General features: G+C 64.6%; 202 protein-coding genes, 6 tRNA genes, 1 other RNA gene and 8 pseudogenes (2 of these 217 only partly in view). 186 read left to right on the top strand and 31 right to left on the bottom strand.

Features of this window, described 5'->3' with window-relative positions:
- The 7 genes from IPP90_18525 to IPP90_18495 form a co-directional block, all read left to right on the top strand.
- A protein-coding gene (locus IPP90_18525) for a nucleotide sugar dehydrogenase (GenBank protein MBL0172661.1) crosses the window boundary here: on the top strand, positions 1-743 show its 3' portion. 604 nt of this gene lie to the left of the window's left edge; the window shows 743 of its 1,347 coding nt (coding positions 605-1,347); the start codon falls outside the window, past its left edge; its stop codon occupies positions 741-743.
- A 109-nt stretch (positions 744-852) separates the two neighbouring features.
- The gene (locus IPP90_18520; protein ID MBL0172660.1) at positions 853-1,380 is read left to right on the top strand and encodes a tetratricopeptide repeat protein; all 528 of its coding nucleotides are present in this window, start codon (positions 853-855) and stop codon (positions 1,378-1,380) included.
- A gap of 303 nt (positions 1,381-1,683) precedes the next feature.
- Positions 1,684-2,310: a nicotinate (nicotinamide) nucleotide adenylyltransferase gene (gene nadD / locus IPP90_18515; GenBank protein MBL0172659.1), complete on the top strand. Its 627-nt coding sequence runs from the start codon at positions 1,684-1,686 to the stop codon at positions 2,308-2,310.
- Between the two features lie 52 nt (positions 2,311-2,362).
- Positions 2,363-5,728: a preprotein translocase subunit SecA gene (secA, locus tag IPP90_18510; protein MBL0172658.1), complete on the top strand. Its 3,366-nt coding sequence runs from the start codon at positions 2,363-2,365 to the stop codon at positions 5,726-5,728.
- Between the two features lie 43 nt (positions 5,729-5,771).
- Entirely contained in the window at positions 5,772-6,533 is a 762-nt protein-coding gene (locus tag IPP90_18505) for a hypothetical protein (protein MBL0172657.1), read from the top strand.
- 2 nt (positions 6,534-6,535) lie between these two features.
- Positions 6,536-8,062, top strand: a complete 1,527-nt coding sequence (locus tag IPP90_18500; protein ID MBL0172656.1) for a hypothetical protein — start codon at positions 6,536-6,538, stop codon at positions 8,060-8,062.
- A 79-nt stretch (positions 8,063-8,141) separates the two neighbouring features.
- Positions 8,142-9,275, top strand: a complete 1,134-nt coding sequence (locus IPP90_18495; protein ID MBL0172655.1) for a hypothetical protein — start codon at positions 8,142-8,144, stop codon at positions 9,273-9,275.
- A gap of 132 nt (positions 9,276-9,407) precedes the next feature.
- Here the strand turns inward: IPP90_18495 and IPP90_18490 are convergent, their stop codons facing one another.
- The gene (locus IPP90_18490) at positions 9,408-10,937 is read right to left on the bottom strand and encodes an amino acid decarboxylase (protein ID MBL0172654.1); all 1,530 of its coding nucleotides are present in this window, start codon (positions 10,935-10,937) and stop codon (positions 9,408-9,410) included.
- A 114-nt stretch (positions 10,938-11,051) separates the two neighbouring features.
- Here IPP90_18490 and radC point away from each other — a divergent pair, with 114 nt between their 5' ends.
- From radC to IPP90_18350, 28 genes and pseudogenes are all read left to right on the top strand, one after another.
- Positions 11,052-11,759 (top strand): DNA repair protein RadC, encoded by a 708-nt coding sequence (gene radC, locus IPP90_18485; protein MBL0172653.1) that lies wholly within the window; start codon positions 11,052-11,054, stop codon positions 11,757-11,759.
- Positions 11,756-13,933, top strand: a complete 2,178-nt coding sequence (locus IPP90_18480) for a bifunctional (p)ppGpp synthetase/guanosine-3',5'-bis(diphosphate) 3'-pyrophosphohydrolase (protein ID MBL0172652.1) — start codon at positions 11,756-11,758, stop codon at positions 13,931-13,933. The genes radC and IPP90_18480 overlap by 4 nt, the downstream gene beginning before the upstream one ends.
- Before the next feature lie 66 nt (positions 13,934-13,999).
- Positions 14,000-16,099: an excinuclease ABC subunit UvrB gene (gene uvrB / locus IPP90_18475; protein ID MBL0172651.1), complete on the top strand. Its 2,100-nt coding sequence runs from the start codon at positions 14,000-14,002 to the stop codon at positions 16,097-16,099.
- A 21-nt stretch (positions 16,100-16,120) separates the two neighbouring features.
- Positions 16,121-16,594, top strand: a complete 474-nt coding sequence (gene tsaE / locus IPP90_18470; GenBank protein MBL0172650.1) for a tRNA (adenosine(37)-N6)-threonylcarbamoyltransferase complex ATPase subunit type 1 TsaE — start codon at positions 16,121-16,123, stop codon at positions 16,592-16,594.
- Positions 16,595-16,752: 158 nt separating this feature from the next.
- On the top strand, positions 16,753-18,174 hold the full coding sequence (locus tag IPP90_18465) for an HD domain-containing protein (GenBank protein ID MBL0172649.1): 1,422 nt from the start codon (positions 16,753-16,755) through the stop codon (positions 18,172-18,174).
- A gap of 107 nt (positions 18,175-18,281) precedes the next feature.
- The gene (gene tsaB / locus IPP90_18460; protein MBL0172648.1) at positions 18,282-18,980 is read left to right on the top strand and encodes a tRNA (adenosine(37)-N6)-threonylcarbamoyltransferase complex dimerization subunit type 1 TsaB; all 699 of its coding nucleotides are present in this window, start codon (positions 18,282-18,284) and stop codon (positions 18,978-18,980) included.
- Positions 18,977-19,453, top strand: coding sequence for a ribosomal protein S18-alanine N-acetyltransferase (rimI, locus tag IPP90_18455; protein ID MBL0172647.1), 477 nt, complete (start codon positions 18,977-18,979; stop codon positions 19,451-19,453). The genes tsaB and rimI overlap by 4 nt, the downstream gene beginning before the upstream one ends.
- 157 nt (positions 19,454-19,610) lie before the next feature.
- Positions 19,611-20,116: pseudogene (ssb, locus tag IPP90_18450) on the top strand (single-stranded DNA-binding protein).
- A gap of 196 nt (positions 20,117-20,312) precedes the next feature.
- The gene (locus IPP90_18445; GenBank protein ID MBL0172646.1) at positions 20,313-21,875 is read left to right on the top strand and encodes a LysM peptidoglycan-binding domain-containing protein; all 1,563 of its coding nucleotides are present in this window, start codon (positions 20,313-20,315) and stop codon (positions 21,873-21,875) included.
- 242 nt (positions 21,876-22,117) lie between these two features.
- Positions 22,118-23,089 (top strand): NAD-dependent epimerase/dehydratase family protein, encoded by a 972-nt coding sequence (locus IPP90_18440; protein MBL0172645.1) that lies wholly within the window; start codon positions 22,118-22,120, stop codon positions 23,087-23,089.
- Positions 23,086-23,829 carry a MotA/TolQ/ExbB proton channel family protein gene (locus IPP90_18435; GenBank protein MBL0172644.1) on the top strand — a complete coding sequence of 248 codons (744 nt, stop codon included), beginning with the start codon at positions 23,086-23,088 and terminating at the stop codon, positions 23,827-23,829. Before IPP90_18440 ends, IPP90_18435 begins: the two co-directional genes overlap by 4 nt.
- 6 nt (positions 23,830-23,835) lie before the next feature.
- The gene (locus tag IPP90_18430; GenBank protein ID MBL0172643.1) at positions 23,836-24,249 is read left to right on the top strand and encodes a biopolymer transporter ExbD; all 414 of its coding nucleotides are present in this window, start codon (positions 23,836-23,838) and stop codon (positions 24,247-24,249) included.
- Positions 24,246-24,992 (top strand): TonB C-terminal domain-containing protein, encoded by a 747-nt coding sequence (locus IPP90_18425; protein ID MBL0172642.1) that lies wholly within the window; start codon positions 24,246-24,248, stop codon positions 24,990-24,992. The genes IPP90_18430 and IPP90_18425 overlap by 4 nt, the downstream gene beginning before the upstream one ends.
- Before the next feature lie 7 nt (positions 24,993-24,999).
- Positions 25,000-26,310: a PD40 domain-containing protein gene (locus IPP90_18420; protein MBL0172641.1), complete on the top strand. Its 1,311-nt coding sequence runs from the start codon at positions 25,000-25,002 to the stop codon at positions 26,308-26,310.
- A gap of 45 nt (positions 26,311-26,355) precedes the next feature.
- Positions 26,356-26,916, top strand: a complete 561-nt coding sequence (locus IPP90_18415; GenBank protein MBL0172640.1) for an OmpA family protein — start codon at positions 26,356-26,358, stop codon at positions 26,914-26,916.
- Complete coding sequence (gene ybgF, locus IPP90_18410; protein ID MBL0172639.1) at positions 26,916-27,809, top strand: tol-pal system protein YbgF; 894 nt, start codon at positions 26,916-26,918, stop codon at positions 27,807-27,809. The genes IPP90_18415 and ybgF overlap by 1 nt, the downstream gene beginning before the upstream one ends.
- A gap of 31 nt (positions 27,810-27,840) precedes the next feature.
- Positions 27,841-28,614: a twin-arginine translocase subunit TatC gene (tatC, locus tag IPP90_18405; GenBank protein ID MBL0172638.1), complete on the top strand. Its 774-nt coding sequence runs from the start codon at positions 27,841-27,843 to the stop codon at positions 28,612-28,614.
- A gap of 47 nt (positions 28,615-28,661) precedes the next feature.
- Positions 28,662-31,616 (top strand): LPS-assembly protein LptD, encoded by a 2,955-nt coding sequence (locus IPP90_18400; GenBank protein MBL0172637.1) that lies wholly within the window; start codon positions 28,662-28,664, stop codon positions 31,614-31,616.
- A gap of 21 nt (positions 31,617-31,637) precedes the next feature.
- Positions 31,638-33,161: a histidine ammonia-lyase gene (gene hutH / locus IPP90_18395; protein ID MBL0172636.1), complete on the top strand. Its 1,524-nt coding sequence runs from the start codon at positions 31,638-31,640 to the stop codon at positions 33,159-33,161.
- 47 nt (positions 33,162-33,208) lie between these two features.
- Entirely contained in the window at positions 33,209-34,879 is a 1,671-nt protein-coding gene (gene hutU, locus IPP90_18390) for a urocanate hydratase (GenBank protein MBL0172635.1), read from the top strand.
- Positions 34,879-35,853 (top strand): radical SAM protein, encoded by a 975-nt coding sequence (locus IPP90_18385; GenBank protein ID MBL0172634.1) that lies wholly within the window; start codon positions 34,879-34,881, stop codon positions 35,851-35,853. The genes hutU and IPP90_18385 overlap by 1 nt, the downstream gene beginning before the upstream one ends.
- Positions 35,854-35,877: 24 nt before the next feature.
- Positions 35,878-37,158, top strand: coding sequence for an imidazolonepropionase (locus IPP90_18380; protein ID MBL0172633.1), 1,281 nt, complete (start codon positions 35,878-35,880; stop codon positions 37,156-37,158).
- A gap of 108 nt (positions 37,159-37,266) precedes the next feature.
- Entirely contained in the window at positions 37,267-40,296 is a 3,030-nt protein-coding gene (locus IPP90_18375; GenBank protein ID MBL0172632.1) for a hypothetical protein, read from the top strand.
- Positions 40,257-40,487: a hypothetical protein gene (locus tag IPP90_18370; protein MBL0172631.1), complete on the top strand. Its 231-nt coding sequence runs from the start codon at positions 40,257-40,259 to the stop codon at positions 40,485-40,487. Before IPP90_18375 ends, IPP90_18370 begins: the two co-directional genes overlap by 40 nt.
- Positions 40,484-41,149: a polyprenyl synthetase family protein gene (locus IPP90_18365; protein MBL0172630.1), complete on the top strand. Its 666-nt coding sequence runs from the start codon at positions 40,484-40,486 to the stop codon at positions 41,147-41,149. Before IPP90_18370 ends, IPP90_18365 begins: the two co-directional genes overlap by 4 nt.
- Positions 41,094-41,486, top strand: coding sequence for a polyprenyl synthetase family protein (locus IPP90_18360; protein ID MBL0172629.1), 393 nt, complete (start codon positions 41,094-41,096; stop codon positions 41,484-41,486). The genes IPP90_18365 and IPP90_18360 overlap by 56 nt, the downstream gene beginning before the upstream one ends.
- Positions 41,486-41,764, top strand: coding sequence for a DUF4321 domain-containing protein (locus tag IPP90_18355; GenBank protein MBL0172628.1), 279 nt, complete (start codon positions 41,486-41,488; stop codon positions 41,762-41,764). The genes IPP90_18360 and IPP90_18355 overlap by 1 nt, the downstream gene beginning before the upstream one ends.
- Positions 41,765-41,772: 8 nt before the next feature.
- On the top strand, positions 41,773-42,027 hold the full coding sequence (locus IPP90_18350; protein ID MBL0172627.1) for a twin-arginine translocase TatA/TatE family subunit: 255 nt from the start codon (positions 41,773-41,775) through the stop codon (positions 42,025-42,027).
- An 88-nt stretch (positions 42,028-42,115) separates the two neighbouring features.
- Here the strand turns inward: IPP90_18350 and IPP90_18345 are convergent, their stop codons facing one another.
- Positions 42,116-43,954: a peptidylprolyl isomerase gene (locus tag IPP90_18345; protein ID MBL0172626.1), complete on the bottom strand. Its 1,839-nt coding sequence runs from the start codon at positions 43,952-43,954 to the stop codon at positions 42,116-42,118.
- 287 nt (positions 43,955-44,241) lie between these two features.
- Between IPP90_18345 and IPP90_18340 the strand changes: the two genes are divergently transcribed.
- The 11 genes and pseudogenes from IPP90_18340 (at position 44,242) to IPP90_18290 (ending at position 58,443) form a co-directional block, all read left to right on the top strand.
- Positions 44,242-46,806: a tetratricopeptide repeat protein gene (locus tag IPP90_18340; protein ID MBL0172625.1), complete on the top strand. Its 2,565-nt coding sequence runs from the start codon at positions 44,242-44,244 to the stop codon at positions 46,804-46,806.
- Positions 46,803-47,249: a type II 3-dehydroquinate dehydratase gene (gene aroQ, locus IPP90_18335; protein MBL0172624.1), complete on the top strand. Its 447-nt coding sequence runs from the start codon at positions 46,803-46,805 to the stop codon at positions 47,247-47,249. The genes IPP90_18340 and aroQ overlap by 4 nt, the downstream gene beginning before the upstream one ends.
- A complete protein-coding gene (locus IPP90_18330) occupies positions 47,246-48,334 on the top strand; it encodes an aminopeptidase P family protein (GenBank protein ID MBL0172623.1) in 1,089 nt (362 codons plus the stop codon). Before aroQ ends, IPP90_18330 begins: the two co-directional genes overlap by 4 nt.
- 78 nt (positions 48,335-48,412) lie before the next feature.
- Entirely contained in the window at positions 48,413-48,907 is a 495-nt protein-coding gene (gene accB / locus IPP90_18325; protein ID MBL0172622.1) for an acetyl-CoA carboxylase biotin carboxyl carrier protein, read from the top strand.
- Between the two features lie 90 nt (positions 48,908-48,997).
- Positions 48,998-50,068 (top strand): annotated as a pseudogene (locus IPP90_18320) (PilT/PilU family type 4a pilus ATPase).
- 27 nt (positions 50,069-50,095) lie between these two features.
- Entirely contained in the window at positions 50,096-51,457 is a 1,362-nt protein-coding gene (gene accC, locus IPP90_18315) for an acetyl-CoA carboxylase biotin carboxylase subunit (protein ID MBL0172621.1), read from the top strand.
- Positions 51,454-52,197: a 2-phosphosulfolactate phosphatase gene (locus IPP90_18310; protein ID MBL0172620.1), complete on the top strand. Its 744-nt coding sequence runs from the start codon at positions 51,454-51,456 to the stop codon at positions 52,195-52,197. Before accC (IPP90_18315) ends, IPP90_18310 begins: the two co-directional genes overlap by 4 nt.
- A 6-nt stretch (positions 52,198-52,203) precedes the next feature.
- Entirely contained in the window at positions 52,204-54,555 is a 2,352-nt protein-coding gene (locus tag IPP90_18305; protein MBL0172619.1) for a hypothetical protein, read from the top strand.
- 129 nt (positions 54,556-54,684) lie between these two features.
- A pseudogene (locus IPP90_18300) lies at positions 54,685-55,041 on the top strand (carboxypeptidase-like regulatory domain-containing protein).
- A gap of 301 nt (positions 55,042-55,342) precedes the next feature.
- Positions 55,343-57,616 carry a TonB-dependent receptor gene (locus IPP90_18295; GenBank protein ID MBL0172618.1) on the top strand — a complete coding sequence of 758 codons (2,274 nt, stop codon included), beginning with the start codon at positions 55,343-55,345 and terminating at the stop codon, positions 57,614-57,616.
- Positions 57,617-57,726: 110 nt separating this feature from the next.
- Positions 57,727-58,443, top strand: a complete 717-nt coding sequence (locus IPP90_18290; GenBank protein MBL0172617.1) for a hypothetical protein — start codon at positions 57,727-57,729, stop codon at positions 58,441-58,443.
- Positions 58,444-58,539: 96 nt separating this feature from the next.
- On the opposite strand, the gene IPP90_18285 is transcribed toward IPP90_18290, so the two are convergent.
- Together IPP90_18285 and IPP90_18280 are read right to left on the bottom strand one after the other, a co-directional pair.
- Complete coding sequence (locus IPP90_18285; protein ID MBL0172616.1) at positions 58,540-58,896, bottom strand: hypothetical protein; 357 nt, start codon at positions 58,894-58,896, stop codon at positions 58,540-58,542.
- Complete coding sequence (locus IPP90_18280; GenBank protein MBL0172615.1) at positions 58,896-61,385, bottom strand: penicillin acylase family protein; 2,490 nt, start codon at positions 61,383-61,385, stop codon at positions 58,896-58,898. The genes IPP90_18285 and IPP90_18280 overlap by 1 nt, the downstream gene beginning before the upstream one ends.
- Positions 61,386-61,505: 120 nt before the next feature.
- Here IPP90_18280 and IPP90_18275 point away from each other — a divergent pair, with 120 nt between their 5' ends.
- The 13 genes from IPP90_18275 (at position 61,506) to hflX (ending at position 74,397) form a co-directional block, all read left to right on the top strand.
- Positions 61,506-61,880, top strand: a complete 375-nt coding sequence (locus IPP90_18275; GenBank protein ID MBL0172614.1) for a YraN family protein — start codon at positions 61,506-61,508, stop codon at positions 61,878-61,880.
- 139 nt (positions 61,881-62,019) lie between these two features.
- On the top strand, positions 62,020-63,048 hold the full coding sequence (gene recA, locus IPP90_18270; GenBank protein ID MBL0172613.1) for a recombinase RecA: 1,029 nt from the start codon (positions 62,020-62,022) through the stop codon (positions 63,046-63,048).
- 217 nt (positions 63,049-63,265) lie between these two features.
- Positions 63,266-63,844 (top strand): RecX family transcriptional regulator, encoded by a 579-nt coding sequence (locus tag IPP90_18265; protein MBL0172612.1) that lies wholly within the window; start codon positions 63,266-63,268, stop codon positions 63,842-63,844.
- A 50-nt stretch (positions 63,845-63,894) separates the two neighbouring features.
- The gene (gene alaS, locus IPP90_18260) at positions 63,895-66,681 is read left to right on the top strand and encodes an alanine--tRNA ligase (protein MBL0172611.1); all 2,787 of its coding nucleotides are present in this window, start codon (positions 63,895-63,897) and stop codon (positions 66,679-66,681) included.
- A 5-nt stretch (positions 66,682-66,686) separates the two neighbouring features.
- A complete protein-coding gene (locus IPP90_18255) occupies positions 66,687-67,064 on the top strand; it encodes a hypothetical protein (GenBank protein ID MBL0172610.1) in 378 nt (125 codons plus the stop codon).
- Between the two features lie 3 nt (positions 67,065-67,067).
- On the top strand, positions 67,068-67,811 hold the full coding sequence (locus IPP90_18250; GenBank protein MBL0172609.1) for a hypothetical protein: 744 nt from the start codon (positions 67,068-67,070) through the stop codon (positions 67,809-67,811).
- Between the two features lie 54 nt (positions 67,812-67,865).
- Complete coding sequence (locus IPP90_18245) at positions 67,866-68,444, top strand: SIS domain-containing protein (protein MBL0172608.1); 579 nt, start codon at positions 67,866-67,868, stop codon at positions 68,442-68,444.
- A 76-nt stretch (positions 68,445-68,520) separates the two neighbouring features.
- The gene (locus IPP90_18240) at positions 68,521-69,276 is read left to right on the top strand and encodes an SDR family oxidoreductase (protein MBL0172607.1); all 756 of its coding nucleotides are present in this window, start codon (positions 68,521-68,523) and stop codon (positions 69,274-69,276) included.
- A gap of 7 nt (positions 69,277-69,283) precedes the next feature.
- A complete protein-coding gene (locus IPP90_18235; GenBank protein ID MBL0172606.1) occupies positions 69,284-70,603 on the top strand; it encodes a tRNA cytidylyltransferase in 1,320 nt (439 codons plus the stop codon).
- Between the two features lie 10 nt (positions 70,604-70,613).
- Positions 70,614-71,141: a hypothetical protein gene (locus IPP90_18230; GenBank protein ID MBL0172605.1), complete on the top strand. Its 528-nt coding sequence runs from the start codon at positions 70,614-70,616 to the stop codon at positions 71,139-71,141.
- Positions 71,138-72,514, top strand: a complete 1,377-nt coding sequence (locus IPP90_18225) for a replication-associated recombination protein A (protein MBL0172604.1) — start codon at positions 71,138-71,140, stop codon at positions 72,512-72,514. The genes IPP90_18230 and IPP90_18225 overlap by 4 nt, the downstream gene beginning before the upstream one ends.
- Entirely contained in the window at positions 72,514-73,038 is a 525-nt protein-coding gene (locus IPP90_18220) for an LEA type 2 family protein (GenBank protein ID MBL0172603.1), read from the top strand. Before IPP90_18225 ends, IPP90_18220 begins: the two co-directional genes overlap by 1 nt.
- Positions 73,039-73,137: 99 nt before the next feature.
- Complete coding sequence (gene hflX / locus IPP90_18215; protein MBL0172602.1) at positions 73,138-74,397, top strand: GTPase HflX; 1,260 nt, start codon at positions 73,138-73,140, stop codon at positions 74,395-74,397.
- 70 nt (positions 74,398-74,467) lie between these two features.
- On the opposite strand, the gene IPP90_18210 is transcribed toward hflX, so the two are convergent.
- The 3 genes from IPP90_18210 to IPP90_18200 all read right to left on the bottom strand — a co-directional run bounded on the left by IPP90_18210 (position 74,468) and on the right by IPP90_18200 (position 75,773).
- Positions 74,468-74,541 (bottom strand) — tRNA-Val (locus IPP90_18210).
- A 95-nt stretch (positions 74,542-74,636) separates the two neighbouring features.
- Positions 74,637-74,710: transfer RNA gene (locus IPP90_18205), tRNA-Ile, on the bottom strand.
- A 52-nt stretch (positions 74,711-74,762) separates the two neighbouring features.
- Complete coding sequence (locus tag IPP90_18200) at positions 74,763-75,773, bottom strand: D-glycero-beta-D-manno-heptose-7-phosphate kinase (GenBank protein ID MBL0172601.1); 1,011 nt, start codon at positions 75,771-75,773, stop codon at positions 74,763-74,765.
- Positions 75,774-75,920: 147 nt separating this feature from the next.
- On the opposite strand from IPP90_18200, the gene IPP90_18195 reads away from it, so the two are divergent.
- From IPP90_18195 to rsmA, 25 genes and pseudogenes are all read left to right on the top strand, one after another.
- Entirely contained in the window at positions 75,921-76,784 is an 864-nt protein-coding gene (locus IPP90_18195; GenBank protein MBL0172600.1) for a DMT family transporter, read from the top strand.
- A gap of 29 nt (positions 76,785-76,813) precedes the next feature.
- Positions 76,814-77,911, top strand: a complete 1,098-nt coding sequence (locus tag IPP90_18190; protein ID MBL0172599.1) for an asparaginase — start codon at positions 76,814-76,816, stop codon at positions 77,909-77,911.
- Between the two features lie 46 nt (positions 77,912-77,957).
- Positions 77,958-78,599 (top strand): carboxymuconolactone decarboxylase family protein, encoded by a 642-nt coding sequence (locus IPP90_18185; GenBank protein ID MBL0172598.1) that lies wholly within the window; start codon positions 77,958-77,960, stop codon positions 78,597-78,599.
- Positions 78,600-78,702: 103 nt separating this feature from the next.
- Positions 78,703-79,724: pseudogene (gene obgE, locus IPP90_18180) on the top strand (GTPase ObgE).
- Between the two features lie 178 nt (positions 79,725-79,902).
- Positions 79,903-80,796, top strand: coding sequence for a DNA-protecting protein DprA (gene dprA, locus IPP90_18175; GenBank protein MBL0172597.1), 894 nt, complete (start codon positions 79,903-79,905; stop codon positions 80,794-80,796).
- Positions 80,793-81,947, top strand: a complete 1,155-nt coding sequence (gene hemW, locus IPP90_18170; protein ID MBL0172596.1) for a radical SAM family heme chaperone HemW — start codon at positions 80,793-80,795, stop codon at positions 81,945-81,947. The genes dprA and hemW overlap by 4 nt, the downstream gene beginning before the upstream one ends.
- A gap of 10 nt (positions 81,948-81,957) precedes the next feature.
- Positions 81,958-83,001 (top strand): heat-inducible transcription repressor HrcA, encoded by a 1,044-nt coding sequence (hrcA, locus tag IPP90_18165; GenBank protein MBL0172595.1) that lies wholly within the window; start codon positions 81,958-81,960, stop codon positions 82,999-83,001.
- Between the two features lie 11 nt (positions 83,002-83,012).
- Positions 83,013-83,609, top strand: coding sequence for a DnaJ domain-containing protein (locus tag IPP90_18160; protein MBL0172594.1), 597 nt, complete (start codon positions 83,013-83,015; stop codon positions 83,607-83,609).
- The gene (locus IPP90_18155) at positions 83,510-84,142 is read left to right on the top strand and encodes a hypothetical protein (GenBank protein ID MBL0172593.1); all 633 of its coding nucleotides are present in this window, start codon (positions 83,510-83,512) and stop codon (positions 84,140-84,142) included. Before IPP90_18160 ends, IPP90_18155 begins: the two co-directional genes overlap by 100 nt.
- Positions 84,135-84,983 carry a 50S ribosomal protein L11 methyltransferase gene (locus tag IPP90_18150; protein MBL0172592.1) on the top strand — a complete coding sequence of 283 codons (849 nt, stop codon included), beginning with the start codon at positions 84,135-84,137 and terminating at the stop codon, positions 84,981-84,983. Before IPP90_18155 ends, IPP90_18150 begins: the two co-directional genes overlap by 8 nt.
- Positions 84,956-85,726 (top strand): 16S rRNA (uracil(1498)-N(3))-methyltransferase, encoded by a 771-nt coding sequence (locus IPP90_18145; GenBank protein MBL0172591.1) that lies wholly within the window; start codon positions 84,956-84,958, stop codon positions 85,724-85,726. The genes IPP90_18150 and IPP90_18145 overlap by 28 nt, the downstream gene beginning before the upstream one ends.
- Positions 85,723-86,064 (top strand): histidine triad nucleotide-binding protein, encoded by a 342-nt coding sequence (locus IPP90_18140; protein ID MBL0172590.1) that lies wholly within the window; start codon positions 85,723-85,725, stop codon positions 86,062-86,064. The genes IPP90_18145 and IPP90_18140 overlap by 4 nt, the downstream gene beginning before the upstream one ends.
- Before the next feature lie 200 nt (positions 86,065-86,264).
- Positions 86,265-86,453, top strand: coding sequence for a 30S ribosomal protein S21 (locus tag IPP90_18135; GenBank protein ID MBL0172589.1), 189 nt, complete (start codon positions 86,265-86,267; stop codon positions 86,451-86,453).
- An 8-nt stretch (positions 86,454-86,461) separates the two neighbouring features.
- On the top strand, positions 86,462-86,914 hold the full coding sequence (locus tag IPP90_18130) for a GatB/YqeY domain-containing protein (protein MBL0172588.1): 453 nt from the start codon (positions 86,462-86,464) through the stop codon (positions 86,912-86,914).
- 108 nt (positions 86,915-87,022) lie between these two features.
- Positions 87,023-89,509, top strand: a complete 2,487-nt coding sequence (locus tag IPP90_18125) for a Smr/MutS family protein (protein MBL0172587.1) — start codon at positions 87,023-87,025, stop codon at positions 89,507-89,509.
- Positions 89,510-89,579: 70 nt separating this feature from the next.
- Positions 89,580-91,496: a DNA primase gene (locus tag IPP90_18120; protein ID MBL0172586.1), complete on the top strand. Its 1,917-nt coding sequence runs from the start codon at positions 89,580-89,582 to the stop codon at positions 91,494-91,496.
- 26 nt (positions 91,497-91,522) lie between these two features.
- Entirely contained in the window at positions 91,523-92,248 is a 726-nt protein-coding gene (locus IPP90_18115) for a hypothetical protein (GenBank protein ID MBL0172585.1), read from the top strand.
- A 237-nt stretch (positions 92,249-92,485) separates the two neighbouring features.
- Positions 92,486-94,165, top strand: coding sequence for a single-stranded-DNA-specific exonuclease RecJ (gene recJ / locus IPP90_18110; GenBank protein ID MBL0172584.1), 1,680 nt, complete (start codon positions 92,486-92,488; stop codon positions 94,163-94,165).
- Positions 94,166-94,170: 5 nt separating this feature from the next.
- Entirely contained in the window at positions 94,171-94,695 is a 525-nt protein-coding gene (rsmD, locus tag IPP90_18105) for a 16S rRNA (guanine(966)-N(2))-methyltransferase RsmD (GenBank protein ID MBL0172583.1), read from the top strand.
- A gap of 29 nt (positions 94,696-94,724) precedes the next feature.
- A complete protein-coding gene (coaD, locus tag IPP90_18100) occupies positions 94,725-95,198 on the top strand; it encodes a pantetheine-phosphate adenylyltransferase (protein MBL0172582.1) in 474 nt (157 codons plus the stop codon).
- A gap of 5 nt (positions 95,199-95,203) precedes the next feature.
- Positions 95,204-96,229: a phosphotransacetylase gene (locus IPP90_18095; protein MBL0172581.1), complete on the top strand. Its 1,026-nt coding sequence runs from the start codon at positions 95,204-95,206 to the stop codon at positions 96,227-96,229.
- Between the two features lie 22 nt (positions 96,230-96,251).
- On the top strand, positions 96,252-96,584 hold the full coding sequence (locus IPP90_18090; protein ID MBL0172580.1) for an STAS domain-containing protein: 333 nt from the start codon (positions 96,252-96,254) through the stop codon (positions 96,582-96,584).
- Between the two features lie 31 nt (positions 96,585-96,615).
- Complete coding sequence (locus tag IPP90_18085) at positions 96,616-97,053, top strand: ATP-binding protein (protein ID MBL0172579.1); 438 nt, start codon at positions 96,616-96,618, stop codon at positions 97,051-97,053.
- Positions 97,050-98,705, top strand: coding sequence for a SpoIIE family protein phosphatase (locus tag IPP90_18080; protein ID MBL0172578.1), 1,656 nt, complete (start codon positions 97,050-97,052; stop codon positions 98,703-98,705). Before IPP90_18085 ends, IPP90_18080 begins: the two co-directional genes overlap by 4 nt.
- Entirely contained in the window at positions 98,702-99,565 is an 864-nt protein-coding gene (gene rsmA, locus IPP90_18075; protein ID MBL0172577.1) for a ribosomal RNA small subunit methyltransferase A, read from the top strand. Before IPP90_18080 ends, rsmA begins: the two co-directional genes overlap by 4 nt.
- Here rsmA and IPP90_18070 read toward each other — a convergent pair.
- On the bottom strand, positions 99,543-100,184 hold the full coding sequence (locus IPP90_18070; GenBank protein ID MBL0172576.1) for a redox-sensing transcriptional repressor Rex: 642 nt from the start codon (positions 100,182-100,184) through the stop codon (positions 99,543-99,545). The genes rsmA and IPP90_18070 overlap by 23 nt on opposite strands.
- An 82-nt stretch (positions 100,185-100,266) precedes the next feature.
- On the opposite strand from IPP90_18070, the gene IPP90_18065 reads away from it, so the two are divergent.
- The 18 genes and pseudogenes from IPP90_18065 to recN all read left to right on the top strand — a co-directional run bounded on the left by IPP90_18065 (position 100,267) and on the right by recN (position 117,305).
- On the top strand, positions 100,267-101,223 hold the full coding sequence (locus IPP90_18065) for a 3'-5' exonuclease (GenBank protein ID MBL0172575.1): 957 nt from the start codon (positions 100,267-100,269) through the stop codon (positions 101,221-101,223).
- Positions 101,220-102,095: an MBL fold metallo-hydrolase gene (locus IPP90_18060; GenBank protein ID MBL0172574.1), complete on the top strand. Its 876-nt coding sequence runs from the start codon at positions 101,220-101,222 to the stop codon at positions 102,093-102,095. Before IPP90_18065 ends, IPP90_18060 begins: the two co-directional genes overlap by 4 nt.
- Before the next feature lie 248 nt (positions 102,096-102,343).
- Positions 102,344-102,890: pseudogene (locus IPP90_18055) on the top strand (translation initiation factor IF-3).
- A gap of 65 nt (positions 102,891-102,955) precedes the next feature.
- Positions 102,956-103,153: a 50S ribosomal protein L35 gene (gene rpmI, locus IPP90_18050; protein ID MBL0172573.1), complete on the top strand. Its 198-nt coding sequence runs from the start codon at positions 102,956-102,958 to the stop codon at positions 103,151-103,153.
- Between the two features lie 12 nt (positions 103,154-103,165).
- On the top strand, positions 103,166-103,540 hold the full coding sequence (gene rplT / locus IPP90_18045; GenBank protein ID MBL0172572.1) for a 50S ribosomal protein L20: 375 nt from the start codon (positions 103,166-103,168) through the stop codon (positions 103,538-103,540).
- Between the two features lie 111 nt (positions 103,541-103,651).
- Complete coding sequence (gene pheS, locus IPP90_18040; GenBank protein MBL0172571.1) at positions 103,652-104,662, top strand: phenylalanine--tRNA ligase subunit alpha; 1,011 nt, start codon at positions 103,652-103,654, stop codon at positions 104,660-104,662.
- Positions 104,659-106,989, top strand: coding sequence for a phenylalanine--tRNA ligase subunit beta (locus IPP90_18035; protein MBL0172570.1), 2,331 nt, complete (start codon positions 104,659-104,661; stop codon positions 106,987-106,989). The genes pheS and IPP90_18035 overlap by 4 nt, the downstream gene beginning before the upstream one ends.
- Positions 106,920-107,099: pseudogene (locus IPP90_18030) on the top strand (hypothetical protein). Before IPP90_18035 ends, IPP90_18030 begins: the two are co-directional and overlap by 70 nt.
- Entirely contained in the window at positions 107,089-107,433 is a 345-nt protein-coding gene (locus tag IPP90_18025) for a hypothetical protein (protein MBL0172569.1), read from the top strand. The pseudogene IPP90_18030 and the gene IPP90_18025 overlap by 11 nt, the downstream one beginning before the upstream one ends.
- Positions 107,430-107,741, top strand: coding sequence for a cell division protein ZapA (locus tag IPP90_18020; GenBank protein MBL0172568.1), 312 nt, complete (start codon positions 107,430-107,432; stop codon positions 107,739-107,741). Before IPP90_18025 ends, IPP90_18020 begins: the two co-directional genes overlap by 4 nt.
- Before the next feature lie 166 nt (positions 107,742-107,907).
- On the top strand, positions 107,908-109,482 hold the full coding sequence (rny, locus tag IPP90_18015) for a ribonuclease Y (protein MBL0172567.1): 1,575 nt from the start codon (positions 107,908-107,910) through the stop codon (positions 109,480-109,482).
- On the top strand, positions 109,472-110,368 hold the full coding sequence (gene folD / locus IPP90_18010) for a bifunctional methylenetetrahydrofolate dehydrogenase/methenyltetrahydrofolate cyclohydrolase FolD (protein ID MBL0172566.1): 897 nt from the start codon (positions 109,472-109,474) through the stop codon (positions 110,366-110,368). Before rny ends, folD begins: the two co-directional genes overlap by 11 nt.
- A gap of 25 nt (positions 110,369-110,393) precedes the next feature.
- Positions 110,394-111,608 carry an exodeoxyribonuclease VII large subunit gene (gene xseA / locus IPP90_18005; protein ID MBL0172565.1) on the top strand — a complete coding sequence of 405 codons (1,215 nt, stop codon included), beginning with the start codon at positions 110,394-110,396 and terminating at the stop codon, positions 111,606-111,608.
- Positions 111,563-111,817 (top strand): exodeoxyribonuclease VII small subunit, encoded by a 255-nt coding sequence (gene xseB, locus IPP90_18000; GenBank protein ID MBL0172564.1) that lies wholly within the window; start codon positions 111,563-111,565, stop codon positions 111,815-111,817. Before xseA ends, xseB begins: the two co-directional genes overlap by 46 nt.
- Positions 111,818-111,821: 4 nt before the next feature.
- Positions 111,822-112,733: a polyprenyl synthetase family protein gene (locus IPP90_17995; protein MBL0172563.1), complete on the top strand. Its 912-nt coding sequence runs from the start codon at positions 111,822-111,824 to the stop codon at positions 112,731-112,733.
- 55 nt (positions 112,734-112,788) lie between these two features.
- Positions 112,789-114,681 carry a 1-deoxy-D-xylulose-5-phosphate synthase gene (locus IPP90_17990; GenBank protein MBL0172562.1) on the top strand — a complete coding sequence of 631 codons (1,893 nt, stop codon included), beginning with the start codon at positions 112,789-112,791 and terminating at the stop codon, positions 114,679-114,681.
- Positions 114,681-115,550, top strand: a complete 870-nt coding sequence (locus tag IPP90_17985; protein ID MBL0172561.1) for an NAD(+)/NADH kinase — start codon at positions 114,681-114,683, stop codon at positions 115,548-115,550. The genes IPP90_17990 and IPP90_17985 overlap by 1 nt, the downstream gene beginning before the upstream one ends.
- A gap of 24 nt (positions 115,551-115,574) precedes the next feature.
- The gene (gene recN, locus IPP90_17980; GenBank protein ID MBL0172560.1) at positions 115,575-117,305 is read left to right on the top strand and encodes a DNA repair protein RecN; all 1,731 of its coding nucleotides are present in this window, start codon (positions 115,575-115,577) and stop codon (positions 117,303-117,305) included.
- Here recN and IPP90_17975 read toward each other — a convergent pair.
- A complete protein-coding gene (locus IPP90_17975) occupies positions 117,281-118,909 on the bottom strand; it encodes a hypothetical protein (protein MBL0172559.1) in 1,629 nt (542 codons plus the stop codon). The genes recN and IPP90_17975 overlap by 25 nt on opposite strands.
- Before the next feature lie 141 nt (positions 118,910-119,050).
- Here IPP90_17975 and IPP90_17970 point away from each other — a divergent pair, with 141 nt between their 5' ends.
- From IPP90_17970 to IPP90_17920, 11 genes are all read left to right on the top strand, one after another.
- A complete protein-coding gene (locus IPP90_17970) occupies positions 119,051-120,835 on the top strand; it encodes a hypothetical protein (protein MBL0172558.1) in 1,785 nt (594 codons plus the stop codon).
- Between the two features lie 89 nt (positions 120,836-120,924).
- Positions 120,925-120,997, top strand: a tRNA-Gly gene (locus IPP90_17965).
- Between the two features lie 65 nt (positions 120,998-121,062).
- Positions 121,063-121,146, top strand: a tRNA-Leu gene (locus IPP90_17960).
- A gap of 25 nt (positions 121,147-121,171) precedes the next feature.
- Positions 121,172-122,164: a M20/M25/M40 family metallo-hydrolase gene (locus tag IPP90_17955; GenBank protein ID MBL0172557.1), complete on the top strand. Its 993-nt coding sequence runs from the start codon at positions 121,172-121,174 to the stop codon at positions 122,162-122,164.
- Positions 122,161-123,249, top strand: a complete 1,089-nt coding sequence (gene asd / locus IPP90_17950) for an aspartate-semialdehyde dehydrogenase (GenBank protein ID MBL0172556.1) — start codon at positions 122,161-122,163, stop codon at positions 123,247-123,249. Before IPP90_17955 ends, asd begins: the two co-directional genes overlap by 4 nt.
- Positions 123,246-124,601: a lysine-sensitive aspartokinase 3 gene (gene lysC / locus IPP90_17945; GenBank protein ID MBL0172555.1), complete on the top strand. Its 1,356-nt coding sequence runs from the start codon at positions 123,246-123,248 to the stop codon at positions 124,599-124,601. Before asd ends, lysC begins: the two co-directional genes overlap by 4 nt.
- A complete protein-coding gene (locus IPP90_17940; GenBank protein MBL0172554.1) occupies positions 124,598-125,329 on the top strand; it encodes a 4-hydroxy-tetrahydrodipicolinate reductase in 732 nt (243 codons plus the stop codon). Before lysC ends, IPP90_17940 begins: the two co-directional genes overlap by 4 nt.
- On the top strand, positions 125,326-126,213 hold the full coding sequence (locus IPP90_17935; GenBank protein MBL0172553.1) for a 4-hydroxy-tetrahydrodipicolinate synthase: 888 nt from the start codon (positions 125,326-125,328) through the stop codon (positions 126,211-126,213). The genes IPP90_17940 and IPP90_17935 overlap by 4 nt, the downstream gene beginning before the upstream one ends.
- A gap of 2 nt (positions 126,214-126,215) precedes the next feature.
- Positions 126,216-127,067, top strand: a complete 852-nt coding sequence (locus IPP90_17930; GenBank protein MBL0172552.1) for a 2,3,4,5-tetrahydropyridine-2,6-dicarboxylate N-succinyltransferase — start codon at positions 126,216-126,218, stop codon at positions 127,065-127,067.
- A 35-nt stretch (positions 127,068-127,102) separates the two neighbouring features.
- Positions 127,103-129,097 carry a 3-phosphoshikimate 1-carboxyvinyltransferase gene (gene aroA / locus IPP90_17925; GenBank protein ID MBL0172551.1) on the top strand — a complete coding sequence of 665 codons (1,995 nt, stop codon included), beginning with the start codon at positions 127,103-127,105 and terminating at the stop codon, positions 129,095-129,097.
- A gap of 141 nt (positions 129,098-129,238) precedes the next feature.
- The gene (locus IPP90_17920) at positions 129,239-131,053 is read left to right on the top strand and encodes a 30S ribosomal protein S1 (GenBank protein ID MBL0172550.1); all 1,815 of its coding nucleotides are present in this window, start codon (positions 129,239-129,241) and stop codon (positions 131,051-131,053) included.
- A gap of 84 nt (positions 131,054-131,137) precedes the next feature.
- On the opposite strand, the gene IPP90_17915 is transcribed toward IPP90_17920, so the two are convergent.
- Positions 131,138-131,662, bottom strand: coding sequence for a hypothetical protein (locus tag IPP90_17915; protein MBL0172549.1), 525 nt, complete (start codon positions 131,660-131,662; stop codon positions 131,138-131,140).
- Positions 131,663-132,060: 398 nt separating this feature from the next.
- Here IPP90_17915 and IPP90_17910 point away from each other — a divergent pair, with 398 nt between their 5' ends.
- Genes IPP90_17910 through IPP90_17895 form a run of 4 tightly spaced genes read left to right on the top strand, consistent with a single transcriptional unit; the run spans position 132,061 to position 137,018 of the window.
- Positions 132,061-133,599, top strand: a complete 1,539-nt coding sequence (locus IPP90_17910; GenBank protein MBL0172548.1) for an acyl-CoA carboxylase subunit beta — start codon at positions 132,061-132,063, stop codon at positions 133,597-133,599.
- A complete protein-coding gene (gene accC, locus IPP90_17905; GenBank protein MBL0172547.1) occupies positions 133,596-135,170 on the top strand; it encodes an acetyl-CoA carboxylase biotin carboxylase subunit in 1,575 nt (524 codons plus the stop codon). The genes IPP90_17910 and accC (IPP90_17905) overlap by 4 nt, the downstream gene beginning before the upstream one ends.
- 10 nt (positions 135,171-135,180) lie before the next feature.
- Positions 135,181-136,503: a class I SAM-dependent RNA methyltransferase gene (locus IPP90_17900; protein ID MBL0172546.1), complete on the top strand. Its 1,323-nt coding sequence runs from the start codon at positions 135,181-135,183 to the stop codon at positions 136,501-136,503.
- Positions 136,500-137,018 carry an acetyl-CoA carboxylase biotin carboxyl carrier protein subunit gene (locus IPP90_17895; protein ID MBL0172545.1) on the top strand — a complete coding sequence of 173 codons (519 nt, stop codon included), beginning with the start codon at positions 136,500-136,502 and terminating at the stop codon, positions 137,016-137,018. Before IPP90_17900 ends, IPP90_17895 begins: the two co-directional genes overlap by 4 nt.
- Positions 137,019-137,020: 2 nt before the next feature.
- Here IPP90_17895 and IPP90_17890 read toward each other — a convergent pair.
- A pseudogene (locus IPP90_17890) lies at positions 137,021-137,201 on the bottom strand (MscL family protein).
- Positions 137,202-137,538: 337 nt separating this feature from the next.
- Between IPP90_17890 and rplM the strand changes: the two are divergent.
- The 11 genes from rplM to IPP90_17835 all read left to right on the top strand — a co-directional run bounded on the left by rplM (position 137,539) and on the right by IPP90_17835 (position 146,420).
- Positions 137,539-137,988 (top strand): 50S ribosomal protein L13, encoded by a 450-nt coding sequence (gene rplM / locus IPP90_17885; protein ID MBL0172544.1) that lies wholly within the window; start codon positions 137,539-137,541, stop codon positions 137,986-137,988.
- The gene (rpsI, locus tag IPP90_17880; GenBank protein ID MBL0172543.1) at positions 137,988-138,377 is read left to right on the top strand and encodes a 30S ribosomal protein S9; all 390 of its coding nucleotides are present in this window, start codon (positions 137,988-137,990) and stop codon (positions 138,375-138,377) included. Before rplM ends, rpsI begins: the two co-directional genes overlap by 1 nt.
- A gap of 137 nt (positions 138,378-138,514) precedes the next feature.
- Complete coding sequence (rpsB, locus tag IPP90_17875; GenBank protein ID MBL0172542.1) at positions 138,515-139,492, top strand: 30S ribosomal protein S2; 978 nt, start codon at positions 138,515-138,517, stop codon at positions 139,490-139,492.
- A gap of 147 nt (positions 139,493-139,639) precedes the next feature.
- Complete coding sequence (locus tag IPP90_17870; GenBank protein MBL0172541.1) at positions 139,640-140,527, top strand: elongation factor Ts; 888 nt, start codon at positions 139,640-139,642, stop codon at positions 140,525-140,527.
- Positions 140,528-140,592: 65 nt separating this feature from the next.
- Complete coding sequence (locus IPP90_17865; GenBank protein MBL0172540.1) at positions 140,593-141,297, top strand: UMP kinase; 705 nt, start codon at positions 140,593-140,595, stop codon at positions 141,295-141,297.
- Complete coding sequence (gene frr / locus IPP90_17860) at positions 141,294-141,848, top strand: ribosome recycling factor (GenBank protein ID MBL0172539.1); 555 nt, start codon at positions 141,294-141,296, stop codon at positions 141,846-141,848. The genes IPP90_17865 and frr overlap by 4 nt, the downstream gene beginning before the upstream one ends.
- A 24-nt stretch (positions 141,849-141,872) precedes the next feature.
- Positions 141,873-142,646, top strand: a complete 774-nt coding sequence (locus IPP90_17855) for an isoprenyl transferase (protein MBL0172538.1) — start codon at positions 141,873-141,875, stop codon at positions 142,644-142,646.
- A 21-nt stretch (positions 142,647-142,667) separates the two neighbouring features.
- Positions 142,668-143,525 carry a phosphatidate cytidylyltransferase gene (locus IPP90_17850; protein MBL0172537.1) on the top strand — a complete coding sequence of 286 codons (858 nt, stop codon included), beginning with the start codon at positions 142,668-142,670 and terminating at the stop codon, positions 143,523-143,525.
- Between the two features lie 27 nt (positions 143,526-143,552).
- Positions 143,553-144,698: a 1-deoxy-D-xylulose-5-phosphate reductoisomerase gene (locus tag IPP90_17845; protein MBL0172536.1), complete on the top strand. Its 1,146-nt coding sequence runs from the start codon at positions 143,553-143,555 to the stop codon at positions 144,696-144,698.
- A 24-nt stretch (positions 144,699-144,722) separates the two neighbouring features.
- Complete coding sequence (gene rseP / locus IPP90_17840) at positions 144,723-145,910, top strand: RIP metalloprotease RseP (protein MBL0172535.1); 1,188 nt, start codon at positions 144,723-144,725, stop codon at positions 145,908-145,910.
- Positions 145,911-145,913: 3 nt separating this feature from the next.
- On the top strand, positions 145,914-146,420 hold the full coding sequence (locus IPP90_17835; GenBank protein MBL0172534.1) for a hypothetical protein: 507 nt from the start codon (positions 145,914-145,916) through the stop codon (positions 146,418-146,420).
- A gap of 20 nt (positions 146,421-146,440) precedes the next feature.
- On the opposite strand, the gene IPP90_17830 is transcribed toward IPP90_17835, so the two are convergent.
- On the bottom strand, positions 146,441-148,156 hold the full coding sequence (locus IPP90_17830) for a serine/threonine protein kinase (protein MBL0172533.1): 1,716 nt from the start codon (positions 148,154-148,156) through the stop codon (positions 146,441-146,443).
- A gap of 69 nt (positions 148,157-148,225) precedes the next feature.
- Between IPP90_17830 and rpsO the strand changes: the two genes are divergently transcribed.
- The 18 genes from rpsO to IPP90_17740 all read left to right on the top strand — a co-directional run bounded on the left by rpsO (position 148,226) and on the right by IPP90_17740 (position 170,465).
- On the top strand, positions 148,226-148,486 hold the full coding sequence (rpsO, locus tag IPP90_17825) for a 30S ribosomal protein S15 (GenBank protein ID MBL0172532.1): 261 nt from the start codon (positions 148,226-148,228) through the stop codon (positions 148,484-148,486).
- Positions 148,487-148,564: 78 nt separating this feature from the next.
- Positions 148,565-150,754, top strand: coding sequence for a polyribonucleotide nucleotidyltransferase (locus tag IPP90_17820; protein MBL0172531.1), 2,190 nt, complete (start codon positions 148,565-148,567; stop codon positions 150,752-150,754).
- Positions 150,690-152,003 (top strand): insulinase family protein, encoded by a 1,314-nt coding sequence (locus IPP90_17815; GenBank protein ID MBL0172530.1) that lies wholly within the window; start codon positions 150,690-150,692, stop codon positions 152,001-152,003. The genes IPP90_17820 and IPP90_17815 overlap by 65 nt, the downstream gene beginning before the upstream one ends.
- A 31-nt stretch (positions 152,004-152,034) precedes the next feature.
- Positions 152,035-153,150: an alanine dehydrogenase gene (gene ald, locus IPP90_17810; protein MBL0172529.1), complete on the top strand. Its 1,116-nt coding sequence runs from the start codon at positions 152,035-152,037 to the stop codon at positions 153,148-153,150.
- Between the two features lie 173 nt (positions 153,151-153,323).
- Positions 153,324-154,361 (top strand): rod shape-determining protein, encoded by a 1,038-nt coding sequence (locus tag IPP90_17805; protein ID MBL0172528.1) that lies wholly within the window; start codon positions 153,324-153,326, stop codon positions 154,359-154,361.
- Between the two features lie 7 nt (positions 154,362-154,368).
- Positions 154,369-155,517 (top strand): rod shape-determining protein MreC, encoded by a 1,149-nt coding sequence (locus IPP90_17800; GenBank protein ID MBL0172527.1) that lies wholly within the window; start codon positions 154,369-154,371, stop codon positions 155,515-155,517.
- Between the two features lie 2 nt (positions 155,518-155,519).
- Positions 155,520-156,029: a rod shape-determining protein MreD gene (gene mreD / locus IPP90_17795; protein MBL0172526.1), complete on the top strand. Its 510-nt coding sequence runs from the start codon at positions 155,520-155,522 to the stop codon at positions 156,027-156,029.
- 10 nt (positions 156,030-156,039) lie between these two features.
- A complete protein-coding gene (gene mrdA / locus IPP90_17790) occupies positions 156,040-157,803 on the top strand; it encodes a penicillin-binding protein 2 (GenBank protein ID MBL0172525.1) in 1,764 nt (587 codons plus the stop codon).
- Positions 157,803-159,062, top strand: coding sequence for a rod shape-determining protein RodA (gene rodA, locus IPP90_17785; protein ID MBL0172524.1), 1,260 nt, complete (start codon positions 157,803-157,805; stop codon positions 159,060-159,062). Before mrdA ends, rodA begins: the two co-directional genes overlap by 1 nt.
- 123 nt (positions 159,063-159,185) lie before the next feature.
- Positions 159,186-160,052: an acetyl-CoA carboxylase carboxyltransferase subunit beta gene (locus tag IPP90_17780; protein MBL0172523.1), complete on the top strand. Its 867-nt coding sequence runs from the start codon at positions 159,186-159,188 to the stop codon at positions 160,050-160,052.
- A 56-nt stretch (positions 160,053-160,108) separates the two neighbouring features.
- Positions 160,109-161,407 carry a bifunctional folylpolyglutamate synthase/dihydrofolate synthase gene (locus tag IPP90_17775; GenBank protein ID MBL0172522.1) on the top strand — a complete coding sequence of 433 codons (1,299 nt, stop codon included), beginning with the start codon at positions 160,109-160,111 and terminating at the stop codon, positions 161,405-161,407.
- Between the two features lie 9 nt (positions 161,408-161,416).
- Positions 161,417-162,730: a histidine--tRNA ligase gene (gene hisS, locus IPP90_17770; GenBank protein ID MBL0172521.1), complete on the top strand. Its 1,314-nt coding sequence runs from the start codon at positions 161,417-161,419 to the stop codon at positions 162,728-162,730.
- Positions 162,723-164,192, top strand: a complete 1,470-nt coding sequence (locus IPP90_17765) for a proline--tRNA ligase (protein MBL0172520.1) — start codon at positions 162,723-162,725, stop codon at positions 164,190-164,192. Before hisS ends, IPP90_17765 begins: the two co-directional genes overlap by 8 nt.
- A gap of 4 nt (positions 164,193-164,196) precedes the next feature.
- Positions 164,197-165,489: a diaminopimelate decarboxylase gene (gene lysA / locus IPP90_17760; GenBank protein ID MBL0172519.1), complete on the top strand. Its 1,293-nt coding sequence runs from the start codon at positions 164,197-164,199 to the stop codon at positions 165,487-165,489.
- The gene (locus IPP90_17755) at positions 165,489-166,001 is read left to right on the top strand and encodes a metallophosphoesterase (GenBank protein ID MBL0172518.1); all 513 of its coding nucleotides are present in this window, start codon (positions 165,489-165,491) and stop codon (positions 165,999-166,001) included. The genes lysA and IPP90_17755 overlap by 1 nt, the downstream gene beginning before the upstream one ends.
- A complete protein-coding gene (gene guaA, locus IPP90_17750; protein ID MBL0172517.1) occupies positions 166,001-167,545 on the top strand; it encodes a glutamine-hydrolyzing GMP synthase in 1,545 nt (514 codons plus the stop codon). The genes IPP90_17755 and guaA overlap by 1 nt, the downstream gene beginning before the upstream one ends.
- A 2-nt stretch (positions 167,546-167,547) precedes the next feature.
- Positions 167,548-169,104 carry an amidohydrolase family protein gene (locus tag IPP90_17745; GenBank protein MBL0172516.1) on the top strand — a complete coding sequence of 519 codons (1,557 nt, stop codon included), beginning with the start codon at positions 167,548-167,550 and terminating at the stop codon, positions 169,102-169,104.
- On the top strand, positions 169,101-170,465 hold the full coding sequence (locus IPP90_17740; GenBank protein MBL0172515.1) for an MATE family efflux transporter: 1,365 nt from the start codon (positions 169,101-169,103) through the stop codon (positions 170,463-170,465). Before IPP90_17745 ends, IPP90_17740 begins: the two co-directional genes overlap by 4 nt.
- Before the next feature lie 12 nt (positions 170,466-170,477).
- Here the strand turns inward: IPP90_17740 and IPP90_17735 are convergent, their stop codons facing one another.
- Positions 170,478-170,930 carry a PTS sugar transporter subunit IIA gene (locus IPP90_17735; GenBank protein MBL0172514.1) on the bottom strand — a complete coding sequence of 151 codons (453 nt, stop codon included), beginning with the start codon at positions 170,928-170,930 and terminating at the stop codon, positions 170,478-170,480.
- A gap of 144 nt (positions 170,931-171,074) precedes the next feature.
- On the opposite strand from IPP90_17735, the gene dusB reads away from it, so the two are divergent.
- Positions 171,075-172,031, top strand: coding sequence for a tRNA dihydrouridine synthase DusB (gene dusB / locus IPP90_17730; protein MBL0172513.1), 957 nt, complete (start codon positions 171,075-171,077; stop codon positions 172,029-172,031).
- Between the two features lie 10 nt (positions 172,032-172,041).
- Positions 172,042-172,398, top strand: a transfer-messenger RNA (tmRNA) gene (gene ssrA / locus IPP90_17725).
- Between the two features lie 76 nt (positions 172,399-172,474).
- Here ssrA and IPP90_17720 read toward each other — a convergent pair.
- From IPP90_17720 to truA, 14 genes are all read right to left on the bottom strand, one after another.
- The gene (locus IPP90_17720) at positions 172,475-172,990 is read right to left on the bottom strand and encodes a hypothetical protein (protein ID MBL0172512.1); all 516 of its coding nucleotides are present in this window, start codon (positions 172,988-172,990) and stop codon (positions 172,475-172,477) included.
- A 141-nt stretch (positions 172,991-173,131) separates the two neighbouring features.
- Positions 173,132-174,493: an NAD(P)-binding domain-containing protein gene (locus IPP90_17715; protein MBL0172511.1), complete on the bottom strand. Its 1,362-nt coding sequence runs from the start codon at positions 174,491-174,493 to the stop codon at positions 173,132-173,134.
- 3 nt (positions 174,494-174,496) lie between these two features.
- Entirely contained in the window at positions 174,497-177,181 is a 2,685-nt protein-coding gene (locus IPP90_17710; GenBank protein ID MBL0172510.1) for a pyruvate, phosphate dikinase, read from the bottom strand.
- Between the two features lie 24 nt (positions 177,182-177,205).
- Entirely contained in the window at positions 177,206-178,609 is a 1,404-nt protein-coding gene (locus tag IPP90_17705; GenBank protein MBL0172509.1) for an amidophosphoribosyltransferase, read from the bottom strand.
- A 14-nt stretch (positions 178,610-178,623) separates the two neighbouring features.
- A complete protein-coding gene (purL, locus tag IPP90_17700; protein MBL0172508.1) occupies positions 178,624-180,933 on the bottom strand; it encodes a phosphoribosylformylglycinamidine synthase subunit PurL in 2,310 nt (769 codons plus the stop codon).
- Complete coding sequence (gene purQ / locus IPP90_17695) at positions 180,930-181,634, bottom strand: phosphoribosylformylglycinamidine synthase subunit PurQ (protein ID MBL0172507.1); 705 nt, start codon at positions 181,632-181,634, stop codon at positions 180,930-180,932. Before purQ ends, purL begins: the two co-directional genes overlap by 4 nt.
- Positions 181,631-181,888: a phosphoribosylformylglycinamidine synthase subunit PurS gene (purS, locus tag IPP90_17690; protein ID MBL0172506.1), complete on the bottom strand. Its 258-nt coding sequence runs from the start codon at positions 181,886-181,888 to the stop codon at positions 181,631-181,633. Before purS ends, purQ begins: the two co-directional genes overlap by 4 nt.
- Positions 181,885-182,787 carry a CDP-diacylglycerol--serine O-phosphatidyltransferase gene (pssA, locus tag IPP90_17685; protein MBL0172505.1) on the bottom strand — a complete coding sequence of 301 codons (903 nt, stop codon included), beginning with the start codon at positions 182,785-182,787 and terminating at the stop codon, positions 181,885-181,887. Before pssA ends, purS begins: the two co-directional genes overlap by 4 nt.
- Positions 182,784-183,434: a phosphatidylserine decarboxylase family protein gene (locus tag IPP90_17680; GenBank protein ID MBL0172504.1), complete on the bottom strand. Its 651-nt coding sequence runs from the start codon at positions 183,432-183,434 to the stop codon at positions 182,784-182,786. The genes pssA and IPP90_17680 overlap by 4 nt, the downstream gene beginning before the upstream one ends.
- Positions 183,434-184,378: a phosphoribosylaminoimidazolesuccinocarboxamide synthase gene (locus IPP90_17675; GenBank protein ID MBL0172503.1), complete on the bottom strand. Its 945-nt coding sequence runs from the start codon at positions 184,376-184,378 to the stop codon at positions 183,434-183,436. Before IPP90_17675 ends, IPP90_17680 begins: the two co-directional genes overlap by 1 nt.
- Complete coding sequence (locus IPP90_17670; GenBank protein ID MBL0172502.1) at positions 184,375-185,814, bottom strand: adenylosuccinate lyase; 1,440 nt, start codon at positions 185,812-185,814, stop codon at positions 184,375-184,377. The genes IPP90_17675 and IPP90_17670 overlap by 4 nt, the downstream gene beginning before the upstream one ends.
- A gap of 32 nt (positions 185,815-185,846) precedes the next feature.
- Entirely contained in the window at positions 185,847-187,271 is a 1,425-nt protein-coding gene (locus IPP90_17665) for a trypsin-like peptidase domain-containing protein (protein ID MBL0172501.1), read from the bottom strand.
- Positions 187,272-187,284: 13 nt separating this feature from the next.
- On the bottom strand, positions 187,285-187,953 hold the full coding sequence (locus IPP90_17660; protein ID MBL0172500.1) for a hypothetical protein: 669 nt from the start codon (positions 187,951-187,953) through the stop codon (positions 187,285-187,287).
- Positions 187,950-188,702: a tRNA pseudouridine(38-40) synthase TruA gene (truA, locus tag IPP90_17655; protein MBL0172499.1), complete on the bottom strand. Its 753-nt coding sequence runs from the start codon at positions 188,700-188,702 to the stop codon at positions 187,950-187,952. Before truA ends, IPP90_17660 begins: the two co-directional genes overlap by 4 nt.
- Before the next feature lie 175 nt (positions 188,703-188,877).
- On the opposite strand from truA, the gene IPP90_17650 reads away from it, so the two are divergent.
- Positions 188,878-190,188: a GAF domain-containing protein gene (locus IPP90_17650; protein MBL0172498.1), complete on the top strand. Its 1,311-nt coding sequence runs from the start codon at positions 188,878-188,880 to the stop codon at positions 190,186-190,188.
- Positions 190,178-191,221, top strand: coding sequence for an anthranilate phosphoribosyltransferase (trpD, locus tag IPP90_17645; GenBank protein MBL0172497.1), 1,044 nt, complete (start codon positions 190,178-190,180; stop codon positions 191,219-191,221). The genes IPP90_17650 and trpD overlap by 11 nt, the downstream gene beginning before the upstream one ends.
- Positions 191,222-191,254: 33 nt before the next feature.
- Here the strand turns inward: trpD and lexA are convergent, their stop codons facing one another.
- Positions 191,255-191,863, bottom strand: a complete 609-nt coding sequence (gene lexA / locus IPP90_17640) for a transcriptional repressor LexA (protein MBL0172496.1) — start codon at positions 191,861-191,863, stop codon at positions 191,255-191,257.
- Positions 191,864-191,909: 46 nt separating this feature from the next.
- Between lexA and IPP90_17635 the strand changes: the two genes are divergently transcribed.
- The 8 genes from IPP90_17635 to IPP90_17600 are packed head-to-tail and all read left to right on the top strand — an operon-like array spanning position 191,910 to position 199,618.
- Positions 191,910-192,797, top strand: a complete 888-nt coding sequence (locus IPP90_17635; GenBank protein MBL0172495.1) for an indole-3-glycerol-phosphate synthase — start codon at positions 191,910-191,912, stop codon at positions 192,795-192,797.
- Positions 192,798-192,845: 48 nt separating this feature from the next.
- Positions 192,846-193,508 (top strand): phosphoribosylanthranilate isomerase, encoded by a 663-nt coding sequence (locus IPP90_17630; protein ID MBL0172494.1) that lies wholly within the window; start codon positions 192,846-192,848, stop codon positions 193,506-193,508.
- A complete protein-coding gene (trpB, locus tag IPP90_17625; GenBank protein ID MBL0172493.1) occupies positions 193,505-194,704 on the top strand; it encodes a tryptophan synthase subunit beta in 1,200 nt (399 codons plus the stop codon). The genes IPP90_17630 and trpB overlap by 4 nt, the downstream gene beginning before the upstream one ends.
- Positions 194,701-196,398, top strand: coding sequence for a HEAT repeat domain-containing protein (locus IPP90_17620; protein ID MBL0172492.1), 1,698 nt, complete (start codon positions 194,701-194,703; stop codon positions 196,396-196,398). The genes trpB and IPP90_17620 overlap by 4 nt, the downstream gene beginning before the upstream one ends.
- Positions 196,398-197,855, top strand: coding sequence for an HD domain-containing protein (locus IPP90_17615; protein MBL0172491.1), 1,458 nt, complete (start codon positions 196,398-196,400; stop codon positions 197,853-197,855). The genes IPP90_17620 and IPP90_17615 overlap by 1 nt, the downstream gene beginning before the upstream one ends.
- Positions 197,824-198,639: a tryptophan synthase subunit alpha gene (locus IPP90_17610; GenBank protein ID MBL0172490.1), complete on the top strand. Its 816-nt coding sequence runs from the start codon at positions 197,824-197,826 to the stop codon at positions 198,637-198,639. Before IPP90_17615 ends, IPP90_17610 begins: the two co-directional genes overlap by 32 nt.
- A gap of 26 nt (positions 198,640-198,665) precedes the next feature.
- On the top strand, positions 198,666-199,169 hold the full coding sequence (locus IPP90_17605; protein ID MBL0172489.1) for a hypothetical protein: 504 nt from the start codon (positions 198,666-198,668) through the stop codon (positions 199,167-199,169).
- Positions 199,166-199,618, top strand: coding sequence for a LytR C-terminal domain-containing protein (locus tag IPP90_17600; GenBank protein MBL0172488.1), 453 nt, complete (start codon positions 199,166-199,168; stop codon positions 199,616-199,618). Before IPP90_17605 ends, IPP90_17600 begins: the two co-directional genes overlap by 4 nt.
- On the opposite strand, the gene rlmN is transcribed toward IPP90_17600, so the two are convergent.
- Together rlmN and IPP90_17590 are read right to left on the bottom strand one after the other, a co-directional pair.
- Complete coding sequence (gene rlmN / locus IPP90_17595) at positions 199,547-200,659, bottom strand: 23S rRNA (adenine(2503)-C(2))-methyltransferase RlmN (protein ID MBL0172487.1); 1,113 nt, start codon at positions 200,657-200,659, stop codon at positions 199,547-199,549. The genes IPP90_17600 and rlmN overlap by 72 nt on opposite strands.
- Positions 200,656-201,549, bottom strand: coding sequence for a hypothetical protein (locus IPP90_17590; GenBank protein MBL0172486.1), 894 nt, complete (start codon positions 201,547-201,549; stop codon positions 200,656-200,658). Before IPP90_17590 ends, rlmN begins: the two co-directional genes overlap by 4 nt.
- 204 nt (positions 201,550-201,753) lie before the next feature.
- Here IPP90_17590 and aspS point away from each other — a divergent pair, with 204 nt between their 5' ends.
- The 20 genes and pseudogenes from aspS (at position 201,754) to IPP90_17490 (ending at position 223,934) form a co-directional block, all read left to right on the top strand.
- Positions 201,754-203,523: an aspartate--tRNA ligase gene (aspS, locus tag IPP90_17585; protein MBL0172485.1), complete on the top strand. Its 1,770-nt coding sequence runs from the start codon at positions 201,754-201,756 to the stop codon at positions 203,521-203,523.
- Entirely contained in the window at positions 203,520-204,485 is a 966-nt protein-coding gene (locus IPP90_17580) for a PhoH family protein (GenBank protein ID MBL0172484.1), read from the top strand. The genes aspS and IPP90_17580 overlap by 4 nt, the downstream gene beginning before the upstream one ends.
- The gene (gene ybeY / locus IPP90_17575; GenBank protein ID MBL0172483.1) at positions 204,482-204,946 is read left to right on the top strand and encodes an rRNA maturation RNase YbeY; all 465 of its coding nucleotides are present in this window, start codon (positions 204,482-204,484) and stop codon (positions 204,944-204,946) included. Before IPP90_17580 ends, ybeY begins: the two co-directional genes overlap by 4 nt.
- A 25-nt stretch (positions 204,947-204,971) precedes the next feature.
- Positions 204,972-206,237 carry an HlyC/CorC family transporter gene (locus IPP90_17570; protein MBL0172482.1) on the top strand — a complete coding sequence of 422 codons (1,266 nt, stop codon included), beginning with the start codon at positions 204,972-204,974 and terminating at the stop codon, positions 206,235-206,237.
- Between the two features lie 2 nt (positions 206,238-206,239).
- Positions 206,240-207,217 carry a DUF21 domain-containing protein gene (locus IPP90_17565; protein MBL0172481.1) on the top strand — a complete coding sequence of 326 codons (978 nt, stop codon included), beginning with the start codon at positions 206,240-206,242 and terminating at the stop codon, positions 207,215-207,217.
- Positions 207,214-208,353 (top strand): methylmalonyl Co-A mutase-associated GTPase MeaB, encoded by a 1,140-nt coding sequence (gene meaB, locus IPP90_17560; protein MBL0172480.1) that lies wholly within the window; start codon positions 207,214-207,216, stop codon positions 208,351-208,353. The genes IPP90_17565 and meaB overlap by 4 nt, the downstream gene beginning before the upstream one ends.
- A complete protein-coding gene (locus IPP90_17555) occupies positions 208,353-210,047 on the top strand; it encodes a methylmalonyl-CoA mutase (protein ID MBL0172479.1) in 1,695 nt (564 codons plus the stop codon). Before meaB ends, IPP90_17555 begins: the two co-directional genes overlap by 1 nt.
- Positions 210,048-210,148: 101 nt before the next feature.
- The gene (locus IPP90_17550) at positions 210,149-210,808 is read left to right on the top strand and encodes a methyltransferase domain-containing protein (protein MBL0172478.1); all 660 of its coding nucleotides are present in this window, start codon (positions 210,149-210,151) and stop codon (positions 210,806-210,808) included.
- A gap of 39 nt (positions 210,809-210,847) precedes the next feature.
- Positions 210,848-211,261, top strand: a complete 414-nt coding sequence (locus tag IPP90_17545; protein MBL0172477.1) for a cobalamin B12-binding domain-containing protein — start codon at positions 210,848-210,850, stop codon at positions 211,259-211,261.
- Positions 211,258-212,895 (top strand): annotated as a pseudogene (locus IPP90_17540) (acyl-CoA carboxylase subunit beta). Before IPP90_17545 ends, IPP90_17540 begins: the two are co-directional and overlap by 4 nt.
- Positions 212,892-214,262, top strand: coding sequence for a DUF1446 domain-containing protein (locus IPP90_17535; GenBank protein ID MBL0172476.1), 1,371 nt, complete (start codon positions 212,892-212,894; stop codon positions 214,260-214,262). The pseudogene IPP90_17540 and the gene IPP90_17535 overlap by 4 nt, the downstream one beginning before the upstream one ends.
- Before the next feature lie 4 nt (positions 214,263-214,266).
- The gene (locus IPP90_17530; GenBank protein ID MBL0172475.1) at positions 214,267-214,617 is read left to right on the top strand and encodes a hypothetical protein; all 351 of its coding nucleotides are present in this window, start codon (positions 214,267-214,269) and stop codon (positions 214,615-214,617) included.
- Positions 214,614-214,781, top strand: a complete 168-nt coding sequence (locus tag IPP90_17525; GenBank protein MBL0172474.1) for a hypothetical protein — start codon at positions 214,614-214,616, stop codon at positions 214,779-214,781. The genes IPP90_17530 and IPP90_17525 overlap by 4 nt, the downstream gene beginning before the upstream one ends.
- 105 nt (positions 214,782-214,886) lie before the next feature.
- Complete coding sequence (locus IPP90_17520) at positions 214,887-217,400, top strand: U32 family peptidase (protein ID MBL0172473.1); 2,514 nt, start codon at positions 214,887-214,889, stop codon at positions 217,398-217,400.
- 165 nt (positions 217,401-217,565) lie between these two features.
- Complete coding sequence (locus IPP90_17515) at positions 217,566-219,359, top strand: RecQ family ATP-dependent DNA helicase (GenBank protein MBL0172472.1); 1,794 nt, start codon at positions 217,566-217,568, stop codon at positions 219,357-219,359.
- Positions 219,360-219,367: 8 nt separating this feature from the next.
- The gene (locus IPP90_17510) at positions 219,368-220,600 is read left to right on the top strand and encodes an acyl-CoA dehydrogenase (GenBank protein MBL0172471.1); all 1,233 of its coding nucleotides are present in this window, start codon (positions 219,368-219,370) and stop codon (positions 220,598-220,600) included.
- A 446-nt stretch (positions 220,601-221,046) separates the two neighbouring features.
- Complete coding sequence (locus tag IPP90_17505) at positions 221,047-222,609, top strand: Rne/Rng family ribonuclease (GenBank protein MBL0172470.1); 1,563 nt, start codon at positions 221,047-221,049, stop codon at positions 222,607-222,609.
- A 160-nt stretch (positions 222,610-222,769) separates the two neighbouring features.
- Positions 222,770-223,087, top strand: a complete 318-nt coding sequence (gene rplU / locus IPP90_17500) for a 50S ribosomal protein L21 (GenBank protein ID MBL0172469.1) — start codon at positions 222,770-222,772, stop codon at positions 223,085-223,087.
- 48 nt (positions 223,088-223,135) lie between these two features.
- A complete protein-coding gene (gene rpmA / locus IPP90_17495) occupies positions 223,136-223,417 on the top strand; it encodes a 50S ribosomal protein L27 (protein ID MBL0172468.1) in 282 nt (93 codons plus the stop codon).
- A gap of 160 nt (positions 223,418-223,577) precedes the next feature.
- A complete protein-coding gene (locus IPP90_17490) occupies positions 223,578-223,934 on the top strand; it encodes a hypothetical protein (GenBank protein ID MBL0172467.1) in 357 nt (118 codons plus the stop codon).
- Positions 223,935-223,943: 9 nt separating this feature from the next.
- Here the strand turns inward: IPP90_17490 and IPP90_17485 are convergent, their stop codons facing one another.
- Positions 223,944-224,642, bottom strand: a complete 699-nt coding sequence (locus IPP90_17485) for a glycerophosphodiester phosphodiesterase (protein ID MBL0172466.1) — start codon at positions 224,640-224,642, stop codon at positions 223,944-223,946.
- A gap of 160 nt (positions 224,643-224,802) precedes the next feature.
- On the opposite strand from IPP90_17485, the gene IPP90_17480 reads away from it, so the two are divergent.
- From IPP90_17480 to IPP90_17445, 8 genes are all read left to right on the top strand, one after another.
- The gene (locus IPP90_17480) at positions 224,803-225,357 is read left to right on the top strand and encodes an RNA polymerase sigma factor (GenBank protein MBL0172465.1); all 555 of its coding nucleotides are present in this window, start codon (positions 224,803-224,805) and stop codon (positions 225,355-225,357) included.
- Positions 225,350-226,015 carry a zf-HC2 domain-containing protein gene (locus tag IPP90_17475; protein MBL0172464.1) on the top strand — a complete coding sequence of 222 codons (666 nt, stop codon included), beginning with the start codon at positions 225,350-225,352 and terminating at the stop codon, positions 226,013-226,015. The genes IPP90_17480 and IPP90_17475 overlap by 8 nt, the downstream gene beginning before the upstream one ends.
- Positions 226,012-226,626 carry a hypothetical protein gene (locus IPP90_17470; GenBank protein MBL0172463.1) on the top strand — a complete coding sequence of 205 codons (615 nt, stop codon included), beginning with the start codon at positions 226,012-226,014 and terminating at the stop codon, positions 226,624-226,626. The genes IPP90_17475 and IPP90_17470 overlap by 4 nt, the downstream gene beginning before the upstream one ends.
- Positions 226,627-226,727: 101 nt before the next feature.
- Positions 226,728-226,811, top strand: a tRNA-Leu gene (locus IPP90_17465).
- A gap of 84 nt (positions 226,812-226,895) precedes the next feature.
- Positions 226,896-226,967: transfer RNA gene (locus tag IPP90_17460), tRNA-Asn, on the top strand.
- 139 nt (positions 226,968-227,106) lie between these two features.
- Entirely contained in the window at positions 227,107-228,585 is a 1,479-nt protein-coding gene (locus IPP90_17455; GenBank protein MBL0172462.1) for a leucyl aminopeptidase, read from the top strand.
- 20 nt (positions 228,586-228,605) lie between these two features.
- On the top strand, positions 228,606-230,486 hold the full coding sequence (locus tag IPP90_17450; GenBank protein MBL0172461.1) for a TonB-dependent receptor plug domain-containing protein: 1,881 nt from the start codon (positions 228,606-228,608) through the stop codon (positions 230,484-230,486).
- 79 nt (positions 230,487-230,565) lie between these two features.
- A protein-coding gene (locus IPP90_17445) for a YicC family protein (protein ID MBL0172460.1) crosses the window boundary here: on the top strand, positions 230,566-230,686 show its 5' end (the start). It continues 755 nt past the right edge of the window; only the first 121 of its 876 coding nucleotides appear in the window; the start codon lies at positions 230,566-230,568; its stop codon lies off the right edge, out of view.

Below are 230,686 nucleotides of genomic sequence, written 5' to 3'. Positions count from 1 at the left end.
GCATCGACACCATCGTGCCGGTGACGTCGCCGGAAGCCGCCGAGTTGGTGAAGCTGCTGGAGAACACGTTTCGCGCGGTGAACATCGGGCTGGTGAACGAGATCGCGATAGTCTGTGACAAACTGGGGTGGACGTCTGGGGAAGTGATCAACGCGGCGGCCACCAAGCCGTTCGGGTTCATGAAGTTCACGCCGGGGCCCGGCATCGGCGGGCACTGCATTCCGCTCGATCCGCACTACCTGGCGTGGAAGATGCGCACGCTCAACTACAAGACGCGCTTCATCGACCTGGCCAGCGAGATCAACTCGCACATGCCCGAGTGGGTGGTACAGAAGGTGGCCGACGCGTTGAACGATGTACGCAAGGCGGCGCGGGGCAGCCGCGTGCTGGTGCTGGGCGTGGCGTACAAACCCGATATTGACGACGTGCGAGAGAGTCCGGCCCTGGATGTGATCCGCCTGCTCGAATCCCGCGGCGCCCATGTGGAATTCCACGACCCGTTCGTGCACGAGTTCCGCGAGGAGGGCCACATGCGCAAGAGTGTCGAGCTGTCCGACGAGATGCTCCGCTGGGCTGACGCGGTGGTCATCGTCACCGATCACAAGGCGGTGGACTACCAGCGGGTGGTGGACCATGCCACGCTGGTCGTCGATACCCGGAACGTGACCGCCAGGACGCATGGCGGACGGGCCCGCGTAGTGGGGCTCGCCTCAACCGCCCGGGCGACGGGAGCCTCGGCATGACGCACCGGAAGATCGGTGGTGTTCCGGCGGATCAAGGTCGTCCCGTTCGGGTAGCAGGCCCAGCATGAATCGCCTGTCATCCCGTCCCTCGCGCATCGAATGGCGCGTCTTGATCCTCCTCAGCATGGCGGCCACGCTGGCGGCCTGTTCCGGCGGGTTCAAGCCGCAGAATTTCGCCAACCCGGAAGCCCTGTTCAGGGCGTCGCTGTTGGAGTATCAGGCCAAGCATTGGGAGAACGCCCAGATTGGTTTTGAACGGCTGACCAACGACCTGTCAGCTCGCGACCCGCTCCTCGCGCCGGCCTTCTTCTACCTCGCGATGTCGCACGAACAGCGCGGGGAGTTGTTGCTGGCCGCGCAGGCGTTCCAGCGGGTGACCGACGGATTCCCCGATGACACGCTGGCCCCCGGTCGATGCTGGGGTTGGTCGCAGTTACCAGAAGCTCTGGCGTCGCCCGTCGTTGGATCCGGAGAACGGGCAGAAGGCAGTCTCGCTCCTGCGGGCCCTGCTGTCGTCGTATCCGGACGCCAAGGAAACGGCCGATGCGCGGGCGCGTATTCTTCAGCTCGACGAATGGTTCGCGGAGAAGGACTATCTGACCGGTGTGCACTACCAGCGCGTCCGGCGGTCCATTGACCCGGCCATCATCTATTTCAAGGACGTCGTCACCACCTATCCCAACACGAAAGCGGCTCGGCTTTCGTGGCTGCGGCTTCATGAGCTCTACACGAAGATCCGCTGGAAGGACGATGCCTCCGAGACCTGTTCGGCCATGTGGAAGGCCTACCCTGGCGACGCCGATGTGAAGGTGGCGTGCGGGAACCCGACGGCCGAAAAGGCCGTCGCTACGCCGGTCAAGACACCACCCGATGCGGTCATGTCGCCGGTCGCCTATGCGCGACCCGGCCCCCGCCCGCTCAATCGCCCCTGAGTCACCACATGCGTCTGGGCATTTTCGGCGGAAGCTTCGATCCGCCACACGTGGGACATCTCCTCGTGGCCCAGGACGCTGTTTCGGCGCTGTCGCTCGACCGGCTGCTGATCGTGCCGGCGGCGCAGCAACCGCTCAAGCAGGGACGGCACACGCCAGCCGAACACCGGCTGGAGATGGTGCGGCGCTGCTTTGAGCATCTGCCGGAGATGGTGGTCGACCCCATCGAAATCGAGAGGGGCGGGTTATCTTTCATGGTTGACACGGTGGAGACCCTTCAGCGGCGCTGGCCGCTGGCGGAGCTCTATCTGCTGGTTGGAGCGGATGTGGTTGCCACGTTGCCGCAATGGCGGGAGCCGGCGCGACTGCGTGCGATGGCCCGTTTGGTCATTCTGCGACGGAACGATGTGGCAGAGGTGACCGATGACCGCTCCGATCGGCGCGACGCGCCGGGATTCCCGGTACAGCATCTGGCAACGCGCCGGGTGGATGTGTCGTCAACCGAGATCAGGGCACGCGTGCGGGAAGGTCGCTCCATCCGGGGCTTCGTGACCGACGCCGTTGCCGACTACATCGCGTCCGCCGGATTGTATCTCCGGGACCCGGTGGCAGAGGACGTCTCCGCGCGCGCCTGACGGTGCGACGGACGCCACTGCCCCGGCGCCCACGACACCTCTAGAGGTCCGCATGCTCAACAAGGTCATTGGCCGCATATTCGGAACACGCCACGAGCGCGAGCGCCGTCGCGTGCAGCCCATCATCAACGACATCGTCGCCTTCGAGGAGCGGCTGAGCGGGCTCTCCGACGCGGAGATTCAGGGTCAGACGATCAAGTTCCGCGCGCTGTTGGCCGAACGCACGGGTCCGATTGAAGCCCGCATCGACGAATTGAAGGCGGCCAAGCGCACGGCGGCCGATGCGACCGATCGGGAGCGGATCGACACCGAACTGCAAGGCGTGGATGGGCGTGGCGGTGCGGAAGCCGAACTGCGCACGGCCATCGCCGAATTCCTGGATGAGATCCTGCCTGAGGCCTTTGCCACGGTTCGCGAAGCCTGTCGTCGCCTCAAAGGCACCAACGTGGTCGTCACCGGCCATGATCTTACGTGGGATATGGTGCCCTACGAGGTGCAGCTCATCGGTGGCATTCAGTTGCACCTGGGCCGCATTGCGGAAATGGCCACGGGTGAAGGCAAGACGCTGGTCGCCACGCTGCCGCTCTACTTGAACGCATTGCCGGGGCGCGGCGCGCACCTGGTCACCGTCAACAGCTATCTCGCGCGACGCGACTCCCAGTGGATGGGGCACCTCTATCGGTGGCTCGGCCTCACGGTGGGGTGTCTGGACGACACTGAACCCGGGTCGTGGGAACGTCGCGAGGTGTACGGGTCCGACATCACGTACGGCACGAACAACGAGTTCGGCTTCGACTACCTGCGCGACAACATGGTCACCACGCTCGACCAGCGCGTGCAGCGACAGCACATCTTCGCCATGATCGACGAAGTCGACTCCATCCTCGTCGATGAAGCACGCACGCCGTTGATCATCTCCGGTCCGGTGGGCAACGAGAGTGACGGGCAGTATGCGGAGTTCAACGGGTCGGTGGTGCGCCTCGTGCGCCGGCAATCGGACCTCGTGAATACGCTGGCCGCCGACGGCGAGCGCGCGCTGGAAGCGGGCGACACCGCCACCGCATCGCTCAAGCTGTACAAGGCGCAACTGGGCGGGCCCAAGAACAAGCGCCTCATGAAGCTGTTGCAGGAACAGGGCGTGAAGCAGCTCGTGCAGCGCATGGAGCTTGATCATCTCGCCGATCGCAAGTTGCCGGCCAGCAAGCAGCAGTTCCGCGATCTCGAGGACGACTTGCTGTATGTGCTCGATGAGAAGGGGCACACGGTGCACCTGACCGAGCAGGGACTCGACTGGCTGTCGCCGGATGACCGTGATGCGTTCGTGCTGCCGGACATTGCCACCACGATCGGCCAGCTGGACAAGAATCACGAACTCAGCGCGCCCGAACGCCTCGAACGCCGCAACGCCGTGGAGCGCGAGTACGCGACCAAGAGCGAGCGACTGAACATCATTCATCAGCTGTTGCGCGCGCACGCGCTGTACGACAAGGACGTCAACTACGTGGTGCAGGAAGGTCAGGTGCTCATCGTGGACGAATTCACGGGGCGCACCATGCCGGGCCGTCGATGGAGCGAAGGCCTGCATCAGGCGGTCGAGGCGAAAGAAGGCGTGCAGGTGAAGGGCGAAACGCAAACGCTCGCCACCATCACCATCCAGAACTACTTCCGTATGTACGAGAAGCTGGCCGGCATGACCGGTACGGCGGAGACGGAAGAGAACGAATTCCACCAGATCTATGGTCTGGCGGTCTCGGTGATTCCCACGAATCGCCCGATTGCCCGCGATGACCGACAGGACCTGGTGTACAAGACGCGCCGCGAGAAGTACAACGCCATCGTCGAAGAGACGAAGCGGCTGCACGAATTGGGCTATCCGGTGCTCGTGGGTACCGCCAGTGTCGACGCATCCGAGACCCTCTCACGCTTGTTCACGCGGGCCGGTCTCAAGCACGCGGTGCTGAACGCCAAGTATCACCAGCGCGAGGCGGAAATCGTGGCCGACGCCGGTCAGGCCGGCGCCATCACGATTGCCACGAACATGGCCGGCCGCGGCACCGACATCAAACTCGGCGCCGGCGTGACCGACTCGCGTCCGTCCACCATGATGGACCCCGATGGCAAGCAGATAGACTTCGATGAACTGGGCGGATTGCACATTGTCGGGTCCGAGCGTCATGAGTCGCGTCGTATCGATCGCCAGTTGCGCGGACGCGCGGGCCGTCAGGGCGATCCTGGGGCGTCGCAGTTCTTCCTGTCGCTCGAAGACGATCTGATGCGGCTGTTTGGATCGGAGCGCATTGCCAAGCTGATGGATCGCATGGGCGCGCAGGACGGAGAGGTGCTCACGCATCCGCTCATCACCCGGTCCATCGAGCAGGCGCAGAAGCGCGTGGAACTGCAGAATTTCCAGTCGCGCAAGCGCTTGCTGGAATACGATGACGTGATGAATCAGCAGCGCGAAGTCATCTACTCGCTGCGCGCGTTCGCGCTCGAGGGCGGCGAGGAACTGAAGGCCGAGTCGCTCAAGATGATCGACCGCGGTGCCCAACGGCGCGTCGAGCAGGCGCTGGCCACGTTCGATCGTCCCGAGGAATGGGATTTCGACTACGTGCAGCAGGACCTGCTCATGCACTACATGCTGCAGGTGCCCGAGTTCACGGCGGACGTGCGGCCCGCCACGATGGAAGCGGCCCAGACGGCGGTGTCCGCCGCCGGGCGCGCGGCGTTCGACCACAAACTCACTGCCCTCGACGCCGTCACGGACGAGTCGGGACAGGGCTTCTCCGGGCGCCTGCTGGCGCTGGTGATGCTCAATGTGCTGGATGAGAAGTGGAAGGACCACCTGTACGATCTCGACCAGTTGCGGGCGTCCATTCACTACCGCTCGTGGGGACAGAAGGACCCGCTGGTGGAGTACAAGCAGGATGCGTACGTGATGTTTGTCGATCTCATGCACGATCTGGCCAACACGTTCACCGAGCGGTTCCTCAAGGCGCAACTGGTGTTCGATCAAGCGCCGCAGGAGTCGTTCCAGCCGTCGATAACCCCGGAGGAGCGACTGCATGACGGTCGCCCGACCAAGCGGTTCAACGCGATGGGAATCCTGGAAGACGTGCCGGAAGAGCAGGGGGAGTCCGCTGACTCAGCCGCTCCCGGGCGCGATGGCGTGGCGGGAACGCCGCGACAAGTGGCTCTGGGAACTCCAGCCATTGTTGGCGCGGGGGCATTGCGGTCGCTGGAAGCGGGCGGCGGCGCCCTTCCTGGCCGGGTGGGAGAACACCCCTCGGAACAATGCCTGCCCGTGCGGGTCAGGGAAGAAGTTCAAGAAGTGCCACGGAGCCAACTTGTAGGCCGCTCCCGAACTTGCTCTTGCGTTTTTGGAAAGGTCATGCATCTTTGGTACAGATGTACCGATTGACCACCCGGTGTACTCACCATTCCGCAAGCCGGAGTACGAGGCAATGATCCAACGCGTCCGCAGTTCATGGTTGGCCGGCGCCCTGTTGACGGGCGTGCTGGCTGCCGGCACACGACCCGCGATGGCGCAGACGGGGGCGGGTGACGGCTTCCTGTTTCATTCGCCGCAGGCGTCGCTGTCCATGCGCATCGGCGTGGCCAGACCGTCAGCGGATAGCAAGGTGTTCTCGTTCACGTCCGACAAGCTCACCCTCGACAGGGGTGACTTTGCCGGGATGTCTGCGGCGGCCGATCTGGACGTGGCGATTACTCGGCGTCTGGCGTTCCAGATGGGCGCCGCGTTCAGCGCAAGGGAGAGCGGCTCGGAGTATCGCGATTTCGTGGACAACAACGATCTGCCCATTGAACAGCGGACGATGTTTCGTCGTGCCCCGGTCACCGCCGGCCTCAAACTGTATTTGACGTCGCCAGGACGCTCACTGGGCAAGTTTGCCTGGGTCCCCTCCAAGTTCACGCCCTATGTGGGCGGCGGCGCGGGACTCATGTACTACGCGTTTCGGCAGAGCGGTGATTTCGTCGATTTCACGAATTTCGATGTGTTCCCCTCGACACTTGAGTCGTCAGGATGGACATCGATGGCTTACGGATCGGCCGGGATCAACTACTCGCTGTCGGCCCGGATGGGACTGGTCACCGAGGCGAGATACGATCGCGCCCGGGCGCCCATGAGTGCAGATTTCGTAGGCTTCGATCGCATTGACTTGTCCGGACTGTCGGTTACCACTGGTCTCCACCTCCGCTTCTGAGCGTGCATATGCGAGTCATTCCTGTAGCAGGCCGCGCCACGGTGCTCTGGCTGAGCGCGATGCTGATCGCCGGAACCGCTGGCGGGCAATCGATCGCCACCGTGACCCGCGGTGAAGTGACCGTCCATGATGCCCGCTGGCAGCCCTGGCTGGGATGCTGGAAGCCGACGGGAGCAATGACGCCGGTGGTGTCGGCCGGTGAATCGATATCGGCGGCGGCGCCCACGATGCTGTGTATTGTGCCGGGCAGCACCACCACCAGTGTGGAGGTGGTGAATTTCTCTGGTGGTTCCATTACCGAGCGCACGGTCATTGATCCTGGCCAGGCAACGGCCAAGAAGGTGGATGATTGCACGGGACAGGAAACCGCCACGTGGAGCGCGGATGGCCGACGCGTGCTGCTGCGCGGCACCTTCAACTGCGGTCGGGGCGTGACGCGCGTTGAGAGCGGGGTGATGTCGATTGATGCTGACGGGCAGTGGGTGCAGGCCCAGAGTGTCAAGGTCGGTGGCAACGTCACGACATTCGTGGCGGAGTTCCGTGACACGGGTATTGCGCTGGAAGGCATCCGGAACGGCGCCATCGTCGAACGGCCGATTCTCGATGAGTCGGGCAAGCGCCTGTCGCCGCCGCGCGACGGCTGCACCGGCAGTGAGGCGGTGAAACCTTCCTCGGATGGTCAGCGCGTCATGGTGCAGTCGGACTACACCTGCGTGAACGGCTTGCATCGCGTGGCCGACGCGGAGTTTGCGCGTAGCAATCGCGGAGAGTGGGTGCGTACGAATGGCGCAGGTGTGCTATTCAGCACGCCGTCGGTGCGCGCTGCGGCCGGTGCACCGGTAACAACCGATGACGTGCTGGAGGTGGCGAAACTTGTGGATGCAACAGTCGCCGAAGCATGGTTCTCCAGCCGACAGCAAGGCTTCGACCTGACAGGTAAGGAACTGGTGCGTCTGGCCGACGCGGGCATGCCGTCGCGCGTCATCGACATGATGGTGGCGGTGTCAAACCCCAAGACGTTCGTGGTCCGCCGGAACGATGGCACGACGGACGCCGACGGACGCGCCATTCGCGCACCGCGCGCCAGCGATCGTCGAATCGCCTCCGACGCGCGCGGCTGTTCGCTGACGCAGGACTACTGCTACGGGATGATGGGATTGGGTTGGCTGTATGGCGCCGATCGGTACTATGGCTGGAGCCCCTACGGATATCAGTATGGCTCGCGATACGGGTACGGGTATGGGTATCCCACCGGCGGCGGTTACTGGGGCCCTGGCTACTACAATGGCAACGGACCCATCGTGGTGGTGACACGTCCCAGTGCGCCCGCCGAGCCGCGCGGTCGCGCGGTATATGGCCAGGGATACACACGCGACAAGCCCATCACGTATTCGGCGCCGACGTCCACCAGTTCGGGCAGCGGTGGCACGTCGTCGGCCGGTTCGGGTTCGTCCGGCGGCAGTTCGTCCGGCAGCTCTGGTGGCGGTGAGGCGCGTACCGCGAAGCCTCGTCCCCCTGGCGCGTTGTAGGCTGGGCGACGAGTTCATGGAAGGGCCGACGGGATTCGTCGGCCCTTCCTGCTGTATGCACCCAACGACAGGAGAAACGATGCGGAGAATGCGCACACTGCGCACACTGCTGGCAATGGTCGCGACGTGTGCCTCCCCTATGGCGGCCCAGAGTGGATTGACCACCTGGCGCGCAACGGAAGTGTGGCGCATTGACGGGACCGAAAGCGGCGAGCCGTTCTTCGACCTGCGCGACTACCTGATTGGCAAGGACGGCGCGCTCTGGGTGTTGGACTTCAAGGATCAGCGCATTCGGCGCTTTGATGGCAACGGCAAGGCGTTGGCCACTGTGGGCCGCAAGGGCAGCGGGCCGGGCGAGCTGCGCAATGCGAACGGCATGCTGGTGCGTCGCGACGGCAGTGTCTGGGTGAACGATCCCAGCAACGGGCGCCTGACGGAGTTCGGTGCGGACGGGAAGTTCACGCGACAACATCTCGTGGCCATTCGCGGGTACGGGTATCGATGGAACGCCTGGCTTGACCGCACTACCGGTGATCTGGTGGACCCGTTCATTAATCAGGTTCCGGGCGGTGACTCGCGGATGGATTGGCGGCGCTGGAGCGTGGCGGGTGCCGTGCGTGACACGTTCCCGATGCCCACGTGTGCCTCCGGCAATGTCGCCCCGGGAATGACCATCAAGGCCGAGACCAAGGGCAGGGGCAACATGTACAGCGCGTATCCGTTTGCCACCGGCGGCGGATCGGCGCCTGACGGCAACGGCGCCGTATGGTGCGCGTCGCCGACGTCAACGAGCGTGGCCTTGGTGCGCATCGGCCAGAACGATACGTTGACGCAAACACGGGTGGAGTTGGCGCGCATCCCCGTCGGCAAGGCGGAGCGAGACGACGCCGTGGCCCGCATCGAGAAGCAGATCGCGGCGTATGCCACCAATGACTTTGATCCGGCGAAGATTCCCGCCACCAAATCGGCGATGGCCTTGTTGTCAGTGGACGATGATGGTCGACTGTGGGTCCAGCATGCGGCGACGTTTGGCGATACCACGGTGACCTTCGACATTCATGATCGGGCGGGCAAATATCTGGGTCGGCTGCGCATTCCGCATCGTCCGTCACTGGAAGGGTTGCCGATTCGCGCGCGCGGGAATGACCTCTGGATTGCGTTGCGCGATGCGGATGACGTGATCGGGATTGCGCGGTATCGGATCACGCGATAGCGCATCGAGATACACCGTCAGCAAAAGCATTGACCGCCAAGTTCGCAAAGTTCGCCAAGAATAACACATGTAACACAACGGCTGCGCTTCGCGAACTTCGCGGTAAAAATGCTGTGATTCACCCGCTGACAATCACGTGCGGAATGGCGTTTTCGGCATCAATGACCATCCCTCGGCCACCAACTCGCGCCCAATCGCCACCACCGCATCAACCAGCAGTTCAATGTCAGTCCGCTTGGTCCGGTGATTCACATGGGCCACGCGAATCGCAAACCGCCCGTCAAGCACGGTACTTGAGGGCACGGCAATGCCGCGCTCCTGCAGTCGCAGCAGGAGTTCCTGATTCAAGGCGTCAAGCGCGCCCGCGGCGAGTCCGGGCGTCACATATCTGAAGCACGCGATATTGAGCGGCGCCGGCGCCAGCATTTCCAGTTCGTCATGCGCCTCCACCAAGGTCACGAGCAGGCACACCTGCGCGACGTTCTGCTCGATGATGCGGGCCAGCGTGTCCACGCCGTCGGCCTTGAGCTGCATCCACACCTTGAGCGCCTTGAAGCCGCGCGTGAGATCGAGGCCGCGATCGGCGAAATACACGGCGTCGGCGCCAACCCCTCGCGTGGCGGGCGTGAGATACGCCGCCGTGCTGCGAAATGCGTCGTGATGCAAAGCCGGGTCGCGCACCAATACGCACGCGCACTCAAAGGGCATCGAGCCCCACTTGTGCAGATCGAAGGCGATCGAATCGGCTCGCTCCATGCCGGCCACCTGCGGTCGCAAGGAGTCGGAGAGCGCCACCAGTGCGCCAAACGCACCATCCACGTGAAACCACAGCGACTCGCGCGCGCACAGCGCGGCGATGGCTGACAGGTCGTCGGTGGCGCCAGTATTCACGGTGCCCGCAGTGCCGATCACACAGAACGGATCGAGGCCGGCTGCGCGGTCGGCCGCGAGCATCTGTTCCAATGCGACGAGATCCATGCGGTACGCTGCATCCACGGGCACCCGCCGAAATGCGCGATGGCCGAGCCCCAACCATTCCGCCGCCTTTCCCGCCCATCCGTGCGTTTCGCTGGAGCCGTAAAACACCAGCGGCGCGTGCGGTGCGGCGTCGGGCCACGCCTGCAGCCCGAACGCGCGAACATCGTGTCCGCGCGACCGTGCAGCCGCGAAGCGCGCCACGGCGAGTCCATGCGTATTCGCCATCGTGCCACCGGTCACGAACAAACCGCTGGCGCTCGGCATTCCCATCAACTCGGCGAACCAGGACACCACCAGACGTTCCACATCGGCCGGGGCCTGATTGAATCCTGCCAGATGCGCATTGAGCCCAGACGCCAGCATGTCGGCCAACATCGCCAACGGCGTCCCGTTGCCCTGCACCCAGCCAAAGAACCGCGGATGCCAGTTGCCATTGGGATATGGCAGGATGCGTTCGACGAACTGCGCGTAGGTCGCATCGGCGCCGATCCCTTCGCGCGGCACGGACTCTTGCAACGACTGCCGCACCGCCAGCGGCATCGGCTGCCAGGCGGGTGACTCAGGCAGTCCGCGGAGTCGGTATAGCATCTCGCCCAGCATGCGTTCCCCCAGCATGTGCAAGGCATCCCATTCGGCAGGGCTGGCAGGGTCGAACGACTGATCAATCGGCGTGGCGTCGGTCATCCCGCAGGATAGCGATCACCCGAGCAGCAACGCGATACCGTTGGTGCCGCCAAATCTCGCCATGATGGGACGCGAACAGGCAGAATATCCCTCAAGAGGAGCAGATTTGTGATAATTCCGACTAGCCAGTCTGGTCGACCCGCGCTAACTATTCGTGAGCTGCCGCACACGGAACGGCCACGGGAACGACTGCGGTCGCTGGGCGCGCAGGCGCTCAGCACGATCGAACTCCTGGCGACGATCCTGGGCACAGGGAGTACAAGGGGATCGGCGTTGCAGTGCGCACAGGCCGTGCTGGAACACGCCGACGGCTCGCTTGGCCGGTTGGCGGCCATGCCGTTGGCGGCGTTGACGCGAGTGCATGGCGTGGGGCAGGCGCGGGCGACGGCCGTGCATGCGGCGTTGGAACTCGGGAGACGGCTATCACTGGAAGCGAGGGAGGCAGGCGTGCCGCTGCGCTCGCCGCGGGATGTGGCGGCGGTGTACGCGCCACGGTTGCAGGAGTTGCCGGTGGAGGAGTTCCATGTGGCGGTGCTGGATGCGCAGCATCGACTGGAACGGGATGTGCTGGTGACACGCGGTCTGCTCAACTCATCGCTGGTGCATCCGCGCGAAGTGTTTCGCGAGGCCATCGCGGAGCGGGCGGCGGCGGTGATCCTGGTGCACAATCACCCCAGTGGTGATCCGACGCCATCGGCCGAGGATCGGGTGGTGACGGAACAGTTGGTGGCGGCCGGGCGCTTGTTGGACATCCCGGTGCACGACCACATCATCGTGGGTCGTGGACGATACATGAGCTTTGCGGAGGCAGGTCTGTTGTGACGACGGTTGCGCTGCATGAGGTGATCCCCGGATTCGGTCCGAGTGCCGACAGCACGTACGAGAAGCTCGATCACGAGCTGCTGGTGCGCGCTTATCGATTCTCGGACGCGGCGCACGCCGGTCAGGTGCGTCATTCGGGTGAACCGTATGTGTCGCACTGCGTGGAAGTGGCGCGAATCCTGGCCGACCTGCAGTTGGACACGGCCACGGTGGCCAGCGGCCTGCTGCACGATATCGTGGAAGACACCGACATCACCATCGAGGATGTCGAGCGCGAATTCGGCCCCGAGATTGCGCAGATTGTCGACGGCCTCACGAAGATCGCCAACCTCCCGCTGTCGTCGCGGGAAGAGCGACAGGTCGAGAACTATCGCAAGCTGCTGTTGTCCATCGCCAAGGATGCGCGCGTCATTCTGATCAAGTTGGCCGATCGACTGCACAACATGCGCACCCTGGAATGGCTGGCCGCCGAGAAGCGCCGCCGCATTGCGCAGGAAACCCGCGACTTGTATGCGCCGCTGGCCCATCGCTTCGGCATGGCGAAGATGCGGTGGGAGCTGGAAGACCTGGCGTTCAAGCATCTCGAGCCCGAGGCCTACAAGACGCTGGCCAAGATGGTGGCGTCCAAGCGCGGGGAGCGCGAGGAGCTGATCGCGCAGATGCGCGAGCCGCTGGAAAAGCGTCTCACCGACGCGGGCATCGCCGACGTGGAAGTCACGGGTCGACCGAAACATCTGTGGTCGATCTACAAAAAGATGCAGCAGCGCGACCGGCCGTATGAGGATATCTACGACCTGCTGGCCATTCGCGTGATCGTGCCGAACATCCTCGAATGCTATCACGCGCTGGGCGTGATTCACGACGGATGGACGCCGGTGCAGGAGCGCATCAAGGACTACATTGCGCAGCCCAAATCCAACGGCTACCAGTCGCTGCATACCACGGTGTTCGGTCCGGGGCGACAACTGTTCGAGATCCAGATTCGCACGCGCGACATGCATCGCACGGCCGACTTCGGCATCGCGGCGCACTGGCTGTACAAGGAGTCCAGCAAGAACTCTGATGAGCTCGATCGACACCTGACGTGGTTTCGCCAGGTGCTGGAACTGCAGCTCGACGCCGAGACTCCGGGCGAGTTCCTGGAGTTCCTCAAGCTGGATTTGTATCAGGACGAGATCTTTGTGTTCACGCCCACCGGCGACGTCATCCAGCTGCCCAAGGGGGCGACGCCGTTGGACTTTGCGTTCGCCGTGCATACGCAGGTTGGCGCGCGCTGCGCGGGCGCCAAGATCAACGGTCGCATCGCGCCGTTGTCGCGGGAGCTCAAGAATTCGGAAACGGTTGAGATCCTGACCAATCCGAACGCCAAACCCAGTCGGGATTGGCTGGCCCATGTGCGCACCGGTCGGGCGCGGCACAAGATCCGGCAGATGCTGCGACTGGAGGAACGCTCGTCGGCCATGCGGCTGGGGCGCGAGATCATTGAGCGGGAACTGCGGCGACGTCGACTGCCCAAGGCCGATGATCAGGCCCTGCTCCCGATTGCCCGACAGCTCAAGCTGAAAGATGCGATACACCTGATTGCGTCGGTCGGCGCCGGCGACGTGCACGTGATGCAGGTGGTCAAGGCATTACATCCGGAATTGGAGAACGCACCGGAGCCGGCCGAAAAGCCCAGCACCCTCGCCCGCATTGTCGATCGCGTGCGGGGCACCGGCAAGGGGATACGCATTCAGGGTGCCGACGGATTGCTCGTGCGCTACTCCCAGTGTTGCCAGCCGGTACCGGGCGACAACGTGGTGGGCTACGTCACCCGCGGACGCGGCGTCAGCATTCATCGGGGCGATTGCCCCAATCTGCTGTTGCTGGTGCATGAACCCGAGCGACGCCTCGAGATTGATTGGCACGAAATGGCGGGGGAGCGATTCGTGGTGCGGCTGGCGCTGGAGGGGATTGATCGCCGGGGACTCTATGCCGATGTCGCGGCGGCCGTGAGCGCCACCGGAACGGACATCAAGAGCCTTGAGCTCAAGACCATCGACGGCAAGGTGAGCGGCTCGGCCATGGTGGAGGTGGAGAACCTGGCCCATCTGGAACGCATCATGAAAGCGGCCCGCCGGGTGAAAGGGATCGGGGCCGTGGGGCGCCGGGAGAAGATCACCTCCGACGAATAGGGCGGGGTCGGGAATCGGCGAACGGGGCTACCCGAACAAACGCCGATGTGCGTGCTATATTACGGCATGGCCCAGCCTTTCATGCTGCAGTCGCCGTTCGAGCCGGCGGGCGACCAACCGCGCGCGATCACCGAGCTGAGTCGGGGTCTGCTGCGTGGCGACCGATTCCAGACCCTCTTGGGCGTCACCGGCTCGGGCAAGACCATGACCATCGCGAATGTCATCCAGCAATGGGGTCGCCCCACGCTGGTGTTGTCGCACAACAAGACGCTGGCAGCGCAGTTGTACGGGGAGTTGAAAAGCTTCTTCCCCAACAACGCCGTCGAGTACTTCATCTCGTACTACGACTACTACCAGCCCGAAGCGTATGTCCCGTCCAGCGACACGTACATCGAGAAGGACGCCAGTATCAACGAGGATATCGATCGGCTGCGCCTGCGGGCGACGTCGTCGTTGATGGAGCGCAGCGACGTGGTGATTGTGTCCACGGTCTCGGCCATTTACGGACTCGGTGATCCCATCGCGTACCGCGAACGGATGGTCTCGCTCGCCAAGGGACAGCAGATCGCGCGTGACGACATCCTGCGGGCGTTGGTGGGCATTCAGTACCTGCGCAACGATGTGGCGTTCGACCGCGGCACGTTTCGGGTGCGTGGCGACACCGTCGAGATCTTTCCCGCCTATGAAGAGCAGGCGGTGCGACTGGAAATGTGGGGCGATGAGATCGAGCGCATTTCCAAGATCGATCCGCTCACCGGCGAGACCATTGCCACGCTGGAGCGAACGGCGGTGTATCCGGCCAAGCACTTCATCACCAGCCGTCCCACTATTGCGCGCGCGTCAACGGCCATTCGTGAAGAGCTGGCGCAGCGGCTGGCCGAGCTGCAGCAGCAGGGGAAGCTGCTGGAAGCGCAACGGCTCGAGCAGCGCACGAACTTCGATCTGGAGATGATGGCGGAGATCGGCACGTGCGCCGGGATCGAGAATTATTCGCGCCACTTGAGCGGACGCGAGGCGGGCGAGCGCCCCGCGTGCTTGCTGGACTATTTCCCCGACGATTACCTGGTGGTGGTCGACGAGTCGCATGTGTCACTGCCGCAGATTCGCGGCATGTACAACGGCGATCGCGCCCGCAAGTTGACACTGGTGGACTACGGATTCCGCCTGCCGAGCGCGCTCGACAACCGTCCCTTGGTATTCGAGGAATTCATGGCGTTGGTGCCGCGACTGATCAATGTCTCGGCCACCCCCGGGGAGCTGGAACTGCAGCTGTCTGAGGGCGTCGTGGTGGAGCAGGTGATTCGCCCAACCGGCCTGCTGGATCCCGTGCTCGAGATCCGCCCGGTGAAGGGTCAGGTGGATGACCTGTTGCACGAAATCCGCCAGCGTGAACGCCGTGGCGAACGCGTGCTGGTGACCACGCTCACCAAGCGCATGTCGGAAGATCTCACCGACTACCTGCAACAGATGGGCGTGCGGGTACGCTACATGCATTCCGACATTGATGCGATCGAGCGCATGGAGATTGTACGCGGACTGCGCCTCGGCGAGTTCGATGTGCTCGTCGGCATTAACCTGCTGCGCGAAGGGCTCGACATGCCCGAAGTGTCGTTGGTGGCGATTCTCGATGCCGATCAGGAAGGATTTTTGCGCAGTGACCGGGCGCTCATACAGACCATCGGCCGCGCCGCCCGGCATCTGACCGGCATGGCGATTCTGTACGCCGACCGCGTGACCGGCTCCATGGAACGCGCCATCGGGGAGACCGATCGTCGACGGAACATTCAACGTGACCACAACACCGCGCACGGCATCGTGCCGCACGGCGTGATCAAGAGCGTCGACGAAGTGCGTTTCATTACCCGCGTCGCGGACGCGCGGATCGAAAAGGACGTCGCGGCACCGGCCACGCGCGCGATCGGTGGTGAGCGGATGGCGCGTTCACGCGAGGAGTTGGAGACGCTGGTGGGCGAACTGGAGGTTGCGATGCGCGAAGCCGCGACGGCGCTGGACTTCGAGGCGGCGGCGCGTCTGCGTGATCAGCTGTTTGAGGTGCGCACGGCACTGGGGGAGAAGCCCGCGCAGGCACGTGGTGAATCCAAGGCGGCCAAGCGACCGCCGGGTTCCGCACCGATGAAACGTTTCGGGGGACGCCGTGGGCGATGATCGGTTGCGCCGGACCGGCGCATGGTGAACACGACCTCGCTCGAGGAACTGCTGGGTCGGGGTGCCCCGCGCGCACCGGATCTGGCGTCGCTGCAGGCATGGGGACAGGCGCTGGGCGCCGCGCTCCCGCGCCCGGCGGTGTTGACGTTTTCCGGTGATCTCGGGGCGGGGAAGACGACATTGATCCGCGCGATATGCGCCGGGCTGGGCGTCGATGTGGTGGCCGTGACGAGCCCCACGTTTGCCCTCATCCAGGAGTATGCGGCGCCGCGTGGTCCAGTGATCCATGTCGACCTGTATCGACTCCGTTCGACGGCAGAGCTCGACGCGATCGGGTGGGACGAGCTGGTGGCCAATGCACCCGTGTTGCTGGTGGAGTGGCCGGATCGCGCGTCAGACGGGCTGCCGGCCGGGGCGATCGCGATTGAGCTTCGACATGATGCGGAGCACAGCGATCGACGTCGACTCTCCGTGGATCACACAAGCACCGGGTGAATTGGCGGCGCGTCGTGACCGGAGTCGATGGTAGTCCGTCCTGAGTGTGCAGCCGGCGACGGCCACACCCTCTCCTGTTTCGCCTCCGCTCCGTGCCCGGACCTGACACTGATCGCCCGGCCGATCCCCGCTTGCGCACAGTGCGTCTTGCGGAGGTCATGTCGGCGCTCACATATGCGTTGGATCTCACGGAAGGTCAACGTCCAGGCCACACGCTGCGCACGGCGCTCATCGCCATGCGGCTGGGTCGCGAATTGGCGCTCGATGCAGACTCGTTGGGGGCGTTGTACTATGCCGCGCTGTTGAAAGACGCCGGTTGCTCAAGCAACGCGGCACGGATGGCGGCCCTGTTTGGCTCGGCGGATCAAGAGGTCAAGCGTGAAATGCGCTTGGTGGACTGGCACAATCGCTGGCGGCTGGCCATGCGCACCGCACGCAACTGCGGCGTGGGCCGCAATCCCCTCGCGCGCATCCAGCACTTCTTGCGCATCGCCCAGACACCGCACATGACCAGGGAGATCATCCAGGCGCGCTGCGAGCGAGGCGCGCAGATTGCCGTTGCGCTGGGCTTCCCGCAGCAGACGTCCGACGCGATCGGTCACGTTGACGAACACTGGTGTGGCCTTGGGTATCCCGTCGGATTGGCCGGCGATGCAATTCCGCTCCTGGCCCGCATCCTGCTCATTGCGCAGACGTTCGAGGTGTTCTGGACGGAGCAAGGGCTCCGTACCGCGTTGGCGATGCTGCAGTCGCGCAGCGGTCGGTGGTTCGATCCGTCGCTGGTTACGCGCATTGCCGGATGGAAGCGCGACACCCACTGGTGGGCACACCTCGCTGATGCGGATCGTCTGGATGCAGCGGTGCTGGCGCTCGAGCCGGGAAGCACGCCGCTGCTGGCCACGGAAGCGCGGCTCGATGCGACCGCGTATGCGTTTGCCGCCGTCATCGACGCCAAAACGCCGTTCACCTACCGACACTCGACGAATGTGGCGCGGTACGCCGTGTGCATCGCCGAGTCGATGGGCGCGGGTGACGATCTCTCCCGTGACATCCTGCGCGCAGGCCTGCTGCATGACATCGGCAAGCTGGGGGTCTCAAATACGATTCTCGACAAACCCGGCCGATTGACGGATCGCGAACGAGACGAGATCCGGAAGCATCCGCGATGGACGAGGCAGATACTCGATCGGGTGTCGGCGTTTCGGCACTTCGCCGCGTCTTCGGCGCATCACCACGAGCGCATTGACGGTCGTGGATACCCCTGGAGCCTCAGTGCCGAGCAATTGGACTTCACGGCTCGCGTGCTGGCCATCGCCGATGTGTATGAGGCACTCACGGCGGAACGGCCGTACCGTAAGGCAATGTCGGTTGGCAAGGTGCTCGACATCATGACGCCCGATCGGCATGCGGCATTCGACGGCGATATCCTGGATGTGGCGATCGGCCTCGCGGAGAACGGCACGTTGGCGCGCGTTGCCGCCGCGAACGGCGATCCGCTGGAGACCTTGCAACTCGGTGCCAATCGGGTAGACCCGATCGTCGCCCCGGACCGCAACGGCATGCGAATCGCCGCTGCCTGACGGGGCACCCCGCCGACTCCGTGCAGCTGTCGCGTGCGTCACCCTTGCCGTGCGCTGCGCGCGAGGAGATCGTGAGACATGTCACTTCGTTACGCGCCGCGCCGCCAATGAGCGTACCGTCGCACCGCATTCCGGACGCCGGCTTCACGCTGGTCATTGAGGCGTCGTCGGCATCAGGGTCAGTCGCGCTGCTGCGCGGTGATGCGCTGGTGGAGCGCTGCGCTGTTGCCATGGGCGCCTCAAGAGACGACGCGCTATTCCCGGCCGTCCAACGCGTGCTCGCGTTTGCCGATGCGATGCCGACGGACTTGGCGTCCATTGTGTGCGGCAGTGGCCCGGGCAGTTTCACGTCACTGCGCATTGCCGCTGCCGTGGCGAAAGGACTCGCCCACGCCACGGGTGTGCCACTGTTCGCGGTGCCTTCACTCCTGCTGGCCGCGGCATCTCACACCACTGCCGGGCAGTTTGTGGTGCATGCGGACGCCTTGCGTGGTGAGCGCTATGCGTTGCCGGTTACCATCGACCATGACCTGTTCGTGCATGCTGACGGTGACGTGGTTCGTGTCTCGGCGGATGCACTGGCGGTGCTTGTCGCGACGCGCCATCAACTGGTCGTGCTCGGATCGGTGAACTCCGAGCAGGAAACGCCGGTGGTCCCCGATGCGGCGCAGCTCGGGCGGGTGCACCAGTGGCGACGATATGGACGCGTCGCGCTGGATCGCTGGGAACCGGCCTACGGTCGTCTGGCAGAAGCCCAGGTGAAGTGGGAGTTGACGCATCAGCAGTCGCTTCCATCGCACGGGTGAAGGCCGCCGAGCTGGTTGGGCCGATCACCCTGCGACCCGCGGACGCAAGCGATGTCGTCACGATGGCGGCCATTGAACGGGACGCGTTCAGTGACCCGTGGCCGGTATCGGCATTTACAGAGCTGTTGTCGCAACCGTATGCGCGGCTTACCGTCGCGGTGGATGCACGGAACGCTTTGTGCGGATATTGCGTGTTGCTGCACGTACTCGACGAAGGCGAGATTGCCAATATCGCGGTAGCGCCCTGGCTCCGTCGTCGCGGCATCGCGGCGCAGTTGCTTGATGCGGCGCTGGCCTCAGGCGCCGCGCTGGGATTGGCGACCGTGTTCCTTGAGGTTCGCCTCTCCAACGACGCGGCCCGGGGACTGTACGCTTCGCGGGGGTTCGAACCGGTCGGTCGGCGGCGCGCCTACTACCGCGACCCCTTGGAGGATGCGCTAGTCTTGCGGTGGGAGCGGCCGACCAGCGCCTGATTGCCGTCCAACAGGGGCGCGTCGGGGCCCCCTGCAACAAAAGGCGTGGCGGTGAAACGCGCGGGTTTGGTGCTTCCGGCGAACCCTCCTAGCTTACCCAACAACCCCGGCACGAACGTCTCGATGCCGGCCCATGTCCGCTCAGCAAGGAGGCACCGTGAGCCGCAGTCTGAACAAGGCCATTCTTATTGGCAACGTCGGGAGTGATCCCGAAATTCGTACCGTCGGCAGCAGCGGCAAGGTGGCGCAGTTCTCCCTGGCGACCAGTCGCTCGTGGAACGACCAGACCGGCGCCAAGCAGGAAAGACCGAGTGGCATCGCTGTGTGGTGTGGAATAACAGCAAGGGCTCCGGCCTCGCTGATGTTGTGGAACGGTTCGTCAAGAAGGGCGAAAAGATCTACGTCGAAGGCGAGATCGAGTATCGGCAGTGGCAAGACAAGGACAACCAGACGCGATACACCACCGAGATCCGCGTTCGCGAGCTGATGCTGCTGGGTGGGCGTCCTGGCGGCAGTGAGGACATGGAAAGTGGCACGCCGCGCCGTGCGGCGGCACCACCACGCGCCAAGCCGGCCGGAGCGCCTGGAGCACCTGCCAAGGGTGACGACTTCAGCGACTTCCCAGGGGCGCTGGAAGACGAAGACGACGATTTGCCGTTCTGAATTGACCGCACGCTCCACCCGATTGTGAATCTGGCCTCCGGCTGAAACAGAGGGGGCCGCAGACGTGATGCCGCGTACGTGACGCGCGTGCGCGGCGGGCGTCTGCCGTTGGGAACCGTCCAACTACATGCCGGACGGACCTGGGATGCGCCGCCAATGTTGCGACGTACCGGTCTTTCCACCGAGAGGCTCGCCGATGCGCTCTGCCGAACAGGCGCACATTTCTGCCGTCGACCATTCCGCATCGCGCCTCCTGTTGGCGCGGGTCGTGATGGCCATTCTGGCCACGCTGGCACTGCTGCTGACCTGGCACCCTACGGTGATTCGGGCGCAGGATCCACCACCCGTCTCGACGGCCCAGTCCGCCGGCGAACAGACGACGCCGCCAAAGCAGCCAGCAGCGAAACCGTCCGCGCGGAAAGACACCGCATCGACGACGCACCTCGTGAAGGCGGGCGAGACCCTGTGGAGCATCGCCAGTCGATACTACGGTGATGGTCATCAATGGCGCGCCGTTGCGCGACGCAACGGCATTGCGCTGTCCAGTGACACGGCACTTCGCATCGGCACGAGGCTGGTGATACCGTCGCGCCGAGCCGTGGTGGCGTCGGCGTCTGTCTCGCCCGCACCAAAGGATACGGCAACCCCCAAGGTCGCCATGACGCCGGCAGCGCCAGCGCTGCCAGCGCCAGTTCTGACTGGGCCCGTCGTGTCCGGCCGACCGGTAGGCGCCCTGACAGCACAAACCTCGGGCAAGGCCAACGTCGCGCCAACCACGTCAAAGCGAGCCACCGCGGCAGAGCAGAGCGCGGTACGCGATCCCAGGACTGCGTTGGCGGCCGTGCCACGCGACACGGCGGCGGCGCGGGATAGTGCATCGATGACTCCGCGTATTCAGATGCGCCCGCAGGTGAAATCGGAGCATCTGTTGACCGTGACACCCGTGCGCATTGGCTTGGTGGGTGCCGCCGACCTGCGAGCCGCGCGCCCGGCGGGCGAGTTGCCTACGGTCTTCCTGCTCCGTTTGCCGGACGCCGACATTGCGGCGGCCGCGGCAAAGGCGGTCATGCTTCACGCGGAGGCGGCGCCTCGTCATGGTGAGTATGCAGCCGCGCCGTTCCCGGTGGCTGCAGCACGTTGGACGCAGGCGGGTCGTCTGGTGCGGCGTCTCGATGACGCTGGCGGTGCCATGCCGGAAGCAAAGCGCATGCAACTGGCGGATGAGGTCGAGATCACCCCCCCCGCCGGGACCGTGCTCTCCGTAGGGGATCGGCTTGTTGCGGTGAAGGATGGAGGGCCGCTCACTCCGGGTGTCCACGTGGGAATCCCCACCGGCATCCTGCAGGTCACGCAGGTCAGGCCAGGCACGTCGGTTCACGCCTATGTGCGTTCGGTCACGGGGATCATTGAGCAGGGGGAGGCCCTGTTTCCCATCGAGGGCGCTGCTGCGGCCGTCGAGCAGCACGCAGAACGGGTCACCGGCACCGATGTCGAAACCAGCGTGACCTGGATCGACGCCGGGGAGGTGCTGCCGACGCTGCAAAGCTACGTGTTGCTTGCGGCCGGTCAGGCGCAAGGCGTGAAGGCGGGCGAGCAGTTCGCGCTCGTGCGTCGGTCGGCCACCGGCGGTGAGGAACGCATCGCGGACGTTCGCGTGGTGCGGGTAGGCGCAACGGGGAGCGCGGCCATCGTCATCCGGCAGTCACTCCCGGAAATTGCTTCCGGCGTGAAAGCGCGTCGCATCACGCGGCTGCCCTGAGTTGGTTGCGAACGACTCCCTGCGGGGGGGCGTTCGCGTGATTCACCTCACGTTCTGTGTGTCTCCACAAAACGTCGAAGCGCGCTCGCGACCCCTTGTCGCGAGCGCGTGTGTACATTGTGGGATTCCGAACGTCTCAATGAGCCGAGCGGCCGTGCGCGCTTTGTGGTCACCGACCGTGGAGTGCTGTCGCCGCATCGGGTGAGATGATGCTGACAACCCTGGCGCGAGGAAGTGACGGCATGGCGAAGACGGTACTGGTGACCGGTGGCGCGGGCTTTATCGGGTCGCATGTGGGCGATCGATTCGTCGCCGGCGGTTGGGACGTTACCGTACTCGACGACCTGTCCAGCGGTCGCGAAGAAAATCTGCCACCGTCGGCGCGCTTTGTGCGCGGAGATATCACCACACCAGAGGCCGCAGCACTCGTCCGTGACGGCGGCTTCGATGTCATCTGTCACCTGGCGGCGCAAATCGATGTGCGTCGGAGCGTGCTCGATCCGGTGTACGATGCCACCCGCAACATCCTCGGCACGCTGAATATCATGCAGGCCGTACAGGCCAGCGGACACGCGACACGCGTCGTCTTCTCGTCGACGGGCGGAGCGCTCTACGGCGACTTCGATCCGCCACCCAGTACGGAGGTCTTCGCCAAGGATCCGGAATCCCCGTACGGGATCACGAAGTTGTCGGTGGAGTACTACCTCGCGTATTACGGACGCGTGCATGGACTGGATACCGTGGCGTTGCGCTATGGCAATGTGTACGGTCCGCGTCAGGACCCGCATGGGGAAGCCGGCGTGGTGGCCATTTTCTGCAATCGCATTCTCGATGGTCGTGCCCTCACGGTGTATGGCGATGGCGAGCAGACTCGGGACTACGTGTACGCTGGCGATGTGGCGAACGCGAACTTCGCGGCCGCCACGTCCGAGACGCTGCCCAAGCCCGGTCGGCTTGACGCGCGAGCGTTCAACATCGGCACCAGCATCGAGACGTCGGTGAATACGCTGGCGACCACACTGCAGTCAGTGGCGGGTGCCACGGCGGCCATCGACTATGCGCCGGCGCGGGCTGGTGAGTTGGCGCGGTCGGCGCTCCAGACCAGCAAGGCGCGCGAGGTGCTGGGGTGGACACCCACGGTGTCGCTGCCGGACGGGCTCGCCAATACGTATCGCTACTTTGCGGGGCGCCGTACCGGCGCGATCACGCGTTGAGCGGGATGCCGGTGATGATGCTGGCCTTGCTGCAGTTGGGGGCGAAGCCGTCCACGACGTCGGGCTCGCTGGTGGGAATGATTCTTCGCTCGGATCTCGTCACGAAGGGCGTGCTGCTCCTGCTTGTCGCGCTGTCGTTGCTTTCGTGGGCCATCATGTTTGCCAAGTGGCGCGCATTCCGGGTCGCGGAGTCCAATGGTCGGGCCTTCGTGAACGACTTCGAACGCGCGCGCGGCATTGACGAGGCCATACAGCTGGCGCAGCGCGCGAAGAGCAGTGCGTTTACGGCGGTGTTCGCCCGCGCCGTGCAGTTCCTGAACGACACCAAGCCGGCGATGGGAGCGACCGCGGAGCGCACGGCGCGACTGTCCGGTTCGCAAGTCGAGGCGCTGCGACTGGTGCTCGATGCCGAGTCGGGCAAGGAGCGCGAGGCGTTGGGCCAGTTCATCCCGTGGTTGGCCACGGTGGGCAGTGTCAGTCCGCTGATCGGCTTGCTGGGCACCGTGCTCGGCGTGATCAGTGCGTTCGACGGCATCGTCCAGAAAGGGTCGGGGAATATCAGTGCCGTCGCGCCAGGTATCGCCACGGCGCTGCTGGCCACTGCGGCCGCCCTGACCGTGGCCATTCCGGCGGCGTTCGCGTACAACATCTTTGCGGCGCGGTTGAATCGGTTTGATGGATCGCTGGAAGGTTTCGGATCGGAACTCATCGCGCTGATGGTGCGCGAAGGCAGGATTTGATTCACTATGCGCGGCCGTCATCGCGGTGACCGCATGGGCGTCAACGGCGAGATCAACGTGGTCTCGCTGATTGACGTGATGATGCTGTTGATGGTGATCTTCATGATCACGGCGCCCATCATGCAGGGTGGGGTGGACATCGCACTGCCCAAGGCCGACGTGCGCCCGCTGGATGCAAAGAGCGGGCTGGTGGTCACCATCGACCGGCGCGGTCGCATCTACGCCGACGACGTCCTATTGAGCTATCGTGATTTCTCCGCCAGTATCAAGGCCCTGTCCGACAAGAAGGGCGGTGGCGGCGTGTTCGTGCGTGCGGACGAAAACGTCGACTACGGCACCGTGCTGCGGGTGATTGCAGCGGCCAAGGCCGCCGGCGTCACGGATGTGGGGCTGGTGGGCGAGCCGGAGACTCCGCCGTGACCCTGCTGGTCGCGCGTCGGCGGAACGCGTCGGCGTCCGGAGCGCTCCGGACGGGGTTGGCTGTCTCTGGTGTCATTCACCTGAGTTTCCTGGCTGCGCTGGTGGTGTGGGGGCTCCAACAGGATGCCCCACGCCCGCCCATTTATCGCGTCGAGCTGATCGGCGCTCCCAAGGGTGTTCGTCAGGCGGGGGTCGTGACGTCGAAGGACGCGGCAATGGCCAGTACGGCGGCTGCACCCTCTGGTGCCGAGCGAGCGCCGGTCGAGAAGGCATTGCCGAGCAAGAAGGCGCCGGCGGCAGCGACCCCCAAGGCGACTCCATCAGCGGTACGCTCAAAGGCGGCAGGGGCCAAGGCTGCCTCGGCGACCAAGGCCGCGTTGCCGAAGGCCGGCAGCGGCCAGGACGGTGGGAAAGGGGCAGACGTGCGCAACATGCGCACGGAGGGGATCGCGTTCCCGTTCCCTGGGTATCTGAACAACATCGTGCGCCAGCTGACGTTGGCCTATTCGCCTCGGCGGGTGTCGGCCGCGCTGGTGACCGAGGTGAAGTTCGTCATTCGCCGTGATGGCTCCGTCACCGGTATCGAAATCGTCAAGGCGTCCGGCGATCGGTCGTTTGATCTTGAAGCGCAGGCCACGGTGGAGTCGGTGGGCACCGCGCGCACCTTTGGGCCGCTGCCGTCCGGCTGGAGCGACGATGTCCTCATTGTCTATTTCACATTTGACTACGCGCTCCGCCCTTGACCTCATGATGCCATTCGCCACCCTCCGCGCCCTTGGGCGCACCTCTGCACTTCGAGCAACCTTTGCGGTGCTGTGGCTGGCGGGAACGGCCGCTGCGGTGGACGCTCAGGACCGCCAGCCCGGGGTCACACTTGGCCTCAGCGTGCGAGCGGGTCAGAAGACGGGCGTGCTGGTCCAGCCGATATCGGGGCCGATGGGTGACTCGTTAGCCACTATGCTGTCACGCGACCTGGATTTCAGCGATCAGTTCACGATCATCGCGTCGTCGAGTGTGGCGGCCCCGATCGGGCCCGCGAACTACGCGCTGTACAGCAAGCTGGGCGCTGATGGTGTCGTGCAGGGAACCCTGTTGCCGTCCGGCTGGCTACGTATCGCGCTACATGATGTGGCCAAGAAGGCCGTCGTCAACCAGAAAGACTTTCCCCTGCCCGCGCCGGCCGGTTCGCCGACGTGGCGCATGGCGGTGCACGGGATTTCGGACGGCATCGTTGAGTGGATCACCGGGCAGCGTGGCATTGCTCAGACGCGCATCGCATTCACTCGCGACGGCCGGGTGTGGACAATTGACAGCGACGGCGCAAATGTGATCCCTGTGACCCCGTCAGGGATGTCGGCACAGTGGGTGCCGTCTGGTCGGGCGTTGGTCTACAGTGTCCTGGATGGCGGGCGGAACCCGCTGATGTTTGTTGACCTGACGACCGGCGCGCAGCGCGTGTTGGCCTCCGCGCCCAACAGCAACGACATCTCGCCCGCCATTTCGCCAGACGGTCGCACGGTGATTTTCGCTCGGGTGGGCGAAAACGGGACGGACATGTATGCCGTTCCCATCGAGGGAGGCGCGCCCCGGCGAATCACGTCCGGGCGCGGCCGTGCAAGCCTGCAACCGTCCTTCAGTCCGGACGGTCAGCGAATCGTGTTCATGAGTGACCGCTCCGGCCCAAGCGATGTGTATATTAGCGATGTGGACGGCACGAACGCCGAAGTGCTGAATGCCTCCACGTATGGGGATCGCAACAATCGCACGGGTCCCGACTGGTCTCCCGACGGACGCCTGATCGCCTTTCAGTCGCTGAACGGAAACAGCAAGCAGATCATGACGATCAACCTGCGCGATCAATCCATGCGATCGGTCGCGTCGGAAGGTCGCAATGAGGATCCCAGTTGGGCGCCGGATTCACGTCACCTGGTGTTCACGTCCGATCGCAGTGGGGTGCGTCAGCTGTGGGTAGTCGATGTCGAATCCGGTCGCACGCGGCAGTTGAAAACCGGTTCGGCGGCGCGACTGGCCGCCTGGTCGCCTCGACAGATGTCACCGTAGGTCCGTCTTGATTCTCTTTCACCTCCACCTTTGGAGCTTTTCGACATGATTCGTTCGTCTCGTCTGTTCGTGCTGCTGGCGGCCTCCGCGCTGGCGCTTGGCGCATGCAAGAAGAAGACGACACCCGTCGTGACGCCGCCGACGCCCGCGACCAATCCGGCTCCGACCCCGACGCGCACCGAGCCGACGACGCCGCGGAACACCGACAACTCGGCCGAGATGGCGGCCAAGGTCGCGGCCGCGCGGGCCGCGGTGCTGTCGACGATCTACTTCGAGTACGACGCCGACGATCTGCGCGACGACGCGAAGGCCTCGCTGGACGACAAGATCAAGATCCTCAACGCCAATCCGCAGCTGCGCATTCGCATTGCGGGCCACTGCGATGACCGTGGCAGCGATGAGTACAACATTGCGCTGGGTCGCCGTCGGTCGGAATCGGCCAAGCGTTACCTGACCGATCGGGGCATCGATGCCTCGCGCATCGAGACCACCACGTTTGGTCGCGAGCGTCCGGCGGTGCAGGGAACGGGTGAGGAAGCCTGGGCAAAGAATCGTCGCGACGAGTTCGAGATCATCGCCGGCGGCGACCAGCTTCGCGCGCCGTGATGAGGCACGCTGCGCCCGTGTGCGTTGACGCGCGCACGGTGGCGCGTGGCCGTCGGGTGCGGCGGATGATCCCCTTCGTGGCGCTGCTCGCCACGGGGGGCTGTTTTGCGACGCGGAGCGATGTGCGCATCGTGCAGAGCGACGTGGCGTCGCTGCGCACCGAGCTGTTGCGGCGGGACACGGAGCAACGTGACGCGCTGCTGCAGGCGTCGCGCCTGATTGCCACGGCCAACGACTCGCTCGGTCGCATCAGTGCGCGTACCGTCAGCATTCAGGGCGATGTGCGCGGCGAATTGCGCAACATCAAGGAGCAGCTGCTGCAGGTGCAGGCGTTGCTGGGCCAGAGCCAGGCGAATCTGAACCGGTTCCGCGCCGAGCTCGAGGCGCGCAACAATGCCGCGGCCGCCACGCCCCCGGTCACGACTCCGGTGGTGCCAGTGGGCACCTCGGTGCCACCGACGTCAGTGCCTCCCTCGACCGGTGTCGTTCCGCCCGTTGTCGACACGACTCCGCGCGGACCCGGGCCGGCACAGTTGTATCAGGACGGCACGGATCAGATGAAGCGTGGCAGTCCGTCCACCGCGCGCATGCTCTTTCAGGAACTGCTGTCCAAGTATCCGGACAGCGAGCAAGCGCCCGACGCGCAGTATTTCATTGCCGAGTCGCTCAACAAGGAGAAGAACCTTGCTGGCGCCGATGCCGCCTATGGGGCGGTGGTCACGAAATACCCGGCATCGCCCCGCGCGTCAACGGCGCTGTACAAGCGGGCACAGATTGCCCTGCAGCAGGGTAATACGCCCGAAGCGCGCAAGATGCTGACGGACGTAGTCAGCCGCTATCCGAAGAGTCTCGAGGCCGATCTGGCCGCCGAGCAACTCAAGCTGCTGCGCTGACGGCTCCTCGAAACGCCAGGTACGGATCACGATGTTGGGGATGACACAGGCGGAAATGCCGTTTCTCGATCACCTCGAGGAATTGCGCTGGCGGTTGTTTCGGTGTGCCATTGCGATCGCATTGGGCGTCGGTGGGGCGTTCGCGCTGCTGTATACCAAGCAGATTGATGTGATCGCGCTGCTGTCACGGCCCATTCAGCCGTACTTGCACAGCCCGTTGATGGTGACGCATCCCAGCGACCTGTTCGACATCGTGATGAACACGTCGATCGCGTTGGGACTCATCGCGGCGTCACCGGTCCTTATCTGGCAGGTCTGGGGCTTTCTTTCGCCGGCGCTGTATGGTCACGAGAAAAAGATCGTGATTCCCATGTTGGTGGGCGCGGCAATCCTGTTTCTGGCCGGAATGGCGCTGGCCTATGTGTATGTCTTGCCGGTCACGTTCGGATTCCTGATGAGTTTCCAGAGTGCGGCCGTGGAGGTGAAGCCCACCGTGCACGAGTATTTCGGCTTCGTCATGGCCATGTGTCTGGCATTCGGCGCGGTGTTTGAAATGCCGATTGTCATCCTGCTCCTGACCACCATCGGGTTGGTGAAGCCGCAGTTCCTGTCCAAGTTCCGGCGTCACGCGTTTGTCGGGTGCATTATTGGCGCGGCGATTATCACGCCCGGCAGCGACCCGACGTCGCTGTTCCTGCTGACGATCCCGTTGTACTTCCTGTACGAGTTGTCCATCGGACTCTCGCGACTGGTGTACTCGCGTCGCGAACGGCGCCTCGCGGCGCAGGACACACTCGGGGCGTGAGGCACCGCCGATGGTCGGCGTGGTGGCCGACGCCGCGCGCCCTAGCGATGTGCGCGTTCGTGGCCACCGGCGCGCTGGGTGCGCAGCAGGTACCGGTCAAGCCGACGCCGGGCACACAGCCGCCGGTCAAGCCACCGGTGAGCGCACCCAAGTCCATGCCGGTCCGGAAGACGGCGGGCGGGCGGCTCGATGACTCCCTGGCCAAGCGCGCGCCCGCGGTGCTCACGTTCGACTGGGAGCCGGCCGACTCCGTCATGCGCGAGATGCTGGATCGACCCGGCTTTCGTCGCGTGCAGTATCAGGGCGGACGCGTGGTGTTCGACGCGAAGACCCGCGAGCTGGTGCTCAAGGGCAAGCCCTCGGCGGTCAAGCGTGACGAGACCATGCTGGTGGGTGACTCGATCACCTACAACGATTCCACCAAGCGGGTCATCGCCCTCGGTGACACCGTGTGGTTGCGCGATCCGGGTCGATCGCAATCCGACGACTTCATTGCACGCGGCCGTATCGACTACGACCTGGAATCGCGATCCGGTCAGACGGGCGCCTTCTCCACGTCGGTGGAGTCGGGGCAGAAATTGTATCTGACGGCGCAACGCGGATCGATCTTCACGGACACGCTGGTGAGTGGCAAGCACATCGTGTACGCCAAGGACGGATCGTTCACGTACTGCGACCACGAGGAGCCGCATTTTCATTTCACCACGCACGACATGAAGTTCGTGTCGGAAAATGTGATGGTGGCGCGGCCTGGCATCCTGTACATCGGTGAGGTGCCGGTGTTCTGGATTCCGTTCTTCTTTCAGGACGTGCGCTCGGGTCGCCGCAGCGGCATGCTGACGCCGAATTTCGGCATCGCCGAGTTGTTCCGGAATAGTCCGTCGTATCGGCGCAGTGTAACCAACATGGGGTACTTCTTCGCGCTCAATGATTACATGAACGCCGAGGCGTCATTCGATTGGCGCAGCGGCGCGCGCAGTACGAGCTCCGATCCGGGCTTTGTGCGCGGCAATGTCGAATACCGCTATCGGTGGCTGGATCGCTTCATTTCGGGTGAGACGGCGGTATCGTACCTGGCCCAGCGCAACGGTTCGTCCAACACGTCCATCACCTGGAATCACAATCAGGATTTCTCCAAGCAGACGCGGTTGACATCGCGGATCAACTTGGTGCAGAACACCCAGATCCAGCGCGCCACCACGATCAATCCGGTGGCGGCGAACGCCACCATCCGGTCCGACCTGTCGTATCAGACCAAGGTGGGGGTGGCGCAGATCAACCTGGGCGGCAATCGCACGCAGTATCCCGGCCGCACGCAGGTGGAAATGACGTTCCCGTCGCTCAGCGTTTCCACGGGCACGCTGGGCAAGGGATTGGTCAGCTGGACGCCGGCGGTGCGGGTGTCGGTGTCGCAGACTCAGCGCATTGATCAGGGGCTGCAATTTCCGTTCGTCTATAACGCGAACAGTGTCACGGGCGGCATCGACAGTTCGCGGTTCCGCGCCGATCGGCGCACCATGACGGCCGGATTTGAAACGCCGATCAAGATCGGCAATTTCGTGTGGCAGAACTCGTTTGCGATGAATGAGTACGTCAACGACTATCCCGAACAACGCGAAATCATCGGCGTTCGCGACACGTCGCAGCGGAGCACGCGCGTGTTCGCGAAAACCTTCAAGACCGACGCGGACTGGACCACGTCAGTGGGCTTGCCGGGGTTCTTCCACGGGTCGTGGAATGTGTCACCGTCCGTGCAGGTCTCGAATGTCGATCCGGGTTCGGGCATGTGGGTGCGCACCGAGCGCAGTGGCGGCACCTGGGTGAGCCAATCGAAACGGTTGAGCTATGCCGTCAGCGCGTCGCCCACCATCTACGGATTTCTGCCCGGCTTCGGTCTGGTATCGCGCATCCGCCATACGATCGCTCCCAGCCTTTCGTACAGCTATTCACCCGAGGCGTCGGTGAGCGATGCCTACCTGAGTGCACTGGGGCGGACACGCGTGGGCTACCTGGGTTCGCTCAAGCAGAATCGCGTCTCGGTCAATCTCTCGACGCTGTTCGAAGCCAAGCTGAAGGCCGAGGCGGATTCCAATCCGGAGAGCGGCAAGAAGGTGAAGCTGCTGTCGTTGAACTTCTCACCGCTGACGTACGACTTTGTCCGCGCCGATACGGGCAACGGCTTCACCGATCGCACCTTCTCAATTTCGGGACGCACCGACCTGCTGCCCGGTCTGGATTTCCGCACCAGTTATGAACTGTTCCAGGGCGACCCCATCTCGGATACGGCGACGTTCAGTCCCTATCGCACCGACGTGGGCGTGTCGTTCAGCATGGATGGCAAGTCGGCGCTGGTCGGGCTGCTGGGACGACTCCTGGGTCTGCGCTCGAACATCGAACTCGATCCTGCCAAAGCGCGTCCGGGGCCCAACGCTGACGGTTCGGTCATCGGGCAGTCTCGGCAGATGAACGCCGCCGGATCGGGCTCGCGCGGGGTCCAGCAGCTGTCGTTGCCGTCAGGACAGGGGTGGCGCATGAGCCTGCAGTACAACGCGTCACGCCAGCGTCCGCCCAGCGGCGGCACGCAGATCGTCAACGATCCGACGACGCTGTGCGCCGCGCAGAAGGCCTTTGGACTTGCGGCGTACGACCGGTGCATCTTCCTGGCGCAGAACGCGCCGCCAACGGGGCTCACCTCGGGGCAGGGCGCGATCGGCGCGCCGGTGTACATCTCGCCCCCCACGCAGAATGTCACCGGATCGATGTCATTCAACATCACGCCGAAGTGGGCCGCTCAATGGTCCACCCAGTACGACGTGACGCGTTCCCGATTTGCGTCGCAGCAGATTGGCCTGCAGCGCGAGATGCACGACTGGAACGCCGTATTTTCATTCACCCAGGCGCCGAACGGCAACTTCGCCTTCAATTTCTTCATTGCGCTGAAGGCGCAGCCCGAACTCAAGTTCAACTACGACCGACAGACGTACCGGTCCAGCGGTTTCTGATCCGCTGGCGCGGAAGGAAGTCTGACAGTGCTGTCACTCGACGGTCGTTCGCTTCGAATTTGTGATGTGCTGGCCGTGGCCGATGCGCGCGAGCCCGTATCGCTGGCACCGCATGCGCGGGCGCGCATGGTGGTCACGCGCGCCGTCGTCGATCGGGCCGTGCTGGCTGGCGTGCCGGTGTACGGCGTCAATACGGGCTTCGGCAAGCTGTCTGAAGTCACTATTCCGCACGATCGGCTGGCCGCGCTTCAACGCAATCTGGTGCGCAGTCACGCCGCGGGTGTCGGTGACCCGCTCCCGGAACGGGAAGTACGGGCGTTGATGCTGTTGCGGGCCAACGTGCTGGCCACGGGCTTTGCCGGCGCCCGCGCGGAGGTGGTTGAGTCGCTGCTGGCCATGTTGAACGCCGGGGTGTGGCCCGTCGTCCCCGAGCAGGGAAGCGTTGGGGCCAGCGGCGACCTCGCGCCCTTGGCGCATCTGGCGCTCACGTTGATGGGCGAAGGCCGAGCGAACTTCAACGGCCGGCAGGACGAGTCAGCGGCCCTGTTGACCGCTGCGCGATTGACACCGATCGAGTTGGCCGCCAAGGAAGGTCTGGCCCTGATCAATGGTACCCAGGCACACACGGCCGTCGCGGCCCTCGCCAGCGCCGAGCTGCGACGGTTGTGGTTCGCTGCGCACGTGGCGACGGCCATGAGTCTGGAGGCGTTGCTGGGGACGCCCGATGCGTTCGATGCACGTATTCAGGAGGCCCGTGGGCAGATCGGACAGCAAAAGTCGGCCGCCCTGTTGCGCACACTGCTGGTCGATAGCGCCATTCGTGAGTCGCACCGCTACGGTGATCCGCGCGTGCAGGATGCCTATGCGCTGCGCTGCGTGCCGCAGGTGCACGGACCGGCCTACGAGGCACTGGAGTTCGCACAGGGAATCATCGAGCGCGAACTCAACGCGGCCACCGACAATCCGCTGGTGCTGGAAACCGGCGAGCTGTTGAGCGGCGGCAACTTCCACGGGCAGGCCGTCGGGATGGCCAGCGATGTGCTGGCCATCATCAGTGCGAATCTCGCGGTCATCAGTGAGCGACGCACCGATCGTCTGGTGCACCCGGATTTCAATCAGGGGCTGCCACCGTTTCTGGCGGCGTCGCCGGGACTGGAGTCTGGCTTCATGATGACGCAGGTGACCGCGGCCGCGCTGGCCAGCGAGAACAAGTCCCTGGCGCATCCGGCCAGTGTCGATTCGATCCCGACGGATGGCAACAAGGAAGACGTGGTGCCAATGGCCATGGCGGCGGCCGTGAAGTTGCGCCGCTCGGTGCGGAATCTCCGGCACGTCCTGGCGATTGAGCTGATTGCTGCGGCCGAAGGACTCGAGTATCGTCGGCCCCTGCGCAGCAGTACACCGGTGGAAGCCGCGCACCTGTTGATACGAAGTCAGGTGGCCCGACAGTCGGGTGACCGATCACCCGCCCCCGATATCACCCGGCTTGGCGATGCGTTGGCGGCAGGACTGCTCGATTCCATAACCGACGGACTGATTACATGAGTCACACTGTGGTGTCATCAACCGACGTGGTCACTCGTCGTGACGTGATGGTCGGCGCGCGCCCGGTGCGCGCGGCGCGCGGCACGGTATTGACGTGCCGCGGCTGGGAGCAGGAGGCGGCACTCCGCATGCTCATGAACAACCTCGATGCCGAGGTGGCCGAACGACCCGACGAACTGGTGGTGTATGGTGGCACCGGTCGGGCGGCGCGTTCGTGGGAAGCGTTTGATGCAATCGTGCAGACGTTGACCACGCTCAACGACGACGAGACGCTGCTGGTGCAGAGTGGCAAGCCGGTGGCGGTGTTTCGCACGCACCCTGATGCGCCACGGGTGCTCATTGCCAACGCCAATCTCGTGGGACGTTGGGCCAACTGGGATGAGTTCCGTCGGCTGGAGCGCCTGGGGTTGACGATGTACGGACAGATGACGGCCGGGTCGTGGATCTACATTGGATCGCAAGGCATCGTGCAGGGCACGTACGAAACATTCGGCGCAGTCGCGGCTCGGCATTTTGGTGGGACACTGGAAGGGCGACTGGTGGTGACGGCCGGACTGGGCGGCATGGGCGGCGCCCAACCACTGGCCGCCGCCATGCATGGCGCAGCGGTGCTGGGCATTGAAGTCGACCCCACGCGCATTGCCAAGCGCATCGAGACACGGTATTGCGATCGGTCCACCACATCATTGGATGAAGCGCTGGAGTGGCTGCGCGACGCCCAGGCGCGGCGGGTCGGATTGTCGGTCGCACTGGAAGCGAATGCCGCCGACATCATGCCGGAACTCGTGACGCGCGGCATCGTGCCCGATGTCCTCACCGATCAGACCAGCGCGCACGACATGTTGGTGGGATACATCCCGTCGGGTCTGACGCTTGACCAGGCGGCCGAGCTGCGTCAGGCGGATCCGGTCTCGTACATTGCGCGCGCCACCGCGTCGGTCGTCGAACACGTCCGCGCGATGCGGGCACTGCAGGATCGCGGAGCGGTCACGTTCGACTATGGCAACAACATTCGAACCGTGGCGTTCGATGCGGGATTGGAGGATGCGTTTCGGATTCCGGGATTCGTGCCGGAGTACATTCGCCCGCTGTTCTGCGAGGGGAAGGGGCCGTTCCGTTGGGTGGCGCTGTCGGGCGATCCGGCGGACATTCATCGCACGGATGACCTGGTGCTGGCGATGTTTCCGCGCGACGAACAGCTTCGCCGCTGGATCACGCTGGCGCGTGAACGCATCGCGTTCCAGGGACTGCCCGCGCGCATCTGCTGGCTGGGGCAGGGCGATCGGGCGCGGTTTGCCCTCGCCCTGAATGATCTGGTGGCGCGCGGTGAAGTGTCGGCGCCCATCGTCATCGGTCGCGACCATCTCGATACCGGCAGCGTCGCGTCGCCATTTCGTGAAACGGAAGGCATGCGGGATGGCTCGGATGCGATTGCCGACTGGGCGATCCTGAACGCGATGCTCAACGTGGCCAGCGGCGCATCGTGGGTGTCGTTCCATCATGGCGGCGGCGTCGGCATCGGCAATTCGCTGCATGCCGGACAAGTGATCGTGGCCGACGGTACCGAACGCATGCGCCGCCGACTGGAACGGGTCCTGACGAATGATCCGGGCATTGGCGTCGCGCGTCACGCCGACGCGGGCTACGCGATTGCCATCGAAACAGCCGAACGCGAAGGGCTGCGAATCCCCATGCGGGAACTCGGCCACGCGCGCTGATGCTGTCCAGTCGATATCGGCCGTGGCACGTTCCCATATTCCTCTCGAAGTACGCCTGGCTGCGCGCGCGACGACGTCCGGTCCTGCTGAACTTTGAAGTCACCATGCGCTGCAATGCGCGATGCGGGTTCTGCGACTACTGGAAGACGCCGGCCGACACGCGCGATGCGGAGATTGCCGAATTCGCCGCCATCGCTCGGCGGTTCAGCCCGATGCTGGTGACATTCACCGGCGGTGAACCCACGATGCGGCGCGACCTCGAACAGATTGTCGCCTCGGTACGCCAAGCGGTGCGCTACACCTACGTGCAACTCATCACCCACGGCGGCATGCTGACGCTCGATCGGGCGCAGTCGCTCTGGGATGCGGGCGTTGACCAGTTCAACATCTCCCTCGACTATCTGGACGAGCGTCACGATCTCGCGCGAGGCATTCCCGGCCTTACGGCGAAGATTCTTGACCTCGTCCCACGGATGCGGGCGGCGGGCATTGGCGGGGTGCGGTTCAATACGGTCATCAAGCAGGACAATCTCGATCAACTGATGCCCATCGTCGAGCGCGCCGCGGAATTGGGCGGCGGCGTCAACTTCTCGCTGTACACGGACTTCAAGAACGGCAATCGTGAGCATCTGGTGCGCCCGGATCAGGTGGAACGGCTCGCGCGTACGGTGCGGGAACTGCTGGCGTACAAACGACGACGACGCGGCGTCATCACCAATTCCGACCACTATCTCGAGCAGATCCCGCGCTATGTGCGCGGCGAGATGACGGAGCCGTGTCAGAGCGGGCGCGCGACCATTCACATCGATCCGCAGGGACAGGTGCGGCGCTGTCCTGATTTTCCGGCGGATGGCCCGTGGCGGGAGTATCATGGTTATGAACCCATCGACTGCAACGCCTGCTACTACGCCTGCCGCGGTGAGGCACAGGCACCCCTCAACCTCATGTCACGGGTGCGTGACGTGATGGCCTGAACCCACGCTCGATCATATACCTCCATGACGATGCCGGATTCCGCGATGACCACCACGCTGTTCGTGAATGCTGCGCAAACCCTCACGGCGGCCGGGCCGGCGCGCGCGCGGCGGGGCGCCGAGATGCGCGAGGCGGGTGTGTGTGTCGGCACCGGCGTCGCCGTGCGCGGCGAGACGATTGTCGCGGTCGACACGGACGCGGCGCTCAGGGGCGCCTTTCCGGGCGCGGCGGAAATTGATTGCCAGCGCGGATTGCTGGCGCCGGGATTTGTCGACTCGCATACGCATGCGGTATTCGGCGCCGCGCGATGGGCCGAGCAGGAACTGCGCGCCACCGGCGTTCCCTATCTCGAAATTGCCCGACGTGGCGGCGGCATTCATTCCTCCGTGCGCGATTTGCGCGCCCGCAGTGACGACGAGTTGGAGGCACTCGCGATTCCGCGGCTCGCGCGCCTGGCGGCCGGCGGGGTGACCACGGTCGAGATCAAATCAGGATACGGACTGTCAGCCCACGACGAAGTCCGCACCCTGCGGGTCATTTCGCGCTTGGCCGCTTCGCGTGTCATGCGGGTGGTCGCCACCTGTCTGGCGGCGCACGAAGTGCCGCTGGAGCGCCGAGACGGCCCGGGTGGACGAGAAGGATGGCTCGACGAGATCATCGAGTCGATCTATCCCGTGGTGGCGGAAGAGCGCTTGGCTCGTTTTGCCGATGTGTTCTGCGAGCCGGGTGTGTTTGATCAGATCGAGACCCGTCGCCTGATGTCCGGAGCGGCCGCGCTGGGCCTGTCGGTCAAGCTCCATGCCGACGAGTTGCATGACGGCGGCGGGGCCGCACTGGGCGTGGAACTCAAGGCCGTAAGCGTTGATCATCTGGCCGCCATCTCTCCAGCAGGGATTGCCGCACTGGGGCAGGCCGATACCGTCGCCACGCTGCTGCCAGCCACGATGCTGTTCCTCGGGACGGGGCGTCAGGCCCCCGCCAGGGCCTTGATCGACGCCGGGGCTGCCGTGGCCTTGGCCAGCGATTTCAACCCCGGGACGTCGCCCCTGCAGTCCTTCCCGTTGGTGCTCACGCTGGGTGTCAGCGAGCTGCGGTTGTCAGCGGCCGAAGCCTGGATTGCCAGCACCGTGAACGGGGCCGCCGCGCTGGGCTTGGCGGGGACAACCGGGCAGCTGGCGCCGGGGTTTTCGGCGGACATCGCAGTGCACGAAGTCGAGGACTACCGGGAGTTGCCTTACTGGTTCGGAGAGCGTCTCTGTCGAGTAGCGTGGGCCCGTGGACGCGTCAGTCACTCGGCGGGGTGATTTCGGCAGAATTCGCTGAAGTTGCCATCAGCGCCGAACGCGGGTTGCGCATGGTGCGCCCCACGGGAGGGTGCCAGGGATCCGACCACGGGAGTCAGCCTCGAACGCATGTCGAACGCCGCGAAGCACCGGAAGAAGGCGGCTGAATTCGAGCAGCTGAAGCAGTTTGATCGCGCGATCGCTTCCTACATCCAAGCGATCGAAGAGAGCGAGTCGGCCGGTGAGGACGTCGATGTCGTCCTGCTGAACAAGGTCGGTGACCTCACGTTGCGTCAGGGCCGGGTCGCCGACGCCGTCACGTACTACGAGCGGGCGGTTGAGCACTACGCCGCATCCGGGTTGTTCAACAACGCCATCGCACTCTGCAACAAGATCCTTCGCAGCGCCCCGGGGCGCTCGAATGTCTACTTCACGCTGGGGCGTATTTGCGCGAAGAAGGGGCTGCGCGGTGACGCGACGCGCAACTTCCTGGAGTATGCCACCCGTATGCAGCAGGAAGGGCGCGTCGATGAGGGGATGCGGGCGCTGGCCGAAGTGGCCGACCTGATGCCCGAGCTTACGGAGATTCGAGGACTCGTGGAGGAGCATGCCCTCCGGGTCGGGATCGCCTTGCCGCGGCGTAAAACCCCCGTCTCCGTGCCGGTCACCGAGAATGAGCGGGCGGTGTTCCGCCGTGACGACAAGTCCAAGGACCTGGTGTTCCTCGATGTCGGCCTATCGGCACACACGACGAGAAACACGCCTCCGTTGGCGCCCCGTATCCAGACACCCATACGCTCGCTGACCCCGAGTGGGTTGCGCGGCAGCGCAGGCCATCGAAAGACAGACGACAAGCGACCGGGTGTGTCCCGTGGCTATTCGTCGCAGGTCGGTCCGGCGTCGCTCGATGCATATCTCCTGTTTGACCCGACGCGTCCCGGCTCGGTGACGCCCATTGACGGGCTGATGGCAGTGCCCCCCGCCAGTGCGCCGGCAGTTGAGCCGACGGCGGACGTTGCGCGATCACAGGCCCCAGACCCGGTGAACGGAGTCGAGGCCGAGGCGCTTGTCGGACCGGTCAGCGAGGTCCACGAACTGGTCGCCGAGACGGCGAAGTTGGTCCACGAGCCGGCCGTCGAGCCTTTTGACGAACCGGTCGCCGAGGCAATCGATGAACCGGTCGCCGAGGACATCGACGAACCGGTCGCCGAGGCCATCGATGAACCGGTCGCCGGGGCCATCGACGAACTGGTCGAACCGGTGCTCCACGCACTTGACGTGCCCATCGTTGCGGACGAACCCGACACGGTGCCGGTCGACGAATCCGCGATGGCGTTGGCTGACGAGCCAGTGACAGCGATGGTCGAAGAACCCGTTTCGGTGATAGCCGACGAACCGCCGGTTGGGGGAGTCTTCGACCTTGAGGAGAGCGGGTTGGATATCGAGTCTCCGCTCGATACGGATGTAGAGGCACTGGTTCCAGCCACGCTGGAGCCGATCGAAGGCCTGGACATGTTCGGGGATTTCGTCGGCGACACCATTGCCGCAATGGACGGACTCACCAGTGAGCTGTCTGATACCGATATGCCGCCGATTGGCGACGCGGCGGAACCAGCGCTCACCTGGTTGATGCCTCCAGACGCAATTGATCCGATGGACGCCTCGAATGGGCTGGAGTTGATCGCTGAAATCGGCGATACCAGCGGCCTCCACATTGATGCCATTTCCGATCTGGTGATCGAGGACTTCGATCATGTGGCCGATGATCCGCACGCGATTGCCGTGACTGGCGGTCGCGCCGGTACGCCGGCCTACAGCCTGAGCGTTCCACGGTCGCTGACACCGATTGAGGTGTCGCCGATACCGGAATTGGAGGCGGCAATCGAGGCCGGCGCGATGACGGCGTCGCTCGCGGAGAGCGATGCCTCTCTGGTGCCTTCTCGACCGCCGTTTCGCCTGGACCCGCATGATTTCATCCTGCCGGGCGAGCTGCCTCCCTTGGTCGTGGACGATTCGTTCGTGACGGCGGGGATGCACCTCGACGCCGCGGGGAATGGGCCGCTGGGCGACGAAGCGATGGCCTCAGCGTTTGACGAGGAAGCATTCCGGGGCGATGAAGCGCCGCTCGTTCTGCCGCTAGGCGAACCTGGGCAGTCCGATCCGGCCGAAGCCGAGTCGGACCTTGCTTTGACCGCTGAAGCGCCGACAAGCGAAACGGCGGCTGTGACCAGTGTCGACATGCCTGACGAGGTGGACGAACCCGGCGCGTCTTCGGATAGCGAGTTCGAAGATGCGTTGCGCGCCACGATCGAGGCCCATCGCGCGATCAGCACAACCCCGTCATTGCCGATTGCCGCGGTGGCCGCCGAAGCGAACGTCGTGGCATCCTCTCGTCGTGATGATTTGCGCGCGTCGGTGGCGCGGACGCCGCAGGACTGGGTCTTGCGGCGGCGTTTGGCTGAGGCGCTGTTCGAGGCGGGGGAGCGCGAGGGTGGACTCTCCGAATTGCAGGCCGCTTTGTCCGGGTTCGCGCAATCCGGCAACCTGCCGGCTGCTGTGGAGATTGCGGACGAACTGGTCGGCATCAGCCCGGAGCGCATCCAGTACCACCAGAAGCGCGTGGAGCTGGCGGTTCGCCTCAGTGACCAGCAACGTCTTCGGGTCGCGTACCTCGACCTCGCCGACACGCTGGTACGTGCAGGCGACGACATTCGGGCGCACGCGGTCTATGCGCGCGTGCTGGAGATCGACCCGTGGGACGAACGGGCCCGGTCGGCGCTCGGGTCAGCTGCACCGCCGCCGCCGCCGCGACCGCACGCGGATGACGAATTCGTCAACCTGGCCGAGTGGCTGCGAGAGGACGAACCCGGGACGACCCGCATGCGGATGCGCGAACCGATTGTCAGTGGCGATGAGCAGGCGGACTTCGATGCACTGCTTCGGCACTTCAAGGAGGGGTGTCGCGCTCTCTGGGCGAGGAGGACTATGAAAGCCACTACGATCTGGGGGTGGCGTATAAGGAGATGGGACTGCTGGATGACGCCATCGCGGAGTTCCAAAAAGCGCTTCGAAGTCGGCGGCACCGACTTCCGGCGTACGAGGCTTTGGGGCAATGTTTCGTGGAGCAGTCGCGACACTCGGTCGCGGCGACCGTCCTGACTCGGGCTCTCCACGAGCCGGGACTGGGTGACGAGCAGCGGGTCGGGGTCCTGTATTTGCTGGCATATTCTTGCGAGGCCTTGCAGCGGTGGGACGAGGCTCGGAGCTATTATTCGCGCGTGTACGCGACCGACATTTATTTCCGTGACGTCGCCGCCCGTCTGGCGGCGCTTGATCTCGTAGCGCGATGACGATTTCCACGCGCACGCCGACGGCTCTCACCGCGGCTCTGCGCGACATCCAATCTCCAGCGCGACAGCAGCTGGGTGCGGTGTCGCAGGAGCTGTGGCGCATCGTGTCCGCCGATGTCCCTCTGGTGCAGGAAGTCCAGCAGCACCTGATGGGCATGAAGGGCAAGCTCTTCCGGCCGACGCTGTTGCTGCTCGCCAGCGCGGTTGAAGAACGCTCGCAACCGCGGGCCGTGACCTATGCGGCGGTGATCGAACTCATTCATCTCGCCACACTGGTACATGATGATGCCGTCGATCATTCGGCGCTTCGTCGCGGCATGCCGACGGTGAATTCGCTCTTCAGTCACCAGGTGTCGGTCATCATGGGCGACTACCTGTACTTGCGCGCGCTGCGCGAACTGGTGGCGTTGGGAGACCTTGAGGCGATGCGCGCGATCACTGAGGCCTCGAATGAAATGACGCTTGGGGAGATGCGCCAGTTGTCGGCATTTGATGCGCTGGCGTTCACGGAGAGCGACTACGAAACGCTCATTCGTGCCAAGACCGCGACGCTCTTCATGGCGGCCTGTGAAGTGGGCGCGTTGTGTGGCGCACCGCGACACCGCGATGCCCTGGTGCGCTTCGGGGAACGACTCGGGATGGCCTTTCCAGGTCGCCGATGATTTGCTGGACTACACCGAAGGGCAGGAGATGACCGGCAAGCCGAGTGGCCTCGATCTCAAGGAGCACAAGGTCACCCTGCCGCTCATCGCCGCACTCCGCGAATGCCGTCGGCCGACGGACCGGGTGGAGGCGTTGTTCGCCGCACCGGAACCTGAGGACGAAGCAATCAGCGAAGTCGTCGGTATCGTGCGTGATCATGGAGGCCTGGACTACGCCCGGCGCCGGGGAGATCAGTTTGCCCGGGAGGCGGAAGAGGCCTTGGCCGACGTGCCGGAGAGCCCGGCGCGCACGTCGCTGGTTGACGCCATCTCGTATGTTGTGGAGCGGCGCTGGTGATGGCCCGTGGACCCTCGAAGCACCGTCCGGTGTTTCATGTGTTGGTGCTGGCCAGTGGCTTCGTGGTGGGCGGACTGTTGACCGAGGTCGCCAGACGCTTCCTGCCGGCCGGCGCCGTCAAAGAGTTCCTCACCACCGGCCTGACCCCGTCGATAGGCCCGTTGCCCATCGATCTGCTTATATTGAAGGTCACGTTAGGACCCGTCGCCCTGGATGTCTCGTTGTTGAGCCTCCTGGGGGTATTGATCGCCTACCTTATCGCGCGGTCCCTGTTCTAGGAGCCCTCATGAATTTCGGCAACTTTGGTTTCGGCGAGATCCTGATCATCCTGGTGATCGTGCTGCTGCTCTTCGGAGCCAAGCGCATCCCGGAAATTGCGGGCTCGCTCGGGAAAGGCATCAACGAGTTCAAGCGCAACATCAGCGATGCGCAGAAACAGATTACCGAGCCGCCGCCGCGGAATGATCGCGTGTCGCAGGGGACACCGATGGAATCCGCGCAGGACGAAGAGCGTCCTGAGCCGAAGCGTCTGATCAGCTGAGCCGTCTGCTCGGCCTCGCGCCAGTCTCCGAAAAAGGCCCTGCGATCGTGATGATCGCAGGGCCTTTTTCATGTGGTGCGGTCCGCGACTACACGCCTGCCGATTGCTTGCGGAGCTGCGCGTTGACCTTCGCGCGGTGATCCTGAATCTTCACGCTTTCCCGCAAGCTGTTGAGATACTCCTCCACACGCTGTTGGCGAAGCGACTGGGTGAGCTGGCTGCGCTGCGTGCTCTTCTGCGTTTCAAAGGCCGTCTTCACCGACTCGGCGCGGCGATTGACCCGAATGACGGCCATGCCATCGGCCGCCGCGACGGGGCCGCCACTCTGCCCGACCGGAATCGTGAATGAGGCGCCGATCGCCTGATTGAACTGGCCCAGCCCCGGCACAGGATCGATTCGCGTGAAGGCCTGCGTGGTCTCCACCGTGAGCTGCTTGGCGGTGGCAGCCCCTTCCAGCGTGGAGGCCTTGGCCGCGTTCATGAGTTCCACGCCCAACGGGCGCAGCTTCTCGATGCGCTTGTCACGCGTCAGCCGACGAAGGATGTCGTCGCGGACTTCACTGAGCGGTTGCGCACCGCCCACGACGAGAGAGTCGAGACGAGCGACGTAGTAGGCCTCCGGCGAGTCGAAGAGGTCGCTGGACTCACCAACGGCCGCCCCGGAGAACGCCCACGCGCTCACGCTGGGCACCACGCGACCCGCGAAGTTCAGTGGCTCCCGTTCAATGGCCACGATGGAGGTCGGCGTCAGGCCGAGCGCCTTGGTGGCCTCGTCAAACTTCTTCGGATCTTGCTGGTTGGCCGCTTTGCTGGCCAGCGAATCGGCACGCCGATCGGTGCGCGTCGCGCTCGAGTCGCTCTGACCGATGTTGATCAGGATATGACGCGCATCGAGGGTGTCCCCCTTGTGCGATTCGACCTTGATCAGGTGCCAGCCGAACGGGGTCAGCACCGGCTGCGACAGTTCACCCGGCTTGAGCGCATACGCCGCGTCTTCGAACTTGGGCGTCATGCGACCCTTCCAGATCTTGCCGAGCGAACCGCCGTTGGCACCTGATACGGAGTCATTGGACTCGCGTTTCGCCACGTCCTCGAACGCCACCCCACCGGCGATTTCGGCACGGATCTTCTCGATGCGCGACTTGGCGTCGGCGGAATCGGCGGCGGTGACACTCCGCGGAACGCTCACGAGCGAGACCACGGCACGACCTGGCCGGTCAAAACGCTTGCGATTCCGTTCGTAGAATTGCCCGATTTCAGCGTCTGTGACAGTGACGGCCGAGTCGGTGAGGGACTCCGGGCGCAGCAATATGTAACTCACCTGTGCCGTGTCGTGACGGTCCTTGTAGATCTGCCAGAGGCGTTCGTCGGACACATACACGTCCGCCGCGATCTGATCAAAGAGCTTCTGCTTCGGGATCTCGGTACGGTAGTATGACTCGAGGCCGACCAGCATTCCCGACTGCCGGGCCACCGACGATGCGAGCAGCCGCTGGTACTTCTTGATGTCGAATTGACCGTCGGTTTGCAGGTCCGGTGACTGCATGGCCTGCGGCGGCGGTGCGACTCGTGCCGCTTCGAGGATTTCTTCGTCTGTTACTGTGATGCCGCGTCGCTTGAACTCCTGCTGGAGCAGCACCTCGTTCACCAGTTCGTCGTACGCGCGGTCTTCCAGCGTCCGGCGTTCATCGAGCGTGATGCCGCGACCGAGACGCTGCTGCTCCTGTTGTTCCAGGCTGGACACGGCGTTCTGCCACGATGTCAGCAGGACTTCCTGGCCGTTCACCGTCGCGACAGCAGTGGACGTCGTCACGGGCGACCGGCCAGACAGGCCAGACGTCTCATACAGCAAGAAACTGCCGACAAACGCCAGGACGAGGAACCACCAGATGTATTTCGCGACGCTCCGCATCGATTGCAGCACCACGGGGCGGGACTCCTTGGGTCGAAAGAACGGGGGAATACCAGATGACTAAGCCCAACGCCGATCGGCCGGACGGCCGCGGCGGGCCAGCCCGAACCACACGACCGTTTCGAGCGTCGCTGTACGGGAGAGCCTGAAAAAGTAGCCGCCGAGAAGTGCTAAAAGCAAGAGACGCCACAACTTCTGCACCGACGTCACGATTGACTTACCCGAACGACGACGACTAACTTGGCGCGCCATGGTGGCCGCGTCGCGTCGCGCCGGGATCACCCCTTGAGGGGACTGGACGGATGAGCACAGCTGCCCGGATCGACGAGCTCCGGAAAAAGTTCGAAGAGAACCCACGACGCTATTTCGCGCCGCTGGCCAACGAGTACCGGAAAGCCGGCGACCTGTCGCAGGCGATCGCGTTGTGCCGCGAGCATTTGCCAAAGCAGCCCGGGCACATGAGCGGGTTTATTGTCTTTGGTCAGGCGCTCTACGAATCCGGCGAACTCGAGGAGGCACGCACTGTCTTCGAGCAGGCCATCGATCTCGATCCCGAAAATCTCATAGCGCTGCGACATCTGGGTGACATCGCCCAAGCGATGGGCGATGAATCCAGCGCTCGGCGGTGGTGGGGACGCGTCCTGGACGCCGATCCTCGCAACGACGACATCGCGGCGCAATTGGCGACGTTGACGACCGAAAAGCCCCAGTCGTCGAATCCTGCGGTGCCGAGTTTCGACAATCTCTCGCGAATGACCGAGACGCCGACGGTGCCGATGACCCCGATTGGATTCGGCGTGGCGCCGACGCCCGATTCGGTCATGCGGGCTATCGATATGGACGCCGTCAGTGCACGCCTTCGGCAGCGCACCCCGATAGATCTCGATGCCGTAGACGCCACGACCTCCAGTACCAGCGCGAGTGAAGCGCTCGGCGTCGCCGAGGCTCCTGACGCGGAGGAACTGGTGGCGGAAGTCGTCGGGGCCGTCGCCGAGCCTGCGCCCGACGCATTCGGTTTCCCGGAAGACGCCGGGGCGCACAAAGCTCCGGCGTACGAGGACGAAGAGGATTTCGGCGACGTCGTGATCGATGCCAGCGACGAGTCATTCGAGGAAGGACTTATTGCCGTGGAATGGCCCGACACATCGGAGCTGGTTGCCCGGGTGTTGACGCCGCGAGCCCTGACACCGCGTGAGGCGACCCCGATTGCCTCGCCGACCATCGATGACACGGTTTCGGCATTTGGGCGTGAGCCCAGCGATCCGGCGCCGGTGAATGCGGAACGCCCAGAGCTGGTCGCGATGGTTGACGATTTCGATTCGGTACCGGACGTTCAGGTCGAGGTGACGGGCACCGCGGATGAAGCAGTGGTCGCTAGTGCGGCCGACGAGGCCGACGAGGGTGCCGAGGTGGACGAGGCCTGGCACATGCAGTCGGCCGGTGAAACCGCTGGTGATGCCGATGCGGAACTGCCGCACATTGATTCGGTGGTCCCGTCCGGGACGGTCATGGAAGGCGCGTTCGACGCGTTCCTTGAAACAGCCGTTGAATCCAACGTCGAAGAGGGATTCGCCGACGCGCCGGAGTTGCCATGGCTGGCCATGGCTGAAGAGGACCCGACCTCACCAACGGACACCGAACCCGCGGAGCCGGGGCTTGAAGCGATCGCTGAAGCGTTTGCCGGCGATGCGCGTGCGGCCGGCGACGAGGGGCCGATGACGGTGGCTGCGCGGGAGGACTCCCCCTCGTTCGGCGAGTCAGAGTCGTTTGCTGACGTGGCCATGGAATTGGTTGCCGAATCGATGTCGAACGCCGACGCACCGGATGGTGCACCGCCTGCGTCGTTCGTGGACACGTCGGTCGCCGAAGATGGTGACGCCGCCGACGACCAGCGGGAGTCGGGGACGCCGGCATTTGTCACCGAGACGATGGGTGAACTCCTTGTTTCGCAGGGATTCGTCGCGCGCGCGATCGACGTCTATGAGGAACTGGTGCGGAGGCGTCCGTACGATCCCGTGCTGGCCTCACGACTGGATGAACTGCGGGCGATGATGGCGTCGTCGGCTGACGCGGCGCCCGCAGGGGCATTCTCCACAGCGAGCACGATCGACGAAGAGTTTGCGGCGGAACTCGAGGCGACGTTCTCGGGTGAAGACGAGGGGCATTCACCGCAGCCGGCAACTGATCTCACGTACTCGGCGGCCCCGTTGCCGACGCCGGTCCATGGAACCCCCGCGTACGGGACCCCCGCGTACGGGACCCCCGCCTACGGGACTCCCGCATTCGCAACCCCTCTCGTGACACCACGCATGACGCCCTACGCGCAGCCAGCGGTGGCGGAGGATTTCCTGCCGCGGCGTTCGGCGCGGGAGTGGTTTGCTGCGATCGCCGCCCGTCGGGTGCCGCGTCGAACCCCTCCGCAGTCAGCGGCCGCCATTGACAGTTCGCCGGAAGGACTCGCGTCATTGTTCGGGAACGAGACCTCGGCGCAGGACGACGAAGCGGCTCAGGCGCTTGCTGATGCCTTTGCGCCGGTATCCGCGCATGAGCTCGAGTCCGGCGCCGCGCTGGACTTTGAATTCGCGCGGACAACGCCATCGTTTTCTCCAACCGTTGACGCGTCCTCATCACTGCGATCGCCGTCCATTACGCCTGTGATCGGACAATCTGCGTTCACGTCGCACGGGGGATCGACCAGCACGCCGTCGAGTGGGAGCAACGCGGGTTTCTCCTTCGACCGGTTCTTCCCGGATCCGGCGACACGTCGGCCAACGCCGTCGACCAGTGCTCCGGTCACCCCTGAGGCCCCAGTGACCGATGATTTGGCGCAGTTTTCCGCCTGGCTCAAGGGGCTTGGCAATTCGTGAAGATCGGCCTGCTGAACGGACCGAACCTCAACCTGTTGGGGACACGTGAGCCCGCGATCTACGGCACCACGACCCTCGCGGACATCGAGGCGCAGCTCGGGCGGGTTGCGTCGTCGATGGGGGTGACACTGGTGACCGCGCAGGCCAACGGTGAAGGGGAACTGATCGATATCCTGCATGCCTGGCGGGGCAGCGTCGACGGGGTGGTAGTCAACGCCGGAGCGTATACCCATACCAGTCTCGCCCTGCGCGACGCGTTCGCGGCCACGTCGCTGCCCTTTGTGGAGATCCACCTCTCGAACATCTACGCGCGGGAGCCTGAACGTCGGCACTCCATGCTGGCCTCCTCAGCCATCGGGCTGATCTCGGGGCTGGGGGCTGAGGGGTACGAATTTGCGTTGCGTGGTCTGGTGCGCGCGCTTCGGGCCACCGCCGGAGCGTGACGGACTTTCGGCCCGCGCGACTGGGGGGGGGGCGAGAGGCACTGGCGCGTGCCGATCTCGATGCGCTGCTGGTCTCGTCACTGCCCAACGTGCGCTATCTCTCCGGATTTTCCGGCAGCAATGCGCTGTTGTTGGTGACCGCCCGCGAATGTCTGCTGTTCACCGACTTCCGGTACGCCACGCAGGTGGCGGATGAGGTGTCGGACGCCGTGACCGTCCGTATCGAACCATCCAGCCTGTGGACCGGCCTTTGGGCGGCCTTGGGGGCACAGACGGGTGTGGAGCGTGTCGGCTTCGAGTCCGCGCATCTGTGGCATCGGGACTTTCAGCGCCTGCTTGAGAGCGGAGCACGCTGGCAGTGGCGGCCAACCACCGATCATGTGGAGATGCTGCGCGAACGAAAGGATCCGGGTGAGATCGCGTGCATCGCGCGCGCCATTGGAATCGCGCAGCGGGCACTGGCGGCAACCGTTCCGATGATCCGACCGGGGCTGAGCGAGACCCAGGTCGCCGGATTGCTGGAGCATCATTTGCGCGACGAGGGGAGCGAGGATTTCCCATTTTCGTCGATTGTGGCCAGCGGCCCCAGATCGGCACTGCCGCACGCCCGCGCAGGAACCAGGATGCTGCAGACAGGGGATTGGGTGTTGCTGGACTTCGGAGCGGTCAGGGGCGGCTACTGCTCGGATATCACCCGCACGGTGGTGCTCGGGCGGGCGTCCGATGAGCAGCGCGAGGTGTACGAGGTCGTTCGTGAGGCAAACGCGCGCGCTTCGGGCGCGCTTCGGGTTGGAATGAAGGGGATGGCTGCAGATGCGGTCGCGAGAGAGTACATTGACGCCTGCGGACTTGGTGAGGCGTTCGGTCACTCGCTCGGCCATGGCATTGGGCTTGAGGTTCACGAGGCACCGAGGTTGGCCAAGGCCGCAGACGCTCCGCTGTCATCGGGAGCGGTTGTGACAATCGAACCGGGCGTCTATAAGCCCGGGTGGGGCGGGGTGCGCATCGAGGACGACGTGCTGCTTACGGACGACGGCCCTCGGATACTCACCACGTTCCCGCGCGATCTGCATGAACTGATCTGACCTCGCCCGCTCTCGGGTTCGCGCGCGCCGCTCGGCTGCACGCGAATCTGCTCTGCTCCCTCTGCCCGAATCGCCATGATCGACCTGCGCTACGTGAAAAAGCTGATCGAGATGCTCGACGGCTCCACCGTGGATTCCATCGAGATCTCCTCTGACAAGGGGATGAAGCTCCGGATCTCCAAGAGCTCCCAGCAGCGCGCTGCGGCCGTCACGATGGTCGCCCCTCAACCGGTGGCGGCCGTGTCTGCCGTGTTGCCCGCGCCCGCCCCTGTGCGTCCAGCCGAGGAGGGAGTGGTGTCGGCGCCGAAGGCCGAGGCACCGAAGACCGCGCACCTCGAGATCAAGTCGCCGATGGTAGGGACGTATTATGGGGCGCCTGAGCCCGGTGCGAAGCCGTATGTGTCGGTCGGCGATCGCATCAGCAAGGGCCAGATCGTCTGTATCATCGAAGCGATGAAGATCATGAATGAGCTCGAGTCCGAGTATGCTGGCGTCGTGCGCGAGGTGAACGTCACCGATTCGCATCCCGTCGAGTACGGGCAAGTGCTCTACCGTATCGATCCAAACGGCTGAGATATGTAACTATGACGATGGTCTCTGGCGCCGCCGTTGGCGCCCCGGGCACCGCCCGCGGGCCTTGACCTGAAGGCAGCGCTGCAGAAGATGGTGCGGGAGGGCGCGTCGGACCTCCATTTGAAAGTGGGACGTGCGCCGACGCTGCGTCTGCACGGAGACCTGGTTCCGCTGGCCATGCCGGCGCTGCGCCCTGAGGAATTGCGGACGCTGGCCGAGCACTTGCTGCCGCCGGCGCAGTTGCGCGAATTCGTGGAAATGCGGGAGGCGGACTTCGCCATCAACGTCCCGGGCATTGGCCGGTTTCGCGTCAACGTGTATCAGCAGAAGGGGACGGTGGCGTTCGCGATGCGGTCGATTCTGCATGCGGCCGCGTCCATTCGCGAGCTGAACCTCCCGCCCATGCTTGAGCATATTGCCTTGCGGCCACGCGGATTGGTGCTGGTGACGGGCGTGACCGGTTCCGGCAAGAGCACCGCGCTGGCCGCCATGATCCAGCACATCAACGAGCGGCGTGCGTCGAACATCATCACGATCGAGGATCCGATCGAGTTCGTGCATCGTGACGTGCAGAGTCACATCAACCAGCGCGAGATCGGCACCGACACCGCCACCTTTTCGCAGGCGCTGCGACGGGTGCTCCGTCAGGATCCTGACGTCATCATGATTGGTGAAATCCGCGACCTCGAGACGCTCGACGTGGCGCTCAAGGCGGCCGGCACGGGGCACCTGGTGTTCTCCACGTTGCACACCACGGATGCCACGTTGACCATCAATCGCATCCTCTCGTTCTATCCGCCGCACCAGCAGAACGAAGTCCGATTCGCCCTGGCCAACGCGTTGTCGGCGGTGGTGTCCCTGCGACTCATCCCGCGCGCCGACGAGCCCGGGCGCGTTCCGGCGTGCGAAGTCCTGGTGAACACGGAAGCGGTGCGGGACCAGATTCGCGATCTGTCCGCGACACTGAACATTCCGGATCTGATCAAGGAAGGCAGCGTGGCGTACGGCATGCAGAGTTTTGACCAGTCGCTCATGGATTGGTTTTCACGCGGCGTGATTTCGTACGAGAGCGCGCAGTTCTTCGCGACGAACCCCGCCGAATTGGCACTCCGGGTGCAGGGCGTGAATGGGTCGAGCGATGCCAACTGGGATGGGTTCCGGGGCGAACGCGAGCGCGCAGTTCGCCTCATGTTCAAAAAGGTCCTGATCGCCAACCGCGGCGAAATCGCGCTTCGTGTCATTCGGGCGTGCCGCGAGCTTGATATCCAGACGGTGGCCGTGTACTCCGACGCCGACCGTGAGTCGTTGCACGTGCGCTTTGCCGATGACGACGTGTGCATCGGTCCCGCCCCCAGCAAGGAGTCTTACCTCAAGATTCCGCGGCTGATCGCGGCGGCCGAAATCACCGGCGCGGACGCCATCCATCCGGGTTACGGATTTCTCGCGGAGAACGCCGAGTTCGCGGAAACCTGCCGCGCGTCGGGTATCACCTTCATCGGCCCGACCCCCGAACAGATTCGCGTCATGGGCGACAAGGCGTCTGCGCGACGCGCCATGAGCGAGGTTGGGGTGCCCATCGTTCCCGGCACGCCAGGTCCGGTGGAAGATCCGGAAGAAGCGCTCGTGTTCGCGCGCGAGATCGGCTTCCCGGTGATCGTGAAGGCGGCGGCCGGCGGCGGCGGCAAGGGGATGCGTGTCTCACGCGATCCCGATGATTTCACGCGCTCATTTCAACTGGCGCGTTCCGAAGCGCTCTCCGCGTTCGGCAACGGCGATGTGTACGTCGAAAAGTTCCTCGAGCGGCCGCGCCACGTCGAGTTCCAGATCCTCGGCGACACGCACGGCAACGTGATTCACCTGGGCGAGCGCGACTGCTCGGTGCAGCGCCGCCACCAGAAGCTCATCGAGGAAGCGCCCTGCCCGGTGATGACGCCGGACCTCCGCGAGCGCATGGGCGAAGCGGCCGTGCGTGGCGCCAAGGCCATCGGTTATGTCGGCGCCGGCACCATCGAGATGCTGTTGGATGAAGATGGCTCGTTCTACTTCATGGAGATGAACACCCGCATTCAGGTGGAGCATCCGGTCACCGAGATGCTCACCGGTGTGGACCTGGTCAAGGAACAGATCCGGGTGGCCGCCGGTTTGCCGATGAGTGTCACGAGCACGCCGGCATTTCGCGGCCACGTCATCGAGTGCCGCGTGAACGCCGAGGATCCCGCGCGCAATTTTCAGCCGTCGCCGGGCCGCATCGACACGTTTCATCAGCCGGGTGGTCCCGGTGTGCGCATCGATACGCATGTGTACGCCGGGTATACCGTGCCGCCGTTCTATGATTCGATGATCGCCAAGTTGATTGTGCAAGGCAACACACGGGAGGAGGCGCTCAAGCGCATGCAGATTGCGCTGGAGAGCTTTGTCATCGAAGGTGTTCGCACCACGATTCCATTTCTGGCGCGCGTGATGCAGCATCCTGGATTCCAGGCGGGCCGGGTGCATACCAAGTGGCTGGAGTTCGAGGGTGCGGAACTCCTCAAGGAACCGACGTCGTGAAAATCGATGTGCTGCTCGGCGAGGCGCCCGTGGCGCCTGCTGACGTGGCGGATCGAGTGGTGGTCGTGATCGATGTGCTGCGCGCGGCGACGACGGCCGCCACCGCGCTGGCCAATGGGGCACGGATGTTGATCCCCTTCGAATCGGTTGAGGAAGCCGCGCAACGCGCGAAGACGATGGATCAGGAATCGGTGCGGCTTGGCGGGGAACGTCGCATGGTGCGCGTCCCCGGGTTCGACTTCGGAAACTCGCCGTTGGAATACACGGCGGACGTGGTCGCCGGTCGCACCATCGTGTTTACCACCACGAACGGCACATTGGCGTTAACGTCGACACATGGTGCCCGGGTGTGCTTCTTTGCCGGATTCGTGAACGCCCAGGCCTCGGTGACGGCGATGTGTCGTGCGTCGGGCGGCACGGTGGACATGACGATCGTCTGTGCGGGCACCGATCGGCATCTCGCATTGGAAGACGCCGTGTGTGCCGGTCGCCTGGTGCGAGGGGTGCTGGACGCATTCCCCGAGACGGAGTGCGGCGACGCGGCACGTCTGGTGGACGCGATCGCGCAATCGTATCACGAGGACATGGCCGCGCTCATTGCCGACTCGTCACATGCGCGCGCCCTGACGACGGCGGGATTCGATGCGGATGTGGCCTGTTGTTTCGCCATTGACTCCGTGCCGGTGGCGGTTCGGTATCACGATCGCCAATTGCAGTCGCTCCACGCCGGTTCGGCCTGAGCGGCGATGGACGCTCGACTGCTGCGCCGGGAATTCGCCGCGATTGGGCTGACACTGCTGTCCGTCTTCCTGTTTGGCGCCCTCGTGTTTCAGCGGGTGCCGGTCGGAATGGGATGTGTTGATGCCGTGGGGGCGTTCGGGCCTGCGGGCACCTGGGCACGCTGCGCGCTGGTGATGACGGTGGGGATTCCCGGCGCTGCGCTGGTGGCCGCAGGGTGTCTGGTGGTGGGACTGGCGTTGTTCGGCCGATTGCGACAGCAGGACGATCAGGCCGTCGAATGGGGACTCCTGTTTGCCGGTATTGTGGCCCTCGTTCCGGTGGCGATTGGTCTGGCCTTGGGAGGCGATCCGTCAACGTCCCCGGCAACCGGGCTGTGGGGCAGCTTCATTGCGCATTACCTGCGCAAAGGACTCGGTTCCGCCGGCGCCTGGATTGTCTTTGTGCTGGCCAGCAGCGCCTTGACGGTGCTGACATTGCGTTGGAATCCCATCCGCATGTTGGTGGGACCTAGTGCGCCGCGTCGTGAGAAGACGGTGGCCGAGCCTGTGTTGGCGGCTGGCAAGGGCGGGCACCAAACGCTGGCCGAGCGCCTGGCACCCGAGCCGGAGGAGTTGCCGGCGATCGATCCACGGCACCTGCGTGATGTGCTTGGCCAGGGAGTTCGCCCGTCTTCGGACTCTTCGTTCGCACCGCCCAAGGAACCGGCCGATCGGAAGCGGTCCAAGGGCAAGGGCGAGGGCAATCGCGAGCTGGCCCTGGATGGGGCACTGGACGGCGGCGTCGACGGTTCGACGTTCAGTGATGAACTGCCCCCGACGGACCTGTTGGCTGCCGCGCCGTCGCGAAATCCCGACGCTGGGCGACGAGAGCTGGACCTCGCTGGCGACAAGCTCATGGCGACGCTGCGCACGTTCAAGGTTGAAGGAGAACTGGTGGGTCGAACCACCGGACCCACCGTGACGCAATTCGAAATTGAGCCGGCCGCGGGTGTGAAGGTGCGTCAGATCGCGGCCTTGGCGGACGATCTCGCCCTAGCGCTCCGCGCACCAAGCATTCGTATTGTCGCGCCGATTCCTGGTCGCGGCGCGGTCGGTGTGGAAGTCCCGAACCCGTCGCCTGAAATGGTGGTGCTGCGCGAGGTCCTCGAATCGCCGGAGTTCAAGCAGGCGCGCGCGGCCCTCCCCATCGCACTCGGAAAGGACCTCGAGGGGCGACCCGTTGTGGCCGACCTGGCAAAGATGCCGCACCTGCTGATTGCCGGTGCCACCGGCTCGGGCAAATCGGTCTGCGTCAACACGATCATTACCAGCCTCGCCTATCGACACACGCCCAAGACGCTGCGTTTCCTGATGGTCGATCCAAAGATGGTGGAATTGAGTGTCTACAACACGCTGCCGCATTTGCGTCACAAGGTGATCACCGACAACCGTGACGCCGCCACGGTGTTGAAGTGGGCAGTGATGGAAATGCAGGACCGCTATCGATTGTTGGAAGCGAACGCCTGCCGCAACCTGCAGGAGTTCAACAAGCGCGTCCAGCAGCACGCGGCCGGCGAGGGGCCGGGATTGCACCGTCCGAAGGCACCCGATGTGGCGTTTGAAGATCGGACGTATTCCGGTGGCACTCTGCCGTACATCGTGGTGGTGATCGATGAAATGGCCGACCTCATGATGACGGTGCAGGGCGAGGTGGAGACGCCGATCGCGATGCTGGCCCAGAAGGCGCGAGCCATCGGCATTCACCTCATTCTCGCCACGCAGCGTCCCAGCGTGAACGTGATTACCGGCCTGATCAAGGCGAACTTCCCTTGTCGGATCGCCTTCCGGGTGGCGTCCCAGATTGACAGTCGCACCATCATCGATGGGTCGGGTGCCGAATCCTTGCTGGGGAACGGTGACATGCTGTTCATCCCGCCGGGAAAATCCGAAGCGGCGCGATTGCAGGGGGCCTTTCTGTCGAGTGAAGACACGGAGCGACTGCTGCATTGGTATGGCAGCGCGGCGGCGCGGCGCGATTCCGGACAAGAAGGGGCGACGATTGGTGTAGTGGAGCCCGACATTCTGGAAACCGTCCGGGCGCTGGAAGCCAAGGCTGCCGGGAACGATGATGACGGCAGTGATGACGCGGGAGGAGAGCGCGACGCGCGCTTCCGCGAAGCGGCGGAAGTGGTTATCCAGCACCGTCAGGGTTCGACCTCCCTGCTGCAGCGTCGCCTGAAGGTCGGGTACGGTCGGGCCGCGCGCATCATCGACCAGCTGGAAGAGGCGGGCGTCCTTTCGCCGTCCGAGGGCGGCGCTCGACCCCGCGAAGTGCTGGTGGGAATGCAGGATCTCGACCGCATCTGCGGCAACAATTGACCGACCTGACGTATTGACGTCTTCAGGTGCTCCGGCCAACATAGAGGCATCCCCACCATTTCGGCCTGCTTGCACTCCGTGAGCCACCGGATAGCGCGACGTACCTCTTCCACCCTCCCGAGGTATCAGATGTCCCCGATACGGGTCAGACGATTGCTTAATACCGCATCTCTCGCGCTCGCCGCGCTTCTGTTGCCTGGCGCGCCATTGGCTGCACAGACCGGAACCATCACGGGCAAGGTCACCGACGCCGCGTCGGGCGCTCCTATCGAAAACGCCGAGGTGCGCGCCATTGGTGCCCAAACTTACGGCGCGATTTCGGGCGCGGACGGCACGTACCGCTTGGTCAACCTGCCCGACGGGTCCTACACGATCGTTGCCCGGCGGTTGGGGTTCGAACCCAAGACCATCACGGGCGCTCGGCCGGGCACGACAATCAACATCGGGATGAATGCGCGCGCCGCCCAGTTGAATGAAACGGTGGTGACGGCGAATCGCAGTGCCCGCCCTGAAAAGGCACTCGATGCACCGGCGCAAATTTCGGTGGTGACGTCGGAGAAGATTGAAGAGCGGCCGGCTGTGACCGTGGCCGATCATCTGCGCGGCGTCCCCGGCATCGACATCAGCAAGGGCGGCATTGCGCAGTCGAACATTGTCGCCCGCGGATTCAACAACGCATTCAGCGGTTCCATGCTGATGCTGCAGGACTACCGGTTCGCCGGCGTGCCGTCCCCTTCGCGTCAATGTCCCGTTTTTGTTCACGGGCACCAACGAAGACATCGACCGCATGGAAGTGCTCCTTGGTCCGGCATCGGCCCTGTACGGACCGAACAGCTCGGCGGGCGTGTTGCATGTCATCACCAAGTCGCCGTTCAATTCGCAGGGCACCACGCTCAGCGTCGACGGCGGCGAGCGCTCGGTCATCCGCACGGGTGTGCGTCATGCCGGCAAGGTGAACGACAAGCTGGCGTACAAGATCTCGGGTGAGTACATGCAGGGCCGCGATTGGGAGTACAACGATCCATCAGAGCCCAAGACGTTTCCGACCAGCACCAGCGTTCCGGCGTCGCGGCGCGGTCAGGTCAACCAGCGCGATTTCGACCTCCAGCGGTTCACCAGCGAGGCGCGCGTTGATGTGCGTCCGCGCGAAGGCGTCGAAGCGATCACCACGGTGGGCTTTACCAAGATCGGCAGCGGGATGGAGCTGACGGGCGCGAATGGCACGTCGCAAATCAAGAACTGGACCTACACCAGTCTGCAGCAGCGATTCCGCTGGAACCGGTTCTTCGCGCAGGCGTTTGCCAACCTGAACAACGCCGGCAACGACACGTCGTCGTCGGACAAGGGCACGTACCTGTTGCGCTCCGGCCAACCCATCGTTGACAAGTCCCGTGTCTATGCGCTGCAGGCGCAGCATGGATTCGACGTGGGCACCAAGCAGAAGTTCACGTATGGCGTGGACTACATCAAGACCGATCCACGCAGCGGCGGCACCATCAACGGCGGCAACGAAGACGTCGATCAGATGTCGGAGTTCGGCTACTACGTGCAGTCGAGCACCAAGCCCATCAACAAGTTCGAGGTGCTGCTGGCCGCCCGTGTGGACCAGAACAACGTCGTCGAAGGCAACTTCTTCTCGCCGCGCGCGGCGTTGATCTTCAAGCCGACGGAAAATCAGAATATCCGCGCGACGTACAACCGCGCGTTCTCCACGCCGGCCAACTTCTCGTTCTTCCTCGATCTCATCAGCTCGCCGAACATCGGTGGTTCGGGCTTCGACCTGAAGGCCCGCGGCAATCCCCCCAAGAAGGGATTCCAGTTCAACCAGACCTGCAGCAGCAACAGCGCGTTTGGTGCGTACTGCATGAAGTCGCGGTTCACGGGCGCGGGCGGGTTTGTGGGGGCCAGTGCGGCCAGTGCATTCCCGGGATTGGTGCAGGGCAACGCGACCGCGCTCACGGCCGCCATTGCGGGCGCGCTGCAGTCCAACGGTGTGCCGGCGTCGTTCGCCACGCAGTTCGCCGCCAGTGCGATCAACTACCTGGGAACGCGGACACCGACCAACGCGGACATTGCCACCCGCGTGTCGTTCATCTCTTCGGCGACCACCCCGCTGACCACCAGTCAGGTGCCGGATATCGAACCGCTCTCGGCGTCGTACAATCAGACGTACGAGCTGGGGTACAAAGGCATTGTCAACGACAAGTTCCGGTATGACATCTCCTTCTGGGGACAGGATCGCGGCGACGTCGCCACCACGGCAGCCTTGGCCACGCCCAACGTCTGGTTTGGAAATCCGACGCAGTTGGGTGGTTATATCGGTGGACGCCTCGGTGAAAACCTCGGACCGAACTTGGCGGCGCTCGGATTGACATCGGCGCAGATCAACGCGCTGGTGGGCGGCATCGCCAATGCCCTCACCACAAGTCTCGCGCCGGCGCCACTCGGGGTTGTCACCTTCAACGATCCGAACACCTCGCCCACCGCCATCTACGCGACCTACCAGAAGGTCAACAAGAAGCTGTGGGTGAAGGGTGTCGACCTGGCGATGGATGTGGTTGCCACGGATCGCCTGACGTTTGATGCGGCGATCTCCTACCAGAACCAGAATGTCTGGAATGACATCGTTATCGGCGGCATCCCGTTCATGGCCAACTCGCCGCAGTCGCGTGGCTCACTTGGCGCGCGCTACCGCAACGAAGGCAACGGGGTGGGCTTCGAGCTTCGCTCTCGCTACAACGAGGCGTATCCGGTGAACTCGGGCGTCTACGCCACGAACACCGCATTTGCGCTGGCCGCGGGGCAGCCTGGCGCAGGCACGGTGGCCAATGGGACCACGGGGTACAACAAGTGCCCGGCGGCCGCGTCCACATTCTGTTACGAGAACGTGCCGGAGGCGTTCACGTTTGACGCGCAGTTCACCAAGCGCTTCGACATCGGGGCGCAGAAGTTGATGTGGTCGCTCAGCGCCACGAATCTGTTTGACAACCGTGTGCGCACTTTCCCGGGCGCGCCGGAGATCGGGCGGATGATCATGTCCCGCCTGCAGTATTCGTTCTGATCCGTTCCCCGCGCGCGGGACGGCGGGTGATGTGAGGTTCGGCGTGGTGTGATGCAGGCGATGGGGTGGTACGTCAGAGGACGTGCCACCCCGTCGTATTATGTTTCCTCATGATCCTCCTTGACCCGCTCGCACGGCCAGTCATCGGCCATCGTGGAAATCGGGCGCATGCGCCTGAGGATACGCTGCCGTCGCTCGGCGAAGCCGTCGCGCTGGGCGTCGATGCGCTGGAGTTCGATCTGCACGTGTCCAGCGATGGGCATTTGGTGGTCATTCACGACCCGACGCTTGAGCGCACCACCGATGAGACCGGACCGGTGGCGCAGCGCACCCTGTCCGACCTCCGTCGCATCGATGCGGGCTATCGTTTCACTCGCGATGGTGGGCGGTCATACCCCTTGCGTGGTCGGGGCGCCACGATTCCGTCATTCGATGACGTGGTCGAGTCACTCCCCCGGGAGCTGGCGCTCATTGTCGAATTGAAGACGCCGATGGCCGCAGAGCCCCTGCGTGCCGCCATCCGGCGACATGGGCTGGCGCACCGCGTGATCGTCGCCGGCTTCTCGGCGGAATCGGTGGCTCCGTTGCGCGGCGAGGGTTTCGCCATTGGGGCCAGCATGCTGAGGTGGCGCGCGCCATCCCGGGCGCACTGCTGGGACGGTCGCATACGCCGTCGTTCGACGCGCTGTGCATTCCCCCGTCACACAAGGGGATCCCGGTGCCCATCGGCGCACTGGTGCGTTCGTTGCGCGCGTCGCGCACCGTTACGCACGTGTGGACGATCAATGATCCGGCATACGCACTGCGCCTGTGGAAGAAGGGCGTGAACGGCATCATCAGCGATGATCCGTCGGCGATGCTGGCGGTGCGTTCAGCGAACGGAGCGTGACGCGCCGCCAGCATGCTCGCGTCACGCAGATCGCCTACGCGGCCGGCACCACCGGGTCGCGCACGCCAACAATGCCGATAACCAGCCGAGCGGCACTGGCGGCCAGCACCACGGCCAGCACTAGCGCCAGCGCTGCCACGGCCACTCCCGGCACCGGAAAGATCTGGCCCAGTTGATCGAGCAGTGTCGCGAACGATGGCTGCTGGAGCTTCAGTCGAAACAGCAGCACCAGCCAGGCGAGCATCGCCGCCGCCCCCGCCTCCCGTGTCACACGGGCGTCGCGAAGGGTGAGTGCATAGGCCGCGGCCAGCACGGGCACGGCGATCCACCCGGCAAACCAAGTGCCGGCGATCATCAACGGCGAGAGTACCAGCAGACCGAGATACCGCATCAGTGGGTGCCTCCACTCGGAGAGAGCACGAGGCGGGCGCGCTGCTGCGCGGCGGGCAATTGGTCCAAGGCGGTTGGAAGCCGCAGGGTGTCGAGGGTACCGTCACGCCACGACTTCAACCGATCATCGTAACGCGAGCTGAGTGGATTGCCGGATTGCCCACCGGGATATGTGGCCCACGCGCGTCGGGGTGAGGACAACTCTACCACCATGCGCCAACTTGGCCCGTGGCGACCATCGCCGGTTGAAGGCCAGATGGTGGCCGATCCGCCTTGCACGGGGATGTCGCGTCGCGAAAATGCCGGCAGTCGGAGCAGGTGATAGATGTTCGCAAATCGGACCTGATCCCATCGCCACCGATCATCAGTTGGTTGGCCTCGCCGGGCGATGACCGAATCGAGTGCCGTGGACATCACCGCTCGCAGCAGTACGTCGCGCCGCTCCACCACTGATGTGGCCTTGTCGTCCCACCAGGCGGAGGTCGAGTCGCGCAGCAACGTGGCCGTCATCATGTCGGTGGGACTGGGATTGTCCGTGCTGTCCGTTCGGAGCTCATCCCACAGTCGCAGCGACAACTGTCGCATCATTTCCTCAAACAGCACGGCCCGCCGATTGTCACGGGTATAGCGACGGTCCCATTCGGCCAGCAGGGTCGCCGCACGCGACGTGCCGGCGTCGCCGGAGGATGCACGCGCGGCGTTCAGGAATGCGGGCACGAACAGATCGGCGCGTGCGCTGCCCGGATCGCTCTGCAACTGTCGCATGGCGTCTGGTGTCACCGCCGAATCCGACCGCAGCCGCTTGTTGATTTGCATGGCGCGCCACGGACGTTCCCAATTCGCGCCGAAGTAGCGCGGTTGCACCCGCGGGTCGATGGGCTCCTGGTTGGCCGACGCGAGATAGCCCTGTGCGGGCCGAATCGACTGCGGATAGTCCTTCACCGGCCAGTAGCCCGTCCAGTCGTTCGCGCTGAGCCGACCGTCACGCAGCACATCGCCGCGTCCGTCAGTGGGCCGCAGCGGATAGCGACCCGTCGAGCGAATTCCAATCGTTCCCGCCGTGTCGGCGCTCAACATGTTCTGCGCCGGTGCCTCATACAGCGACGCCATGGCATCGAGCATCGCGTCGGACGTAGACGCGCGGGAGGCGGCATCAAAGCCTTCCAGCACGCGCATGGATTCCAGCACCGTCCAGCGCACGGAGATCCACTTCCCCCCCACTCGGCGCATGGGCCCGCGATGTGTGAAGCGGAGCGTGTCAGTGCCGATGACGCGACCACTCGGATCGCGATACGTCTCAACGCGCAATGTGAGCGAGCGCCAGTCGCCGTCAATCTGATATCGTGTGGGTGACTCGGCGACGTCGACGGTTTCGGCGTAATAGTCCATGACGTCGGCGCCCGTATTCGTGAACGTCCACGCGACCGCCGGCGTGAAGCCGATGATGATGCCCGGCGCGCCGGGAATGGTGACGCCATACACGTCCAGCGTGTCGCGCACCACAAGGTGGGACTCGTACCAGATGCTCGGCAGCGTCAATTCCAGATGCGGGTCGCCGGCCAGCAGCGCGTGGTGTGAGGCACTGCGGGCCGGCCCGACCGCCCAATTGTTGCTGCCGATTGCATCCTCGACGCGCAACGGTGCGTACGCCATGAGCCGCGCGAATGCGCGAGCAGGGGACGCGCGAAGCACGGACACCGCATTCGGATCCGGAGCGCTGGGCGCCGGGATGACCGTGGCATCGAAGCGGGGCGCATGGGCTCCGTTGGGTTGGATCGGTTCAACGATCGGCGAATGCGCCGGGAAAAGTGCGTCGGCAGCTGCGCGCCCCACGCGTGCGCTGGCTTCCAGATGGGTGAGCTCGTCGCTGGACGTGGCCAGGGTGGCGCCCATTCGATTGAGCAGGTGCAGGATGTCCACCACGTCCATGCGCTTCGGCGATCGGCCGAGGAGCTTGTATTCGATGGGATAATCGCGCTGCGCGAGCGTGGCGAGGTACGCGTTCACGCCGTCGACGTACGCCGTGGCCAACTTCCACGCGGAACCCGTGGTGTCGAATCGTGCCAGACGTTCTTCGGCTGAGGCGGGCATCCCGCTGGCGCGCGTGTCTCGGTCAGTCTCGAGCGCCCGGGCGCCGACCAGTTCGGTGAGTGTGCCGCCGCCCGCTCGCGCCGAAAGCTCCAGCTGAAACAGGCGGTCACGCGCCACCACGAAGCCCAGCGCGCGATAGGCGTCGCGCACGGAATTCGCAAAGATGTGTGGCACTGCGCGGTCATCATAGACGACGCGCGTTTCGGCACCAAGTCCGGGAACGGTTGCCGAGGCGTCGGCGGGGAGGTCGGCGGAAGAGGTCGCGCTCCATACGCCGTTGGCGGGATCAAGAAACGGCCCGAGTGCGGGTGCTGGCCCGACCGGACGAAACGACACGTAGCTCGTCGCGGCGAGGAGAAGGCCTGCCGCAATCGTACCGGGAAGCGATGGTCGTGGCATGAGCTGACGAGGGAAAGGAAATCGCCGCGGAATGCGCGGAAGATGGGCGTCGCGCATTGCGATGACCAGCGGTGCCGCAATTCGGTGAAGCAGATCGGCGGAACGTCGGTATCGTGGCGCATGACCAAACAACGACAGGCACTGGGTCTTCAGGGTGAGCGCGTGGCCGCGCGCTGGATGCGTCGAGATGGGTGGGTGGTGCTCGTCCATCGCTTCCGAAGTGGTCACCGCGACGTCGATCTCATCATGCGTCGGGGCGACGAAGTGGCTTTCGTCGAGGTCAAGGCACGCCAGGGAGCCGCATTCGGCTCCCCGGTGGAGGCGGTGCATCACCGAAAGCAGCGGGAGCTTGGGCGGTCAGCCAGGGTGTGGGTCGACCGATTCGGCGCCCCAGACCTTACCTACCGTTTTGACGTCGTGGGTGTCCTGATTTCGGGCAGTCAGGTCCGGGTTCGCCACATCCCAAACGCATTTCCACTAATTGGAACGCCATGAAATTCACAGTTGTCCACATCGATGCATCTTCGTACTTTATTCGGGTCTTGGTCCTGCGAGCGCTTCCGGTAGATTCTCGCGAGCCAGGGCATGGCAGCTTCACCTCTCACGACGGCGGTTTCCCATGGCAGGCTCAGTGATGACAGACGACAAGCGCAAGGCCCTGGCGCTCGCAGTCGCGCAGATCGAAAAGAGCTGCGGCAAGGGTTCGATCATGCGACTCGGCACCGATTCGAAAGTTCGCGTCGAATCGATTCCGACTGGTGCAATCAATCTCGATGCGGCGATCGGTGTCGGCGGCATTCCGCGCGGTCGCGTCACGGAGATCTACGGACCCGAGTCCAGCGGCAAGACAACGCTGTGCTTGCATGTGGTTGCGAATGCCCAGAAGCAGGGCGGGGTCGCGGCATACATCGACGCGGAGCACGCGCTGGACACCGAGTACTGCAAGAAGCTGGGCGTCGACGTCGAAAACCTGTTGATCTCGCAGCCTGACACCGGCGAGCAGGCGCTGGAGATCTGCGAGATTCTCGTCCGATCGGGCGCGGTGGATCTCATCGTCATCGACTCGGTGGCGGCGCTGGTGCCGAAAGCGGAAATCGAAGGCGATATGGGCGATTCGCACGTGGGCCTGCAGGCGCGCCTGATGAGTCAGGCGTTGCGCAAGCTCACGGGCGCGATTGCTCGCTCGAAGGTCTCGGTCATCTTCATCAATCAGTTGCGCGAAAAGATCGGTGTCATGTTCGGGAATCCCGAGACCACGACCGGCGGCAAGGCGCTCAAATTCTATGCGTCGGTGCGCCTGGACATTCGCCGCATCGGACCGGTCAAGGAAAAAGAAGAGGTCATCGGTTCGCACGTTCGCGTGAAGGTGGTCAAGAACAAGGTCGCGCCGCCGTTCAAGCAGGCCGAGTTCGACATCATGTACGCGGAAGGCATCAGCCATGCCTCGCTGCTCGTCGACATCGGTTCCGAGAGCGGAATCATCGACAAGGCGGGCGCGTGGTACAGCTACGGAACCCAGCGTATCGGCCAGGGCCGTGAGAACGCCAAAATGTTCCTGAAGGACAATCCGGCGCTCATGGCTGAAATCGAGGAAAAGGTGAAGGCGGTCCTCGGCATCAAGGTGGCGGAGACCGTTGCACCCGCTGAGGAGCCGGAGGAATAACGAGTCGCGCGACGATCATTATGCGCACTTGTGAGGGCCGAGGGGTCGCTCGCGGTGGGAAGTGGTGCCCGGATCACCACGGCTCATTGTGAGTAGCCCCTCGGCTCTTTTTCCGTCCGGGTCAGACCCGATTTCTGGCAATGGCTCGGCGGCGGTCGAACCCGTCACTGTTCGAGAACTGCGCGAGTCGCCACGTCGCGCCGGCCGCTATCTGGTCATGCTCTCGACCGGGCAGAAATGCGTCGTGGGCGTCGATGCACTGGCAGACTGCGGGGCGACCAGAGTCGGCGCTGTGCTGGACGCCCCTCGTCTGGAACGACTTCTCCAGGCCTCGGCCATTACCGCTCTGATTGACCGGGCACTCAATTCACTGGCCCGTGGTCGGCGGACTCGGCGGGAGCTTGAACTACGCCTGCGCCGGGTTGAGCCCGATAGTCGTCTGGTAACCGCTGCGCTCGATCGCCTTGAAGCGAGCGGGGTGCTCTCCGACCGCGATGTCGCACGCGCCGAGGCTGAGGCGAGGCTGCGGCGTGGCGAAGCCCCGGCCCGCATCCGACAGACGCTCCGTCGAAAGGGGGTGGATGCCCGGGGGACCGATAGGGCCATTGCCGACGCGATAGAACAGGATGGATTCGACGAGGTGGCGGCCTGCCGCGCGCAGGCGACGAGGCGATGGCGCTCGCTCAAACTGCTGGAGGGGGCGGTGGCCCGGCGGCGACTGACGGGGTTTCTCCAGCGTCGCGGCTTTTCGGGCACGGTCATCCGCACGATCCTGTCGGAGATGGAACGCGGCTGACGCCGCTCGACCGCGACGTAGCGTGCTGGCCTGCCTATATTTCCGCGCCTATGCTCGCGTCCGAAATTCGCACCCGATTCCTGGCCTTCTTCGAAAAGCATGGCCACGCCGTCCGCCCGAGTTCAACCCTCGTGCCGCAGGACGATCCCACTCTGCTGTTTGTGAACGCAGGGATGGTTCAGTTCAAAAAGGTCTTTCTGGGTATGGAGGAGCCACCCGACGGAAAGCGGCGGGCAACCACCTCCCAGAAGTGCGTGCGCGCCGGCGGCAAGCACAATGACCTTGAGCAGGTCGGCCACACCGCGCGGCACCACACGTTCTTCGAGATGCTCGGAAACTTCTCGTTCGGCGACTATTTCAAGCCGGACGCGATTCGTTTCGCCTGGGAGTTCGTGACCGAGGAGTTGAAGATTCCGCGCGAGCACCTTCGGGTGACGGTCTTCCATGAAGACGATGAGGCGCGACAACTCTGGAAGGACATTGCCGGCGTTCCGGACAGTCGCATTTACGGACTGGGTACGAAGGACAACTTCTGGCAGATGGCCGATACCGGACCGTGCGGACCATGCACCGAGATCTATGTGGATCTTGCGAAGATGGCGCCGGACTGGGCGTTTCCGAAGGATGCGTCCGGCGAGTGGACGCGCACGGACCTCGAGGACTACTCGCTCGACGCGTTCGTTGAGGGTGCGGAGGCCGGTCGTTTCCTCGAAATCTGGAACCTGGTGTTCATGCAGTTCGATCGGCAGACGGACGGCACGCTGGTGCCGCTGCCCAAGCCGTCGGTGGACACGGGTGCAGGACTGGAGCGCATCGCGGCCGTCCTGCAGGGCGTCACCAACAACTTCCACACCGATCTGTTTCGTCCGCTGATTGCCAAGGTCGAAGAGGTGGTTGGCATCAACTACCCCTATCGCCCGGGGGTGGGGCTGGGCACCGCGGTTGGCAAGGACGGTCGCGAGATTGACCCGGCGTCCTTCCGGGTGCTCGCCGATCATGCGCGCGCCGTGGCGTTTCTGCTTGCCGACGGCGTCTTCCCCAGCAACGACGGCCGTGGGTATGTGCTGCGTCGTATCCTGCGCCGCGCGGTGCGGCATGCGTGGTTGCTGGGGCGGCGAGAGCCGACGTTGGTGCATGTGGTCGACGTGTTGATTGACACCATGCGCGACATATTTCCCGAGTTGCAGCAGCGCCGGAAACACATCGTGGAAACGACCCGCGCGGAAGAGGAGCGTTTCCTGGCGACGATCGACGCCGGCATGCATCGCTTCGATGAACTCGCGCCCACGGGCTCGACGCAGGGATCGACCGCGCTGCGCGGCACGCTGTCCGGCGACGATGCGTTCCGCTTGTACGACACCTTTGGATTCCCGATTGACCTGACGGAACTGATGGCGCGCGAGCGCGGCTACCTGGTGGACATTGCCGGGTTTGAGCACTCGCTCGCGGCACAACGCAAGCAGTCGCAGGATGAGCGCAAAACCCGACAGTTGACGGTGAGTGCCGACGAGTTCGCGGATCCCACGCAGTGGACGCACGACGCGCAGCACGCGGCATCGCTGGGACGATTCGTCGGCTATGAGCAGATCGACGTTGACACGGTGGTTACCGCGGTTCAGACACTCGCCGATGGGCGCGTGGCGGTGATGCTGCGTGACTCGCCGTTCTATGCGGAGTCCGGTGGGCAAGTGTCGGATCGCGGCACAATCGCCGGCCCCGGCTGGAGTGTGGATGTGATCGACGTGAAGAAGTTCGACGGACGCATTGCCGCCATTGGCACGGCGACGGGCGAAATCACGTTTGGACCCGCAACGGCGCGGGTTCCGCGCGCGCGGCGGCATGATACGGAACGCCACCACACGGCCACGCACCTGCTGCACGCGGCGCTGCGTCATGCGTTGGGTGATCATGTGCATCAAGCGGGATCGCTCGTCGATCCCGATCGCCTGCGATTTGACTTCACGCACAGTGGTCCGCTGACGCCTGATCAGCTGGCGGCGGTTGAGGCCGAGGTCAATGCGGGCATCTGGAGCGCCGCCGCGGTGAACACCCGGGAGGAATCGTACGTGAACGCCGTGGCGAACGGCGCGATGGCGCTCTTCGGCGAGAAGTACGGCGACGTGGTTCGGGTCGTCGACATCCCCTCGTGGTCGACCGAACTGTGCGGTGGCACTCACGTGCGCAATACGGCTGAGATCGGGCTGCTGCGCATTGTCGCCGAAGTCGGTGTGGCGGCTGGCGTGCGCCGTATTGAAGCCGTGACCGGTCCGCGCGCGTTTCAGTTCCTCACCGACCGAGAGCGCGCCCTGTTGTTGGTCGCAAATCGATTGAAGGTCCCCATGGCGGGGACGACCAGTGGCGCAGACCAAATCGAGCGCAAGCTGGACGCCCTGATCGATGAACGGAAGATGCTGGAGAAGAAGCTCGGCGATGCGATGCGCAGCGGAGCGGAGGCCGGCGGGGGCGTGGCCCATCAGTTGGTCGCTACCGCCGTGGCCGTCAACGGCACCCGGGCAGTGGTTGCCCGCGTTGAAGTGGATGATGTGAAATCGCTTCAGGCGCTTGGTGACGCGGTGCGTGAAGCCTTGGGCAGTGGCGTTGCGCTGCTTGGCGCGGCGTTGGCTGATGGCAAAGGGGCCCTGCTGGCGGTGGCGACGGATGACGTACGCGAACGCGGACTACGCGCGGATGTCATTGTGCGTGACGTCGCGGCAACCGTCGGTGGACGTGGCGGCGGAAAGGCGCACATGGCGCAGGCGGGAATCGACGCGGCGCACATTGATGTGGCGCTGTCAGCCGGATTGGACGTCGTTTCGCGTCTGTCCGCCGGCGGCTGAGGTCCATGTCTGGGGACGCACGCCGTCTCGATGCGTCATCGCACGCCGAGCGCGGTGAGGCGACGGTCGGAACGTGGTTGGCCGCGTTGCAGCCGGCGCCGCCTCCGGCGCTGGTAGCCCGCCTGACCGAGTTGCTGATGCCATATCTGGATTGGCCGCAGTCACGGGTGTCTGACGCCTGCATGGCTGCCGGTGAGCAACGATTGTCGGCGCTGCTGCGGTCCGGTTCCACGGAGCGCGTGACCGCGTTGGACCTGTTGGCGGTTGATGCCTTGGTGACTTACGCGTTCGAAGTGGCAGCGGATACGCCGGACCAAATCGAGTCACGTGCGGCACGCGCCATGCAGCGGATCTCGGCCCTGCCGCACACGAGTGATGCGTAAGCCGTGATCGACATTCATTCGCATCTTTTGCCTGGGGTGGATGACGGTTCCCCGTCCATCGAGGTTTCCGTCCCCGTGCTCGAACAGTTCGCGGCCGATGGAGTGACGGTGCTGGTCTGCACTCCGCATCTGAATGCGTCGCAGGTTGCCACCGCTCCGTACGCGCGGCATCTGGAGATCCTGCACGCGCTGCGCGCGGTCGCTCCGCAGATTCCCGAGTTGCGTCTGGGTTGGGAGATCATGCTGGACGCGCCGGGGGCCGATCTCTCCAACATGGAATTGACACTGGGAGGATCGCGCGCGCTGCTGGTGGAATTCACTCGAGGAGGACTGCCTCGGGGCGCGACGGCCGAACTGCGTCGGATCGCTCGCAGCGGTCGTACGCCGGTCCTCGCACATCCCGAGCGTTACTTTGGGTGTACGCTGGACGCGGTGCGGGAATGGCGGTCGCTGGGGGTGGTGATTCAGACCGACGCCTCGGTGCTCATGGGACGGGGCGTGCCGGCAGATCTGGCCCGGGCGATGCTGGCTGATGGATTGATCGATATCCTCGCGTCGGACAACCACGGTGACCATCGCTCGCTCGGAACGGCCCGCGACTGGCTCATGGAGCGTGGCGGCGAGGAGCAGGTAGACCTGCTGACTCGCCACAACGCGGAATTGATTCTGGGTGACGACGATCCAATCCCCGTTCCGCCGCTGCGACCGGGGTTCCTGGGACGCATGAAGCGCCTGTTTGGTGGATAGCTGGCCTGCTGATTCTGTGAGCGCATCTCTATTTGCAACCACCTTGAGCTGCTGATGACAACCAATCCGTCCACGACCTCGCCAACTGCCGCCCTTCTTGAGTTGGCGGATACGGCCCAGCGTTCGGCGAGGGAGCTTGCCGGCGCGATCGACACGGCACTTGGGATGGTCAGAAAGACGGTACAGGGTGGTGGGACCCTCCTGTTCTGCGGCAATGGGGGCTCGGCGGCCGATGCGCAACACATGGCCACGGAGTACGTGGTGCGCTACATGCGAAACCGTCGGGCGTATCCGGCGATCGCCCTCACCACCGACACGTCACTTCTCACGGCGGTCGGTAACGATTTTGGATTTGATCACATTTTTTCTCGCCAGATCGAAGCGCTCGCCAAGCCGGGCGATCTGCTCATCATCCACTCGACCAGTGGAAACTCGCCGAATGTGCTGCGCGCCGCGGAAGCTGCTCGCGCCAAGGGCATACCGATTCTCGCCCTCTCAGCGCGGGATGGTGGTGCCCTGCGAGCCCTGGCGGATCATTCGATCGTCATACCAACTACTCGAACGGACAGGGCACAAGAACTGCATTTGTGCATTCAGCACGCAATCTGCGATGCGATCGAACAAACGCTGTGATGGTCTTGTCAGAAGCTGATTTGGGTACAGAGTTTAGCATGCACCTGGTCACGTACATTCTTAAGAGAGCGGCCTGATGATCTCGTTAAAAGGAAGACATGCGCTGGTTACCGGAGGGTCGCGGGGCATTGGCAAATCCACCGCGATCCTTCTGGCTCGTGCCGGTGCTGACGTCGGCATCGCCTATCGATCCCGAACGGATGAGGCCGAGCGCGTGGTAGGTGATTTGGAGTCACTTGGTGTTCGGGCATTCGCTTTTCAGGGAGACCTCTCGACTTCTCAAGCCAACGAGCGATTCGTCGACAGGGGGAATGCCGAGTTTGGTGGTCTCGACATCTATGTTGGTAATTCTGGCGTTTGGCCGCCCAATCCCGTGAATGTGGATACGTTGTCAGATGCACAGTGGCGTGATACGCTCGCGATCAATCTCGACGGGATGTTCTTTGGCGCGGGGGCCGTCTCCCGGGTCATGTCGTCCGGCGGTCGTTTGATCTTCGTGTCCAGCACGGCGGGGCAACGGGGTGAAGCCGGCCATGCCGATTATGCCGCCACCAAAGGCGCCATGATTTCCTTCGTGAAGTCCCTGGCGGTCGAGCTCGGCCCCCGCGACATCACCGTCAATTGCGTGGCGCCGGGTTGGGTTGACACCGAAGCAGTCGAGCGACCGTTCGCCAATGATGGGCGCGCGCGCATCGAGTCCGCCATTCCACTTGGACGCGTCGCGTCGCCGGCCGATATCGCCGGACCGATTCTCTTTCTGGCCAGCGCGTTGGCGCGCCATGTGACCGGAGAGGTGCTGAACGTCAATGGTGGAAGCGTCCTCTGCGGCTGATGGCCCAATGAGCGCGCGACACCCGGCAATCCGGCCGCCGGACGCCGTGTTGGACATTGTGCGCACGTTGCGACGGGCAGGGTTCGATGCGTGGTGCGTGGGCGGCGCCGTGCGAGACGCCCTGCTGGGTCACGCCCACCTCGATTGGGACCTTGCCACCTCGGCTACGCCACCGCAGGTCCGTCGCCTGTGCGAGCGCACGATTCCGGTGGGGATCGAGTTCGGCACGGTGGGTGTGCTGGATCGTGCCGGGCTGATGCACGAAGTGACCACCTTTCGTCGCGACGTGCAGCATGACGGGCGGCACGCGGTGGTGGAATTCGGTGCCTCGCTCGACGAGGACCTGGCGCGTCGCGATTTCACGATCAATGCCATCGCCTTTGATCCCATCGCCGGACGGTTGCACGATCCGTACAAGGGCCGTGACGATCTGGCGCTGGGCATCGTGCGCGCCGTGGGGGAACCCAATGCGCGGATGGCGGAGGATCGGTTGCGAGCCCTGCGCGCCATTCGGTTTGCCTCCCGATTTGATTTTGCGCTGGATGCGTCGACCTGGCACGCGATCGTCGACAGCGCGCCGTTTCTGTCGCGGCTGTCACCGGAGCGCGTGAAGCAGGAGATTGAGAAGACGATGGACCAGGTGCTGCGTCCGTCCACGGCCTTTCGCCGGTGGCGCGACTCGGGGGCATTCGCGGCCGTGGTGCCGGCATTGGCGACTGTGACGGAGCGCGTTCTCGACAGCCTCGACTGCCTGCCGATACCCGGTCCCTTTGCGCGACCGCAGCGTCGCGTACTGCGCATTGCGGCGCTGCTCAGCGATCTGGTACCGCCGTCTTCGGAGTTGGCGTTACGCGCGCTGCGATTCTCGAATCAGGATATCCAGTGGATCAGTGCGCTCGTGGCCAGATGGCATGCGGAAGGCGAGGCGCTCACCCGTGTACTCTGCAGCGCCGCCGGTGCGGATGCGCAGGCGGTGCGTCGCTTGGCGGCATCGGTCGGTCGATTGCGCACGGGGCCGTTTGTCCGCCTGGCGGCTGCGCGTTGGGGCGCCTCGCGTCTTGGCGGTGACGACGCATCGCTGGTCCCGCCGCCGGAGCGCGTGCGAGGGCTGTATCGACGTGCGCTGCGCTCGGCGTTCAATGATCCCATCGAAGTTGCGGATCTGGCCGTCGATGGCGATGATCTGCGACGGGCCGGGATCCGTCCAGGTCCGCAGATCGGCGCCACGCTGAATCGATTGCTTGAGGCCGTGCTCGCCGAACCCTCGCACAATTCACGCGAATGGCTGTTGGCGCACGTGGCGTCGCTGTCGTCCGCTCGGGACTGAGCCTATCACGGTGCCCGGCTTCACGCACGAATCCAGCGATGTGGCGGTTCGCTTTCATCGGGAAAGCGAGTGGTTCCTTTTCAGTCGGGTTGACGGCCTGTTCCTGTGGCGCATCCAGGCAAACAGCGAGCGGGCGGTGGAGCTGTTCCATCGTCTCGCCGCGCACCTCGACGTCGTGGTGGACGTCGCGATCGAGCATCCGCGGGATGGCACGGCGTGGAACGGCGCCCTGCGTGCGCTGCAGGACGTGCGTGAAGCAATTGGCCGGGCGCGATGGCCGCTGGCGTCATACGGAGGGGTCGAATTCACCCTGATCACCCCAGACGACCAGCTTTCGCTGATGCCCTCGCTCGAACTGGTCATCTATTCGCGGCGGGATGCTTGGCACGCGCGATTGGAGGCCGAAGGTGTGCGTCAGCGCGCCACACCGCCGACGGCACAGTGGCGATCGGGCGATGTGCCGTGGGCACCGGCCCCGGAACTCACGGCAGCGCTTGCGGTCCTGACGAGTAGACTCGCGCTGGAACCGGGCACATGAGCCGGGGATCGTCACGGGCCGGTGATCGGGCGTCGCACGGATCGTCGCTGTTCGCGTCGCGTGTCGCGGAACCGTTGGCGTCGCGCTTTCGACCGCGTACACTCGACGAATACATCGGCCAGCACCACCTGCTCGGACCGGGGATGCCGCTCCGCGAGAGTCTTTCACGCGGCATTGTGGATTCAATGGTGTTCTGGGGGCCGCCGGGCGTCGGCAAGACCACGTTGGCGCGACTGCTTGCGCAGTCGGCCGATGCCACCTTCGTCGCGTTCAGCGCGGTCAGTGATGGCGTTGCGCGCGTTCGCGAAGTGGTCGCCGCGGCGGAGGATCGACGCGATACGGGGCGCGGCACGATCCTCTTTGTCGATGAGATCCATCGATTCAATCGGGCGCAGCAGGACGCATTCTTGCCACACGTGGAGGCCGGAACCGTCGTGCTCATCGGCGCGACCACCGAGAATCCGTCGTTTGCGCTGACAGGGGCCTTGTTGTCCCGCGTGCGCGTTCTGGTCTTGCAGCCGATTGCCGTGGAGGAACTGCAGTCGCTGATTGACCGGGCGCTGCGGGATTCCGAACGTGGATTGGGCGCACGCCGCATCACGATCGCGACGGACGCGCGCACCGTGCTGGCCGACCAGGCGGATGGTGACGCGCGTCGAACACTGGGGCTGCTGGAAGCCGCCGCAGCTCTGATCGACGATGGAGCGGAAATTCAGCGGACGCACGTTGAAGCGGCCGTGCAGCGTCGCGTGCCCCACTACGACAAGACGGGCGAAGGGCACTTCAATCTGATCTCCGCGCTGCACAAGGCGCTGCGTGGCAGTGACCCGCAGGGGGCATTGTACTGGCTGGCCCGAATGATCGAAGGGGGCGAAGATCCGAGATACATCGCACGGCGGATGGTGCGCATGGCCAGCGAAGACATTGGCTTGGCGGATCCGCAGGCACTGGCCGTGGCGATGACGGCCGCGCAGGCGTTTGAGCGGCTTGGTTCGCCGGAAGGTGATCTCGCGTTGGCCGAGGCGGCCGTGTACCTCGCGACGGCTCCCAAGTCGGCTCGCGTCTATGACGCGTGGTCGGCCGCGTTGGACGCTGCGCGCGCCACACCGGCCTTGCCAGTCCCCATGCACCTGCGGAATGCCCCGACGGGTCTCATGAAGGAACTCGGCTATGGGGCAGGGTACCAGTACGCGCATAGTGTTCCGGACGCCTACATCCCGCAGTCGTATCTTCCGGAGCAACTGGAAGGCACCAGGTTCTACGAGCCGGGGCCCTTCGGTTTTGAGCGTGACATTGCCAGACGATTGGCCTGGTGGGCGGAGCGACGAACGCGGTCCGCCGATGACGAACCTGTTGCCGGAGATACACCGTGATGCGCACTGTGTTGAGTGAAACGATGTCTCGCCGACGGGCCGCTCGCGTGCGGCGTGGGTGGTTGGCGGCCGGAGCGATACTCGCGAGTGTGGCGGCATCCGGTTGCTCTTCGCTCGGGCGCGCCGCGTTCAAGGAACCCGTGGTCACCCTGAAAGAATTTGTCATTACGGGACTCGGTCTCACGGGCGGCAGCGTGGATGTCGTGCTGTCGGTGTACAATCCGAACAGCTACAAACTCGACGCCCTGTCAATGACCTATCGCGTGGATGTTGATAGCATCAAGCTGGGCGACGGGCTGCTGGACAGTCGGTTTGTCGTCCCCAAGGGCGATTCATCCATCGTGCGCCTGCCCGTGAAGTTCACCTATGCCGGATTGGGTGCCGCCGGACGTTCGTTGATCACCGCCGGTACGATCAACTACCGCGTGCGCGGCGATTTCGCCGTGGCGACGCCACTGGGTAACTTCACGCGTCCTTACGACCGCACCGGTCGATATTCGTCAATGGCCGGAAACGGCCGATAGCGTCCGCCGTCGCCCAGCGGTCCTTCTGTCTTCACGCACCGGAATCGTCCTATCAGTCGCGAGCCTATTTCCCTGACGCAGTCCGTTGAGCGCGCCGTGTTGGTCAGCGCGCCCTCGAAGCGGAGTTTTGCGCGTCAACACGCGGACGAGCATCTGGAGGAATTGGCGCGTCTCGCGGACACGGCGGGCGCCGTGGTCGTTGGCACGCTGACGCAATTGCTCGATCGTCCGCACCCCGCGACCTATCTGGGCAGCGGCAAAGTCGAAGAGCTCAAGGCCCTCATTCAGTCGTTGGACGCGACGCTGGTCCTCTTCGACGATGAGCTGACGCCGGCCCAGGGCAAGAACATCGAGGAGATTGTCGGCACGCGCGTGATGGATCGCGCCGAGTTGATTCTCGACATCTTTGCCACGCGCGCCCGGTCCAGCGAAGCCCGCATGCAGGTCGAACTGGCGCAGCTGGAATACCTGCTGCCGCGATTGACCCGCATGTGGACGCACTTGGAGAAGATGCGCGGCGGTATCGGCATGCGGGGGCCAGGCGAAACACAGCTCGAGACCGATCGACGACTCATCCAGGCGCGTATTCGCATTCTCAAGGAGCGTCTCGCCGACGTCGAGCGTGCGCGGGAGATCCAGCGTCAGGGTCGGAAATCGCATTTCCGCGTGGCGTTGGTTGGGTATACCAACGCGGGCAAGTCGTCGGTCTTGCGGGCGATGGCGAACGACGCCGAGGTGTTTGTCGAAGACCGGTTGTTTGCGACACTCGATCCGCTCACGCGCGAGGTGGATATCGGTGAGGGCTACACCGCGCTGCTCACCGACACCGTCGGATTCATCCGCAAACTGCCACACCATCTTGTGGCGTCATTTCGAGCGACACTGGCGGAGGCCCGTGAAGCGGACCTTCTGTTGCACGTCATCGATGCCAGCCATCCGGCGTGGGAGGAGCATCGCGATGTCGTCGATGGCGTACTCGCCGAGCTCGGCCTGTCCGAGCGTCCGATGCGGTATCTGATGAACAAGATGGACGCCATCCCAGCGGAGCACTTGAGTTCGGTGCGCGACCGTGTCGGCAATCTCTCGCCGGACTCGTTGTTCGTCTCGGCCTTGGCGCCGGGTGGTCTCGATCCGTTGCGGGCACTGCTGCGCGACGCGATGCGGAAGCAGCGCCCGATCCTGGAGATCAGGATTCCGATGGCGGACGGCCGTTTGCTGGCGGAAGTGCATCGGGAGGGCGAAGTCCTTGAGCAGCGCACCGACAACGACACGTTGGTGGTGCGGGCTCGGCTCGATGAGCGGACGATTGGTCGGCTGCGGCACGCCGGGGCTCGTATCACGGTGACTGCAGCCGCCTGAGGCTTTCCCCTGAAATGCCAGACGGGGCCGGTGATCTGGTGATCACCGGCCCCGTCTGCGCATGGGAAAGTGGGCGCGCAGGGACTCGAACCCCGGACCTCTGCTGTGTGAAAGCAGCGCTCTAACCAGCTGAGCTACGCGCCCGTTGCCACACGACCCTTGGGTCATCGGCAGCGGATGGTAACACTAACGGCCCCGGCCAGACGACGGAACCCCCTTGCGATCGGCCGCATCGTCAATGGTCCGGGTGGGACTCGAACCCACGACCGAGCGATTATGAGTCGCCTGCTCTAACCGGCTGAGCTACCGGACCGAATACCACTCCGCTGTGGATGTGGTGAACCTCTTACAATCTGAACGACCGCTCAGCCTTCCGCGAGGTGGCGATCGTAGGCCTCCAGTACTTCGTCCGCGGAGACGGTGGCGGCACCGAGTTTCCCCACTTCGACCCCTGCGGCATAGTTCGCCACGATGGCCGCTTCAACGGCCGTTGCGCCCGCCGCGAGCATCGTGGCGAGATAGGCCGTCACCGTGTCGCCAGCACCCACGACATCGTACACCTCGCGCGCGGTGGTCGGCACGCGGTGCACGACACCATCAGCGGATATGAGTGCCATCCCGCGCTCGCCCAGCGTCAACAGCAGGTGTTGGACACCGAGTTGCGCGAAGGTATTTGGCAAGGCTTCGGGATGTTCCAGGTCGACCGTGGCCCCCAGCGCGCTCTCGAGTTCGCGGCGATTCGGCTTGAACACAGTGGCGCCGCGATACGCGAAGAAGTTGCGAAACTTCGGGTCGACAACGATTGGCAGGCCGCGCGCCGCCGCGAGTCGGATGGCGCCTTCGATGACGGCGGGTACGAGCACGCCTTTGTTGTAGTCCTCGAACACCAGGGCGGTGGCATCCGGCAACGCATGAGCGATGGCGCTCAGCACGCGCTCGACGTCATGCGCCGACAGGTCCGCGTCTTCTTCCTCGTCGAATCGCACCAGTTGCTGCGATCGCGCCATCACGCGGGTCTTGGTTGTTGTCGGTCGCGCCACGGTGACCAATGAGCGCGAGGCCATGCGCCCGTCGTCGAGACGGGCGCGCAGGGTATTCCCCGCGGCATCATCACCGATGACGGCGACCAGATCGCACCCCGCGCCCAACGCCGAGACATTCTGCGCCACATTCGCCGCGCCGCCGAGGGCAAGACGACGCTCGCGCACGCGCACGACGGGCACCGGCGCCTCGGGGGAGATGCGATCCACATCGCCGCGCAAATACACGTCCAGCATGGCGTCACCGATGATCATCACATGCTGACGGGGCGCCGCCTGTAGCAGGGCCGCCAGGCGGTCTCTCGCGATCGTCGGTGGCGCGGCAGTCGTTGGCATGGAATGGCAACATAAGGTCTGGCGCGTGGCTTGGGCAGCAGCAGGCGTGGCCGACGCACGTTACCTTGCCTCGCCGTGACGTTGCCCCCAGAGACTCCTCATCCCGTCGCATCGGCACCGCGACCCCCGGAACGGTCACCCTGGCTGGTGCTGGGTTTTTCTGTGCTCGGCATTTCGCTGGCGGCACCACTGATTCGCCTGTCCGGCGCGTCGGCGCTGGTGATCGCCGCCTGGCGACTGGGATTTTCGCTCATCCTCGTTGCGATCGCGCTGCTGGTCAGCGGCGACTGGCGCGCCTGGCGGGTACTCTCCCGTCGTGACGGTGCAATGGCCTGTGGTGCCGGCGTCCTGCTGGCGTTGCATTTCTGGAGCTGGAACGCGTCGATCGGATACACCACGGTCGCGGCGTCGGTCTCATTGGTCAACACCCAACCGGTCATCATCGCGCTGATCAGCGCGCGATGGCTGGGCGAACGGGCCACGCGCGCGCAATGGATCGGGATCATCATTGCCGTGTTCGGCGCGCTGGTGGTGGGCCTGGCCGATTTCTCCGAAGGCACGGGCGGTGCGCTGGCCAGCCGAGCTCTCATTGGGGATCTGCTGGCATGCGTTGGCGCGGTGACGGCGGCGTTGTACTACCTCATTGGCCGACGCATCCGGAAGACGCTGGCGCTGTGGCCGTACGTCGGGCTGGTGTATGGCGCCGCGTTCGCGGTGTGCGTCGCGCTCGCGGTCCTGACGGGCGAGCATATCGCGCCCCAGCCGGGACGCGAGATCGCCATCTTTGCCGGTCTCGCGATCGGGCCGATGTTGCTCGGTCATACCGGCATGAACTGGGCGCTTGGTCATCTGCCGGCGTACGTGGTGAACCTCACGACGCTGGGCGAGCCCATTGGCGCGACGTTGCTGGCTGCGCTGCTGCCCGGTATCGCCGAAATTCCCGGTCCCGGGACGCTGGTGGGTGGCGCGCTGGTCCTCGGTGGAATCCTCCTGACGGCCCCACGGACCTAGGTCCCCCGACACCTCGTTATGTTTCGCGGGTGTTGTTCTCTGCCGCTTCCGCTTCGCAGGTGCCTTCGGCCACGGTCGACTGCGGCCCGTCCGACGTGACCACGATGCTCGACGTGATCGTCACGCGGGGGGATCTGGTTGAGTCACGACATCGCGTCCACGCGGCCGTGGTCGACTGGAAGGGGCAACTGCGCATGGCCGCCCGCAATCCGCAGCTGACGACGTGGTGGCGCTCGTGTGCCAAGCCGTTCCAGGTCATGCCCATGCTCGACAACGGACAGTTTCGCGCGCTCGGATGGGGCCCTGACGAATTGGCGCTGGCGTGTGCTTCGCATGGCGGCGAACCGGAACATGTGGCGCTGGCCGGCGCGATGCTTTCCGCGATCGGCCTCGAGGAGGGCGATCTGGCCTGCGGTCCGCATGAACCACTGTCGTCCCGCGGCGCGCGGATCTTGCGTGAGAGTGGTCATCGCGTGACGCGACTGCACAACAACTGTTCCGGAAAGCATACGGCGATGCTGGCGCGGGCGGTGCTGGAGCACTGGCCCACCGTTGGGTACGAGCGCCATACCCATCCGGTCCAACAGGCGGCCCGCGATGCGGTCAGCACGTGGACGGGCGTCGCGCCAGACGCGATCCCGGTGGCCGTCGACGGCTGCGGGGTCACGGTGTTTGCGTTGCCGCTGGCCAACATGGCGCTGTCGTATGCGCGACTCGGCCATGCCGCGCGCCGTGGTGACGCGGCGCCCGCGCAAATCGTGGCCGCGATGACAGGTCAGCCGTTCCTCGTCGGAGGCACCGATCGATTCGACACGTTGCTGATGGAAGCGTGCGGTGGCCGCGTGTTGTGCAAGATTGGCGCGGAAGGCGTGCACACGCTGGCGCTGCTGGAACAGGGAATCGGGATGGCCGTGAAGGTGGAAGACGGAGCACATCGGGCGCAGTATCCGGCAGTCCTGGCCCTGTTGGCCGCACTTGGCGAACTCCCCGACCCGCTCCCCGACGCATTGCGGGACCTGACCGGTCGGCAGGTACGCAATACGCGCGGCGAAGTTGTGGGTGAGATCCGCGTGAGTGCGATTGGGGTGGGGCATCTCGTGGTGAGCGCCGGGGACGCCTCGACGTGAGCGCGGCCGCACGCGGGGTTCGCATGATGACCGACAGGCCAAAACGATGACGCACGCGAACGAGGACGGCGTTATCCTGCGGGAGCTGGATGGTGAGACGGCGATGCTGGTTCGCACGGGTGCGCTGATTTCCGGTGGCGATGAGGTGGCCATGCGCAATGCGCTGGTGGCCGCCAACGGCGTGGTTCGTCCGGAGTGGATCGAGGAGCTGCTTCTGCAGACGTACCTGTTCGCTGGCTTCCCGCGGGCTCTCAATGCGACCCGCGAGTGGCGTCGGATCTCGGGGCGTGCGGCGCCGGATGCCGATGAAGGCACACAGTACGACGAAAGGGCATGGACGGCGCGGGGTGAGGTCACCTGCGCCGTGGTATACGGTCCGTCATACCAGCGGTTGCGGAGCAACATCCGCGATCTGCATCCGGCACTGGATGCGTGGATGATTGTTGAGGGGTACGGCAAGGTGTTGGGTCGACCGCAACTCGACCTGGCGCGTCGCGAGTTGTGCGTGGTGGCGGCCTGCGCGGTGGCGCGCCAGGATCGTCAGCTGCATTCGCACTTGCATGGTGCGCTGTACGCGGGCGCCTCGGTGGCGGTCGTGTCTGCGGCATTGGCGACCATTGCCGATGTGCTGGCACCGGACGATGCCCGTCGCTACGCGGCTTTGTGGTCCCGCGTCCAGGGCAAGTAGTGGCAACAACCGCGCACGGCGCGTCGCATCATCGGCAGGTCATTCAGCAGGTCATCCGGCAGGTCATTGCGGCTTGCGCCGCTTCTTCGTCGTCAGGTCGCACATGTTTGTAGATCGCGTCATCGTCAATGTCGAAGCCGGTACCGGCGGATCGGGGAACTCCTCGTTCCGTCGCGAAAAGTTCGTGGCCATGGAGGGCCCGACGGAGGAGATGGCGGTCGTGGCGGTGACGTGTTTGTCCGTGCCGATCGCAATCTCACGACGCTGCTCGACTACACGTATCGGGATATCTGGAAGGCCGAACGCGGCCAGCATGGGGAGGGCGGGAATCGCACCGGTCGTTCAGGTGAGGACATTGTGCTTCCCGTGCCGGCAGGCACCATCATCCGCGACGCGGAGACCAACGAGCTGCTTGGCGAAGTGATGGCAGAGGGTGACTCGATTCTGGTGGCGAAAGGTGGACGGGGGGGCAAAGGCAATGCGTTCTTCGTGACCGCAACACATCAGGCGCCGCGGGAATGGCAGCCAGGGGAGGAAGGGCGCACTCGACGGTTGGAGTTGGAGCTCAAACTGATCGCGGACGTCGGACTCGTCGGCCAGCCCAACGCGGGAAAGAGCACGCTGCTGTCCGTGATCTCCGCCGCTCGGCCCAAGATTGCCGCCTATCCCTTTACGACCCTGTCGCCCAACCTTGGTGTTGTTCCGCTCAGCGATCATCGTTCGTTCGTGGTGGCGGATATTCCCGGCATCATCGAAGGCGCACACGAAGGCAAAGGGCTGGGTTTGCAGTTCCTGCGCCATATCGAACGCACACGCCTCCTGGCGTTCGTGATTCCGATCGACGCGACGGATTGGCAAGCGGAGTTCGATCAACTGCGCACGGAGATCTCGTCGTACTCGAAGGAGCTTGCCGCGAAGCCCTTCTGTGTGGTGTTCTCCAAGCTCGACTTGCTGGGCGAATCGTACGTGCCGGAAATTGAGGCGACCGGTGCCTTCGGCATGTTTGCCATCAGTGCGCCCGGACGCATGGGACTCGACGGGCTGCTCGACGCCTGGTGGCGCGAGCTGCTGGCCATGCGGGCGGCGTCGGAGAAGGCCGAGCGGGATGCGCGTCACGTTCCCTGAGTGCGATACCGTCCGCGATGTCATCGCGGCGCGTGCGTTGCCAGGGGTGGGCGACGTCGGCGTGGTGCAGCGAATCACGCAGCTTGGCTCGGCGCGCGCCGTGCTGTCGGCCATGCCGGTGGGTGCCCGCGACAAGGCGTACCGCGCTGCCGATGGCATTCTCGAATCAACGCGCGCGATGGCGGCGTTTGCACTCGCGCGAACCGATGCGGTGTATCCGCCCCGTTTGACCGAGCTGCATGACGCGCCGGCCGTGCTCTTCGGGAAGGGGGCCATGGTCACGGCAGACGGCCCCGCGGTGGCCATCGTCGGGACGCGCGCCGCCTCCGGCTATGGTCTGCGGGTGGCCCGGGCCATTGCCGCGACGTGCGCGCGCGCCGGCGTGGCAGTGGTGAGCGGACTGGCACAGGGGATCGACGGCGCGGCCCATGAGGCGGCGTTGGCGTCGGGCGGACGGACCGTCGCCGTCCTTGGGACGGGATTGGATATCGCCTTTCCGCGTCGTCATCGCGCGTTGCAGGAGCGGATAGCCGACGACGGACTGCTGCTGTCCGAACTGCCACCCGGCGCGCCGGGACACGGCGGCACCTTCCCACGGCGCAATCGCATCATTGCGGCGCTGGCGGACATCACGGTGGTTGTGGAGGCCGGCGAGGGCAGCGGCGCGTTGATCACCGCAGACTATGCGCATGCGCTGGATCGGCGTATCGCGTGTGTGCCGAATGCCATCGACGTGCCGTCATCCCGCGGCAGCAACGCGTTGCTCAAAGCGTATGCGGAGCCGATTCTTTCACCAGATGATGTGCTGTCCATGCTGTCGCTGAAAGCGGAACCCACTCCCGCGCCGTTGCTTGATGGCGATGCGGCCGCGTGCTGGGACGCGTTGCTGCGTGGCGCCACCGATCTGGCTTCGATGGCGCGCGACGCGACGCTCTCAACGCGTGCGGCAGCCAGTGCGCTGACGGCGCTCGAGCTGGAAGGGCTCGTGCACGTGGAACCGACCGGACGGATTCGCTCCGTGATCATCAACGAGGGCGCGTCGCGGCGCGTCGGCGAGTCGCGTCCTTCGTGAACCATCCCGGACAGGACGGTCCGGCGTATCGACACCTCTACGTGCATGTGCCGTTCTGCGCCCGTCGCTGCAGCTATTGCGACTTCTCCATCGCGGTGCGGCGTCAGGTGCCGGTGGACGCGTTCGTGCGCGCCGTCGAAAAGGAGTTGACCGTCCGACGCCAGCGACAGGCGACCGAGGCACTCGAAACACTCTATTTCGGGGGCGGCACGCCGTCATTACTTGGCGTTGAGGGTATCCGTCGGCTCCTGGACGTGATTCGGCGCGACCGGCCGCTTGCGATCAACGCCGAGATTACGCTTGAAGCGAATCCCGAGGATATCACCGCCAGTGCGGTGCGCGGGTGGCGTGACGCCGGCATCACGCGACTATCCATCGGGGTGCAGAGTTTCGATGACGCGGTACTGCGGTGGATGCATCGTGTTCATGACGCGGCGTCTGCGGAACGCGCCGTGCGCACGGCGCGTGATGGCGGACTGGGCGCGTTCTCGTTGGATCTCATCTTTGCCGTCCCCGATGTGCTGGCGCGCGATTGGACCCGCGATCTGGACATGGCCACGTCTCTCAACCCCGACCATATCTCGCTGTATGGCCTGACCGTCGAACCGCATACGCCCTTGGGGCGGCGCCGCGCCCGGGGCATGGTCGTCGAAACAACCGAGGAACGTTACGAGGCGGAGTTTCTCGAAGCGCATCGTCGTCTCTCGACGTCGGGATTCGAGCACTATGAGGTGTCCAACTTCGCCCGCGCGGGACGTCGCGCCATCCACAACAGCGCCTATTGGTCTGGTGCCGCGTATCTGGGGGTTGGTCCCAGTGCGCATGGATTCACCGGTGCCGAACGCCGATGGAATATTGCCGCCTATGCCGCGTGGCAGGCCGCGCTGGACGCCGGACAGGACCCGATAGAAGGCCGCGAAGTGCTGACAGCGGAAAACCGCGACGCCGAGCGCGCCTACTTGGGACTGCGCACGTCGGACGGCATGGAACTATCCCCGGGCGAATCGGCAATCGTGGCACCGTGGGTGGAAGCCGGATGGCTTGAGTGGGTCGAAATGGCCGGCAAACGGCGGGCCCGGTGCACCCCGGAAGGGTGGCTTCGACTGGATCGGCTGGCCGCCGACTTGACAGCGCTCCCAAGTCATTCGTAGCGTTCGACTTATGGCGCACTCAGGAGAACTCTCGGAGCGGGAACGACAGGTCCTTGAAGCGGTGATCCACAGCTATGTGGCTACAGCCGAACCGGCTGGCTCGCGCACGCTGTCTCGTCGGTTCGGCCTTGGCATTTCGCCGGCCACCATTCGGAACACGATGAGTGACCTGGAAGAGAAGGGTTTCCTGTTTCATCCACACACGTCCGCCGGCCGTGTTCCGACCGATAAGGCCTATCGCATGTACGTGGATTCACTCATGCGCGTCGATCCGATCACCCGAGAGCATCGTCGCCGACTGGCCGAGGATATTGTGGCGGGCGGCTCGGCGATCGAAGCGATTCTTCGTCGTGCGGCGCAGTCGCTGGGGATTCTCACGCAGGAGCTGGGTGTGGCGCTGGGTCCGCGACTGGAACGGGCCACGTTGCGTCGGATTGAACTGGTGCGTGTCGCATCGGATCGACTGTTGCTGGTGATCAGCCTGAACGGCGGTGCCGTACGAACGATCTTTGTCGAGGTTCCCGGCACCATTGCCGACGAGGCCATGGTCGAGGTGTCGATCGTGCTCAACGAACGGCTGACCGGGCTCACGCTCGACCAGTTGCGCACATCGCTCCCCTCGCGCCTGCGGGATGTGCACACCCGACCGGAAACCGCCGAGCTGTTGAATATCTTTGTGCAGGAAGGCGACCAGGTGTTCACGCGAGCGGCGGAACCCCTGGAAGCGGTCGTCATCGGGCAACCGTCGTTGCTGGCGGATCAACCGGAGTTCGCCAGTGGTGAGCGTTTGCGACAGTTGTTCGATCTGACCGAGCAGCGTCAGCAACTGGCGACCTTGCTTGAGGCGAGACCGGGATCGAACGGCCTGAGTATTACCATTGGCAACGAGCACGGCGATCCCCGTCTCGACGCGTTCACTGTTGTCACCGCCGAGTATACCGCCGGATCGTTGAGCGGTGTGATCGGCGTCATCGGTCCGACACGCATGCCCTACGACAAGGTCATTGCGCTGGTCGGGCACACTTCACAGCTCGTGTCCGAGCTGCTCTGCTGACCTGACTACTCATGGCTGATTTCTACGCGGTACTGGGTGTGCCGCGCGACGCGTCCGACGACGACATCAAGAAGGCGTACCGTCGGTTGGCACTGCAGTGGCATCCTGACCGCAATAGCGGTGCGAAGGAAGCCGAAGAGAAGTTCAAGGAGCTGACCGAGGCGTATGACGCGTTGCGCGATCCGCAAAAACGCGCGGCGTATGATCGGTACGGTGAGGCCGGGTTGCGCGGTTCTTCGCAGGCGCAGTACGAGCATGTGGACCTGTCCGAGGCGCTCAACATTTTCATGCGCGACTTCGGGGGGTTCGGCGACCTGTTCGGCGGGCAAGGCGGGCGTCGGCAATCGGGACCACGGAGCGGTGCGGACATCAAGCTGCCGCTGCCCTTGACGCTCACCGAGGTGGCCACCGGGATAGAAAAGACCGTGGTGCTCAAGGTCCTCGAGTCCTGCGACAAGTGCGAAGGGTCGGGCGCGGAGGCGGGTACAAAGCCGCAGACCTGTGCGACTTGTCACGGTGCGGGGAGGTTCGACGCGCGCAGCGGTCGTTCTTCGGGCAGTTCGTCTCGGTCGCCCCATGCCCGACCTGTGCGGGCGAAGGCATCGTAGTATCGTCACCGTGCAAGAAGTGTCGCGGCGAAGGCCGCGTGCGCGCTGAGCGGACGCTCAAGATCACCGTGCCGGCCGGCGTGGCGACCGGTCAGTATATGACGATGCGTGGCTCCGGCAACATCGGTCCCCGCGGGGGCACGCGGGGGGACGTGCTGGTCGTGTTCGAAGTCGAAGACGATGAACGGTTTGATCGGGACGGTGAAGATCTCTTCTGCGAAGCGCTTGTCACGTATCCGCAACTCGTGTTTGGCGCCGACGTCCGCGTGCCCGGCTTGCTGGGTGATCTGTCGCTTCGTATTCCCGCCGGCACGCAGAGCGGTATGGTGTTCCACTTGCGAGGGCGCGGCCTGCCTCGAGTCAATGCGTCCGGCATTGGAGACTTGCACGTGAAAGTGCAGCTATGGACGCCGCAGTCGGTCGAAGGCGAAGAGGAAGCGGTGATTCAGCAGCTGGCATCGCTCCAGGGGTCAGCGCCTCCACAACGTGAAAAGAGCATCTGGTCAAAGATGAAGGAAGCGCTTGGTGCCTGACATCGACGCGCCCTGGATCAGTGTCCGCGTTCAGCCGTCTGCGTCGTCCGACGCGGCGCGCCGGGCGTGCCTCTCGGCGCTCTTTGCCATTGGTGCGCAGGGGGTGCATGAAGATGGATTGGCACTGGTCACGCACTTTCCGCCGGGTACCGACCTGACCACGGTGCATCGCGCACTGTCGGAGGCCGATGACCGCGTGATCATCGAAACCGCGGCCGTGCCCGACATCGATTGGAGCGAAGCGTGGAAAGCGCGCATCGTGGCACACGAGTTAGGTCCGCTGACGGTGACTCCGCCATGGTTGGCCGATGGTCGGGATCCGGCATCGACGATTGTGATCGAGCCGGGCATGGCGTTCGGAACGGGCGATCACCCGACCACCCGCGGCGTCGTGCGGCTCCTGCCCACGGTCATGCGCACTGGTGATGTGGTGGCCGATCTCGGCGCCGGCAGTGCGGTGCTGGCCATTGCCGCGGCGAAGCTTGGCGCATCGCGTGTGTATGCCGTCGAACTCGACGGGGAGGCCATCCCAGACGCCGAGACGAACGTGGCGCGCAATGGTGTGGCCGATCGGGTGCATGTCTTCGAGGCGGATGCCGCTGTGCTGTTACCGCTGCTCGCGCCGGTGCGGGTGGTGCTCGCCAACATCATCTCATCCGTGCTGATGGAATTGCTGCCGGTGATTGCCGCGTCCCTCGCCGCCGACGGTGCCGTCATCGTCAGCGGTATTCTGGTCGAGGAACGCGACGCCATGATGGTGTTTCTGACGGCCACTGGGTGGCGCGTGTTGTTGGAAGATGCAGAGGGAATCTGGTGGTCGGCGTCGATCGCGAGGGCGTAGGCGCCGGTCGGCCCACGTTTGTCACCAGCGAGCGGCTGGTGCTGAACGGCGGGTGCGTGCTGGATGAGCACGCGGCGCGTCATATGCGTGCGCTCCGGCTCGACGCGGGCGCGATCGTGGCGTTGCGCGACGGTGCGGGCGGGGTGGCCGAGGGTCAGCTGGTTCGACTGACCAAGTCGCAGGCACAGATAGAAGTGCAGGTTGTCGAGCATCGAGAACCCCTGACCGCCGTGCACCTGCTGGTGCCGGTTGCTGACAAGGATCGCATGTTGTGGTTGGCGGAAAAGGCGGGCGAACTGGCCTGTACCAGTTGGCGCCCCGTGATGTGGCGGCGTTCGCGAAGCGTGACACCGCGCGGCGAAGGGATGAGTTTTCAGGCCCGCGTTCGCGCGCGTATGGAGAGTGCCTTGGCGCAGTCTGAGGGGGCGTGGCTTCCGCAGCTGTACCCCGAGGCGAACGTGGAACGGGCCGTGCTCGCGGTCCCGGACAGCGATCGTATTGTGCTGGATCCAAATGGAGCGCCGTTGATTGGACCGGCTGCTGTGCCCATCAGAGGGGCCGTGACGCTGGCGATCGGACCCGAAGGCGGGATAGAGGCCGACGAAATGGCCGCGCTCGAGCGGGCCGGTTTTCGGCGTGCCTCATTGGGAACGACTATCCTGCGATTCGAAACCGCCGCCATTGCCGCGATGGCCATCGTTCGCACGGCACTCGCCCCTTCTCATCGGAGCCCCGCACCATGACCGACCGTTGCCTCTTCTGCAGGATCGTGAGCGGAGAACTGCCGGTCACGACGGTTGCCGAGAACGAGTACGCGGTAGCCTTTCGGGATCTGCATCCGCAGGCCCCCGTGCATGTCCTCGTGGTCCCCCGGCGGCACGTAGCATCGCTGGCGGACGCCACCGACGGCGTCGAATTGGGTGCGGTGGCGTTGCTGGCCGCCAGGGTGGCCCGGGACGAGGGCATCGCCGAAACCGGATATCGCACCGTCATCAACTCCGGGGCCAACGCCGGGCAGTCGGTCGGTCACCTCCACATGCACGTGCTGGGGGGCCGCCAAATGGGGTGGCCGCCGGGGTGATAGTCTGCCGAATCGCCTTGACCACGTCAGTCAGGTAGGGTAAGATATAGGGCTGTCGTGCTTTGACTTGCGGCTCTGGCCGTCGGGTCCGGAGTCTCCGGATGTCCGATCGATGTCCGTGCCAGCGGTCGCCACACTTACTGTCGCAGTTCGCTCCGGTTTCCGGTGCGAGTCCTGACGGCCCCAGGGAGAGATCGAGTTTGTCGGAAGTCATTATCCACGAGGACGAGAATTTCGAGCGGGCACTCAAGCGCTTCAAGAAGAAGTGCGAGAAGGCCGGTATCCTGTCCGATCTGCGCAAGCATCGCCACTACGAGAAGCCGTCCGAGAAGCGGAAGCGCAAAATGAACGCTGCCGTGCGCAAGAATCGGCGCACGCGAACGGCCTGATCGTTTTCGTGGCCGCCGAGGGCGTTTCGTTGCTCGCGCGGCTGCAGGCTGATCAGGCTGCGGCTCGTCGGGCGCAGGAAAAAGATCAGGTCATGTTGCTCGGGATGGTCATCTCGGAGCTCAAGAATCGCGAAATCGAGCTCCGCCGCGACGCAACGGACGACGATACGTTGGACGTGATCCGCAAGGGGATCAAGCGCCGGCGCGAGTCGGTGGATCTCTACCGTAAGGCCGGTCGAGATGACCTCGCCGACAAGGAGCAGCGCGAAGTCAACGCGCTCGACGGCTATCTGCCGGCACAGGTCGATCCCGAAGCGATTCGGGGTGCGGTGCGCACGGCGATGGCCGGCGGTGCCGCGAACATCGGCGCTGTGATGGCCCGGGTCATGCCGGAATTCAAGGGTCGCGCCGATGGAAACACGATCAATACCATTGTGCGCGAGGAGTTGGCCCGCGGTTGAACCCGACCGGACGTCAATCGCGACGCGTCAGTTGAGGAGCGTGGTACTCCTGATGAACTTTCGAGCCCGGAACCGTGCATGCGGTGACCGGGCCTTCGCTTTCTCCGCATGAACGCGCACGCTCTCGGTATTCTCGAGTTTCCGCGATTGGTGGCGTATGTCGCCGGCCGTGCGCACTCTGCGCCCGGCGCCGCCGCGGTGCGCGCGCTGGTGCCGCGCGTCGATCGCGCGTGGATTGAGGCCGAACAACAACGCGTCTCGTCGATGCGCGCGCTGGTCGAATCCGACGCAGGGTGGAGCAGCGAGGCGATTCCCGAGCTCGCCGCGCCGCTCAAGCGCCTGCGCATCGAAGGGCTGGCGTGGAGCGCCCTGGAACTGTTGCAGGGGGCGATACTGCTGCGTTCGTCGCGCCGCACGCGTGATGCGCTCCGCGATCCGCGACGCCCGGCCATCATGGTCGCCATTCTCGCGGAGTTCGTGAGCGCACTGGTCGATCTGCGCGCGCCGGAAGACGCGATTGGTCGGGCCATCAGCGATGACGGCGCCGTGCGCGATGAGGCCTCGCCGGCCTTGCGGCGCGTGCGTCGGGAGTTGCGACAGACCGAGGGCGAATTGGTGCGCCTGCTGGAGCGGGAGATGCGGAAACTCGAGCCGCATCATCAGGTGAGCGACTTGTCGGTCACCATGCGAAACGGTCGTTGGGTCATCCCGATGCGACGCGAAGCGCGCGGGTACGTGGGTGGCATCGTGCACGACAGTTCCGGGACCGGCGCCACGATCTTCGTGGAACCGCCAGCGGCCGTGGAGTTTGGCAATCGCGTGCGCGAACTGGAAATTGAGGAGCAGCGCGAAGTCGAGCGAGTGCTGCGCGAACTCACCGACACCCTGCGACCGTATCACGACGTCATGGGGGGCGCCTTTGAGGCCTTGGTCGCGCTCGACAGCCTGTTTGCGCGCGCCCGATACGCCATTGATGCACAGTGTGCGGTCGTGACGTTCTGCGAGCCGGGAGAGGGCCTGGCGATCGTTGACGGGCGACATCCGTTGCTCCTCGCGCGCGGAACCCCCGTCGTGCCGTTCGACCTGACGCTCGACCCCGTCGAGCGCACCCTGCTGGTCTCCGGACCGAACACCGGCGGCAAGACGGTGCTGCTGAAAGCCATCGGGTTGCTGGCCACCATGGGGCAAGCGGGAATCCCCGCGCCAGTTGGCGCGACGTCACGGCTGCCGGTATTTGATGACCTGTTTGCGGACGTCGGTGACGAACAGAGCATCGAGGCGAGTCTCTCCACCTTCAGCGCGCACGTGAAGAATCTCGGCGAGATTCTGGTGCATGCCACCGAGGCGTCGCTCGTCCTGGTGGATGAATTGGGGTCGGGGACCGATCCCGCCGAGGGAGCGGCGCTCGGCGGCGCGATCCTTGAGACGTTGACGCGGCGTGGAACGCTGACGATCGCCACGACCCATCTCGGACAGCTCAAGTTGCTGGCCACGGATGTAGCGGGGATCGTGAATGCGTCGCTGCAGTTTGACGCGGTGCAGCTGGCGCCGACCTATCGACTGCTGAAGGGGATGCCTGGACGCAGTTACGGCATCAGTATTGCCCGGAGATTGCAGCTGCCGGAGGATGTCCTCCAACGTGCGGAGGAGCGGTTGCCGGCCGGCGAACGCGACGTGGCGGTCCTCCTCGCCGATCTGGAAGCGCGGGAGGCACTCCTCGCTGATCGCGAGAGTGTTGCCAGTATCGAACACGGAAAGCTGCGGGCGCGTCTGGCAACGGTGGCGGATCGCGAGTTGAAAGTGCGCGAGCGGGAACGTGAATCCGAACGCGAGGCGCGGCGAGAGACGCGTCGATATCTGCTGGAGGCCCGTGCCGAAGTCGAACGGGCGATTGTCGAGGTTCGCGCGCGCGCCGTTGATCAGAGTGAACAGTTTGAGGAGGCGGCGAGAATGGCGCGCCGTTCCGTTGAAGAGGCGGCCGCCCTGCAGGGCGCGGCCGTGGACGAGGTCGAGTTGCGCGCGCAACGCGATCGCGATCGACACTCGGCGCGTCGCAAGACGAGTGAGCAAGCCGTGACGGCGACGGGCTCGCCACCCGATAACCCGGCGGGCATGCCCACGGGTAGTCGGTCGGCCGCGCGCGCCGCGCGCCCACTCGACGCCGGCGATGCGGTGCTGGTGGCGACCTTGGGTGACCGGCCCGGTCGTGTGGTCAGCATCAGGGGGGATGCGGCCCGGGTTGTGGTCGGATCACTCACGCTTACGGTGCCCGTTCATACGTTGACGCGCACAGCCGCGCCGCCCGCGCCGGCCTTCCGGGTATCATTGCATGGTTCGATGCCGGATGTCGAACCGGTTCGCGAAGTCGATGTCCGCGGCATGCGTGTGGATGAGGTGGATGATCGCGTGCTGCAGGCGCTGGACACCGCCGTTCGCGCCGACTTGAAGGAACTGCGCATTATTCATGGGAAGGGCACCGGAGCGCTACGGGCGCGCGTCACGGAAATGCTGAAGAAGGACACCCGTGTGGTTGCCTTTCGGCTGGGTGCGTGGGATGAAGGGGGCGCCGGCGTCACCGTGGCGGAACTCTCCTGACGCGAGCGCCGTGCCGAGGCTATGATCGGAGATATGATCGCCCCATGCGCCTGACTGATCGGGCTTCCCGATGATTGCCGACGATGTCATCGAACGCGTGCGGCTCGCGGCCGACATCGTGCAGATTATCGGCGAGTACGTTCCGCTGAAGCGTGCGGGCGCCAGCTATCGCGGCCCGTGTCCGTTCCATCAGGGGACCAAGCCCAATTTTTCGGTGACCCCGGACAAGGGCAACTATCACTGCTTCGTCTGTCACGAGAGCGGCGACGTCTTCACCTTTCTGCGCAAGCGGCTGGGCCTCGATTGGGTGGGCGCGGTCAAGTTGGTCGGCGAACGCGTTGGCATTGAAGTCATCGACCAGCCGACGCGCGCTCACGCGCCGGATCCCAATGAAAGGAATTGGGAAGTGCTGGCCACCGCAGCGGAATGGTTTCGCACGCAGTTGGCGGACGACGTCGTTGGCCGTGAGGCGCGCGCCTACTTGGCGGGACGCGGCCTGGATGCGGCGGCATGCGCACGATTCGGGATCGGGTTTGCTCCACGCGACGCACAGGCGCTCCGACGTTACCTGAACGGATTGGGGTTTGACGAAACGCGGCAATTGGACGCCGGATTGCTCGCGCGCCGCGAGACGGATGCCGAACCGCGTGCGCGGTTCGTTGGTCGCATCATGTTTCCCATCCTCGATGAATTGAGCCATCACGTAGCCTTTGGCGGCCGCGCCATGGGTGACGCGATTCCCAAGTATCTCAACAGCGGCGAGTCGGGAGTCTTTCAGAAGCGCCGAACGCTGTACGGTTTGCAGACCGCCAAGCAGGCCATGCGTCGCGCCGGTCGGGCGATTGTCGTGGAAGGGTACCTGGATGCCATTCGACTGGCCCTCGCGGGAATCGAGGAAGTCGTCGCGCCATTGGGGACCGCGTTGACGGAGGAGCAGGCCGCACTGCTCATGCGGTACTCGTCGGAGGTCTTCCTGTTGTACGACAGCGACAAGGCAGGGCAGGAAGCCACGTTTCGGTCAGGGCTGGAACTCCTGCGTCACAAGGCCGCCGTCCGCGTCGTGTCGCTCCCGGAGGGCGAAGACCCTGACACGTTTGTGCGTTCCCAGGGGCGCGCGGGGCTGGAGACGCAGCTGACGCAGGCCATCGACCTCTTCGATCGCCAGCTTCAGCTGCTCGAGCGTCGTGGATGGTTTGCCGACCTGCGTCATCGCCGTCGTGCCATCGACAAGCTGCTGCCGACGATTCGCGCCGCGCGCGACCCGCTTACGCGGGATCTCTATCTCGCGCGACTCGCCGACGTGTCGCATCTCGACAAGGCCACGCTGGCCAGTGAGGCGGACGAGCCGCCCGCGACGGGTCGCGGCAGAGGCGTTCGCCATTCCGCGGAGCACGTCACCGAAGGACCGCCGGACAGCGAGGCGCCACCGCCGGAGAATCCGGAAGGTGCGGCACCACCGACGCCGTACGTGAAGCGTCCGTGGACGCCGCGGCGCGGAAAGCCCGAAGCGCCCGAGTGGCAATCGATGTCGGCGCTTCCGAAACCGCGACGGGACGAACCCGACGAACGCGCGTTGGTGCGGGCCATGATTGCGTCCCGTGACTGGGTCGAGCGGATCGCCGAGCGCCACGCGCCGTCGGATTTTCGCGACGCCAACTACCGTGCCATCTTTGCGGCCTTGTTGTCGGCGGGACATGCCGATTCCCTCGACCAGGTGGCCGCCGCCCTGTCGCCGGAAGCCTTACAGGCACTTCGGGAGCTCACGGAGACCGGTGACACGCATCCGCCTGAGGCATCTGACGTGACCTTGAGCCTGGCGCGCATTGCGGCACGGCGGATCGAAGCACGAATTGAGGAGATCCGGTCGGCTATGGGTATAGTTCAACCGGAACAGCAGAATGCGCTCATGCGAGAACGCATGGAGTTGGAAGGCGAGTTGCGAAAACTCTTGCCGATCCGCAGTCCGCGGGGTAATCGGAAGGGATAAGGTGTCTACCACTGTCTGGAGGCGTAGTGAATCCCGAGCTGGAAGCGCTATTGGTTGTGCAGCAGGACGACGACGTGATTCGGGGCATTGAGGCACGACGCGACGCGTTTGCCCCCCGCTTGGCCGCCCTGGACAAGGCGCGGCAGCGCACCGTCGACGAGATCGCGAAGCTGGAAGGTGCCCTCACGCGGGAACTCGATCGGAGCCGCGCGCTTGAAGCCCTGATGACGGACCATCGGCTTCGGCATGAGAAGAACCTTGCGGTGCTCGATCAGGCGCACAAGCTGAAGGAAGCCACCGCCGCAATGGCCCAGGTCGAGACCGCTCGGCGTGTCTTGGCCGAGGAAGAAAGCGAGATGCTGGCGCTGTCCCGACGGATCGGCGAACTGCAGACGACGACGGAAGCGGCTCGCGGCGCGCTCGCCGCTCTGGAGGTGCAACAGGCGGATGCCCGGAAGCTCATTGAAGTCGAGCGCGGTGCCATTGTGCGGGAATGGGAATCGGCACGAGCACAGCGCGCGATTTCGGCGGCAGCGGTTGCTCCGGGCCTCCTGTCCAAATACGACCGTGTGCAGCAACGGCGCCGGGCCGCCGCGCTCTTCGCCCTCAACGCGGGTTTCTCCTGCGGCAGTTGCGATACAGCCATTCCGCTCCAGCGTCGCCCCGCCATGACCAGTGGCGGACAGGCGATCGAGATCTGTGAAGCGTGCGGCGTGCTCCTGTACCTCCCGACTCCCCCGGCAACGCCCTGAGTCAGTCCCGGTAAGCGTCGGCGGTAATTCGGTTGACCATGCCGCCTGACGCGGGTGCCATGACTTGTCGCGTGACGTAGATTGCCGCCTGTGAGCGTTCCACGCATCCCTTTCGAGCCGCAGCCCGTGGGGGCGCCGCTAGGTCGCGGCGTCCCGGCAGTGGTGGGGCACGCCGGATCCGGATCCGCACCGCCCTCGCCTCCCTTGCCGCGACACCGTCCGCCGGCCAGATGGGTGGTGTCCTCCGAGCCCGACGTTGGGCCGGTGCAACGACTGGTGAGTGCGTTGTTGTTGCCCGAATCGCTCTGTCGCCTTCTCGTCGGGCGGGGATACGCCGATCCCGAGACGGCCAAGCGATACTTGCGTCCGCGCCTTGACCAGCTTCAGGCGCCATCGACGCTGTTCGATCTGCCGCGTGCCGTCGATCGCATCGCAGCGGCCGTGCGTCGCGATGAAACGATTTTCGTGCATGGGGATTACGACGTCGACGGCATGAGTTCGACGGCCTTGCTCACGCGCGTGCTACGTGGCTGCGGCGCCACACGCGTGGTGCCCTTTGTTCCGAATCGACTGACCGACGGATATGACCTGGGACCGGCCGGGGTGGCAGCAGCCCAGGCCGCTGGTGCCTCATTGGTGGTGACGTGCGATTGCGGCACCAGTGCCATCGAGGCCGTCGCGGCGCTGAATGCCGCGCACATCGATGTGATCATCACCGATCATCACCTGCCTGGCGGTCCTTTGCCGGCGGCGTATGCCGTCTGCAATCCCCGTCGCGCCGAGTCGAGTGCGGCTGATCAGGATCTGGCGGCGGTGGGCGTGGTGTTCAAGCTGGCGTTGGCGTTGTGTGAGGCGCTTGGGATCTCGCCGGCACTGGCGCACCGTCAGCTTGATCTGGTGGCGTTGGCGACGATCGCCGATGTGGCGCCACTCCGCGGCGAGAATCGCATTTTGGTGCGCTACGGCCTCAAGGTGTTGGCGGAAACGACGCACCCTGGATTGCGCGCGCTGCTGCGATCGTCGGGACTGGAGGGGAAGCCCCTGACGGCCGGCCGCGTGGGATTCGTGCTCGCGCCCCGATTGAACGCGGCGGGTCGTATTGCCGACGCCAAGCTGGGTCTGCGATTGCTGCTGTCGGAGCGGGACGACGAAGCCAACGTGATCGCGCGTGAACTCGAGGAACTCAACCGTGCACGGCAGGATCTCGACCGCAGCGTCCTGGACGATGCACTGCGTCTGCTGGATGCGCCGGGGATGCGTGACCGGTATGCGTTCGTGCTGGCGAAGGAAGGCTGGCACGCCGGTGTGATCGGCATCGTCGCGTCGCGCATCGTCGAACAGACGGCGCGTCCGGCCGTGCTGGTGGCCGTCGATCATGGCATCGGAAAGGGATCTGGACGATCCATCGTGCCGTTCGACCTGCACGCGGCACTGGGAGAATGCGCGCACCATTTTGAGCGATTCGGCGGTCACCGCGCCGCTGCCGGATTGACGATGCAGGCCTCGGGCATTCCCGCGTTCGCCGAACAGTTCGATGCGGTGGCGCGCGCGCGGTTGTGCGAGGCCGATCTGGTGCCGGAGTTGCGGGTCGATCTCGACATCGCGATGGAAGGGGTGGGCGACGAGTTGGAGAAGCTGGTGCGACACTTCGAACCATTCGGCATCGGGAATCCCGCGCCGGTGTTTCGGGCCCTCGGTGTTTCGTTGGCCTCCGCCCCGCGTCGCATCGGCACCGATGGGGTGCGACTGTCCTTTGCCGTCCCGAACGGCACACTGGAAGCGGTGGGATGGGGACTCGCCCCGCGGATGGCATCGCTGGACGCGTCACGTCCGGTCGATGTGGCGTTTCGATTGGAACGTGATGAGTATCGCGGCATCTCGCGATTGCAGCTCAAGATCGCCGACTTCAAGGTCTGACTTCCATGCGCATTGTGGCGGGACGCTGGCGTGGTCGACGAATCGAGGCACCGTCGGGAGAGCAGGTGCGCCCGACCGGTGACCGCGTGCGCGAATCGTGGATGAGTATCGTGCACAGCCTGTTGCCGGAGGCGCGCGTGCTCGACCTGTGCGCAGGCAGTGGCGCGCTGGGGCTTGAGGCGCTCTCGCGTGGAGCGGCCTCGTGCGATTTCGTCGAGAATGCGCCGCGCTCGCTGGACATGATACAGGCCAACCTCGATCACCTCGGTGGCCATGTCGGAGCCGTCGTGCATCGCGACGATGCCGTGGCGTTCGTCCGCCGCCTCCGTCCCCTCGCGTACGATATCGCATTCGCTGACCCTCCCTATGCCACGGACACGGCGATGCAAATCGTGCAGGCGTGGCTCGATACCCCGTTTGCGGCGGTGCTTGGCCTTGAGCATCCCACCACGCTGTCCATGCCCGCACCGGGACACACCCGCCGTTACGGGGCCACCTCGCTCACCTTCTACCGCACCGCCGACCCGTGACCGTGCTGCCTCCAACCAGTGGCGAGCGCATCGCCCTCTACGCCGGTTCCTTCGATCCTGTGACGCACGGACACGAGGACCTGATCCAGCGCACGTTCACCTTCGCGGACCGGTTGGTCGTTGGCGTCACCACAAACCTCACGAAGGTCCCGTTGTTCACGGTGGAGGAGCGCGTGGGCTTCATTCGCGACGTGACCGGCAACGATCCGCGCATCGAGGTGCGCGCGTTTAGTGGCTTGCTGGTGGATTTCGCGCGCGAAGTGGGGGCCTGCGTCAACGTCCGCGGCCTGCGCGCGGTCAGCGACTTCGAGTACGAGTTTCAGATGGCGCTGATGAATCGGCATCTCTTCCCGACGCTGGAAACGGTGTTCATGGCGCCGTCGCTCGACACGACCTACATCAGTTCGAGTATCGTCCGCGAGGTGGCGCGGTTCGGTGGCCATGTCAGCCAGCTCGTGCATCCGCGCGTGGAGCGCGCGCTGCGCGAGCGCTTCGCGCGCTGACGATCGTGTCCCAAGCCGGCACCTCGGCGTTCCTTGAGGACGTGCATCGCCGCGCCGCGGCGTCGCGACGGACCATCCTGTTCCCGGAGGCGACTGATCTCCGTACGGTGCAGGCGGTGGTGGAGCTGACCAAACGCGGATCGGTCAATGCCGTGTTGGTGCGGCGCGGTGATTCGGCAACCGGGCCGGTGCCCGCGCGTGGCGCAAGCATGATCGACCCGCTCAGCGATGCGCGCCTGCCGGACGTGGTGGCGCACCTGCTGGCTCGCCGCGGAGCCAAGGGTCTGAGCGCCGCCGCGGCCGAACAACTTGCCCGCGACCCGCTGTATTTTGCCGATGCATTGGTCGCGCTGGGCCACGCCGATGGTTGCGTGGCCGGCGCCGTGCATACGACCGCGGAAGTGCTGCGGGCGGCACTGTGGACGGTTGGCGCCTCCAGCGGGGCGCGTACCGTCTCCTCGTCGTTTTACATGGTCGTGCCGGAGTTTCGCGACAACGGCAGCGAAGTGTTGACGTTCACCGACTGCGCCGTGGTGCCCGATCCGACGCCGCAGCAACTGGCCGACATTGCCCTGGCGGCAGCGATTGACCGTCGGCGAATTGTCGGTGACGAGCCGAGAGTCGCCCTCTTGTCGTACAGTACCCGCGGCAGTGCTGACGGCCCGTCGATCAGCAAAGTCCGGGATGCCCTCGCGCTGATCCGCAGTGAGGCGCCCGACCTTGAGGTCTCGGGTGAACTGCAGGGGGACGCGGCGCTGATGCCGGCGATTGCGCGCCGCAAGGCCCCGGGTGAAGCGGCGGCCGGACGAGCCAACATTCTCGTGTTTCCTTCACTCGACGCCGGCAACATCAGCTACAAGCTGGTGCAACGTCTGGCGGGCGCGACGGCGATCGGACCCATCCTGCAGGGGCTCGCCCGTCCATGCAGTGACTTGTCCCGGGGGGCCACCGCCGATGACATTGTTCATGTGGCCGCCATCGCCGCGCTACAAGCGGCCGCACCGGTCCCGGCGCCCGTAGTGGCCGGGTGACCATTCGCCTTCCAGACATACCATGAGCTTCCTTCTCGCACGTACCGATGATCAGCTGCTGGTCGAGGTTGACGGACAATTAGTTGTCGGCAACCGCCAGGAGTTCAAGCAGGCGATCCTCGACGAAGTGGAGCAGGGGGTGCGCTTGGTGGTCATCGACTTCACGCGCGCGGCGTACATCGACAGTTCCGGACTTGGTGCCTTGGTGTCCCTTGGCAAGCGGCTGCGCGAACAGAACGGCGACCTGCGGCTGACCGGGTTGAATGATGACCTGCGCACCCTGTTTGAATTGACGCGCCTCGATGCGCTCTTCCCGTTGTTTGCCTCGCGCGACGCCGCGTTCGCGGGCGCCTGATTCCATGGCGGCACGGTCACCTCGCCAACCGGTGCGCACCCCCGTGCTGATCGAGCGCCGTGAATGGACGATCGAGTCCGACGTGCACGCCATCACGCCGATCGTGGAAACCGTGCAGGCGCTGTGTCGCGCGGCCGGATTCTCGCCGCGACAATGTCGCCTGAACATTCCAGTGGCCATCACGGAAGCGCTGTCAAATGCCATCCTGCGTGGCAATGGCTGCGAGCGGGAACGGCGCGTCCACATCACCGCCGCACTCGAGACGCAGCGGTTGATCGTCGAGGTCTCGGACGAAGGTGGCGGATTCGATCTGGACGCCGCGCAGGGACATCCGGACGACGCGGACTGGCTGGAACGCGAGGACGGCCGTGGACTGTTCCTGATGCGGTCGCTGATGGATCACGTGGAGAACCTGATTCCCGGTACCGTGCATGGGCACACGCTGCGCCTGATCCTCCAGCGCGCATGAACGAGGTCGCCGCCCTTCTGGCCGCGTTCCATGAGGCCACCGGGCGCGAGGCGGCGTTGTGGGAGCGCCGTGACGCTGGCAGCATGCCAACGCTCTTGGGCGCGTCGTCGATGACCTTCGGAACGCGCAGCGGCAGCGGATGGAATGCCTGGGATGTCCCGAGTTGGGCGCGCTCAAACGGCTTGGTGGCGCATTTGGCCAACACCGGTGACAGCGTGGGTTGGCTGATCGTGGAGCCTGGCGCTTCGGAAGAGTCCAATCGATTGCTGGGCCGACTGATTCCGCTGGTGCTTCGCCTGGCGCACGAGCGTGATGGCGCAGCCCATGAACTCGTTGGACGGTACGAGGAGATCAATCTCCTCTATGCGATCAGTGAACTGCTGGGTGGGACGACATCGGTGGAGAGCGTGGCCGACACGCTGTTGCGTGAGTTTGCCATGACGGTGGGTGCCACCCGCGCGGTGTTTCTCCGGACCACTCGGGCCCAGACGCGGCTCACGGCAATCGCGACGTTGGGCCTTGGCGAGACGGCCTATCCGTCCGTTGCACTCGACTCGCCGTCGCATATCGCCGCACGGGCGTTTCGCACCGGCACCGCCTGTACGGAAGACGGCGCGGCGGCGCGCGAAGCCGATCCCGTCCTCGGTGCGGATGGTGACGCCCTGCTGGCGGTGGCGATAACGCGTCCCAGCACCGGAATCGGCATCACCGGACCCCATCCGGCAATCACGACGCGCCGCCCGAATGCGGCGCTGCTGGAGAGCGTCGGCGCCGTGCCGTTGGGTGTTCTGGTGCTCGGTGGACATCGTGCGGGCGCCTCGTTCAACGCTGGCGATCGAAAGCTGGCGAACGCCATCGGGACGCAGATCGGTACGGCCATGCACAACGCGTCGCTGGTACGCGCGGCCGTTGAGCGACAGCAACTCGAGCGCGAGATGCGGCTGGCGCACGATCTGCAGTTGAAGCTGTTGCCGCGCACCACGGTGGTCGCGCCTGAGGCGCGGGCGGCCGCGCGCGTGGTGCCCGCAGAAAGCGTCGGTGGCGATTTCTTTCTGCTCGCCCGTCTCGATAAAGATCGCACCGGCGTGCTGGTGGGCGATGTCGCCGGCCATGGCTATCAGGCCGCCCTTGTCATGGCCCTCGCGCTGAGCGCGGTCGCCATTCACGTGCAGGCCGCGTTTGATCCATCGATTGCCGTGGAAGCCGTCCGGCGTTCACTGGCCGATGAACTGGACTCGACGGAGATGTCGTTGACCCTGTGCTATGTCGTCATCGACAGCCGGGTCGGGGAGATCCGGTTTGCCAACGCCGGACATCCCCATGCGTTCCGTGTCGGACGGGATGGCGACTGCACGCGTCTGGCCGCGATTGCGCCACCCATCGGGTTCAGCGACGCCGCTATCGAGGAGTGCGTGATGGCCTGGCGACCAGGGGACCGGGTGGTGTTGTTCACCGATGGGTTGCCGGATGCGTTGGATGCGCGCGATGCGCGACTCGGCGAGCGGCGAATTCTGGAATTGCTGGCTGCGATGAATCAGGGCGAAACACCGGACGAGATGCTCAGTCAGCTGGTCCGGCTGGTCGAGGGGCATGTGGTCGGCACGCCGCTGCGCGACGACCTGGCGGCGGTGATTGTGGATCGACCCGCGTGAGCCAGCACCGGCATCGCCCCGCCGCATCCACCGGATTCGTCGCACCCAGACTGCCTCCGGCGCGAAAGCGATTCGGTCAGCATTTCCTGAAGGACACGCGCGTGCTTGACGCGATTGTCAAGGCGTTGGGGCCGCTCGATGGCAAGACCGTGGTGGAGATCGGGCCGGGTCGCGGCATCCTGACCGATCGCCTCGTCGAACGGGCGGCGCGCGTCGTTGCGGTTGAAGTGGATCGAGATCTCGTCGCCCACTTACGGGCGCGATATGCCGGTCAACCGCACGTCGAAATCGTGGAGGCCGACGTGTTGAGTGTGTCGTTGGCCTCGCTGGCCGATGGACCATTCGTGCTGGCTGGCAACGTGCCGTACTACATCACCACACCGATCATCTTTCATGCGCTGCAGGTCCCGCGTCCCGACGTGGCCGTGTATCTGGTGCAGAAAGAAGTCGCTGATCGGCTCGCGGCCCCACCCGGTGACAAGATCTACGGGGCGTTGAGCGTCAACGTGCAGGCTGTTGCCGAGGTCGAGATGGTACGGCGAGTCGCGCCGTCCGCCTTTCAGCCGGCCCCGACCGTTGAGTCGGCGGTCGTGCGTGTCACGCCGCGCGCCATTCCGGCCATCGACGCGGTACTCGAAGCGCGCTTTCGCGCGTTTGTGCAGGCGGCATTCGGGCTGCGGCGGAAGCAGCTGGTGCGTGTCATCCGCACGGTCACGGCGCTCGATCCCGACCGAGCCGCCGCAGTCATTGCGTCGTGCGGACTGACCACGGATCTGCGCCCGGAGGTGCTCACGGCGGAAGACTTCGCGCGACTGGTTCGTGCGTTGGAACCGCTGCTTACGCCGCGCCGCGATCCGTGAAGTTGTTCGTGAGGGCGAACGACAATCCCTCCAGCTCCATGGCCATGTTGACCGACTTGAGCGAGACGTGCGGCGGTACCGTCACCTGAGTCGGCGCGAAGTTCAGAATGGCCCGGATGCCTGCCGCGACGATACGGTCCACGACCGACTGCGCGTCATCCGACGGAATGGCCAGCACCGCGATCACCGAGTCTTCGGTGCGCACATCGGCATCCAGAAGCGCCATATCACGCACCACTTCCTCACCCCAGGAGTGGCCGATCTTGGTCGGACTGTTGTCGTACACGCCCAGCACACGAAAGCCCCGCTGACGGAAGCCATCATAATTGGCCAGCGCCGCACCGATTTTTCCGGCGCCGACGATCACGATCTTCCACTCGCGTTCCAGCCCCAGAATCTCACGCAGATGGGCCGTGAGTTCGTGCACGGGATAGCCAAGGCCGCGCTTGCCGAAAGATCCGAAAAAGGACAGATCTTTGCGAACTTGCGCGGGCGTGGTGTGACAAAGCTGAGCCAGCTCGTCACTGGAGGCGGTAGTGTGGCCGCTGACGTCGAGCGCCTCCAGATAGCGGAGATACATCGACAGGCGACGAACGGTTGAGTCGGCTATTCGCTTCACGGGCAGAGCTTGTGAAATTCTTCACAAAGGTAGGTCGCCGCTCGTCGATTTACTAGTCACTCCCCCCCGCTAACTTGCCGCCATGGCGGTGACACCTCTTTCCAATCGCAGTCCGTTCGGCACCGTCGTGGGACGGCGCCCCACGACGCTGTCGGCCCGAGCTGCCGAGCGACTGGCGGCCGGTCCGCTTGACGCACTCACGCTCATGCGGGACGTCTGTCAAGTGGACCGCCTGCAGCCGGATGCGGCCGAACGCATGGCGTTGGCCTTGCTGACCAGTCATGAGGAGTTCGTGCAGTTGCCCTCTGGCCACTGGGCTTTGCGAGATCAACCGGAGCCGTTGTCCACTTCGTCTTCAGGGCCGTCGGCGACGGTGTTGAGCGACGCACCGAACGGCCTGTCCGACGTGTCATTCGCGGTTGTGGACGTCGAAACCACCGGCACCCGATCGAGCGGCGGGGACCGGGTGACCGAAATTGCCATCGCGCGTGTGCACGGCGGTCAGATCGTCGAGGTATACTCGCAACTGGTGAATCCCGAACGACTGATCCCGGCGCACATCACGGCGTTGACGCAAATCACCTGGGACATGGTCAAGGATCAGCCGCCGTTTCGTCAGGTGGCCGAACAAGTGACGAGCCGACTGGCGGGGCATGTTTTCACCGCCCACAACGCGTCGTTTGATTGGCGCTTCGTGAGTGATGAGTTGGCGCGCGGCGGCATGCGACTGGCCGGTCCGCGGTTGTGCACCGTGCGCTTGGCGCGGTTGCTGCTGCCGCAGCTTGCTCGGCGATCGCTCGACCACGTCACGCGGTATTTCGGGATAGACGTCGGCGCCCGACATCGGGCGGGCGGGGATGCGGAGGCCACGGCCCGCGTGTTGTTACGCCTGATTCGTATCGCCGAGGAGGAGGGGCTCTCCTCGTGGCCGCTGCTGGAGGCGCGACTGGCGTCGCCGATGCGACGGCGCGGCCGGACGGCGTCGGATCGTCGTCGTCGCGCGTTTCCCCTTCCTGCCATTGAGGATCATATCGCGTGACGTTTCCGGAGCCACTGCTCGACAGCCGGACGCTGGGTCGATGGCGTATTCACGCCATTCAAGCGGGAGGCCAGCAACTGGACGGCGGGGCGATGTTCGGCGTGGTTCCCAAGACATTATGGGAACGCCGCATTACCGCCGACGCGAAGAATCGGATTCCCATGGGCATGCGCTGTCTGCTGATCGAGCATGACGACGGCCTGGTGCTCATCGACTCGGGGGCGGGAAACAAGGAGTCCGACAAGTTCCACGAGATCTACGCGATCGAGAACGCCGGGCTTCCCGGACGCACCGCGCTGGAAGCAGGCATGGCACGCGCAGGATTCGCCCCGGCCGATGTGACGCTGGTGATCAACACGCATCTGCACTTCGATCACGCCGGTGGAAACACCTGGCGGAACGCGGCCGGCGAGATCCTGCCCGCGTTTCCCAATGCCCGGTACGTGGTGCAACGTGGCGAATACGAATACGCCTTGCGGGCGAACGAACGAACGTCGGCTAGTTACTTCCCGCACAACTGGGATTCGATCTTCGCGGCCGGTCGCTTTGATCTCCTCGACGGGGAGCAGGAGCTCCGTCCGGGAATCCGCGTGCGATTGACCCCCGGCCATACCCCGCACCATCAGAGCGTCATCCTGAAGTCGGGAGGCGAAACGCTGTGCTTCCTGGGCGACGTGGTGCCAACCGCGCATCATCTGCCCCTGCCGTGGATCATGGGGTACGACGTGGAGCCGCTGGTGACCCTTGAGTCCAAGCGAGCGCTGCTGGCCGAGGCGCTGCGGGACGACTGGCAGCTGGTGTTTGAACATGACGCCCACACCGGCTTTGGTCGGGTGGCGGCGGACGCCAAGGGCTACCGGTTGGCAGGGTAGCGTCCGTGGGGGCTTGACCTTCGGCCTAAGTCGTCTAGGTTTCAGCGGTTAGCAGTAGTTTGAGAAGTACGACAACCGAGAAGCGGTTGGGCAGCGACGCCCAACCCACCCTTCGGCCCCCGATGCGGAATGTGCGCATTTCCCGGGGTGCGCTGCTGGAGTCCATCGAATCAATCATCACCGACGCGCGCAGCGCGGGCGGCTGCGTGATTGTTGCGACGCGGATTCCTGACAGGGGTCCGCGTTTTCTGTATCTCTTCACCGGAGTTCGGCCTATTCAGGATTCGACCAAGCGTCCGCCACGGGTGAACCGGCAAATCCGGATCAGCCCCGTTCGCGTGATCGCCGCCGACGGAAGTCAGCTCGGCATCATGGAAGTCGACGTGGCACTGGCCCAGGCGCAGGAGCAGGGGTTGGATCTCGTCGAAGTGGCGGCTGCGGCGCGGCCTCCCGTCGTTCGCATCATGGATTTCGGGAAGTTCAAGTTTGAACAGGCCAAGCAGGCGCGGCTGGCGAAGAAGAAGCAGCATGTGATCCATCTCAAGGAGGTCAAGTACCGCCCCGGGATCGACGATCACGACTTCGAAACGAAGACGCGGCATGCGCGACGCTTCCCTGGAAGAAGGGAACAAGGTGAAGGTGACGTTGATGTTCCGTGGACGACAGATCGCGCACCCCGAGTTGGGGCGCCAGGTGGTCGATCGGGTGTCGGTTGAACTCGCCGATCTGGCGAAGGTCGAAAGCGCACCGTTGATGGAAGGAAAATCTCTGACGATGATTCTCGCGCCGAAGTAGTCGGCGCGTGATCGATGAAGGCCTGCCTCGAACGCGAGGCAGTTTACCGCAGCCGCGAGCGTACCATGCCGAAGATGAAGACCCACAGCGGCGCCAAGAAGCGCTTCTCCGTGACGGGATCGGGGAAGATCCGGCGCCTGAAGGCGTACAAGAGCCACATCCTGACCAAGAAAGATCCAAAGCGGAAGCGTAACCTGCGCCGGCCGACCATCGTGACCACGAATGGCGAAATCAAGCGCATCAAGCGTCTTATACTCGCCTAAGGAGATCGATTCATGCCACGCGTAAAATCCAACGTCGTCCGCCTCAAGCGGAAAAAGCAGATCATGAAGCACGCCAAGGGTGCCTTTGGCGGCCGGTCCAAACTGTGGAAGGCCGCAAAGGAAACCGTTGAGCGTGGCTGGCGCTATGCGTATCGCGATCGCAAGAACAAGAAGCGCGACTTCCGTCGCCTCTGGATCGTGCGTATCAATGCGGCGGCCCGGCTGCATGACATGTCGTACAGCACGTTCATCAACGGCCTGCATGCCTCCGGCATCGAGATCGACGGCAAGGTGCTCGCCGATCTGGCAGTGCGTGAGCCGGAAGCGTTTGCGGCGATCGCCGAACAAGTGCGCAAGGCCCTCGACGCCGCCAAGAGCGCCGCGTAGTTCCTCGGCGCAGGTTCGATGTCGCAGGGCCGGCTACCTTCAGGGACGCCGGCCCTGCGCGTATGGTCCCGTTGCGAGGTCGCATCGGCTCACGGCTCTACCACACTTCCCGTGCAACTCTCAGAGTATCTCGAACTGGCGCGTGCGCTTGATGCGGAGGCGAGCGCGCTGCTCCTCGGCCTCGATCCCGCGACGCGGCTTGACGTGGCGAAAGGCCAGCTCAACGCGCTCAAGGATGACCGACTGAACGCGCTGCAAAACGCCTTGCGCGACCTGCCCGCCGAGGATCGGCGCGCGGCGGGGACGCAGTTCAACAGTCTCAAGAGTCGCCTGCAGCAGCATCTCGATGACTTTGTCGCGAGGCAGACGGAGGGGGGAGGGGCCGACGCGTTCGATCCCACGATGCCGGCCCGTCATGGGTGGAAGGGCACACTTCATCCCGTGACGCTCGTCATCGACGAGATCTGCGAGATCTTTCGCGAGTTGGGATTCACCATCGCGCTCGGGCCGGAAGCCGAAACGGAGTGGTACAACTTCGGCGCGCTCAACTTTCCGCCGGATCATCCGGCGATGGAGTTGCACGACACCCTGTATCTGGGCGACGACACGCTGCTGCGCACGCACACGTCACCGGTGCAGGTGCGCACGCTGCAGGGCATGGCGCCGCCGGTGCGGGTACTGGCACCGGGACAGGTGTACCGTCGCGACTTCTTCGATGCCACACACGCGCCGGCGTTCATGCAGCTGGAAGGCCTGGCGGTGGACGAAGGGGTGTCGTTTGTCGATCTCAAGGCGACACTCACGGAGTTAGCACGTCGGTTCTACGGGGCGTCGCGTCGCGTGCGATTCGGCCCCTCGTACTTCCTGTTCGTCGAACCGGGCGCGCAGATGGATGTCGAGGTCGACCTGCAGGACGGCAAGGGATTGCGGTGGGTCGAAATCCTCGGGTGCGGCATGGTGCATCCCAACGTACTGGAGGCGGCGGGACTGGACAGCGAGCGGTTCACCGGCTGGGCCTTCGGAATGGGGCCGGCGCGCATCGCCATGTCCCGCTATGGCATCAACGATATACGACTCTTGTACGATTCCGACGTTCGATTCCTGGAGCAGTTCGCGCGATGATCGTTTCCCATGAGTGGCTGAAGCAGTTCGTGCCGCATGCGTTGACCGCGGAGCAGGTTGGTGAATTGCTCAGCCGGCACTGCGTCACGCTTGATGGCATCGAACGACTCGGTGCCGAACTGTCGCCGTTTGTCATTGCGCAGGTGGTCGAAGCCGGGCGGCATCCGAATTCCGATCATCTGTGGGTGACCAAGGTGGATGACGGCAGTGGCACGTTGCTCGACGTGGTGTGTGGGGCACCCAATGTGGTGGCAGGGCACAAGTATCCGTTTGCCCGCTCCGGAACGGTCATGCCCGGTGGGCTCAAGATCGAGAAACGCAAGATCCGCGGTGAGACGTCCAACGGCATGTTGTGCTCGCCGCGTGAGTTGGGATTGGGTCAGGAGCATGACGGCATCATGAGGCTCGAAACGGACGCGACGCCGGGGACGCCGTTACTGGATGTGCTATCCCTTGCCGATACGCGACTGGATCTGGATGTCTTGCCCAATCGCCCGGACCTGCTGTCCCATCGCGGCGTGGCGCGCGAGATCGCGGCGGTCACCGGCGTGCCCGCCACGCACATGCCGAGCACGGATCTCGCGGACATCGCCACCACATACGTCGAAACGTCGGGCCGTGATCAGGCCACGGCCGACGGGATCACCGTGCGTATCGAAGACGCGGTCAGCTGCCCCGCCTATCTCGCGATGGCCATTCGCGGCGTGACGGTGGGGCCAAGTCCTGAGTGGCTGCGGAAGCGTCTGGAGAGTATCGGGCAGCGCAGTATCAGCAATGTCGTCGATGCAACCAACTATGTGCTGCACGGGCTCGGTCAGCCGGTCCACGCCTTCGATCTCGACACGCTGGCGCAAGGCCGCATTGTGGTGCGTCCCACCCGCGAGGGTGAATCGCTGGTCACGCTCGACGGCACGTCGCGCGCGCTGCCGGCAGGCACCACGGTGATCTGTGATGGTGCGGCACCGGTGGCGCTGGCGGGGGTCATGGGCGGCAAGGCCACCGAAGTCACCGAACAGACGCGCGACGTCCTGCTGGAGGTGGCGTGGTTCGAGCCGCGATTCGTGCGTCGCGTGCGCCGACTGGTGGGACTCTCCACCGACGCGAGCTATCGTTTCGAACGTGGCGTCGACGCGGCCGCGTTGCGTGAAGTGGCTGTGTTCGGCGCCGCCCTCATCGCGCAGGTCGCGGGCGGACGCATCGGGCCGCTGTTATCAGTGGGCGTGCCGCCCGGCGATCGCGCGCCCATCACCTTGCGACCGCAGCGCCTGGTGCACGTGCTTGGTGCTGAAGTCTCCGTCACTGACATCACGCGGCGACTGGAAGCATTGGGATGCGTAGTGTCCGCTCGCGGCGACGTTCTGGCTGTCGTCGCGCCGTCATGGCGGCATGACTTGCTCTACGAGGTTGATCTGATCGAGGAAGTGGCCCGACTGATTGGATTCGACGCGTTGCCGGACACGCTGGAGGCATCACGGCCGAGTAACGTGCCCGACCACCCGCTGCACCTGGCGGGTCGCCGCGTGCGTGATACGCTGGTGGGCTTGGGATTGGCCGAAACGCGACCAATGCCCTTTACCTCCACCGGCTCCGCCGAGACGCCTCGCGTGCGCAATCCGCTGGCCGAGGACGAGCCGTTTCTGCGCGCATCGCTGCTTGACACATTGGCGCGCCGCGCGGAATACAATCTGTCGCGCATGCAGGGCAACATCCGGTTGTTTGAAATCGGGAACGCGTTTGTGCCAGCCAATGACCGCTTGCCGCGTGAAGAACTTCGCGTGGGCGCACTGATCATGGGGGCGCGACGTCCAACGCATTTCTCCGAACCGCAGCCACCGTCGTTTGATGTGTGGGATGCCAAGGCGATTGCCGAACGAATGCTCTCTGCCGCGTTCCCGGGCGCCCGCCACACGGCCACTCCGGGCACCGGACGGATGATTTGGATGCTTGACGTGGAAGGGCGAGGGATCGTAGGTCACGTCGAACGGGTCGCGCTCGATCGACCGGTCTGGGCCGCGGACGCCTTTGGCGTGGAGATCTGTCTCGGCGTGCTCTCATCAAAGGATGTCGCCGCCCCGACGACCAACGCGCACGCCGAGAGTGCCCAGCGTGAGCCATCGGCCTCCGCCGGGCTTCGCGTGATGCCGTTGCCGGTGACGCCGGCGGCAGAGTTTGACCTGGCGTTGCTGGTGCCGGACGGCGTAACGGCCGCGGCGGTGGAGGCCACCTTGCGGGCGACGGGCGGCGAGTTGCTCGAACGGGTCTCCTCTTCGATGAATTCAGGGGGAGCGGTGTACCAGCAGGTACCCGGAGTCTGGCCTGGCGATTGACCTTCCGTCATCCAGAGCGCACCCTCAGGGACAAGGAGATTGAGGGGCGCCGAGCGCGCCTGCTGGAAACCCTCGACAAGGAACTGGGAGTCCGTCCTCGTGCGACCTGATGTCGCCGCCTTCCGCGAGCTGGATACACTTGTTCGCAACCTCAGCGAGCAGCTCGCCGGCTATCGCCGCCGCGCCTTGGCCGCCGAGTCTCGGCTGCGAGAGCTGGAGCAACAGCTCGCCATGTTGGCGGCGATGCCGCCGGCACCGGTTCCGCCCGCAACGACGCCGCTGCTTCCGACGGTGCCAGGGGGAACGGGTTCCTCGTCTGACGACCTGATGCTGGAGAATGAGCGACTGCGGGCGCGCCTGTCCGAAGCACGGGAACGCACAGTGCAGGTCGCTGACCGGGTGCGGTTTCTTCGACAGCAGCTCTCATCGGGTGCCGAGCGATGATCGACCAGAAGTCCGTGGTCCGGGTCCGCATTGTCGGCGAGGAGTACACCCTTCGAACGGAGGCCTCAACGGCGCACACCGAGGCCGTCGCCGAGCATGTCGACCGAACCATCCGGGCGATCCTCGCCAGTGGTGCCACCGTTGAGACGCATAAGGCCGCCATACTGGCAGCCCTGCAGATCACCGACGAGCTGTTTCGAGAACGATTGGCGGCTGAATCGTTGACAACGGAGTTGCGGCAGCTGGCCTCTGATATCCGACCGCTGCTCCCGCCAGCCAAACGAGGCGAGGAGCCGGCCTCAGCGTAACGCAGGTTGCGGCGTAGCAAGCATTTCCGTACGTTCACGAAGGAAGGTGCAGCGACTGTCGGACCGGTGAATCTGCCGTGGTTCGCTCTGCGTTTCCGGGGTTTGACATGCCCTGTGATACGAAGGACACTCAATCCGCGCACCGCCGCGGTGGAGCATAGATCTCATGGGGGATTTTCCCGTTGTGGCGCTTCTTGGCGCCCTGGGAGTGATCTCGGCTGTCGTCATGTACTTTGTGGGACGACAGGTCGAAGTTCGCGGCCAGCGCCGCGCCAAGGCGACGGCTGACGAAACGGCATCCCGCATTCTGGATGAAGCGCGTCGTGATGCCGACACCGCGCGAAAGAGCGCGATTCTTGAAGGCAAGACCGAGCTGATGCAGCTCCGTGAAACACTCGAAAAGGAACTGCGCGACCGTCGCGGAGATGTTGAACGCGAGGAAAAGCGCGTCCTTGAACGGGAAGGGCAGCTTGATCGTGCCCGTGAATCACTGGAAGGACGCGAAGTGGGGCTCCAGCAGCGCATCGGCGAAATGGGCAAACAGGAAGCGCGGTTGGCCGATCGTGATCGCGATGTGGAGCGCCTGGTGGAGGACGCGCGGCGCCGTCTGGAGCAAGTGGCTGGATTGAGCGCTGAACAGGCGAAGGCCGAACTGATCAGGCGGATGGAAGATGCCGCGATGGCCGACGCCGGGAACCGACTGCGGGAAATTCGCGAGTCTTCGCGGCGCAACGCGGAACGGGAGGCCAAGAAGATCGTCGCCCTTGCCGTGCAGCGTGTCGCGGCGGAAACGACGGCCGAGACGACGGTGTCGGCCGTCTCGTTGCCCAATGACGAGATGAAAGGCCGAATTATTGGACGCGAAGGTCGGAATATCCGGGCGTTTGAATTGGCGACCGGTGTCGACGTGATTATCGATGACACGCCGGACACGGTCGTGGTGTCGTGTTTCGATCCGGTGCGACGTGAAACGGCGCGTCTGGCCCTTGAGAAACTGGTGAGCGACGGCCGCATCCATCCGGGACGGATCGAGGAAGTGGTGGCCAAGGCGCGCAAGGAAGTCGAGGCCATGATCATTGAAACCGGCGAGCAGGCCGCGTATGAAGTTGGTGTGGCCGGGCTGCATCCGGAGCTCATCAAGTTGATCGGCCGGATGCGGTGGCGGACGAGCTACGGACAGAACATCCTGTCGCACTCGAAAGAGGTGGCGTGGCTGGCCGGGATGATGGCGGCGGAACTTGGACTCGATGTCGCCCTCGCCAAACGCGGCGCGCTGTTGCACGATGTCGGCAAGGTGCTGACGCACGAGCATGAGGGCACGCACGTGCAGTTGGGCGTCGAAGTGGCCACCAAGTACGGCGAGAACCCACTGGTGGTCAATTGCATCGCGGCGCATCACGACGATGTGCCGCACGAAAGCGAAGTGTCCGTGCTGGTGCAGGCGGGCGACTCGATCTCCGGTTCACGGCCGGGCGCGCGCCGGGAAGCGTTTGAGACATACGTGAAACGACTGGAAGGACTCGAGAAGATCGCCTCGAGTTACCGCGGTGTCGAACGCGTATTTGCCATTCAGGCCGGGCGTGAAGTGCGCGTCGTGGTAACGCCGGAGCAAGTGGATGATGCGCGCATGACGGCGCTGTCGGAGGAGATCGCGCGTCGCATCGAATCGGAGTTGCAGTATCCGGGACAGATCAAGGTGGTGGTCATTCGCGAGAGCCGGGCGGTGGACTTTGCGCGCTGAACTGATCGATGGGAAGGCTATTGCGGAGACCATTCGCGCCGAAGTGACGCGCGATGTCGCGGCGCTCGTGGCGCGTGGCGTGGTGCCCGGGCTCACGGTCGTGCTCGTCGGCGACGACGGGGCAAGCGCCACGTATGTCGGGGCCAAGGAGAAGGCGTCGAAGGCCGCCGGCATGGCCGGGACCACGCTGCGACTTCCGGCGTCCACCAGTCAGGACGACTTGTTGTTGCTGGTTGAGCATCTCAACCGCGATCCGTCGGTGCATGGTATTCTCGTGCAGATGCCGTTGCCATTGCACATCGATCCGGACACGGTGATTCGACATATTCGACCCGACAAGGATGTTGATGGCTTCCATCCGGTAAACGTGGGCAAGCTGCTCATCGGTCATACCGATGGCTTCGTCTCCTGCACGCCCGCCGGGGTGATCGAGTTGCTGCTTCGCAGCGGCGTCGAAACGCGCGGTGCCGACGCGGTGGTGGTTGGTCGCAGCAACATTGTCGGCAAGCCGATGGCCGCACTGCTGATCCAGGCGCGTGCGGGTGGCGATGCGACCGTGACGGTGTGTCATAGCCGAAGCCGTGACCTCGCGTCCCATACCCGGCGCGCGGACATTCTGGTGGTGGCTGCCGGACGCGCCGAGATGATTACCGGGGATATGGTCAAGCCTGGCGCGGTGGTGATTGACGTGGGCATGAATCATGTGCCGGATGCAACGCGGGCGAAGGGCTCGCGACTAGTGGGCGATGTGCACTTTGAGAGCGTCGTCGAGGTCGCGTCGAAGATCACACCGGTGCCCGGTGGTGTGGGCCCGATGACCATCGCCATGCTGCTTCGCAATACCGTGCGCGCTGCCGAGCGGGCGCTTCATTCAACATCCGGCTGAGCCCGTGTAGCAGCCCGACGCACCAATGCCTTTGGACCACCACCATGGCGGAGTTCGCGACCCTGGCAGCGAACCAGACAATGCGATCACGGTCCACACACTGACGTCGGCGGCGAAGGATCTGATCGAAGGGGCGTTTCCACCGCTATGGGTTCGCGGCGAAGTCAGTGATTTCAAGGCCCATCGAAACGGCCATTGGTATTTCGCGTTGCGCGATGCGGACTCGCAGGTGCGTTGCGTGGTCTGGAGTACGCAGCAACGGCGGATACCGGCGATGCCGGATGACGGCATGCAAGTGGTCGCTCTGGGGCAGATGACCGTCTGGCCGACCAGAGGCGATCTGCAGTTCTCCGTGCGTGCCATCGAAGCGGAAGGGGATGGACTGTGGCGCAAGGCGCTTGAGCAGTGTCGACTCCGACTGGAGAAAGACGGACTGCTTGATCCGGCGCGTAAACGCGCATTGCCGTCGTTTCCCCGTCGCATCGCGGTCATCACCAGCCCGGATGGTGCCGCCCTGCATGATGTGGTGACGGTCGCACGCAGCCGCAGTGCCGACGTCGAGATTGTGGTGGTGGCGGCACAGGTGCAGGGCGAGGGCGCGCCGGAGTCCCTGATCGCGGCGATTGGGCGAGTCAGCCGATGGGGCGGTGCCGAGCTGTTGATTATCGGTCGAGGTGGGGGAGCGCGCGAAGACCTGTGGGCCTTCAACGACGAGCGTGTGGCGCGCGCGTTGGCGGCGTGTCCGATACCCACGATTTCTGCCGTGGGACATGAGACGGACATCACCGTGTGCGATCTCGTGGCGGACGTACGCGCGGCCACGCCGTCGGCCGCCGCCGAGATCGCCGTGCCGGCGCGACGGGAGGTGATCGCGCGGGTCGACGCGCTGGGCAAGCGCCTTGCCGCCGCCGCGCAGCGCCGAGAGGATCGGGCGGTGGCATCGGTGGGACAGGTGCAGAAGCGGCTCGCGGTTGCCGCAGGACGGCTGGTGGAACGCCGTCGCGCTCGCGTCGAAAGCCTGGCCGGTCGACTGCACGCGCTCTCTCCACTGGCCACGCTGGGACGCGGCTTCGCCGTCGCGCGTGGCCTTGATGGCGCGACGTTGAGGAGCCGGGAACAGCTGGAGGCGGGTAGGCTGTTTGAACTGTGGCTGCAGGATGGCATCGTTTCGGCCGAGGCCGGTGAGGGTCGTCCATTGCCGTTTGCCCTGCCCCAGCCCCGTCTACCGGAGTCACCGTGACGTTTGAAGAGATCCTGCATCGACTGGAAGACATCGTGCGCGAGCTGGAACGCTCGGACATCGATCTCGACCGGGCGCTGAAGCTCTTTGAGGAGGGCATTAGTCATCTGCGCTCGGCGTCTCAAGCGCTGCAGACGGTGGATGCGCGGGTGCAGCAGCTGATTGAAGCGGCGGACGGATCGTTCTCCGTGACGGAACTCGGAGGCTGACTCAGTGCCTTCGCCGACGGATACTGAACTGTTGTCCGGCCGCTTCGCGACGGCTCGCGGCGCCCTGCTGCGCGCACTTGACGTGTTTTGCGCCCAGTGGCTGGGCGAGATCGATCCGCTGACGGCCGACGCGATCCGCTATTCGCTGCTCGGTGAAGGCAAACGGCTGCGCGCCATTCTGTTGCTTGAAGCCTATCGCGCCTGTGGCGGCACGGGCGACGCCAGCCACCTCGCCGCGTCGGTGGAAGTGGTGCACGCGTATTCCCTCGTGCATGACGATCTGCCATGCATGGACGATGACGACATGCGCCGAGGACGCCCGACGGTGCATCGAGTGTACGGTGTACCCGTTGCCACCGCCGCCGGCCTCGCCATGGTGCCATTGGCCGCCCGCAGTGCCTGGCATGCCGCACGGACGCTGGGGCTGCCGAATCTCGAGGCGGCCGCCGTCGTGCGCGAGTTGATGGAAGCGTCCGGCGGCGGCGGCATGATCGGTGGGCAGCTGCTCGACCTGCAAGCGGAAGGCGTGCACCTGACCGTGGAGGCACTCGAACGCGTCCATCGCCTGAAGACTGGCGCGCTGATCAAGGCGTCGGTCACTTTGGGCGCACGGGCCGCGCGTGCCAGTGAGCGCCAGCGACTGGCGTTGGCACACTATGGCGCGGCGGTCGGGCTGGCGTTCCAGATCGCCGACGATGTTCTTGATGTCACGTCCACCACGGACCAGTTGGGGAAGACGGCTGGCCGGGATTTGGATCTCAACAAAAGCACCTATCCGGCCTTGTTGGGTATCGAAGGGGCGATCGCGAAGGCGATCGCGTTGGTTGAGGAGAGTTGCGCGGCGTTGGCGGAAGAGCACTTGTTGACGCCGCCGCTTGAACAGTTGGCCCGGTTTATCGTCGAACGGCGTTCCTGAGGACGCCGCATCACTTTGGCGCAGTTGCAACCGCGCCGCCATATTCGATTCCTCCATGTCGATTCTCGAGGGCATTCAGTCCCCGGCTGATCTCAAGACGCTGTCACGCGATGACCTGCGCACGCTCGCGCAGGACATGCGCGAGCGTCTCATTGACGTCTGCTCGCGGACGGGTGGACATATCGGGGCCGGGCTCGGCGTGGTCGAGCTGACGATTGCCCTGCATACGGTGTTTGATACGCCGCGCGATCAGCTGGTCTGGGACGTCGGGCATCAGGGCTATCCGCACAAGCTCCTCACCGGTCGCAATGCGCGCATGGAGACGCTGCGACAGGAAGACGGACTGTCGGGATTCCTCAAGCGCACGGAAAGCGAATACGACACCTTTGGCGCGGGTCACGCGGCCACGGCCATCTCCGCCGCGCTTGGCATCGCCGCGGGACGCGATGTGCTCGCGGAACGATTCAAGGTCGCCGCGATCATCGGCGATGGATCGATGGGCTCGGGGTTGGCGTACGAAGGGCTCAACAATGCCGGCCATTCCGACCGGGACATCATTGTCGTGCTCAACGACAACGAGATGTCCATTGCCCCGAACGTGGGGGCGATGCACAAGTATCTCACGAGCATCCAGCGCAATCCGCTCTACAATCGCGTGCGTTCGCGCATCGGCGATCTGGTGGACAACGCGCCAGCGCCCTTCAGCGGCATGAGCACCCTGGTGCGAAAGTGGGAAGAAAGCGTGAAGTCGTTTCTCACCCCGGGCGTCCTGTTTGAGGAACTGGGATTCCGGTATTTCGGCCCCATCGATGGTCACGATATCGACGCGCTGCTGGAGACCTTCACGGCCGTGCGTGGCATGACCACGCCGCGCCTGGTGCACGTGATCACACAAAAGGGGCGCGGCTTTCCGGCCGGCGATCACGGGGAGAAGTGGCATGCGCTGCCTCCGGGGCACGACCCGGCCACGGGCAAGCAGCTCAAGGCCAGCACCGCCAATCAGGCGTGGACGGCGGTGTACGGGAAAGGCCTGCTGGAACTGGGTACGGAGCGCGCGGACGTCGTAGTGATCACGGCGGCCATGCCTGGCGGTACTGGTACCGGCGCATTCGCAAAGGCCTTTCCCGATCGGTTTTTTGACGTGGGGATCGCCGAAGGGCACGGTGTGACCTTTGCGGCGGGACTTGCAACGCGCGGGCTGCGTCCGATCGTCACGATTTACTCGACGTTTCTGCAACGTGGGTACGACAACATTATTCACGATGCGGCGATGCAGAATCTCCCGGTGATTTTCGCCATGGATCGCGCGGGCCTCGTGGGCGAGGATGGCGAGACGCACATGGGCATGTATGACATCCCCTATATGCTCGCGGTGCCTGGCATGACGGTGACGGCCCCGCGCAATGGGGCGGAGATGCTCGGATTGCTGAGGGCGGCCGTGGAGCATACCAGCGGCCCGTTCTGTCTGCGCTATCCGCGAGACGCCTCGCCGGATACCCCGCCGGAGATGTCACAGATTGCCGCCACGCCGTACGGCACGTGGGAGGTGCTGCGGCAGGGGCGCGAGTTCGCCATTCTTGCGGTGGGGACCATGGTCGAGACGGCGCTGCAGGCCGCCGAGGTCCTGTCCGCGGAAGGACTCGATGTCACCGTGGTCAACTGCCGATATCTCAAGCCGTACGACGAGGTCACGCTGAACGCCATTCTCGCTGAACACACGCAGGTGCTGACAGTGGAGGAGGGCGCAGTGGTGAACGGCTTTGGTGCGTACATGTCAGCGATCATCCAGCGACTCGCGCCTGCGGTGCGCGTGGCCACGCACGGTGTGCCTGACCGCATTATTTACGCCGCGTCGCGCGCCAAGCAGTTGGCGTCGCTCGGACTCGATGCCGCCGGACTCGCGGAGCGCGTGCGCGCACTGCATACGTCTGACGCGATGGCCGGCTGATGCGCGTCGGCATCATCGGTCATCGCGGATACGTCGGGCTGCCCGACATCCTGAGCACGCTCCTGGATATTTCCCCGTCCCTCGGGCTGACGCTGGCATTCGAACCCGAGTTGTGGGAAATCGCGGAAGAGGGCGAGCGCCTGGAGGATCCGCATCAGGTTGACGCGCTCTTCACCCTCGGCGGCGACGGGACCTTGCTGCGAGGGGCGCGGTTCCTGAACGGGTACGCCATCCCCATCCTGGGGATCAACCTCGGGCGATTGGGTTTCCTCACCAGTTGCAGTGGCGATGAACTCGAGTTGGGGGTTCGTCGATTTGCCGCAGGGGATTTTGCCTCCGAGGCGCGCATGGCACTCCAATCGGCGGCGCTCGATCGCGAAGGTCATCAGCGGTGTGAATGGCTGGCGCTCAACGACGTGGTGTTGCACAAGGGTGGTTTCGCGCGCGTGGTGAAGCTGTCGGTATTCGTCGATGACGAGTTGATCGGTACCTATTCTGCCGACGGGCTCGTGCTGTCGTCGCCCACCGGATCGACCGGCTATTCACTCTCGGCGGGTGGGCCCATCGTCGTGCCGACGGTGGAGAGTATCGTGCTCACGCCGGTTTCGCCCCACACACTGGCCATGCGCCCGCTCGTGCTGCCGCCGCAGGTGGTGGTGAAGGTGCGTGCTGAGGATGGGCCGGACGAACTCTTGGTAACCATCGACGGCCAGGTCGGTACTACGTTCACCAGTGGGGAGACGCTCGTCGTACGTCGCGCTCCCAATCCGGTGCACATCGTTCGCTTTCCCGGCACCACATTCTTCAGTCGGATGCGACGGAAGTTCGGCTGGGGCGGACTCAGCGAACGCGACGGCGAAACCGCCTGACCCTTTCTCCCGGTCGACTCACGGATGCTCATTGAGCTGCGCCTGCGCAACGTGGCCGTCATCGATGCCGTCACGTTGCCGTTGTCCGAAGGGCTCAACGTGCTCACTGGGGAGACCGGGGCAGGGAAGTCGCTGATTGTCGGCGCACTGGGCATGCTGCTCGGTGAACGGGCCGCGTCGGATCGTGTGCGTGCCGGCACTGAGAAGGCCACGGTCGAAGGGGTCTTCGAGCTCAAAAGCGGGGACGGCGTGCGCGCCGTGCTCGACGCGCGCGGCATTGAGTCGGATGACGATCTGCTGGTGCTGAAACGGGAAATCGGTGCGAATGGGCGCTCTCGTGCCTGGATCAACGGCACCACCGTGACCGCGTCGCTCCTCGCGGACATCGGTGCGCTGTTGGTGAGTGTGCACGGCCAGCACGACTCACGACAACTGCTCGAGCCGGAGCATCAGCGCGATATCCTCGACGCGTTCGTAGGGGCCGAGGCGGAGAAACGGCAGGTGGCCGACGCGTATGCCCATCGGAGCGCGTTAGTGGCGCGTGAACGGGAACTCGAGGCGCGGCGCAAGGATGCCGAGCGTCGAGCCGACTACCTGCGTTTCGTTGTGGGGGAAATTGACGGGGCGCGGCCAGTCGTTGGCGAAGATGAGGCGCTGGATGCGGACATTCGTCGCCTCAGCCACGCCGAAGAGTTGCGCACGACCGCTTCGCAGGCAGCGTCCGCGATCAGTGGCGATGAGCATGCGGCCCTCGGGCGACTCGGCACGGTGCGTCGCGCGCTCGCGGCGCTCGCGCGCATCGATCCGGAAACGGAACGATGGCAGGGTGTCTTTGATGGCGCGGTCTACTCGCTCGATGAGCTCTCACGGGAACTCGAGGGATACGCGGAGTCGATCGACGCCGATCCGGAACGCCTGCGTCGACTCGGCGCGCGTCGCGACGTGCTGAATGGCCTGCTCCGCAAGCACGGGCCCACACTGGCGGACGTGGTGTCCACGTGGCAGCGCGCGCGCGAAGAGCTCGACCTTGTTGATGGGGGGGCGCTCGATCTGCGCGCCATCGCCGAGTCGCGGGCCGCCGCTGACGGTGCGCTGGCGGAAGCCGCCGCCAACCTGTCTCGACGGCGCACAGCGGGTGCGACACAGCTTGGCGTGGCGGTGGCGTCGTTGCTCCCGGAACTCGGAATGCCCGATGGACGCTTTGAGTTGTCGCTGACCACGCTTGACGCGATTGGCGAATCCGGTGCGGAGTCGGTGGGGTTTCTCGCCGCCTTGAATGCCGGGAGTGACCTCCGTCCACTGCATCGCATCGCCTCCGGTGGCGAGCTCTCGCGGGTCATGCTGGCGCTCAGCACGGTACTCGCCCGCCTGCAGCGTGTGCCAACGCTCGTCTTCGATGAAGTCGACGCGGGCATCGGTGGGGCGATTGCCTGGCAGGTGGGCGCCTTGATGCGACGCGTGGCGGGGCATCATCAAGTGCTCGCCATCTCGCATCTCGCGCAGATCGCGGCGCGTGCGCACCACCACGTGGTGGTGCGCAAGGGCGCCGTCGGCACGGTCACCACGGCGGACACGTCGGTGGTGCACGACGAGTTTCGAGTCCTGGAAATTGCCCGCATGCTGGGAGGTGACGCCGATCGGGAAGTCAGTCGTGCACACGCCCGCGAGTTGCTCGAACGTGGCCGCGTCGACGAACCGTCGTTGCCCGCGGCCACCCGACGCACCGCCGCTCAGCGTCGCGGAAAGCCGGTATAGACGCGCAATTCCAGACGATCGGTGGAGATGGCCGGTGCGTCGCCGCTGCCCGTGATCGGCGCAATGTGTACGTAGAGCACTTCCACCGGCCACTTGGATCGTCCGCGGGCATAGCTGGACAGGGTCGAAAACGTCGCGCCGAACATGTAGGCCTGCGAAGTGCGCGCACCGATATCGAATGACGTCGCCGGCAGGGAATCGGTGGCGCCGAATTCGTAGCGGTCCGCATCGGCGCGTCGATACTGATAGCCACCGGAGAGCCCGAAGAACTGGCCGAGCATGAGGCGCGGCGCGAGTTCCACATCGAGATGTCGACCCAGCGAACGCGTGGCGCGCGAGGCCACCGACGGGAGAAAGAACGTCGAGTCTGTCAGGAGCGGTTGCCGCAGCACCGCGTGATCGCTGAACGGTTGCACCACGCGCAGCGTACCACTCATCCAGACAAACCGGTTGAGGACGACGTCGGTGGTGCTGCGCGCGAGGAGGGCGTTGGCCCCGTCGCCAATTGGCACGTCGAAGGCGGCGTCGGTGCGATCGGCACCGGCCGTGCCGAAACGCCAACCGGCCGTCACCTGGCTGCGCACCCCGAACTGCTTGGCGGCGAGCCACTGTGCCGGTCGATCTCCGAGCGTGTTGAGCCACAGGTACGACGCGGTGAGGTCGATATCACCGATCCCGGCCCGTCGCGTACCCCCCAATGTCGGATAGTCGAGACCATAGGCACTGTCCGTCGCGATGCGCGCAATGGCTCCCGGACCGTTCACGACAATGGCCGCGGCGGGCAGGACGCCGTCGGTGAGACTGGTGATGCCAAATCCGACCAGCGCGCTGCGCAGGGTGCCAATGCGCGCATTGATGGCTGCCTGCGTGGCGGAGTTGCTGATGGGTACCACCGGGGATCCACCACGAACGCTGTCGCCATAGACCGCGACAATCGCTGACTGCGTCGCCAGCGCCTGCTGCAGCAATTGCTGCGCGCCCGCAGGATTCGCGCGGATCGCATCGCAGCCGGTCGCCGTTGTGGGCACGCAGCGGGCAATTTCGGCCGCCAGCAGCGAGCGAGACTGCGCCAGCTGTCGCAGGAGCGCGCCATTCAGGCTGCGTGCGGTACTCCCCCCCGTGGTCGAGTACGCCGGATTCTGGCCAACGGTGGCGCCGCTGCCGGCGCGGTTGAGCACCAGGAGGGCGTTGTCACGCGATTCGACATAGGGCACGACGAGCCCGACGGAGAGCTTCTGGGTCAGCCCCAGGTCGAACGATATCGGTGCGATACTCTGTCGGGCGTCACCACTGGCCTCCAGCGGTCCGAGTGACAACGCGAACGTCGAAATGCCGCTGAGGGTACGGATTGCCTGCTCTGCAGCGCTCAGCTGCGGCAGTTGCCGAACGCCCAGTGCGTTGGTGGCCAGCCCGCTGAACATCGCGCGCGAGCCGTTGGAGGTGAACAGCTTGTCGTACCCATCCCAAATGCCCATCACACGCAGTCGCAGCGCGCCCTTTGGCAGTGGTGTGGCGTCGGCACCCGCTCCGGTGACCGCTTGTGCGGCCATGGGTCGGGTCGCGCCGAATCCCAGTACCGTCCACAGGGCATACCTGCGAAGCACGGGCCAACGACGGTGGCGGGGCCAAGCGACGATTGCGGAACAGGGGGAGACAGACGGCCGGAACATGCGATGGGCAAGGCGTGGAGTGGCAGGCACGAAGGTAGATTATACCCTCGCGCTTTCCACTTCGTTCGATTCAACGTGCAAATACCCAACGTACCGTGGCAGGTGACAGGCAATCACTGGCTGTCCCTCCCTTGCATCAATCCCGCGGACGGCGCAGTGCATGCGGTCGGCGTGCTGCACCGGGGCGCGCGCGCCGCCATTGAGTTTGCGGGGAGCGAGCAGTTTGAGTCAGGCGCCGGTCAACCGCTCATGGTGCCGGTCCTGCGCGTCAATGGCCAAGTGCGCGCGCTCGCGTCGGAGGGTATCGCGTGGGAGCGGGCCGTTGGCTGGTTGCCCACGTTCACCTGTACCGTCGGCTCACTCCTGCTGCGCGGTACGGTGTTCGCACCGTACGGCCGCGATGCCGACATGGCGGGGGCGGTCTACACGCTCGGCGTGGAGAACCGCGGACAAACCGAGGTGTCGGTTGAGATCGCGTTGGAGGGTTCGCTGGGACATCGCCAGCAGCGAGTACGCTCGGCCAGGCCATTCGATGACGAGCATCGTGTCAGTATCGGCGCGGACGACGTATTGCTGCTGGAGGGCACGGCGATTCCCGGACTCGCGGCATTGGCCATCGGAGCTGACGGCCCCGCGCGACTGGAAGCGCCGGCCCGCGCATCGCGCGACGCGTGTGCGTTTGCCATTCGCCGCGATCTGGTCATTGCCCCCGCCGCGACGATGCAATGCGCCTTCTATGTGGCCGTGGGCCCCGAACGCGATGGCGCACAGGCGACGGTGGGAGTCATGCGGCGTCGCGGATGGCGCGCGCTGCTGACGGCGACCCGTGAAGCGCTTGCCAGCATGGAGCAAACTACGGGAAACGAAGGCGTTGATCGATTGATCAATCGCAATCTGCTGTTTGCCTATTTCTACGGCGTCGGTCGCGCGTTGGATGACGCGCACTATTACCTCGTCCGTTCCCGTGCCCCGTGGCATGCGGCGGGCGTGACGGTGCGCGACTTCGAGGCATTGCTGTGGACGCTCCCCGCCGTGCAGTTGGCGGACACCGGACTGGCGCGCGAACTGCTGGTGCGCGTGTGCGAGTTGCACGGCTATGCACCGGGACAAGGGGTGCACTATTTCGACGGCACCCTGTTTCAGCCGGGCTTCGCGATTGAAGGGCCGGCGTCCTATGCCATTGCCACCGACCGCTACATTCGCGATAGCAACGACGATCAGATTGTTGAGGAACCCGTGGTGGCCGATACGCTGTACCTGGCCGCTGACGACATCTCCGCCCGTCGGGATGCGCAGGTCCCGCTGTATTCCACCGAGGTGCTGCCGTCGGGTGGACCGGCACCACACCCCTTCACGCTGCACGGCAACGCGACCGTGGCCTTGGCGCTGGACGTGTTGCGGCGCACGCTGGATGAAGAGGCAGCCGCTGGCCTGCAGGATCCGGCCGCCGTGCGCGCCGCGTTGTTGCGGCACTTCGCCGTGGACCGGGGCGGCAAGGCGCGATTGGCCACGTCAATCGATCTCGCCGGAGGCGCGGGGCTGGAGGACGATCCGGTGGGCAGCTTGATGTGGCTGCCGATGTATGAAGCGCTCGACCGCGAGGATTCGCTGTACCGGCGCTCCGTGCGGGCCGTGGCGGGTCAGACGACGGCGCTGGCTCCACAACTCGCTCGGCTTTTGGGTCCTGATGGCGCGGAAGTGCTGACATGGCTTCGTCGCGCAGCATTGGACAACGGGATCGCCGCCGAGTTGGTGGATGGCGATGGGCGGGCCATCGAGAACGGCGGTGATGCGGCGCTGGCCGGATTGCTGGCATACACGGTGTGGTATACCGCGCACGCACACGGCTTGCGGGGATAAGGTGGCTGGACCGTCGCTTGTCGGGTTCCCGTCGTTCGGGTTATAGTGTGGTGTTGCCGGTAAGGTCGTAGAGGCCGTGTCTGCACGCTGCGGGAATAGCTCAGTTGGTAGAGCACAACCTTGCCAAGGTTGGGGTCGCGGGTTCGAGTCCCGTTTCCCGCTCTCGGCATCATCGGTGTGGGTGGGCTGTCGGGAGCGTGACAAACGCTCCCGATGGCGTTTCCGGGACCCGGGTGGCGAAACTGGTAGACGCGAGGGACTTAAAATCCCTTGGCCGCAAGGCCGTGTGGGTTCGAGACCCACTCCGGGTATCAACGGTTCGCTATTTTTCCGCACATGTCAGACGTCGTCGCCCTCGCCTCGGAACTGCTGTCGCTGGAATCCACCACCGGTCGCGAAAAAGACGCGGTGGATTTTGTTGCCCGCTGGCTGATCTCCCGCGGATGGAACGTGACGCTGCAGGAAGTCGAACCGCAGCGATCCAACGTGTGGGCCACTCGACGTGGCGGCGGCGTGACGCTGTCCACGCATCTCGACACGGTGCCGCCGTTCGTGGCACCGCGACTCGAGGGCAATCGGCTGTATGGCCGCGGTGCCTGTGATGCCAAAGGCATAGCCGCCGCCATGCTCATTGCCGCGCAGCGTTTGGCGGACGCCGGTGAAGAACGGGTGGATCTCCTGTTTGTGGTGGGCGAAGAGAAGAGTTCGCCGGGTGCGCGCGCTGCGAATCGACTGCCGGCCACCAGCAAGTGGCTGGTGAACGGCGAGCCCACTGAGAGCAAGTTGGCCTCCGGCGGCAAAGGCGCGCAGCGCGTCATTGTGCGCGTGCGCGGCCGCGAGGCGCACTCGGCCTACGCGCATCTTGGCAGCAGCGCACTCGAGCCACTGATGGACTTGCTGCCCAAACTGCGGACACTGGCCTTGCCCGTGGACCCGATTCTGGGCGCCACGACGTACAACATCGGCGTGCTGCGCGCGGGTACCGAGGCCAATGTCGTGCCGGGTCTCGCCGAAGCGGAAATCATGATTCGACTGGTAGGTGATGTAGCGCCCGTGCGCGAGGCCTTCGCCGCGTGGGCCGGTGATCGGGCCGAGTTGGTGTGGGGATCCCACATTCCGGCGCAGCACTTTCATGTGATTCCGGGTTTCGACGTGGAGCCGGTCGCCTACACCAGTGATATTCCGTTGCTTGATCGATGGGGGACTCCGTTGCTGTTCGGACCGGGCTCCATTCACGTGGCGCACACGCCCATCGAGTACATCGACACTCACGAGCTCGAAGCGTCCGTGGACGCCTACGAGCGCATCGTCCACGCTCTCCTCGCATGACACTCGCTTCGAACCCGCCCGCCACGCGCTGGCCCGTCGCCGTGCTCGGTGCCACCGGTGCTGTAGGCCAGGCCTTCATCCGCTTGCTGGCCGGACACCCGTGGTTCGATCTGGTGGAAGTTGCCGCCTCCGAGCGGAGCGCCGGAAAGTCGTATCGCGAGGCGTCGCGTTGGCTTGAGGGCCCGCTATCCGACACGGTCGCCAACCTCACGGTGCTGCCGTGCGATCCGACAGCGGTTCGTGCGCCCATCGTATTCTCGGCGCTCGACTCGGGTGTCGCCGGCGATGTGGAAGCCGCGTTCGCCGCGGCAGGTCGATTGGTGCTGAGTAACGCGAAGAACTACCGCATGGCGCCCGACGTGCCATTGGTGATTCCCGAAGTGAATGGCGATCACCTGGGGCTGCTGACGCGACAGCGCCGTGAACGCGGGTGGCCCGGTGGCATTGTGACCAACGCGAATTGCGCGGTGACCGTCGTGGCCATGGCCTTGGCACCGCTGCATGCGGCGTTTGGCGTGCGCAAGCTGTTCGTGTCAACCATGCAAGCGGTCTCGGGGGCCGGATATCCCGGCGTGCCGTCGCTGGACATTCTTGGCAACGTGATTCCCTACATTGGCGACGAAGAGCCGAAGATCGAAACCGAGATCACGAAACTCCTCGGATCGTTCGACGGCGCAGCCATCGTTCCCGCCGACATTATCACCAGTGCGCACGCGAACCGCGTGCCGGTGGAGCACGGTCACACGGTGTGTATGTCGGTGTCGTTTGACCGACGTCCGACGCCGGAGGACGCCCTGCAGGCGCTGCGGAGCTGGACGGGCGTGGAAGCCGTGCGCGGACTCCCCAGCGCACCCTCTCCGGTGCTCATCGTGCGTGACGAACCCGATCGCCCGCAACCTCGGCGAGACGGGCCCTCGGGCCGGGGGATGGCCGTGACCATCGGACGCGTGCGCACCGACCCGCTGTTCGATTTGCGGTTGGTGGCCATGGCGCACAACGTCATTCGCGGCGCCGCCGGCGGTTCGATTCTCAATGCCGAACTGCTGGTGGCTACGGGACAGTTGGCGGGGCTCGCGGCGACGTGATCGTTTGCAAGTTCGGCGGCACGTCCGTGCAGGATGCGGCGTCGATCGATCGGGCGGTTGCCATCATCCGCGGCAAGGCGACGCGTCAACCGATTGTCGTGGTGTCGGCGCTGGGCGGGGCGACGAATCAGCTGTTGGAGATCGCGCACAAGGCGGCGGCGGCGGAACTATTGGTTGCGCTGCAACTCACCGAACAGCTTCGAGACCGACACCTGCGTGAGGCGGCGGCCCTACTCGCCGGTTCACCCGAAGCCGATGAGATTGCCACTGAGATCAGCGCTGGGTTTGACGAGTTGGCGCATTTGGCCGAGGCCTTTCGCACGCTGGGCTACCTCACGCCTCGTTCGCTGGATACGGTGGCGGCCATTGGAGAGTTGCTGTCTTCGCAAATTGTCGCGGCGGCTTTTCGGCATCGCGGACTACCCGCCGTCTTCGTCGATGCGCGCGATGTGATGAAGACCAACGATTTCTTCACGCGCGCCGAGCCCGATCTGGCCGAAATCGAGCGGGCCGCCGAGCAGCGGCTGGTGCCGTTGGTGCAGCGCGGCCAGATACCGGTCATGGGTGGCTTCGTGGGCTCGGCCCCTGGTCGCGTCACCACAACCCTTGGCCGCGGCGGGTCCGACTTCTCGGCGTCGCTGGTCGGTGCGGCCGTGCAGGCCGAGGCCATCGAAATCTGGACCGATGTGGACGGCATGCTCACGGCTGATCCGCGAATTGTCCCCGAGGCGCGACTCATCGAGCGCATTCGATTCGACGAGGCCGCGGAGCTTGCCTCGTTCGGTGCCAAGGTGCTGCACCCCAGCACGATTGCGCCTGCCGTTCAGCGTGGCATTCCGGTGTACGTGTTCAATTCGCGCCGTCCGGAAGGGCGGGGCACCATGATCGCCTTCGATGCACCGCGCATGGCGGTGCGCGCCATCGCGGGTAAGCGTAACACCACCGTCATCAAGCTGCGCTCGGCGCGCATGTTGCTGGCCCCCGGTTTTCTGCGGCGCGTGTTCCAGGTGTTCGAAACACATCGCACGTCCATCGACGTGGTGGCAACGTCGGAAGTATCCATTTCGGTCACGCTGGACGATCCGTCCAATCTCGATGCAGTCGTCGCCGATCTGATGCAGTTCGGAGACGTCGCGGTTGAGCGGCATCGAGGAATCGTCGCGATTGTCGGGGCCGGCATCGCCGACGGCGGTGGCGCACTGGCGGACGCGATTGCTGCCTTGGGGCCGATCCCCGTGTACATGGCGTCGCTGAGTGCGACCGGGATCAACTTCACTTTGGTGATTGATGATGCCGAGGTGGTGCCGGCCATGCAGCGACTGCACCACACGTTCTTTGGCAACGTGGCGTGACCAACGCCAACGTGCGGGTTGCCCTTGTTGGCATGGGACGCATGGGCCGCGCGCTTGACGCGCTCGCACCCGAGCGTGGCCTTGATGTCGTGGCCCGGCTGGATGCGCCGGAGATGCAACGCGGATTGTCGCTGGGCGATCTGCGCGACGCTCAGGTGGCCATCGAGTTCACGCAACCCGAGTCGGCCGTCAGCAATGCGCGGGCGCTGCTGGCGCTGGGATGCCCGGTGGTGATTGGCACCACGGGCTGGACGGCGCAACGCGAAGCGCTGGACGCTGCTATTGCGGAGTATCAGTGCGCGGCGCTGACGTCGCCGAACTTTTCGCTGGGCGTCCAGTTGTTTCTCGCCTTCGCCGAGGACGCCGCACGGCGCCTGCGTGATGTGTCGGCGTTCGACGCGCATATCGTGGAAACCCATCACGCGGCCAAGCTGGACGCACCGTCCGGGACCGCGCTGGCGCTCGGCGCGCGTTTGGCGAATGGACTCGGACATGACGTGCCGATGACGAGCGTGCGCGTCGGTTCCGTCCCGGGCACGCATGAAGTCATATTCGATGCCCCGTTCGAGCAGATTCGACTGGTGCACGAAGCGCGGGATCGGCGCGTGTTCGCGGACGGGGCGCTGGCGGCCGCGCGGTGGCTTGCGGTGGGTCGTTTGCCAGCGCTGTATTCGATGCAGGATGTCCTCGCGACGTCCGCGAACCCTCGGCATGGAACGGGTGCATGACCCCACATCGGTTGCATGGATGCGGCACGGCGCTGGTGACGCCGTTCACCGCGGACGGCACGGTCGACGAAGTGGCGTTGCGCGCGTTTGTCGAATGGCAGGTCCGCGACGGCGTGCACTTTGTGGTGCCCTGCGGATCGACCGGTGAGGCCGTTACGCTCAGTCCAGTCGAACATCGACGGGTTATCGAGATAACGGTGGAGCAGGTGAATGGGCGCGTGCCGGTCGTCGCGGGCGCGGGGTCCAACGACACGCAGAAGGCCATCGCGCTGTCACGCGAGGCGAAGGCGGCCGGTGCGACCCATCTGCTGCACGTGACGCCGATGTACAACAAGCCGCCGCAGCGTGCCCTGCTGGCGCATTTTCGCGCCATCGCCGACGCGTGCGACCTGCCGATTGTGCTCTACAACGTGCCGGGGCGCACCGCGATCAACCTGGACGTGCGCACATGCTTGTCGCTGGCGCAGGATCCGCGTTTCGTCGCCGTCAAGGAGGCTTCCGGCAATCTGGCACAGATCACGGAGATCATTCGCGAGCGTCCCGAAGGATTCGCCGTGTTGTCGGGCGACGACGGGTTCACGCTGGCGGTCATGGCGCACGGCGGCGAAGGGGTCATTTCGGTGGTGTCCAACGCGGTGCCGCACCTCACGGCGTCGCTGTGCAAGGCCATGGCGCGCGGTGACCTGGCCGACGCGCGTCGGCTGGACGAGCGACTCGCTCCGGTTGTTCATGCGGCATTCATCGAATCGAATCCCATCCCGGTGAAGGCCATGCTGCATATGCAGGGGCGGATGGAGAACGTGCTGCGCCTGCCGCTGGTCCCCTTGTCCGACGTGCATCATGATACCGTGCATCGTGCCCTCGCTTCCGCCAACGCGCTCTAGACATGGCTTTCTCACTCACTGAACTGGAAGCGCGACTCACCGATCCGTTGATACTCGACAGCGGGTGCCCGCTACCGTCCGACGCGCAACACGTGTTCGATCATGCCATTGCGCTCCTGGAGCGCGGCGAGATCCGCGCCGCCAGGCGCGATGCGGATGGACAATGGCATGCAGTCCCGTGGGTCAAACGCGCCATCCTGCTGGGGTTTCGCATTGGCCGGGTGGTGGAGATGTCGACGGGCGGGCCGTTTCACTTCCTGGACAAGCACACGTTTCCCACGCGGGACTTTCGCGTCGATCACCAGGTACGCATCGTGCCGGGAGGATCAACCGTGCGACGCGGTGCCTATCTGGCGCCAAACGTGGTGTGCATGCCACCCATGTACGTGAATGTCGGGGCCTGGGTGGGTCGCGGCACGATGATCGATTCGCACGCGCTCGTGGGTTCGTGCGCGCAGATCGGGGAGCGCGTGCATTTGAGTGCTGCCGCACAAATTGGTGGCGTGCTGGAGCCGATCAATGCGTCGCCGGTGATTATCGAGGATGACGTCATCGTCGGCGGGAACTGCGGGGTGTATGAGGGGACCGTCGTGCGTACTCGCGCGGTCCTGGGCGCCGGAGTCATCCTCACGCGCGGAACGCCGGTGTATGATCTTGTCCGCGAGACCGTGCATCGCGCGACAGCCGACCGACCGCTCGAGATCCCAGAGGGCGCGGTAGTGGTGCCGGGGGCGCGCCGTGTCAGTTCCGCGTTTGGAGAACGTGAGGGACTGTCCCTGCAGACGCCGGTCATTGTGAAGTACCGCGATGATCGCACTGACGCGGCTACAGCGCTCGAGGCGTGGCTCCGCTGACGCGATCTGACAACCGGGCCCGCGGAGGTCCATTAGTGGTTCGCGGTGAGGTGCGCGCGCCTGGCGACAAATCCATCAGTCATCGCGCGCTCATTTTCGCCGCGGTGGCGGATGGGTCGTCGCGCGTGCGGGACATCCTGGATTCCGCCGATGTGCAGGCCACCGCCCAGGCGTTGCGCGCCATGGGAGCGGATATTCCTCCGCTCGGTCCCGACCTTGTGGTGCAGGGCGTGGGAGTCGACGGACTCCACTCGCCGGACGGGGCGTTGGACTGCGCGAACAGCGGCACCACCACCCGGCTGCTGTCGGGGCTCGTGGCGGGATTGCCCGGTCGTCAGGCGCGTTTTGAAGGGGATGTGAGTTTGAGTCGGCGCCCGATGCGACGGATCGCCACGCCGTTGCGGGCCATGGGTGCGCGAATCGACTTCGAGGGCCCCGAAGGACACGATGGCCTTCCCATGCGGGTGCAGGGCGCGGCCCTGCAATCGGTGGTCTGGGACAATTCGCACGCCAGTGCTCAGGTGAAGGGCGCACTCCTCCTGGCCGGGCTCGCATCGGGTGTTGCCGTCGAGGTCCACGAGCCGGTGCGCTCGCGCGATCACAGCGAGCGGATGCTGGCGGCACGCGGCGTGGAACTGGAGGTGCTCGCCAACGGCGTGCGGCTCGCGCCGTCGCAGCGGGTGCGCGCGCTGGACGTCGACGTGCCGGCGGATCCGTCGTCAGCCGCATTCTTCGCGGCGCTGGCGGCGCTGGCGGATCGCGGCGAACTCCGTCTCACCGACGTGTGCCTGAATCCCACGCGGATAGGCGCGTTTGACGTGCTGGCGCGCATGGGTGTTTCCTTGCGCCTGGAAGATGAACGTGTGGCGGGCGGCGAGACGGTTGGAACGGTGGTCGTCCAGGCCGGTCACCAGCTCAACGGCGCGCGCATTGGCGCGGACGAGATCCCGCGGTGCATCGATGAGCTGCCGTTGTTGGCGTGCGTGGCGGCGTGTGCGGCGGGTGAGACACGCATTTCTGACGCGAGCGAATTGCGCGTGAAGGAGAGCGATCGGATTACGGCGGTCGTCGAGAATCTGCGGGGGCTGGGTGTCGACGTCGAGGAATTCCCCGACGGCATGCGGATCGTCGGCTCACGTCAGCCGCTGCGCGGACATGTCGTCACCCACGGCGATCACCGAGTGGCGATGGCCTTCGGCGTTTTGGGTGCGCTGCCCGGCAATCGCATCACCATCGACGAGCCGGAGTGTGTTGCCGTGTCCTTTCCGTCGTTCTGGGCGGAATTGGCGCGGGTCGTGGGAGGAGAGGACGAGGTCGCCCTGTCGGCAGGCACCGGTGAGCGGGTCGTCATAGCCATTGATGGTCCGGCGGCCTCCGGAAAGAGCTCAACCGCGCAGTGGGTGGCGCAACGCCTGGGCGTGCGTCATGTCGATTCGGGTGCGTTTTATCGCGCCATCACCTTTCTGGGGTTGCAGGGCTCGCTGGCGCCGGACTCTTGGACTGCGGAGGCGCTGCTCGCGGACGCCCACAGGGTGGGGCAGCGCTTGACCGAACGATCGGTGCTGCCGCTGGTGGATGGTCAGATTGTGGACGAGGCCCTTCGGGACGAGCCCGTGACGCGACAGGTATCGCGGGTAGCACAGATGGCCCGGGTACGCGAATGGGTGAACGATCAGGTGCGTCGGGCCGCCACGGCCTCCGACGTCGTGGTGGACGGCCGGGACATCGGTACGGTCGTCTTTCCGGACGCGTCGCTGAAGGTCTTTCTGGTCGCCGATCCCTGGGAACGCGCTCGCCGGCGCCTGATCCAGCGTCTCGGTCGTCGCCCCACCGATCCCGAGATCGCCCGTGAAACCGAGGCACTGGTGGCCCGAGACGCTCAGGATGCCACGCAAAGCGCCCCCGCCCGCGACGCCATCACCGTGGACACCACGACGCTTACGCAGGAGGAACAAGTCGACCGCATCGTCGCGCTCGCCAAAGCGGCCCCACGACGTCTCCTGCCTCCCGTCTTCGATCTTCCTTCTTGAATCCCCCGTCTGGCCCTCGTTGACCCGCCGGAAGGTCTCCTCTATGTTTCAAGGTTCCGGCAATTCTGCCGGGACCTTTCTAGTTTCCCCCCTTTCTCGGCGCGGCGAGTGCAGTCCCGCGATGTGGAGACCCTGACCAGCATGAGCACCGAACTGAGCCCCGAAACGGGCACCGAGTTGAATTCCGAGCTGACCACTGCGCTCGACGAAGATTCGCTGGGACACCCGAAGCTTACGCCGCGCGAAAAGCGCGACCTCCAGAAGAGCCAGCTGCGCCCGCTGGCCAATCGTCGCCCGGAGCTCTACGAAGAGGACGAGTTCTCGTCCGACGAGTATGAGCGGATGATGGAGCTGTACAACGGGACGCTCGCCTCCATTGAAGAAGGCGAAATCGTCAAGTCCCGCGTCCTCGAGATTCGCGAGAACCTGGTCGTCCTCGATATCGGCTTCAAGTCCGAAGGCACGATCGCCCTCGAAGAATTCAAGGATATGCCCGACCTCAAGGTCGGCGACGAAGTCGAGGTGTTGCTCGAGCACCTGGAAGATCAGGAAGGCTCGGTGGTGCTGTCGAAGAAGAAGGCCGACTTCATGCGTGTGTGGGAACGCATTCGCGTGGCGTACGAAAGCGACATGCCGGTGGAAGGCGTGCTCGTCAAGAAGATCAAGGGTGGCGTCGTGGTCGATCTCATGGGCGTGGATGCATTCCTCCCCGGCTCGCAGATTGCCCTTCGTCGCGTGCCCAACATCGACGAACTGCTCGGTCACAAGTACGAGTTCAAGATCATCAAGCTGAACAAGCGCCGCCGCAACATTGTCGTCTCCCGCCGGGTGATCCTCGAGCAGGAACGCGCCGGCAAGCGTGAGAAGCTGATGAAGGAGCTCAACAAGGATCAGGTGCGGAAGGGTGTCGTCAAGAACATCACCGACTTCGGAGCCTTCATCGATCTCGGTGGCGTGGACGGCCTGCTGCACATCACTGACATGTCGTGGGGCCGCATCTCGCATCCGAGCGAGATGGTCCAGATCGGCATGGAACTGGAAATCAAGGTCCTCGATATCGATTGGGAGCGCGAGCGGATTTCACTCGGCCTCAAGCAGCTCCAGAGCTACCCGTGGAAGGACGTGGCGGCCAAGTACCCGGTCGGTACGCGCGTGAACGGCAAGGTCGTGTCGATCACCAACTACGGGGCGTTCATCGAGCTCGAGCCGGGCATCGAAGGCCTCGTGCACATCTCCGAAATGAGCTGGACGCGCAACGTGCGTCATCCGTCCAAGATCGTGTCCATTGGTGAGGCGATCGAGGCGGTGGTGCTGAAGGTCGACGAAACCGAAGAGAAGATCTCGCTCGGCATGAAGCAGACCGAGCAGGATCCGTGGGTCATCCTCCCGCTCAAGTACCCGGTAGGCACGCGCATCAACGGCAAGGTGCGCAACCTGACCAGCTTCGGGGCATTCGTGGAGATCGAGCCGGGCATCGACGGCCTCATTCACATCTCCGACATGTCCTGGACCAAGCGCGTTCAGCATCCGTCGGAAGTGGTGAAGAAGGGCGACGCGGTGGACGTCGTGATCCTCAACATCGATAGCGAGAACAAGCGGATTTCACTCGGACTCAAGCAGGCCGAGGAAGATCCGTGGCTCAAGATCGGCGAGACGTACCCGGTGGGTACTGAGCTCCCCGGCAGCGTGGTTCGCCTGATGGACAAGGGCGTCGTCGTCGATCTCGGCAACGATATCGAAGGCTTCGTTCCGGTCAGCCAGTTGAACCCGGAAGGCACGGTCACCAATCCCGCAGACTTCACGTGGGAAACGATGAACCTGGTCATGCGTGTACTCGAGGTCGATCCGATTCATCGCCGCATTGTGTTGGCGGTGACATCGGTGCCGGAAGAGCAGCCGCCCAAGCCGGCCGAGCCCAGCAAGGTCCACAGCTCGGAAGACGAGATCGGACTGTAGGTCTCGACGAGGTGTGAGCGAAAACGACAAAGGCCCCGCCGGATCTCCCGGCGGGGCCTTTGTCTGTTGCGTGCCGCGCGTCAGCTACTGGCCGACAATCAGACCCATCCCTTCCTCAGCCTTCTTCACGCCCTTTTTGGTGTTCTGGGACTCTCCACGTGAACTCTGGAACGCTGTGATCATCAGCATCGAGAAGCTCACGGTGAAAATGAGCGATACCATCGCTACGCGCAGCGAGGTGGTTTCGAACGGGGCCATCATCTGGGACGTCACGATGCTCTTCAATTGGAGCGCGTCCATCGCGAAGAGGACCAGCGAACCCACAAGGCCGATGACAAAAATGGCCGCCAACGCTCCGACAATGCGCGAAACACCCTTGCTGTTCGTGTTCCGCGCCACCAGAGCCATGATCGAGAGGCCCAGGAACGGCAACAGCAGCACGCTGGACAGCGCGTTGGCGGCGCCGAACCGCCAGCGGATGTCGCTCAGCTGAAGCGGCCAGAGCTGCTGACCAGCCTGCAGGAAAGGAATCACGATCAACAGCATCGCGCCAATGTAGGCAAGGCGGCGCGCCGGGGCGTCGTCTTCGAGGCGAAGGAATTCAGGCATGGAAAATGGGGGCAGCGTTCGTGGGCGGTGAGGCGAACCCTCACCCAGCATTGAGTGGCTCCCGGAGACCCGGTTGCCGCGACGATCGTTTCAGCAATAAGCCTGACCCGTGCAACCTCAGGTCCCGCAACTTCGGCGTGACACGCCACGGATCGGCCGTTCCGACATAGACGGACGTGCGGCCCGGGTGGTCACGATGGCGCCTGCGGTGAAACAGCCTGCGCACCTACCTTTGGATGATAATCGGCGGTGCCTGTAACGGCAGCGCAAGGGCCGAGCCGGTCGCCGAAGACCGGCAGCTGCCGGAGGGCTCGGCTGGTGGCCCCACGACGGGCGGTCGCTGGTCGCTGTGGCGGGCGCCCACTAGCTTGGGCGATATGTCAGAATCTCCATCGACCATGCGAGACAAGCTCTCTCGTCTTCAGGCCGCCCGTGACGCCGCCGACTTGGGCGGGGGCGCCAGCCGTCTCGCGGCGCAGCATGCCAAGGGCAAGCTCTCAGCGCGCGAGCGTCTTGACGTCCTCCTCGATGAAGGCTCCTTCATCGAGACCGACCGGTTCGTCACCTCGCGCGCCAACGGCGACGGTGACATCGGGGTGTTCGGCGACGGCGTCGTCACCGGACATGGCCGCATCGCTGGTCGCCTGGTGTACGTGTTTTCACAGGATTTCACCGTGTTTGGCGGATCGCTGTCTGAAGCGCACGCGGCGAAGATCTGCAAGATCATGGATCTGGCGATGCGGGCTGGCGCTCCGGTCATCGGGCTGAACGATTCCGGCGGCGCGCGCATCCAGGAAGGCGTGGTCTCGCTGGGGGGGTACGCGGACATTTTTCTGCGCAATACGCTGGCCTCAGGAGTCATTCCGCAGATCTCCGCAATCCTCGGGCCGTGCGCTGGCGGCGCGGTGTACTCACCGGCGATTACGGACTTCATTTACATGGTGCGCGGCACGAGCTACATGTTCGTGACCGGCCCGAATGTGGTGAAGACGGTCACGCACGAAGACGTGACGATGGAACATCTGGGCGGCGCAGACACGCACGCGTCGACGAGCGGCGTGGCGCACTTCGCCTGCGACTCGGAGTTGGCGTGCCTGCAGCAGATTCGCGATCTGTTTCGCTTCGTGCCCTCCAACAACGTCGATGATCCGCCACGCGGCACGGCGCGCGATCCGCGGGACCGACGGGATGAGGCGCTCCTGGATGTGATCCCGGACAACGCGAACAAGCCGTATGACATGCATGACGTCATTCGACGCGTGGTGGACGACGGCGAGTTCTACGAGGTGCATGCGGACTATGCCGGAAACATTCTGGTCGGCTTCGCCCACCTGGGTGGTTACAGTGTTGGCATCGTGGCCAATCAACCGGCGGTGATGGCGGGTGTGCTGGACATCAGCGCCTCCATGAAGGCGGCGCGATTCGTGCGTTTCTGCGATTGCTTCAACATTCCAATCGTCACGTTCGAGGATGTGCCGGGATTCCTGCCGGGCGTCGCCCAGGAGCACGGAGGCATCATCAAGCACGGGGCGAAGTTACTGTACGCCTATTGCGAGGCGACGGTGCCCAAACTCACGGTGATTACGCGCAAGGCCTACGGCGGCGCGTACGACGTGATGAGTTCCAAGCACATTCGCGGCGACTTCAACATCGCGTGGCCAACGGCGGAGATTGCCGTCATGGGCCCCAAGGGCGCCGTCGAAATTCTGTACAAGAAGGAGATTGCGGACGCGGCCGATCCGCAGGCGGCCATGGATGCGCGCGTAGCCGAGTACACGGAGAAGTTCGCCAACCCCTACATTGCCGCCGCGCGCGGATATGTCGACGATGTGATTGACCCTCGAGACACGCGCCCACGGTTGATCGAGGCGCTGGATGCGCTGCAGGGGAAGCGTGACCGCAATCCGCCCAAGAAGCACGGGAACCTCCCGCTGTGAGCGCGCCCGGGAGCGCCGCACCGTTCCGCAAGCTGCTCATCGCCAATCGCGGTGAGATTGCGTTGCGGGTGATCCGTGCGTGTCAGGAACTGGGGGTGCGCACCGTCGCGGTGTACTCGGAAGCTGATGCCCGCGCACCGCACGTACGGGAAGCGGACGAGGCAGTCTGCGTCGGACCCGCGCCGTCCAGCCAGAGCTATCTGCTGGGCGATCGCCTGATTGAGGCGGCGAAGCGCACGGGGGCTGAGGCCATTCATCCGGGCTACGGATTTCTGTCCGAGCGCGCCTGGTTCGCGCGTGCGGTTCGCGATGCCGGACTCGTGTTCGTGGGTCCGCCCGCCGAGGCCATTGACGCAATGGGGTCCAAGACGGCCGCCCGCCAGCTGGTCATCAGCGCCGGTGTGCCGGTGGTGCCGGGGACCACCGAAGCGTTGCGAGATGCCGATGAGGCGCTGGCGATTGCGCAGACCTTCGGATTTCCTGTGCTGCTCAAGGCCGCCGCCGGTGGTGGCGGCAAAGGCATGCGTATTGTACGGACACCCCACGAAATGGCGGACGCGCTGGCCTCGGCGAAGCGCGAATCGCAGAACGCGTTCGGGGATGACGCGGTCTACATCGAGAAGTACATCGAAGGTCCGCGCCACGTTGAGATCCAGGTGCTCGCCGACACCCATGGCAACATCGTGCACCTCGGCGAACGGGAGTGCTCGGTGCAGCGTCGACATCAGAAGATGATCGAGGAAGCGCCGAGTGTGGCCGTGTCACCGGACTTGCGCGCCCGCATGGGGGCAACGGCGGTGGCCGCCGCGCGTTCCGCAGGCTACGTGAATGCCGGCACGTGCGAGTTCCTGTTGGATCGATCCGGCGAGTTCTATTTCCTGGAGATGAACACTCGAGTGCAAGTCGAGCACCCGGTGACGGAGCTGGTCATGGGGATCGACCTGGTGCAGTGGCAGATTCGCATCGCGGCCGGCGCCGCGCTGCCGTTCGCGCAGAAGGACTTTACGCCACGCGGATGGGCCATCGAGTGCCGCATTACCAGTGAAGACCCGGCCAACGGATTCCTGCCGTCAACCGGGCGTGTGGAACATTTGCACGTACCCAGCGGTCCAGGCGTTCGGTGGGACAGTGGCATCGAAGCGGGGAGCGACATCGGTCTGTACTATGACCCCATGCTCGCCAAGCTCATCGTGCATGCGCCCAACCGCACCCTGGCGATTGCCCGCATGCGTCGCGCGTTGCTGGAACTCACGATCGATGGCATCGAAACGTCGCGGGCGTTTCATCTGCGCGTGATGGATCATCCGACGTTTCAAAGCGGCGATATCTCCATCCAGTGGCTTGAGCAGACAATCGACGAACTCACTGGGCCAACGCACGATCGTGCCACGCTTCGCCTGGCGGCACTGGCCTCGGCGTTGATTACGCATGAAGAGCGCAACACTGCCCGGCCGGTCGTCGGCGCGGTGACGTCCGGCGGGCTGACACGTACCGTGGAAGGACAGTCGGCGGCCACTGCGAGATCCGCCTGGGCGGCCCAGGCGCGTCGCGAATCGTTGCGGCAGGGATGAGCGGCCCCCCGTGAAGCGTCCCGCTCGACGATCGACGACGCGCCTGAGCGCCCGCACCGGACACGGGGGCGCGCCGACGGAGACGGTGGCGAATATCCGGATCGATTCCATCGCCGCTGGCGGAGATGGCGTGGGTCGCATCGACGGGATGGCCTGCTTCGTGCCGCGCACTGCGGCAGGCGATGTGGCCCAGGTGGCGTACGTGCCACATGCGCGATACGCGCGCGGGCGGGTGCTGCAGCTGCTGGAAATGTCGCCTGACCGGACAGAACCCAGGTGTCATCATTACGTCGCCGACCGGTGCGGTGGGTGTCAGTTGCAGCACCTGACACACGAGGCGCAACGAAACGTGCGCCGTCACATCGTCCGCGATGCCTTGCAGCGTGTCGGGCGCCGCGAGGTGCCACTTCCCGAGATCGTGTCGGGCATTGAATGGGAGTATCGCGAACGCCTGACGCTGGCGCTCCGCAGCCGCGGGACGAACTGGATTGGTGGCTTGCATGCGTTCGATGACGCCGGTCGCATCTTCGCGCTCGACGAGTGCCCGATCGCGCATCCGCGGCTGACTGCGTGCTGGAGCGATCTGCGTCGCCAGTTGCGTGGTCTGCCGCAGCCGCGACCAGGCACGACGCTGCGCCTGTCGCTTCGCCTGATGGGCAACGCACAGGTGGCGGTAGTGGTGCAGGGTGGATGGGACTGGCGAGATGGCGCGCCATGGGCCGCGCAGGTGCACGCGAACGTGGCACTCATTGGCGCGATCTGGTGGGAACCGGACGCGGGAGCGGCGGTCATGCTGTCTGGGGAATTGAATTCGGACGTGTTGGCGTTTGCGCAAGTCAATCCGGTGGTCGCCACCGCGTTGCGTGAACACGTACTCACGATCGCGCGATCGTTCACGCCTGCCTCGGTGATCGATGCCTATAGTGGGCGCGGCGAGATCGCCGAATCGCTGGCGCGTGACGGTGCCCGGGTGACAGCGATCGAGGCCGACCGCATGGCGACGATGCGCGCGGCGGAGCGACTCGCCGAGTTCGATGCCGCGACGGTCATCACGGCACGGGTAGAAGACGTACTGGCCGACGTGTTGCCGGCAGAGCTGGTCGTGTTGAATCCACCACGGCGCGGTGTGGATATTCGCGTTGCGGCGACCCTCGCGGAATCCGCGCCGCATGGCGTGCGCGCCATCGTGTACGTGAGTTGCGATCCGGCCACATTGGCCCGGGATCTCTCGCGGCTTCCTCGCTGGCGTATCGCGTCGGTGCGCTGTTTCGACATGTTTCCGCAGACGGCGCACGTGGAAACAGTGTGCGTGCTTATTCCGGAGAACTCATGAAGTATGTCGTCGAGGTAAACGGCGAGCGGATCGCGGTGGAGCTGGATGGCGCCCAGGCCATTGTCGACGGCGAGCGAATCGATGTGGCACTCACGACGGTCGACGGGACGCCGATGCGGCTCGTGCGAATCGGGGAGCAGGTGCACCGGGTCGTGGCCCGTCGCGGCACGACGCGCGGGGTCTGGCTGCTGGACGTGGACGGGGCGCGGGTGGAAACGGAGGCGCTCGATGAGCGTATGCGTACCATACGAGATCTTACCGCGGCCTCGGCGGTGGCTTCAGGCCCGGCTCCGCTGGTTGCGCCAATGCCCGGGCTGGTGGTTCGCGTGAACATTGCCGTCGGCGACCTGGTGTCCGCCGGTCAGGGCCTGGTGGTTGTCGAGGCCATGAAGATGGAAAACGAGCTCCGAGCGTCCGTGCCGGGGATCGTGCTTGCGGTGCGAGCGGTCCCCGGCACGGCGGTCGAAAAGGGAGCTAATCTGATCGAATTGGGACCGTTGCCGGTCTCCACTTAGCGTCAGGCGGCCTTGGCGGGCTGGTTCGTGCGCATCCGGTTCACACCCTTGATGACCATGAACAGCACCATGGCGATGATCAGAAATGTGATGATCTGATTGAGCACCGATGACCACACCGATGGCCAGGTCCATGACGCTGCCCTTCATCGCAAACTCTTTGAACTCCGCAACCATGCCCATGAAGACGCTCCAACGGATGTGAGTAGCCAGGCGCTGTGCGCACCACACCCGCCATCGTCGGCGGGTGCGGGTCCATCATGTATTCCGATAGGACAGACCGCAATGGGACGGAGCGCCAGCGAATCGGGACGGGCTGGCCTACCGGTTCGGGGCCTGGAAGTTCGCTGCCCGATTGACAGCCGTGGCAAAGTGCAGTAACCTACGAGTCTGTCTCGACTTCCGTGATTTTCTTCCGGGTCGCTTGGCGGGCACCCTCTCGCGAGTGTGTTTGACTCTGCGATCCTCGTTCCTGATCCCGTACGACGCGCCGCACGGCGCCTCTAGAGTACCTGCACGCATGAAGACTTACAGCGCGACCCCGAAGGATATCGACCGTCGGTGGTATATCGTCGACGCGGAAGGAATGGTCCTGGGCTTACTCGCGTCGGAAGTCGCCAAGATCATCCGCGGCAAGCACAAGCCCATGTACACGCCGCACATGGACACGGGTGACTTCGTCATCGTGATCAATGCGTCCAAGGTCCATGTGACTGGCCGCAAGGCTGAGCAGAAGACCTATTTCACCCATACTGGCTATATGGGTCACGAGAAGCATACCCCGTACGCTTCGGTGATGGCCAGCCATCCCGAGCGCATCATCGAGAAGGCAGTTTACGGCATGCTGCCGAAGACGGCGCTCGGACGGCAGGTGTTGCGCCGCAAGCTGCGCGTGTACGCGGGCGCGGATCATCCGCATGTGGCGCAGACCCCGACCTCGCTCGCCTTCTCCAACGCTGAGGCCAAGTGATGTCGGAGCAGATTCAATCCCTGGGTCGTCGCAAGCGGGCCGTCTGCCGCTTGTATCTCACCCCCGGCTCGGGCAAGTGGGACGTGAACGGTCGCACGTTGGGAGATTATTTCCCGCGGCCAACGCTGGTGTCGGCCATTCAGCAGCCGTTTACGCTGACCGACACGCTGGGTCGGTTCGACGTGAAGGCCGTCCTCGATGGCGGCGGTGTGTCCGGACAGGCTGGCGCCGTGCGTCTCGCGATCGCGCGCGCGCTGGTGAAGCTCGATGAGACCAACCGGAAGAAGTTGCGTGAGTTCGGCCTCCTGACGCGCGATGCGCGTGAGGTCGAGCGCAAGAAGCCGGGTCGCGCTGGCGCTCGTAAGCGGTTCCAGTTCTCCAAGCGCTAGTCGTTGCGGCCATCGCCGCAACGCTGCGTATCTCTCACGCTGTCTGAGCCGGTGGCGGGTGCCAGGTCCCTTCGGGGGCAGGTCGCCGCCGGCCACGACGACAGCGGACGAATTCTCAACCTTCAGTCGTACCTACCATGACGATTCCGTCCCTCGAGCAGTTGCTCGCCGCAAGCGTCCACTTCGGGCACCAGACCCGTCGCTGGAACCCGAAAATGCGCCGGTTCATCTTCGCCGAGCGCAATGGCATTCACATCATCGATCTGCAGAAGACGCTCCGCCAAATCGAACTGGCGCAGAAGCTCGTCCGCGAGGTCGTGCTGCGCGGTGAAAGCGTGCTGTTCGTGTGCACCAAGCGCCAACTCGCCGCCATCGTGCGCGCGGAAGCCGAACGGAGCGGCGCGATGTTCGTGACCGAACGCTGGCTTGGCGGCATGCTGACGAACTTCGGCACCGTCAAGAAGCAGATCCGCAAGCTCAAGGATCTGCAGGCCGGCAGCGAAGAAGGCGGCGGTTTCACGAATTACACGAAGAAAGAACAGCTTCTGATGTCGCGTCAGCGCGACAAGCTCGGCAAGTACCTGTCGGGCATCAAGGCGATGAATCGGTTGCCCGGATTGCTGTTCATCATCGATTCGAAGAAGGAGCGCATTGCGGTGTCCGAGGCCAACAAGCTCGGTGTGCCGATTGTCGCCATCGTCGATACGAACGCCGATCCGGATCTCATCACGGTGCCGATCGCCGGCAATGACGACGCCATTCGCTCCGTGGAGCTGATTGCCAAGGTCATCGCCGATACCATCGACGAGGCGCGCCGCGAGGCGCCCGTCCGTCCGTCGGAAGAAGAGCAGGAGAGCTACACGTTCTCCAGCGACCGTGGTACGGAGCCCGCTGGCCGTGGCGATCGTGGCGATCGTGGGCAGGGCGGTGGTGGTGGTGGCCAGGGCGGCGCTGGACGGCCTGGCGAGGACGAAAAGCGTCGTCGCCCACGCCGTCGTCGTGCGAAGCCCGAGGCCATTGCCGCGCGGTTGAAGACCGGTGCTGAGGGCGCGCCGGCCGACGGCGCGGCTGACGCAGGGGTTGATGCGGGCGAGCCGGACAGCGCGGCGGAATAGTGATGGATGGGCTTCGTCTGCGGGCGAAGCGCGGCGGTTGGGAAGTGGCACCCGAACGCCGCCGGCTTGTCCGGCGGCGTTCGTCTGCCAACTAAGGGCCAGTATCCGAAAACAGCACTCGACACTCTGAACATACAGGGCATTCCGATGACGACCCCCATCACGGCGAAGGCCGTGGCTGAACTCCGCCAGCGCACCGGCGCCGGCATGATGGACTGCAAGAAGGCACTCGAAGAGACTGCTGGCGACATGGATACGGCGGTTGAATACCTTCGAAAGAAGGGAATCGCCAAAGCCGAGAAGCGTTCCGACCGGTCAACCAGCGAAGGCATTGTCGGTGGTGAGATCTTCGGCGACGGCAAGTCAGGTGCATTGGTCGAGGTCGCGTGCGAAACCGACTTCGTGGCGCGCAATGAAGATTTCGGCAAGGTCGTGGCGACACTCGTCGCCCAACGGGTACAGTCCAGCGCCGCCGACATCGATGCATTCCTCGCCGAGCCCCTCGCCTCTGATCCGAGCCTCTCGGTCACGGATTTCGTGAAGGTGGCGTCGGCGCGTACCGGTGAAGCCGTCAACGTGCGTCGCGTCGCGCGCTTCGACGCCGGTGCCAACGGTCAGGTGGGGATGTACCGTCACCACAATGGCAAGTTGGCCACGCTCGTTCAGGTCACGGCGACGTCGCCGGAAGTGGCCGCCCACGAGTCCACGCAGCAGCTCGTCAAGTTCATCGCGGAGCACATCGCGGCCTCGGCGCCGCTGGCCGTCGATCGCTCTGGCGTGCCGGCCGAGAAGATCGAAAGCGAGAAGCGCATCGCGGAAGAGCAGGCCCGGCAGTCTGGCAAGCCCGACGCGATGATCGAGAAGATTGCGACCGGCAAGATCGAGGCGTTCCTCAAGGACGTCACGCTGCTGCCGCAAGCGTGGGTCCGGGATCCGGCCGTGACGATCGCGGCGCTGGTGAAGGATCACGCCGAGCGCGCCGGGGGCACCATTACCGTCGATCGATTTGTGCGCTTGCAGCTGGGCGCGGAGTAAGCATCGTGAGCGACCCATCTGGCGCAGCCGTCGACAGCAGACCGGAGCAGGGCGGTCAGGAAGCCCTGCGCTACGGGCGCGTTTTGCTCAAGTTGTCGGGGGAAGCGCTGGCGGGTGACCGTGGGGTGGGATTTGACTTCGGCCGGATCGGATTCTTCGCCGATCAGATTGTCGAGGTCGCGCGGATGGGTGTCCAGCTGGGAATGGTGATTGGCGGCGGCAACATCGTCCGCGGATCCCAACTCTCACAAATGGGCATGGATCGTGTGGGTGCTGACTACATGGGAATGCTGGGAACGGTCATCAACGCCCTGGCGCTGCAGGATGTGCTGGAGAAGCGAGGACTCGACACCCGGGTTATGACGGCCATCCGCATGGAAGAGCTGGCCGAGCCGTACATTCGGCGTCGGGCCATGCGCCATTTTGAAAAGGGGCGCACGGTCATCTTTGCTGCCGGCACCGGAAACCCGTATTTTTCCACCGATACGGCCGCGGTGTTGCGCGGTATCCAGATGAAGGCCGACGTAATCATCAAGGCCACCAGCGTCGATGGGGTCTATTCGGCTGATCCCAAGAAGGATGCCAATGCCCGTCTGTACGAGACCATCAGTTATCGCGATGTGATGCTGGAAGAGCTGAAGGTGATGGATCAGACCGCCATCACGCTGTGCAAGGAGAATCAGCTGCCGCTGATCGTGCTCAACATCAACAGTCCCGGCGCCATTGCGCGTGCCGTCCGGGGCGAACGCATAGGGACATTCGTTTCATGACCACCATTCCGCAGATCCTCAAGGACACCAAGTCGGGCATGGAAAAGGGCCTCGAGAACTCGAAGCGCGAGTTCTCCGGCATCCGCTCCGGCAAGGCGTCGCCGAACATGCTCGACACCATCAAAGTCGAAGCGTACGGATCGATGGTACCACTCAATCAGGTCGCGTCCGTCTCGGCGCCTGAGGCGCGGATCCTGCTCGTGACGCCGTTCGACAAGTCGCAGTCCAAAGTGATCGAGAAGGCCATTCGGGAATCGGAGCTTGGCCTCGATCCGGCGCACCAGGGTGGTGTCATTCGCGTGCCGCTGCCGTCGATGAACGAGCAGCGCCGCAAGGAACTGGTCAAAGTGCTGCACAAGCTGGCGGAAGACGGTCGCATCGCGATCCGGCACGCCCGCACTGATGCGCGCGACAAGATCAAGAAACTCGATGGCATCTCCGAAGACGACAAGAAGCATGCGGAGAAGGATCTGCAGAAGTTGCACGATGACACCATTGGCAAGCTCGATGCCTTGCTGAAGGCGAAGGAAGCTGAAGTCATGGAGGTTTGAGTCCCGCCCGCGGACCGATCCGCAATGACCAAGCCCGTTTCCCACTCCGCAGCGGACTCCGAGTCCGAGTTGCTTGCGCGCGTGCGCGTGCATGGAGCCGTGCCGCGACACATTGCGATCATCATGGATGGCAACGGGCGATGGGCCCGTGAACGGCACATGCCGCGTCCGTTCGGTCATCGGTCGGGCATGAAGGCGGTACGAGAAGTGGTTGAAGGCTGCCTCGATGCGGGTGTCGAGTGGCTCTCGCTGTTCGCGTTCTCGCAGGAAAACTGGCAGCGGCCGGAAACCGAAGTGTCGGCGCTGATGTCCTTGCTTGAGGAGTACATCGCGCGCGAAGCCGACGAGCTGCGCCAGCAAGGGGTGCGCGTTCGCGTCTTCGGCGACCTTGAGCGACTCAACGCGCCTGCGGCCGCGGCGGTCAAGCGCGTCATGCAGGACACCGAGAGCGGCGACAAGCTGGGGTTGAACCTGTTCATCTCCTACGGTGGACGCGCCGAGTTGGTGCGCGCCGCACGGTTGCTGGCGATCGACGTCCAGGCAGGGCGGCTGACACCCGAGGCCATCGACGAAACGGAGATTCGGGCGCGTCTGTATACGGCGAACTGCCCCGATCCGGATTTTCTCATCAGGACCTCCGGCGAGCAGCGGCTGTCGAATTTTCTGCTCTGGCAGATTGCGTATGCCGAACTGTACATCTCCAATTTGCTCTGGCCGGATTTCGGACGGTCTGCGTTGTACGAGGCCATCCTCGACTTTCAGCAACGTGACCGGCGCTTCGGCCGCGTCTCGGTCTGATCACTTCGTGCGGATCGACGGGTGAGTGAGTTTGGTCGGCGCCTTGGCGTGGCTCTGATTGGTGCGCCGATCGCGCTGGCAATCCTGTGGGTCGGCGATGCGGCCCTCGCGACACTGGCGAGCGCCTTGTCAGCCCTGGCGGCCTGGGAGTTCTTCCGGTTGGCCCGCGAGAGCGGTAGTCGACCCATGGCCGGCACGGGAATTGTCGCAGCCGCGCTGGTCCCGATGGCTGTGCATGCGCACTATCTCGGCGTCGTGCAGGTGCCCCTCGTGGTTGTTCCGCTGGCGGTACTCGTCCTCATCGCACTGGCGATCTGGATGCGCGGTGCGGACGGACACCCGTTGGCGGCGGTGAGCACCACGGCCCTCGGCGTTCTGTATACCGGCGGCACCCTGTCGTATGTGTATGCGCTCCGATATTACGGATACGCGGTCGGGAACACGGCGGGTGCCCTGGTGGTCATCCTGCCGGTGCTACTGACATGGTCAAGTGATATCGGCGCCTATGTCGCGGGGCGCCTCATCGGTGGACCGAAGCTCATCCCGTCGATATCGCCTGGAAAGACCATCGCCGGCGCCATCGGGGGAGTCGTGCTCACGGTGTTGGTGTGTGCGGGTTACGTCCACTGGCTGCTGCGTCCGCACGCAGAACTGGGGTTCGCGCCGTGGGCACTTGTGGTATTCGGCGTGTGCATCAGTGCGACGGCGCAGGTTGGCGATCTGGCCGAGTCCTTGTTCAAGCGCGAAGCGCACGTGAAAGACAGTGGGACGCTCTTCCCCGGCCATGGCGGCGCACTCGATCGTCTCGATTCGCTGTTCTTCGTGTTGCCCGTGTCGTACGCGCTGTATGGATGGCTCCTGATTCCGGCGCCGCACTGATGCGCGCGGCGTACTGCTGATCGTCACATGACCATCGGCGTTGCGATCCTCGGTGCCACGGGCTCCATCGGCACAAGCGCACTGCGCGTCCTCGAACGGCAGTCGCAGCGATTCGTGCCGGTGGCGCTCACGGCACACGAGAATGCGGCGGCGCTGGCCGAGTTGGCCACCCGTTGGCGCCCGTCGTTTGTCGGACTCGTGCGTGGCAACGCGCCGCCGGGGACCACCTGGGATACCGGTGCGGATTGCCTGGTACGCGCGGCGACGCATCCGTCGGCGGACATCGTCATCAATGCCGTAGTTGGCGCAGCCGGATTGCCGGCCACGTTGGCCGCGCTACGTGCCGGTCGCCGTGTGGCGTTGGCGAACAAGGAGACGCTGGTGGTCGCCGGCGACATTGTGACGGCGGCGGCACGGGAGTTTGGTGGGACCTTGGTGCCGGTGGATAGCGAACACTCCGCCATTCTGCAGTGTCTGGCGGGACGCGCACCACATGAGGTGCGTCGGCTGGTGCTCACGGCCTCTGGCGGCCCGTTTCGCACGTGGAGCGCCGATCGCATTGCCACGGCCACGAGCGCGGACGCGCTCATGCATCCCACGTGGCGGATGGGTAGCAAGATCACGATCGACAGCGCCACCTTGGCGAATAAGGCGCTGGAAGTCATCGAGGCGCATCATCTGTTCGGCGTGCCCTACGATCGCATCGAGGTCGTCGTGCATCCGCAGAGTATCGTGCATTCATTCGTGGAGTTCATCGACGGCAGCGTGTTGGCTCAACTGGGTGCCCCGTCGATGGAGCTCCCGATCCTCTTCGCGCTGACGTGGCCGGAACGCGTGGCGGATTCCGGCGTACCACTCTTTGACCCCGTCGCCCTGGGATCCCTCACGTTCGAGGCGGTGCGGACGGCCGACTTCCCGATGCTGGAGCTGGGCCTGTCGGCCGGACGGGCCGGCGGTGCCGCTCCAGCGGTGTACAATGCCGCGAACGAGGCGGCCGTGGCCCTATTTCTCGCCGGTCGGATCCGATTCGGTGAGATTGCCGTATTAGTTGCGGGCGCGCTGGCTGACCATGTCGCGGAAGCAACGGTGTCGTTGGAGGCGCTGTGGAGAGCCGACGCCTCTGCGCGTCACATGGTTGAAGCGCACGGTGCGATGCTTGCCGCCAAACCCTGATCCGGAACCGACCATCACCAGTCCATGCTGACAACCCTCTCGCCATACATTGCGCCGCTGCTGGTGTTCGGTCTCGTCGTGTTCGTGCATGAGCTCGGCCACTTCGTGGCAGCGAAGCTGACGGGGGTGTATGCGCCCGTATTTTCGCTCGGGTGGGGTCGCCGGTTGTTCGGCTGGAAGCGGGGCGAGACCGACTATCGGGTCTCGCTCATTCCGCTTGGCGGCTACGTGCGCATGGCTACGCGCGAGGACGACTCCATGGCCGGGATCGAGGGGGGTGCCGATCGCGGGACCTTTGATTCGACGACCGAACGTCCGCCTGAAGTACCCGAGGCCCTGTGGGACCCCCAGGGTATGGCGCCCTTCGGCCCCAAGGCCGTGCCGGAATCGCGCTGGGTAGAGAGCAAGTCGGTCGGCGCCCGAGTGTTCATTCTGTCCGCCGGAGTGATCATGAACATCCTGCTCACGTTGTTCGTGTCGAGTGGAATCTTCTACGTCTACGGCGATCCCTATCGGCCGGCGGTGATCGATTCGGTGGTGGTGGGCTTACCGGCAGCGGCGGCCGGACTGGCGGCCGGTGACCGGATTGTGGCCGTGAACGGTCACGCGGTGCGTTCCTGGGAAGAAGTGGTGGATCGCATCGCGCCCGAGACCACCGGCGCCGTCACCATTGATGTCGATCGTGCCGGCGCGCGCCTTTCCGTGCCGGTGTCGCCGCAGTCCACCGAAATCGATGACCCTGTCACCGGCGCCAAACGACGGGTCGGACGGGTCGGTATCCAGGTGCGCGATTCACTGGCGCGTGAGAATCTGGGGCTCGCGCGTTCGATGACGCTTGGAGCCAGTGCGACGTGGGCGATGGCCACCAATGTCGCCAGCGTGCTCCGCGGACTCGTGTCGGGGCAGGTCTCGGCGAAGAATCTTGGCGGCCCGATTCAGATTGCCAAAGTCTCCGTGCAGGCCGCACGCCGTGGCGCCGAAACGCTCTGGTCGCTCATCGCATTTCTCAGTTTGAATATCGCGATCCTCAATCTCGTGCCCATTCCGGTACTCGATGGCGGACAGATTCTCCTCGTGCTGGCGGAAGCCGTGAAAGGCAAGGCGTTCAGTGCACGCACGCGCGAAACCTTTGCACGGGTCGGTGTGTTGGCGGTGCTCGCGTTGATCCTGTTGGTGACGTTCAACGACATCCGTTCCTCGTTGACCCCCTGAGCGATGCCCCTCGGCAGGCGAACGTTGGTCGCTCCCGCCGTGCGTGTCCTGCGGGTGATGCTGGCGGTGGTGACGGCCGCGTGTCACCGCACCGCGGTGCCGGTCATGCACGCCGACAGCAGCGCTCCCGCGATGCCGACGGCAGAGGTCACTGCGCCGAAGCCGTTCTCGCGTATTCCGCGTGACGCCGCTCGATTTGAAATCGAAGTCGTAGACGACACCACGGCCCGATTCAAGCCGCGCGAAGCGCTGTGGATCCGGGACGGCATGACGGCGTACGCCGTCGATCCGATGAACCGCGATGCGCTGGTGGCGCGACTGCGCATTGTGTCGGTATGGAACGAAACGGCCGTGGCGGTCATCACGTCGCAAGTCACCCGGGTCACCACGCGTCACGTGGTCCTCATGACGCCGCCGGTGGTTCCCTGGTGGAAAGCGCGTCGCTTCTGGCTGGGCACTGCCGTGGGTGCTTTCGTCGGCGGCGTCGTGGGTGTCATCGCAACACCATAGCGGCGCATCGCGATGTGGGGTCAGCAGGTCAGGCGAATCGAACGAAAGAGCGACGATTCGCTCGCGCCGCGTCGAACCGTGAGTGTGTCGCCTCGATACTCGAGGCATCGCGGTGCGGTTGCGCGCACTTCGTAACGACCCTCAGACAACAGGACGGATTTCGTCGTGTCGGCCCGTACCTCCACCGACACGCCACCGTCCAGCGATTCGAAGCGAATTCGCGCATCTGCGGGCACGATGGTGAACTTCACGCCAAGACACGTGCGGACCGCCAGCATCACACTGCGACGCTCGCCGACCGCCAGACGGATGGTCGAGTCGCGCGAGGCCGTGACACAGTCCGTGGGCGCGTCTTCAATCACGGCCCTGAGCGACAGGCGGGCGGCGCCTGGTCGATCCACCACGATGGAGCCTCGGCCGGCCAGCGCGCCATCGACATACAGCCGGGCGGAATCCGGCGCCGACACGATCAATTGCGTCTTCACGCGATCGGCGGCTTTCTTGCGAATTGAATCCGGCAGACGGGAGACGACGAGTGGCGTACGCCGCGAGGAGTCACTGACCGCCACGGCGGCCGCCGTGTCACCCGCAGCCAGTCGCACGGAGTCTTGCAAGGCGCGGGTGGTTGAATCGTCGAGGTGCGGTAGTGTTGGCTCGGGCGACCGCGCGATCAGGTCGCGGATCGTCGGCACGCGCAGCGCGGCCCACCCGGCAATTCCCACCAGCGCGAGACCGATGGTCGCGCCCACCCATCGTCTCGCGGTGGCTGGAGGCGACGGCAGGCGCTCGGTGACCGGAGGAAACGCGGTAACGGTTTCCGACGAGGCGCGACCAAGGGACACCGAGGATCGCGTGACGGGCGCGGAGGGCAGGGCCGCGAGTGCGTCCGCGACGGCGAGGGCTGTCGGGAAACGATCGGCGGGTGCTTTCTGCATCAAGCGGCCAAGCAGGGCATCGATGGCCTCGCTCAGTTCGGGCACGAGCGCGCGTGCCGAAGGCACCGGCGCCTCGACGTGCATTCGGGCGACGGCGTACCAGTCATCGCCCTCGTATGGCAATCGACCGGTGGCCGCGCGGAACAACGTGACGCCCAGCGAATACAGGTCGCTGCGTCCATCGAGTTCGAGACCGCGCGCCTGCTCGGGACTGAAGTAGTGTGGTGTTCCCATGATCTGGTGACCACCACTGCGCGCGGCACCATCATCGAGGACGCGGGCGAGCCCGAAGTCAGCCACCACGGCCTCACCGTGGGTGCCGATCAGGATATTGTCGGGTTTGATATCGCGGTGCACAATGCCACCGGCATGCGCCACGGAGAGGGCCGCCGCGACGTCGAGGCCAATACGCACGACGTCGGCCTCCGCGAGTCGCGACAACAGCTCGAGCCGCCTCGCCAACGAAAGCGGGAGCAGGTCCATGGCCACGAAAGACGCGCCGTCGACGAGCCCGACATCACGGACGGTGACGATGTTGGGGTGCCGGAGGCGAGCTGCGGTGGTGGCTTCGCGCCGGAATCGGGCTTCGGCGTCGGCCTGGCCGGCGAATTCCGGGCGCAGGATCTTGAGCGCCACCGGGATCTCAAGGTCGCGGTCGACCGCCTCGTAGACCCAGGCGAATGCCCCGCCACCCAACAGCCGGATGACCTGATATTTACCAATCTGACGGCCGAGGTAGCGGTCTGGCAGGTTGCGGTCCTTTACAGACTGTGCGAGGTGGAGTAAACTACCGTGCTTCATACAATTGCGCGCAAAAACGCGGCGCAGCTACGCACCCTGCGCATTGCATGCGCCGAGAAACTTACGACGATGGCGTTCGATAAGGCATCCACGATTGACAAGTACCGGGCCCACGAAGGGGACACCGGTTCGACCCGCGTACAGATCGCGCTCCTCACCGAGCGCATCAACTACCTGACGGGTCACTTCCGTACCCACGCCAAGGATCATCACGGGCGTCGCGGTCTCCTTAAGATGGTCGGCAAGCGCCGCCGTCTCCTCGCCTACCTGAAGCGTACGGACGTTCAGGAATACCGCACGCTCGTTCAAAACCTTGGTCTCCGGTACTAAGCCAGACCACGCCATCACGTCGCGCGGGGGCAGCAATGCCTCCCGCGCGATTTGCGTTCTCACCAGGTAATTAAGCAGATGATGCATCGCATTGAGCGGACCTTCGCGGGTCGCCCGCTGGTCATCGAGACCGGCCGCATGGCCAAGCAGGCGGCGGGCTCCGCCGTCGTCCAATTCGGCGAGACAATGGTGATCGCGGCCGTCACGGTCAGCGACAATCAGAGTCCGTTGCCCTTCTTCCCGCTAACGGTCGAGTACAAGGAAAAGACCTACGCCGCCGGCAAGATTCCGGGCGGGTTCATCAAGCGGGAAGGCCGACCGCACGATCATGAAATCCTGGCCTGCCGGATCATCGATCGTTCGATCCGTCCGTTGTTCCCGGAAGGCTTCAAGAACGAAGTGCAGGTGTTCATCTACGTCGTCTCGGCCGACCAGGAGAATGACGCTGACGTGCTGGCGCTGCTGGCCACGTCGTTCGCGTTGAATGCCTCGAAGATCCCGTTCATGGGCCCCATCGGTGGCGTGCGTGTCGGACGCGTGCAGGGACACTGGGTGCTGAACCCCACGTTCCAGCAGCTGGCGTTTTCCGATCTCGAACTCATCGTCGCGGGATCCAAGGATTCCATCGTCATGGTCGAGGGCGGTGCCCTCGAAGTCACCGAAGCCGACGTGTTGGAGTCGTTGAAGCTGTCGCACGATGGCATTCGCGAGTTGATCGCGATGCAGAATGAACTGCTGGCCAAGGTGCAGCAGCCCAAGATGGAGTGGAAGAAGTCGGAGCCGGCGGAAGCCGTGGTCGAGCGCACCAAGGCGGCCGGATCGGCGCCGATTCGCGCCGCGCTCAATCAGGCGGACAAGCACACCCGCATCCAGGCCATCGAGAAGGCCAAGCACGCTGCCGCTGAATTGCTGGCGGTGGAGTTCCCGGACAACGCGAAGGACATCAGCGCGGTGCTCGGCGATATCGAGTACAACGAGCTCCGCGCGCAGGTGCTGACGACCGGATTGCGCGTCGATGGCCGGAAGCCCGACGAAGTGCGCGCGATCTCCATCGATACCACCGTGTTGCCGCGTGCGCATGGTTCGGCCTTGTTCACTCGTGGCCAGACGCAGGCCCTCGTGGCCGCGACGCTGGGAACCGCGAAGGATGCCCAGCGACTCGATTCCATCAACGAAGCGGGTGAAACAACCCGGTCGTTCATGCTGCACTACAACTTCCCGCCGTTCTCCACCGGTGAAGTGCGTCCGATGCGTGGCACCAGCCGTCGTGAGATCGGCCACGGCAACCTGGCCGAACGCGCGCTGCAGGGCGTGCTGCCGGACTTTGCCGACTTCCCGTACACCATTCGTATCGTCTCCGAAGTGCTGGAGTCGAACGGTTCGTCATCAATGGCCTCAGTGTGCGGCGGTTCGCTGTCGCTGTTCGACGCCGGTGTGCCGATGAAGGCGGCGGTGGCGGGTGTGGCGATGGGGCTGATCAAGGAAGGCAAGAAGTACGCGATCCTGACCGACATCCTGGGCACCGAGGATCATCTCGGCGACATGGACTTCAAGGTGGCCGGCACGAAGGACGGCATCACGTCCATCCAGATGGATATCAAGATCGAAGGTCTGGATATCAAGATCATGGAAGAGGCGTTGGCGCAGGCCCGTGAAGGTCGTCTGCACATCCTCGGCGAGATGGACAAGGCGCTGGCCGCCCCGCGTGGCGAGATGTCGAAGTATGCGCCACGCATCGTGACCGTGCAGATCCCGGTTGACAAGATCGGCGAGCTGATCGGCCCGAAGGGCAAGAACATCCGCGGCATTCAGGATGAAACGGGCGCGGAGTTGTCGGTGGACGATGATGGCACGGTGACCATCGCTGCCGTGGGCGCCGAGTCGATGGAACGCGCCCGACAGATGGTGCAGGCGATGACGGCGGAAGCGGTGGTTGGCGAGACGTATGAAGGCACCGTGAAGACCGTGACCGCGTTCGGCGCATTCATCGAGATCATGCCCGGCACCGAAGCGTTGCTGCACGTCTCGGAAATGAAGCACGAGCGCGTCGAGAAGCCGGAAGACGTGGTCAAGAAGGGCGATCGGGTGACTGTGAAGCTTATCGACCGCGACGAGCGGGGGCGGTTGCGCCTGTCCATGAAGGCACTGCTGCCACGGCCGGAAGGCATGCCGGAAGAGACCCCGAGCGAGCGTCCTCCGCGGCGTGACGACGGTGGGGATCGTGGTGGACGCGGCGGGCGGAGCGGTGGTGGTCGCGACCGGCGCTGACGCGCCGGCACTGCACCGTACGGAGCTCCCCAATGGACTGACCGTGCTCTCGGAAGCCGTTCCGGGAGCACGGTCCGTTGCGTTTGGGGCCTGGGTGCGGGCGGCCACCTTGCACGAGCAACCAGGCGAGATGGGTGTCTCGCATTTTCTCGAGCACATGGTGTTCAAGGGAACTCGGACCCGTTCGGCGCAGGACATTGCTTTGTCGCTGGAAACGCTGGGCGGCTCACTCGACGCGTACACCGAGCGCGAGCACACGTCGTTTCAGGCCCGGGTCCTTGATGAACATCTTCCGGACGCCGTCTCGGTCATCGGTGACCTGATCTTCGAGCCATTGCTCAGGCCCAGTGACCTGGCCCTTGAACGCAAGGTGATTCTCGAAGAGATCAGCATGGTCGATGACACGCCTGACGACGTGATCTTCGATGTGCACAACCGGACGCTGTGGGGTGCGCATGCCCACGGGTACCCGATCCTCGGGACCCGCGAAACGGTGCAGGGAATGGATGTGACCCATCTCCAATCGCTGCATGAGCGCGCCTATCATCCCGGCCGGCTGGTTGTGGCGGCCAGCGGTCATGTAGAGCACGACGCACTGGTGGAGACTTTATTGTCGGCCGGATGGGGTGATCGCCTCACCGGGGACATGCGTCCATTCACGGTGCCGGCGGCCGTCCCCGCGGCGCCTCAGAGGCATCACGTGCGCCGCAAGGACATCGCGCAGACGCACGTCGTGCTGGGTAGCGCCTCGCTGGCGCACGGCGACCCGCGCCGCTACGCGTTCTCGCTGCTCGATATGTTGTTGGGCGGCGGCATGAGTTCCCGGCTGTTCCAGCGTGTTCGGGAAGAACTGGGTTTCGCCTACAGCGTGTACACCTTCAGTTCGTCGTATGCCGACACGGGGGTACACGGAGTCTACCTCGCCAGCGCCCCAGAGACGGCCCAGGACGCGCTGAATGCGGTGCGGGAGGTCCTGGCCAAGGTGGTCGAGGACGGGCTGCCGGAGGCCGAGTTGGCGGCAGGGAAGCGGCAGTTGCGCGGCCAACTGGTACTGTCCATGGAGGGCGTCTCGTCACGGATGTATCGGGCCGCGACGACGGCACTGTACGGCGAGCCGCACCGGACCATTGAGGAGCTGCTGGCGCTGGTTGATGCGGTTGACAGCGCCACCGTGCTTGAGGTGGCCCGAGCATTTTTTGATCCCACGCAGCAGACTATTGTCAGCCTCGGCCCCAAAGCCGTTCGCTGAGATCGATTTCACTCTTCAACGTATCCCACCCATGCGTATCGGCGTACCCAAGGAAATCAAGACAAACGAGAATCGTGTGGCCCTGGTACCGGCTGGCGCTGAAGCGCTGGCTGCCGGTGGCCATCAGGTGTTCATCGAAACCGGCGCCGGCGTCGGTAGTGGATTCGAAGACGAGGACTATCGTTTCGTCGGCGCGACCATCGTGCCGGATGCCGCGACCGCGTGGGGCAACGCCGATCTGCTGCTCAAGGTGAAGGAACCCATCGCTCCGGAATGGGGATTTCTGCGCAAGGATCTCACCTTGTTCACGTACTTTCATTTCGCGGCCGACGAGACGCTGACCAAGGCGCATCTGGCGAGCGGCGCGACGTGCATTGCCTACGAGACGGTGGAGCTGCCGAATCGCGAGCTGCCGCTGCTCACCCCCATGAGCGAAGTCGCGGGCCGGATGGCCGTTCAGGAAGGGGCCAAGTACCTGGAGAAGCTGTACGGCGGGCGCGGCGTGCTGTTGGGAGGCGTTCCCGGGGTCGCACCGGCCAAGGTCGTGATCCTCGGTGGTGGTGTGGTGGGCATCAACGCCGCCAAGATGGCGGCCGGTCTCGGTGCGAAGGTGGTCGTGCTCGATCTGTCGCTGGAGCGTCTGCGGTACCTGTCGGATGTCATGCCGGCCAATGTGCAACTGGTACACTCCAATCGACACAACATTCTGGAGCAAATCTCAACCTGTGATCTGGTGATCGGCGGGGTATTGATTCCGGGCGCCAAGGCCCCGAAGCTGGTGCGCCGGGAAGATCTCAAGCGTATGCGTCCGGGGGCGGTGATCGTGGACGTGGCGGTCGATCAGGGTGGCTGCATCGAGACCATCCACGCGACCACGCACGAGAACCCGACGTATGTCGTGGACGGCATTATCCACTATGGGGTCGCCAACATGCCGGGTGCCGTGCCGCGGACGTCGACCCTTGCCCTGACCAACGCCACGTTGCCGTACACGCTGCAGCTGGCCAACAAGGGGTGGATGCGCGCGCTCAAGGAGAACGGCGCGCTGCTCAAGGGGCTCAACATGAGCGGCGGACAGCTCACGTATCAGGGCGTGTCCGACGCATTCGGTATGGCCTTTACCGAGCCATCAAGCTTTCTCGAGTAACGTTCCGGCGGACACGGGTCGTGCGTGACGGCCCGTGTCGTCGGGGTGTGACAACGTGCGCTAGGTCACGCTATCACAACAGCTTGTTCGCTCTCGTGTAAACCGATACCTTATGGCGAGAGTCCCGACGATTGTCCCCCATTCGGCGCCTGGCGCCGGCGAGCCCTTTCTGGATGTTCTGGCCCTTCAATAAGGCGAATTCGCTGTTCCCGGCGAACGCCATCGCGGTGGATCTTGGCACGGCCAACACCCTCATCTACGTGAAGGGCGAAGGCATCGTGCTCAATGAACCGTCGGTGGTGGCACTGGATCGCGAAACCAAGAAAATCCGCGGGGTTGGACTCGAAGCGAAGCGCATGCTGGGCCGGACACCCGAAGGTATCATGGCCGTCCGTCCCATGAAGGACGGCGTGATCGCGGACTTCGACGTCACGGAAAAGATGCTGCGGTATTTCCTCACACTCGTGATTGACAAGCATGTCTTCAAGGTGAAGCCGCGTGTCATCGTGTGTGTGCCGTCGGGCATCACGGAAGTGGAGAAGCGCGCGGTGCGTGATTCGGCGCTCGGGGCCGGTGCCAAGGAAGTGTTCATGGTGACTGAACCGATGGCCGCCGCGATTGGTGTTGGGCTTCCGGTGGAGTCGCCAACGGGGAACATGGTGATCGATATCGGCGGTGGGACCACCGAGATTGCCGTGATCGCCCTGTCCGGGATCGTGAGCGACACGTCCATTCGCACCGGTGGCGACGAGCTCGACGTGAGCATCGTCCAATTCATGCGCAAGAACTACAATCTGTTGATCGGCGAACCCACGGCGGAGCAGATCAAGATTCAGATCGGGTCCGCGTACCCGGTTGGCGATGAGCGCGAGATGGAAGTCAAGGGGCGGGATCTGGTGTCCGGCATTCCGAAGACCGTGCGCGTGCATTCGAGTGAGATTCGCGAAGCGGTGCAGGAGCCGATCCAGCAGATTGTCGATGCCGTGCGCCGCGCGCTCGAGATCACGCCGCCGGAACTCGCGTCGGATATTGTGGATCGCGGCATCGTCATGACGGGCGGCGGGGCGCTGATTCGCGGCCTTGATGTGTTGCTCAGTCAGGAAACGGGGCTGCCGATCCATGTCGATGAGGATCCGCTGACGTGCGTGGTGCGCGGCACCGGCAAGATTCTCGACGACGAAGAGAAGTACTGGTCGGTCCTCACGACCTGACGGCGCGGTGGCTCGCGGTGTCCGCGGCGGATCCGCGTATCGCGGAGTGCGGTTCGACAACGGGCTGTTGTTGGCCTGTGTCGCGTGCGCGATCATCGCCCTCGTCATGCCGCGGCGATTCCGCGACAGCGTCGCGAGCGCATTGCGTGGAACCGTGCTGGCGCCGTTGGTAGGCTTGGAGAGTCGCGCGTCCCGCGTGCGGGCGGCCATCGCGTCACGCGATGAACTGCTGGCGACGCGTGGGCAGGCGGCAACCGAGGCGTTGAGTCTTCGCGCGATTGTCGACGAGAATACCGTCATGCGGCGGCTGATGGGATTGTCCGCCCGGCTGGCCGATGGATTTGTGGTGGCCGATGTGCTGCCACGGCGCGGCGTGGATGATGACTTCACGCTCACGCTGAATGTCGGATCCAATGCCGGCATCGCCGCGTTCGCGCCGGTGGTGACGGCGGACGGTCTGGTGGGCATGGTCGAGCGCGTCGACGCCAACACCGCGTTCGCGATCACCTGGGCCGATCCCAGTTTTCGCGTCAGTGCCATGAGCGTGGACAATCGCGCGTTCGGCATTGTGCAGCCGCATCTGGGGAGTGGGGCGGAGCGCCTGATGCTGGAGTTGAAGGGCGTGCCGTTTCGCGACAAGCTGGATTCCGGAGCGGTGATTGTCAGTTCGGGATTGGGCACGACGTATCCGCGCGGCATTCCCGTCGGCATTGTCATGGGGGAGATCTCGACGCCGGAGAAATGGGCGCGCACGTATCTGCTCATGCCGGCGGTCCTGCCAGCGGCCATCGGGCCCGTGCTGGTGCTGCGCGCAGACCGCGGCGCGCGAGGGGTGAGTCAGGTCTGGATCAACGTGGCGTCCGCCGACAGTGCGGCGCGCGCCATCGCGGCCGCGGGCGATTCCGTGGCGCGCAAATCGGCGCTTGATGAACTGGCCGCGCGGCGCGCCGCACTCGACTCCGCGTTTGCCGACAGTGTCTCGCGCGACACGTTGCGTGGCGCCGCACCGGTGGTGCGCGCGCCGCTCACACGCGCCGACAGCCTGAAAGCCGACAGCGTGCGTCGCGCGCGCGCCGATTCGTCGCGTCCCCGCGTGCCCACCGTGCCGCCGCCGACATCACGCAGCGGACCGCCACCCCTGCGCGAGGATCGCTGATCATGGCCACCGCGCAGCCACCGTCCGGCCTCGCCGCTGCCGCCGGCGCGTGGCTCGGATTCCTCCTGCTGGTCGCGGCGCACTTTGCCATCAGGCCGCTCTTCGCGTCGCGCGCCAACGTCGATTTTCTCCTGATTGCCATCTTGTTCTCGGCTGTGCGAGTCCGCCCGGGATTGGCCGCGTTGCTCGGCCTCGCGGCGGGATTCACTGTGGACGCGCTGGCTCCGGGATCGTTTGGGGCCGCGGCATTGTCACTCGTGGCTGTGGCCTTCGCGGCCAGTCGCGTCAAAGCGGTGTTCTTCGCCGATCATGTCGCGCTCACCGGTCTCTTCGTTTTCGTCGGCAAGGTGGCCTTCGATGTTGTCTACGCCAGTGTCAGTGGGGGCGTCCGCGGTATGCAGCTGGTGGTGCAGTTGTTGCTCTGGACGCCGCTGTCGGCGGCGCTCACGGCCGCTGTGGCCGTGATTCTGCTGACGTTGTTCAAGCCGCTGTACCGGCCCGTCACCGGGTGAGCCTCCGGTCGTGAGCTACCATCCGAACGAGGTGCTGCGGCGTGCGCGCGTCGCCCGTGGTGTTCTGTTCATGGTGTTCCTGGCGCTCAGCGCGGCGTTCTTTCGCACGCAGGTGTTGCAGAACGCGCAGTACAAGCTGCAATCGGAAAACAACCGGTTGCGCGAGGTCCCCTTGCCGGGCGCCCGCGGCATCATCTACGATCGTCAGGGCGAGATCATCGCGGAGAATCTGCCGGGATACCGCGTGCTCATCCTGAGTCCCACGGAGGACTCGCTGCGTTCGGCGCTGACCACGCTGGCGAAGATCGTGCCGATTGATTCGGCGCAGCAGGAACTCGCCGTTGGCCGCTTTCGCCGGTCCCCGCAGCGCCCGGCGGTGATCTTCAACGACGCTTCGTTCCAGGTGGTGTCGGTGCTCGAAGAACGCCGCGTGGAGTTCCCGGGGTTGATCATCCAGAGTTCGCCAAAACGGTACTATCCGGATGCCGAAGCGATGGCGGCGCTGATTGGCTATACGGGCGAGATTTCCGAACGGGAGCTGACGTTGCCTGCCTACGCTGGCTATAAAGCGGGGCAACAGATCGGCAAGCAGGGGCTGGAGAAGCAATACGAGGAGCAGTTGCGCGGTCGTGAAGGGCGCCGGTACGTCGAAGTCGATGCGCGGAATCGCGTGGTGCGCGACAATGGCGTCCGCGCGGAAGAACCGCCGGAGGCCCCGCCGCCGTTGCGCACGAACATCGATCTCGATTTGCAGCGATACGCCCACGAGTACTTTGGCGATTCGTTGCGCGGTGCCGTGGTCGCGTTGAACCCGCAAACCGGCGGCGTCCTCGCACTGTACAGCGCGCCATCGTACGATATCAATCGGTTCATTGGTGGCGTCCCGCCCAAGTATTTCGCCAGCCTGCTGGCGGACCCGAAGCGGCCGATGACCAACCGCGCGCTGCAAGGGCTCTATGCGCCGGCGTCCACCTGGAAGCTAGCCACCGCCGTCATCGGCCTCCAACGCAACCTCGTCACAATAGAATCGCACATGCCACAACCATGCACGGGCGGGTACTACTACGGTCGCGTGTTCAAGTGCTGGGACAAACGCGGTCATGGCGACGTCACGCTGGCGCAAGCCATCACCAAGTCGTGCGATGTGTACTTCTACCAATTGGGACTCAAGATCCAACTGGCCAATTTGCTGGCGGGCGGCGTCAAGCTGGGCTTCGGCGAACGCACCGGCATCGATCTGCCCAGCGAGAGTCGTCCGATCTGGCCGGAGGGCATCGAGTATTTCAACAAGAAGTACGGCAAGGGCGGATGGAATCCATCGGTCGTCCTGAGTTTGTCGATCGGTCAGGCGAACAACTCGCAGACGCCGTTGAACATGGCGCGGTTCTACACCGCGCTGGCCACCGACGGCGCCGCGGCGGAACCGCAGATTGTGGCCCATGAACCCGTGCGCACGCAGATTCTCAATCTCGACAAGGACAAACTCGAGGGGCTGCAGATGGCGCTGGCCGACGTGGTCTCGCGCGGCACGGCGGCAGGTGCCCAAATTCAGGGCTTGTTGATTGCCGGCAAGACGGGCACGGCGCAAAACCCGCCGCACCCCGACAACGCCTGGTTTGTCGGTTACGCTCCGGCCGAGAATCCGAAGATCGTCGTGGCGGTGATACTGGAAGAAGGACTGCACGGATCGGCCGCGGCGAAAGTCGCCACCAAGATGATGGAGCGTTTTCTGAAGACCAAAGGCCTCACCCTCAAATCCGTCACGAACGACTAGTGGCACTTCCGCTGCGTCGACAAGGGATCGACTACCCGCTGCTGGTGCTGGCGCTGTTGTTGACAGCGTTCGGCATCGCCATGGTCTTTTCGGCTGGCCAGACGGACGCGCCGGCCGGTGTCGTGGCGCGCCTCTGGCAGCGACAACTCGGGTTTTTCGCGATCTCGTTGATTGCCTGCTTTGTCGTGTCGCGCGGATCCGTACGCTTGCTGGAATGGAGTGCGTGGCCGCTGTATTTGTTGAGTTGCGGGCTGTTGGTCCTGGTCTTGTTTATCGGCACAGGGGCCGGCACAGCCGAAAGCATGAAGGGATGGCTGACGATTGGCGGTAAACGCATTGGGCAGCCGGCCGAACTGGCCAAGCTGGCCACCACCCTGATGCTGGCGCGTGTGCTGGCGGCGCAACGCGAGCCGCCACGGGCATTGGTGGAACTGTGGCGACCGTTGCTGGTGGTCGGCATACCGTGGATCCTGGTGATGGCACAACCGGATCTTGGTACAGGCATCGTGTTCATCGGCATCTGTTTCGCGATGCTGTTCTGGGCGGGCGTGTCGTGGCCGGTGCTGCTGATGCTGGCCAGTCCAGGCATCAGCTTGATCCTCGCGTTCAGCACCAGCGCCTGGGGCGCCTGGTTCTTCCTCTTGTTCGCCTTGATGTTGTGGCATCGCCCCTATCTGCTGGAAGGGGTGGCACTGATGCTGGCGAATGTCGCGATGGGTATCGTCGCACCCATTCTCTGGGACAAGCTCAAGCCGTACCAGCGAGGCCGCCTGCTGGTATTTCTCGATCCCACCCTCGATCCGCGCAACGCGGGCTACCACATCATGCAGTCGAAGGTGGCGATCGGTTCCGGCGGGTTGTTCGGACAGGGATTCACACTCGGCAGTCAGAAGCGGCTGCAATTCCTCCCGGAACGGCACACCGATTTCATCTTCTCCGTCGTGGGTGAGGAACTCGGCTTCGTGGGCGTCACCGTCGCGCTGTCGTTGTTCCTTGCCCTGTTCCTGCGCAGCACGCGGGTGGCCACGCGGGCGAACGATGCGTTTCCCAGTCTGCTGGCGTTCGGCCTGATGTCTGCCTGGGTCATCCACGTCACGATTAATATCGGCATGACCCTGAGCCTGATGCCGGTGACCGGCATTCCACTGCCGTTCTTCAGCTACGGCGGCTCCTTTCTGCTGGTGAGCTGGCTATCAGTCGCCGTTCTGCTGCGTATTTCGGCGGAAGGCCGAGGTCTTCCGGACGCCATGGGATTGTAGGGCAGTGCCCCTGCACACCGAGCGCCGACCCTTTCGGTTTGATTTCGGTTACGGTGGATAGGCGGCCTCAAGTACGCGCAAGCCCTAGCCACGACGGGACGGACCTTCGATCTTACGCCTCCTATGGCTTGGTTCCGGAAAGAAAAGAAACCGCGGCAGCCTCGTCGCGAGCGGCTCGAGATCCCACCGGACACGTGGGAGAAGTGCGAGGCGTGCGGGCACACCGATATCCGCGCCAAGTTCTTGCGGAATTTCAACGTGTGCCCCGAATGCGACTATCATCGGCGGCTGCGTGCCTGGGACTACGCCACCATGCTGCTGGACGAAGCGTCCATTGGCGAAATTGGCGGTGAGCTCCGATCGGTCGATCCGTTGGGCTTTCCCGACTATCCGGCGCGGCTCAAGCGCGCGGTCGCCAGTGCCGGGGACAGTGATGCGATCCTGACAGTCACCGGGCTGATGGAGGGGCTGCCGGTTGGGATTGGCATCATGGATTTTGCGTTCATGGGTGGATCAATGGGCTCGGTCGTGGGCGAGAAGATCGCTCGCCTTGGGCAGCGCTCTCTGGAGAAGAAACACCCACTGGTCATCATCTCGGCGTCGGGCGGCGCGCGCATGCAGGAGGGCGTACTCTCGCTCATGCAGATGGCGAAAGCGGCGGCCGTGCTGTCGCAACTGGCCGAACGACGCATTCCGTACGTGTCGATCTTGACCAATCCGACGACCGGGGGAGTGAGCGCCAGCTTCGCCATGCTGGGGGACTCCATCCTTGCTGAACCTGGCGCCGTGATCGGGTTTGCCGGCCCACGTGTCATCAAGCAGACGCTGGGGCAGGATTTGCCAGAGGGCTTTCAGACGGCAGAATTCCTGGTCGATCATGGGATGGTCGATAGCGTCGTGCACCGGAAGGAACTGCGATCGACGGTTACGCGACTCCTTCGGCACATGACTGGCCGTCCCGCGGCTACCGGACACGCGCAGGACAGCTGACGACCGATCCGTTGGCCCCGCATCGCCGGTCTGGAGCCCATCCACCCGGGAACGCTATGGCCCCTGCTGAAGAGGCCTCGGCGGCCTACCACGCGGCGTTAGCCAAGCTGTTCGCGCGCACGGGCGGCGCGTGGCGTTTGGGACTCGATCGTGTGGCCGCGCTGTTGCAGGCCCTTGGGAATCCGCAGCGCGCGTATCCGGTATTTCATGTCGCTTGCACCAACGGCAAGGGCAGCACGGTAGCCACCCTGGACGCGCTGATGCGACATGCCGGGCTGCGTGTAGCGCGCTATACCTCACCCCACCTCGTCGATTTCAGCGAGCGGGTCGTGGTCGATGGACGGCCGATGCAACAGCACGACATTACGGCCTGGTTGAATGCCAATGAACCGCTGTTGACGGCGTTGGGAGCGACCTTCTTCGAGGCTACGACGGCCATGGCCCTGTCGTACTTCGCCAAGGCCGGTGCTGAGGTGGCGATCGTTGAAGTGGGCCTTGGCGGCCGACTGGACGCCACCAACGTGGTTGAACCCATTGCCGCCGGTGTCACGCAGATCGGCTTTGACCACATGGAGTTCCTCGGTGACTCGCTGCCACAGATTGCCATTGAGAAGGCCGGTATCTTCAAGCGCCATGCTGGTGCAGTCATTGGTGAGACCCGTCCAGAGATTCGGGATATTCTGTTCGCTCAGGCGGTGGCCGCGGAGGCATCACCAATTCGTGTGACAGGCCTCGACTGGCGGGTGCGGGACGTGTCGCTGGCCGAAACGGGAACCACCTTTACGCTGGAGACTCCCGACCGAATCCGGCGTCTGACGACGCCGCTGGTCGGGACCTTTCAGGCCGACAATACTGCCGTGGCGCTGGCCATGCTCGAGTCGGCGGGCGAGCGCTGGGCGCGCATCGCGGATCAGGCAGAGACCGGCTTGGCCGGAGTGCGTTTGGCGGGGCGGTTCCATCATTGGGGTCGGTGGCTTTTTGACGTGGCACACAATGCGGATGGCGCCGCCAGCGTCGTCGCGAATCTGCGGGCCACGGGCTTGCCGTCGCCCGTGGTGGCGGTGGTCACGGTGCTGCGCGACAAGGATTGGCGGGGGATTTTGCAGGCCGTGGCAACCGTGGCGGACCGCGTGTTCCTGACATCGGCTCCGACCGCACCGGCATCTCGCGCCTGGGACTTGAATGAGGTGGAGACCTGGGCGCGCTCGATGTCCATACCGTCCGAGCGGATCGACGACTTCGACGAGGCGCTGCGTCTGGCCGACACCTCGGGAGCGACCATTCTGGTGACCGGGTCATTCCACACGGTTGGAGACGCCATGGAGCGGTTGCAGGTCGATCCGTTGGCTCGGTAGGTTACGCGGATGCCACCGAAGCCATTACCGGGATTCCGCGACTTCTACCCGGAGCAATTTGCTGAACGAGCCCACATCTTCGAGACTTGGCGCCGCGTCGTGCGGCGCTATGCGTTTCAGGAGTATGACGGGCCACCGCTCGAAGCCCTCGACTTGTACACCCAGAAGAGCGGCGACGAGATCGTGACGCAGTTGTACAACTTCGTCGACAAGGGTGATCGCGCGGTTGCCCTGCGTCCGGAGATGACCCCGACGTTTGCCCGCATGGTGGGAGCGCGCGCACAGGCGCTGCGCAAGCCGGTGCGCTGGTTCAGCATCCCGCAGTTGTTCCGGTACGAGCGGACGCAGAAGGGACGCTTGCGCGAGCACTTCCAACTCAATGTCGACATCGTAGGCGAGGGGGACGTGCTGGCCGATGCCGAACTCCTGTCCATCGCGATTGAGATCATGCGGGCGTTTGGACTGGCGTCGACGGATGTGCGGGCGCGCGTCAGCGATCGGCGGTTGCTCAACGCGCTCTTGACGCACCTTGGCATCGCCGAGCCGTCGTGGACGGTCGTATATGCCGTACTGGACAAGCTGGATCGCCAGCCGCGCGAGGTTTCGGCGGAGAAACTGCTGGCCGCAGGACTGGCCGCCGAGACGTGCCGCGCCGTCCTCGGATTTGGCACGCTCGATTTTGAGACGATGCGCGACACCTACGGCGCCTCGCCGATCGTCGCGCCGCATGTGGAGCACTTTGCCGAGTATCTCGCGCATGCCGAGGCGCTGGGTGTTGCAGAGTGGATTCGATTTGACCTTACCATCGTGCGCGGTCTCGCGTACTACACCGGCATCGTGTTCGAGTTGTTCGACGCGGTCGGCGAGTTCCGGGCCATCTGCGGTGGCGGGCGTTACGACGGCCTGCTGGCATCGGTGGGTGGTGTCGACCTGCCGGCGCTCGGATTCGGCCTTGGCGACGTCGTGCTCGGCGAGTTGCTGCGTGCGCGCGGGTTGATGACGACGCGCGACGAAAGCCGGGAGTATTGCTGGGTGATCCAGGAACCCGGCGAACCTTCCTATCCGCGCGCCATGCTGACAGCCGCGTCGCGGCTTCGCGCGGAGGATTTCAGGGTCGAATACGCCCTGCGGCGCCAACGAGGGGATCGACAGCGCGAGGTCGCGAAGAAGGCGGGGGCGCGCTTCACGGTCGAAGTCTCGCACTCGGATGACGACGCGATTCGGGTCAGTGTCATGGAACGCGGTCAAGAGCCCAAAGGCTTCGAGAACCTCGAAGACGCTATTCAGGTGCTCAAACAACTATCAGGACGACGTGATGAGTGATGACAAGAAGTTGACATCTCGCGCTGACAATTTCAGCGAGTGGTACAACGAGTTGGTCCTGCGCTCGGAACTGGCCGACTATTCACCCGTGCGCGGCTGCATGGTGATCCGTCCGCACGGCTACGGCATCTGGGAGCGGATGCAGCGCGCGCTCGACGACATGTTCAAGGAGACGGGGCACGTCAACGCGTACTTCCCGTTGTTCATTCCGGAGAGCTTCCTATCGAAGGAGGCCGAGCACGTCGAGGGGTTTGCGCCCGAGTGCGCCGTCGTCACCATGGGCGGGGGCAAGCAACTGGAGGAGCGTCTAGTCGTGCGCCCGACGTCGGAGACCATCATCTACTCGATGTTCGCCAAGTGGGTGCAGAGCTATCGGGATCTCCCGTTACTGTACAACCAGTGGGCGAACGTCGTGCGCTGGGAGATGCGCACGCGCCTCTTCCTGCGCACGATGGAATTCCTCTGGCAGGAAGGCCATACCGCGTACACGACGCACGAGGAGGCCGAAGAGGAGATGTGCCGGATGCTTGGCGTGTACCGCGAGTTCATGGAAGGGCACATGGCCATGCCGGTCATCACGGGCTTGAAGACCGATAGCGAGCGTTTCGCCGGCGCTCTGCGCACCTATTCCTGTGAAGCGATGATGCAGGATAACCGCGCGCTGCAGGCGGGCACCTCGCACAACCTCGGCCAGAACTTCGCAAAGGCGTTCGACTTGTCATTCCAGAACGAACAGGGGGAACAGGCGTTTGCCTGGAACACGAGTTGGGGGGTGTCCACGCGAATGATCGGCGGACTGGTGATGACGCACGGCGACGACGCGGGGTTGCGATTGCCGCCGCGACTGACGCCGATTCAGGTGGTGATTGTGCCCATCTGGAAGACCGATGACGAGCGCGACGCCACGATTGCGAAGGCGAGGCAGCTCGCGGAGGAGTTGGGCAGCTTCAAGCGCCCGGATCACGAGCGCATCCGCGTGCACGTCGACGATCGCGTTGGCATCAAGCCGGGGGCCAAGTACTACCACTGGGAGCTGCGCGGCATTCCGCTGCGACTGGAGATCGGTCCACGCGATCTGGCGTCGGCCAGCGGGATGTTGGCGCGTCGCGACACCCGTGAAAAGCGTCCGATGCCGTTTGATCAGCTGAAGTCGGAACTGCCGGTGCTGCTGGAACAGATCCAGTCGGATATGCTGGCGGCCGCGCGTGCACGACTGGAAGCCAACAGCATTCGCGAGCGCATCTCCTATGACCGGTTCAAGGAGATCATGAGCGGGCCGGGAGCGTTTGTGTACGCGGGTTGGAACGGTGATCCCGCCGTGGAGGCCCGCGTGAAGGAAGAGACGAAGGCCACGATTCGATGCATTCCGGATGCCGAGTTCCGGTCCCCGACTCCGCCCGTGACCTGCATGGTGACGGGCGAACCGGCGAAACACGAGGTCATCTGGGCTCGCGCCTACTGATGACATGACGGCCCCGTTGACAGACTCGTCGCCGGATGCATTCTCCCGCGAGGGGCAGGTGTTGTGTGCGGAGCAGGTCCCGTTGCCGACCATCGCGGAGGCGGTGGGGACTCCGTGCTACGTATACGCCGCCAATACGATTCGCGCGCGGTATCGCCGACTCGCGAACGCGTTTCGTGACGTGCCACATCACATCCACTTCGCGATGAAGGCCAACTCCAGCCAGGCCATCCTGCGCCTGTTGCGCGAGCTGGGCGCCGGCGTGGACATCGTGTCGGGCGGGGAGCTGTATCGTGCACGAGCCGCCGGATTCGACGGCGGCGATATCGTCTTCAGCGGCGTCGGCAAGACCGTGGCGGAGATCGAGCAGGCGTTGGACCTGGGGGTGCGGTTGATCAACGTCGAATCGGAAGCGGAGCTGGTGACGATGAATGCCGTCGCTGCGGCTCGCGGCGTGGTGGCCTCGATCGCGATTCGCGTCAATCCCGAGGTTACGGTTGACACCCCGCATGCCTATATCCGGACGGGCGAAAAGGGGCAGAAGTTCGGCATCCCGCGCGACGATGTCGAACGGATCGCCCTGCATGCCAAGGAACTCCGGCACGTTGCGCTCCTCGGTCTCGGGATGCACCTGGGTTCGCAGATTGCCAACGCGGAACCCATGCGAGAAGCCATTCCGCGACTGCTCGAGGTGGTGAATCGCGTACGGTCGCAAGGGCACCCGCTCGCGTTTCTTGACGTCGGCGGTGGTCTGGCGGTGCCATACGCCATGGAGGAGCCCTCTCCGGATGTCGAAGGCTATGCGGCGCTGATCATTGCGGCAACGCGCCACACGGGGTTGCAGCTGTTGTTGGAACCCGGCCGGTTCATTGTGGCGGAGTCGGGGGTGTTGTTGACCCGGGTTTTATATCGCAAGCACGCGGCCGGAAAGGACTTTGTCGTGACCGATGCGGGCATGAACGACCTCCTGCGACCGTCGCTGTATCAGGCCTTTCATGCCATCGAGGCGGTGGTGGACACGGCCGCACGGGTGACGGCCGATGTGGTGGGACCGATCTGCGAATCGGGCGATTTCTTTGCCAAGGATCGCGTGGTGCCGGATGTGCAGGCCGGTGATCTGCTGGCGGTGCGCACAGCCGGCGCCTACGGCTACTCGATGGCCTCGACCTACAACTCACGCCCGCGCCCTGCCGAGGTGCTGGTCGACGGATCGCAGTTTGCCGTCATCACGGACCGTGAGTGTCATGACGACCTGGTGCGGCTCGAACGAGCGCACCTCCAATGGAGGAGTGCCTGATGCGCATCGGCCTGTTTTCTGACACCCATGATCGCGTACCGGCGATCGAAGCGTTGCTCGACCAGATGATTGCCGGCGGTGTGTCGCTGGTGATGCACGCCGGCGACTTCTGCTCGCCCTTCTCGCTGCGACCATTCAACGACCGATCCATGCCCTTGCTGGGCGTGTTCGGTCGCAATGACGGTGATCGTGATGCGTTGCAGGCGGTGGCCAAGATGGGCTTTGGTGCCGCCGAACTGTTCGAGTCGCCGCACAGTTTCGATCTCGGCGGCAAATCCGTGTTGCTCATCCATGACATTGCCGATGTGCATCAACGGTCCATTGACGGGCACGAAGTGATTGTGCACGGGTTCACGCACGTGTCGGAGATGAAGGCGCGCGGGGATTCCCTGCTGGTCAATCCCGGCGAAGGGTGCGGGTGGCTGCACGGGGCGCCGTCGGGCGCCATTCTCGACCTGGACACGATGTCGGTCGAGTTCCTCAAACTTACGGGTCCGGAGTGGAAGTTCTGATGGGTAGCCGCATCCTGATCCTTGATTGTGGATCCCAGTTCACGCAGCTCATTGCCCGCCGGGTGCGCGAGGCCCGCGTGTATTCGGAGATCCACGCGCCGACCCGATCACTCGAGTGGATTCGCGACTGGCAGCCGGACGGCATCATCCTCTCGGGCGGCCCCAGTTCCGTGACCGACGCGGGAGCGCCCACCATCCCGCGCGAATTGCTCGAGATCGCGCCGGTCCTCGGCGTGTGTTATGGCATGCACTTGATCGCCCACATTGAAGGGGGGGTGGTGGTGGGCGGCGGGCGGCGCGAGTATGGTCGCGCCGACGTGACGGTGACGGAAGCCGCCGGCATGTTCGACGGCTTTGCGGTTGACGAACGCACCACCGTGTGGATGAGCCACGGTGATCACGTGGAGACATTACCGACAGGGTACGTCACGACGGCGCGCAGCAGCAACAACGCGATCGCCGCCTTCCGACACGAGTCCAAGCCGATTCACGCTGTGCAGTTCCATTCGGAGGTCGCGCATACGGTGCGTGGTGCCGAGATCATCGAGAACTTCCTGTTCGGCGTCTGCCGCTGCACCGCCGATTGGACACCGGGACACTTCATCGATCTTGAGGTGGCGCGCATCCGGGAACTGGTCGGTGATCAGCAGGTGATCTGCGGGCTGTCCGGGGGGGTCGATTCGAGTGTGGCCGCCGCGCTGGTACACAAGGCCATTGGCGATCAGCTGACGTGCATCTTCGTCGACACCGGCTTGCTGCGACTGCACGAACGCGAACAGGTGGAGCGCACGATGCGCGCGCATCTGGGGATCAAGCTCATTACCGTGCGGGCGGAGGACCGGTTTCTCTCCGCACTCGCCGGTGTCGGTGATCCGGAACGCAAACGGAAAATCATCGGGCACGCCTTCATCGATGTCTTTGAAGACGCCTCCACTGAGGCGGGCAAGGATGCCGCCTTCCTGGTGCAAGGCACGCTGTATCCTGATGTCATCGAGTCCGTGAGCGCGACCGGCGGTCCGTCGGCGACCATCAAGACGCACCACAATGTGGGAGGGCTCAAGCCGGACATGAAATTCGGCCTGATTGAGCCATTGCGCGAATTGTTCAAGGACGAGGTGCGCAATGTCGGTCGGGAACTCGGATTGCCTGAAGAGATGGTGGGACGCCACCCATTCCCCGGCCCGGGCCTGGCCATTCGGGTACTGGGCGAAGTCACGCCCCACGCGCTTGACATCCTGCGTCGCTCGGATGCCATCTATCTTGAGGAGATTCGCGCGGCCGGCCTGTATCCGGATATCTGGCAGGCGTTTGCCGTGTTCCTCCCGGTTCGCAGTGTGGGCGTCATGGGCGACGGGCGGACCTACGAGCATGTCATCGCCTTGCGCGCCGTGACGAGTACCGACGGCATGACGGCGGACTGGTACCCCTTCCCGCATGAGGTCCTTGGGCGCATCTCCAATCGGATCATCAACGAAGTCGATGGTGTGAATCGCGTCGTCTACGACATCAGTTCAAAGCCACCTGCCACCATCGAGTGGGAGTAACCATGCGCCAGCGTCTCGTGTTGCCCGTTCTGCTTGCCGCGTCGACCACGTTGGTGTTGTCCGTGAGCGCGTCGCGCGCGACGGCGCAGCGGTCGGGGACTGCCCTGGCGGCCACCGTGCGCGGGCCGGCGCCCGCACACGGCGTGCGACCCAAGCGCCTGGTCATTCGTGGCGCCATGCTGATTGAGGGCAACGGGACGCCGGCAGAAGGCCCCAAGGACATCGTGATTGAGGGTAACCAGATCACGCAGATCGTCGCACTCGACCCGGTGGCGCTCCGGGACGGCACGGCACGACGCCCGCCGGTTGGTGACGCGGAAATCGACGGGACCGGCAAGTACGTGATGCCGGGGCTGATCAACATCCATGGGCATGTGCAGGATGAGCGTGGCGGTATCCCGCAGCCGCTGGACTATCAGTTCAAGTTGTGGTTGGGCATGGGCATCACCACGGTGCGCGATGTGTCGAGTGAAACGGCGAAAACAATTCAACTGCGCGCGAAGAGCCTGGCGGGGGAGATCGCCGCCCCCAGACTGTATGTCTATGCCCGCTATGCCTACATGCCCATTCCGCGGAATGAGGCGGAGGCGCGGCAGCGCGTGCGCGATCTGAAGCAGCAGGGCGCGGACGGACTCAAGCTGTTCGGGATGGACAAGGACATCTATCCGGCCGTTCTCGATGAGGCTCGAAAGCTCGGACTTGGCACGGCGCACCACATGGCCGTTGATGAGACAAACGCCTGGGACGCGGCCGCGGGCGGGCTCACCAGCATTGAGCATTGGTACGGCGTACCGGATGCAGCCATCATCGATGGTGCACAGCATTTCCCTTCGACCTTCAACTACGCGGATGAAGGAATGCGCTTCCGCTGGGCGGGTCGTCTCTGGCGCGAAGCCGACGCGGCGCGCCTGCAGGACGTGCTCAAGGCCATGGTGAAGGGCAACGTTGCATGGAATCCGACGCTGGAGATCTACGAGGCCAGCCGCGACCTGCAACGGGCCGAGACGCAACCGTGGTTCGCCGAGTATCTGCATCCCACGCTGGAAAAATACTTTCGTCCCGACCCGTCCAATCACGGCTCCTATTTCGCCAACTGGAGCAGCACCGACGAGGCGTTCTGGAAGGAGAACTACCGCATCTGGTTTCAAGCGGTGCGTGATTTCGAACGGCTCGGTGGGACCATCGGAGTCGGCGAGGATGCCGGATTCATTTATCAGGTGTACGGATTCGGCCTGATTCGTGAACTCGAACTGCAGCAGGAAGCCGGATTCCAACCGATCAAGGTGTTGCAGCATGCCACGGCCAACAACGCGAAGATCCTCAAGGAAGAGTCGCGTCTTGGACGAGTGCGTCCGGGATTTCTGGCGGATCTGGTGGTGGTCAACGGGAATCCACTGGAGGACCTGAAGGCATTCTATCCACCGCGTGCGGATGCCGCCGCCGGGGCAGGTGGTGGCGTCGCGTGGACGATCAAGGACGGTATCCCGTATGACGCGCCGAGATTGTTGCGGGAAGCCCGGGAGATGGTCGCGAGAGCCAAACGCTCCGCCACGAATTGACCGGACGTCGCGCGTGGAACACTGATCTGCTCGACATGGCGCGCCTGGCCGCGCCAATCGTGTTGATCAATGTCGGATTGCAGGCGATGGGTGTGGGGGATGCAATGATGGTTGGTCGTTTGGGGGGCGCGGCGATTGCCGCCGTCGCGCTTGGTAATTTCTATGTGTTCAATGTCAGCGTCTTCGGAATCGGCCTGCTCTTTGCGCTGGATCCGGTGGTGTCACAGGCCATCGGCGCCGGTGCGCACGACGACGCGGCGCGCGGTATTCAGCGCGGGTTCCTGATGGCCCTGCTGATTTCCGCGATCGTGACACTCGCGTTGATGCCGGGAGAGGCGGTCCTGCGCGCACTCGGTCAGCCGGAGGATGTGGTACAGCAGACCGGCATCTATGTGCGCCATCGGGCCCTTGGCGTGCTCCCGTTCTTCCTGTTCAACGCCGCGCGTCAGGCGTTGCAGGCGCTCAACACGACGCGACCGGTGGTGGTGTCGGTCTTGCTCGCCAATGTGGTGAACGCGTTCGCGAACTGGATCCTCATCACCGGTCATTGGGGCGCACCGGCGCTTGGTGTCGGGGGCTCGGGGTTTGCCACGGCAATCGCCACCGGCGCGATGGCGATGTTGTTGTGGGCCTTCAGTCGATCAACGCTCGAACCCTATGTCCGTCCATGGCGTGCGGAGGCGGGCGCGTGGAAACCGCTGCAGCGAACGCTGCGTATCGGTGTGCCAATCGGCGTCCAGTTCTTCTTCGAAAGCTTTGCCTTCGGACTGACGGCGTTGTTCATGGGGTGGATGAGTACCGCGTCACTGGCGGGCCACGAGATCGCGCTCAACATGGCGGCCATGACGTTCATGGTGCCGCTGGGTATTTCCGGTGCGGCCGCTGCCGTGGTAGGCCGCGCCATCGGGCGCGGTGATATCGTCGCCGCGCGTCGTGATGCCGTGGCGGCCATCGCCTGCGGCGTGGGATTCATGTGCCTGACGGCGGTGGTCTTTCTGGTGGCGCCTGAGTGGCTGGCGACTCGCTACACCCTGGACCGACCGACCGTCGCCGTTGCCGCAGCGCTCATACCGCTGGCGGGGATGTTTCAGGTGTTCGACGGATTGCAGGCGGTCACCAGTGGCGTGCTGCGCGGAACCGGCGACACGCGGATTCCGGCGATGTTGCATATGGTGGCGTTCTGGGCCGTGGGCGTCCCGCTTGGCGCGTACCTGGGATTCCGCACGCCGCTGCGTGAACGCGGACTGTGGATTGGACTGGTGGCCGGGCTGGCGGCCGCCGCCATCCTGCAATCCTGGCGCGTCGCGGTGCGCCTGCGTGGAAACATTGCGCGCGTCTCCGTCGAGCGAGACGCGCGGTAGCTCCCGCAACGACTAGACCCGCTTTTCCTCAAGCAGCGCCATGAATTCCGCCGCCGTGGTGATCTCCAGCAGACGTCCCGGCACGTCCTGCTCCTTGCTGAATTGTGCGATCTTGCCGAGCACCGGGAGATATTGATTGGACACCTCCAGCGGGGGCGCCACAATCAGAAACAGGAAATGGACTGGCTTGTCGTCGATCGCCTTGAAATCCACTCCCGCCGTCTTGCGGCCGAATGCCACGCGTAGTCGGCTGACGACCAGCGATCGGCAATGCGGAATCGCGATGCCACGGCCAATCCCGGTGGAACCGAGATTCTCTCGCCGCTTCAGCATCTTGAACAGCATACCTTCGGACTTTTCGTCCAGCTTGAGGAGCCCAATAAGCTCCTTCAGCACTTCGTCCTTGGTCGTGCCCTGAAGCTCGAGCTGGACGGCATCTTCGGAAAAGAACTCGCGCAGTTCCATAGCCTTGTATGGTAACCCTTGGACGGCGGGTGTCAAACCTATCGCGTTGCCGCAACACGTCAGCGTAAGTCGCTTCCAACCCCATGGCCCGCAAGGTGTTTCCGTTCCAGTCCCCCCACGCGGTCCCGCTTTACCTGGCCCCCCATGGCGGGTGTCTCGGAATCGCCTTTTCGGCGTTTGTGCCATCAGCACGGGGCGGACGTGGTGGTGACGGAGTTTCTGTCGGCCGAGGGCATCCGTCGGGAGAATCCGGCGACGGTCAGCAAATTGCGATTCGCCGAGGAAGAGCGCCCGATCGGCGTCCAGATTTTTGGAGCGGAACCCGATGCCATGGCGGATGCGGCCGCCATGGTCACCGACCTGTTCGAGCCCGACTTCGTGGACATCAACTTCGGGTGTCCGGTCAAGAAGGTCGTTCGCCGGAACGGCGGCTCGGGCTGTCTCCGCGATCTCGACCTGGTGCAGACCATCATTCGCGCCGTATCCCGCGCGACGCATCTTCCGGTGACCTGCAAGATCCGCAGCGGTTGGAATGAAGAGATGCGGGACCCGGTGGGGATTGCGCTGCGATGTCAGGACGCCGGCGCGCGGGTGTTGGCCCTGCATGCGCGCACACGAACGCAGATGTACTCGGGTCTTGCCAGCTGGGACGAGATCGCCGCTGTGGTCGCCGCGCTCGACATCCCGGTCCTTGGCAACGGTGATATCAAGACGGCCAATGACGCGTTCCGGATGTACGAGCATACCCGATGCGATGGCATCATGATCGGCCGAGGATCGTTTGGCCAGCCGTGGGTCTTTCGACACACGCGCGCCTTGCTTGACGGATTGCCGTTGCCGGAGACGCCGGATGTTCACGAACGATTTGCGCTCGCACTCGCCCATGCACGGATGGTGCAGGAGTACGAAATCGATCCCCTCGGCGCGGCGCTGGAATTCCGCAAACATCTGGGATGGTACGTGAAGGGCCTTCCGGGTTCCGCCGAACTGCGCAAGTTGCTGCATCAGGTCCGGGACTTCTCGGAAGTCGAGGGCATCTTCACGCGGTACCTGGAATCGCCCCAACGGCTGTTGCCGAGCCCTGACTGCAGCTATCTTTAGGGTGCCGTTCGGGGGTGACTGGCTTCGACGGGGTTGGTGAAGCTTTGGTTGCGTGCCCAGGTCCTCGAGCACCTGGTAAAACACTCGGGAAAATCACAATCGCCAACAACAACCTGGCGCTCGCCGCGTAACCTTCGGGTTACCCGGCAGTGCTCACGAGGCAGCCCGCCCGGGGCGGCACGTGAGTATCGCAAATCTGGGCTAGTCTGGCGGTGCGTCTGCCGCCGTCGGGCGAAACAACTGTAGACTTGTTCGTTCATGGGCTTCCTGTTGGCCAGTGAACGGAGACCTCAATCAATAGGATACGCACGTAGACGCTGAGGTCGATCTAGTCTCGGACAGGGGTTCGATTCCCCCACCTCCACTAGGTGGATAACCAAACGCACAACGCCCCGCCGATTCGTCGGCGGGGCGTTGTGCGTTTGTTCGACTATGCCGAGCGATCAGCGATCACAGGCCGGTTGCGCCTCGGCCGATGCATCCAGGGCGTCCGCTCGCGTACGGGGGATCATCGGGAGCGCGTTGCGGTAGCCCACGTAGATCACGCAGCTCTTACCCGGTGCATCGGGGTGCGACGCCATGGCCGTCCAGCCTTTCTTGCCTGCGTACAACACCTGAATCTGCACCTTGTCGAACGACGAATCCGTTCGCGTGGCGTTTCGCGCCATGGTATTCGCATTCGCGCCGTAGCTGCCATGGTCCGAGTACCACGCCTCCTGGTCCCCCACCAGCGCCTTGAGACGTCGCTTGGTCTGCACGACCGCCTCGCTGGAGCCGTTGCGTTTCGTCAGGCGCGGCAGGCGCACCTTGGGCATCGGCACATGCGGCATCTTGATGCCCGGCAGTGACGCCGACGCGTCGCGAGCGACAGCGGGACTGGCCCCTGGTAGCGTCAGCAACAGTGACAGGGCAGCGATCGATACACCGACCATGCGCGCCTCATTCATCGTGCGCGTCAAGGCGTGTCGGCCACGTGCCGCAACGTCTCCCTGCGCGTTCGCATCATCGACGACGCGCGAGGGCTGCTGTCACGACGGATCCCGCTTCACGTAATAAGTGCGGCCAGCGGGGTGACGGTCCGACCCCGCAACGGATACAACTCAGGTCGGCGCGCGTTGACGTATGTCGACGAGATCCGTCACGGGATCGGTGGAGCGCCATCCCCCGGGTAGCTGTCGGAGCAGCCGCGCCTTGAATCGATGATAGTCCACCGTGATGGTATGGCGAGGCGAGTCGACTTGCGGATAGTCCGGGTGGCGCAGCTCGCGCGAAATGGCTGCCTCGAGGTCCGCCGGTGGCGTCCATGCGCCGCTCCATCGGCGCGCAAGCACCTTGGCCTGCAATTCGGCGGCCGGCCAGATGCAACCCAGCGGCTGGAACAGTCCCACGAAGGCGAGGGACGGGAATCGCGCAGGGAACATGCGCAGGTACAGCGGCACGGGGCCCTTTGAGAAGTCGATCAGATCGGATCGGAAAAACGGGTGGGATATCCAATAGCCCGTGCAGGCAATGATGACGTCGTACTCCGCGCTCGATCCGTCGGTGAAGTGCACGACGCGACCATCGAAACGTGCAATGTCGGGGCGCGGCCCGATATGTCCATGGCGGAGCGCATACAGCAATTCGGAGTTGACCGTCGGGTGCGTGGCGCCGAACGCATGATCGGGCTCCTGCAGGCCGTAGCGCGAGTTCGGACCCTGCAGGAGTCGCAGAAGTCCGGCATTTATGCGCGACCGGACGGCACGCGGAAGGAACCGGGATTGCGCACCGACAATATCGGACGGCTGACCGAAAAGAAACTTCGGCACGATCCAGTAGCCGCGGCGCCATGAAAGATCGGTGTGCGCCGAGACGCGTGACGTCTCGACCGCGACATCGCATGCGGAGTTGCCACCGCCGATGACCAACACGCGTTGCCCGGCGAAGGGGGCCGCGCGTTTGAAGTCGTGTGAATGGAGGATTGTTCCCGTGAAGGATCCCGGATACGTCGGCGCTCGGGGACGCCAGTGATGCCCGTTCGCCACGACCAACGCATCACATACCGACGTTTCGACAACGCCTTCGCACTCAACCGTGAGTTGCCAGCTGCCCTCGGCCGTCGGTTCGGCCTGGTGCACCTCGGTGCCGAAGCGGACAAACTGCTCCAGGCCGAAATGACGGGCATACGACTGGAAGTACGCGGCCAGTTGCGTGTGGGAGGGGTAGTCCGGATACCACGACGGCATCGGAAAGTCATGATACTGCGACAGCGACTTTGAGCTGATGATGTGCGTGGTCTCGAACACGCTTGAGTGCGACGAGCCCGGGTGATACAGCCAATTGCCACCCACGGCTTCATTCCGATCATAGCATACAATGTTCCGAAATCCCGCGTCCAACAGGTTCTTCACGGCCGTGATGCCCGACGGCCCGGCACCAATGACGGCGATACGGTCTGGACGTGGAAAAGCCGGCGCGTTCATCACTCAATGCCTGGTGGCGGATGTTCCCTCCGCCAGCGCCGCGTGCGCTGCGGCAAGTCGCGCAATCGGCACGCGATACGGCGAGCACGAGACATAGTCCATGCCAATGCCGTGGCAGAAGGCGATGGACTGTGGGTCACCGCCATGTTCGCCGCAGATGCCGACTTTGAGTCCCGGGCGCACGGCCCGACCATCGTGGACCGCCATGCGAATGAGCTTGCCGACGCCACGTCGATCCAGCACCTGAAACGGATCGTCGGCCAACAGTCCCATCTCCAGATAATGCGGCAGGAATCGACCGGAATCGTCACGACTCAAGCCGAAAGTCGTCTGCGTCAGGTCGTTCGTGCCGAACGAAAAGAACTCGGCCTCCGTCGCGATCTCGTCAGCCGTCAGCGCCGCGCGAGGCAACTCGATCATCGTGCCCGTCAGGTACGGAACCGGTTCGCCCATGACGCCCATCACGCTCTCCGCTGCCCGTTGGATGACCGCGTGCTGGTGGCGAAACTCCGCAACGTCTGCCACCAGCGGCACCATGATCTCGGGGTGCACTTCAATGCCACGTCGCGAGACACGCACCGCGGCCTCGAAGATCGCCCGCGCCTGCATCTCGGTGATTTCCGGATACACGATGCCGAGGCGACATCCACGATGGCCGAGCATCGGATTGGATTCGCGCAGTGCCGAAACGATTCGCGTAAGTTCCGCGCGCGGAATCCCCAGTGTTTGCGCCAGGATCACCGATTCCTTGCCGTCGTGGGGCAGGAATTCATGCAACGGTGGATCGAGGAGTCGAATAGTGACCGGAAGGCCATCCATCGCCTCGAAGATGCCCTCGAAGTCCGCGCGCTGCATTGGCAACAGCTTCTCGAGCGCGCGTCGCCTCCCCCCTTCGTCGCGTGCGACAATCATCTCGCGCATCCCGACAATGCGATCCCCTTCAAAGAACATGTGTTCGGTGCGACAAAGGCCAATGCCTTCCGCGCCAAAACTGCGGGCGACCCGCGCATCGCGGGGGGTGTCGGCGTTGGCGCGCACCCTCAGTCGACGCTCGGCATCGGCCCAGGTCATGAGGCGCGCGAACGACTGGTACACCGGGGACTCGCTCGCGGCGAGTGTCCCGCTGTTCACGCGCATCACCTCACTGGGTACCATGGGCAAATCACCGAGAAACACGCGGCCCGTGCCGCCATCGAGCGTGATGAACTCGCCTTCTCGCACGATGATGTCGCCGACTTTCAGCTGACGTTGCTGATGCGAAATCTCCACCGCCGTGCATCCGACGATGGCGCATTTGCCCATGCCCCGCGCCACGACGGCGGCGTGCGACGTCATGCCGCCGCGGGCTGTCAGCACGGCGCGCGCGGCGACGATGCCGTGAAAGTCCTCCGGCGTCGTCTCCTCGCGTACCAGAATGACATGCTCCCCCTTTGCGGCGCGTTGCTCCGCGGCGTCCGGATCAAACACGGCCATGCCGCTGGCGGCCCCGGGGCTGGCCGGCAACCCGATCGCAATCGGGGTCGCCCGCACGGTCGGGCTGATCACGCGGTGCAGCAACTGATCGAGCTGGTTCGGCTGGATACGGCGCACCGCCTCATGCTGATCGATCAATCCCTCCGTCACCATCTCCGTGGCAATGCGAAGCGCCGCTGCCGTGGTGCGTTTGCCCGTCCGCGTCTGCAGCAGGTACAGCGTCCCCCGCTCCACGGTGAACTCGAGATCCTGCATCTCGCGAAAATGCTGCTCAAGGACGCTTTGCGTCTCGAGCAATTGCGCGTACGCCGCCGGCAGATGCTGCGCCATTTCATCGATGTGCAACGGTGTGCGAATGCCGGCCACCACGTCTTCACCCTGCGCATTGACCAGGAACTCGCCGTAGAAGCGCCGTTCTCCCGTGGAGGGATCGCGCGTGAAGGCCACGCCGGTCCCGGAATCATCGCCCATATTGCCGAAAACCATCGACACGATGCTGACCGCCGTGCCGAGCGTGTGCGAGATGCCGTTCACGCGCCGGTAGTCCACCGCCTTCTTCAGCGTCCATGAACGCCACACCGCTTCGATGGCGCCCCACAACTGCTCGCGCGGGTCCATCGGGAATTCCCGACCGGCGCCGAGGCGAATCACCTGCTTGTATTCGGCGACCAGTGTACGCAGCGCCTCAGCCGGCAGCTCCGCATCCGTCGCCACCCCATGTGCCAGGCGTTTCGAACTGAGCAGTTGCTCGAACCGCGAGATGGGCACGGCGAGCACCACGTCGGCATACATCTGCAGGAAGCGACGGTACGAGTCAAATGCGAAGCGGGGATTGCCGCTGGCACGCGCCAATCCCTCAACCGTCTCGTCGTTCAGTCCAAGATTGAGGATCGTCTCCATCATACCCGGCATGGAGACCGCGGCGCCCGAGCGCACTGACACCAGCAGCGGATTCGCTGGATCCCCAAACTGTTTCCCGCTGGCGGTCTCGAGTTGCCGCAGGGCCGCGGCGACCTCGTCACGAAGACGCTCCGCGATGGACCCATTGTCGAGGTACGCCACGCATTCGCCGGTGGCGATGATGAATCCCGGCGGGACGGGCACGCCAAGATTCGTCATCTCCGCGAGATTCGCGCCCTTGCCGCCCAGCACCGCCTTCATCTCGCGGGTGCCGTCCGACCTGCCATTGCCGAAGGAGTAGACGGTGCGCGTCACGGGCGAATCTCCGCTAGTGGGTGATCAGGCAATCCCGGCGGGGATGCCCTGCGCACCACCCGCTCGCAAAAGTTCCGGCTCCGCCGGCGTCGCAGTCGGATACCGTCCGGAAAAACACGCGTGGCAATAGCCACCCGGGCCGTCCGGCATCGCATCCAGCATGCCGTCGAGCGTCAGGTAGCCCAACGTGTCCACGCCCAAATGACGCACCAGCTGCTCGTGAGTCATCTGCGCGGCAATCAACTCCTGACGGCGCGGCGTGTCGATGCCGTAGTAGCACGGGCTGATGATGGGGGGACTGCTGACGCGCATGTGCACCTCTCGCGCCCCGGCCGCGCGAACCAGCGACACGAGTCCGCGCGTGGTGGTGCCGCGCACGATCGAGTCGTCGACCATCACCACGCGTTTGCCGTCCAGCAACTCGCGTACCGGATTGTACTTCACCTTGACCTTGGCATCCCGGCCCGCCTGTGTCGGCTGAATGAACGTCCGGCCGATATAGTGATTTCGGATCAACGCGAACTCATACGGAATCCCGGACTCCTCGGAATAGCCGAGCGCTGCGGAATTTGAGGAATCCGGCACGGCGAACACGAGATCCGCGCCCGGTGCCGGACACTCCCGCGCCAACTGCCGACCCAAGGCGCGACGCGAGTGATCCACCGAGCCGCCAAACACTTTGCTGTCGGGTCGGGCAAAGTACACATGCTCAAACACGCATCGATGAATGGGTGCCGACGTGAACCCCTGCAGCGACCGTATGCCGTGGGCGTCCACCGCGACAATCTCACCGGGCTGCACTTCGCGCTCGAGGGTCGCCCCAACGATGTCGAGCGCGCACGACTCCGACGCGAACACCCACCCGTCCCCCAGTTTGCCGATGACGAGCGGACGCCAGCCGTGCGGATCACGGGCCGCAATGACGGTCTCGTCGAGCACGATCAGCAGGCAGTAGGCGCCTTCGACGCCGTCAAGCGCCATGGCGACCCGCGCCTCCGGTGACGCGCCATGTGCGCGCGCGATCCGATGCACGATGACTTCGGAATCCATGGTGGACGAGAAGATCGCACCGTCATCCTCGAGATCCCGACGCAATTCGATGGCATTGGTGAGGTTGCCGTTATGCGCGAGGGCGATGTGCCCGCGACGCACGCGCGCCAGAATCGGCTGGGCGTTTTCGATCGCCGAGGCACCTGCCGTGCTGTACCGCGTATGCCCGATCGAGACGGGTCCGGTCAGTTCCAGCATCTCGGACTCCGCGAACCCTTCCGAAACGAGACCCATCGCCCGGCTGACCCGCGCGTGTCCGTGCTCGTCGACCGACACAATGCCGGCCGATTCTTGTCCGCGATGCTGCAGCGAGTACAGACCCAGTTGGGTAAGTGCCGCCGCGTCGCGATGGCCGTACACTCCGAAGATGCCACACATGCGTGAACTCCAGATCAGTCGGTGAGCGGCGCGTGCGAGGCGGCCACCGCATGCGCTGCGGGCGTCTCCCCGTCCATCGCCGTCGGAATCGCTTCGTGAAATGCGCGCGCCAACCAGGCAATCGGCGCGCTGAATGACTCGTCGGAAATCGTGAACTGTGCGCCACTGTCGGTGTCCGTCACGGTACCGATGACGTGCGCTGGCACCCCGTGCCGCTCGGCGATCGCCCGAACCGTCGTCGCGTCCGAGGTCGAGATCACCACGCGGGCATGCGCCTCGCCAAACAACAGTGCGCGATGGGGCAGGTGTGCCCATTTCGAGAGGTCGACGGCAAAGCCGAATGGCTGGTCGCGCTGCAGCATGGCACACTCCGCCAGTGCGACCGCCAGGCCCCCGTCACTGCAGTCGTGCGCCGAGCACACCACACCGGACGCAATCGCGTCCAGCAGCGCATCAATGAGCCGACGCTCCTGCGCCGGATCACAGACCGGCGGCTCACCGATGGTGAGACCGTGTATGGCCAGCAGGTACTCACTGCCGCCCAACTCGTCCGTCGGTTCGCCCAGCAGGACAATGTGATCGCCGGCACGCTGGAACGCGGACGGCGTCACATGCGCCAGTGATTCGATCACTCCGACCATGCCGATCGTCGGCGTCGGATGGATGGCGCCCTGCGGATTCTCGTTGTACAACGACACATTGCCACCGGTGACGGGTGTCTCCAACACCGTACACGCCTCGCCCATCCCGATTATCGCCTCGCTCAGCTGATAATACACTTCCGGTTTCTTCGGATTTCCGAAATTCAGGTTGTTGGTGATCGCGCGCGGGCGAGCCCCGGTACATGCCACATTGCGCGCCGCCTCACAGACCGCCGCGCGGCCGCCGTTTCGCGGTGAGAGCGCCACATGGCGACCATTGCCGTCAATGCACAAGGCGATGGCTTTGTTGGTGCCGTGCAGACGCACTACCGCCGCGTCGCTCCCCGGTCCACGCACCGTGCTGGTGCGCACCGTGGAATCGTACTGGCGCCAGACCCACGCTTTGCTCGCGATCGTCGGGGACGCCAGCAACCGCTCCAGCGTCCAGCCATGATCGCGCTCTTCCGCCAACGGCATGATGTCGGCCGGGTCCAGATGCCGGGCCGCCCGCAGCGACTCGCTCTCCACCCCTTGCAGCGTGTATTGCGGACACTCGGTCACCAACCGGGAGCCGGGGAACTCCGCCACCACGCGGTCGCCCTCGGTGACACGGTAGACGGGCTCCGCAATCACCTCACCTATGACGGCGGCCTCGAGATCCCAGCGAGAGAGAATCGCGCGAACCTGTTCCTCGTGTCCGAGCCGAGCCACCACCAGCATGCGCTCCTGCGATTCCGACAACAGGATCTCGTACGGCGTCATGCCATGTTCGCGCACCGGCACCTTGGTCACGTCAATGGTGACGCCGACATCACCGCGCTCCGCCATCTCGGCGGACGACGACGTCAGACCGGCGGCGCCCATATCCTGAATCGCCACGATGTGGCCGCTGCGAATCAGCTCAAGCGACGCTTCCAGGAGCAGCTTCTCGGTGAACGGATCGCCCACCTGCACCATCGGTCGCTTCGCCTCGCTCGCCGCCGACAGGTCTTCCGACGCGAACGAGGCGCCGTGAATTCCATCGCGACCGGTGCGCGCGCCGACCGCCATGATGGGATTGCCGACGCCTGACGCGACGGCGCGCATCAGTTCGTCCTCACGCATGAGACCGACGCACATCGCATTGACCAGCGGATTGCCCTCGTACGACGGATCAAACACCACTTCACCGCCCACGGTCGGCACACCCACGCAGTTGCCGTAGTCGCCGATGCCTTTGACGACACCGGCGAACAACCAGCGTACGCGACCCGAAGTGAGCGGCCCGAAGCGCAAGGAATTGAGCAGGGCAATGGGGCGCGCCCCCATGGTAAACACGTCGCGCAGAATCCCCCCGACCCCCGTGGCCGCCCCTTGATAGGGCTCGACCGCCGACGGATGGTTGTGCGACTCGATCTTGAAGGCCACTGCCCATCCGTCACCAACGGCAATCACCCCCGCATTCTCGCCGGGCCCCTGCAGGACCCAGGGCGCCTGTGTCGGCAGGGTCTTCAGCATCGGGCGGGAGTGCTTGTACGAGCAATGCTCACTCCACAGGGCACTGACGACACCGAGCTCCGTAAAAGTCGGCGCCCGTCCCAGCATCGTCAGCAACCGCTCGTATTCAAACGGGGTGATGCCATGTTCGGCGACGAGCGCCGGCGTGATCACGGGATCACCTGGTCGCGACTGGACGCGGCTCATGCGCTCACCGCCGACAGCATCGACTCGAGAATTGAGGCGAACAACGGCAAACCATCAGTGGACCCGAGTGCGGATTCCATCGCCCGTTCCGGATGCGGCATCATACCCAGCACATTGCCCGTGTGGTTGACAATACCGGCGATGTGGCGCTCGGATCCGTTGGGGTTGGCGGCATCCGTCGCCTCACCCAGCGCGTTCACGTAGCGAAAGACCACATGCCCCTCACCTTCGAGCCGCGCGAGTGTGTCCGGGTCGGCGGTATACCGACCATCACCGTGCGCAATGGGCACGCGGATCACCTGACCCACGTGATACTGCGAGGTGAACCGCGTCGCAATGCTCTCCACTCGCAGATTGACCGGCGCACTCACAAAACGAAGACTGGCATTCCGGAGGAGGGCGCCGGGCAATAACCCGGCCTCGCAGGCAATCTGGAATCCGTTGCAGATGCCCAGCACGGGGCCACCGCGATTGGCAAACGCCACAACTTCCCGCATGATCGGACTGAATCGCGCAATCGCGCCGGGCCGGAGATAATCACCATAGCTGAACCCACCCGGCAGGATGACCAGATCCACGCCCTGCAAGTCGTGATCCTTGTGCCAGCAGTACACGGCCTCCTGACCCAACACATCGGCGACGGCGCGATACGCATCCTCGTCGCAGTTCGATCCAGGGAAACGAATGATGCCTGCCTTCACGATTGCTCCACCGCCGCAATCTCGAAATCCTCAGTGACCGGATTCGCCAGCAGCTTTTCGCACATGGCCCGCGCCGCATCCCGTGCGGCGTCGGCCGACGTCGCTTCGGCATCCATCACGAGGTAGCGTCCGACGCGCACGTCGCCCACCTGCGGAAATCCAAGGGAGTGCAGGGCGTCAGCCACCGCCTTGCCCTGCGGATCAAGAATGCCTCGTCGGGGCACGATGTGAATCGACAGCCGATAACGGGTCATGCAGTGGAGTCCTCGCGGCCCGGGGCAAGGCCGGGATTGGATGGTGGAGTTCTGCGACGGCGACGCCGGCGGCGCCGGGCGGCGTCATTGTCGTCGTCATCATCATCATCGGCAACGACGTCTGCCGAGGGGTCGTCATGTCCGCCAGGAAGGCGGTCCAGCAACCCGAGGAATGCGGTGCGCCCGATCCCGTACAACACGTAGGTCATCAGGGCAGGGAAGAAAAACTGCTTCGGCAGAAAGATCACACCGACCATCGTGCCGACCACCAGCAGCAGTCCGAGAATGCCGCGGAGCGTGCGGAATCCCACCGATGGCACCTTGGCATACTGCACGTTGCTGATCATGAGCATGCCGAGCCCCAGCATGACCCATCGCAGCATCTGATGCCATGGCAGGTCGCCGATCATCGTCTCGGTGTACAGCGACGTCTGGCTGAACCAGTAGTACGTCGCCAGCGTCATGCCGGCCGCCGGGCTCGGCAAGCCTGTGAAGTGCGTGGTCTTGCGGCCAGCCTGTTCGACATTGAAACGCGCCAGTCGCATCACGGCGCAGGCGGTGAAGAAGAAGCAGAAAATCCACTCCCAGCGTCCGCCCTGCAACACGGCGAAATACATGATCAGCGCGGGGGCGGTGCCGAAGGAAATGGCATCGACGAGTGAATCGAGTTCTTCGCCGAAACGCGTGCCCGATTTCGTGGCGCGCGCGATACGGCCATCAAGTGTGTCGGCGATCGCGCCAAAGACGATATAGCGCGCGGCCGCGTCGAATTCACCGCGAGAGGCCGCGACAATCGCAAAGATGCCGAAGAACAGATTCGCCAGCGTGAAACCGTTTGGCAGCGCGATGGCCGCGTTGGGGCGCGGTCGTCGCGGTCGGATCCCGACGTCGGCGCTCACGTGGTGGCCAGCCGTGCGATGACCGTCACACCCGCCTCGGTGCGCTGCCCGACGGCCACCTGCAGGGTGGCGGACGGGGGAAGAAACACATCCACCCGCGAACCGAATCGTATCAATCCCATCCGCGCGCCCTGCGTCGCATGATCACCATGGGCGGAATCGGTGATGATACGCCGGGCAATGAGACCGGCAATCTGGCGTACCAGGATTCGATGCGGTCCGCTGACGATCCCGACCGACGCTTGCTCATTCTCCGCGCTGGAGGCCTCGGAGATGGCATTCAGGAACTTGCCGGTCGTGTGCACGACATGCTCGACGATGCCGTTGACGGGGTACCGGTTGACGTGCACGTCAAACACGTTCATGAAGATCGACACCCGCATCGTGGGCCCGTGCACAAAGGTCGGTTCGTCGATTGGCACGATCAGGACGACACGTCCATCTGCCGGCGCAATCACGACACCCGCTCCTCGTTCTCCGGAGCGCTCGGGATTGCGAAAGAACCAGGCGACCCATAGCGCCACGATGGTGAGCAGGAAGGCAACCAGCCACAGCGGCCACGAGCGGAGCCGCAGCGCGGCGGCAAAGGTCAGTGCGGCCAACGCCGCAGCGCCGACAATGAATGGATAGCCTTCGCGGGCAAACATCAGGAGGGATCCTCTGGGAGTCCGAGACCGGACACATCAAGCGGTGAGCCCGTCAAACGATGGAAGGCATCACGATAGCGAAGACTCGTGGCACGAATGATCTCCGGCGGAAGCGTCGGCGGTGGCGCTTCGCCATTCCAGCGACCAGCCTGCCGTTCGCGGTCGAGCCAATCGCGCAGCGGCTGTTTATCGAAACTGGGTTGTCCGCGACCAGGCGCATAGTCGGCGGCTGGCCAGAATCGCGAGCTGTCCGGAGTGAGCACTTCGTCGATCAGCAGCAGTTGGCCGTCCCGCCAGCCGAACTCGAACTTGGTGTCGGCCACGATGATGCCTTTCGGTTCCGCGGTGGCGCGACCAAACTCGTAGATCGTGCGCGCCAGTCGTTCAAGGGTCGCCGTCGTCTCGGCACCGAGTGACGACACCACCTGCGCGATCGTGATGTTCTCATCATGTCCGGTTTCCGCCTTGGTGGCCGGACTGAAGAGTGGCGGATCCAGTCGGTCGCTCTCCCGCAGTCCCGACGCCAGTCGCTCGCCAGCCAGCGTGCCTGACTGACGGTATTCCTTCCAGGCGGATCCGGTGATATAACCGCGCACGACGCATTCGATGGGTACCACGTCGGCCGCGACACACAGCATCGTCCGACCGGCAAGCTGATCGCGATACGCCGCCAATTCCGGAACTCGACGGATGATCTCGTTCGTGTCGGCCGTCAACAAGTGATGCGCGACACGGGTGTTCAACTGGTCGAGCCACCACGCCGTGAGTTGGGTGAGCACCGCGCCTTTGAACGGAATAGCCTCATGCATCACCACATCGAACGCACTGATGCGGTCGGTCGTGACCAGCAGCAGGCGGTCGGCGCCTACCGCGTACACATCGCGGACTTTGCCACGACGTACCAGAGGCAGCGGTAACTGCGTCGTCAGGAGTGCGGGACTCATACGCGAACCTCTTCGATGGCGGCGTCAGATCGGTCTCGCGCCAGCCATGGCGCGACCTCTTCATCGCAGAACTCAACCACTTGCTGCGGCGCGCGCCCCACGAAGCGGTGCGGATCAGCCGCCGCGCGCAGGTCGTCAAGCGGGATGCCGAACGCCGGATCGGCGGCCAGCCGTTCCAGCAGGTCATTGTGCAGCGCACCGTCCTTCACCGCGCGAGCGGCCGCAATACTGTGGCCGCGAATGAGTTCGTGCGCCTCCTGACGGTCGCCGCCAGCGCGCACGAAGCGCACGATGAGTTCTTCGGTGGCCATGAACGGCAACTCGTCATCAACCCGGCGTCGGATTCGCGCGGGATGGACTTCGAGTCCACGCACGATATTCTGCATCAGGACGAGCAGGGCATCCGTGGCCAGAAAGGCTTCGGGGATCACCAGGCGCCGGTTGGCCGAGTCGTCGAGCGTGCGCTCGAAATACTGCACCGCGTGCGTCTGATTGGCGTTCGGTTCCAGCGACAGGACAAACCGGGCCAGCGCCGCGATACGCTCGGAACGCATCGGGTTGCGCTTGTAGGCCATCGCCGACGAACCGATCTGCTGCGACTCGAAGGGTTCCTCGATCTCGCCGAACGCCTGCAGCAATCGGATGTCGCCGGAAAACTTTGAGGCGGTGGCGGCAATGCCCGCAACCACGTCGAGTACCTGGGCATCCACCTTGCGCGTGTAGGTCTGTCCCGACACGGGAATCGATGCGGTGAACCCCATGTGCGCGGTGACCATGCGGTCCAGTTCACGGACGCGTTCGTGATCGCCATCGAACAGCGTCAGGAAACTGGCCTGCGTGCCGGTGGTGCCCTTCACGCCCCGAAACGGCAGACGTGCCACCCGCGACTCCAGGTCGTCGAGATCGAGCAGGATGTCCTGCATCCACAGCGTCGCGCGCTTGCCAACCGTCGTCAACTGCGCCGGCTGCAGATGCGTATAGCCCAGCGCCGGCATGTCCTTCCAGGTCCGCGCAAAGACATCGAGCGCGGCCAGCGCATCCAGCAGTTTCTCACGCAGCAACGCCAGACCGCGCCGCATCAGGATCAGTTCGGCATTATCCGTGACGTAACAACTGGTTGCACCGAGATGAATGAACTTGCGGGCATCCGGCGCGACATCACCAAAGGCATGCACGTGGGCCATGACATCGTGCCGGAATCGACGCTCATACTCCGCCACCGCGGCGAAATCGATGTCATCCAGGTGCGCCCGCATGGCGGTCAACGCCGCGTCGGGGATGTGAATGCCCAGCGACTGCTGTGATTCGGCGAGCGCCAACCACAGGCGACGCCACAGGCCATAGCGCGTGGAGGGTCCCCATAGCGTCAGCATGGCACGCGACGCGTAGCGTTCGGCGAGCGGCGAACTGTATGTCGAGTGATCGGTATCGGTCACGGCAAGGGCGAAGGCAGAGCGAACACGCGAAATCAGCGCAAGGAAAATGATGTTTGCATCAACTGGCGCCCACGTTCGAACACCAGCACCACGGGACCTCGGCCACCGTCGCGCTCAATGGCGCTCGACGCCGCCTCGGCACTACCCACCCGCGAACGCCCGACCTGCACGATCACATCACCCGCCTGCAAGCCGATGATATCGCTGATGCGATCGGGCACCTTGTAGACCAGCGCCCCAGCGGAGACGGCAATGCCGCGCTCCTGTCGGATCACGTCCGTCAGGGACACCAACTGCAGATCAGTGAGCACGGTGACTTTTGGCGCACTGACTTCGGGCGGTTCGGCCACGGTCACCGTGGTGCTGATTTCCCGACCGCCGCGCTTGACGACCATCGGAATCGCTTCGCCCACCCGAACATCCAGCAGCCGCGCCTCCCAATCAAATGGGTTCCGCACCTGCCGTGTCCCCGCGCGTACAATCTGATCACCGACGCGAATACCCGACCGCTCAGCGGGTGACCCGGGCACCACCCGGCCCACGATTGCGCCCGCCGATGCCGCTTCGCGCGCACTCTGCGCTTGCGAGGCCTGCAGTCGCAAGCCAACCCACGGCTGACGCACCGAACCGTGCTCCAGCAGATCTTCCACAATGCGTTTGGTTCGGTCAATCGGAATCGCGAAACCCAGTCCGACCGAGCCGCCACTTGGCGAATAGATCGAGCTGTTGACACCGACCACTTCTCCCATGGCGTTGACCAACGGTCCCCCGGAATTTCCGGGATTGATCGCGGCATCCGTCTGGATCATGTCGACGTAGACGCCGCCACCCTCGTTCCGCCCCGCCAGGTTGCGCCCGACGGCGCTGACCACCCCAACGGAGACGCTTGGCTCGCTGTTGCCGAGAACGAACCCGAATGGGTTGCCGATGGCGATGGACCACTCACCCACCAAGAGATCGGACGACGTGCCAAGCGGCGCGACCGGCAGGCGCGTGGCGGCAATCTTCACGACGGCGAGATCGTTGGTTTCGTCAAGGCCGATGACTTTCGCTTCAAACGTCGTTCCGTCGCGCATGGCGACGCTCACCTTGCTGGCGCCGCCGATAACGTGCGCGTTGGTGACGATGACACCATCGGCGCGCACGATGAATCCGGAACCGATGCCGGCGCTGCGTCGCTCCCCAGACCGCTCCCCGTTGAAGAACTCAAAGAAATCCGCCGGAACCCGTTCGACCGTTTCGGTCTGCACCGTGACGACCGACGGCGCGACGCGTTCGACCGCTGTGGTGATCGCCGTGCGCCGGGATGCCGCAACGGACTGCGCCGGCAACGCACCCGGTGTCGATGGCGCGGCCGGTGGCAGCGTGCGCGCCTGCGCCGCGGAGCGCTCAGGCGTCGCCCCCTGACAACCGGCTGCCAGCACGGCGCAACTGAGGAAGAAAGTCAGGCGCGACACGGTATACAGTGTGTCAGGATGACGTGACACGCAGCCGCTCCCCGTGCGACGAACGGCGGGTACCATCCGGCAAGGACTGATCCGTATAGGGGTACGCCAGGAGCGCATGCAGGCTGGCCGCGCCAATGACTGCGGCATCAGCACCCGCCAACGCGCTGGCCACGAGTGCGCTGCCCGCAGCGGGAAACACGGCCACAAGATTTGTTTCGGCGGCCATGGCATCGCACAGGAGTCGGGATTCCCGAATCACCCGCGACCCATCGGCACCAGCGGCATCGAGTCGATCGACATCGATGAATACGAACGCCGCGCCAGTGCGCGCCGCCAGCATCGCCTGCGCGGCCGATCCGACAAACGTGGCCGCCACGCGCACACCACCCTGGGCCAATCGATGCAGCAGCGGGATATACGGTTCAGTGAACGGCATCTGCACGACGACGGTGTCGGCGGCGCGCCCCAGACGCTCGGCCTCTGCCTCCGCCGCCTCGGCCGTCGTGGCCGCCAGCGCGACGAAGACTGGCATCGCGACCGCACGCGCAAACTCAGCCAGCCATGCCATGGCGTCCTCCGGGGATGCGGCATCGCGCAAGGCGGCGTCGGGAAGGACAACACCGTCAATCAGTGCGCGTTCTGCCGCCCATCGAACATCGTCAAGCGCGTCGGTCGCCAGATATAGCTTCACGGAAGGTCGAGGTAGAGCGTGGGGGGATACACCACCTGGTGGAGCGAAAGTCCATGCGCCGGCGCTGGTGCCGCCGTTTCGGTGTTCTGCGCGACAGTCAGTAACCGCGAGATCGTGCCACGCGGCCGACGTCCCAGAGCCACTTCGACCATCGTCCCGACAAGAAAGCGCACCATGTGATGAAGAAAGCGGTTTGCCACGATTTCGAAGACCCAGCCCCCGTCGCGACCCCTCCAGGTAGCGTCAGCAATCACGCATCGGTGGTGGTCGTCAATCGGCGCCGTATGCGCCACCGCGAACGCGCGAAACTGATGTTCCCCCAACAAGTCCGCTGCTTCGGAGGTCAACGCATCGAACTCCAAGGGCCTCCCAAGCGCCCACTCATATCGGCGACGAAACGGTGACCGCGCCCCCTCGTCAGCCCCAACAAGATAGCGGTATCGCCGCGCGATTGCGCTCCGCCGAGGATGAAAATCCGGGGTCATCCGGTGCGCCGATTGCACCCAGATATCCTTCGGGAGGAGGGCGTTCATCGCACGCTGGAGTGTCGACGGCGTCCAGCGGGGCGCTACGCGGACACCCACCGCCTGCCCATGGGCATGCACGCCGGCATCTGTGCGGCCGGCCCCGATTGCCGGTGTGGGGTGATTGCACAGTCGCGCCAGCACACGCTCCATCTCGCCTTGAACGGTGCGCGCCTCAAGTTGGCGCTGCCAGCCGGCAAACTGCCCGCCGTCGTATTGCGTCACGAGCAGAATCGCGTGGGGCTCCATGTAGCGATCAAGCTATGTCCTGCGCCGCACTGCTTCAACCGATCCGGTGCACACCGCCTGGAGAATTCTCGGGCCGCCGCGCACTTCTTCCGTTCGGCGAACGACTACCCCATTGCGCCGTTGCGGCCGAGGCTGTTTTGTCCTTTCGTCCATGCCTCCTCGCTCACTCGCCTCTCTTGCCCATGCGCTGGGCGCCATCGCCGATCTCGATGGTGCGATGATCGCGCTTGGCGAATGTCTGGCCGAGCTCGATCGTGGGGCGACAGTCGCCCTCGTGCACTATGACGCCCGGCGCGACATGCTCCGCGAGCGGCTTTCGCCGGTCGGGGCGCAGGTGGCCCGGTCGTCCCTGGAGACCACCTACGATCACCTTCCGGAACCGCTTCGGGCCAAGGTGACGACCGGGGGACAGTTCATCGATGTGACGGACAAGTCCGCGGATTATGCCCGGCTGTTCGGCTTTGGATCGGGACTGGATGGGGGGATGCTGTCGCTTCGGGGATTGCGCGTCGAAGGCGTTCTGGCCGCCGTCCTCGCGCTGTACGAGCCGCGCAAGATCTTCGGCACCCGCACGACCGAACGGCTGGCCCCGGCACTCGCGCTCTTTGATCTCGCCTTAGGCCGTCTCGCCGAGCGTGATGCGCGTGAAGAGGCCGTGAAAACGCTCGAAGACGTGACTCAGCGTGTGCACGGTGAATACGTGCGAAAGCTGAGTCACCTGGAGGCGGAGCTGCGCGAAGCCCGGACAACCCCGCGCGACACGGGCGCCCTCGGCGTCGTGGAAGCGGTCGCGCTGCAGGCGGACGCGGCGAGGGCGGGGGAGGAAGTGCGCCGGGCGGCGCGACGCGCGGAGCTGGCGGAGCAACAGCTGGCTTCGGCCGTAGGCCAGTTGGAACAGACGCACATCGAGCTCCATCGTCGCAGCGAGGCGCTCCGCCAGCGCACCCGCACGCTCTACCTGTTGGACCGCCTCCTGACACTTGATGCGGTGACGCGCGAACCGCGCGCGCTGGTGGATGGGCTGCTGGCGCTGGTCGGTGATGACATGCAGGCCCAACGCTGCTCGCTGATGCTGCTGGCTCCCGAGCCAGATCATCTGTATCTGGCGGCGGCACGCGGTATTGCGCCGCATATCATCGAAGGGATGCGCATCCGGATCGGCGAAGGGGTCGCTGGTCGTGTCGCGGCGGCTCGCGAACCACTGCTGGTGCAGGATGTGCAAAATGCCTCGCAGCATCCGCTCCTCCGCGATCAGTACTTCACGACGGGCAGCTTCATCAGCTTTCCGCTGGTCTATCACGATCAGTTGGTGGGTGTGTTGAACCTGACCAACCGCGCGCAGCGCGGGGTCTATGGCGATGAAGATGTCGAACGGGTAAGGCTGCTGGGTTTGGTGATTTCGCTCATCGCGTCCCGGCACCGGTTGTCCGAACAACTGTTAGAGGCCATCAGTGTCCAGTGAGGCGCTGGCGCATGCGATCCGTCGACTTGCCGCGCACGAATCACTGGATGGCCCGTCCATCACGAAGGCGTTTGATGTGATCATGCGGGGTGAGGGCACCCCCGTGCAGGTCGCGGCGCTTCTGATGGCGCTTCGGGTGAAAGGCGAGACGGCGGCCGAGGTGGCCGGCGTCGTGGAAGCGCTGCGCACGGCCATGGTGGTGGTGCCAGCCGATTGCCCCGAGGAACTGGTCGATACGTGCGGCACGGGCGGCGGCGCGATGACCACGTTCAATATCTCCACGGCCGCTGCGTTGCTGGCAGCGGGCCTCGGCGTTCGGGTCGCGAAACACGGGAATCGATCGTTCACTTCCCGCTCCGGGAGCGCTGACGTACTGGAAGCGCTGGGCGTTTCGCTCGACATGCCTCCCGCCGCCATGGCGCGTACGCTGGAGACGGCCGGCATCGTGTTTATGTTCGCTCCGCTGATGCATCCGGCGTTACGACACGTTGGCCCCGTACGCCGCGAATTGGGCGTTCCAACGGTCATGAATATTGTCGGGCCATTGGCCAATCCGGCACGTGCCGGACGTCAGGTTGTGGGTGTCGCGGAACCGACCCGACTGACTTTGCTCGCCGAGGCGCTGGCAACGCTCGGCACTCAGCGGGCGCTCGTGGTGCACGGCGCACCAGGTCTGGATGAGATTTCCCCGATCGGATCGACCGACGTCATTGAAGTGGTCGACGGCCAATTATCATCGTGGAGCATCGACCCGGCGATGGCGGATATCACTGGCGTGCGGCCTGAAGATCTGGCCGGTGGAGATCCGGCCGCGAATGCCAAGCTGGTGCTTGACGTGCTCGCGGGAGCCGGATCACCAGCCGCGCGCGCCGCCGTAGTGCTGAATGCGGCAGGTGCCTTGTATGTGAGCGGTCAGGAGCACGACTACCGACAGGCGGTTGCGCGCGCGCGCGCGGGCCTGAGTGCGGGGGCCGGGCTGGACGCGCTACACCGACTCCGAGACGCCTCGCGACAGGCCGCTCGCCCGCTCTGAGCTGAAACACACGCGCCAGCCTCATCGGCTTTATCAGTAGCGCCGCAAGACCCCCACGACGATGCCTTGGATACGCACATCGTCTTCGTGCACATACAGGGGGGACATCGTTTCATTGGCGGGTTGCAGACGAATCCGGCCGTCCCGTTCGCGATAATATCGCTTGACGGTGGCCGCTGCACCGTCGAGCAGGGCGATAACCATCTCCCCATTATCCGCTGCCTGCCGATCGTTCACGACGACGAAGTCCCCGTCACTGATGTGGTCCTCGATCATGGAATCACCGCGCACCCGCAGCACATAGTGGCTGCCGTTCTTGCGGAGAAATCCGTCAGGAACCGCCATCGTCTCGCCGGACGACAACGCCTCGATGGGCGAGCCGGCGGCAACCGAGCCCAGGAGCGGCAGTTCGACCGAGCGCTGGAAAACGTCCGAGGGAAGAATCTCGATGGCGCGACTCTCGTTGTACGAACGCTTGATGTAGCCCTTGCGTTCGAGGTTCGTGAGGTGCTCGTGAACCGTGGCCAGCGAGTTATAGTTGAATTGCAGCGCGATTTCCTCGAAACTCGGAGCATACCCGTTGGACTCCTGGTACTCCGTGAGATACGACAAAATCTCTCGCTGTCGCTTGGTCAGCGGCATGGCGCCTCCGTTGGGTTCTGCGCGTTTCCGGCTGCGCCCTTGCGGCATGATCCGTCGTGATACAGGACCGAAAAGGCGCCGAATCCACACTAACCGAAGACAGGCCGAAGTGCAAGCATTTTCCGCGACGGAGCGCTGGGATCCACCTACGGGGACCCTGGGTGACCTGACACGAGCTTCGTTTGAGCGTGCAGCGGCTGTCGCGGCCGATCTCGCCGAGCTGCGGGCGCGGGCGGCTGCGAGTCCTCCAGCCGTTCCGTTCGCGTCGGCCCTTCGCGGTCCCTGCCTTCGCCTGATTGCCGAGGTCAAGCGGGCCTCGCCCTCAAAGGGCGCGATTGCTCCAGGTCTCGATGCGGCCGACCGCGCGACCCTTTATGTAGAGGGTGGAGCCACGGCCATCTCGGTGCTGACGGAGCCCTCGCGATTCGGCGGCTCGCTGCAGGATCTGGAGGACGTCGCCAGACGCGTCGCGGTGCCGGTCATTCGCAAGGATTTCATCGTCGCGCCGATTCAACTGTGGGAAGCCCGTGCGGCAGGGGCCTCCGCCGCACTGCTCATCGCCCGCGCCCTGTCGCCCGATCTCCTGACACGGTTGGTGGCGAGTGCGCAGGAGGTCGGTCTCGCCGTCCTCGTCGAAGTGCGTGACGAGCGCGAACTCGCGCGCGCCCTGCGCGTCGGCGCGACCGTCATCGGGGTCAACAACCGCGATCTGGAGACACTGATCATCGATCCGTCGACGGCTCCGCGGCTGATTCGCTCGATTCCGGCTGCCTGCATTGCCGTCGCGGAGAGCGGGATGCGTCAGGTCGAGGATGTGCTCCCAGCAGCGGCCGCCGGCGCGGATGCGATCCTGGTGGGGAGCGCCATCTCGGCGTCTGCGAACCCGACCGCGGCCGTCCAAGCATTGTCGCGTGTACCTCGCCGAACGCGCTGATTCACGCATCATGCGAAACCCCACGGGCCTCAGCCGACGGGCGGCGGCGTGACGCAGGTCAAGATCTGCGGACTGACGACCGAAGCCGATGCGGTGTTCGCCCAGCGAGCCGGGGCACGATTCCTCGGGGTGATTCTGGCTGGTGGTCCGCGACTACTTGACGTCGAACGCGCCCGTGATGTCCTTGGTGTACGCCGTCACGGAGTGAGTCGGGTCGCCGTATTTGCTGATCGGCCGGTCGCCGAATTGCTGTCCATCAGTGAATCGCTCGACCTGGATGTGCTGCAATTGCATGGCGAACCCTCAGCGGCACTGATCGCCCAACTGCGGAGCGAGTCGTCGCGCGCCGTCTGGCCGGTGGTGCGAATCGCGGGTACGGACCTGCCATCGGAGGCTCGGGAGCTGGCTGCCGCCGCGGGGACGCTGGTGCTCGATGCCAAGGTGGTTGGGCAGCTTGGCGGGACGGGCGTTGCATTGGATTGGAGCGGCCTTGCGGATAGCGTCGAGTCGCTGCGGGTGTCGGTCCCAGGAGTCCAGCTGGTGTTGGCGGGCGGTCTCCGGGCATCGAATGTGGCGAAGGCCATCGCGCTGCTGAATCCGGAGGTGGTTGACGTATCTTCCGGTGTCGAGAGTGCGCCCGGTGTGAAAGATCCGCTGGCGGTTGAACGGTTCGTATCTGCGGTCATGGCCGCAAAGGGGACGAGGAGATGACAGTGGCAGCACTTGCACCCGCGGCGAACGACCGGTTCGGTCCGTTTGGCGGACGCTACGTCCCGGAGACGCTGATCCCGGCACTTGAGGAGCTCGAGGCCGCGTTCGCGGTCGCTCGTCAGGACGCGTCATTCCAGGCCGAACTGGATCATCTGCTCCGCGAATACGTCGGCCGGCCGACGGCGCTGACGTTTGCGCCGCGGTTCTCCGCCCGCATCGGTGCGCCGGTCTGGTTGAAGCGCGAGGATTTGAACCACACGGGTGCGCACAAGATCAACAATACGGTCGGGCAGGCGTTACTGGCCGTTCGCATGGGCAAACGGCGGATCATCGCGGAAACTGGCGCCGGTCAGCACGGCGTGGCGACCGCCACCATTTGTGCGCGTTTTGGGTTGGAGTGCGTGGTGTACATGGGTGAGGAGGACATGCGGCGGCAGCAGCTGAACGTGTTCCGCATGCGACTCATGGGCGCGACCGTCGTGCCCGTCACCTCGGGGACGCGCACGCTCAAGGATGCCACCAGCGAGGCGATTCGCGAGTGGGTCACATCGGTCAACGAGAGTCACTATATCATTGGCTCGGTGGTGGGACCGGCTCCGTATCCCTACATGGTGCGGGAGTTTCAATCGGTCATCGGACGTGAAGCGCGTACCCAGATCCTGGAGCGGGCCGGACGGCTCCCCAAGACGGTCGTGGCCTGCGTCGGTGGCGGATCAAACGCGATGGGCATCTTTGCCGGCTTTGTCGACGACACCGCGGTCGAGCTGGTTGGCGTTGAAGCCGCCGGCGAGGGACTCGGTACCGAACGTCATAGCGCCTCAATTACAAAGGGAACCCCCGGCGTGCTGCACGGTTCACTGAGCTACCTGCTGCAGGACGCGGATGGGCAGGTGCACCCGGCCCACTCTATTTCGGCGGGACTGGACTATCCCGGCGTGGGCCCCGAACACGCGTGGTTGCACGATAGTGGTCGAGCCAGCTACGTGTCCGTCACTGACACCGACGCGTTGCGTGGTGTCGCGCTCCTGAGTCGGCTCGAAGGGATCATTCCGGCGCTTGAAACCGCGCACGCGGTGGCATGGGTTGAACAGCAAGCCGGCCGCTGGACGCCGGATGAACCCGTCCTGTTGTGCGTCAGCGGTCGAGGCGACAAAGATGTGGCGACCATCAGTCAGTTCGAGCTGCCCGCGCTATGAATGACTCCGCTTCGATCTCGACGGAGTCGAAGCAGGCCATCCTGGCTGTGGAGGAGGCGCTGCGTGCGCTCGCCAAGGCGCAGCGGGCGCTGCAGATGTACCTGCCCAACAGTCCGACGCGGGCCCAGGCGCTCGAACAGGCTCGTGCGGCCTTCGGGCGAATCTGGGGGTTTGTCGCGGACGTGCAGTTGGAGATTCGCGAGTCCTCGCTCCTCTGGGACTCGAACGTTGTCTACCAGGATCTCGAGCGCGGCACCGAAGGCTTGCCCTGGTTGCTGCACCGCGATGGGCTGCGCGCCCTGACGCTTCACGCCGGATTCGAAATCGGCGAACTCGAGCCCCTGCTGCAGGTGTTTCAGCGGGCCCGCACCGCCGCCACTGACGAAGACGATCTGGTCACGCTGTTATGGGTCGCGGACCTGAGCGGCATCGAATTCCGACACGTCGAGTTGGAAGGTGTGGTGGATTTTGCGCTGAACGATGGTGATCGCGGCGGACAGGGCGTTGCGCGGAGTGATCAACCACGGTTGGCGGTGCCAGCAGCGGAGACTGCGCCGCCCGGCGAAGGGCCGCCGCCCGGATTTGTGCGCGTCGAAGATTTCGACACCACGTTGTACTTTCTCGAACCGCGCGAAGTCAGCTACCTGCAGGACGAACTCAAGCGTGAGTATCTCGAAGATCAACGGCAAAACGCCCTGACCATCCTGTTTGACCTGGTGGAACTCCCGGATGCCGGGGATGCACCGGAACGAGCCCTCGCGTTCATCGACCAGTTGTTGCTGGAATGCCTCGCCGCAGGCGACTATGAACAGGTTGGCTACGTCCTCCGCGAATCGGCCGCCACGTTGCGACGCGGCGAGCATCACGATGCGGTCGCCGAAACGCTGCGCGAACTTCCGGCCCGCCTGAGCGAACCGGCCGTCATGGGGCAATTGCTGCAGGCACTGGACGAGGGCACACGTGCGCCGGTGGCGACGCTGCTGGAGAATCTTTTTGCGGAACTGCGACCGGCCGCGCTGGCACCGTTGGTCGCATGGCTCGGCGTCGCGACCGCGTCGCCGGCCCGCGCGGCGATTGAGCGTGCCTCGCTACGACTGGCGGGCGCGCACACCGGGGAGTTGGCGCGCCTGCTTGAGCACGACGATACGGCGATTGTCCGCGGCGCGCTGCGCGTCGCCGCGCAACTCGCAACCCCGGCAGCCGTACCGGGTCTCTCACGCGTGCTACGCGGCGACGATGCGAAACTGCGGGCCGACGCGGTTGCTGCCCTCGCGGACATCGGATCACCGGGCGCGTTGCAGGCCCTTGAGCGCGGCGTCGATGACGCCGATCGAGACGTTCGCGTCGCGGCCTATCGGGCGATCGCCGCGCGCCGACATGGCGGCGCGCTGCCGCGTCTGGCGCAGGCCCTCCGTCGCAAGGAACTCCGTGCCGCCGACCTCGGCGAGAAGATGGCGGTGTTCGAAGCATACGGCACCTTGTGCGGTGACGCCGGGGTCCTCGAACTGGACGGCCTGTTGAATGCCCGCGGATTGCTGGGCGCCAAAGAGCCGCCCGAGTCTCGCGCCTGTGCCGCACGGGCGCTCGGCCTGATCGGAACGCCGTTGGCGATGGACGCGCTGCAACGCGCGGCGGACACCAAGGATGTGGTCGTCCGCAGCGCGGTAACGCGTGCGATGCGCGGGAGCGCCTGATGCCTGGCCTCGGATCGGTCGCCGAACAGAGTCCGGACGCCCCGACACAGCGCCACGCGCGCGCGTACGTCGTGGCCCTGCACGGTGCCGTACGGGCCATTCGCCTGTATCCCGTGGAAAATGCTGCGGTCCAGAAAGCACTTCAGGAACTCATCGCATGCGCCGAGCGCCTGCGAACCGCCGACGACGGCTGCGAACTGCGTCGTCGTGGCGACTACTTGTTCGTGAATGAGACCCGGCTACGGCTCACGCTCGACAACTATGCGGCGGTCGCGTACGTGCTGGGCCTGTTTCGGGAAGCGGGCATCGGTGGGTTTACGGTGTTGCAACGACCGGAGCCGCGCGCCTGGGTGGTCATGATTGCCTTTCTGCAGTCGCCGCCGCTTGAGTACCCCGAGGACGAACGGTTGGCGCAACTCACCGAGCGCCTCGCTCAGTCGGCCGTAGCCGATTTCGAGCTGCTGCCGCCGGCCGAGGACGGCGCCGGTGATGACGACGCGGAACTCGACCAGAAGGAGCGCGCCCGTCAAACATACGTCCGCTCGCTGGACGTCACGCGTGACGTGATGACGTCGGCCCGCCTCGGGCGCAGTCCGGGTCTCAAACGCGTCAAGCGGGCCGTGCAGGGCATTGTCGATGCGATTCTCACGGATGCGGCCTCGATGATCGGCCTGACCACACTGCGCGAGTTCGACGAGTACACGTTTGTGCATAGTGTGAACGTGTGCATTCTTTCGGTCGCCCTCGGCCGGCGCCTGGGTCTGTCCAAGGTTCAGTTGCTTGACCTGGGTCTGGCGGCATTGTTGCACGACATTGGCAAATCGCGGTTGCCGCTCGAGTTGCTGAACAAGCGCGGCCAGCTCGATGATGCGGAACGAGCCATCCTGCAGACACACCCCTGGCAGGGCGTGCTGACGCTGTGCGCGATGCCGACCGGCACCGGACGACCGTGGCGTGCGCTCACGGCCGCCTACGAGCACCACATGCGGATTGATCTTTCCGGTTATCCCAAGCCGGTCCGGGAGCGCCACCTGTCCTTGTTCAGCAAGATTATCTCCGTCGCCGATGGATTCGATGCGGCCACTACGACTCGTGTGTATCAGCAGGCCCCCTGGACCCCCGCCGACGTGTTGCGCGGCATGCGAGACAATCCACGCCTGGGCCTCGATCAAGTCGTGGTGAAAGCGTTTATCAATCTGACGGGCATCTATCCCGCCGGCACGGTTGTCACGCTTGATACGTTTGAGCTCGCCATCGTCCAGTGCGCCAGCCCGGACCCCATCGCACTTTCCCGACCAATCGTTCGCTTGCTTTCGGACGCCCAGGGCAATCGCTTGCCCGATGCGCCACCCTGCGACCTGACCGAACAGCGCGCCGACGGACAGTACCTTCGCACGATCATCCGCACCGAAGATCCAGAGCGTCATGGCATCCGCATCGCCGATTACTTCTCCTGAATTCGTGACGTCTTCCGTCATTGCCACGCGCTTCGCGCAGTTGGCCGCATCCGGTCTCCGAGCGCTCGTGTGCTACGTCACGGCGGGACATCCCGATCGCGAACGCAGCCTGGCCCTGATACGCGGTCTCGAACAGGCGGGGGCGGACATCATTGAGATTGGCGTGCCGTTCTCCGATCCACTCGCCGACGGTCCCGCCATTCAGCGGAGTTCGCAGATCGCCATCGACGCAGGGATGACGCTGAACCGTACCCTGGAGCTCATTGCCGACGCCCGTGTCAACGTGCCGATCGTGCTGTTCAGCTATCTCAATCCCCTGATTGCCGGTGGACCCGATGTGCTTGAACGTGCCAAGGCCGCCGGCGTGCACGGCGTGCTCGTGACGGACTTGCCCGTGGGGGCCGATCCGGAACGGGAAGCCTGGTTCGGCGCGAGCGGGCTGGATTTCGTCCGGTTGGTGGCACCTACCACGCCGCTGTCTCGCATGAGGGAGATCTCACGTCATGGCGGAGGGTTCATCTACCTCATCAGCCGAATGGGTGTAACCGGCGCGCGCGACACGCTTGCGGCAGATCTCCCGGAGACCGTAGCACGGTTGCGTGCGGCGACGACGCTTCCGCTGTGCATTGGATTCGGCATTTCAACCCCGGCCCAGGCCGCCGCGGTCGCGCAATTGGGTGACGGCGTGATCGTGGGAAGTGCCATCGTCACCGCGGCCGAGCGTTCGGTCGCGGAAGCACTCGCCCTCACCGCGTCCTTGCGCGCGGCCATCGACGCTGCATGATCAATGGATTGCCACCATGGGCCGTAGTGACGCCGAAGCGCCGCGAACATATCGCGCGCGTCGTGCGGCTGCTTGGCCAGTGGGCGGAACAGATGCACGTCGTGCCGCAGGAGTCGGCAGCGTGGCGAGATGCGGGACTATGGCACGATGCCTTTCGCGATGCTGACGAGGTCACGTTGCGCGCGATGACCGACGACAGGCACCGACCGGTCGGGATGCTGCATGGCCCGGCCGCCGCCGCCCGGCTGGCACACGAGGGGGAGTCGCGCGCGAACGTGCTCGAGGCGATCCAGTGGCACACAGTGGGGAACGCGCAATGGGAACAAGCCGGACGTGCCCTGTATATGGCGGATTTTCTCGAGCCCGGGCGACCGTTCATGCAGGCCGACCGGGCGTTTCTTGCCGCGCGCGTGCCGCACGCGTTCGACGCCGTGTTTCGCCAGGTTGTGCGGCTGCGACTGGAGTGGGCGATTCGGGAAGGCAAGGGTCTGGCACCCGAGACCATTGCGTTGTGGAACGCCGTGCGATGAGCGTCTCGCGCCCGAAGCGGGTCACGTTGGCGGTGATTCTCACGGTGACGGCCGGTTCGCTGGCCGGATGGTATCAGGCAACCAGCGCGTCAGAGCCGCCGATACAGCCGCCGCCGATGACGACCGATACGTTGGCACGGGCACCACGGGGCACACGCATTCGGGTGCGCGTTTTGAATGCCACCCGCACGCAGGGACTCGCAAAACGCGCCTCGTTTGTTCTGCGCGACTTCGGCTACGACGTGGTCGACTTCGATAGTAACGCGGGCGCACCGCGTACCAGCACATTGGTCCTTACGCACACCGGGCATGCCGATTGGGCACAACGGCTGCGACGGGCGCTCGGCACCGGCACCATCGAGACCCGCGTCGATTCGTTACGCTATGTGGACTTCACCGTGCTGGTGGGCAGCGACTGGAAGGCGCCGACCAAGGCGTTCCGTCCGTAGCTGGCCGCACGCGGCGGCAATATCCAAACCACGGCTTCGTCGCACGGCCGTCTCGACACCACGCGCGCGCAGCGCACGCACGAACGCCGCAATCACCGGAGCTGCCGTCGGCGTGAATCCCATCGTGCCGCCGGGGTGCAGCGGAATCAGGTTCACGAAAGCGCGACACGCGCGTGCCAGCGCGGCCAGTTGCGCCGCGTGCTCCGGCTGATCGTTGATCCCGCCGAGCATGACATACTCGAACGTGACCCGTCGCTCGAAGGTCGCGGCGGCGGCTATGACGTCGGCCAGCGGATACTTGATGTTGATCGGCATCAGCGACCGGCGAAGTTCATCCGTCGGCGCGTGAATCGAAATGGCCAATCGGAACTGTTCCGGCCGCTCACTGAGTGCCACGATGCCAGGGAGCACGCCGACCGTCGAGATCGTGATATGGCGGGCGCCAATACCCAGCGCACGCGGATCGTTGAGGAGGGTGAGGGTGGTGTCCACCGACGACCAGTTCATGAGCGGTTCGCCCATGCCCATGAACACCACGTTGGTGGCGAGAATCGGCGGTGTCAGCAGACGCAGCGCGCGCACCTGACCGGCAATCTCCGACGGCTGCAGGTTGCGTTGGAAGCCCATCGCCCCGGTCGCGCAGAACGCACACTGCAGGGCACAACCGGCCTGTGACGAGATGCACAGGGTCATGCGGTCGTCATCCGGAATGGCCACCGTCTCAATCAATTGCCCGTCGTGTAACCGAAACAGGAACTTTTCCGTCCCATCGCTCGAACGCTGGCGGGTCTCCAAAACCAGCGTTGGCAGTTCGAAGGCAAGCGCCAACGACTCGCGAAGTGGCTTGGGCAGCTCGGTCATGTCCGCGAACGCATTGACCGGCCGTTGCCAGAGTCGCGCAAAGACTTGTGTCGCGCGATACGACGGCTCGCCACGATCCGCAAACCACCCTCGCAACCGTGCCAGCGCGCCCTCGGGATCGAGGTCGAGCAGATTCTCGCGCGGGGTGGACGCGATCAGGACGGGCAGTTCGGACGTCAACGGAGGAGAGAACTCAAGGTGAATTGATACAAGGGGCCGAGGCCCGTGGTGCCTTCTTCTCGCGCCACACCCACTACGTAGCGCGCGTAGTGCAGCGCCACGCCCGATCGGATGCGCGAGACCGAGCGGCCTGAGGCGATGGTTCGCAGATAGGCGCCGCGCAAGTCCACCCGGTCGAATCGCCACGCGACATACGGCCCGTGCTCCTTCGCGCCGCGATTGACGGCATTGTAACTGTATCCCACGCGCGTCTCACGACCCGCCTCGCCCATTACGCGCGCATCCGCCGCCATCACCACCGCCGGCCGATCGTCGATCTCACGGCCTGGACGCCAGAGAAAGCTTGACAGCGCGATACGTGCGTCGCGCACCGGGAGTGAATGCACGAGCACACCCAGATCCGCCGCTAAGGCATTGTCGGTCCGTTGATCGGCGCGCCCCTCCCGGTAACGAAACGCCGCACCAACCGTCACGTGTGGCAAGAGATCACGGGCCGCCGAGAGCGACAGCAACAGACTTGAATACGGAACGTCGCCGAGGGCCTGCGGATCAGTCTCCGTGCGGACAATGCTGGCAACCGACGTCTGGGCCACCGAAAACCCGATCGTGGTTCCGCCGGGCCGTCGCACATTCACCGATAAAAGGCGACCCTCAACGCCCTGATCGGAGGTTGGCGCGAGTGACGCCACACCCACGCGCCATCGTTCTGTTTTCGCAAGGTGAATGGACGCGGGATTCCACAGCCCACCGCCCGGCTCGCTCGCCAGAGCAGCCGGTTCAAGCACCGCTCCCAGCGGAAACTCCCAGAGGTCGCGAGCTGGCACCGACTGCGCGGACAGCCCGGAGGCCCACCCGAACGCGGCAAGCCCGCACAAGAACTTGCGGCGCATGAAGTTGAGTCTAGTCAGTGACAACGGTCTGAACAAGCAACGGATCCGCGCCGCCAACCGGAGCGTTCGCTACCACGGGTGCGCTAAGTCGTGTATTTTGCTAAGGTTAACCCCCTTTGCGACCATCACTGTTCGGCAGGAGCGCGGTACGTGACCTTTGAAGTGAGCGGACAAGCGCCTGATCGGGCCGTGATGTCCACGTCGATGCGGACCGATGCGTGCGGACAACTGCGACGCGAGGATGTCGGTCGTACCGTTCGTCTCGGTGGCTGGGTCCACCGGAGTCGTGACCTCGGCGGGTTGATCTTCATCGACCTGCGCGATCGGACCGGATTGGTGCAGCTCGCATTCGGACCGGCGTGGTCCACGGCCGAAGCGGCGACGGTTGCTGCTGCGGTGGGAGTGGAGTCCGTCGTGCTGTGCGAAGGGGAAGTCGTGGCGCGCGAGGCTGATCGACTCAATCCGGACATGGATACCGGTGCCGTGGAAGTGCGTGTTCACACGATGACGGTCGTGGGGCCGGCCATCACGCCGGCGCTGCCGGTCGCGCGTGGTCGCGGAGAGAAAGCGCCCGCCGAGGAACTGCGCTTGCGCCACCGCTACCTCGATCTGCGGCGCCCCGAGATGCAGCAGAATCTGGTGCTGCGGCACCGACTGATGCAGACCACACGGCGCTTTCTCAGCGATCGCGGCTATCTCGAACTCGAGACGCCCATTCTGACCAAGCCGACACCGGAGGGCGCGCGCGACTACCTGGTGCCCAGTCGCGTCCACCCGGGCGAGTTCTATGCGCTGCCGCAGTCGCCCCAGATCTACAAGCAGCTGTTCATGTGCTGTGGTTTCGATCGGTATTTCCAGATCGCCCGCTGTTTTCGTGATGAAGACCTCCGGGCGGATCGGCAACCCGAGTTCACGCAGATCGATATCGAGGCGTCGTTCATCCAGCGCGAGGACATCTTTGCGCTGGCGGAAGGGCTGATCGGCGCCATCTGGCGCGAGGCCGGCCATGAGATTCCGTCGCAATTCGAGCGCATGTCGTACGCGGACGCAATGGAATACTACGGCTGCGACCGTCCTGATCTGCGCTACGACCTGCGACTGCGTGATTTCAGCGCGACCTTTCGCCCGCTTGAATTCAGCGTCACCTCTGCGGCGCTGCAGTCCGGTGCCCGGGTGCGCGGGCTGGTGGTGCCCGGCGGAGGCGTTTGGAGCCGCAAGCAGGTGGATGAACTCGAGGCGCTGGCCAAGAGCGCGGGCGCGGGCGGATTGCTGCGCCTGCGGCGCGTCGATGGCGTGTACGACGGGCCGGTGGCCAAGTTCCTCACCGATCAGGCACGCGCCGACCTGGCGCTCCAGGATGGGGATCTCGCGCTGTTCGTCGCCGCCGTCGACCGTATCGCGAGTCCCGCCCTCGACCGCGTGCGGCAGGAGTGCGCCCGACGCCTGTCGCTGGTCGACGCGAACGCGCAACGATTCCTCTGGGTGCTGGACTTCCCGATGTTCGAGCAGGATCCGGAGAGCGGCGCCCTGGCGGCGGTGCATCATCCGTTCACGGCCTCGCATCCCGATGACATGCGGGCGTATCCGGAACAGCCGGAACGCTGGCGTGCGCTGGCGTATGATGTCGTGCTGAACGGCACCGAACTTGGTGGCGGCAGCATCCGCACCAGTGACCCCGCCGTGCAATCGCGGATGTTTGCGCTGCTCGGCATCGGTGACACCGCGGAACAGGAGCGGCGATTCGGCTTTCTCCTGGAAGGCCTGCGCGCCGGCGCGCCACCGCACGGCGGGATTGCGTTTGGGTTCGACCGCATCGCGATGCTGTTGGCAGGGGCCCCATCACTGCGGGATGTGATTGCCTTTCCCAAAACCACGGCTGCACGTTCCCTCTTCGAAGGCGCGCCGGTGTCCGTCACCGCGGCGGATCTGCAGGAACTCGGCCTGAGCCTCCGCGCACCGCGCGAGGGCCCGTGACCGACGCGACGATTGTGCCGGTGACGACGCGCGTCTCCGTCGAAGGCGCCGATCAACTGCTGCTGGCCGGTGTGAACGACGGCAATCTCGTGGAACTCGCCAGAGCGACCGGCGCGCGTGTGGCCCTTCGGGGAGATGCACTGGCGCTGACCGGAGACGCAGAAGCGGTCGCCCGCGCGGAAGGTGTGGCCGTGGCCATGGTGGCGTTGGCGCGCGACGGTCGGACCGTCACGGCCGACGACGTCTTGCGCCTGGCGCTGACCGAGCGACCGGTCGATGCGCCGGGCGCAACGGCAGGGACGTTGGTGGTACCGGGGGCCCGCCGCATCGTGCAGGCGAAGACGCCCGGCCAGGCGGAGTACCTCAAGCAGATCCGTGAGCACGACATCGTGGTTGGCATCGGACCGGCCGGTACGGGAAAGACCTATCTTGCAGTGGCCGCGGCGGTGGATGCCCTCATGCGCAAACGTGTGCGTCGCATCATCCTCGCGAGGCCAGCCGTCGAAGCCGGTGAGAGTCTTGGATTTCTTCCCGGAGACATGCAGGCCAAGGTGGATCCGTATCTGCGCCCCTTGTACGACGCATTGGATGATCTGATGCCCGTCGAGCGCATTCAGAAGGCGCTTGAATCCCGCACGATTGAGGTCGCTCCACTGGCCTTCATGCGTGGACGGACACTGGGCGATGCCTTTGTCATTCTGGACGAGGCCCAGAACGCCACCGGGTTGCAGATGAAGATGTTCCTGACGCGACTGGGCGTGAACTCCAAGATCGTCATCACGGGCGACAAGACGCAGGTGGATTTGCCGAGTCGCGAGGATTCCGGACTCATGCAGATTGAGCGGATTCTGCACGGGATTGAGGGGATCAGCTTTCACTACTTCACCGACGCCGACGTGGTGCGACATCGCCTCGTGCGCGATATCATTCGCGCCTACAACAGCGACGCTGCGGGCGTATGACGCGCATGTCGGAGCGTGCGGTCGCCGTTCAGGCCGATGGCGTACGCTGCCCCGTGGCGCTCGCACGACTTGAAGCCCTGGCGCGTCAGGTGCTGGGCGCCCTCCGTATCTCCCGCGCGTTGGTGTCCATCACCCTGGTCAACGCACGCGAAATGGCGCGACTGAATCGCACCCATCTCGGACACCGCGGCGCGACCGACGTGATCACCTTCACGCTGACCGGCGATGCGGCCGGCGCGGTCGTCACCGACATCTACATTTGTCCTGACGTCGCGCGCGAACAGGCGCGTGCCCACGGAGTCGGTGTGCGTGAGGAGCTGGCGCGGCTGGTCGTCCACGGCGTACTCCATGCGTGCGGGTGGGAGCATCCCGTCGACGCGACGCGGGTGCAATCGCCGATGTGGCGACGCCAGGAGCAGCTGGTGCAGCGCTTCTGGATCGCGCCCGCCCACCGCGTATGATCGACCGCAGTCGATGGGAGGGCGCGTGAGTCTCGCGATGTGGGCGGTCGCCGGAGGGGGCGCCGGTCTGGCGGCTCTGGCGGCGGTGGCGGATGGTGCATTGCTGGCCGACCACGGGGCCCTGGCGCACAGCGAACGCAATGGACTGGTGCCGCTTCCTACGGTGTCGCGTCCCGTGGCGTCGCGAGAACGCGCGCATCGCGCGCTCTCCTTTGCCCGCGTGGTTGGTCATGGTGTTGCTGGCGGCGCCTTGGCGCTCGCCCTCGGGCTGGCAGAACGCACGGAGTTGCAGGCGCTGGCCCTGTTGGCCGTCGCCGGGCTGATCACCGTGGCATTGGCCGAGAGCACCGCGCGCGCCATCGGTGACGCCCTGGGTGATCAGGCCAGCGAGCGGTTGCGGCGATTCACGCGCCTCCTCGAAATTGGATTTGGGCCGTTTGTGCGCCTCGGAGAGTGGGTCGACAGTCTGTTCGTCGAGTCGGTATCGGACGCCGAAGGGTCGGTGGAGCGACGAGAGGAGGCGGCGGCGCAATTCCGCGATGTCATCAACACGGACGCCGATGTCTCCGGTGACGAACGGGAGCTGCTGCTCGGCGTGTTCGATTTCGGGGAGACCACCGCGGAAGAAGTGATGGTGCCGCGCGTCGATATCATCGGGCTTGAGCGCGAAACACCGTGGTCTGAGGTGTTGGATCATTTCCGGAGTGAGCAGCACTCACGGGTCCCGGTGTTCGACGAATCGATCGACGAAATCGTCGGGATTCTCTACGCCAAGGACCTGTTGGCGTCGGCCATCGCGGACACCGAACCTTCCAGCGGATGGCAGGCGCTCATGCGTCCCCCGACCTTCGTACCACCCAGCAAGCGCATTGCCGACTTGCTGCGGGAGTTCCGCGCCACCGGACGACACATTGTGGTGGTGGCGGACGAGTACGGTGGAACTGCCGGATTGGTGACCATTGAGGACGTGCTCGAAGAATTGGTCGGCGAGATTCGCGACGAATACGATGACGAGGAACGGCAGGTTGAGTCGGAAGCGGAGTTGCGCTTCTGGGTGTCCGGGCGCCTCACGCTTGATGACCTGTCGGACGCGCTGCATCACGATTTTCGTCGCGATGATGTGACCACGGTCGGCGGACTCGTGCTTGAGTTGCTGGGTCGCGTGCCTCGCGCCGGGGAGTCGCTGCAGATCGGACCGTTTCGCGTCATCGTCGAACGGGTGATTCGTCGGAAAATCGAACGCATCTACCTTGAACGCCTGCCGGGCACCCAGTTGAGCGGGGACGCGTAATCGTGCCCGTCTTCAGCCTGTTCTCGATGCTGGCGGTGGTCGCGGTGCTCACGACCGCAGCGACGGCGGTGCGCGCGGTGAGCCGCCTCTGGCTCCGGCACTGGATTGAGCACCGCCAGCCGGCAACACCCGCGATGCGTCACTACCTCGAACGGCCCGCGCGACTCGCGCATGCGGCGGGTACGGGGATCACGTTGACGGTATTTGCCTGGGGCGCGATCCTCGCGGGCACCGAAGGTGCGCACCCGTGGGCCCTCGCGCGTGACGCCGTCGTCGGTCTCCTGCTGCTGCTGGTCGTTGGGCAACTTATTCCCCGCGCCATCGGCCGTCGATGGGCGCCACAGCTGGTGCCGGTGCTGGTGCCGATGCTTCGTCTGGTGGACCTGTGCGTGACGCCGTTTCTGCGGATTGCACAGGCGACAACGCGGATCATCGTGCGGCAGCCGCCGCGTGCGGAGCACGAGATGCGCGAGGGGCTTGAGGATTTGCTGCGCGACGGCGCATTTGAGGGCATGGCGGAGACCGAGGAGATGGCGATCATTTCCGGCGTCATGCAGTTCGGCGAGAAGACCGTGGCGGATGTCATGACCCCGCGCTCAGAGGTGTTCGCGCTTGACAGCGCCCTCTCCGCGCGCGACGTGGCCGAACGGATGGCCCAATCCGGCTATAGCCGGGTGCCCCTCTTTCGCGAGTCCCTCGACAATATCGTGGGCATGATCCATGTCTTCGACGTGTTCAAGTTGGCGGGGGAGCGCATGCCAGCGCTGCGGCCGGTGAGCCACGCCACGCCCGCAAAGCCGGCCAACGAGTTGTTGTTTGAATTGCTGCGGGCCCGTCGGCAGTTGGCGATCGTCTATGATGAGCACGCGCATCTGGTGGGGCTGGTGACCTTAGAGGATCTGTTGGAGGAACTGGTGGGAGAGATTCGCGATGAACACGACGAGCCGTCGTCTGACGGTGTGAACTCACCGACCACGTGACGACCTCCATCGACCGCGTGCTCGAGGGTTTCCGGGCAGGCACCACCGCGGCCCTCGCCCGCGCGGTCAGCATCGTCGAGAACCATCGGCCGGGATTCGATCAGTTGCTCTCGGCCATTCACCCGCTGGTCGGTCGGGCCCGTCGCATCGGTATCACCGGACCACCGGGGGCGGGCAAGAGTACCTTGACCACGCGATTGGCCAGGACCTATCGCACGGCCGGGTTGCGGGTGGGAATTGTCGCGGTGGATCCCACGTCACCCTTCACCGGCGGCGCACTGCTGGGTGATCGAATTCGCATGGAGGACGTCGCGCTCGATCCGGGCGTGTTCATCCGCTCCATGGCGACCCGAGGGTCACTGGGGGGATTGGCAACGGCCACGCGCGAAGTGTGCGACGTGCTCGACGGTTTCGGTATGGACGTGATTCTGCTCGAGACGGTCGGCGTCGGGCAGAGCGAGCTGGATATCTCGCGCGCGGCGGATACAACACTGGTGGTTCTGGTGCCGGAATCGGGTGACTCGATTCAGACGCTGAAGGCCGGTGTGATGGAGATCGCCGATGTCTTCGCCGTGAACAAGGCGGATCGACCGGGGGCCGACCGCCTGCGGAACGACATCGAGTTGATGCTCGGGTTGCGAACGGGGGCAGCGATGCAGGCGCCTGCCCACCACGGCATTGACCTGTCGCGCCTTGGGGACCGGGACGCGCAACGGCAAGCGATGAATCCGGCGCGCGCCGCCCGTGAGGCGGCCGCGCGCGCCGGTCACCCGGAGTCGGTCGATGCCTGGACGCCACCGGTCCTGCGAACGGTGGCGGCCAAGGGGGAGGGTATCGAACTGGTGGTGGACGCCCTCGACCGGCATTTCCACTATCTTGTGGCCAGCGGTGAATTGCAGTTGCGGCGGCGACAGCGTCTGAGGGAGCGCGTGATGGAGGTTGTCGAAGGACAACTTCGCCAGCGCCTGTGGCACGACGCGGCGACACTCACCTGGCTGGAGCATCAACTCCCGATGCTCGAAGCCGGCACCGTGGCGCCGTTTTCGGTGGCCGATGCGTTACGGGCGCGCAGCGGCGTGTTGCTCACCGGCGTTGAACACTCGTCCGTATCGAGTCTCCTACCAGGAACCAACTGATGACGACGGTCCGCGATCTCGAAGACGTGGTGCGCCAACAGCAGGCGGAACTCGATCAACTGCGCGATGAAGTCGGGCGCTGGCGATCACAGTTCGATGCCGGGCGCACGCGCGACATCGCATTCACGAATTCCGCGGCCGAAATCGAGCCCCTCTTCACGGCCCTTGATCTGGAGAACTCGGCGGGAACCGCGTTCGAACTGCCGGGACAGTGGCCCTATACGCGCGGCATCCATCCCACCGGGTATCGTGGCAAGCTGTGGACGATGCGCCAGTTTGCCGGATTCGGCACCGCACGAGAGACCAACCAGCGGTACAAGTTCCTGTTGTCACAGGGGCAGACCGGGTTGTCCGTCGCCTTCGATTTCCCGACGCTGATGGGCTACGATTCCGATCACGTGCGATCAGAAGGCGAAGTCGGCAAGTGCGGCGTGGCCATCTCTTCGCTGGCCGACATGGAAACCCTGTTCGAGGGCATCCCGCTCGACCAGGTGTCGACGTCGATGACGATCAACGGGCCGGCCATCATCCTGTTGTGCTTCTACATCGCTGCCGCGGAAAAGCAGGGCGTTGACGCCGCCAAGCTTCAGGGCACGGTGCAGAACGACATCCTGAAGGAGTACATGGCCCAGCATGCCTGGTGCTTCCCGATCGAGCCGGCGCTGCGGCTGATTGCCGACGGATTCGCGTGGTGCGCCAAGCATGCTCCGCACTGGAATACCATTTCCATTTCCGGCTACCACATTCGTGAAGCAGGGGCGACGGCGGCGCAGGAATTGGCGTTCACCCTGGCTGACGGGTTCACGTATGTCGAGCGTGGTATCGCCCGCGGACTGGATGTCGATGATTTTGCGCCGCGTCTGTCGTTCTTCTGGGACATCCACAACGATTTCTTCGAGGAGATTGCCAAGCTGCGCGCCGCCCGTCGCATCTGGGCTCGTCACCTGAAGGAACGCTACGGCGCGAAGAATCCGCGCTCATGGATGATGCGATTCCACTCGCAGACCGCCGGCGTCACACTGACGGCGCAGCAACCCATGAACAACGTGGTACGCGTGGCGTATCAGGGTCTCGCGGCCGTACTGGGCGGCACGCAGTCGCTCCACACGAACTCCATGGATGAGACGCTGTCGCTGCCCACCGAGAGTGCCGTGCAGGTGGCGCTCCGGACGCAGCAGGTGCTCGCGTTCGAGACCGGAGTCCCCAATGTGATGGACCCGTTGGGCGGGTCCTATTATGTCGAGGCCCTCACCGACCGACTGGAAGCCGAAGCGGAGTCGCTCTTCACGCAGATCGACGAGATCGGCGGGGTAGTGAAGGGGCTCGAAGAAGGCTGGTTCCAGAAGAAGATCGCCGAGAGCGCCGCGCGGCAGCAGTGGGAGATCGAGCAGCATCGGAAGCTCGTCGTGGGGGTCAATGAGTTCGTGACCGATGAGCCCGAGCTGAGTATCCCGATTCTTCGCATCGGCGCCGAGGCCGATCGTGAGCAACGGGAGCGACTGGCGGCCGTGCGCGCCTCCCGCGACAGTGCCGTGGTCGCGGCGCGCCTCGATGCACTGCGAAACGCGGCGCGCGGCGAGTCGAACGTGGTGCCGTTCATCCTCGACTGCGCGCGCGCCTATTGCACCCTCTACGAGATTCGCGCGGCATTGGAAGACGTGTTTGGCGCGTATCGCGAACCGGTGTTCTTCTGAGTCCAGTCAAGAAGGTCCTTCCGTGGTGGCAGACCCACTTCGATGCACGGTACCTGCACGAGTACGAGCCGCTGTTTGATCTCGTCCAGGACCGCCGGGAAGTGGCGAGACTGCTTGACCTGCTCGAACTGCCGTCGGGTGCGCGGGTGCTGGATTGTCCCTGCGGCCAGGGACGTCACGCGCATCTGCTGGCCGAGGCCGGCTTTCAGGTGGACGGACTCGATTATTCGAAAACCCTGCTCAAGGCTGCGCGGGCCCGCGGGACCTCACGCGCGCTGCGCTACACGCAGGGCGACATGCGCACCTTGCCGTCGAAGTGGACCAACCGCTTCGACGCGGTGGTGAATCTGTTTACCTCGTTCGGCTTCTTCGACAGTCCCGGCGACGATCTTCGCGTGCTGCGCGAATTCGCCCGTGTGCTCAAACCGGGCGGTGTGCTCATCTGGCACGGTGGGAGCCGCGATGGGGTCATGGCGAAATTCCTCCATCGTGATTGGTGGAGCACCGCCGACGGCACGATGTTTGGCCAGGAGCGCACGTTCGACCCGCTGAGCGGATTCCTCGAGATCACCTCCACGTGGCGCGGACCCGGTGGCGATGGCGAGCGAACGCACCGGATCCGACTGTACACAGCGTCGGAATTGGCCGCGCGCCTGTGCGAGGTGGGATTGATTGTTGAACAGGCCTTTGATGCCTGGACGGACCGGCCGCTCACTCGCCGAGCCGGTGAGATGCTCCTCGTCGCCCGACGCGAAGGATAGCGCGTTGATACCTTTCCGATTCACCCCGAGCGGATTTCGATGACTCGACCCATTCGTGTGCTCGTCGCCAAGCCAGGGCTTGATGGTCATGACCGTGGCGCCAAAGTCGTTGCGGCGGCGTTGCGTGATGCCGGCATGGAAGTGATCTACACCGGGCTGCATCAGACCCCGGAAATGATCGCCACGGCGGCCATTCAGGAGGACGTCGACGTGGTCGGCCTCTCCATCCTGAGCGGCGCGCACATGACGTTGTTTCCGCGCGTCCACGACCTGCTGACAGCGGCCGGGCGTGACGACATCCTGCTCACCGGTGGCGGGATCATTCCGAAGGAGGATATGGAGGCCTTGCAGGCGCGTGGCGTGGCGCGCCTCTTCGGTCCCGGCACGAGCACGCAGGACCTCGTCGACTATATCCGCCAGTGGTTCGCTACCCGCGAACAGCAGGACGCATGAGCGGTCGGCTACGCCAGCTCGCGGACGAGGTCCGCGCGCTTGAATCGCAGCTCCGCGCCGGTGGTGGCGCGGACAAGATCGAGAAGCAACATCGGCAGGGAAAACTGACCGCCCGTGAACGGGTGGAGCGCCTGCGCGACCCGGGCACGCCATTTCTCGAGATCGGTTTGCTGGTGGCCTACGATCAGTACGAGGGACAGGCGCCTGCCGCCGGTGTGATTACCGGCGTCGTGGTGATCGACGGGCGCGAGGTCGTCGTGGTGGCCAATGACGCCACGGTCAAGGCGGGATCGTGGTGGCCTGAGACCATCAAGAAGATCTTGCGCGCCCAGGAAGTCGCGATGCGCTGCCGCATTCCCATCATCTACCTGGTTGACTCGGCCGGCGTAAATCTCCCGTATCAGGGCGGCGTCTTTCCGTGACAATTCGGCGCGGTGCGCATTTTCTATTACAACTCCATCATGCGACGGTATCTGCGCATTCCGCAGTTCGCTGCCGTGATGGGGCAATGTGTGGCCGGCGGCGCGTATTTGCCCGCGTTGAGCGACGTGATCCTCATGGTGAAGGGGACGTCGTTCATGGGACTGGGTGGACCGAATCTGGTGAAGGGCGCCACGGGCCAAACCGTGGATGGTGAGACGCTTGGCGGGGCCATCACGCACACGGAGATTTCCGCAGTGGCGCACTATGCGCTCGACAATGACGACGCCTGTATTGCCAAGTTGCGCGATCTGGTGGCCCGGCTGCCGAAGCCCCGCTCGCACGATACGCCGGCCCATCGCCCGCCGGCCGAACCCCCGCACGCGCTGTACGATTTGCTGCCGGCAGATCATCGCATGTCGTACGACATGCGCGCGCTGCTTCGCTCGGTGCTCGATGACGGCGCCCTCGACGAGTTCCAGCCGAACCTGGCCAAGGAGATGATTTGCGGCGACGCACGCATTGAAGGGATGCCCGTCGGCGTCATCGCCAACCAACGCGGACTCGTCAAAGGTCGTCCGGGTGAGCGCCCGCGCTTCGGTGGCATCATCTACGCGGAGAGCGCGGAGAAAGTCGCCTTCTTCATTGAGCGATGTGACCGGCAGGGACTGCCGTTGCTCTTTGTACAGGATGTGTCAGGGTTCATGGTGGGCCCCGACGCCGAGCACGAGGGCATCATCCGTGCCGGCGCGCGATTTGTCGAGGCCATGGCGTGCGCGCGCGTGCCGAAGATCGTGCTGACGGTCAACCATGCGAGCGGCGCCGGCTACTATGCCATGGCGGGGCAGGGATTCGATCCGGATTTCCTGTTCACGTGGCCAACTGGTCGCATGGCGGTCATGGAAGGCGAGGCGGCCATTCAGGCGGTGCACGGTCCCTCCATCGACGCCGCGCGTAAGGCGGGTACGCCGCCGGCGCCCGACGTGACCCAGTCGGTCGACGCGATGCGCGCGGACTACGAACATCAGCTCGACGCCCGATATGCTGCGGCCCGTGGTTTCGCGGATGCGATTCTCTATCCGGAAGATACGCGTGAAATTCTGGCACTCGCGTTGCGCGCCGCGTCGCACAACGCGGGTCCACACTTGGGTGCGTTCGTGCTCCCCCCTATGCCGACCTTCGGCGCGCCGGAATCCGGCATGGAGATGTCATGAGTGACGCATCGCGCATCGTGCGCGTCGCGAGCGGACAGGGATTCTGGGGCGATTGGCTGGAGGCCCCGCGACGCCAGGTGGAGGGCGGGCCGGTCGACTACCTGATGCTCGACTACCTCGCGGAAGTCACGATGTCGATCCTGCAGAAGCAACGCGAGCGCGATCCTCGCATGGGGTATGCGCGGGACTTTGTGGGCGCCATGGAAAGCGTGTTCCCCGCAGTGGCTGAGCGAGGAGTCAAAGTCATTGCCAACGCGGGCGGTGTGAACCCCTCGGCCTGCGCGGAAGCCGTATTGGCGGCGGCAACAGCCCAGGGCGTTCGCGGACGCATTCGCATTGGGGTGGTCAGCGGCGATGATATCCTCGACCGCCTCGATGAATTGCTTGCTGCCGGACATCCGTTAGCCAACATGGACACCGGCGAGCCGCTGAGCAGTATTCGGGACCGCGTGCTGTCGGCCAATGCGTACATCGGCTCCACACCGATTGTCGAGGCCCTTGAACAAGGCGCCAACGTGGTCATCACGGGACGCAGCACCGACACGGCGCTCACGATGGCGCCGTTGCGTCACGAATTCAAATGGGCGGCCGACGATTGGAATCGACTCGCCGCCGGTATCATTGCCGGTCACATCCTCGAGTGCGGCGCGCAAAGTTCCGGCGGCAACTGCCTGCACGAGTGGCGCACGATTCCCGATCTGGCCAATGTCGGGTATCCGATTGCTGAAGCATCGGCCGATGGCTCATTCGTGATCACCAAGCACCCGGGCACGGGCGGTCGCGTCTCGGTGCCCAGTGTAACCGAACAATTGGTGTACGAGATGGGCGACCCGAATGCCTACATCACGCCCGATGTCGTCGCCGATTTCACCAGCATTCATGTGGCGGCCGACGGGGAGAACCGCGTGCGCGTGCACGGGATCACCGGCGGCCCGCCGACACCGTTCCTCAAGGTCTCCATCGCGTATCGCGCCGGTTACAAGGCGGTGGGTTCGCTGGTGTACGCGTGGCCCGATGCGATGGAGAAGGCGCAGTTGGCCGATCGCGTGTTGCGCGAGCGACTGGACAATCTGGGATTGCGCTTCGACCAGGTGCTGACGGAATTCGTCGGCGCCAACGCCACGCATGGCTCACTCGCAGGCGATGGGCGGGACGCACCCGAAGTGCAATTCCGTATCGGCGTGCGTGGCAGTGATCGCGCCGCCGTCGAGCGCTTCACGCGCGAAATCGTCCCGCTGGTACTCAATGGCCCGCCCAGCGTCACCGGATTTGCGGCCGGTCGCCCCAAGGTCGAGGAGATCGTGGCCTACTGGCCGGCGTTGCTCGACAAACGTGCCGTGTCCACCGCCGTTCGCATCCTGGAGTAGACACATGCAGATACACCTGGTGGACATCGCCCACGCACGCAGCGGCGACAAGGGCGACACCGCAAACGTCGGACTCATCGCGCTCAAGCCCGAGTGGTATTCGGTGCTTGATCGCCACGTTACCCGCGAGCGCGTCGCACAGCATTTCGCGGGGCAACTCACCGGCGACGTGGTGCGCTACGAGCTCCCCAACCTCAGTGCGCTCAATTTCCTGTTGCACGGCGCCTTGGACGGTGGCGGCACCTTCTCGCTCAAGACCGACGCGCAGGGAAAGGTGTTTTCGACCGCGCTGCTGCGTATGGTGCTCGACGTGCCCGACGCCGAGGCGCGCGCGGCCGGGCTGCCCGGCCAATGATGCTCCGGGTTCGCCTGCTGTTACTGGTGGCGGGCGCCGCCGCATTCGGGGTGGCCATGCGCAGCGGCATGGAGTGGCTGCGCTGGGTGGGGATTGCACTGGTGGCGGCAGCGCTGCTGCTGCGCTTCGCGTCGAGACGGGAGAAGGGAGACGGGAGACGGTAGACCGTCGGAGCCGCGCTTTTGGGCAGCTAATCCAGATCGATCGGCCATCACGCGTCTCCCATCTCCATTCTGCCGTCTCCCGTCTGAAGGCGCTTAGCTTTCCTCATGCTTCCGATCCCAGAGTTGCTCGCCCCCGCCGGAACCCTTGACGCCGTTCGCGCGGCCGTCGCGAACGGCGCCAACGCGGTATACCTCGGCGCGTCGATGTACAACGCCCGCGACGAAGGCGCGCAACTGACGCTGGACGAGTTGGCGCAGGCGTGCGCCATCGCGCATGCCCGTGGCGCGCGGGTGTACCTCACGTTCAATGTGCTCATCAAGCCGTCCGAGCTGCACGAGGCGCTGGCCTACCTCGGGGAGTGCGTGGATCGCGGCATTGACGCGGCCATTGTGCAGGATCTGGGCGTCGTGCGGTTGATCCAGGCGGTGTATCCCCAACTCGAGATTCACGGGAGCACCCAGATGACCGTGCATGATGGCTCCGGGGCGCGTGTCATGCAGCGACTGGGCGTTGAGCGTGTGGTGCTCGCACGGGAGAATACCCTGGAGGACATTCGCCAGATTCGCGAGGCGGTGCCGGCACTGGGTCTTGAGACATTCGTCCACGGCGCGCTGTGCATCGCGTACTCCGGCCAGTGCTTCATGTCGGGTATGATCTCGGAGCGATCCGCCAACCGCGGGTCATGTGCGCAGTCCTGCCGCAAGGACTACACGCTGACGGATGAGGCAACCGGCGACACGCTCGACTCGGGATACCTGATTTCCGCCAAGGATCTGGCCGCCCACGATCACCTCGAGGCGATCGCGCAGCTGGGCGTCGGGTGCCTGAAGGTGGAAGGACGCAAGAAGAAGCCTGAGTACGTCGCGACCGTGACCAAGGCGTATCGCGGTTGGCTCGATGCGTTGGCGCGTGGCGAAACCGGCATCGCACCGACTGCCGAGGCCATCGAACCACTGGTGCAGATCTTCAGCCGTGGCAACACCGGCGGCATGTATGGAGGTCGCGAAGGCCGCGACTACATCACGCGGACACAGCCGGACAACAAGGGTGTCGAATTGGGAACGGTGGTCGGGCGCGAAGGTGGTGATCTTGTCGTCGAAATCACCCGGCCGCTTGCCATCGGTGATGGATTGGGATTCGCGCGGCCCGACGACGCTGCGGGCGCGACGGTAGGCGGAACGGTCAGCGTGGTTCGCTCGGCGTCAGTGCATGATGGCATGCATCGGCAGGTGATTTCCGTCCGAATGGCGACGCCGCGCCAGCACGTTCCGCTCGGGTGGCGGGTCGTGCGTTCCAGCGACGCCACCTTGCTTCGCACTGCGCAGGCGTCGTACGCTGCGGTACCAGTTCCCGAACGCGTGGGTGTAACGCGCGTGGATGTGCGGGTGTTCGGTCAGGCCGGCGGACCGCTCAAGATCTCGTGGAGTGCCGGCGACCTTGAGGTCACGGTGCGGGGAACCGTTCCTCTGGCCCCGGCCAGCAAACGCGCCCTCGATGTGACGCAACTACGCGAGCAACTGGGGCGGCTGGGCGAGACGACGTTCAAGCTTGGTCAGCTTGATGCGGCCGGGTTGGGTGAGGGACTGTTCCTCCCCGTCAGTGAGCTCAATCGCCTGCGCCAGGAGGCAACCGAGCAACTGATGGAGCAGAAGGGCTGGGCGCGCACGAGCGACGCCGCCGTGCGCGATGCGCGCATCGCCGATGTCGTGCAACGGACGTCGGTGCCGGCATTGACGCGCCCCACCGGTGCTGCTGAGGACCACGCCCGCGTGCGCGCCGTGGTCTTCGACCTGGCTGATGCGCGCGCGGCAGCGGCGGGCGGTGCGACCGACATCGTGCTGGATCCATTTCTTCGACATCCTTCACCGCCGCTGGCACGGGTGTCGGCGTTGCGGGACGAACTCGCCAGCCAAGGCATCGGACTGCGGTTGCGGACACCGAGTATCGTGCGCCCGGAAGAACGCCGGCGCCTCGACAAGTGGATGGCACTCGACCTGCCGTTGCTGTGTGGCCACCTTGGCCTCGTCGCCGAGTTCGGCGGCGCCGGTCGCGATGTGATCGGCGACTACGCCATCAACGTCTTCAATCAGCATACGGCGGCGTTGCTCTTCGAATTGGGGGCCCGTCGCCTGGTCACTTCCGTTGAATTGACGACGGATGAAGTGGGGCAGCTCGTCGCGCCCTGGCAGGGCGCCGGCTTTGACGTGCTGGTGTACGGCCGCCCGGAAGGGATGACCATCGAACACTGCGTCCTCTCTGCCGCGTTCGATCGAAAGCCCACCACCTGTCGAGATCTGTGTGTGCAGAAGCACACGAATGTCGCGCTCACGGACCCCGCAGGATACACGTTTGCCGTGGCGACTGATTCCGCGTGTCGGAATCGACTGCTGCATTCGCGGCCGATCGATGCGTCCGAGTATTTGCCGGCGCTGTGGCACCACGGGATTCGAGGGTACCATCTGGTATTCAACGTGCCGGGAGATCCGGTCGCAGCGATTGTGAGCGGTTATCGCGCGGCACTCGATGCGCTGCAGCACGACCGGACGCCCGACCTTGGCGTGACGCGCCGACTGCTGGACGGTGCATTCACGCGCGGACACTTTGCGCGAGCGGTGTAACACGGCGACTGTGGCCCGATGCGGGTAGGCACGCAAGGGATGAGGGCGGCGGCAGAACGATGGTGGTTGGTCGACCCGAAGGGGCTATGCTGACGCGACCGATCGGGCAACACGCGACCCATCGCCTGCCCTCGCCCCGCCTCCTTCCCGAGGACCTCGACCAAAGTGCCTCGACACTTGCCACCTGCGTTGGGCACGCTCGACGCGGCGCGCGCCGTTCTGCGCGCGCAGTTCGGGTATCCGGATTTTCGTCCGCCGCAGATTCGCGCTGTCCAGTCCGTGTTGTCGGGACGTGACGCACTGATTGTGCTGCCAACGGGCGGCGGAAAGTCGCTGTGCTATCAGGTGCCCGCGCTCGTGCGGGAAGGACTGACCGTCGTGGTGTCGCCTTTGATCTCACTGATGAAAGATCAGGTGGACGCGCTCGATCGTCGCGGAGTCGCGGCGACGTTCATCAACAGCACCCTCACGTCCGTGGAAGTGGCCAACCGCATGGCACGCGCCCGCGACGGCACACTGAAGTTGCTGTATCTGGCACCCGAGCGCATGGAGGCGGAGCGGACGCTGCTCACGCTCGTCGAGATCGGCGTGTCCTTGCTGGCGATCGATGAAGCGCACTGCATCAGCGAATGGGGACACGACTTCCGGCCAAGCTACCGGCGTCTCGGCCGTATTCGTGAACGACTGGGATCGCCACAGACCGTGGCGCTCACGGCCACCGCCACGCCGCATGTCCGGGAGGATATCGTTTCGCAGCTCGCGCTGTGCGAGCCCAGCCTGGTCGTCGGTGGATTCGATCGCACGAACCTCGCGTATTCTGTTGCCGCGACGCGCACGCAGCAGGACAAGGACCAGTCGGCAGTCCGGTGGCTGCGCGATGCGTCGGGGCCGGCCATCGTGTACGCGCCGACCCGCAAGGCCGTCGAGCGCGTGACCGCCATGCTGGTCCGCGCGCGCATCAAGGCCGTGGCCTATCACGCGGGCCTTGACGACGCCGTCAGACAGTGCGCGCAGGACGCCTTCATGAGGGAACGCACCCGCGTCATCGTCGCGACCAGCGCGTTCGGGATGGGGATCGACAAGCCGGACGTGCGACTGGTCGTGCATCATGCCATGCCCGGATCGCTGGAGTCGTATTACCAGGAAGCCGGGCGCGCGGGTCGTGACGGTCTCGCCAGCCGTTGCGTGCTCTTGCACGGCTATCCCGATCGGTTCACGCATGAGTACTTCATTGCCAATGCCAATCCGACGCGCCCGCTCATAGAGCACGTGTGGCGCGTCCTGCGCGCTGCGGCCGATCGGGAGCGAAGGGTCTCGCTGTCAGCGGACGAGCTGGTCGACCGACTGCCGCCCAAGGTCGGTGACCGGACCGTCGGTGCCGCGCTGCGCGTGCTGGCCGCCGTCGGCGCACTGACCCTCGAACCATCGACCACCGGCCGGGTCTGGGTGCGTCTGCTGGCCACGCCGATTCGCATCGTCACAGAGCTCGGAGGCGACCGATACTTTGATCGCGAGCTATTGCGGACGCTGTGGCGCGCGGTGGGCAAGCGGCTGGAGTCCGGGGCGTCCGTCGATCTGGACGGCCTGCCACCAGGTTTCGGCGGGCCAGCGACACTCGTCCCGGTTCTGGAGCGACTCGAAGCGGAACAGTTCCTGATGTGGACGCGGACCGGCGCCAGCCTTCGTCTGGATGAACGGGCGATGGACGCCGACCGGCTGCCGGTGGACTGGCGCGCAGTCGAACGGCGACGCCAGACCGACCTGGCACGCTTGGACGCCATGGAACGTTATTCTCAAACGCGCGCTTGCCGTCGCGCGTTCGTTCTGCGCTATTTCGGAGACCCTGATGCGCGTGATCATTGCGATGCGTGCGATCGATGCCTTGGCACCACAGCCGGTTTGCCTGAGCGCGCGCTGGCGCGCCCGGTGAATACGCTGTCTCGCCCTCGACGGACCTAAAGAACCCCATGGACGACCGACTGTATTTTTCTGAACAGCATGAAGCCGTGCGCGATATGGTGCGGACATTTGCCCGCGACCACGTGGCCCCTGTCGCCGCGCAGCACGATGCCGACTCGACATTCCCATGGGCGAATGTGAAGCGGATGGGTGAACTGGGACTGATGGGTGTACCGTGGCCGGAAGACATGGGCGGCGCCGGATTCGACACCCTCAGTTTCATGATCGCTCTCGAGGAGCTGGGCAAGGTCGACGCCTCGCACTCATTGACCATCAGTGCGCATACCACACTGGGCACGTCGCCCATCGTCAACTTCGGCACGAAAGCGCAAATCGAGCGATACGTGCCGCTGCTGGCCAGCGGCTCGGTGCTGGGCGGATTCGGGTTGACCGAGGAAAGCGCGGGCAGCGATGCGGGCGGCACGCGCACCACGGCGGTCAAGAGGAACGGGCACTATGTGTTGAATGGATCCAAGCGATTCATCACGCACGCCGGCGTCGGCGAAATCTTCGTCGTAACCGCGGTGACGGACCCGTCGAAGGGCACGAAGGGTATTTCGTCGTTCATCCTCACCAAGGACACGTGCGATCTCGATACCTGTCGCAGCCTTGGCGTGGGCCATGACGACACGCTGCCGAGCATGGCCGGATTCACGTCGGGCAAGAAGGAAGACAAGCTGGGGTGGCGGGCGTCGGATACGCGCGAGTTGTTGTTTGACAATGTGGAGGTGCCGGCGGAAAATCTGTTGGGAACCGAGGGGCTGGGTTTCGTCAACTTCATGCGGACGCTGGACGCGGGCCGTATCGGCATTGCCGCCCTCTCGCTGGGGATCGCCCAAGGGGCGTTTGACGAGGCGCTCAAGTACGCCTCGGTCCGCAAGCAGTTCGGCGCCGCCATTGCGACGTTCCAGGGCGTGCAATTCCAGCTCTCGGATATGGCCACCGAGATCGAGGCCGGCCGTCATTTGATGTACCACGCCGCCTGGCTGTCACAGAACGGCCACCCGTTCGGCAAGGAGGCGGCGATGGCCAAGTTGTTCTGCTCGGAGATGGCCATGCGGGCCACCATCAAGGCGATCCAGATTCACGGCGGCTACGGCTACACCAAGGATTATCCGGTCGAACGGTTCATGCGTGACGCCAAGATCTGCGAAATCGGCGAAGGGACGAGCGAGATTCAGCGCCTCGTCATTGGCCGACATCTCCTCAAAGGGATTGCTGGAGTGACCACCGCCGGGTAACCTTCGGGCGTTGCCCGGTTTTGCCGATGCTTGGAGTGCCGTTGTTTCGTAGCCGTCGCATAAGGCGCCGGCGGCCCGCGCGACTCGCGGGCCGTTTGCGTATCTGACGGGGGCCGGACGAGGTCAGCGTATCGACGTCCGACGCCCGCCGATCGCCCCACCGCGCGTCACGCCGACGTGCATTGATCGCATGCTGCCGCGTTTCCCCCGAGACGTGTGCCATCTGCTTGCCGAGTGCTCTGCGAGATTCGCACTGCACCGCCCGCAGGGTGAGCACCGCACCGGGCGCGTGTGGCATGAACGATCAGGCGCGCAGGGTGGGGGAGCCCGTGACGTGGTCCGTGCCGCTTGCCGAGGTGAATGGCCGGGCTGTTCTGTGGGATCACCGTGTGCGTCGCCAGCTGGGTCAAGCGGAGTCGCCGCCGCTCAGTACGCGGACATCAATTATGAAGCGTGAAATCCTGGTGAATGCGACCCCGCGTGAGACGCGAGTCGCAATCATCGAGGACGGCCTGTTGGTGGAACTGCTCGTCGATCGCCCTGACGCGCGCCGCATGGTCGGCGACGTGTATCTGGGAAAGGTCGAGGCCGTGCTGCCGGGTATTCAGGCCGCCTTCGTCAACATCGGTACGGAAAAGTCCGCCTTTCTGCACGCCGCCGACGTCGTCGTCGACGATGCGGCAGACGTCTCGGAAGACGACGAGGAGGAGGAGGCCAGCGAGGACAGCGGCGGCGGCGGTGGTGGCCGTCGCGGCCGTCGCGAGGTCCGTCCCATTCAGGACCTGCTAAAGCGCGGGCAGGACATCCTCGTCCAGATCACCAAAGAGCCCATCAGTACCAAAGGGCCGCGCGTGACGGCGCAGGTGTCGCTCGCCGGGCGATTCCTGGTATACATGCCGTTTGCGTCGAAGGTCGGCGTCAGCCGCAAGATCGACGAACGCAGCGAGCGGCAGCGCCTTCGCCAGATGGTGCAGGAGATCCTGCCCGACGACGTCGGCGGCGTGATTGTGCGCACGGTGTCCGAAGACTCGACGCAGGACACGTTCAAGCGCGAACTCGAGACGCTGATCAACAACTGGACGCGCATCAAGCGGAAGACGCAGTTCACGCGTGCGCCGGCCCTGGTGCATCGTGAGACCAATGTCACCCGCGGCCTCGTGCGCGATCTGTTCAGCGCAAAGGTGGAAGGCGTGACCGTCGATTCGAAGCAGGTGTTCAACGAGATCACCGAGTACCTCACGGGCATCGCACCGGAACTCGTGGAGCGCGTCAAGCTGTACGAAGACACGGTGCCACTGTTCGACAAGGCGGGCATCGAAGTCGAGTTGCGGGACATCTTCAAGCGGCGCTGCGAACTGCCCAGTGGCGGATACCTGATCATCGAGCCTACGGAAGCGCTCGTGTCGATCGACGTCAATTCGGGGCGGTATACCGGCAAGCGCGATCCCGAAAAGACCATTCTCAAAACCAACACCGAGGCGGCACGGGAAATTGCGCGCCAACTCCGGTTGCGCGATGTCGGCGGCATTATCGTCTGCGACTTCATCGACATGGAGACCCAGTCGAATCGCGACCGTGTGCTGCATGAGCTCCGGGGACATCTGGGCCGTGACCGGGCCAGAACGCGGGCCTTTGCGGTCAGTGACCTCGGCCTGATCGAAATGACGCGCCAACGGGTCCGCCAGAGTCATTGGCAGAGCATGACCGAGGCGTGCCCCACCTGCACCGGGACCGGCCGTGTCTTTACACCGGAGGCCATTGTCCGGCGAACGGAACGGGCCGTGCGACGGATGGCGGCCGAGGGGCGCAAGGAACCGGTAACCCTGCGGTTTCACCCGGAGGTGGCGCTCCATGTGCTCGAGCAGGAGCACGACTTCGTGAAGCGGCTTGAGAAGCTGGCCGGCTTTGCCATCGAGTTACGGGACGATCCGTTGCTCAAACCCGACGAGATCAAGCTGGTGATGAAGGGCGCGCAGCGGGACGTGACTCAGCAGTACGCGCTGGCGTAAGGGGAGAATGGAGACGGGAGACTGGAGACAGGAGACGTCCAGCCGGCTGCGAGTCTCCCGTCTCCTGTCTCCCGTCTCCCGTCTTTCTCCGCTTGACTCCTAACCCCAAGCGGGATAGCCTTATAGGCTACGTTTCACACGCCTTACACTCGACGGTACCATGAGCTACGCGATTATCCGCACTGGCGGCAAGCAGTTTCGGGCTGAGCCGGGCAAGTCTCTTCGTATTCCTTCCCTGCTGGGTGACGCTGGGACGGCTGTCGAGTTCAACGAGGTCCTCCTCGGCTCAGATGGCTCGACCGTGCGTACGGGAATCCCGACGCTGTCCGGCGCCAAAGTGACTGGCGAGATCGTCAAGCACGGCCTCGACGACAAGGTCATCGTTTTCAAGTTCAAGCGCCGGAAGAATTACGCCCGCAAGCAGGGCCATCGGCAGAAGTTCACGGAAGTCCGCATCAAGGACATCACCCTCGGCTGAGCGCCGGCGGCGCGCGACCTCGCGTGCTTCCCTCCTGGAGTTTTAGCAATGGCACATAAGAAAGGCGTCGGCTCCTCACGCAACGGCCGCGACTCGAACCCGAAGTACCGCGGTATCAAAAAGTACGGCGGAGAGTTCGTGACGGCGGGAAACATCATTCTCCGTCAGTGCGGTACCAAGTGGCATCCGGGCAGCAACGTCGGGATGGGCACGGATTACACGATCTACTCGCTTGTGGATGGTGTGGTGCAATTCCAGCACAAGAACAAGCGCCGCTTCAAGGTGAGCGTCCTCCCCGTCGAGTACGTCGAGGAGTTGGTGCAGGCCTGAGCGTGAGTGGACGACAATCGAAATAGGCCCACGCTTCGGCGGGGGCCTTTTTCGTTGGTTGAACGCAATCCGGAACTCCACCACGCCGGAACACGTAAGGGGCAGGGCAGACTGGCTCTGCAGGACTCACGACCCACTACTCTGTCGTAGGAGCGGTACCATGGCGATCTGGGATAAGGTCAAAGAAGGCATCGACAAGGCGGGAAAAGCCGCACAAGACGTCTTCGACGAAGGCAAGCTGCGCATCGATGCGTATCGGGCCCGCGAACAGGCAGACAAGGCCGCTGAGGCGCTCGGCTATGCGGTCTTCCGGGCTTGGGAGAGCAGTGCGGACCTCGATGCGGATGCCCGAGAGCGACTTGCCGGCGCCTTGCGATCGCGTGAGGCAGACGCACGAAGACTCGAAACCGAACTCGCCGAGGCTCGGGCAAAGGCAGGTGTGGACGAACCGGCCGCAAGCGAAACCACGCCGAACCCAACGGCCACGCCACCCGAATCCACGCCGCCGGGCGCCTAGGCCCCCGCCTCAGGCCCCCAGCGCGGTGCGGAGCAGGCCAGGGGTATCGGTACATAGTGCGTCCACGCCCATGGCAATCAACGCTCGGGCGTGGACCACGTCATTCACGGTCCAGGCCACCACGCGCGTTCCCAGTTCGTGAGCCTCGGTGACAAGCGCCGCGTCAATCAGGTGTGCTTGCTGCCACAGGGATGTCGGACGGGCTCCTCCCAGGAATCCGGCGAGACTGAGTGGATAGCTGGTGCTCAATAGGCCGATTGGCAGGTCCGGGCGTTTGGCGCGGACCGCGACGGGGATTCGGTGATCGAAGGCGTGTATCGCCAACCGGCTCCCCTGATGTCGGTCGAGGCAGTCGATCAAGGGGCCTTCGATTCCCGCCGATTTCACTTCGATGTACACCACGGCGCGAGCCCCAATGAAGGCCAGCGTCTCGTCGAGCGTGGGCATCGTGGCGCCACCCGCCAGCGGCAGGCCGATCGCTTCAGCGGCCGTCAGTTCGCAGATCGGGACGACCCTCGAAACTCCGTCATCAAGGACCCGAACGGCCGGGTCGTGGTGGACCACCACCACACCATCCTTGGTGGCGTGGACGTCCAGTTCGATGCCGTCGGCTTCCTGATCCAGCGCAATCCGAAAGGCCAACAGGGTATTCTCAAGGGCCTCGCGCGGCGCGCCGCGGTGGGCGATGATCTTCGGGATGCCGGTCACCTGATACTCACTTGGAGAGGCGTTTGAGGGTTACAAGGCACCGACCGTCCCCCGTATGGTGGACCAAGGTCCATTCGGAAGCGCCCTGCCGTCAACGGACTCCGGTCTGGGGAAGGACCTTAACGCGGGCCCGGCCGCGTCGTCCAATCTACCGACGCGTATGATCGAGGCCGAACGGGAAGACGATGCGGCGCTCGACCGCGCGCTCATCGAGCGATGGAAGGCAGGGGATGAGCGGGCCGCCACGAGCATCGTGGAACGGCACGCGTCGGCCTTGGCCCGATTTGCCATTCGGTTGGGGATGCGTGAGGAGGCTGACGAACTCGTACAGGACACGTTCATTCGCGCGTTCGGCGCCTTGGAGTCGTTTCGGTCGGACAGCTCATTGCGAACTTGGCTGTTTACGATCGAGCGCCGGTTGGTGATCGACCGGCGGCGGGCGTCGGCGCGTCGCAGCAAGGATGTCGAGGTGGAGGACGAACACGCGGCGAGTGGCTACGATGCACTGGATGCGCTGGTGGCGGATGAAACATCCCGACGAATGGCCACGGCCATCGCCGGACTTACACGGATGCAGCGTGACGTCTTCACGCTGCGGGTGCAGGAAGGGCGCAGCTACAAGGAGATTGCGGAAGTGCTGGATACCTCCGAAGGAGCGGCGCGGGTGCACTATCACAACGCGATGCGTGCGGTGAAGGAGTTTCTCGATGACTGACTGCGGAAACGCGGAAATTCGTGACCTGCTACCGGATCTCGCCGCCGACGCCCTGTCGCCGGTGGAGACCTTGCGCGTGCAGGCGCACGTCGATGCCTGCAGCGAATGCGCGGCGGAACTCGCGCTGCTGCGCATCGCTCGCGCGATTCGGCCCCTTGTGGCACCGGTGGACGTGGCCAGGATCGTCGCGCAGCTGCCGCGTGTGAACGCGCGGACAGTCGGTACCAACGATGGCTCCGTGATTTCGCTTGATGCCCACCGAGTGGCCGCCACGCCGTCCTCGCGGGCAGCCACATGGCGGGCGCGCGGCGTATGGCGGATGGCCGCGGCCATTGGTGTCATCATCGCCGGTGGCTGGTCAATCATGCTGGTGCGCGCGGGAGGCGTGACCATGGTCGGCGGTGGTCGGGCGGACAGCATGCGGTTCGCCAATGCGGTCGAGCGTGTCGATACGCCCGCAAGTCCGAAAGTGCCCGGAATGGTCGCGAACGGGACCGATTCGATCGCGACCGCGGTGTCGTTCGGTGGTCTGAGTAACTACTCGGACGAGGAGCTGCAGCGGGTCCTCGATCGACTCGACAAGTGGGATGGCGCGACATCGACCGAAGGGGTCACCACGACCCCCATCCTGCCGGCATCCCGGGGAGGGGCGGAATGACCATGCACAGGATGCGACGGACGCTGGCCGTGGCTGTGCTCGTGGCGGGAACGGCGTTCAACTCCATCAGCGCGCAGGGTGGGCCTCCGCCAGTCGATCGGCCGCGGGGCGGGATGCCGCGCGCGGGTATGCGGGGGAACGATCCGCGACTGTCCGACGAGCAGCGACAGCAGGTGGAGCGCCGACTCCAGGCGCGAATCGATCAGGTCGTCCGGCAGCGACTGGCCCTGACTGACGAGCAATTCGCCAGGATGCGGGAAGTAGCCTCACGCATCGAGGACGATCGGCGCGCGTTGCGCACGGACGAGATGAGCACCCGTTTCGCGATGCGACAGGAGTTGTTGGCTGGTGATCGTGCCAACGAGAAGCGCGTCGCCGAACTCCTCGACGACATGACGCGACTCGAGCGGCGGCGCATCGAACTGCAGGAGCGCGAGCAGCGCGATCTGGCCAAGTTCTTGTCGGCCACGCAACGCGCGCGGTATATCGGTCTGCAGGACGAGTTGCGACGGAGCATGCAGGAGCTGCAACGCCGTCGGCTGGACCCCGATTCCTCTGGGGCGGCGCTTGTGCGTCCTGGGGTGCGACGCTTGCAGCGCCCCCCCGGCTGACGATCGGTCCGGCGAACTCGTCGTGCAAGGCGGTGGAAATCCGCTGCGGTGCCGACTACACTTGTCAGACGTGCCGCGGTTGCCGTTGCAGTCGCGCGCGTGCCCAGGTGGCGGAACTGGCAGACGCAGGGGACTCAAAATCCCCCACTCGCAAGGGTATCCGGGTTCGACCCCCGGCTTGGGCACTTTGATTCGACCCCTTTTCGGAATGCGAGAGGTGGCGATACCTTGATCGCCGTGTCGTGGCGGTACCGCACGCTCGTGCGCGATGGGGTGTAGCTCAATGGCAGAGCGCTCGACTGTTAATCGAGTGGTTGGAGGTTCGACTCCTCCCGCCCCAGTTGCTGACAGGCGCCTGTTCCACATCGGTGGGACAGGCGCTTTGTCGTTCCGGCACTCGCTTGCCGTCGTTGGCGTGTGCCTTCTAGCTTGCGCGTCTGGACGCCCGACGTTGTTGTCACTTTCGCCCTGGTCGCACCTATGCCACTGACACTCCACATCGCACAGAACACACCCGCAGCCGTGGAGACGCCGCTGCTGGTCATCGTGCTGCCGCAACCACCGGTGTTGAACGCCGAACTCGACGCCGTCGATGTCGCGCTCGGGGGATCGATCTCGCGTTCGATCGCGCGCAGGGACTTCCGCGGTGGACGCGACGAAACGCTACTGGTGATCGGTGGCGATCGGGGCATATTGCGCGCGCTGTTGGTTGGGCGTGGCGCGCCGCCGTTGACGCGAACATCCGCGCGACGCGCCGCCGCCATTGGCGCGCGACAGGCCATGAAGCTCGGCACGGGTGCGATGCATGTCTATGCCGCCGATGCGACCGACGAGGCCATTGAAGGACTGACGATTGGCGCGGCGGCGGGCGCCTGGGAGTATGCGGATCTCCGCACACCACCTCCCGACGCGGAGCGGCGCTCGCCGCTGGCGGCGGCAACCATCATGGCACCCGACACCCCCGGCGCGCGCGCCGCTTTCGACGCGGGAGTTGCCCTTGGTGAAGGTCAGGCGATTGCGAAACGGCTCGGTCAAATGCCGGCCAACTACTGCGTGCCGGACACGTTTGTCGAGGTTGGTCGCGAGATTGCCGCTCGCCACAACATGACCCTTACCGTTCTCGGCCGGGCGGAATTGGCGCAAGAACGCATGGGCGCGTTTCTCGCGGTTGCCCAGGCGACCCCGGAAGAACCGCGACTGGTGGCGCTCGAATACCGCGGCGGCGCGTCGGATCAGCAGCCGGTGGTGCTGATTGGCAAGGGGATTTGCTTCGATACCGGTGGTATCTCGATCAAGCCCGCTCCCGAGATGGAGTGGATGAAGTTCGACATGTCCGGTGCTGGCGGCGTGATGGGCGCCATGGAGACGATCGGACGGATGAAGCTGCCGATCAATGTCGTAGGCATCGTTGGCTCCACGACGAACATGCTGTCCGGCACGGCGTACAAACCGGGTGATGTGGTGCGGGCCTCGAACGGCAAGACGATCGAGGTCGTCAACACCGATGCCGAGGGGCGTATGGTGCTGGCGGATCTGCTGGTGTTTGCCAAACGGTTCAACCCGGCCGTCGCTATCGATGCCGCCACCCTCACCGGCGCGATCGTCATCGGGCTCGGACACAGCGCGGTGGGAGTCTTCGGTGCGGAACGCAATATCGTGGACGAGGTATTGGCTGCAGGCGAACGCGCCGGCGAACCGGGCTGGCCGATGCCGCTGTGGGACGACTACAAAGAGCAGATCAAATCGGACGTCGCCGATGTCCGCCAGACGGGTGGTCGGGCGGGTGGATCGATCACGGCCGCCCTGTTTCTCAAGGAATTCGTGGACGGATATCCGTGGGTGCATCTCGATGTCGCCGGAACGGCCTATTCGCAGACCGATCTCGGCTGGTTGCCGAAAGGCCCGACGGGAACGCCCGTCGGGACGTTCGTCGAATTCGTGCGCGCCCGCGCCCGTTGAGCGCACGTCGGGGACGTCTCGTGCTCGCGCGGGCGATCGGCGTCCTCATGGTCGGCGTTGCCGTCCGTTCGCTTGGCGCGCAAGTCGTGCCGGACAGTACCAAGCGAACGGCACGCGACAGCCTGGCGGTTCGCGCGGCACAGGATAGCGTGCGCGCCGAGCGCAATCGACTGGCCCAGGCGCGGGTTGACAGCATCGCCCGTATCAAGGCCGCGGACACCATCAAGGCGCCGTTGGCGCACTTCGAAGTTCCGGACAACGTCGAACTCAGCAATCGGTTGCGTTTCTCGCGACAGCAGATCCTCATGTCGGGGGCAACCAACCTGGCGGATCTTCTCGACAACGTGCCGGGTGTCACCTCGTATCGGACGCGTTGGATGGCGGGCATTCACGCCGTCGCATTCAATGGGGATTTCCGGCGCATCCGTGTGTTCTTTGACGGGGTCGAACGCGACGCCATCGAGGCGCGCAATGGCCGCGTCCTCGATCTCTCGGACATTCCCATCTGGAACCTCGACGAGATGATCGTCGAACGCGTCGCCGGCGAAGTGCGCGTATGGCTTCGTGGTTGGACCGTTCAGCGAACCACCGCTTCTACACGCGTCGATATCTTCACGGGTGATCTGAACACCAATGGATTTCGCGGGTTGTTCGCGCGTCGCTTTTCGAATGGATTTTCACTGCAGTTCATCGGTCAGCAGATGGCCACGCAGTCCGGACGCGTATCGGCGTTCACCACCACGGGAACGGCACAGGGCGCCGGAGACGGCGATGGCAAACTGCTGGACCTTCGCGCCGGATGGGCTCGAGGCCGGTTCACGATCGACGCACAAGGTTCTGCCACGTCGCGAAACCGCGACCCGCAGTCGGCGCGTGAAGGCTTCACGAACCTGCCAGCCTACAAGGGTACCCGCCGAGAAGGCTTTGCCCGTTTCGCGTACGGCGACTCCGCGCGCGGATTGTGGACACACGCCATTGTGGGTGCGTTGCGGACTCGCCTGGAGGGGATAGCGGCGACCGGAACCACGGTGGACTCGTCCGCCAGTCGTGACACCACCGAGGCACGGACGCAGCAGATTCTCGCGGTCGGCTATCGCAGTCGTCTATGGCACGTGTCTGCCGTCGATCGCGTGCGTCCAGTGTCCGGCACGTCATACCATGCGCCGGCACTGCGGGCCGGGGCCGGCACCGAGCGCTACGCGGTGGCGGTATATGGCGAGCAGCGTCCGCTTGATTCACTGACGCAAGTCGACCTGACCGTGCGGGCGCAACCGGTGCCCTGGTTGACTGTGGTGGCCTCGCAATCGCGCCGTACACCCGATCACGACACCGCACGGACGGCACTGACGTCCACGAGACTCGAAGGCGCGGTGCGCCTGCGCGGTCTCTGGCTTGGCGGCGGCATCCTGCGCGACGGAGCGACCCGATACGACTCCCCGGTATTGCTGGGTGCACCGACATCGAACGTACCATCCGTCGCCGCCAATGGATTCGTGGCATCCGGACGTGGTGCGCTCTACAAAGCTCTGTCCATCGACGTACAAGCGGTGCACTGGCAGCAGGCGCAATATTCGCGCCCCCGAACATCGGTGCGCACCGAACTCGCGCTGGTCAGCAACTGGCTGGGTCACTTTCCCAAGGGCCAGTTCACGATCAATACCCGCGTCATTCACGAACTGCGCGGTTCGGTACCGTTCTACTTTGCGTCCGGGTCGGGGTTGACGCCGCGCGTCGCCACCAACTCGCAGGTCGTAACCGGGTTACTGGAAATTCGCATTCAGAGCGCCACCATCTTTTATCGATACCAGAACATCACCGGTCGCGCCTACGAACAGATTCCGGGGATAACCATGCCGCCCATGGTGCAGATGTACGGAGTGCGATGGGAGTTCTGGAATTGACCGGCTGCGCCCGGCAAGTGGGATGGAAGGCCGACCGGCGATTGACGACGCCGCCACGAGGCGTTTCATTGCCGCCGGCATGATACGATCCATGACCGGCTTCGGGCAGGCCGAGGGCATAGTGGGGTCCGCACGCGTCAGCGTGGAGGTCCGCACGGTGAATCATCGGTTCTTCTCACCCAGCATCAAGTTGCCTGGCC

The organism is Gemmatimonadaceae bacterium (assembly GCA_016720905.1).
Taxonomy (GTDB): Bacteria; Gemmatimonadota; Gemmatimonadetes; order Gemmatimonadales; family Gemmatimonadaceae; genus Gemmatimonas.
This window is presented reverse-complemented; position numbering and strand designations above follow the sequence as displayed.

What these genes read in the sequence shown, in the direction of transcription:
- nadD (MBL0172659.1), top strand. Translation starts at nt 1,684, where the DNA reads ATGCGTCTGGGCATTTTCGGCGGAAGCTTCGATCCGCCACACGTGGGA.
- secA (MBL0172658.1), top strand. Translation starts at nt 2,363, where the DNA reads ATGCTCAACAAGGTCATTGGCCGCATATTCGGAACACGCCACGAGCGC.
- IPP90_18505 (MBL0172657.1), top strand. Translation starts at nt 5,772, where the DNA reads ATGATCCAACGCGTCCGCAGTTCATGGTTGGCCGGCGCCCTGTTGACG.
- IPP90_18495 (MBL0172655.1), top strand. Translation starts at nt 8,142, where the DNA reads ATGCGGAGAATGCGCACACTGCGCACACTGCTGGCAATGGTCGCGACG.
- IPP90_18490 (MBL0172654.1), bottom strand. Translation starts at nt 10,937, where the DNA reads ATGACCGACGCCACGCCGATTGATCAGTCGTTCGACCCTGCCAGCCCT.
- uvrB (MBL0172651.1), top strand. Translation starts at nt 14,000, where the DNA reads ATGGCCCAGCCTTTCATGCTGCAGTCGCCGTTCGAGCCGGCGGGCGAC.
- tsaE (MBL0172650.1), top strand. Translation starts at nt 16,121, where the DNA reads ATGGTGAACACGACCTCGCTCGAGGAACTGCTGGGTCGGGGTGCCCCG.
- IPP90_18465 (MBL0172649.1), top strand. Translation starts at nt 16,753, where the DNA reads ATGTCGGCGCTCACATATGCGTTGGATCTCACGGAAGGTCAACGTCCA.
- tsaB (MBL0172648.1), top strand. Translation starts at nt 18,282, where the DNA reads ATGAGCGTACCGTCGCACCGCATTCCGGACGCCGGCTTCACGCTGGTC.
- IPP90_18445 (MBL0172646.1), top strand. Translation starts at nt 20,313, where the DNA reads ATGCGCTCTGCCGAACAGGCGCACATTTCTGCCGTCGACCATTCCGCA.
- IPP90_18440 (MBL0172645.1), top strand. Translation starts at nt 22,118, where the DNA reads ATGGCGAAGACGGTACTGGTGACCGGTGGCGCGGGCTTTATCGGGTCG.
- IPP90_18430 (MBL0172643.1), top strand. Translation starts at nt 23,836, where the DNA reads ATGCGCGGCCGTCATCGCGGTGACCGCATGGGCGTCAACGGCGAGATC.
- IPP90_18420 (MBL0172641.1), top strand. Translation starts at nt 25,000, where the DNA reads ATGCCATTCGCCACCCTCCGCGCCCTTGGGCGCACCTCTGCACTTCGA.
- IPP90_18415 (MBL0172640.1), top strand. Translation starts at nt 26,356, where the DNA reads ATGATTCGTTCGTCTCGTCTGTTCGTGCTGCTGGCGGCCTCCGCGCTG.
- ybgF (MBL0172639.1), top strand. Translation starts at nt 26,916, where the DNA reads ATGAGGCACGCTGCGCCCGTGTGCGTTGACGCGCGCACGGTGGCGCGT.
- tatC (MBL0172638.1), top strand. Translation starts at nt 27,841, where the DNA reads ATGTTGGGGATGACACAGGCGGAAATGCCGTTTCTCGATCACCTCGAG.
- IPP90_18400 (MBL0172637.1), top strand. Translation starts at nt 28,662, where the DNA reads ATGTGCGCGTTCGTGGCCACCGGCGCGCTGGGTGCGCAGCAGGTACCG.
- hutU (MBL0172635.1), top strand. Translation starts at nt 33,209, where the DNA reads ATGGTCGGCGCGCGCCCGGTGCGCGCGGCGCGCGGCACGGTATTGACG.
- IPP90_18385 (MBL0172634.1), top strand. Translation starts at nt 34,879, where the DNA reads ATGCTGTCCAGTCGATATCGGCCGTGGCACGTTCCCATATTCCTCTCG.
- IPP90_18380 (MBL0172633.1), top strand. Translation starts at nt 35,878, where the DNA reads ATGACGATGCCGGATTCCGCGATGACCACCACGCTGTTCGTGAATGCT.
- IPP90_18375 (MBL0172632.1), top strand. Translation starts at nt 37,267, where the DNA reads ATGTCGAACGCCGCGAAGCACCGGAAGAAGGCGGCTGAATTCGAGCAG.
- IPP90_18365 (MBL0172630.1), top strand. Translation starts at nt 40,484, where the DNA reads ATGACGATTTCCACGCGCACGCCGACGGCTCTCACCGCGGCTCTGCGC.
- IPP90_18360 (MBL0172629.1), top strand. Translation starts at nt 41,094, where the DNA reads ATGCCCTGGTGCGCTTCGGGGAACGACTCGGGATGGCCTTTCCAGGTC.
- IPP90_18355 (MBL0172628.1), top strand. Translation starts at nt 41,486, where the DNA reads ATGGCCCGTGGACCCTCGAAGCACCGTCCGGTGTTTCATGTGTTGGTG.
- IPP90_18350 (MBL0172627.1), top strand. Translation starts at nt 41,773, where the DNA reads ATGAATTTCGGCAACTTTGGTTTCGGCGAGATCCTGATCATCCTGGTG.
- IPP90_18340 (MBL0172625.1), top strand. Translation starts at nt 44,242, where the DNA reads ATGAGCACAGCTGCCCGGATCGACGAGCTCCGGAAAAAGTTCGAAGAG.
- accC (MBL0172621.1), top strand. Translation starts at nt 50,096, where the DNA reads ATGTTCAAAAAGGTCCTGATCGCCAACCGCGGCGAAATCGCGCTTCGT.
- IPP90_18305 (MBL0172619.1), top strand. Translation starts at nt 52,204, where the DNA reads ATGGACGCTCGACTGCTGCGCCGGGAATTCGCCGCGATTGGGCTGACA.
- IPP90_18295 (MBL0172618.1), top strand. Translation starts at nt 55,343, where the DNA reads ATGGAAGTGCTCCTTGGTCCGGCATCGGCCCTGTACGGACCGAACAGC.
- IPP90_18290 (MBL0172617.1), top strand. Translation starts at nt 57,727, where the DNA reads ATGATCCTCCTTGACCCGCTCGCACGGCCAGTCATCGGCCATCGTGGA.
- IPP90_18285 (MBL0172616.1), bottom strand. Translation starts at nt 58,896, where the DNA reads ATGCGGTATCTCGGTCTGCTGGTACTCTCGCCGTTGATGATCGCCGGC.
- IPP90_18280 (MBL0172615.1), bottom strand. Translation starts at nt 61,385, where the DNA reads ATGCCACGACCATCGCTTCCCGGTACGATTGCGGCAGGCCTTCTCCTC.
- IPP90_18275 (MBL0172614.1), top strand. Translation starts at nt 61,506, where the DNA reads ATGACCAAACAACGACAGGCACTGGGTCTTCAGGGTGAGCGCGTGGCC.
- recA (MBL0172613.1), top strand. Translation starts at nt 62,020, where the DNA reads ATGACAGACGACAAGCGCAAGGCCCTGGCGCTCGCAGTCGCGCAGATC.
- IPP90_18265 (MBL0172612.1), top strand. Translation starts at nt 63,266, where the DNA reads ATGCTCTCGACCGGGCAGAAATGCGTCGTGGGCGTCGATGCACTGGCA.
- alaS (MBL0172611.1), top strand. Translation starts at nt 63,895, where the DNA reads ATGCTCGCGTCCGAAATTCGCACCCGATTCCTGGCCTTCTTCGAAAAG.
- IPP90_18255 (MBL0172610.1), top strand. Translation starts at nt 66,687, where the DNA reads ATGTCTGGGGACGCACGCCGTCTCGATGCGTCATCGCACGCCGAGCGC.
- IPP90_18245 (MBL0172608.1), top strand. Translation starts at nt 67,866, where the DNA reads ATGACAACCAATCCGTCCACGACCTCGCCAACTGCCGCCCTTCTTGAG.
- IPP90_18240 (MBL0172607.1), top strand. Translation starts at nt 68,521, where the DNA reads ATGATCTCGTTAAAAGGAAGACATGCGCTGGTTACCGGAGGGTCGCGG.
- IPP90_18235 (MBL0172606.1), top strand. Translation starts at nt 69,284, where the DNA reads ATGAGCGCGCGACACCCGGCAATCCGGCCGCCGGACGCCGTGTTGGAC.
- IPP90_18225 (MBL0172604.1), top strand. Translation starts at nt 71,138, where the DNA reads ATGAGCCGGGGATCGTCACGGGCCGGTGATCGGGCGTCGCACGGATCG.
- IPP90_18220 (MBL0172603.1), top strand. Translation starts at nt 72,514, where the DNA reads ATGCGCACTGTGTTGAGTGAAACGATGTCTCGCCGACGGGCCGCTCGC.
- IPP90_18200 (MBL0172601.1), bottom strand. Translation starts at nt 75,773, where the DNA reads ATGCCAACGACTGCCGCGCCACCGACGATCGCGAGAGACCGCCTGGCG.
- IPP90_18185 (MBL0172598.1), top strand. Translation starts at nt 77,958, where the DNA reads ATGACGCACGCGAACGAGGACGGCGTTATCCTGCGGGAGCTGGATGGT.
- dprA (MBL0172597.1), top strand. Translation starts at nt 79,903, where the DNA reads ATGGCGGCGTTTGCACTCGCGCGAACCGATGCGGTGTATCCGCCCCGT.
- hrcA (MBL0172595.1), top strand. Translation starts at nt 81,958, where the DNA reads ATGGCGCACTCAGGAGAACTCTCGGAGCGGGAACGACAGGTCCTTGAA.
- IPP90_18160 (MBL0172594.1), top strand. Translation starts at nt 83,013, where the DNA reads ATGGCTGATTTCTACGCGGTACTGGGTGTGCCGCGCGACGCGTCCGAC.
- IPP90_18140 (MBL0172590.1), top strand. Translation starts at nt 85,723, where the DNA reads ATGACCGACCGTTGCCTCTTCTGCAGGATCGTGAGCGGAGAACTGCCG.
- IPP90_18125 (MBL0172587.1), top strand. Translation starts at nt 87,023, where the DNA reads ATGAACGCGCACGCTCTCGGTATTCTCGAGTTTCCGCGATTGGTGGCG.
- IPP90_18120 (MBL0172586.1), top strand. Translation starts at nt 89,580, where the DNA reads ATGATTGCCGACGATGTCATCGAACGCGTGCGGCTCGCGGCCGACATC.
- rsmD (MBL0172583.1), top strand. Translation starts at nt 94,171, where the DNA reads ATGCGCATTGTGGCGGGACGCTGGCGTGGTCGACGAATCGAGGCACCG.
- IPP90_18090 (MBL0172580.1), top strand. Translation starts at nt 96,252, where the DNA reads ATGAGCTTCCTTCTCGCACGTACCGATGATCAGCTGCTGGTCGAGGTT.
- IPP90_18080 (MBL0172578.1), top strand. Translation starts at nt 97,050, where the DNA reads ATGAACGAGGTCGCCGCCCTTCTGGCCGCGTTCCATGAGGCCACCGGG.
- IPP90_18065 (MBL0172575.1), top strand. Translation starts at nt 100,267, where the DNA reads ATGGCGGTGACACCTCTTTCCAATCGCAGTCCGTTCGGCACCGTCGTG.
- rpmI (MBL0172573.1), top strand. Translation starts at nt 102,956, where the DNA reads ATGCCGAAGATGAAGACCCACAGCGGCGCCAAGAAGCGCTTCTCCGTG.
- rplT (MBL0172572.1), top strand. Translation starts at nt 103,166, where the DNA reads ATGCCACGCGTAAAATCCAACGTCGTCCGCCTCAAGCGGAAAAAGCAG.
- IPP90_18035 (MBL0172570.1), top strand. Translation starts at nt 104,659, where the DNA reads ATGATCGTTTCCCATGAGTGGCTGAAGCAGTTCGTGCCGCATGCGTTG.
- IPP90_18020 (MBL0172568.1), top strand. Translation starts at nt 107,430, where the DNA reads ATGATCGACCAGAAGTCCGTGGTCCGGGTCCGCATTGTCGGCGAGGAG.
- rny (MBL0172567.1), top strand. Translation starts at nt 107,908, where the DNA reads ATGGGGGATTTTCCCGTTGTGGCGCTTCTTGGCGCCCTGGGAGTGATC.
- xseA (MBL0172565.1), top strand. Translation starts at nt 110,394, where the DNA reads ATGCCTTTGGACCACCACCATGGCGGAGTTCGCGACCCTGGCAGCGAA.
- IPP90_17990 (MBL0172562.1), top strand. Translation starts at nt 112,789, where the DNA reads ATGTCGATTCTCGAGGGCATTCAGTCCCCGGCTGATCTCAAGACGCTG.
- IPP90_17985 (MBL0172561.1), top strand. Translation starts at nt 114,681, where the DNA reads ATGCGCGTCGGCATCATCGGTCATCGCGGATACGTCGGGCTGCCCGAC.
- recN (MBL0172560.1), top strand. Translation starts at nt 115,575, where the DNA reads ATGCTCATTGAGCTGCGCCTGCGCAACGTGGCCGTCATCGATGCCGTC.
- IPP90_17955 (MBL0172557.1), top strand. Translation starts at nt 121,172, where the DNA reads ATGTCAGACGTCGTCGCCCTCGCCTCGGAACTGCTGTCGCTGGAATCC.
- asd (MBL0172556.1), top strand. Translation starts at nt 122,161, where the DNA reads ATGACACTCGCTTCGAACCCGCCCGCCACGCGCTGGCCCGTCGCCGTG.
- IPP90_17935 (MBL0172553.1), top strand. Translation starts at nt 125,326, where the DNA reads ATGACCCCACATCGGTTGCATGGATGCGGCACGGCGCTGGTGACGCCG.
- IPP90_17930 (MBL0172552.1), top strand. Translation starts at nt 126,216, where the DNA reads ATGGCTTTCTCACTCACTGAACTGGAAGCGCGACTCACCGATCCGTTG.
- IPP90_17920 (MBL0172550.1), top strand. Translation starts at nt 129,239, where the DNA reads ATGAGCACCGAACTGAGCCCCGAAACGGGCACCGAGTTGAATTCCGAG.
- IPP90_17915 (MBL0172549.1), bottom strand. Translation starts at nt 131,662, where the DNA reads ATGCCTGAATTCCTTCGCCTCGAAGACGACGCCCCGGCGCGCCGCCTT.
- IPP90_17910 (MBL0172548.1), top strand. Translation starts at nt 132,061, where the DNA reads ATGCGAGACAAGCTCTCTCGTCTTCAGGCCGCCCGTGACGCCGCCGAC.
- IPP90_17895 (MBL0172545.1), top strand. Translation starts at nt 136,500, where the DNA reads ATGAAGTATGTCGTCGAGGTAAACGGCGAGCGGATCGCGGTGGAGCTG.
- rplM (MBL0172544.1), top strand. Translation starts at nt 137,539, where the DNA reads ATGAAGACTTACAGCGCGACCCCGAAGGATATCGACCGTCGGTGGTAT.
- rpsI (MBL0172543.1), top strand. Translation starts at nt 137,988, where the DNA reads ATGTCGGAGCAGATTCAATCCCTGGGTCGTCGCAAGCGGGCCGTCTGC.
- rpsB (MBL0172542.1), top strand. Translation starts at nt 138,515, where the DNA reads ATGACGATTCCGTCCCTCGAGCAGTTGCTCGCCGCAAGCGTCCACTTC.
- IPP90_17870 (MBL0172541.1), top strand. Translation starts at nt 139,640, where the DNA reads ATGACGACCCCCATCACGGCGAAGGCCGTGGCTGAACTCCGCCAGCGC.
- frr (MBL0172539.1), top strand. Translation starts at nt 141,294, where the DNA reads ATGACCACCATTCCGCAGATCCTCAAGGACACCAAGTCGGGCATGGAA.
- IPP90_17855 (MBL0172538.1), top strand. Translation starts at nt 141,873, where the DNA reads ATGACCAAGCCCGTTTCCCACTCCGCAGCGGACTCCGAGTCCGAGTTG.
- IPP90_17845 (MBL0172536.1), top strand. Translation starts at nt 143,553, where the DNA reads ATGACCATCGGCGTTGCGATCCTCGGTGCCACGGGCTCCATCGGCACA.
- rseP (MBL0172535.1), top strand. Translation starts at nt 144,723, where the DNA reads ATGCTGACAACCCTCTCGCCATACATTGCGCCGCTGCTGGTGTTCGGT.
- IPP90_17835 (MBL0172534.1), top strand. Translation starts at nt 145,914, where the DNA reads ATGCCCCTCGGCAGGCGAACGTTGGTCGCTCCCGCCGTGCGTGTCCTG.
- IPP90_17830 (MBL0172533.1), bottom strand. Translation starts at nt 148,156, where the DNA reads ATGAAGCACGGTAGTTTACTCCACCTCGCACAGTCTGTAAAGGACCGC.
- rpsO (MBL0172532.1), top strand. Translation starts at nt 148,226, where the DNA reads ATGGCGTTCGATAAGGCATCCACGATTGACAAGTACCGGGCCCACGAA.
- IPP90_17820 (MBL0172531.1), top strand. Translation starts at nt 148,565, where the DNA reads ATGATGCATCGCATTGAGCGGACCTTCGCGGGTCGCCCGCTGGTCATC.
- ald (MBL0172529.1), top strand. Translation starts at nt 152,035, where the DNA reads ATGCGTATCGGCGTACCCAAGGAAATCAAGACAAACGAGAATCGTGTG.
- IPP90_17805 (MBL0172528.1), top strand. Translation starts at nt 153,324, where the DNA reads ATGTTCTGGCCCTTCAATAAGGCGAATTCGCTGTTCCCGGCGAACGCC.
- mreD (MBL0172526.1), top strand. Translation starts at nt 155,520, where the DNA reads ATGGCCACCGCGCAGCCACCGTCCGGCCTCGCCGCTGCCGCCGGCGCG.
- IPP90_17780 (MBL0172523.1), top strand. Translation starts at nt 159,186, where the DNA reads ATGGCTTGGTTCCGGAAAGAAAAGAAACCGCGGCAGCCTCGTCGCGAG.
- IPP90_17775 (MBL0172522.1), top strand. Translation starts at nt 160,109, where the DNA reads ATGGCCCCTGCTGAAGAGGCCTCGGCGGCCTACCACGCGGCGTTAGCC.
- hisS (MBL0172521.1), top strand. Translation starts at nt 161,417, where the DNA reads ATGCCACCGAAGCCATTACCGGGATTCCGCGACTTCTACCCGGAGCAA.
- IPP90_17765 (MBL0172520.1), top strand. Translation starts at nt 162,723, where the DNA reads ATGAGTGATGACAAGAAGTTGACATCTCGCGCTGACAATTTCAGCGAG.
- lysA (MBL0172519.1), top strand. Translation starts at nt 164,197, where the DNA reads ATGACGGCCCCGTTGACAGACTCGTCGCCGGATGCATTCTCCCGCGAG.
- IPP90_17755 (MBL0172518.1), top strand. Translation starts at nt 165,489, where the DNA reads ATGCGCATCGGCCTGTTTTCTGACACCCATGATCGCGTACCGGCGATC.
- guaA (MBL0172517.1), top strand. Translation starts at nt 166,001, where the DNA reads ATGGGTAGCCGCATCCTGATCCTTGATTGTGGATCCCAGTTCACGCAG.
- IPP90_17745 (MBL0172516.1), top strand. Translation starts at nt 167,548, where the DNA reads ATGCGCCAGCGTCTCGTGTTGCCCGTTCTGCTTGCCGCGTCGACCACG.
- IPP90_17735 (MBL0172514.1), bottom strand. Translation starts at nt 170,930, where the DNA reads ATGGAACTGCGCGAGTTCTTTTCCGAAGATGCCGTCCAGCTCGAGCTT.
- dusB (MBL0172513.1), top strand. Translation starts at nt 171,075, where the DNA reads ATGGCGGGTGTCTCGGAATCGCCTTTTCGGCGTTTGTGCCATCAGCAC.
- IPP90_17715 (MBL0172511.1), bottom strand. Translation starts at nt 174,493, where the DNA reads ATGAACGCGCCGGCTTTTCCACGTCCAGACCGTATCGCCGTCATTGGT.
- IPP90_17705 (MBL0172509.1), bottom strand. Translation starts at nt 178,609, where the DNA reads ATGTGTGGCATCTTCGGAGTGTACGGCCATCGCGACGCGGCGGCACTT.
- purL (MBL0172508.1), bottom strand. Translation starts at nt 180,933, where the DNA reads ATGAGCCGCGTCCAGTCGCGACCAGGTGATCCCGTGATCACGCCGGCG.
- purS (MBL0172506.1), bottom strand. Translation starts at nt 181,888, where the DNA reads ATGACCCGTTATCGGCTGTCGATTCACATCGTGCCCCGACGAGGCATT.
- IPP90_17680 (MBL0172504.1), bottom strand. Translation starts at nt 183,434, where the DNA reads ATGTTTGCCCGCGAAGGCTATCCATTCATTGTCGGCGCTGCGGCGTTG.
- IPP90_17675 (MBL0172503.1), bottom strand. Translation starts at nt 184,378, where the DNA reads ATGAGTCCCGCACTCCTGACGACGCAGTTACCGCTGCCTCTGGTACGT.
- IPP90_17650 (MBL0172498.1), top strand. Translation starts at nt 188,878, where the DNA reads ATGCCTCCTCGCTCACTCGCCTCTCTTGCCCATGCGCTGGGCGCCATC.
- lexA (MBL0172496.1), bottom strand. Translation starts at nt 191,863, where the DNA reads ATGCCGCTGACCAAGCGACAGCGAGAGATTTTGTCGTATCTCACGGAG.
- IPP90_17635 (MBL0172495.1), top strand. Translation starts at nt 191,910, where the DNA reads ATGATCCGTCGTGATACAGGACCGAAAAGGCGCCGAATCCACACTAAC.
- trpB (MBL0172493.1), top strand. Translation starts at nt 193,505, where the DNA reads ATGACAGTGGCAGCACTTGCACCCGCGGCGAACGACCGGTTCGGTCCG.
- IPP90_17620 (MBL0172492.1), top strand. Translation starts at nt 194,701, where the DNA reads ATGAATGACTCCGCTTCGATCTCGACGGAGTCGAAGCAGGCCATCCTG.
- IPP90_17615 (MBL0172491.1), top strand. Translation starts at nt 196,398, where the DNA reads ATGCCTGGCCTCGGATCGGTCGCCGAACAGAGTCCGGACGCCCCGACA.
- IPP90_17610 (MBL0172490.1), top strand. Translation starts at nt 197,824, where the DNA reads ATGGCATCCGCATCGCCGATTACTTCTCCTGAATTCGTGACGTCTTCC.
- IPP90_17600 (MBL0172488.1), top strand. Translation starts at nt 199,166, where the DNA reads ATGAGCGTCTCGCGCCCGAAGCGGGTCACGTTGGCGGTGATTCTCACG.
- IPP90_17590 (MBL0172486.1), bottom strand. Translation starts at nt 201,549, where the DNA reads ATGCGCCGCAAGTTCTTGTGCGGGCTTGCCGCGTTCGGGTGGGCCTCC.
- aspS (MBL0172485.1), top strand. Translation starts at nt 201,754, where the DNA reads ATGCGGACCGATGCGTGCGGACAACTGCGACGCGAGGATGTCGGTCGT.
- ybeY (MBL0172483.1), top strand. Translation starts at nt 204,482, where the DNA reads ATGACGCGCATGTCGGAGCGTGCGGTCGCCGTTCAGGCCGATGGCGTA.
- IPP90_17555 (MBL0172479.1), top strand. Translation starts at nt 208,353, where the DNA reads ATGACGACGGTCCGCGATCTCGAAGACGTGGTGCGCCAACAGCAGGCG.
- IPP90_17545 (MBL0172477.1), top strand. Translation starts at nt 210,848, where the DNA reads ATGACTCGACCCATTCGTGTGCTCGTCGCCAAGCCAGGGCTTGATGGT.
- IPP90_17535 (MBL0172476.1), top strand. Translation starts at nt 212,892, where the DNA reads ATGAGTGACGCATCGCGCATCGTGCGCGTCGCGAGCGGACAGGGATTC.
- IPP90_17530 (MBL0172475.1), top strand. Translation starts at nt 214,267, where the DNA reads ATGCAGATACACCTGGTGGACATCGCCCACGCACGCAGCGGCGACAAG.
- IPP90_17525 (MBL0172474.1), top strand. Translation starts at nt 214,614, where the DNA reads ATGATGCTCCGGGTTCGCCTGCTGTTACTGGTGGCGGGCGCCGCCGCA.
- IPP90_17520 (MBL0172473.1), top strand. Translation starts at nt 214,887, where the DNA reads ATGCTTCCGATCCCAGAGTTGCTCGCCCCCGCCGGAACCCTTGACGCC.
- IPP90_17510 (MBL0172471.1), top strand. Translation starts at nt 219,368, where the DNA reads ATGGACGACCGACTGTATTTTTCTGAACAGCATGAAGCCGTGCGCGAT.
- IPP90_17505 (MBL0172470.1), top strand. Translation starts at nt 221,047, where the DNA reads ATGAAGCGTGAAATCCTGGTGAATGCGACCCCGCGTGAGACGCGAGTC.
- rplU (MBL0172469.1), top strand. Translation starts at nt 222,770, where the DNA reads ATGAGCTACGCGATTATCCGCACTGGCGGCAAGCAGTTTCGGGCTGAG.
- rpmA (MBL0172468.1), top strand. Translation starts at nt 223,136, where the DNA reads ATGGCACATAAGAAAGGCGTCGGCTCCTCACGCAACGGCCGCGACTCG.
- IPP90_17490 (MBL0172467.1), top strand. Translation starts at nt 223,578, where the DNA reads ATGGCGATCTGGGATAAGGTCAAAGAAGGCATCGACAAGGCGGGAAAA.
- IPP90_17480 (MBL0172465.1), top strand. Translation starts at nt 224,803, where the DNA reads ATGATCGAGGCCGAACGGGAAGACGATGCGGCGCTCGACCGCGCGCTC.
- IPP90_17475 (MBL0172464.1), top strand. Translation starts at nt 225,350, where the DNA reads ATGACTGACTGCGGAAACGCGGAAATTCGTGACCTGCTACCGGATCTC.
- IPP90_17470 (MBL0172463.1), top strand. Translation starts at nt 226,012, where the DNA reads ATGACCATGCACAGGATGCGACGGACGCTGGCCGTGGCTGTGCTCGTG.
- IPP90_17455 (MBL0172462.1), top strand. Translation starts at nt 227,107, where the DNA reads ATGCCACTGACACTCCACATCGCACAGAACACACCCGCAGCCGTGGAG.